This window comes from Methanoregula sp., assembly GCF_050010295.1.
In the GTDB taxonomy this organism is placed as follows: Archaea; Halobacteriota; Methanomicrobia; order Methanomicrobiales; family Methanospirillaceae; genus Methanoregula.
On record NZ_JBEKLH010000001.1, the window covers coordinates 335,179 to 548,431 of the forward strand.

At 55.0% G+C, this 213,253-nt stretch carries 229 protein-coding genes, 3 tRNA genes and 3 pseudogenes (1 of these 235 cut by a window edge); 105 read left to right on the forward strand and 130 right to left on the reverse strand.

The window, feature by feature from the left end; translation table 11 throughout:
* Positions 1-357: the 3' portion of a sensor histidine kinase gene (locus tag ABSB80_RS01785; protein WP_428367548.1), read on the forward strand. 1,458 nt of this gene lie to the left of the window's left edge; only the last 357 of its 1,815 coding nucleotides appear in the window; its start codon lies beyond the left edge, outside the window; its stop codon occupies positions 355-357.
* Positions 358-618: 261 nt separating this feature from the next.
* Positions 619-1,092, forward strand: a complete 474-nt coding sequence (locus tag ABSB80_RS01790; RefSeq protein WP_428367550.1) for a flavodoxin family protein — start codon at positions 619-621, stop codon at positions 1,090-1,092.
* 68 nt (positions 1,093-1,160) lie between these two features.
* Here ABSB80_RS01790 and ABSB80_RS01795 read toward each other — a convergent pair.
* From ABSB80_RS01795 to ABSB80_RS01810, 4 genes are all read right to left on the reverse strand, one after another.
* A tRNA-Leu gene (locus tag ABSB80_RS01795) sits at positions 1,161-1,243 on the reverse strand.
* A 154-nt stretch (positions 1,244-1,397) separates the two neighbouring features.
* Positions 1,398-5,309 (reverse strand): DNA-directed DNA polymerase II large subunit, encoded by a 3,912-nt coding sequence (locus tag ABSB80_RS01800; RefSeq protein WP_428367552.1) that lies wholly within the window; start codon positions 5,307-5,309, stop codon positions 1,398-1,400.
* Between the two features lie 404 nt (positions 5,310-5,713).
* Positions 5,714-6,253, reverse strand: coding sequence for a HEAT repeat domain-containing protein (locus ABSB80_RS01805; RefSeq protein WP_428367554.1), 540 nt, complete (start codon positions 6,251-6,253; stop codon positions 5,714-5,716).
* 74 nt (positions 6,254-6,327) lie between these two features.
* A complete protein-coding gene (locus tag ABSB80_RS01810; protein ID WP_428367556.1) occupies positions 6,328-7,455 on the reverse strand; it encodes a DUF1646 family protein in 1,128 nt (375 codons plus the stop codon).
* Positions 7,456-7,636: 181 nt separating this feature from the next.
* On the opposite strand from ABSB80_RS01810, the gene ABSB80_RS01815 reads away from it, so the two are divergent.
* From ABSB80_RS01815 to ABSB80_RS01825, 3 genes are read left to right on the forward strand one after another with little or no spacing between them, the layout of a single operon-like run.
* Positions 7,637-7,837, forward strand: coding sequence for a hypothetical protein (locus ABSB80_RS01815; protein WP_428367558.1), 201 nt, complete (start codon positions 7,637-7,639; stop codon positions 7,835-7,837).
* Between the two features lie 10 nt (positions 7,838-7,847).
* Positions 7,848-8,168, forward strand: a complete 321-nt coding sequence (locus ABSB80_RS01820) for a hypothetical protein (protein WP_428367560.1) — start codon at positions 7,848-7,850, stop codon at positions 8,166-8,168.
* A 27-nt stretch (positions 8,169-8,195) separates the two neighbouring features.
* Positions 8,196-10,142: a V-type ATP synthase subunit I gene (locus tag ABSB80_RS01825; protein WP_428367562.1), complete on the forward strand. Its 1,947-nt coding sequence runs from the start codon at positions 8,196-8,198 to the stop codon at positions 10,140-10,142.
* A 3-nt stretch (positions 10,143-10,145) separates the two neighbouring features.
* Here the strand turns inward: ABSB80_RS01825 and ABSB80_RS01830 are convergent, their stop codons facing one another.
* The 8 genes from ABSB80_RS01830 to ABSB80_RS01865 form a co-directional block, all read right to left on the reverse strand.
* Positions 10,146-10,805 carry a V-type ATP synthase subunit D gene (locus ABSB80_RS01830; protein WP_428367564.1) on the reverse strand — a complete coding sequence of 220 codons (660 nt, stop codon included), beginning with the start codon at positions 10,803-10,805 and terminating at the stop codon, positions 10,146-10,148.
* Between the two features lie 2 nt (positions 10,806-10,807).
* Entirely contained in the window at positions 10,808-12,214 is a 1,407-nt protein-coding gene (locus ABSB80_RS01835) for a V-type ATP synthase subunit B (protein WP_428367566.1), read from the reverse strand.
* On the reverse strand, positions 12,211-13,950 hold the full coding sequence (locus ABSB80_RS01840) for a V-type ATP synthase subunit A (protein ID WP_428367568.1): 1,740 nt from the start codon (positions 13,948-13,950) through the stop codon (positions 12,211-12,213). Before ABSB80_RS01840 ends, ABSB80_RS01835 begins: the two co-directional genes overlap by 4 nt.
* A gap of 4 nt (positions 13,951-13,954) precedes the next feature.
* Positions 13,955-14,275: a V-type ATP synthase subunit F gene (locus ABSB80_RS01845; RefSeq protein ID WP_428367570.1), complete on the reverse strand. Its 321-nt coding sequence runs from the start codon at positions 14,273-14,275 to the stop codon at positions 13,955-13,957.
* The gene (ahaC, locus tag ABSB80_RS01850) at positions 14,268-15,317 is read right to left on the reverse strand and encodes an ATP synthase A1 subunit C (protein ID WP_428367572.1); all 1,050 of its coding nucleotides are present in this window, start codon (positions 15,315-15,317) and stop codon (positions 14,268-14,270) included. Before ahaC ends, ABSB80_RS01845 begins: the two co-directional genes overlap by 8 nt.
* Before the next feature lies 1 nt (position 15,318).
* Complete coding sequence (locus tag ABSB80_RS01855) at positions 15,319-15,903, reverse strand: V-type ATP synthase subunit E (protein ID WP_428367574.1); 585 nt, start codon at positions 15,901-15,903, stop codon at positions 15,319-15,321.
* 140 nt (positions 15,904-16,043) lie between these two features.
* On the reverse strand, positions 16,044-16,262 hold the full coding sequence (locus ABSB80_RS01860) for an ATPase (RefSeq protein ID WP_428367576.1): 219 nt from the start codon (positions 16,260-16,262) through the stop codon (positions 16,044-16,046).
* Between the two features lie 97 nt (positions 16,263-16,359).
* Positions 16,360-16,698, reverse strand: a complete 339-nt coding sequence (locus ABSB80_RS01865) for a hypothetical protein (RefSeq protein WP_428367578.1) — start codon at positions 16,696-16,698, stop codon at positions 16,360-16,362.
* Positions 16,699-16,872: 174 nt separating this feature from the next.
* Here ABSB80_RS01865 and ABSB80_RS01870 point away from each other — a divergent pair, with 174 nt between their 5' ends.
* The gene (locus ABSB80_RS01870) at positions 16,873-17,202 is read left to right on the forward strand and encodes a hypothetical protein (protein WP_428367580.1); all 330 of its coding nucleotides are present in this window, start codon (positions 16,873-16,875) and stop codon (positions 17,200-17,202) included.
* Between the two features lie 173 nt (positions 17,203-17,375).
* Entirely contained in the window at positions 17,376-17,564 is a 189-nt protein-coding gene (locus tag ABSB80_RS01875) for a hypothetical protein (protein WP_428367582.1), read from the forward strand.
* Positions 17,565-17,941: 377 nt separating this feature from the next.
* Here ABSB80_RS01875 and ABSB80_RS01880 read toward each other — a convergent pair whose 3' ends face one another.
* From ABSB80_RS01880 to ABSB80_RS01905, 6 genes are all read right to left on the reverse strand, one after another.
* Complete coding sequence (locus tag ABSB80_RS01880) at positions 17,942-19,105, reverse strand: aconitase X (RefSeq protein WP_428367584.1); 1,164 nt, start codon at positions 19,103-19,105, stop codon at positions 17,942-17,944.
* A gap of 5 nt (positions 19,106-19,110) precedes the next feature.
* Entirely contained in the window at positions 19,111-20,346 is a 1,236-nt protein-coding gene (locus ABSB80_RS01885; RefSeq protein WP_428367586.1) for a UbiD family decarboxylase, read from the reverse strand.
* The gene (locus ABSB80_RS01890; RefSeq protein ID WP_428367588.1) at positions 20,339-20,893 is read right to left on the reverse strand and encodes a UbiX family flavin prenyltransferase; all 555 of its coding nucleotides are present in this window, start codon (positions 20,891-20,893) and stop codon (positions 20,339-20,341) included. Before ABSB80_RS01890 ends, ABSB80_RS01885 begins: the two co-directional genes overlap by 8 nt.
* Before the next feature lie 84 nt (positions 20,894-20,977).
* On the reverse strand, positions 20,978-21,424 hold the full coding sequence (locus tag ABSB80_RS01895) for a hypothetical protein (protein WP_428367590.1): 447 nt from the start codon (positions 21,422-21,424) through the stop codon (positions 20,978-20,980).
* Between the two features lie 32 nt (positions 21,425-21,456).
* Positions 21,457-21,933 carry a hypothetical protein gene (locus ABSB80_RS01900; protein ID WP_428367592.1) on the reverse strand — a complete coding sequence of 159 codons (477 nt, stop codon included), beginning with the start codon at positions 21,931-21,933 and terminating at the stop codon, positions 21,457-21,459.
* A 107-nt stretch (positions 21,934-22,040) separates the two neighbouring features.
* Positions 22,041-23,237, reverse strand: coding sequence for an HD domain-containing protein (locus tag ABSB80_RS01905; protein WP_428367594.1), 1,197 nt, complete (start codon positions 23,235-23,237; stop codon positions 22,041-22,043).
* 48 nt (positions 23,238-23,285) lie between these two features.
* On the opposite strand from ABSB80_RS01905, the gene cofD reads away from it, so the two are divergent.
* The 5 genes from cofD (at position 23,286) to ABSB80_RS01930 (ending at position 28,347) form a co-directional block, all read left to right on the forward strand.
* On the forward strand, positions 23,286-24,188 hold the full coding sequence (gene cofD / locus ABSB80_RS01910) for a 2-phospho-L-lactate transferase (protein WP_428367596.1): 903 nt from the start codon (positions 23,286-23,288) through the stop codon (positions 24,186-24,188).
* 82 nt (positions 24,189-24,270) lie between these two features.
* Positions 24,271-25,188 carry a PEGA domain-containing protein gene (locus ABSB80_RS01915; RefSeq protein WP_428367598.1) on the forward strand — a complete coding sequence of 306 codons (918 nt, stop codon included), beginning with the start codon at positions 24,271-24,273 and terminating at the stop codon, positions 25,186-25,188.
* Positions 25,189-25,387: 199 nt separating this feature from the next.
* The gene (locus ABSB80_RS01920) at positions 25,388-26,575 is read left to right on the forward strand and encodes a HEAT repeat domain-containing protein (protein WP_428367600.1); all 1,188 of its coding nucleotides are present in this window, start codon (positions 25,388-25,390) and stop codon (positions 26,573-26,575) included.
* Between the two features lie 104 nt (positions 26,576-26,679).
* Positions 26,680-27,645: a cation diffusion facilitator family transporter gene (locus ABSB80_RS01925; protein ID WP_428367602.1), complete on the forward strand. Its 966-nt coding sequence runs from the start codon at positions 26,680-26,682 to the stop codon at positions 27,643-27,645.
* 258 nt (positions 27,646-27,903) lie between these two features.
* The gene (locus ABSB80_RS01930) at positions 27,904-28,347 is read left to right on the forward strand and encodes a hypothetical protein (RefSeq protein WP_428367604.1); all 444 of its coding nucleotides are present in this window, start codon (positions 27,904-27,906) and stop codon (positions 28,345-28,347) included.
* A 144-nt stretch (positions 28,348-28,491) separates the two neighbouring features.
* Here ABSB80_RS01930 and ABSB80_RS01935 read toward each other — a convergent pair whose 3' ends face one another.
* Complete coding sequence (locus tag ABSB80_RS01935; RefSeq protein WP_428367606.1) at positions 28,492-29,157, reverse strand: flavodoxin family protein; 666 nt, start codon at positions 29,155-29,157, stop codon at positions 28,492-28,494.
* Positions 29,158-29,737: 580 nt separating this feature from the next.
* Here ABSB80_RS01935 and ABSB80_RS01940 point away from each other — a divergent pair.
* Positions 29,738-30,100 (forward strand): hypothetical protein, encoded by a 363-nt coding sequence (locus ABSB80_RS01940; RefSeq protein ID WP_428367608.1) that lies wholly within the window; start codon positions 29,738-29,740, stop codon positions 30,098-30,100.
* A 211-nt stretch (positions 30,101-30,311) separates the two neighbouring features.
* On the opposite strand, the gene ABSB80_RS01945 is transcribed toward ABSB80_RS01940, so the two are convergent.
* Complete coding sequence (locus tag ABSB80_RS01945) at positions 30,312-30,905, reverse strand: hypothetical protein (protein WP_428367610.1); 594 nt, start codon at positions 30,903-30,905, stop codon at positions 30,312-30,314.
* Positions 30,906-31,124: 219 nt separating this feature from the next.
* On the opposite strand from ABSB80_RS01945, the gene ABSB80_RS01950 reads away from it, so the two are divergent.
* On the forward strand, positions 31,125-32,231 hold the full coding sequence (locus ABSB80_RS01950; RefSeq protein ID WP_428367612.1) for a hypothetical protein: 1,107 nt from the start codon (positions 31,125-31,127) through the stop codon (positions 32,229-32,231).
* A 41-nt stretch (positions 32,232-32,272) separates the two neighbouring features.
* Here the strand turns inward: ABSB80_RS01950 and ABSB80_RS01955 are convergent, their stop codons facing one another.
* The gene (locus ABSB80_RS01955) at positions 32,273-32,779 is read right to left on the reverse strand and encodes a hypothetical protein (protein WP_428367614.1); all 507 of its coding nucleotides are present in this window, start codon (positions 32,777-32,779) and stop codon (positions 32,273-32,275) included.
* A 261-nt stretch (positions 32,780-33,040) separates the two neighbouring features.
* Here ABSB80_RS01955 and aspS point away from each other — a divergent pair, with 261 nt between their 5' ends.
* Positions 33,041-34,333 carry an aspartate--tRNA(Asn) ligase gene (gene aspS / locus ABSB80_RS01960; RefSeq protein WP_428367616.1) on the forward strand — a complete coding sequence of 431 codons (1,293 nt, stop codon included), beginning with the start codon at positions 33,041-33,043 and terminating at the stop codon, positions 34,331-34,333.
* Positions 34,334-34,394: 61 nt separating this feature from the next.
* A complete protein-coding gene (locus ABSB80_RS01965) occupies positions 34,395-35,300 on the forward strand; it encodes a methionine synthase (RefSeq protein WP_428367618.1) in 906 nt (301 codons plus the stop codon).
* 374 nt (positions 35,301-35,674) lie between these two features.
* On the opposite strand, the gene mreA is transcribed toward ABSB80_RS01965, so the two are convergent.
* The 3 genes from mreA to ABSB80_RS01980 form a co-directional block, all read right to left on the reverse strand.
* Positions 35,675-36,049 carry an MreA family transcriptional regulator gene (gene mreA, locus ABSB80_RS01970; RefSeq protein ID WP_428367620.1) on the reverse strand — a complete coding sequence of 125 codons (375 nt, stop codon included), beginning with the start codon at positions 36,047-36,049 and terminating at the stop codon, positions 35,675-35,677.
* A gap of 172 nt (positions 36,050-36,221) precedes the next feature.
* A complete protein-coding gene (locus ABSB80_RS01975; protein WP_428367621.1) occupies positions 36,222-36,845 on the reverse strand; it encodes an RAD55 family ATPase in 624 nt (207 codons plus the stop codon).
* A gap of 92 nt (positions 36,846-36,937) precedes the next feature.
* Positions 36,938-38,479 (reverse strand): class I adenylate-forming enzyme family protein, encoded by a 1,542-nt coding sequence (locus tag ABSB80_RS01980; RefSeq protein WP_428367623.1) that lies wholly within the window; start codon positions 38,477-38,479, stop codon positions 36,938-36,940.
* Positions 38,480-38,637: 158 nt separating this feature from the next.
* On the opposite strand from ABSB80_RS01980, the gene ABSB80_RS01985 reads away from it, so the two are divergent.
* Entirely contained in the window at positions 38,638-38,970 is a 333-nt protein-coding gene (locus ABSB80_RS01985) for a hypothetical protein (protein ID WP_428367625.1), read from the forward strand.
* 184 nt (positions 38,971-39,154) lie between these two features.
* Here the strand turns inward: ABSB80_RS01985 and ABSB80_RS01990 are convergent, their stop codons facing one another.
* On the reverse strand, positions 39,155-41,572 hold the full coding sequence (locus tag ABSB80_RS01990) for a CDC48 family AAA ATPase (protein WP_428367627.1): 2,418 nt from the start codon (positions 41,570-41,572) through the stop codon (positions 39,155-39,157).
* A 42-nt stretch (positions 41,573-41,614) separates the two neighbouring features.
* On the opposite strand from ABSB80_RS01990, the gene larC reads away from it, so the two are divergent.
* The 3 genes and pseudogenes from larC to ABSB80_RS02005 all read left to right on the forward strand — a co-directional run.
* Complete coding sequence (gene larC, locus ABSB80_RS01995; protein ID WP_428367629.1) at positions 41,615-42,835, forward strand: nickel pincer cofactor biosynthesis protein LarC; 1,221 nt, start codon at positions 41,615-41,617, stop codon at positions 42,833-42,835.
* Positions 42,822-43,499, forward strand: coding sequence for a DNA repair and recombination protein RadB (gene radB / locus ABSB80_RS02000; RefSeq protein ID WP_428367631.1), 678 nt, complete (start codon positions 42,822-42,824; stop codon positions 43,497-43,499). Before larC ends, radB begins: the two co-directional genes overlap by 14 nt.
* A 34-nt stretch (positions 43,500-43,533) precedes the next feature.
* Positions 43,534-43,734: pseudogene (locus ABSB80_RS02005) on the forward strand (PAS domain-containing protein); the annotation flags it as partial.
* On the opposite strand, the gene dapF reads toward ABSB80_RS02005, so the two are convergent.
* Positions 43,721-44,539, reverse strand: a complete 819-nt coding sequence (dapF, locus tag ABSB80_RS02010; RefSeq protein WP_428367987.1) for a diaminopimelate epimerase — start codon at positions 44,537-44,539, stop codon at positions 43,721-43,723. The pseudogene ABSB80_RS02005 and the gene dapF sit on opposite strands and share 14 nt — an antisense overlap.
* Positions 44,540-44,717: 178 nt before the next feature.
* Entirely contained in the window at positions 44,718-45,680 is a 963-nt protein-coding gene (locus ABSB80_RS02015; RefSeq protein WP_428367633.1) for a ribose 1,5-bisphosphate isomerase, read from the reverse strand.
* A 57-nt stretch (positions 45,681-45,737) separates the two neighbouring features.
* Here ABSB80_RS02015 and ABSB80_RS02020 point away from each other — a divergent pair, with 57 nt between their 5' ends.
* From ABSB80_RS02020 to ABSB80_RS02060, 9 genes are all read left to right on the forward strand, one after another.
* On the forward strand, positions 45,738-46,568 hold the full coding sequence (locus ABSB80_RS02020) for an HAD family hydrolase (protein WP_428367635.1): 831 nt from the start codon (positions 45,738-45,740) through the stop codon (positions 46,566-46,568).
* Between the two features lie 63 nt (positions 46,569-46,631).
* On the forward strand, positions 46,632-48,245 hold the full coding sequence (gene atwA / locus ABSB80_RS02025; RefSeq protein WP_428367637.1) for a methyl coenzyme M reductase system, component A2: 1,614 nt from the start codon (positions 46,632-46,634) through the stop codon (positions 48,243-48,245).
* Between the two features lie 8 nt (positions 48,246-48,253).
* Positions 48,254-49,783: a methyl-coenzyme M reductase-associated protein Mmp3 gene (mmp3, locus tag ABSB80_RS02030; protein WP_428367639.1), complete on the forward strand. Its 1,530-nt coding sequence runs from the start codon at positions 48,254-48,256 to the stop codon at positions 49,781-49,783.
* Positions 49,780-50,238, forward strand: a complete 459-nt coding sequence (locus tag ABSB80_RS02035) for a methanogenesis marker 6 protein (protein WP_428367641.1) — start codon at positions 49,780-49,782, stop codon at positions 50,236-50,238. The genes mmp3 and ABSB80_RS02035 overlap by 4 nt, the downstream gene beginning before the upstream one ends.
* A 1-nt stretch (position 50,239) precedes the next feature.
* Positions 50,240-50,686 (forward strand): methanogenesis marker 5 protein, encoded by a 447-nt coding sequence (locus ABSB80_RS02040; protein WP_428367643.1) that lies wholly within the window; start codon positions 50,240-50,242, stop codon positions 50,684-50,686.
* Entirely contained in the window at positions 50,683-51,921 is a 1,239-nt protein-coding gene (locus ABSB80_RS02045; protein WP_428367645.1) for a methanogenesis marker 15 protein, read from the forward strand. The genes ABSB80_RS02040 and ABSB80_RS02045 overlap by 4 nt, the downstream gene beginning before the upstream one ends.
* Positions 51,922-52,503 carry a methanogenesis marker 17 protein gene (locus tag ABSB80_RS02050; RefSeq protein WP_428367647.1) on the forward strand — a complete coding sequence of 194 codons (582 nt, stop codon included), beginning with the start codon at positions 51,922-51,924 and terminating at the stop codon, positions 52,501-52,503.
* Positions 52,500-53,438 carry a methanogenesis marker 7 protein gene (locus ABSB80_RS02055; protein WP_428367649.1) on the forward strand — a complete coding sequence of 313 codons (939 nt, stop codon included), beginning with the start codon at positions 52,500-52,502 and terminating at the stop codon, positions 53,436-53,438. The genes ABSB80_RS02050 and ABSB80_RS02055 overlap by 4 nt, the downstream gene beginning before the upstream one ends.
* Positions 53,438-53,935 carry a carboxymuconolactone decarboxylase family protein gene (locus ABSB80_RS02060; RefSeq protein ID WP_428367651.1) on the forward strand — a complete coding sequence of 166 codons (498 nt, stop codon included), beginning with the start codon at positions 53,438-53,440 and terminating at the stop codon, positions 53,933-53,935. Before ABSB80_RS02055 ends, ABSB80_RS02060 begins: the two co-directional genes overlap by 1 nt.
* A 463-nt stretch (positions 53,936-54,398) precedes the next feature.
* On the opposite strand, the gene ABSB80_RS02065 is transcribed toward ABSB80_RS02060, so the two are convergent.
* Positions 54,399-54,779 carry a hypothetical protein gene (locus tag ABSB80_RS02065; RefSeq protein WP_428367653.1) on the reverse strand — a complete coding sequence of 127 codons (381 nt, stop codon included), beginning with the start codon at positions 54,777-54,779 and terminating at the stop codon, positions 54,399-54,401.
* Between the two features lie 455 nt (positions 54,780-55,234).
* Here ABSB80_RS02065 and ABSB80_RS02070 point away from each other — a divergent pair, with 455 nt between their 5' ends.
* The 4 genes from ABSB80_RS02070 to ABSB80_RS02085 all read left to right on the forward strand — a co-directional run bounded on the left by ABSB80_RS02070 (position 55,235) and on the right by ABSB80_RS02085 (position 58,184).
* Complete coding sequence (locus ABSB80_RS02070) at positions 55,235-56,170, forward strand: deoxyhypusine synthase (protein WP_428367655.1); 936 nt, start codon at positions 55,235-55,237, stop codon at positions 56,168-56,170.
* Positions 56,167-56,817 (forward strand): orotidine-5'-phosphate decarboxylase, encoded by a 651-nt coding sequence (gene pyrF, locus ABSB80_RS02075; RefSeq protein WP_428367657.1) that lies wholly within the window; start codon positions 56,167-56,169, stop codon positions 56,815-56,817. The genes ABSB80_RS02070 and pyrF overlap by 4 nt, the downstream gene beginning before the upstream one ends.
* Before the next feature lie 114 nt (positions 56,818-56,931).
* Positions 56,932-57,294, forward strand: a complete 363-nt coding sequence (nrdD, locus tag ABSB80_RS02080; protein ID WP_428367659.1) for an anaerobic ribonucleoside-triphosphate reductase — start codon at positions 56,932-56,934, stop codon at positions 57,292-57,294.
* A complete protein-coding gene (locus tag ABSB80_RS02085) occupies positions 57,291-58,184 on the forward strand; it encodes a cysteine-rich small domain-containing protein (protein WP_428367661.1) in 894 nt (297 codons plus the stop codon). The genes nrdD and ABSB80_RS02085 overlap by 4 nt, the downstream gene beginning before the upstream one ends.
* A gap of 158 nt (positions 58,185-58,342) precedes the next feature.
* On the opposite strand, the gene ABSB80_RS02090 is transcribed toward ABSB80_RS02085, so the two are convergent.
* Positions 58,343-58,537: a DUF1858 domain-containing protein gene (locus ABSB80_RS02090; RefSeq protein WP_428367663.1), complete on the reverse strand. Its 195-nt coding sequence runs from the start codon at positions 58,535-58,537 to the stop codon at positions 58,343-58,345.
* Positions 58,538-58,672: 135 nt separating this feature from the next.
* Between ABSB80_RS02090 and ABSB80_RS02095 the strand changes: the two genes are divergently transcribed.
* Positions 58,673-59,917, forward strand: coding sequence for a nucleotide-binding protein (locus ABSB80_RS02095; protein WP_428367989.1), 1,245 nt, complete (start codon positions 58,673-58,675; stop codon positions 59,915-59,917).
* Entirely contained in the window at positions 59,914-60,513 is a 600-nt protein-coding gene (locus ABSB80_RS02100) for an RPA family protein (RefSeq protein ID WP_428367665.1), read from the forward strand. The genes ABSB80_RS02095 and ABSB80_RS02100 overlap by 4 nt, the downstream gene beginning before the upstream one ends.
* A 650-nt stretch (positions 60,514-61,163) precedes the next feature.
* Here ABSB80_RS02100 and ribB read toward each other — a convergent pair.
* Together ribB and ABSB80_RS02110 are read right to left on the reverse strand one after the other, a co-directional pair.
* The gene (gene ribB / locus ABSB80_RS02105; protein ID WP_428367667.1) at positions 61,164-61,850 is read right to left on the reverse strand and encodes a 3,4-dihydroxy-2-butanone-4-phosphate synthase; all 687 of its coding nucleotides are present in this window, start codon (positions 61,848-61,850) and stop codon (positions 61,164-61,166) included.
* Positions 61,847-62,512 (reverse strand): DUF120 domain-containing protein, encoded by a 666-nt coding sequence (locus ABSB80_RS02110; RefSeq protein ID WP_428367669.1) that lies wholly within the window; start codon positions 62,510-62,512, stop codon positions 61,847-61,849. Before ABSB80_RS02110 ends, ribB begins: the two co-directional genes overlap by 4 nt.
* 124 nt (positions 62,513-62,636) lie before the next feature.
* On the opposite strand from ABSB80_RS02110, the gene ABSB80_RS02115 reads away from it, so the two are divergent.
* Genes ABSB80_RS02115 through ABSB80_RS02130 form a run of 4 tightly spaced genes read left to right on the forward strand, consistent with a single transcriptional unit; the run spans position 62,637 to position 65,950 of the window.
* Positions 62,637-63,347, forward strand: a complete 711-nt coding sequence (locus tag ABSB80_RS02115; RefSeq protein ID WP_428367671.1) for a helix-turn-helix domain-containing protein — start codon at positions 62,637-62,639, stop codon at positions 63,345-63,347.
* Positions 63,341-64,393, forward strand: coding sequence for a hydroxymethylglutaryl-CoA synthase (locus ABSB80_RS02120; RefSeq protein ID WP_428367673.1), 1,053 nt, complete (start codon positions 63,341-63,343; stop codon positions 64,391-64,393). The genes ABSB80_RS02115 and ABSB80_RS02120 overlap by 7 nt, the downstream gene beginning before the upstream one ends.
* Positions 64,390-65,556, forward strand: coding sequence for an acetyl-CoA acetyltransferase (locus ABSB80_RS02125; RefSeq protein ID WP_428367675.1), 1,167 nt, complete (start codon positions 64,390-64,392; stop codon positions 65,554-65,556). The genes ABSB80_RS02120 and ABSB80_RS02125 overlap by 4 nt, the downstream gene beginning before the upstream one ends.
* A gap of 1 nt (position 65,557) precedes the next feature.
* Positions 65,558-65,950, forward strand: coding sequence for a Zn-ribbon domain-containing OB-fold protein (locus ABSB80_RS02130; RefSeq protein ID WP_428367677.1), 393 nt, complete (start codon positions 65,558-65,560; stop codon positions 65,948-65,950).
* 427 nt (positions 65,951-66,377) lie between these two features.
* Here the strand turns inward: ABSB80_RS02130 and ABSB80_RS02135 are convergent, their stop codons facing one another.
* On the reverse strand, positions 66,378-67,295 hold the full coding sequence (locus tag ABSB80_RS02135; protein WP_428367679.1) for a class I SAM-dependent methyltransferase: 918 nt from the start codon (positions 67,293-67,295) through the stop codon (positions 66,378-66,380).
* Between the two features lie 44 nt (positions 67,296-67,339).
* Here ABSB80_RS02135 and hmgA point away from each other — a divergent pair, with 44 nt between their 5' ends.
* A complete protein-coding gene (gene hmgA, locus ABSB80_RS02140; RefSeq protein ID WP_428367681.1) occupies positions 67,340-68,617 on the forward strand; it encodes a hydroxymethylglutaryl-CoA reductase (NADPH) in 1,278 nt (425 codons plus the stop codon).
* A gap of 147 nt (positions 68,618-68,764) precedes the next feature.
* Here the strand turns inward: hmgA and rimI are convergent, their stop codons facing one another.
* Positions 68,765-69,250: a ribosomal protein S18-alanine N-acetyltransferase gene (gene rimI / locus ABSB80_RS02145; RefSeq protein ID WP_428367683.1), complete on the reverse strand. Its 486-nt coding sequence runs from the start codon at positions 69,248-69,250 to the stop codon at positions 68,765-68,767.
* Positions 69,251-69,410: 160 nt separating this feature from the next.
* Here rimI and ABSB80_RS02150 point away from each other — a divergent pair, with 160 nt between their 5' ends.
* The 7 genes from ABSB80_RS02150 to ABSB80_RS02180 all read left to right on the forward strand — a co-directional run bounded on the left by ABSB80_RS02150 (position 69,411) and on the right by ABSB80_RS02180 (position 75,177).
* Complete coding sequence (locus tag ABSB80_RS02150; protein ID WP_428367685.1) at positions 69,411-70,676, forward strand: DUF1015 domain-containing protein; 1,266 nt, start codon at positions 69,411-69,413, stop codon at positions 70,674-70,676.
* A 48-nt stretch (positions 70,677-70,724) separates the two neighbouring features.
* Complete coding sequence (hisG, locus tag ABSB80_RS02155; RefSeq protein WP_428367687.1) at positions 70,725-71,597, forward strand: ATP phosphoribosyltransferase; 873 nt, start codon at positions 70,725-70,727, stop codon at positions 71,595-71,597.
* Between the two features lie 348 nt (positions 71,598-71,945).
* Positions 71,946-73,076 carry a hypothetical protein gene (locus ABSB80_RS02160; protein WP_428367689.1) on the forward strand — a complete coding sequence of 377 codons (1,131 nt, stop codon included), beginning with the start codon at positions 71,946-71,948 and terminating at the stop codon, positions 73,074-73,076.
* Entirely contained in the window at positions 73,070-73,573 is a 504-nt protein-coding gene (locus ABSB80_RS02165) for a DUF7288 family protein (RefSeq protein WP_428367691.1), read from the forward strand. The genes ABSB80_RS02160 and ABSB80_RS02165 overlap by 7 nt, the downstream gene beginning before the upstream one ends.
* Positions 73,561-73,941 (forward strand): hypothetical protein, encoded by a 381-nt coding sequence (locus ABSB80_RS02170; RefSeq protein WP_428367693.1) that lies wholly within the window; start codon positions 73,561-73,563, stop codon positions 73,939-73,941. The genes ABSB80_RS02165 and ABSB80_RS02170 overlap by 13 nt, the downstream gene beginning before the upstream one ends.
* 43 nt (positions 73,942-73,984) lie before the next feature.
* On the forward strand, positions 73,985-74,380 hold the full coding sequence (locus tag ABSB80_RS02175; RefSeq protein WP_428367695.1) for a hypothetical protein: 396 nt from the start codon (positions 73,985-73,987) through the stop codon (positions 74,378-74,380).
* Positions 74,381-74,382: 2 nt separating this feature from the next.
* Positions 74,383-75,177, forward strand: a complete 795-nt coding sequence (locus ABSB80_RS02180; protein WP_428367697.1) for a DUF7289 family protein — start codon at positions 74,383-74,385, stop codon at positions 75,175-75,177.
* A 207-nt stretch (positions 75,178-75,384) separates the two neighbouring features.
* Here ABSB80_RS02180 and ABSB80_RS02185 read toward each other — a convergent pair whose 3' ends face one another.
* The 3 genes from ABSB80_RS02185 to ABSB80_RS02195 all read right to left on the reverse strand — a co-directional run bounded on the left by ABSB80_RS02185 (position 75,385) and on the right by ABSB80_RS02195 (position 80,554).
* On the reverse strand, positions 75,385-78,642 hold the full coding sequence (locus tag ABSB80_RS02185) for an Ig-like domain-containing protein (protein ID WP_428367699.1): 3,258 nt from the start codon (positions 78,640-78,642) through the stop codon (positions 75,385-75,387).
* Positions 78,643-79,025: 383 nt separating this feature from the next.
* Positions 79,026-79,940: a polyphosphate kinase 2 family protein gene (locus tag ABSB80_RS02190; RefSeq protein WP_428367701.1), complete on the reverse strand. Its 915-nt coding sequence runs from the start codon at positions 79,938-79,940 to the stop codon at positions 79,026-79,028.
* 50 nt (positions 79,941-79,990) lie between these two features.
* A complete protein-coding gene (locus ABSB80_RS02195; protein WP_428367703.1) occupies positions 79,991-80,554 on the reverse strand; it encodes a hypothetical protein in 564 nt (187 codons plus the stop codon).
* 408 nt (positions 80,555-80,962) lie between these two features.
* On the opposite strand from ABSB80_RS02195, the gene ABSB80_RS02200 reads away from it, so the two are divergent.
* The 5 genes from ABSB80_RS02200 to ABSB80_RS02220 all read left to right on the forward strand — a co-directional run bounded on the left by ABSB80_RS02200 (position 80,963) and on the right by ABSB80_RS02220 (position 87,513).
* Positions 80,963-82,411: an MFS transporter gene (locus ABSB80_RS02200; RefSeq protein ID WP_428367705.1), complete on the forward strand. Its 1,449-nt coding sequence runs from the start codon at positions 80,963-80,965 to the stop codon at positions 82,409-82,411.
* Positions 82,412-82,507: 96 nt separating this feature from the next.
* Positions 82,508-84,889, forward strand: a complete 2,382-nt coding sequence (locus ABSB80_RS02205; RefSeq protein ID WP_428367707.1) for an Eco57I restriction-modification methylase domain-containing protein — start codon at positions 82,508-82,510, stop codon at positions 84,887-84,889.
* 552 nt (positions 84,890-85,441) lie between these two features.
* Entirely contained in the window at positions 85,442-85,753 is a 312-nt protein-coding gene (locus ABSB80_RS02210) for an AbrB/MazE/SpoVT family DNA-binding domain-containing protein (protein WP_428367709.1), read from the forward strand.
* Positions 85,750-86,136, forward strand: a complete 387-nt coding sequence (locus ABSB80_RS02215; RefSeq protein ID WP_428367711.1) for a PIN domain-containing protein — start codon at positions 85,750-85,752, stop codon at positions 86,134-86,136. The genes ABSB80_RS02210 and ABSB80_RS02215 overlap by 4 nt, the downstream gene beginning before the upstream one ends.
* Before the next feature lie 294 nt (positions 86,137-86,430).
* On the forward strand, positions 86,431-87,513 hold the full coding sequence (locus tag ABSB80_RS02220) for a tetratricopeptide repeat protein (protein WP_428367713.1): 1,083 nt from the start codon (positions 86,431-86,433) through the stop codon (positions 87,511-87,513).
* A gap of 58 nt (positions 87,514-87,571) precedes the next feature.
* Here the strand turns inward: ABSB80_RS02220 and ABSB80_RS02225 are convergent, their stop codons facing one another.
* The 3 genes from ABSB80_RS02225 to ABSB80_RS02235 all read right to left on the reverse strand — a co-directional run bounded on the left by ABSB80_RS02225 (position 87,572) and on the right by ABSB80_RS02235 (position 93,317).
* Complete coding sequence (locus tag ABSB80_RS02225; RefSeq protein ID WP_428367715.1) at positions 87,572-88,702, reverse strand: ATP-binding response regulator; 1,131 nt, start codon at positions 88,700-88,702, stop codon at positions 87,572-87,574.
* Positions 88,702-91,833, reverse strand: a complete 3,132-nt coding sequence (locus tag ABSB80_RS02230) for a PAS domain S-box protein (RefSeq protein WP_428367717.1) — start codon at positions 91,831-91,833, stop codon at positions 88,702-88,704. The genes ABSB80_RS02225 and ABSB80_RS02230 overlap by 1 nt, the downstream gene beginning before the upstream one ends.
* A gap of 263 nt (positions 91,834-92,096) precedes the next feature.
* Positions 92,097-93,317, reverse strand: coding sequence for a TiaS agmantine-binding domain-containing protein (locus ABSB80_RS02235; RefSeq protein WP_428367719.1), 1,221 nt, complete (start codon positions 93,315-93,317; stop codon positions 92,097-92,099).
* A gap of 43 nt (positions 93,318-93,360) precedes the next feature.
* Here ABSB80_RS02235 and ABSB80_RS02240 point away from each other — a divergent pair, with 43 nt between their 5' ends.
* The 3 genes from ABSB80_RS02240 to ABSB80_RS02250 all read left to right on the forward strand — a co-directional run bounded on the left by ABSB80_RS02240 (position 93,361) and on the right by ABSB80_RS02250 (position 97,045).
* The gene (locus ABSB80_RS02240; protein WP_428367721.1) at positions 93,361-94,281 is read left to right on the forward strand and encodes a transcriptional regulator; all 921 of its coding nucleotides are present in this window, start codon (positions 93,361-93,363) and stop codon (positions 94,279-94,281) included.
* 600 nt (positions 94,282-94,881) lie between these two features.
* Complete coding sequence (locus ABSB80_RS02245) at positions 94,882-95,484, forward strand: hypothetical protein (protein ID WP_428367723.1); 603 nt, start codon at positions 94,882-94,884, stop codon at positions 95,482-95,484.
* 490 nt (positions 95,485-95,974) lie between these two features.
* Positions 95,975-97,045 carry an Ntn hydrolase family protein gene (locus ABSB80_RS02250; protein ID WP_428367725.1) on the forward strand — a complete coding sequence of 357 codons (1,071 nt, stop codon included), beginning with the start codon at positions 95,975-95,977 and terminating at the stop codon, positions 97,043-97,045.
* 11 nt (positions 97,046-97,056) lie between these two features.
* Here ABSB80_RS02250 and ABSB80_RS02255 read toward each other — a convergent pair whose 3' ends face one another.
* From ABSB80_RS02255 to ABSB80_RS02270, 4 genes are all read right to left on the reverse strand, one after another.
* Positions 97,057-98,250: a DDE-type integrase/transposase/recombinase gene (locus ABSB80_RS02255; RefSeq protein WP_428367727.1), complete on the reverse strand. Its 1,194-nt coding sequence runs from the start codon at positions 98,248-98,250 to the stop codon at positions 97,057-97,059.
* A gap of 1,117 nt (positions 98,251-99,367) precedes the next feature.
* Complete coding sequence (locus ABSB80_RS02260; protein WP_428367729.1) at positions 99,368-100,063, reverse strand: hypothetical protein; 696 nt, start codon at positions 100,061-100,063, stop codon at positions 99,368-99,370.
* A complete protein-coding gene (locus tag ABSB80_RS02265) occupies positions 100,014-101,021 on the reverse strand; it encodes a DNA-methyltransferase (protein ID WP_428367731.1) in 1,008 nt (335 codons plus the stop codon). Before ABSB80_RS02265 ends, ABSB80_RS02260 begins: the two co-directional genes overlap by 50 nt.
* A 92-nt stretch (positions 101,022-101,113) precedes the next feature.
* Complete coding sequence (locus ABSB80_RS02270; protein WP_428367733.1) at positions 101,114-101,284, reverse strand: hypothetical protein; 171 nt, start codon at positions 101,282-101,284, stop codon at positions 101,114-101,116.
* 136 nt (positions 101,285-101,420) lie between these two features.
* On the opposite strand from ABSB80_RS02270, the pseudogene ABSB80_RS02275 reads away from it, so the two are divergent.
* Together ABSB80_RS02275 and ABSB80_RS02280 are read left to right on the forward strand one after the other, a co-directional pair.
* Positions 101,421-101,837 (forward strand): annotated as a pseudogene (locus tag ABSB80_RS02275) (hypothetical protein); the annotation flags it as partial.
* A gap of 33 nt (positions 101,838-101,870) precedes the next feature.
* The gene (locus ABSB80_RS02280) at positions 101,871-102,605 is read left to right on the forward strand and encodes a DDE-type integrase/transposase/recombinase (protein ID WP_428367991.1); all 735 of its coding nucleotides are present in this window, start codon (positions 101,871-101,873) and stop codon (positions 102,603-102,605) included.
* Between the two features lie 472 nt (positions 102,606-103,077).
* Here the strand turns inward: ABSB80_RS02280 and ABSB80_RS02285 are convergent, their stop codons facing one another.
* Positions 103,078-104,109, reverse strand: a complete 1,032-nt coding sequence (locus ABSB80_RS02285; RefSeq protein WP_428367735.1) for a hypothetical protein — start codon at positions 104,107-104,109, stop codon at positions 103,078-103,080.
* A gap of 228 nt (positions 104,110-104,337) precedes the next feature.
* On the opposite strand from ABSB80_RS02285, the gene thsA reads away from it, so the two are divergent.
* Entirely contained in the window at positions 104,338-106,002 is a 1,665-nt protein-coding gene (thsA, locus tag ABSB80_RS02290; RefSeq protein ID WP_428367737.1) for a thermosome subunit alpha, read from the forward strand.
* Between the two features lie 181 nt (positions 106,003-106,183).
* On the opposite strand, the gene ABSB80_RS02295 is transcribed toward thsA, so the two are convergent.
* Positions 106,184-106,777: a cupredoxin domain-containing protein gene (locus ABSB80_RS02295; protein ID WP_428367739.1), complete on the reverse strand. Its 594-nt coding sequence runs from the start codon at positions 106,775-106,777 to the stop codon at positions 106,184-106,186.
* 278 nt (positions 106,778-107,055) lie between these two features.
* Between ABSB80_RS02295 and ABSB80_RS02300 the strand changes: the two genes are divergently transcribed.
* The gene (locus ABSB80_RS02300; RefSeq protein WP_428367740.1) at positions 107,056-107,448 is read left to right on the forward strand and encodes a hypothetical protein; all 393 of its coding nucleotides are present in this window, start codon (positions 107,056-107,058) and stop codon (positions 107,446-107,448) included.
* A 21-nt stretch (positions 107,449-107,469) separates the two neighbouring features.
* Here the strand turns inward: ABSB80_RS02300 and ABSB80_RS02305 are convergent, their stop codons facing one another.
* From ABSB80_RS02305 to ABSB80_RS02325, 5 genes are all read right to left on the reverse strand, one after another.
* Positions 107,470-108,192 (reverse strand): hypothetical protein, encoded by a 723-nt coding sequence (locus ABSB80_RS02305; protein ID WP_428367742.1) that lies wholly within the window; start codon positions 108,190-108,192, stop codon positions 107,470-107,472.
* Positions 108,193-108,357: 165 nt separating this feature from the next.
* Positions 108,358-108,618 carry a 4Fe-4S binding protein gene (locus tag ABSB80_RS02310; RefSeq protein ID WP_428367744.1) on the reverse strand — a complete coding sequence of 87 codons (261 nt, stop codon included), beginning with the start codon at positions 108,616-108,618 and terminating at the stop codon, positions 108,358-108,360.
* Positions 108,615-109,142: a 2-oxoacid:acceptor oxidoreductase family protein gene (locus ABSB80_RS02315; RefSeq protein ID WP_428367746.1), complete on the reverse strand. Its 528-nt coding sequence runs from the start codon at positions 109,140-109,142 to the stop codon at positions 108,615-108,617. The genes ABSB80_RS02310 and ABSB80_RS02315 overlap by 4 nt, the downstream gene beginning before the upstream one ends.
* The gene (porA, locus tag ABSB80_RS02320) at positions 109,135-110,247 is read right to left on the reverse strand and encodes a pyruvate ferredoxin oxidoreductase (RefSeq protein ID WP_428367748.1); all 1,113 of its coding nucleotides are present in this window, start codon (positions 110,245-110,247) and stop codon (positions 109,135-109,137) included. The genes ABSB80_RS02315 and porA overlap by 8 nt, the downstream gene beginning before the upstream one ends.
* Complete coding sequence (locus ABSB80_RS02325) at positions 110,244-111,122, reverse strand: thiamine pyrophosphate-dependent enzyme (RefSeq protein ID WP_428367993.1); 879 nt, start codon at positions 111,120-111,122, stop codon at positions 110,244-110,246. Before ABSB80_RS02325 ends, porA begins: the two co-directional genes overlap by 4 nt.
* Positions 111,123-111,701: 579 nt before the next feature.
* Here ABSB80_RS02325 and ABSB80_RS02330 point away from each other — a divergent pair.
* Complete coding sequence (locus ABSB80_RS02330; RefSeq protein ID WP_428367750.1) at positions 111,702-112,187, forward strand: cation:proton antiporter regulatory subunit; 486 nt, start codon at positions 111,702-111,704, stop codon at positions 112,185-112,187.
* Positions 112,187-113,329 (forward strand): cation:proton antiporter, encoded by a 1,143-nt coding sequence (locus tag ABSB80_RS02335; RefSeq protein WP_428367752.1) that lies wholly within the window; start codon positions 112,187-112,189, stop codon positions 113,327-113,329. Before ABSB80_RS02330 ends, ABSB80_RS02335 begins: the two co-directional genes overlap by 1 nt.
* Before the next feature lie 3 nt (positions 113,330-113,332).
* Here ABSB80_RS02335 and ABSB80_RS02340 read toward each other — a convergent pair whose 3' ends face one another.
* From ABSB80_RS02340 to ABSB80_RS02355, 4 genes are all read right to left on the reverse strand, one after another.
* Positions 113,333-113,980, reverse strand: coding sequence for a DUF2284 domain-containing protein (locus ABSB80_RS02340; RefSeq protein ID WP_428367754.1), 648 nt, complete (start codon positions 113,978-113,980; stop codon positions 113,333-113,335).
* Positions 113,981-114,034: 54 nt separating this feature from the next.
* Positions 114,035-114,481, reverse strand: a complete 447-nt coding sequence (locus ABSB80_RS02345) for an FAD synthase family protein (RefSeq protein WP_428367756.1) — start codon at positions 114,479-114,481, stop codon at positions 114,035-114,037.
* On the reverse strand, positions 114,478-114,849 hold the full coding sequence (locus ABSB80_RS02350; protein WP_428367758.1) for a Mov34/MPN/PAD-1 family protein: 372 nt from the start codon (positions 114,847-114,849) through the stop codon (positions 114,478-114,480). Before ABSB80_RS02350 ends, ABSB80_RS02345 begins: the two co-directional genes overlap by 4 nt.
* Before the next feature lie 432 nt (positions 114,850-115,281).
* Positions 115,282-115,563: a peptidylprolyl isomerase gene (locus ABSB80_RS02355; protein WP_428367760.1), complete on the reverse strand. Its 282-nt coding sequence runs from the start codon at positions 115,561-115,563 to the stop codon at positions 115,282-115,284.
* 173 nt (positions 115,564-115,736) lie between these two features.
* Between ABSB80_RS02355 and ABSB80_RS02360 the strand changes: the two genes are divergently transcribed.
* Positions 115,737-116,075 carry a DUF5518 domain-containing protein gene (locus tag ABSB80_RS02360; RefSeq protein ID WP_428367762.1) on the forward strand — a complete coding sequence of 113 codons (339 nt, stop codon included), beginning with the start codon at positions 115,737-115,739 and terminating at the stop codon, positions 116,073-116,075.
* A 176-nt stretch (positions 116,076-116,251) separates the two neighbouring features.
* On the opposite strand, the gene ABSB80_RS02365 is transcribed toward ABSB80_RS02360, so the two are convergent.
* On the reverse strand, positions 116,252-117,664 hold the full coding sequence (locus ABSB80_RS02365; protein ID WP_428367764.1) for a dihydropteroate synthase-like protein: 1,413 nt from the start codon (positions 117,662-117,664) through the stop codon (positions 116,252-116,254).
* Between the two features lie 41 nt (positions 117,665-117,705).
* Here ABSB80_RS02365 and ABSB80_RS02370 point away from each other — a divergent pair, with 41 nt between their 5' ends.
* From ABSB80_RS02370 to ABSB80_RS02380, 3 genes are all read left to right on the forward strand, one after another.
* Positions 117,706-118,383, forward strand: a complete 678-nt coding sequence (locus ABSB80_RS02370; protein WP_428367766.1) for a CehA/McbA family metallohydrolase — start codon at positions 117,706-117,708, stop codon at positions 118,381-118,383.
* Positions 118,338-119,189 carry a tRNA pseudouridine(38-40) synthase TruA gene (gene truA, locus ABSB80_RS02375; protein ID WP_428367768.1) on the forward strand — a complete coding sequence of 284 codons (852 nt, stop codon included), beginning with the start codon at positions 118,338-118,340 and terminating at the stop codon, positions 119,187-119,189. Before ABSB80_RS02370 ends, truA begins: the two co-directional genes overlap by 46 nt.
* 67 nt (positions 119,190-119,256) lie before the next feature.
* Positions 119,257-119,535: a hypothetical protein gene (locus ABSB80_RS02380; protein WP_428367770.1), complete on the forward strand. Its 279-nt coding sequence runs from the start codon at positions 119,257-119,259 to the stop codon at positions 119,533-119,535.
* Between the two features lie 24 nt (positions 119,536-119,559).
* Here the strand turns inward: ABSB80_RS02380 and ABSB80_RS02385 are convergent, their stop codons facing one another.
* The 5 genes from ABSB80_RS02385 to hgcC all read right to left on the reverse strand — a co-directional run bounded on the left by ABSB80_RS02385 (position 119,560) and on the right by hgcC (position 123,096).
* Positions 119,560-120,774 (reverse strand): NAD(P)-dependent malic enzyme, encoded by a 1,215-nt coding sequence (locus ABSB80_RS02385; RefSeq protein ID WP_428367772.1) that lies wholly within the window; start codon positions 120,772-120,774, stop codon positions 119,560-119,562.
* Between the two features lie 70 nt (positions 120,775-120,844).
* Positions 120,845-121,273 (reverse strand): arsenate reductase ArsC, encoded by a 429-nt coding sequence (locus ABSB80_RS02390; protein ID WP_428367774.1) that lies wholly within the window; start codon positions 121,271-121,273, stop codon positions 120,845-120,847.
* Positions 121,270-121,683 (reverse strand): mercury methylation ferredoxin HgcB, encoded by a 414-nt coding sequence (gene hgcB, locus ABSB80_RS02395; RefSeq protein WP_490356195.1) that lies wholly within the window; start codon positions 121,681-121,683, stop codon positions 121,270-121,272. Before hgcB ends, ABSB80_RS02390 begins: the two co-directional genes overlap by 4 nt.
* 38 nt (positions 121,684-121,721) lie before the next feature.
* A complete protein-coding gene (gene hgcA / locus ABSB80_RS02400; protein WP_428367776.1) occupies positions 121,722-122,795 on the reverse strand; it encodes a mercury methylation corrinoid protein HgcA in 1,074 nt (357 codons plus the stop codon).
* A gap of 16 nt (positions 122,796-122,811) precedes the next feature.
* Positions 122,812-123,096: an HgcAB-associated protein HgcC gene (gene hgcC, locus ABSB80_RS02405; RefSeq protein ID WP_428367778.1), complete on the reverse strand. Its 285-nt coding sequence runs from the start codon at positions 123,094-123,096 to the stop codon at positions 122,812-122,814.
* Positions 123,097-123,260: 164 nt separating this feature from the next.
* Between hgcC and ABSB80_RS02410 the strand changes: the two genes are divergently transcribed.
* Positions 123,261-123,779, forward strand: a complete 519-nt coding sequence (locus tag ABSB80_RS02410) for a YkgJ family cysteine cluster protein (protein ID WP_428367780.1) — start codon at positions 123,261-123,263, stop codon at positions 123,777-123,779.
* A 4-nt stretch (positions 123,780-123,783) separates the two neighbouring features.
* Here the strand turns inward: ABSB80_RS02410 and ABSB80_RS02415 are convergent, their stop codons facing one another.
* The 8 genes from ABSB80_RS02415 to trpE form a co-directional block, all read right to left on the reverse strand.
* Entirely contained in the window at positions 123,784-124,347 is a 564-nt protein-coding gene (locus ABSB80_RS02415; protein ID WP_428367782.1) for a putative hemolysin, read from the reverse strand.
* Positions 124,348-124,410: 63 nt separating this feature from the next.
* Entirely contained in the window at positions 124,411-125,205 is a 795-nt protein-coding gene (trpA, locus tag ABSB80_RS02420) for a tryptophan synthase subunit alpha (protein WP_428367784.1), read from the reverse strand.
* Entirely contained in the window at positions 125,205-126,377 is a 1,173-nt protein-coding gene (gene trpB, locus ABSB80_RS02425; RefSeq protein ID WP_428367786.1) for a tryptophan synthase subunit beta, read from the reverse strand. The genes trpA and trpB overlap by 1 nt, the downstream gene beginning before the upstream one ends.
* Positions 126,378-126,379: 2 nt before the next feature.
* Positions 126,380-126,952: a phosphoribosylanthranilate isomerase gene (locus ABSB80_RS02430; protein ID WP_428367788.1), complete on the reverse strand. Its 573-nt coding sequence runs from the start codon at positions 126,950-126,952 to the stop codon at positions 126,380-126,382.
* Positions 126,943-127,704 carry an indole-3-glycerol phosphate synthase TrpC gene (locus ABSB80_RS02435; RefSeq protein WP_428367790.1) on the reverse strand — a complete coding sequence of 254 codons (762 nt, stop codon included), beginning with the start codon at positions 127,702-127,704 and terminating at the stop codon, positions 126,943-126,945. Before ABSB80_RS02435 ends, ABSB80_RS02430 begins: the two co-directional genes overlap by 10 nt.
* Complete coding sequence (gene trpD / locus ABSB80_RS02440; RefSeq protein WP_428367792.1) at positions 127,701-128,720, reverse strand: anthranilate phosphoribosyltransferase; 1,020 nt, start codon at positions 128,718-128,720, stop codon at positions 127,701-127,703. Before trpD ends, ABSB80_RS02435 begins: the two co-directional genes overlap by 4 nt.
* Entirely contained in the window at positions 128,717-129,298 is a 582-nt protein-coding gene (locus ABSB80_RS02445; RefSeq protein WP_428367794.1) for an anthranilate synthase component II, read from the reverse strand. The genes trpD and ABSB80_RS02445 overlap by 4 nt, the downstream gene beginning before the upstream one ends.
* The gene (trpE, locus tag ABSB80_RS02450; RefSeq protein ID WP_428367796.1) at positions 129,295-130,824 is read right to left on the reverse strand and encodes an anthranilate synthase component I; all 1,530 of its coding nucleotides are present in this window, start codon (positions 130,822-130,824) and stop codon (positions 129,295-129,297) included. Before trpE ends, ABSB80_RS02445 begins: the two co-directional genes overlap by 4 nt.
* A gap of 356 nt (positions 130,825-131,180) precedes the next feature.
* Between trpE and ABSB80_RS02455 the strand changes: the two genes are divergently transcribed.
* Positions 131,181-132,926 (forward strand): CHASE4 domain-containing protein, encoded by a 1,746-nt coding sequence (locus ABSB80_RS02455; RefSeq protein WP_428367798.1) that lies wholly within the window; start codon positions 131,181-131,183, stop codon positions 132,924-132,926.
* A 19-nt stretch (positions 132,927-132,945) separates the two neighbouring features.
* Here ABSB80_RS02455 and ABSB80_RS02460 read toward each other — a convergent pair whose 3' ends face one another.
* Positions 132,946-133,317 carry a hypothetical protein gene (locus ABSB80_RS02460; protein ID WP_428367800.1) on the reverse strand — a complete coding sequence of 124 codons (372 nt, stop codon included), beginning with the start codon at positions 133,315-133,317 and terminating at the stop codon, positions 132,946-132,948.
* 127 nt (positions 133,318-133,444) lie between these two features.
* On the opposite strand from ABSB80_RS02460, the gene ABSB80_RS02465 reads away from it, so the two are divergent.
* Positions 133,445-134,047 carry a hypothetical protein gene (locus tag ABSB80_RS02465; protein WP_428367802.1) on the forward strand — a complete coding sequence of 201 codons (603 nt, stop codon included), beginning with the start codon at positions 133,445-133,447 and terminating at the stop codon, positions 134,045-134,047.
* A 146-nt stretch (positions 134,048-134,193) separates the two neighbouring features.
* On the opposite strand, the gene ABSB80_RS02470 is transcribed toward ABSB80_RS02465, so the two are convergent.
* The 3 genes from ABSB80_RS02470 to ABSB80_RS02480 all read right to left on the reverse strand — a co-directional run bounded on the left by ABSB80_RS02470 (position 134,194) and on the right by ABSB80_RS02480 (position 135,925).
* Positions 134,194-134,493 carry a hypothetical protein gene (locus ABSB80_RS02470; protein ID WP_428367803.1) on the reverse strand — a complete coding sequence of 100 codons (300 nt, stop codon included), beginning with the start codon at positions 134,491-134,493 and terminating at the stop codon, positions 134,194-134,196.
* Positions 134,494-134,527: 34 nt separating this feature from the next.
* Positions 134,528-134,695: a CxxC-x17-CxxC domain-containing protein gene (locus ABSB80_RS02475; RefSeq protein WP_015286826.1), complete on the reverse strand. Its 168-nt coding sequence runs from the start codon at positions 134,693-134,695 to the stop codon at positions 134,528-134,530.
* A gap of 105 nt (positions 134,696-134,800) precedes the next feature.
* The gene (locus ABSB80_RS02480; protein WP_428367805.1) at positions 134,801-135,925 is read right to left on the reverse strand and encodes a TIGR04084 family radical SAM/SPASM domain-containing protein; all 1,125 of its coding nucleotides are present in this window, start codon (positions 135,923-135,925) and stop codon (positions 134,801-134,803) included.
* A 553-nt stretch (positions 135,926-136,478) separates the two neighbouring features.
* Here ABSB80_RS02480 and ABSB80_RS02485 point away from each other — a divergent pair.
* Positions 136,479-136,694 carry a hypothetical protein gene (locus tag ABSB80_RS02485; protein WP_299968050.1) on the forward strand — a complete coding sequence of 72 codons (216 nt, stop codon included), beginning with the start codon at positions 136,479-136,481 and terminating at the stop codon, positions 136,692-136,694.
* A gap of 242 nt (positions 136,695-136,936) precedes the next feature.
* Positions 136,937-137,632, forward strand: a complete 696-nt coding sequence (locus ABSB80_RS02490; RefSeq protein ID WP_428367807.1) for a transglutaminase-like domain-containing protein — start codon at positions 136,937-136,939, stop codon at positions 137,630-137,632.
* On the opposite strand, the gene ABSB80_RS02495 is transcribed toward ABSB80_RS02490, so the two are convergent.
* Complete coding sequence (locus tag ABSB80_RS02495; protein WP_428367811.1) at positions 137,584-138,546, reverse strand: MBL fold metallo-hydrolase; 963 nt, start codon at positions 138,544-138,546, stop codon at positions 137,584-137,586. The two genes, ABSB80_RS02490 and ABSB80_RS02495, sit on opposite strands and share 49 nt — an antisense overlap.
* 97 nt (positions 138,547-138,643) lie before the next feature.
* Here ABSB80_RS02495 and ABSB80_RS02500 point away from each other — a divergent pair, with 97 nt between their 5' ends.
* Together ABSB80_RS02500 and ABSB80_RS02505 are read left to right on the forward strand one after the other, a co-directional pair.
* On the forward strand, positions 138,644-138,895 hold the full coding sequence (locus tag ABSB80_RS02500; protein WP_428367813.1) for a hypothetical protein: 252 nt from the start codon (positions 138,644-138,646) through the stop codon (positions 138,893-138,895).
* Between the two features lie 50 nt (positions 138,896-138,945).
* Positions 138,946-139,578, forward strand: coding sequence for a TMEM175 family protein (locus ABSB80_RS02505; RefSeq protein WP_428367815.1), 633 nt, complete (start codon positions 138,946-138,948; stop codon positions 139,576-139,578).
* 186 nt (positions 139,579-139,764) lie between these two features.
* On the opposite strand, the gene ABSB80_RS02510 is transcribed toward ABSB80_RS02505, so the two are convergent.
* The 4 genes from ABSB80_RS02510 to htpX all read right to left on the reverse strand — a co-directional run bounded on the left by ABSB80_RS02510 (position 139,765) and on the right by htpX (position 142,121).
* Positions 139,765-139,838, reverse strand: a tRNA-Val gene (locus tag ABSB80_RS02510).
* A gap of 3 nt (positions 139,839-139,841) precedes the next feature.
* A tRNA-Gly gene (locus ABSB80_RS02515) sits at positions 139,842-139,912 on the reverse strand.
* Positions 139,913-140,078: 166 nt separating this feature from the next.
* On the reverse strand, positions 140,079-141,092 hold the full coding sequence (locus ABSB80_RS02520) for a hypothetical protein (protein WP_428367817.1): 1,014 nt from the start codon (positions 141,090-141,092) through the stop codon (positions 140,079-140,081).
* Positions 141,093-141,236: 144 nt separating this feature from the next.
* Complete coding sequence (gene htpX / locus ABSB80_RS02525; protein WP_428367819.1) at positions 141,237-142,121, reverse strand: zinc metalloprotease HtpX; 885 nt, start codon at positions 142,119-142,121, stop codon at positions 141,237-141,239.
* A 182-nt stretch (positions 142,122-142,303) separates the two neighbouring features.
* Here htpX and ABSB80_RS02530 point away from each other — a divergent pair, with 182 nt between their 5' ends.
* Positions 142,304-142,954, forward strand: a complete 651-nt coding sequence (locus ABSB80_RS02530) for a putative phosphothreonine lyase domain-containing protein (RefSeq protein WP_428367821.1) — start codon at positions 142,304-142,306, stop codon at positions 142,952-142,954.
* Positions 142,955-143,007: 53 nt separating this feature from the next.
* Complete coding sequence (locus ABSB80_RS02535; protein WP_428367823.1) at positions 143,008-143,259, forward strand: hypothetical protein; 252 nt, start codon at positions 143,008-143,010, stop codon at positions 143,257-143,259.
* Between the two features lie 10 nt (positions 143,260-143,269).
* On the opposite strand, the gene ABSB80_RS02540 is transcribed toward ABSB80_RS02535, so the two are convergent.
* The 24 genes from ABSB80_RS02540 to ABSB80_RS02655 form a co-directional block, all read right to left on the reverse strand.
* A complete protein-coding gene (locus ABSB80_RS02540; RefSeq protein ID WP_292544608.1) occupies positions 143,270-143,416 on the reverse strand; it encodes a 50S ribosomal protein L40e in 147 nt (48 codons plus the stop codon).
* 45 nt (positions 143,417-143,461) lie between these two features.
* Complete coding sequence (gene rdgB / locus ABSB80_RS02545) at positions 143,462-144,031, reverse strand: RdgB/HAM1 family non-canonical purine NTP pyrophosphatase (RefSeq protein WP_428367825.1); 570 nt, start codon at positions 144,029-144,031, stop codon at positions 143,462-143,464.
* Positions 144,028-145,611, reverse strand: a complete 1,584-nt coding sequence (locus tag ABSB80_RS02550) for a bifunctional N(6)-L-threonylcarbamoyladenine synthase/serine/threonine protein kinase (RefSeq protein WP_428367827.1) — start codon at positions 145,609-145,611, stop codon at positions 144,028-144,030. The genes rdgB and ABSB80_RS02550 overlap by 4 nt, the downstream gene beginning before the upstream one ends.
* 6 nt (positions 145,612-145,617) lie before the next feature.
* Positions 145,618-145,803 (reverse strand): 30S ribosomal protein S27ae, encoded by a 186-nt coding sequence (locus ABSB80_RS02555; protein ID WP_428367829.1) that lies wholly within the window; start codon positions 145,801-145,803, stop codon positions 145,618-145,620.
* Positions 145,804-145,805: 2 nt separating this feature from the next.
* Positions 145,806-146,105, reverse strand: a complete 300-nt coding sequence (locus tag ABSB80_RS02560) for a 30S ribosomal protein S24e (protein WP_428367831.1) — start codon at positions 146,103-146,105, stop codon at positions 145,806-145,808.
* A 66-nt stretch (positions 146,106-146,171) separates the two neighbouring features.
* On the reverse strand, positions 146,172-146,702 hold the full coding sequence (locus ABSB80_RS02565; RefSeq protein WP_428367833.1) for a GTP-dependent dephospho-CoA kinase family protein: 531 nt from the start codon (positions 146,700-146,702) through the stop codon (positions 146,172-146,174).
* Positions 146,702-146,908, reverse strand: a complete 207-nt coding sequence (spt4, locus tag ABSB80_RS02570) for a transcription elongation factor subunit Spt4 (RefSeq protein WP_428367835.1) — start codon at positions 146,906-146,908, stop codon at positions 146,702-146,704. Before spt4 ends, ABSB80_RS02565 begins: the two co-directional genes overlap by 1 nt.
* A complete protein-coding gene (locus ABSB80_RS02575) occupies positions 146,892-147,533 on the reverse strand; it encodes a DNA-directed RNA polymerase (RefSeq protein ID WP_428367837.1) in 642 nt (213 codons plus the stop codon). Before ABSB80_RS02575 ends, spt4 begins: the two co-directional genes overlap by 17 nt.
* An 8-nt stretch (positions 147,534-147,541) precedes the next feature.
* Entirely contained in the window at positions 147,542-147,925 is a 384-nt protein-coding gene (locus ABSB80_RS02580; RefSeq protein ID WP_428367839.1) for a type II toxin-antitoxin system VapC family toxin, read from the reverse strand.
* Complete coding sequence (locus ABSB80_RS02585; RefSeq protein ID WP_428367841.1) at positions 147,922-149,157, reverse strand: translation initiation factor IF-2 subunit gamma; 1,236 nt, start codon at positions 149,155-149,157, stop codon at positions 147,922-147,924. The genes ABSB80_RS02580 and ABSB80_RS02585 overlap by 4 nt, the downstream gene beginning before the upstream one ends.
* Before the next feature lie 505 nt (positions 149,158-149,662).
* Positions 149,663-151,075: an MFS transporter gene (locus ABSB80_RS02590; RefSeq protein WP_428367843.1), complete on the reverse strand. Its 1,413-nt coding sequence runs from the start codon at positions 151,073-151,075 to the stop codon at positions 149,663-149,665.
* A gap of 381 nt (positions 151,076-151,456) precedes the next feature.
* Complete coding sequence (locus ABSB80_RS02595; RefSeq protein WP_428367845.1) at positions 151,457-151,750, reverse strand: DUF2098 domain-containing protein; 294 nt, start codon at positions 151,748-151,750, stop codon at positions 151,457-151,459.
* Between the two features lie 157 nt (positions 151,751-151,907).
* Positions 151,908-154,502, reverse strand: a complete 2,595-nt coding sequence (locus ABSB80_RS02600; protein ID WP_428367847.1) for an oligosaccharyl transferase, archaeosortase A system-associated — start codon at positions 154,500-154,502, stop codon at positions 151,908-151,910.
* A 63-nt stretch (positions 154,503-154,565) separates the two neighbouring features.
* Positions 154,566-155,699, reverse strand: coding sequence for a glycosyltransferase (locus tag ABSB80_RS02605; protein ID WP_428367849.1), 1,134 nt, complete (start codon positions 155,697-155,699; stop codon positions 154,566-154,568).
* Positions 155,700-155,747: 48 nt separating this feature from the next.
* A complete protein-coding gene (locus ABSB80_RS02610) occupies positions 155,748-156,350 on the reverse strand; it encodes an acyltransferase (protein ID WP_428367851.1) in 603 nt (200 codons plus the stop codon).
* On the reverse strand, positions 156,347-158,092 hold the full coding sequence (gene glmS, locus ABSB80_RS02615) for a glutamine--fructose-6-phosphate transaminase (isomerizing) (protein WP_428367853.1): 1,746 nt from the start codon (positions 158,090-158,092) through the stop codon (positions 156,347-156,349). The genes ABSB80_RS02610 and glmS overlap by 4 nt, the downstream gene beginning before the upstream one ends.
* Before the next feature lies 1 nt (position 158,093).
* Positions 158,094-159,248: a bifunctional sugar-1-phosphate nucleotidylyltransferase/acetyltransferase gene (glmU, locus tag ABSB80_RS02620; protein WP_428367855.1), complete on the reverse strand. Its 1,155-nt coding sequence runs from the start codon at positions 159,246-159,248 to the stop codon at positions 158,094-158,096.
* An 8-nt stretch (positions 159,249-159,256) separates the two neighbouring features.
* The gene (gene glmU / locus ABSB80_RS02625) at positions 159,257-160,456 is read right to left on the reverse strand and encodes a bifunctional sugar-1-phosphate nucleotidylyltransferase/acetyltransferase (RefSeq protein ID WP_428367857.1); all 1,200 of its coding nucleotides are present in this window, start codon (positions 160,454-160,456) and stop codon (positions 159,257-159,259) included.
* A gap of 23 nt (positions 160,457-160,479) precedes the next feature.
* On the reverse strand, positions 160,480-161,730 hold the full coding sequence (locus ABSB80_RS02630) for a phosphopentomutase/phosphoglucosamine mutase (protein WP_428367859.1): 1,251 nt from the start codon (positions 161,728-161,730) through the stop codon (positions 160,480-160,482).
* A gap of 82 nt (positions 161,731-161,812) precedes the next feature.
* Positions 161,813-162,421, reverse strand: a complete 609-nt coding sequence (locus ABSB80_RS02635; protein ID WP_428367861.1) for a hypothetical protein — start codon at positions 162,419-162,421, stop codon at positions 161,813-161,815.
* Positions 162,412-163,035: a cyclase family protein gene (locus ABSB80_RS02640; protein WP_428367863.1), complete on the reverse strand. Its 624-nt coding sequence runs from the start codon at positions 163,033-163,035 to the stop codon at positions 162,412-162,414. Before ABSB80_RS02640 ends, ABSB80_RS02635 begins: the two co-directional genes overlap by 10 nt.
* Positions 163,032-163,688, reverse strand: a complete 657-nt coding sequence (locus ABSB80_RS02645) for a protein-L-isoaspartate(D-aspartate) O-methyltransferase (protein WP_428367865.1) — start codon at positions 163,686-163,688, stop codon at positions 163,032-163,034. Before ABSB80_RS02645 ends, ABSB80_RS02640 begins: the two co-directional genes overlap by 4 nt.
* Positions 163,689-163,701: 13 nt before the next feature.
* Positions 163,702-164,817 (reverse strand): SufD family Fe-S cluster assembly protein, encoded by a 1,116-nt coding sequence (locus ABSB80_RS02650; RefSeq protein ID WP_428367867.1) that lies wholly within the window; start codon positions 164,815-164,817, stop codon positions 163,702-163,704.
* Positions 164,802-165,533 carry an ABC transporter ATP-binding protein gene (locus ABSB80_RS02655; RefSeq protein WP_428367869.1) on the reverse strand — a complete coding sequence of 244 codons (732 nt, stop codon included), beginning with the start codon at positions 165,531-165,533 and terminating at the stop codon, positions 164,802-164,804. The genes ABSB80_RS02650 and ABSB80_RS02655 overlap by 16 nt, the downstream gene beginning before the upstream one ends.
* Positions 165,534-165,668: 135 nt before the next feature.
* Here ABSB80_RS02655 and ABSB80_RS02660 point away from each other — a divergent pair, with 135 nt between their 5' ends.
* Positions 165,669-166,577 carry a DNA-methyltransferase gene (locus ABSB80_RS02660; protein WP_428367871.1) on the forward strand — a complete coding sequence of 303 codons (909 nt, stop codon included), beginning with the start codon at positions 165,669-165,671 and terminating at the stop codon, positions 166,575-166,577.
* Between the two features lie 420 nt (positions 166,578-166,997).
* Here the strand turns inward: ABSB80_RS02660 and ABSB80_RS02665 are convergent, their stop codons facing one another.
* Together ABSB80_RS02665 and ABSB80_RS02670 are read right to left on the reverse strand one after the other, a co-directional pair.
* Positions 166,998-167,768, reverse strand: coding sequence for a TIGR01458 family HAD-type hydrolase (locus ABSB80_RS02665; protein ID WP_428367873.1), 771 nt, complete (start codon positions 167,766-167,768; stop codon positions 166,998-167,000).
* Positions 167,765-168,421, reverse strand: coding sequence for a type 1 glutamine amidotransferase (locus tag ABSB80_RS02670; RefSeq protein ID WP_428367875.1), 657 nt, complete (start codon positions 168,419-168,421; stop codon positions 167,765-167,767). Before ABSB80_RS02670 ends, ABSB80_RS02665 begins: the two co-directional genes overlap by 4 nt.
* 99 nt (positions 168,422-168,520) lie before the next feature.
* Between ABSB80_RS02670 and ABSB80_RS02675 the strand changes: the two genes are divergently transcribed.
* Entirely contained in the window at positions 168,521-169,603 is a 1,083-nt protein-coding gene (locus ABSB80_RS02675) for a ribonuclease H-like domain-containing protein (RefSeq protein WP_428367877.1), read from the forward strand.
* A complete protein-coding gene (locus tag ABSB80_RS02680; RefSeq protein WP_428367879.1) occupies positions 169,593-171,902 on the forward strand; it encodes a DEAD/DEAH box helicase in 2,310 nt (769 codons plus the stop codon). Before ABSB80_RS02675 ends, ABSB80_RS02680 begins: the two co-directional genes overlap by 11 nt.
* A gap of 13 nt (positions 171,903-171,915) precedes the next feature.
* On the opposite strand, the gene ABSB80_RS02685 is transcribed toward ABSB80_RS02680, so the two are convergent.
* The 12 genes from ABSB80_RS02685 to ABSB80_RS02740 all read right to left on the reverse strand — a co-directional run bounded on the left by ABSB80_RS02685 (position 171,916) and on the right by ABSB80_RS02740 (position 182,312).
* The gene (locus ABSB80_RS02685; protein WP_428367881.1) at positions 171,916-172,149 is read right to left on the reverse strand and encodes a helix-turn-helix transcriptional regulator; all 234 of its coding nucleotides are present in this window, start codon (positions 172,147-172,149) and stop codon (positions 171,916-171,918) included.
* An 18-nt stretch (positions 172,150-172,167) separates the two neighbouring features.
* Positions 172,168-172,539: a DUF2178 domain-containing protein gene (locus tag ABSB80_RS02690; RefSeq protein WP_428367883.1), complete on the reverse strand. Its 372-nt coding sequence runs from the start codon at positions 172,537-172,539 to the stop codon at positions 172,168-172,170.
* 38 nt (positions 172,540-172,577) lie between these two features.
* Positions 172,578-172,925 (reverse strand): hypothetical protein, encoded by a 348-nt coding sequence (locus ABSB80_RS02695; RefSeq protein WP_428367885.1) that lies wholly within the window; start codon positions 172,923-172,925, stop codon positions 172,578-172,580.
* An 828-nt stretch (positions 172,926-173,753) separates the two neighbouring features.
* A complete protein-coding gene (sepS, locus tag ABSB80_RS02700; RefSeq protein WP_428367887.1) occupies positions 173,754-175,400 on the reverse strand; it encodes an O-phosphoserine--tRNA ligase in 1,647 nt (548 codons plus the stop codon).
* The gene (twy1, locus tag ABSB80_RS02705) at positions 175,397-176,296 is read right to left on the reverse strand and encodes a 4-demethylwyosine synthase TYW1 (protein WP_428367889.1); all 900 of its coding nucleotides are present in this window, start codon (positions 176,294-176,296) and stop codon (positions 175,397-175,399) included. Before twy1 ends, sepS begins: the two co-directional genes overlap by 4 nt.
* On the reverse strand, positions 176,277-177,941 hold the full coding sequence (argS, locus tag ABSB80_RS02710; protein ID WP_428367891.1) for an arginine--tRNA ligase: 1,665 nt from the start codon (positions 177,939-177,941) through the stop codon (positions 176,277-176,279). Before argS ends, twy1 begins: the two co-directional genes overlap by 20 nt.
* Entirely contained in the window at positions 177,941-179,212 is a 1,272-nt protein-coding gene (gene prf1, locus ABSB80_RS02715) for a peptide chain release factor aRF-1 (RefSeq protein WP_428367893.1), read from the reverse strand. The genes argS and prf1 overlap by 1 nt, the downstream gene beginning before the upstream one ends.
* A 43-nt stretch (positions 179,213-179,255) precedes the next feature.
* Positions 179,256-180,137, reverse strand: a complete 882-nt coding sequence (locus ABSB80_RS02720) for an alpha/beta hydrolase (RefSeq protein WP_428367895.1) — start codon at positions 180,135-180,137, stop codon at positions 179,256-179,258.
* A gap of 2 nt (positions 180,138-180,139) precedes the next feature.
* Entirely contained in the window at positions 180,140-180,637 is a 498-nt protein-coding gene (locus ABSB80_RS02725) for an NUDIX hydrolase (RefSeq protein ID WP_428367897.1), read from the reverse strand.
* Entirely contained in the window at positions 180,638-181,303 is a 666-nt protein-coding gene (gene queC, locus ABSB80_RS02730; RefSeq protein WP_428367899.1) for a 7-cyano-7-deazaguanine synthase QueC, read from the reverse strand.
* A complete protein-coding gene (locus tag ABSB80_RS02735; protein ID WP_428367901.1) occupies positions 181,303-181,911 on the reverse strand; it encodes a 7-carboxy-7-deazaguanine synthase QueE in 609 nt (202 codons plus the stop codon). Before ABSB80_RS02735 ends, queC begins: the two co-directional genes overlap by 1 nt.
* Positions 181,908-182,312 carry a 6-carboxytetrahydropterin synthase gene (locus ABSB80_RS02740; protein ID WP_428367903.1) on the reverse strand — a complete coding sequence of 135 codons (405 nt, stop codon included), beginning with the start codon at positions 182,310-182,312 and terminating at the stop codon, positions 181,908-181,910. The genes ABSB80_RS02735 and ABSB80_RS02740 overlap by 4 nt, the downstream gene beginning before the upstream one ends.
* A 165-nt stretch (positions 182,313-182,477) precedes the next feature.
* Here ABSB80_RS02740 and ABSB80_RS02745 point away from each other — a divergent pair, with 165 nt between their 5' ends.
* The 5 genes from ABSB80_RS02745 (at position 182,478) to ABSB80_RS02765 (ending at position 189,652) form a co-directional block, all read left to right on the forward strand.
* Positions 182,478-182,906, forward strand: coding sequence for a 30S ribosomal protein S12 (locus ABSB80_RS02745; protein ID WP_292349021.1), 429 nt, complete (start codon positions 182,478-182,480; stop codon positions 182,904-182,906).
* 5 nt (positions 182,907-182,911) lie between these two features.
* Positions 182,912-183,514 carry a 30S ribosomal protein S7 gene (locus ABSB80_RS02750; RefSeq protein ID WP_428367906.1) on the forward strand — a complete coding sequence of 201 codons (603 nt, stop codon included), beginning with the start codon at positions 182,912-182,914 and terminating at the stop codon, positions 183,512-183,514.
* Between the two features lie 23 nt (positions 183,515-183,537).
* On the forward strand, positions 183,538-185,733 hold the full coding sequence (locus tag ABSB80_RS02755) for an elongation factor EF-2 (protein WP_428367908.1): 2,196 nt from the start codon (positions 183,538-183,540) through the stop codon (positions 185,731-185,733).
* Between the two features lie 521 nt (positions 185,734-186,254).
* The gene (locus ABSB80_RS02760) at positions 186,255-188,456 is read left to right on the forward strand and encodes a PAS domain S-box protein (protein WP_428367910.1); all 2,202 of its coding nucleotides are present in this window, start codon (positions 186,255-186,257) and stop codon (positions 188,454-188,456) included.
* A gap of 707 nt (positions 188,457-189,163) precedes the next feature.
* Positions 189,164-189,652 carry a GTP-binding protein gene (locus ABSB80_RS02765; RefSeq protein WP_428367912.1) on the forward strand — a complete coding sequence of 163 codons (489 nt, stop codon included), beginning with the start codon at positions 189,164-189,166 and terminating at the stop codon, positions 189,650-189,652.
* Between the two features lie 146 nt (positions 189,653-189,798).
* Here ABSB80_RS02765 and ABSB80_RS02770 read toward each other — a convergent pair whose 3' ends face one another.
* The 3 genes from ABSB80_RS02770 to ABSB80_RS02780 form a co-directional block, all read right to left on the reverse strand.
* Positions 189,799-190,131, reverse strand: a complete 333-nt coding sequence (locus ABSB80_RS02770; RefSeq protein WP_428367914.1) for a HepT-like ribonuclease domain-containing protein — start codon at positions 190,129-190,131, stop codon at positions 189,799-189,801.
* Complete coding sequence (locus ABSB80_RS02775; RefSeq protein WP_428367916.1) at positions 190,128-190,418, reverse strand: nucleotidyltransferase family protein; 291 nt, start codon at positions 190,416-190,418, stop codon at positions 190,128-190,130. Before ABSB80_RS02775 ends, ABSB80_RS02770 begins: the two co-directional genes overlap by 4 nt.
* Before the next feature lie 110 nt (positions 190,419-190,528).
* The gene (locus tag ABSB80_RS02780) at positions 190,529-190,777 is read right to left on the reverse strand and encodes a hypothetical protein (RefSeq protein WP_428367918.1); all 249 of its coding nucleotides are present in this window, start codon (positions 190,775-190,777) and stop codon (positions 190,529-190,531) included.
* A gap of 317 nt (positions 190,778-191,094) precedes the next feature.
* On the opposite strand from ABSB80_RS02780, the gene ABSB80_RS02785 reads away from it, so the two are divergent.
* The 6 genes and pseudogenes from ABSB80_RS02785 to ABSB80_RS02810 all read left to right on the forward strand — a co-directional run.
* Positions 191,095-191,349 carry a helix-turn-helix domain-containing protein gene (locus ABSB80_RS02785; protein WP_428367920.1) on the forward strand — a complete coding sequence of 85 codons (255 nt, stop codon included), beginning with the start codon at positions 191,095-191,097 and terminating at the stop codon, positions 191,347-191,349.
* Between the two features lie 755 nt (positions 191,350-192,104).
* Complete coding sequence (locus ABSB80_RS02790; protein WP_428367922.1) at positions 192,105-192,263, forward strand: hypothetical protein; 159 nt, start codon at positions 192,105-192,107, stop codon at positions 192,261-192,263.
* A gap of 182 nt (positions 192,264-192,445) precedes the next feature.
* Complete coding sequence (locus tag ABSB80_RS02795; RefSeq protein WP_428367924.1) at positions 192,446-192,925, forward strand: PIN domain-containing protein; 480 nt, start codon at positions 192,446-192,448, stop codon at positions 192,923-192,925.
* Positions 192,903-193,112 carry a hypothetical protein gene (locus tag ABSB80_RS02800; protein ID WP_428367926.1) on the forward strand — a complete coding sequence of 70 codons (210 nt, stop codon included), beginning with the start codon at positions 192,903-192,905 and terminating at the stop codon, positions 193,110-193,112. The genes ABSB80_RS02795 and ABSB80_RS02800 overlap by 23 nt, the downstream gene beginning before the upstream one ends.
* A gap of 271 nt (positions 193,113-193,383) precedes the next feature.
* The gene (locus ABSB80_RS02805) at positions 193,384-194,652 is read left to right on the forward strand and encodes an ATP-binding protein (RefSeq protein WP_428367928.1); all 1,269 of its coding nucleotides are present in this window, start codon (positions 193,384-193,386) and stop codon (positions 194,650-194,652) included.
* Between the two features lie 290 nt (positions 194,653-194,942).
* A pseudogene (locus ABSB80_RS02810) lies at positions 194,943-194,990 on the forward strand (hypothetical protein); the annotation flags it as partial.
* An 8-nt stretch (positions 194,991-194,998) separates the two neighbouring features.
* Here the strand turns inward: ABSB80_RS02810 and ABSB80_RS02815 are convergent.
* A complete protein-coding gene (locus ABSB80_RS02815; RefSeq protein ID WP_428368003.1) occupies positions 194,999-195,220 on the reverse strand; it encodes a hypothetical protein in 222 nt (73 codons plus the stop codon).
* Between the two features lie 56 nt (positions 195,221-195,276).
* On the opposite strand from ABSB80_RS02815, the gene ABSB80_RS02820 reads away from it, so the two are divergent.
* Positions 195,277-195,588 (forward strand): DUF3800 domain-containing protein, encoded by a 312-nt coding sequence (locus ABSB80_RS02820; RefSeq protein WP_428367997.1) that lies wholly within the window; start codon positions 195,277-195,279, stop codon positions 195,586-195,588.
* A gap of 14 nt (positions 195,589-195,602) precedes the next feature.
* Here the strand turns inward: ABSB80_RS02820 and ABSB80_RS02825 are convergent, their stop codons facing one another.
* On the reverse strand, positions 195,603-196,397 hold the full coding sequence (locus tag ABSB80_RS02825) for a winged helix-turn-helix transcriptional regulator (RefSeq protein WP_428367930.1): 795 nt from the start codon (positions 196,395-196,397) through the stop codon (positions 195,603-195,605).
* Between the two features lie 45 nt (positions 196,398-196,442).
* Positions 196,443-196,886 carry a pre-peptidase C-terminal domain-containing protein gene (locus tag ABSB80_RS02830; RefSeq protein ID WP_428367932.1) on the reverse strand — a complete coding sequence of 148 codons (444 nt, stop codon included), beginning with the start codon at positions 196,884-196,886 and terminating at the stop codon, positions 196,443-196,445.
* A 283-nt stretch (positions 196,887-197,169) separates the two neighbouring features.
* Between ABSB80_RS02830 and ABSB80_RS02835 the strand changes: the two genes are divergently transcribed.
* Positions 197,170-197,847, forward strand: a complete 678-nt coding sequence (locus ABSB80_RS02835) for a hypothetical protein (RefSeq protein WP_428367934.1) — start codon at positions 197,170-197,172, stop codon at positions 197,845-197,847.
* Between the two features lie 33 nt (positions 197,848-197,880).
* Here the strand turns inward: ABSB80_RS02835 and ABSB80_RS02840 are convergent, their stop codons facing one another.
* Entirely contained in the window at positions 197,881-198,195 is a 315-nt protein-coding gene (locus ABSB80_RS02840; RefSeq protein WP_428367936.1) for a tetratricopeptide repeat protein, read from the reverse strand.
* A 492-nt stretch (positions 198,196-198,687) separates the two neighbouring features.
* Between ABSB80_RS02840 and ABSB80_RS02845 the strand changes: the two genes are divergently transcribed.
* The 4 genes from ABSB80_RS02845 (at position 198,688) to ABSB80_RS02860 (ending at position 200,942) form a co-directional block, all read left to right on the forward strand.
* Positions 198,688-199,617: a phospholipase C/P1 nuclease family protein gene (locus ABSB80_RS02845; protein ID WP_428367938.1), complete on the forward strand. Its 930-nt coding sequence runs from the start codon at positions 198,688-198,690 to the stop codon at positions 199,615-199,617.
* An 88-nt stretch (positions 199,618-199,705) separates the two neighbouring features.
* Positions 199,706-200,422, forward strand: a complete 717-nt coding sequence (locus ABSB80_RS02850; protein WP_428367940.1) for a hypothetical protein — start codon at positions 199,706-199,708, stop codon at positions 200,420-200,422.
* Positions 200,423-200,589: 167 nt separating this feature from the next.
* Positions 200,590-200,775: a HepT-like ribonuclease domain-containing protein gene (locus tag ABSB80_RS02855; protein ID WP_428367942.1), complete on the forward strand. Its 186-nt coding sequence runs from the start codon at positions 200,590-200,592 to the stop codon at positions 200,773-200,775.
* Entirely contained in the window at positions 200,736-200,942 is a 207-nt protein-coding gene (locus ABSB80_RS02860; protein ID WP_428367944.1) for a HepT-like ribonuclease domain-containing protein, read from the forward strand. Before ABSB80_RS02855 ends, ABSB80_RS02860 begins: the two co-directional genes overlap by 40 nt.
* Before the next feature lie 14 nt (positions 200,943-200,956).
* Here ABSB80_RS02860 and ABSB80_RS02865 read toward each other — a convergent pair whose 3' ends face one another.
* Both ABSB80_RS02865 and ABSB80_RS02870 read right to left on the reverse strand, forming a co-directional pair.
* Positions 200,957-201,154, reverse strand: coding sequence for a hypothetical protein (locus ABSB80_RS02865; protein ID WP_428367946.1), 198 nt, complete (start codon positions 201,152-201,154; stop codon positions 200,957-200,959).
* Between the two features lie 120 nt (positions 201,155-201,274).
* Positions 201,275-201,670, reverse strand: coding sequence for a hypothetical protein (locus tag ABSB80_RS02870; protein ID WP_428367948.1), 396 nt, complete (start codon positions 201,668-201,670; stop codon positions 201,275-201,277).
* Positions 201,671-201,736: 66 nt separating this feature from the next.
* Between ABSB80_RS02870 and ABSB80_RS02875 the strand changes: the two genes are divergently transcribed.
* Entirely contained in the window at positions 201,737-201,871 is a 135-nt protein-coding gene (locus ABSB80_RS02875; RefSeq protein ID WP_428367950.1) for a DUF7557 family protein, read from the forward strand.
* Positions 201,872-202,083: 212 nt separating this feature from the next.
* On the opposite strand, the gene ABSB80_RS02880 is transcribed toward ABSB80_RS02875, so the two are convergent.
* The 3 genes from ABSB80_RS02880 to ABSB80_RS02890 form a co-directional block, all read right to left on the reverse strand.
* Complete coding sequence (locus ABSB80_RS02880; RefSeq protein ID WP_428367952.1) at positions 202,084-203,235, reverse strand: Fic family protein; 1,152 nt, start codon at positions 203,233-203,235, stop codon at positions 202,084-202,086.
* Between the two features lie 222 nt (positions 203,236-203,457).
* The gene (locus ABSB80_RS02885) at positions 203,458-203,820 is read right to left on the reverse strand and encodes a PIN domain-containing protein (RefSeq protein ID WP_428367999.1); all 363 of its coding nucleotides are present in this window, start codon (positions 203,818-203,820) and stop codon (positions 203,458-203,460) included.
* 114 nt (positions 203,821-203,934) lie between these two features.
* Positions 203,935-204,186 (reverse strand): hypothetical protein, encoded by a 252-nt coding sequence (locus ABSB80_RS02890; RefSeq protein ID WP_428367954.1) that lies wholly within the window; start codon positions 204,184-204,186, stop codon positions 203,935-203,937.
* 84 nt (positions 204,187-204,270) lie between these two features.
* Between ABSB80_RS02890 and ABSB80_RS02895 the strand changes: the two genes are divergently transcribed.
* Positions 204,271-204,822 carry a DUF1016 N-terminal domain-containing protein gene (locus ABSB80_RS02895; protein WP_428368001.1) on the forward strand — a complete coding sequence of 184 codons (552 nt, stop codon included), beginning with the start codon at positions 204,271-204,273 and terminating at the stop codon, positions 204,820-204,822.
* Between the two features lie 48 nt (positions 204,823-204,870).
* A complete protein-coding gene (locus ABSB80_RS02900; protein ID WP_428367956.1) occupies positions 204,871-205,686 on the forward strand; it encodes a KilA-N domain-containing protein in 816 nt (271 codons plus the stop codon).
* A gap of 180 nt (positions 205,687-205,866) precedes the next feature.
* Here the strand turns inward: ABSB80_RS02900 and ABSB80_RS02905 are convergent, their stop codons facing one another.
* Complete coding sequence (locus ABSB80_RS02905) at positions 205,867-206,016, reverse strand: hypothetical protein (protein ID WP_428367958.1); 150 nt, start codon at positions 206,014-206,016, stop codon at positions 205,867-205,869.
* 273 nt (positions 206,017-206,289) lie between these two features.
* Between ABSB80_RS02905 and ABSB80_RS02910 the strand changes: the two genes are divergently transcribed.
* Positions 206,290-206,670, forward strand: coding sequence for a hypothetical protein (locus ABSB80_RS02910; protein ID WP_428367960.1), 381 nt, complete (start codon positions 206,290-206,292; stop codon positions 206,668-206,670).
* Positions 206,671-207,020: 350 nt separating this feature from the next.
* Here the strand turns inward: ABSB80_RS02910 and ABSB80_RS02915 are convergent, their stop codons facing one another.
* Entirely contained in the window at positions 207,021-208,961 is a 1,941-nt protein-coding gene (locus tag ABSB80_RS02915) for a nuclease-related domain-containing DEAD/DEAH box helicase (protein WP_428367962.1), read from the reverse strand.
* A 231-nt stretch (positions 208,962-209,192) separates the two neighbouring features.
* Between ABSB80_RS02915 and ABSB80_RS02920 the strand changes: the two genes are divergently transcribed.
* From ABSB80_RS02920 to ABSB80_RS02940, 5 genes are all read left to right on the forward strand, one after another.
* Positions 209,193-210,257: a helix-turn-helix domain-containing protein gene (locus ABSB80_RS02920; RefSeq protein ID WP_428367964.1), complete on the forward strand. Its 1,065-nt coding sequence runs from the start codon at positions 209,193-209,195 to the stop codon at positions 210,255-210,257.
* A complete protein-coding gene (locus ABSB80_RS02925) occupies positions 210,229-210,738 on the forward strand; it encodes a PIN domain-containing protein (protein WP_428367966.1) in 510 nt (169 codons plus the stop codon). Before ABSB80_RS02920 ends, ABSB80_RS02925 begins: the two co-directional genes overlap by 29 nt.
* 277 nt (positions 210,739-211,015) lie before the next feature.
* The gene (locus ABSB80_RS02930; protein ID WP_428367968.1) at positions 211,016-211,174 is read left to right on the forward strand and encodes a hypothetical protein; all 159 of its coding nucleotides are present in this window, start codon (positions 211,016-211,018) and stop codon (positions 211,172-211,174) included.
* A 269-nt stretch (positions 211,175-211,443) separates the two neighbouring features.
* The gene (locus ABSB80_RS02935) at positions 211,444-211,659 is read left to right on the forward strand and encodes a DUF2281 domain-containing protein (RefSeq protein ID WP_428367970.1); all 216 of its coding nucleotides are present in this window, start codon (positions 211,444-211,446) and stop codon (positions 211,657-211,659) included.
* Positions 211,660-211,662: 3 nt separating this feature from the next.
* Entirely contained in the window at positions 211,663-212,061 is a 399-nt protein-coding gene (locus tag ABSB80_RS02940; RefSeq protein WP_428367971.1) for a type II toxin-antitoxin system VapC family toxin, read from the forward strand.
* 18 nt (positions 212,062-212,079) lie between these two features.
* Here the strand turns inward: ABSB80_RS02940 and ABSB80_RS02945 are convergent, their stop codons facing one another.
* Entirely contained in the window at positions 212,080-212,343 is a 264-nt protein-coding gene (locus ABSB80_RS02945; protein WP_428367972.1) for a hypothetical protein, read from the reverse strand.
* Between the two features lie 405 nt (positions 212,344-212,748).
* Here ABSB80_RS02945 and ABSB80_RS02950 point away from each other — a divergent pair, with 405 nt between their 5' ends.
* Both ABSB80_RS02950 and ABSB80_RS02955 read left to right on the forward strand, forming a co-directional pair.
* Positions 212,749-213,018: a hypothetical protein gene (locus ABSB80_RS02950; protein ID WP_428367974.1), complete on the forward strand. Its 270-nt coding sequence runs from the start codon at positions 212,749-212,751 to the stop codon at positions 213,016-213,018.
* A partial coding sequence (locus ABSB80_RS02955) for a hypothetical protein (RefSeq protein ID WP_428367975.1) occupies positions 213,015-213,253 on the forward strand: 239 nt, incomplete at its 3' end. The genes ABSB80_RS02950 and ABSB80_RS02955, both read left to right, overlap by 4 nt.

Here is a 213,253-nt window from a genome sequence, read left to right on the forward strand (position 1 = left end):
TGCAACCGGACGGTGCTTGCAAACGACATGCTGGGCGTGGTATTTGACAACCTCTTCTCAAACAGTCTTAAATTCGGAGGAATGGATACCGAGATTACGGTCACAGCCCGTGAGGTTCCCGAAGGATTATTGGAAATATCCGTCAGTGACACCGGGCCGGGCATTCCCGGGGCTATGAAACCGCTGGTGTTCGACCGGTTTATGCAGGATTCCCGCAAGCGGAGCAGTTACGGGCTCGGGCTCCATATCGTCAAGATGCTAATAGAGAGCTATGGTGGAAAGGTATGGGCCGATGACAGGATTCCGGGTGACCGGCAATCAGGTACTGCGATACGGTTTACGTTGCGGCTTGCCTGAACGGGCCAGTTACAATCCTGACGGGGTGTGCAGATTGCATTCCCCTTCGATGCAACGCCGGGACCGGTAGCGGAATGCCAGGGAGGTGACAGGAAGATAGCGACTGATGAGGGACTCAGCTGCCAGCGGTTCTGATACATTTAGGTCGGCAGGAAATTTTAATGAAGTGAAAAACCGTTCACCAACCACTACCTTATCTGAACCCGCAGATGCACCAGAACCTTTTTCCCCACCCGGCAGGATCGTTACATGAGAATTACCATGACAACCAGGGTAGTCTATTACTCGTGGAAAGGGCACACCGAGAAGGTCGCAACTGCCCTCGCAAAGCTGCTGGATGCAGAGCTGGTACGGATAGAGCCGGTCCGTGACTGTGGCGTTGCAGGAAAAGCGATGAAGGCGTTCTTTGGGATGAAATCGCCCATCAAAACGACGAAGACTGATCTCACCGGTATTGACACTCTCGTCATCGCGAGCCCGGTCTGGGCCGGGAAAGTACCTGCGTACGTCAATACGTACCTCGATTCGGTTACGGGCGGCAGCGGAAAACCGTTCCACGTGCTCGTTGAGATGGGTGGCCGCGGCGACCAGTCCGCCATCACTGTCGTGAGAAAGGCGCTTGAGCAGAAGGGAATGACGTTTGTCTCGTCCGTATCGACCATTGAAAAGGATGTCGACAGCGGATCATTCACCGGGACTCTGGAAAAATTCTCAACCGGCATCCGGAAACAGTAACCCGGGGGGTGCCGCACCGCCGGATTCTGGGGTTATTCACATAATCCAGTTCAGGGGTTTATAGGTGATGCGAGAAGCAGGAGTCGAACCTGCGAACGCCTGCGCGAATCGATCTTGAGTCGATCACCGTTGACCACTTGGTTATTCTCGCTCAGATTGTATTTGGTGCGGAGCAGTATAAGCTTTTGAGTGGATGTATATTTTTCCAAAATTGTTGGTAAAACCCTGTCTCAATCGCTGGTGGCCGGGCCTGGCTGTCCCCGCACCTGTGCAGGGCCGGCGAGGGAAATACCTGCGGTCACGGATCACATGAAATCCGCAAGCCCGAGCTGCTGCTGTTTCTCCTCTCCGAACGTCGAGGTGATCGCAAGGTCGAGCACCTCGACCCGCTGCTTGGTATATTCGGAGACCTTGTATTTCCGGCAGATCTCCCGGGACATCTCCAGGTATTTCTTCACCGAGCCTTCATGCACGGTGGGGATGATGTTGCCGTTGCAGATCCCTTTCCCCCGGAACTTTGTGCATTTCCCGGCAAGCGGCATCCGCCGGTAGCTCGTGTTGCATTTCGTGCACCGGAACTTCTGCTTGGAGAACGCCGAGAGGTTGCCCATGAGGTCGCGGATGAAATGCGTGGTGAGGACCCGTTCCGCCACATCGTCCGCGTCAACGGCCCGGATCTTCTCGGCAAGTACCAGTTCGGCCCCGAGTTTGTCGGTCATGGTCTTGAGCTGGGTATACATGGACTCCAGCGGGCCGGCGGAGATATCGGAAGTGTCGTGGGTGAACTGGAACCCCTCGACCTGCGCCGGCGTGCCGACCCGTTTTTCCACCCGGTCGATCAGTGCCGCAACGGTCTTGGGATCGGCGTAGGCGAGCGCACTGGTATAGAGTTCCAGAGGGTAATGGTCGCAGACGTCTACGTTCAGGGCTTCCTTGTCGATCTCGGCGGGGTCGATCCTGCTCGTCAGCACCAGGGGAGCGTCCATCGACCCGCCCCGGTTCTGCGGCAGGAACGAACGCGAGAAGTTGATGAGCCCGTCGAGGAGGAGCATGATGCAGTCCTCGTCGCCATCGCACTGGCCGGTGAAGATGCCGTTGGCAACAAGGGTGTGGTCGTCCGCGACCGTCATGCAGTAGACCCGTTCGTCCGGCGCCGGCACGGCATCAGCGGCAACGATGCGGTCGGCAAGAACGCACGAGCCTTCGAAGACCGGTACCGCATCACCCGCTTTGAGCTCCACCGCCCTGATCTTCCTCAGGTAACCGGTGTCCCAGACAAGCATCGCGTGATCGGGGGTCACAACGAGCTCTTTTCCCCGTGAGGTCGTGAACCGGATCAGCGAGGCGGGGGAGCGATGGATGGACACCGACGTGATCCTTCGGAGATGGATCTGGCCGCCGGTATCCACGGTCCGGGTGAGGAATGGGCGGGCCGGGTCCGAGTAATAGGTCCCGAGCCGGTCCAGGCCGGGGCGCGTCAGGTCGAAGTTCTCCAGCACGAACTTCCGTATCTGGCATTTCGTCCAGCTCTTCCCATCGTAGACCTCGACCGAAGTATCGCCATAGAAGCAGTTGCGGCGCTTTGCAGCATGGAAGAACGGGTGGGCATATCCCACATTCGCACGCGTGAATCCGACGATCCGGGCGAGGACCCCGGCGCTCGTGTGCGGGGCGAGCCCGATGACGAGGTGCCCGACGAGATCGGCTGGCTCTTTCACATTGTAGAACGGCTCAAGCCCGTAACACTTGACGAGCAGGTCGTCCATGAACTGCGCCACGCTGACCATGTACTCGGCGCAGGAGTCGGAGACAAGGATGTCCTGCGGGTGGATCTCCACGACCTGCGAACCGTTCTGGAGGTCATATCCCCGGGTATCCCTGACATAGCCGAGCGAGCGGAGTTTTGATACGGAGACCCGCACTTCGTCCGGACGGATGTGGGTGAGGGGCAGGTCGATCATATCGAACCTTGTTGTGCCGTCCTTGAAGACAAATATATTGCGGGCAGCCCGGAGGATCCCTTTTTCCATAGCCTCCACGGTCTTTTCCCGTGAGATCACCCCTTTCACCCCTTTCACGAGCGCGACGCTGTCTACCTTAAGGCCCAGCCGTTCCATCACCTTTGCGTATTCCGCCTTCATATTCAGGGTGACCCGCTGGCTGCAGCTGGTGGGGACGTTGCACGCCGGGCAGCGGTCAACCGTTGTCTCCCTCCCGCACTTGGGGCAGATGGTGATGGGAACGGTGTGTGCGCCGCACTTCTCGCACCGGTTCAGGTACGTGATCTCCTGGCACCCGCTGCACCGCCGTCTCCCGACTTCTATCTCGATGATCCCGCCCTCTTTCTGGAAGTCGAGGTCGGTGTTGTTCGCGTCCACCTCCGCAGTATGGGCAGATGCAGACTGGAACGAGCGGCGGTTGCCACCGGAGTCCCCGAGCGGGAAGAGTACGTGCGGCGGCGGGTTCATCTTGCGGGGCTTGGATTTCCCGGGCCTGCCCATGCGCCCGCCGATCCGGGTCCCGGACCTCGACCTGAGCCGGAACCCTGACAGATGGGTGACGAGGTCCAGGGGTTTTTCCGGGAGCTGTCCGTTCCAGACCGCCCGTTTCTTCAGGGTTTCGTCGAGGCCCAGACAGGCGATAAGCGAGCGGTAGTTCCTGATCTTCACGACTCCTTCCCACACTTCATGGGGGATGAGGAGCTCTTCGAGAATAATCTTTATTTCCGGTTCCTGCGGGAGGTGGAGGCAGTCGTCCTGCACCGTACCGCTGCCGGATACGGCATCTGCGAGCGCCGCGATCTGCCCGGCCGTGATATCGTCCCAGAACCAGGTGTACGCGGGGTGGAGGTACCCCCCTGCCCGTGCGAGTGCGAGCGCCTCGTCCTCATCAGTCGGCGGTTTTGTGCCGGGTCCGGCGTCAAGTAACCACCATTCCTCACAGTACCCGGCGGGGATGAGAGGGTGGTTGTTCTCCAGGAACTCGCCAAACGATATGAGGATTTCACCCACATCGAGGATTCTCTCTACAGAGGGGGAAAGTTTCTTTGCGGTGACTTCATCGTCGATGCGGAGCACCGTGCCCCCGGTGAGGCGGACGGTTGGCCCCTCGATCGAATCGACCGGCACCACGCCGCACGCCTTGCCCGGGCGCTCGGTCTTCATCTGCGTGCCGACCGCAAGAAATTCTCCGAGTATGTGCAGGGTCGCCGGGTGGAGCCCGGCAGCAGCAAACCCCGTGTTCCGCGATCTCCCGTACCGGAGCCGGAACCCCCCTTTGCGCATCGGGTACGCAAAGACGGGGCGGCCGCCGATAAGGTCGCGAAGGTACTTGTCGAGAGGTCTGATACCGGCTGTCTTCTCGCTCTCGCCGGATTTTGCCCCGGCAATGAGCTTGTCCAGCCAGTCCCAGCCCCCCATCTTCATCTTCTCGACCCGGCTCTTGAGCTTGCGTGCCTTGCCGGCGATGCCTTCCCCAATCACGAGGGCCATACCGCCCCGCACGACATTCGTCTCCACCCTCTCAAGGTTCCGGTGCCCCGAAACCTCCTCCTGCTCGGTCGCTTCGCCATCGATGCAGACCGGGCAGTTCTCGATGATGAGCCGGATCTCCGCCTCGCTCGGCAGGTACTGGAGGTTCATGATGGAGTTGTACTGCCGGATCTCCTCGATGTAGCGCTCCACCTCCTCCTGCCGGGGGATGTACCGCCCGATCCCGAGCTTCTGGCGGACGTAGTCCCCGACGAGCACCGACAGTGCCTGTGCAGTACCGCCGGCACTCCGGATCGGCCCTGCGTAATAGATCATCAGGTACCGGGTCCCGTCATCGTTCCTGCCAAGCCCGATCTTCGCGATCCCTTCTGTCGGTGCTGCCACGACACCTTCGGTCAGGAGTGCCATGGCGGTACGGATGGAATGGTCGAGGATCTCGTCGGTGCTTTTCTCGCCGAACTTTCTCGCGACAAAATCATCGCCGATGCGGAGTGCGACCTCTTCGCGGGACATCTGCTGCTCGAGCTCGCGGATACGTACCGCAACGCCTTTGATCCCGAGAAGGGCTTCCACACGGTCGGCGAGATCGCTTGCGATGGGGATCTCAACATCCGTTGTCGGGTCGAGGCCGCGGGAACGCGCCTCTTTTGCTATCGCAATTGCGCGGAGGAGCTCGTCCATCAGGGACTTTTCGTACGCCTCCATCGCGGGCGAGAGCACAAGCATACCGGTACGATGGGTGGGAGGAGATTTATTGGTTCGGTTTCGGGACCGATTGAACTGGCCTGGTACGGCCTCAAAAAAGTTTGGAAATTATCAATAATCAGCCCCCAATACGGCGACAACTCCATATTTTTTAGTCTGTAGAAATCCATTTTTAAGTATCATGATTACCCCCCTCTTGCGCCACCAGTCCCCCGAAGGGGACGGGGCGCATTGGGATGGTACCAGAACAGGTAATACGGTACTATCACAATCAGGGGGTGCCCGAGCGGCGGGGGCGTAGCCCCCGAAAGCGGATTTCTTATGCTTTTGATTTCAATCGATTCGGTATTTGCTTTTCCCATTACCAATTTTGGGGCTGATGTTTTACGATTACCAAACGTTTTTTAGGGACACTGCTCCGGCAGTCACTCTTTGTCCTGCAGGCTCTCCACGATCGACGGGAGCCCCGTTTCACCCATCTGCCAGAGGGTCAGCGTCGCGCAGGACCTGATGAGGTCATCAGCGTCCGCAAGCCGGCGGGTGAGGGGTTCGACCGCGGGCTTTCCGATCCTGCACAGGGCAAGCGAGAGGACTCCCCTCAGCACCCGGTCGTTGCTCCCCATTGCATCGATCAGGGGCTCGATTGCAGCGCTCCCCATCCCACCCAGTGCTGCTGCCGCATAGCGCCTGAACTCCTTATCCGTGTTCTCTTTCATGGCCGTAATAACCGGGATTATCGCCGGCCCGCCGATTTTTGACAGCGTCACTGCCGCATACCAGCGCTGATCGGTATCCTGTGCCTCCGCAAGGAACCGGATCAGGGCTGCCACCGCAGGCTCCCCGCAGGCTGCAAGACCTGCTACCGCATTGTGCCGCTCATCAATGGACGGGTCACCAAATGCGGCGATAAGCCGCCTGATCTTTGTTGCGGGGGGTTTCCTCGTTTTCTTGCTTTTCGGGTTCATACAACGACGCTCGGCTATCGTTATTCTCTGTGTTGTTTCTCCTTATAGAAGAAGTGTGGGGAACTGGTCGTATCTCAGGCAAAACCCAGAATGGGCGGGACAAACAGGATACCAAAAAAAAGGACCATCAGGGCAAGTCCGATGGGGATACCGGTCCTTGCCCATTCTGCGCTCGTGATCTCCAGTTTGCCTGCAGCAATAATATTCGGAATGTTCCCCGGGATCAGCATTCCTCCCGCTATTATGAGTCCCATGAGGGCGCCCACAATCTGCTGGAGCGAGAGCGCGGGACTTATCTCAGCAGCGGCAAGCGTCGCATTGTCGAGGACAGCTGAAATGATATTGATCCAGTACAGGCCAGCCCCCGGGATCATGGCGATATATCCCAGGATCAGGGGCCTGAACCCTTCGCCAAGAAATATCAGGGCCATGATGAAGAGGTAAACCTTGCCTGCACGGACCACTATGTCAGCCAATTTTTCGCGTTCAATGATACATTCCAGCAGGGTGTCTCCGGTATGGGATCTCCGGAAGAGGACGAGTCCGACGATCCCAAGACCGAAGACCGAGGGAACAATGTACAGTCCCAGATTCTGGAGGAGGAACCCGAACCCGGCATGGTACGGTTCGCCGGAAAGTTTGGAGACGACGATGGTCGAGAGCGGTTCTCCAAAGGGCGTCAGACCGGCACCGAGACCGATAGAGAAGCACGCGACAACCGCAAGTTCGATCTTCGACCGCCTCCCGACCGGGAGGGCATTGACGATCTCGACAAGGACGATGGCCGCAAGGATCGCCGAAATGATGCTCGAGACAAGTCCGAGAATGATGATCACGGAGGGCACGATAACCGTGAGGGGGACGGTCTCGATCAGCCGGGTGAATGCGTCCTGCAGCTGAGGGTGAAAGAGATAGATTACGATTCCTACGATGAGGACGATCTGGACTATCCCGACGGGAATACCTGCTATTGTTGCGATATTGAGCGGGATGGTCAGCGATTCAAGGACGATACGGGCACTCCAGCCGGTGGTCTCACCGGGAATAGCTGCAAACCCGGAGAGCGTGAGCGCAGCGGTCCCGCAGAGAAACAGGAACAATTCCAGGTTCCGTTCAATGATCTTTACCCTGAACGGGAGGACCAGTACAAGGATGAAGATGATCAGGAGTCCGGTATTGACAAAAACATCCACCTGTCCCATCCCCGGTTATTCCGCCCGGTACCTGCCGGTCGCTGGTCTTTAGGTTGTGCGGCCATGAGATTAATGGATTCCTTTTTCTGCAGGTGGGTGGAAGGAGCCTGAGGGAGCTGGTTTTCGGGTAAGAAAGTATATATCCAACCTCTGGGGAATACACCAATTAATCGTTTCTGGAGCGGTAAAAATGACCCGGGACATCACCGCGATCATCGAGACCATACGGAACAATGCCGTAGGGAGGTGCAGGGAGCGGATCGAGAAGGCCTCCCGGAAAGCCCGGGAACTTGCTGCGAGCGGACACAAGGCTGATGCAAAGAAAGAGCCGCTGAACAGCGAACCTCAGTGCGGCGTCACGAGCATTTTGAAGCGAAGGCACGGTTTATAGGGGAAAGATCATGGAAGATGAAAAAACCCTGCTCCAGCAGATACGGGAAAAGGAGCAGGAGTTCACCAGGAAGATCGATATGGTCAGGGCCGAGACCGAGGCTGCAGTTGCTGCCGCCAGATCGGAAGCAGAAGACCTGCTCTGTACTGCGGACAGCGCCGGGAAAACTGCTGCCGAGCAGCTGTACTGGAACGAGAAAGGGAAGGCAGAGATTGAGATAGAAGAGCTGAAAAAAACGGCCTTAACCGAGAGCGAGGCAGTATCTGAACAGGGATCCCGGAACCTTCCCGCAGCAGTGAAAAGGATTGTCGGCTATGTGACGTTGGAATAGTCCGGAACGATCCCGGAGAGGAGTGATATGCTCCAGAGGATGAAACGAATCCAGATTATCGGGCCAAAGGGCGATCTCAACCGGGCAGTCGATGTGTTGTATAATGCCGGTACCGTTCATCTCGAAGATGCACCGTCGTTGATCTCCCCGGATGAAATTCCCCTCATTCCGGTGAAACTGGAGACGGTAAATGATATCTCCGAGGTCCTGGGCAAGATCAACGGGATATTTGGTACGTTGCCCCGGACTGCTGATGATCCGGAAGGCCAGCAGAAAGTCCGCGCGTCCCTTGAGAACAAGAGCCACAACGAGCTCATAGCGAAGGCACGGGACATAATCCGCGAGCTCGAAACAACTACGCGCGACCTGACGGCAAAAAAAAGCGAACTCACGCTCTCGATCACCGCACTGAACCGGTATGCCCGGGTCCTTGAGATCATCCAGCCGGTAGAAAAAGAATTGCCGCTGCTCGAAGGGTTCGAGATTACCATCTTACTCATCCAGAAAGAACACAGCGAAGTCCTGGAAATCATACGAAAAGAACTCAACACGCTTACCCACGACCAGTTCGAGATGACCTCTACCACGGTCGATGCCGATACGCTTGCGGCCATCATGGTCTTCAACCGGCGGTACTCCGAGCAGGTCCACTCGTTTATTTATTCGGTCAATGTGAACGAAGTGCGGCTGCCACAGGAATATTCAGGAAGGCCTTTTTACGAGATGTTCGCCCTCATCGGGGAGAGCAAACTGCGGGCACAGGAGGATATCAGAAAAATTGATGAACAGCTCCTCACCCTCGCATCGGTCTGGTACCAGGAACTGGTAGTGCTGAAAAAGCGCCTTGAGGACATCAACGGGGAACTGGGAGCATACCGGAACTTCGGGTTGTCCGAGTACATCTTTGTGATCATGGGTTGGATCCCAAAAAAATACCTGCAGCGCACCCGGCTGGCGGTCAGGGAAGTCTTTGGCGAGCGGGTCGCCGTCATCGAACTGGACCCGAGCGGAAAAGAGATGGAGAAGGCCCCGGTCTTTTACGATAACCCGTGGTGGGTAAAACCCTTCGAGTTTATCATGCAGCTCGTCTCTCCGCCCCGGTACCGTGAGGTGGACCCGTCCCCGATCCTCGCGATCTTTTTCCCGATCTTTTTTGGTATGATGGTCGGTGATATCGGGTATGGACTTATCATATTCTTCTTTGCCCTGGCTCTTAAAAACCGGTTCAAGAAACTGGATTTTATCGTCAGTCTCTCCGGTATCCTCATGATCTCTTCGATCCCCACCATCATCTTCGGGTTCCTGTACGGGGAATTTTTCGGGGATTTGGGGGAATCCTTAGGCTGGCTCCACCCGGTCACGTTTCTTGGGATAACCTGGAACCGTACAGAAGCGGTGATCCCCATGCTCCTCTTTGCCATTACCGTCGGGGTCATTCATGTTCTGTTAGGGCTGGTCATCGGGATCCGGAATGCCGTGATCACCAAAAGCAGGAAGCACCTTTGTGAAAAATGCGGCATGCTTTTCATGATCATCGCGATCATCGCCCTCATCCTGGTGCTTGGCGGATTTATCCCGCAGGGGGGCATGTACCCAGCGGTACTGTTGATCGTTGTCGCCCTGCCTCTCATCATCTACGGCGCCGGTGTGTTCGGCACCATCGAGATCATGAGTACGGTGGGAAACATCCTCTCGTACGCGCGGCTGATGGCGATCGGCATGGCCTCGGTCATCCTTGCCATGGTCGCCAACCAGCTCGGCGGGGCGCTCGGATTCGTGATTATCGGTGTCATCGTGGCGATCCTGCTGCATGCGCTCAACATCGTGCTGGCCATGTTCAGCCCGTCGATCCATTCCGTGCGACTGCACCTCGTGGAGTTCTTCTCAAAATTTTACGAGGGCGGCGGGATAGTGTACAGACCGTTTAAAAAAGAGATCGCCGAAGTGAACCCCCCGCCGCCTTCCCCGCAATAATTATTACCTGCCGGCCTGTTTTTTCTTCGCAGCTTTTTTCTTTCTCTCCATGATGCTCTTGACCTTTTTCAGCCTGAACAGGTCCTCCCGCTCCCGTTCCTCGATGGCATTCTTGATGTATTTTGCCTGGCTCTTCAGCTCCGGGATCAGGATCTGTTCAAGGGCATTCACCCTGCGCCGGTTCATCTGGATCTCCGCCCCGAGCCGTCTCATGGCCGTCTCCGTCTCTGCAAGTTTTATCAGGAGGTCAAGTTCTATCTCGTACCGCTCGGCGGCCTCGTCGATCCTCGCGCTGGTCGAGATGATGTCATACCCCCTCTCGAGCATGGTCTTTGAGACCCGTTTCTTCTCGATGACCGGGACCGGCACTCCCATGATATTTTTTCCGGTGATGTCGACGGTGATGGACCTCCGGGTCGCAAAGGCGGCGGATTTCAGGGTGACCGGATCATCGACCGCCTGGGCGATCAGGAGCGCGAGGTCTGCTGCGCGGGAGACCTGCTCGAGTTCTTCCCGCGATTCGGAGACCGAATTGAGGATCTTGAAGAATTCCTGGATCAGTGCGTCCATCTTCTCCCTGAGGAGGTCCCTCCCCTGCTCGGCGAGTTTGATCTGGGCCTTTTTCCGGATCAGCTCCATCCTCGTGGGCTTCACCTGCTCCATGGTCAGGCTCCCGTGTTCTCTGCATGTGCCGGGTGGTATTTCGCTATGTGTTCCCGCTTGATCCGTTTCAGTTCGTCCTCCGGCAGGAGCGAGAACAGGTCCCAGGCGATGGAAAGGGTCTTCTCAATGGACCGGTCCTCATCGCCCTGGGTGATGAACTGCCGTTCAAAGCTGTCCGCGAACTTCAGGTATTTTTTATCCAGGTCCGTGAGGGCCTCCTCCCCGACAATTGCCACGAGCCTGCGCAGGTCCCGCCCGTACGCGTACGAAGCATACAACTGGTCCGCAACGCCGCGGTGGTCTTCCCGGGTCTTCCCCGGGCCGATCCCCAGGTTCATGAGCCGGGAGAGGCAGGGCAGGGCATCGACCGGGGGGTCAGCGCCCCGGCGGAAGAGGTCCCGCGAGAGCACGATCTGCCCTTCCGTGATGTAGCCGGTCAGGTCGGGGACCGGGTGGGTGATGTCATCATCCGGCATGGTCAGGATAGGGATCTGGGTGATGGAGCCGGCCTTTCCTTTCAGCCTCCCGGCCCGCTCGTATACCGATGCAAGGTCCGTGTACATGTAGCCGGGATATCCTCTCCTGCCGGGCACTTCTTCCCGGGCTGTTGAAATTTCACGCAGCGCCTCGCAGTAATTGATCATATCGGTCAGTATCACCAGCACGTGGAGGTGGTGGTTGAACGCGAGATATTCGGCGACCGTGAGCCCGCACCGCGGAGCGGCGAGGCGCTCCACCGTAGGATCGTCCGCAAGGTTCATGAAAAAGACCACGCGTTCGAGGGCCCCGGTTCTCTCGAAGTCCTGCATGAAGAACGAGGCCTCCTTGTGCGTGATGCCCATCGCGACAAACACGACGGCAAACCGCTCTCCTTCTCCGCGGACTTTTGCCTGGCGTGCGATCTGGGCTGCGAGCTTGTTGGCGGGAAGACCGGAGCCCGAGAAGATGGGCAGTTTCTGGCCGCGGACAAGCGTGTTGAGGCCGTCGATTGCAGACATGCCGGTCTGGATGAAGTCCGCCGGCTTGTCCCGGGCTGACGGGTTGATGGGGGTCCCGGCAATGTCGAGCACGGCTTCCGGGACGATGTCCGGGCCCCCGTCCCGGGCCTTCCCGACGCCACTGAACACCCGCCCCAGCATGTCGATGGAGACATTGATCCGGGCGGGCTCTCCGATGAACCGGACATTCGTGTTGAGCGTGTCGATCCCCCGGGTGCCTTCATATACCTGGATGACCGCGTGCTCTTCGGAGATGTCGAGCACCTGCCCGGTACGTTCCTCCCCGTCCTTTAAGGTTATCCTGACGATCTCGCCGAACGATGCCCCGTGGACATTGCTGACAAATATCAGGGGGCCCGAGACGTACCGGATAGTCCGGTAATCCTTCGTGAGGAGGGAGTCCTGCTTCATTTTTCCACCTCAAGGGACATGAGTTTCTCGTCGATCTCGGTGAGCATGTTCCGGATGGCGTCCAGGTCCGCCACGTCCTTCATCCGCCCGATAGTTGCCCTCAGCGGGAGCGCCTGGATCTGCCGCAGGGAGACACCGCGGGTCATCACCTCGCTCACTTTTGCATAATACACCATGATCACCTTGAGCATCAGGTATTGTTTTTCAATAGGGCAGAAGGAATCCGTGTCGCTGTACGCGCTCTGCTGGAGGAAGTCCTCGCGGATCATCCGGGTCACTTCCAGGATGGCCTTCTCGCTGTCGGGGAGGGCGTCGGGGCCCACCAGCTGGACGATCTCCTGCAGTTCCACCTCCTTCTGGAGCAGGTACATGGCATTTTCCCGCATCTCCCTCCAGTCCCGTGCGACGTTATTGATATACCAGTCCCCGATACTGTCGAGATAGAGCGAGTAACTTTTTATCCAGTTGACCGAGGGAAAATGCCTGCGGTACGCAAGGTTCGTGTCCAGCGCCCAGAACGTGCCGACGACCCGCAGCGTGTTCTGCGTGATCGGCTCCGAGAAATCCCCGCCGGGTGGCGATACCGCACCCACGACCGTGATGGAGCCGTTCCGTTCCCCGGAACCCGTGCATACGACCCTGCCGGCCCGCTCGTAAAAGGCGGAGAGCCGGGTGGCAAGATATGCGGGGTAGCCTTCTTCTCCCGGCATCTCCTCGAGCCTCCCCGACACTTCACGCAGCGCCTCGCCCCACCGGGATGTGGAGTCGGCCATCAGTGCAACGTCATATCCCATGTCGCGGAAATATTCGGCTATCGTGATCCCGGTATAGATCGAGGCCTCCCGTGCAGCGACCGGCATGTTGGACGTGTTCGCGATGAGGATAGTCCGCTCTATCAGCGGCAGGCCGGTCCTCGGGTCTACCAGTTCCGGGAACTCGGCAAGCACATCGGTCATCTCGTTGCCGCGTTCCCCGCACCCGATATAGACCACGATCTGCGTGTCCGACCATTTGGCAAGGGTCTGTTCGGAGACGGTCTTACCGGTCCCGAAACCGCCCGGGATCATCGCGGTCCCTCCCTTGGTGACCGGGAATATGCAGTCGAACACCCGTTGCCCCGTGATCAGCGGGAGGACAGGGTCGAGCTTCTTCTGGTGCGGGCGGGGGATCCGGACCGGCCAGAGCTGCATCATGGAGAGCCGGGTGGTAGTGTCCAGGGTGCAGACGATCTCCTCGACCGTGAAGGTGCCCGCCCTGATGTCGGTGACTTTCCCGGATATTTTGTGCGGGACGAGGATCCGGTGCTCGAAATGGAATTCCCTGACGGTCCCGATGATGTCGCCCTCGGCTACCGTGTCGCCGGTCCTGACTGCCGGGACGAAGTCCCATTTTTTCTCGCGGTCAAGCCCGGGTGCCGAGATACCCCGGGCAATAAAGTCCCCGCTTTTCTGGAGGAGGACGGGCAGCGGGCGCTGGACGCCGTCATAGATTGACGATAAAAGCCCGGGGCCGAGTTCCACGGAAAGGGGCTTTTCCGTGTTCTCTACCGTCTCCCCAATCGTGAGACCCGTCGTGTCCTCGTAGACCTGGATGACCGCTTCTTCCCCGTCAAGCCGGATGATCTCCCCCCTGAGGGCCTCCTCGCCGACTTTTACCACGTCATACATCTTGGACCCTTTCATGCCCCGGGATGTGATGACGGGTCCGGAAATCCGTGAAATCGTGCCTGTTATCATACCTTCACCTCTTTAATACGATGTTATAGCCGATCGCCCTGCGCAGGAGCTGTTCGATGTACGTCCTCCGGTCAACCTCTTTCGACTTCGAAGGGATGGGAATGATGAGCGGGCGGTGCATCTTCTCGATCCGGTCCATCAGTTTCTCATCGAGAGAGAGCATGTACTCCTCGTTCACCGCGACGATGCCGATGTCGTCTTTGTACAAAAGGGGCGGGATAATCTTTTTCGCTTCCTCGGCCGACCCGGCCTCCAGGACCTCGACGCCGGCCAGCCGGAACCCCGACGCCCGGTCACTGTCCGTAACGATGACGAATTTATACATACACGAGTTCCTCCTTCAGGTTCTCAAGGGGGAAATCTGCGGTCTTGCACCGCGAGATGATCCGGATATTGGTGATCTCGTTATATTTTGCCCAGAAATAGCCTATGAGCGAAGCCACGCTGAGCGGATCCCCCAGAAAAGAACTCACGCCTTTCTGGATCAGGGACTTTTCGAGCTGTTTCTCGATAACCGATATCTTCTCCGTGCGAAGGGCGCTCTCGGGAATGGTGTTCAGGAACCGGTACTGGGTGGACTCAAGTGCCGAAAGGGCATCCCTGATCGTTTTCAGGGAGAGGAGGCCGCTCAGGTCCTCGGGACCCAATTCCTTCCCCCCTTCAATAAGGAATGTTTCAGCCTCCTCCGGATCGATGCGGTCCCGTATCATCCGCAGGATCGTCTTGATATTGATAACATCGATCTCAAGGGATATGAGGTCCCGGATGATCGTGTCGTTGTAGGACGGTTTTTTTACTGAGACCAGAGCGTCCTGATAATAATACTTGTCAAGTTCGCATTCAAGAGTGGCAAGATTTTCGGTCTTCAGAAAGTCCGGGTACTTCTCCGTGAGGGGTTTTGCATAGGAGATACCCCATGTCGCAAGCAGGTCAATGACCGCCCGTACATCGGGCTGCCTGACGAGTTCCGTCAGGGTCGCCTCGTCGAGCTCCCCCGCGGGCACAAGACAATCGAGGATCTCCTCGTTCGTGATATGGATATTCTTCCCGCGGATGATCGTCTTGATGTTCTGGACGTCCCAGCGGTGCAGGAATATCCTGATGTACCGCTCTGCCTCCTCTTCATGGGCAAAAGCAAGGATCTTCCGGAATGTCCGGGTGAAATTTATCCGAAGGGCGTATTCAATGCAGAGTACCCCGGAGTACCTGCCTTTTGCTTCGGTAATATCGTCCAGGTACGGGGTTTTTTCCAGCCTGGTTATCAGGGACGGGATATCCGGCTGGAGGATGAGGTCATCGAGTTCCCGGTGGTCAAGCAGCCGGCTCCTCATCCCCCTCATCCGTGCATTGATATATCCCCAGTCCATCTCAACCCCCGAACAGGACCGAATAGATCTCGTGTCTCTTTCGCTCTTGTGCCCGTTCAAGCCGGGACTCGATCGTATTGGAGATCACCACGGCTCCGTCAGGAGAACTCACCACGAGACCTCCTGCACACTCCAGGTCGGTGACTACTTCACAGGAGACCCGCATGGCAGAGAGCGTCTTTCGCAGGAGATCCTCGTCCCGTTTGTCGATATGGACCGAAAACCGGTCCTCCCCCACAGCCCCGATGGCCTCATGTACCAGTTTTTCAAATATCGCCGGGTATCCCGGATGCTCCCGCACCGCTGAAAGCTGCTGCCCGGCCTCATGAAAAGCTGAAGAAAAGATCTTCTCCTTGATAGTTATGATAAGTTCCTTATTCTCACCTTTTGTGAGATAGAGCAGTTTGTTCTTTTCAACTCCCGCAGATTTTTCTGCACCTGACAGGTACGATTGTTGTATCTCTTCTGCCTGCTTCCTTGTTTGCGCCTTGATCTCATCGATCGCAACGCGTGCCTTTTCCCGGAGCTCCCGCTCCCGTTCCGTGGCACTCTCCTCTACCGACTTCAAAAGATTTTCATACGCCATAGGCTTTCCCGTCCTGTCTGAAGGTCCCGGAATCACCAGCTGTAAGAACAGGATACTCCCGGTTGTTCCCGGTACGGGAGTTCGGTGACGATCCGTGGAGACGGGAACGAAGTGAAACTACTGCACCTCTGGTTCTAGGATTACTTGACCATCAGGATGATCATTGATGCGATCACGAACCCCAGAATCACCAGCGTTTCCGGGATAGCTTCGATGATGATGATAGACCCCGCGGTCTCGGGTTTTTCTGCAATCGTCCCTGCTCCGGCTGCACCAATCCTCGATTGTGCCCACCCTGTTCCAATCGCACCCGCGGAAAAGGCTAATGCCGCCCCGATGGGTACTTCCCAGCCTGCCACATCCACACCTCCTAATGATAGAACCTAACAGATTGCAGCTATATTAAACTATGGAGAATAGTTCCGGAAAAATTCCGAATGGTCCGGATATCCCGGCTTAGGGCCCGACAGGGGAGCGCCCGAGAATCGCGTCCAGTGCCGCGAGAGTTTCAGCATTCAGGACGTCTCCGGAACGGAGATCCCTCCCGGCAGCGATGAGGGAATGTACCTCATCTCCGGTAAGTTTTGCAAAACTGTAGGTTTCCCATCGCTCACGGTCGACGTTGATCCAGATCTCCCCCAGAACTTCCCTCAATGCTGCATAATCTTCATCCGAGCACGATCTCCATCCGGAATCCTTCGCGCGGCGAATCCTTTCGAGGGCATGCTCTACTGCTTTTTCCTTCCGGACCTGGAAACGCCTCCTGCCAAGAGTATCATCAGCTACGCGGGACATACGACTATTTTGTGGGAATTATACAAGTTCCGGTTTAAATTGCTTGTGTCGGTTGTATCCATCTTTTTTGGATCTCCGGATTTTTCCCCGGGTTCAATCTCTCACCCCGGCCACAAGGAATATAGGCAGGGAGCGGGATTGTTTCATCATCTGAACAAATGAGGGGGGAATAAAATGCCGGACGTGACAAAGACCGAGATCGGGAGAAGAATGTACCAGCTCCACAAGGAAAAGAGCGTGGAGAAGATCATTGAGAAGATGCGGAGTAATATCGGACCTGACTGGAAGTCCTTCAGCGGGGATGAGATCCACCTGCTGGAGCGGCTCCTGAGCGCAGCATGGGCAAATGCCGAACAGTCAAAATGGGACAAGATACCGTTTTCCCGGATCTCAAAGGACGACGTCCGGCGGATCCTTGATGTCGGAAAATACATCGATCTTGACAAAACGCCGCAGCATACCGTGGTGGCGGAGGTGGAAAAAGTCCTGCTCTCGGTGAAGTGATCTTGCTTTTTTGATATCCGCCGGAAACATAAGGAGCAATGCCGGAATGTGATCTCTTTGGAACAAATTTTCGGATTGATTTCCAAGAATTTTTAAATTGCCAGATCGGTTGGGGGAATTTTAAAAAATTGCCAGGTCCGGATGAACCGTTCAGAAAGGTTTTTGAAACAGGGGTGGCACCATCATACCACCTGGAAAATGACAGCGAATCACCCGGTACCAGAAGAGGGATCTGGCAGTATTTCCGGATCCTTGACGACCGGCTCATCGAGATCCGGGCTGACGGAACCCCGGTACTACAGGGGGTGGTGCCCGGGGTACCCCTGTCCTGCCCTGTATCACCGTCGGAGAGCAGGAAATGAGATCCCCTTTTTGACCTATGGAGGTCTCACCCCCTTATTTTGGTGAAAAAAGCCAATCCGGGCTTGTATCGGGCTTCTTTTCCATTTTTCCGGATTTCACCGACCGGCCTGTTTCGGCCCTTTTTTGAGGGGGTTTTTCGGGAAATGCCTGTATTGCCCCGGATTACCCGACCGGGTTTTTTACAAGGGAAAAAACCGGCCTGTGTAGATCTGTTTGGATGGAGGATCGGGTGAGGAGATAAGGTTTTGGTTGTGGCGGGGGTGGGTGAAAGGAAAGGATATCGACGGTGCACGACGGTACCGGCGGGGGTCTGACGCTCAACGGGCCTTTCGCCCCAGCCGCGTGGGCTTCCCCAGAATATCAAACTGTTACCCCTCTACTCCGTCGCCACCTTCACGCACTCTTCGATCGTCCCGATCCGGGCCACCGCGGCGCACATGTCCGGGACATACGCGAGCGCCTTACCGCTGTTCACCATGATGGCCTCGTACTGCTCCATGACCGGCGAGACCACCATGCAGGTGTCCGCAAAGACCCGGGCACCGCTCTTCTCGATGGTGTCGGCAACCCGCTGGTTGGCCTCGATGACGCCCTGCGCCGCAAAGATGTAGAGCGGCATCGTGACCAGTTTTCCCTTCAGGAGCCTTGCGATCTCTTCCAGTTCTGCAGGGGAGCAGTGCGGGCAGCCGACTGCGACCGCATCGACCGGGATCTCCCTGAACAGGTGCCGGATCTCATCGGATTCCACGGCGATGGTCTCGAGACCGCCGAGATCGAACGGTACCTTCACCGCCTCGGGCGTGATGCCCTCCACATGGTAGAGCGCCACGGCCCCGGTCGCCGCCATCGCTGCCCCGAGGGCCTTGAGCTGGTCGCGGTCCGGGGTTATTCCCGAGAAGAACGGGATGCGGTTGCCCGCCAGTTTTCCTGCGTGGTAGCCCAGCGCCCCGAAATGTGCGATGCTCCAGTCGCGGGTGTCGGCCTGCACCCGGATGACCAGTTGGGGCCTCCGGTTTTTTGCAAGGTGAAGACCGTAGCAGGGTGTTTTCCCGACCAGTGCGGCGGCAAGGGCGCCGGGCCCTCCTTCCCGGTTGGTCCGGGCACCGATGACCGAATTCGCGTAGCTGACCGCGGACGACTCCGACCAGGCGAGGTGGTCGCCAAAGCCGGTCTCGTGCAGGTAGTAGGGCGTGCAGGTGCATTCGAGGCCGATGCCGAGCCGCTCGTAGGCAGCGACCACGGCCTGCTGCTTCTGCGCAAAGTCCTCGTCCACCCCCATCTCCTGCCAGCGCCCGCGAGGCATCCCGATCGGGTTCAGCACCGCCGGCACCACGGCCCGGGCATCGAGGGTCGAGAGCCATTGGAGGCCGTACTCGCCAATCGTCTTGTAGGACGCGCCGCTCACCTGTGCGCTCCGGATCCTGACCAGCTGCTCCGCACCGAAGACCTTCCCCAGCGCGACGAGGAGCTCCAGCATCCTCTGCCGGGTCTCGCCCTCTTCTCCGGCAAGGACCCGTTCGTCCTCAGGTTCGAGTTGCATCCGGTTCACCACGTCGCACGGGAGAATTCGTCCTCGCGGCCGAGCACCATCGTTGCGTCGATCCCGACCTTGACGTTCGTGCCGTCCTCCAGCTGGCAGGGGTCGAGGGATGACCCTCTCACGCCGGTGATCACCATGATGTCCCGGTCGCCGCTGACCCGGGTCGCGACCGCGTACTCCACGTCGTTGGGGTCGCAGGGGTCGATGTCCTCGTCAACGACAACGACGTGCTTGAGCGAGGTGTGGGCGGCGAATGCGGCCATGATCGCGTTCTTTGCATCGCCCTGCGTGCTCTTTTTGATCTGGATCACCGCGTGGAGGTAGCCGCAGCCGCCCTTGGTCAGGACCACGTTTCTCACTTCGGTAACCCCGGCCACTGCGCGGTAGATCTTCGGCTCGTAGGGCGCCCCCATCAGCACTTTATGCTCGTCTCCCCCGGGCAGGATACCATGGTAGATGAAATCCGGTTTTGTATACATACCCGTGAACTCGATGACCGGCTGGCGCCGGACAGGATCATAGGTCCCGGTGATATCGACAAACGGCCCTTCGTCCGTGAGATCGGGGCCGATAAACCCTTCGAGCACGATCTCCGCATCGGGCACAAGCACCCCGTTACTGCACTTCCGTACCCGGATTTCGCCGCCGAGAAGTTCTGCTGCATATCCAAGCTCCATGCCGGTCGGCACCCGGGTGCAGCTCGCAAACGTGACTGCCGGGTGGGTCCCGATGGTCACGGCGATGGGAAGTTTCTCGCCTTTCGCGAGTGCTTTCCTGTGCATCACGTGCGTGTGCCGCCCCTCGACAAGCCGGGCCGCCACCCGGTGGTCGTCGAGCACCAGCATCCGGTGGATCGAAGCGTTCTCCACGCCATCGAACCGGGAAAAAACGATAGCCGAAGTGAGGTACTTCCCTGCGTCTTTCGGGAAGTGGTGCATGATCGGCAGGTGGGAGAGGTCGGGTTTTTTCATCGGCAGGGTGCCGTCCTGCACCACTTTCCCGTCAAATTTTGCATCGGCAAGGGTCTTCACGATCTGTTTCCCGTCGATGCCAAGGGCAACGGAGAGCGAGGTCCGGCTCGCGGTGAGGTTCATGACCGCACGCCCCCCGTCGATATTATGGAAGAACAGGAGCTTGTCGGTGGTGGCTGCCATCTTCGGGGCCTGCATGTCTGCCGAGACCGGCTCATCGATATCGATGACCATGTCCCGCTTTCGCATCTTCTCTATGAATTCACGCATCGTAACCATTCCAGCGTCTGATGAGGTCATGCTCCACCCCGAGATGGTCGAGCACGCGCGCGACGACCATGTCCACGAGGTCGTCGATGGTCTTCGGGTTGTGGTAGAATGCCGGGCAGGCGGGCATGATCGTTGCGCCGGCGTCCCCGGCGGCCAGCATGTTCTTCAGGTGGATCTTCGAGAGCGGGGTCTCGCGGGTGACAAGGATGCACTTCCGGTGCTCCTTGAGGCAGACATCGGCCGTGCGGGTGATCAGGTTGTCGGCGTAGCCGGTTGCGATTGCGGCAAGCGTCTTCTGGCTGCACGGGATCACAACGAGGCCGTCAAACCGGTGGGAGCCGCTCGCGATAGGTGCGGCGATCTTATCGATGTCATGGTAGACCGCATCGAAACCTTCAAACGAGACCCCTTCATGGCCGGCAATCTGTTGTGCCACGTCCGATACGATGATGTGTACCGTTGCGTCCCTGCAGAGCACCTCCAGCAGGCGCCGGGCATAGCAGGCCCCGCTCGCGCCCGTCACTCCGACTGCGAACTCTCTCTTCATGGTTGCGTTCCGCTCTCCTGTGATACCAATGTCGGGTTTATGACAAAAAGAGTTTATGCCGGGATCCGCCCGCCCGGGCCCTTGTTACCGGGTTTTGGGCGGGGCGAAGAAGCGGTACCTGACCTGGGCCTCCTCGACCTTCCGGGCATGGGACGGATTGAGGTCGCGGCGCGCCTCGATGACCAGGGTATTGAGGATGTTGTGGAGGCGGAGCGTGTCGTATTCCTTGTCCTTGTGTTCATTGAGGAAATCCAGCAGGTCGTTGGTGCTCCTCAGGACCCCGCCGCTCCCCACGAGGTTCAAACGGTTGAGCGTCAGGGCAAGGTTCTTCTTTGCGATGTCCATCTTGTACGGGTCGCCACCGGCAAGGTTCAGCTCGGTGATGGCATTGAGCAGGTCCGTATACACCCTGAGCTTGTGGGTGCTCTCGTGCATCCGCCGTTCTGCGCTGCGCAGCTTCAGGAAGGCGATGGCGATGACTATCACCACGGCCACTGCGCAGCAGGCCGCTACAATCCAGTCTTCGATCATGTTCCTTTCACCATTTTTCCATCGTAGAGAGATTACGGGTTCCGCTTGGCAATAATTACATCTACGCTCACACGGTTGCCCTTCAGATCAAACCTGTAGGGGCCTGCATTGTACATAGGGTGCTGCTGGTATTTGTCCAGAGGGTAACTGCGGCCATAGCCAAAGGTCTCCGACCGGCCGGAATCTATGTTGGTTGCCGTGATTTCGAACCAGGTATACTGGGGATCGAGATTTGTCGGGTTCACGGTAAAAACAATTGCCCACGGATCGTTCGTAACATGGAATTGCTCCGAAAATGTTTCGCTTTCACTGGCAAATGAATATTTTTTATGGAGATACTCCTGCCCCAGCGTAAATGAGAACTGAGGGACTGCAGTTGTCGTGACCGGCGCTGCAGTCATGGCCGGAGTCGTCGCAGCCGGCGGTGACTGGGCCGGTGGAGCAGTACATCCGGCAAGGATCGCTCCAGCACCGATGAGCAGGAGTATGGCAATGACACGGTTTCTCATTATGGGGAATGTTTGGGAACCGTGCTATATTATTTTTTATTTGTGGAATGGTGTCATTTCCGCTGGACTTCAGCGATGGAATCCCTGCCAGGCCGGCATGTGTCGGATCAAAAAAGGGTGTCCTGGCGGGTGGGTTTCCTGATGTGCAGGACCTCGCACCCTGCCTCGGCGACTCTTTCCCGGAACTCAGGGAGCGTATAGATGCCGAGGCGCCACTGTTCCCGCCGCGTTGCATTGAACGTCCGTATCCGGGGCGAGATCTCCTCGAAACTGACCACGGTATGCCGGTTTTTCACCCGCACGCCCAGCGACAACTCACTGGGGATGGAAGGGATGTCCACCAGCACCTCGTGCGGGCTGATACCTGCGCAGTCCGCGATCTGCCGGGCGAATTCGCGGCATCTCTCGATGGGGATCCCGTCCTGGAACGGTACCGCGTTGACCTGCCCGCTCCCCACGTAGAGTGCCCGTTTGTACAGCCGCCGCTCGTACAGGCGGCGCGAAAGGTCCCTGGCAACAGGGCTTGCAGATGTGCGCAGGGCCTGGAGACAGGTGGAGTCATCCATGCTGAGGAGGGACTCCGGCGTTACCCGGGTCTCCCGCAGGTGTTCCAGCACCGCCAGCTGGAACATGCTCTCACCGATACGACTTACGTGGTGGTAATAGACCGAGGGGCGCATGAGCGTGCGGGCGATCAGGAGGGATTCGGCTGCGTTCACCCCGTTTTCATCCAGCACCGTCCCTTCCGGCGTGTGGATCAGGTACCGGATCAGGCGCTGGGCATCCACCGTCCCGTACGGGGCCCCGGTATAATAAGCATCCCGGAGCAGGTAGTCCATCCGGTCGACATCGAGGTCACCATGGATGATCCCCGAGAGGGGATGGTCTCCTTTTATGACCGTGCAGAGCTCGTCCGGTTGTATCCCTGACTTCCTGAGCAGGTCTCCCACCTGATCTTCAACGATTGCCTCGATGTTGTCGTGGGTGCGGTGGAGGAACTCTTCCATCAGCGGCTCGCTCGCGTGCGAGAACGGCCCGTGCCCGATATCGTGGAGGAGGGCCGCGGCCGTGACAAGGGTCCGCTCGTCTTCCGATAGTCCGAACCTCCTGCCTGCCACATCGGCGAGGAACATAGTCCCGAGCGAGTGCTCGAAGCGCGTATGGTTTGCACCGGGGTAGACCAGATAGGAAAAACCGAGCTGCTTGATGTAGCGGAGGCGCTGCAGCGCCGGGGAATCGAGCAGGGTGAGCGCGAAATCCTCCACCTCCACGTAGCCATGGACCGGGTCCTTGATGATCTTCACAGATTCACTAAAAGAATCTTCATATACATCGCATAAAAGTATTGAGTAATGATAACGTTCCTTTCTGGCGGGACCGGCACCCCGAAGCTCCTGCGGGGCATGCAGAAGGTCATGGACCGGCACGAGATCTCGGTTGTGGTCAATACTGCCGAAGACATCTGGATATCAGGAAACCACATCTCTCCTGACCTTGACACGGTCATGTACCTGTTCGCCGGTATTCTCAACACGGAGACGTGGTGGGGGATCCGGAGCGATACCTTTACTACCCACGAAGAGGTCACCCGCCTCGGGGCCGATGAGTTCATCGCCATCGGCGACAGGGACCGGGCCGTCCACATCGCCCGCGGCGAGATGATGCGCAACGGCATGCGCCTCACCAATGTGACAAAAATCCTCTGCGAGCGGTTCGGCGTCCGGGAGAACGTCCTCCCCATGACCGATACCGAGGTGACGACCCAGGTCAAGACCGATCTCGGCCTGATCCATTTCCAGGAGTACTGGGTGAGAGCGAAAGGCAAGATCGAGATCGAGGAAGTCCTTCGCAGTTACGACGAACCCCCGGTGGCCACGGAAGAAGTGCTGTTGGCTGTTGCGGCCAGTGACGCCGTTATCATCGGTCCCTCCAACCCAATCACCAGTATCCTGCCGATCCTCTCGTGCGAAGGGATGAAGCAGGCACTCGGGGGAAAACCTGTCATCGCCGTCAGCCCGTTTATCGGTGACGCACCGGTCAGCGGCCCGGCAGGGGTGCTTATGAAGGCCTCGGGATTTGAACCGAGTTCGATCGGCACTTTCACCTGTTACGAAGGGATCACCGATATTTTCGTACAGGACATCCGCGACCCGGTGCAGGTGAGCGACTCGGTACGGTTTGACACCCTGATGACGGATGAAGATAAGAGCATCGCTCTGGCACACGATATTCTGGAGCTGGTCCGGAAATGCTGACAGACTTTTTGTGCCAATCGATGTATTAAAAAAGTATTTCAGGGTTCAATCCAGATATCCAGTCGATGATGGAGGAGAGGAAATGTTCCGGAAACTAGTTATCCCCATGGTAATTTTCAGTATCCTCATTGCAGGATGCATATCCGCCCCGAATACGGCAAAAGGTACGCTCAATTTTTCATCCTCGCCCTCCGGTGCCCAGATATACCTCGACAGCCAGTACCAGGGGACTACGCCGAGCACCTTACCCGGTATAAATCCGGGAGATCACACCCTCGAATACCGGTACCCCGGGTACCAGAGCTGGTACACGAATATTACGGTATCGTCGGGTTCGTCGGTAATCTATGCAGCGTTGATCCCTGCCGGCATGATCGCGAACCCTTCGTCGCTTGTTCAGGTTGAAACCACCCCCGCTCCTTCTTCCCCGCAGGCACTTACCCTGAATGTTGGAAAGGACCCTATGATCGTTGGCAACTCGCAGACATTTTCCGGCACCGGTACCCCGGGCGATATCGTGCAGCTGGTCCTCTCCGGCCCGGGAAAATATACGAATGGGGTGAACCTGTTCCTGGTAAAAGTCGGTGACGACGGGACCTGGCAATATACCTGGAACCCGGGGTCTTCAGTCCTGGCCGGTTCCTATAGCATTCTCGCAAGCGACACTCAAAAGGCAACGTCCGTGAGGGATGCGTTCACTGTCGTCGGCGGGGGTCAGGTTACCGTCATAACGGGCAGGTATTCCTACAAAATTGGCGATACCATAACCTTTTCCGGCATGTGCACGACCGGTGCCCAGAGCGTCATCCTGACCTTGTCCGGTCCGGGGCAATTTTCCAATGGCGTCAGCCTCGGGACGCAGTCGGTTAATGCCGACAACTCCTGGACGTACAAATATGGGACATCCTATTCGATGCCGGGCGGATCGTATACGATAAATGTCAACGATGCACAAATGACGGCTTCCGCATCCTCAGTCTTCTCACTCTCCAGCACCTGATGGCACAGCCCGCCTGAAATACTCCGGCGCTGGTGACAAATTCCCGTTTTTCTTTCCGGTCTGTGGAATAAAAATGTCATTGAATGGAGGAGATCCTCAAATATTCGGCAAATACTCGGCGCAATGAAAATAAAAACCCGAACCAGCCATCCGATACCTATTTGAATGATTTTATACTAATATTCGTTCGGAGAACACCATGGGCATTATCAAGAAATTCCTCAACATGTTCAAATCGGGAAAAGGAGAGGAAGATGAAGCGCGCCTCCGTGCACAGAAGGAGCGCTCAGAGAACTTCCTCAGGGCCCTGACGGAGGGGGACCTCGACGCCCGGTGGGCAGCAGTCCGGTCTGTCGGTGATCTTGGTGAACCCTTCATCGAACCACTGATACAGGGTCTGAAGGATGAATACTGGATCATCCGGAGGGGCTCAGCCGACACCCTTGGCAAGATCGGCGCCCCGGCAGTTGCCCCGCTGATCGGTGCACTGGATGAACCATGGGACGATATCCGGCAGGAGACAATACGGGCGCTCCAGCTGATCGGCGAGCCATCGGTCGCGCCTCTCATCCAGGCGACCACGAACCACCACCCGCTCATCCGGCGTGGCGCCGTGCAGGCGCTCGGTATCATGGGAGAAGGGAGGGCAGTACCCGCCCTGATCGAGTCCCTGAAAGACGCCGACGCGGGCGTCAGGCGCGAATCTGCCGTTGCGTTAGGCAGGATCGGCGATCCACAGGCAGTCCCTCATCTTGTCGAAAGCCTCAATGATGCACAGGAGCAGGTCAGGGGTGCCGCGATGGCTACCCTCTGCTCCCTGGGCGGGCCGTCCATCGGGCCGCTGATCCGCGCCCTTGTTGATGTGAACGAGGATGTCTGTCGCCGTGCCGCGATGGCCCTGATCACGATTGGCGAGCCTTCCGTCGATGCCCTGATATCAGCCCTGAAGGATCCGAACCCCGGCATCCGCAGGGGTGCTGCCGAAGTGCTCGGCCAGATCGGGAACACGAAAGCCATTGGCCCGATTATCGATGCATTTGACGATCCTGAACGGCTCGTCAGGAGCGAAGCAGTACGATCCCTTGCAGCGCTTGGCGTACCTGCCATTGCCCCGCTCATGCAGGTCTTCCGGGAAGGCGACAACCGGATGAGGACCGGTGCCATGGAGGCGCTCTGGATGCTGGGCCAGCCGGCAACGACACCGCTCATCATGGTGCTGAAAGACGACCAGAGCGATGTGCGGAAGCGGGCAGCGCTCCTGCTTGGTGAGATTGGTGACGCCAAAGCTGTTGATCACCTGACCGGGCTGCTTTCCGACGATAATGTTGCGGTGCGTAAGGAAGCGTTCGAAGCTCTCGAGATGATCAAGAACCGGACTTCTCCATAAACCCCCTCCGTTTTTTGAGCAAACATCCGGTCCAGGGGAGTTATCGGAAAATAATCCATTCCGAAGTCTTTTTTCCCTGCCAGCGAAACAGTGATACTGACACCATGTTCGGGTTTTTTTCTTATAAGAAAGCGGTGACCGGCCAGTCCGCTGGTGCCAAACAGCAGACCGCCCGGCTCTCGGTCATCTCCAATATATCCCTTGTCGTCATGAAACTCGCTGTCGGGTCGGCTGTCGGCTCGCTCGCCATCATCTCCGAAGCCCTTCACTCGGGGATAGACCTCCTCGCCGCCCTTATTGCGTACTTGTCGATAAAGAAAGCAAGTGAGCCGCCGGACGAGATCCACCGGTTCGGGCATGGCAAATTCGAGGACATATCCGGTTTTTTCGAGGCCCTGCTCATCTTTGCTGCCGCTGTCCTGATCATGTACGAAGCCGTCATGAAACTCATCCACGGTGAGACCGGCCTGGACACCGGCACGCTGCTGTATGTCGGTATCGCTGTCATGGGGGTTTCGGCGGTGGTGAATTTTTACGTTTCCGGTCGCCTGATGAATGTGGCAAAAGCAACCGAGTCCATCGCCCTTGAAAGCGACGCCTGGCACCTCCGCACCGATGTCTATACCTCCCTTGGGATCATGGCAGGGCTGGTCCTGATCAAACTCACCGGTATCGTGATTCTCGACCAGCTCTTCGCTTTCGGGGTTGCCGTTGTTATCATGCACGCAGCATACGAACTGACGGTACGCTCCTTTGGCACCCTCACCGATCGCCGCCTCTCCGATAAGGAGGAGGACCGGATCAAGCAGATCCTGTGCGATCATGCGACGGACTATGCCAATTTCCATGCCCTGAGAACGAGAAGGTCCGGTGCCGACCGGTTCATCGACCTCCACCTGGTCGTGGCAAAAGATACCACGGTCCAGGAAGCGCACGATCTTTCCGATCATCTCGAGTCCGATATCCTTCTTGAGTTCCCGAGGGCGAGCATCTCCATCCATGTGGAACCGTGCAGCGGGGACTGCAACGACTGCTCTTCTCTGTGCAGGGAACATAAGCCTGCAGTCTGATCGCAGCTTCTGGTAGTATTGCCTGGTACCCTCTCCTCCGGTACGCCCCTGATCATACCCTTTGTTTCCGCACACAGCACTTGCCCGGAGGGATCAAAGGCCTCTGCCGGTATCGCCACAGGGCCGGCAGGGTGTTTTTTGCCTTTTCCGGTACATTCTCTCCCAACTACCGTGCGGGAATTCTTCTGTCCCCCTCATCCTGCTGCCATGGCAGGTTCACAACCTATTTCCGATCCGGGGGATACTACCACGTGAGGTATGGCAATGCGACTGGTGGTTACATTACGAAACCGCGAAGCAGTGACAACGGGATCAACGGGTGGCCCTGCAGCTGATGTCCTGCCTGACACCTACCGTGAACGGCTGATCAAGTATGTTCCCGTAGAAGTGATTGTACTCTTCGTAGCTGCGTATGGCGCGACGTACGCGGTCCTGGGCACCGGACCATTTTTTCCCAGGATTGCCCTCTGGATAGTTCTTGTGGGGATCATAGGGACACCTCTCTATCTCTGGAAGGCCGAACAGGTGACCGACCTGGTACAGCTGATCGTATCGACTCTTGGGGTTGTTGTCTGGGTGTTTGCTCTCGGAGTGCTCCCCATTTCAGATCTTCCGTGGTATAACCAGGTGGTCGCCGCGCTGGTCCTGCCGGTGTACGTCTTTGCTTCGCCACTCGCCGTGGGCATTCCGGACCGCTGGTGAGTGCTCCTATGCCGGATCACCGCGATCAAAAAAAAGCGCGGTCAGCCGGAAAGGGCCAGCGCCGGAATGAAAACAGGTCGGGAGGAAAAGGACGGGAAAGGATCATAGTATAGCCGGAAGGCGATTCAAAAAATGAGAAAGGACTTACAGTTCCCCGAGGTCCTTCCAGTAATCGTACTCATGCTTCCAGAATTCTTTGTTGAATGACACCAGGCGTTTGAAGTACTCTTTGCGCTCGTGGTGGTATTTTTCCTGGGCCGGGTCTTTCCACTTCGTCCTGACGGCCTCGGCCAGTCTTCGCCCGAGTTCCTTTGCCTGTTGTTCTCCGCCGGTGATGGCATTCGGGTCTGCGCCGATAAGCACGCCGACTCTTCCTACTGTTGTTGCCCCGAGGTTCTGGAGCGTGGCGTTCATGTAGTCGGCAACCTCGTCTGCCATGGAACCCCCCGCCGTGCAGACACCGCACCCGTACTTCCCGGCAAATGACTGGCAGTGGATCGAGTCGGCCATCCGGTCGAGTACCGTTTTGAGCTGGGCCGTAACTTGGTTGATATAATTCGGTGAACCGAGCACGATCCCGTCCGCTTCCATCATCTTTTCGAGAAGCGCGGGAAAGTCGTCATCGTTGATGCACTCGCCCTTCGCATAACAGGTCCCGCATGCAGTGCAGTACTTTATATCGAGGCCACAGATGTCTATGAACGTTACATCCGCTCCCGCCTGGCGTGCTCCTTCGAGCACTCCCATGACAAGCCGCCGGGTCTGGCTCTTCTCCCCTTTCGGGCTCGCGTTGATTCCGATGATCTTCACGATATCACCTGTTGTAATAATTCTTGCCGGGCATCATAAAGATGTACGGTACCCGGTTAAGTCTTGAACAGGTCAGGGAAAGGGAGGACACGTAGAGCAGGCAGGGGCATCATTTTTGTGAAATCGCCCATGATCATCCGCGATTTCACCGACTGTCCTGACGAAACGGGTCCAAGACCAGTCCCGGCTCTTCGAACTCCTTCATCCCTATAAGGTGGACTGGCGGGAGGTCTCGGGTGCAGTGTCGCCCTCCCGGTTGCCCAGCCCGGTGAATCGCCGCTCCCTCATTGTCTGAATACGTCAGCGGAACTCTCCTCTATTCTCAAAGGGATCGGGGATATATATCGGCCGCGGGAGCGCGCCCGTCCCTTAAGGCCAGATCGTGTTCATCCCGTCGGGTGCACCTCAGGATATCCGCGATATCGGCGGCCGGAAATCCTGTATTTCTCGCCATCGGTGCCCCCGGATGGCATGCAGCGGACGGGGACGTGTCAGATAGCCCGCCGGTCAATAGCGAAATGAGAGAACACGGGCAGAACCACGCGGATGTTTTTTATAAATTGAGCAATATCCCTCAACTATGGGTATCGAAGATGTACTTCAGGAAAACAGGACACGGGTATTCTTCTTCCTGATCCTTTTCGCTGCTGTGCTCTGGGCAGTATTCCTCCTGCAGCGTGGCGAGATACTCCAGCTCAGTATCCTGGTCGCCGCTCTTGCCGCCATCAACCCGGTGGTTGCGTTTGTTGAAGTGAGAAATCCCCGTCAGGCCCGGTCCCTGTTCTTCCTGTACCTGCTTGTCCTTGTGGCCCTCCTGTGGGCAACGTTCCTCCTCGTCCTGGGGGTCCAGCTCTGGATCAGCCTGTTCCTCTTCATTATTGCCGTCGGGATCCCCGTAACCCTCAAGATGACCACCCATGAACTGGATCCGGTTGTGAAGTAACCTTTTTACGATTTTTTCACGAAACCGATACCAGGCAGGAAAATTATCCCTTACGAGAGAAAAGGCCGGGGGTACAGAGTACCCTGTCGTCAAAACCGGAATGAAAAATGCATCTATGGCGTCTTTGCTGGTTGCTATGACCGGCCCGGTTGCCGGGACAATAGTCCGCCGGACTTCTGACAATTCAAAAAGAGACAGGATCAAAAAAAAGTTATTCCCAGTAATATTTTACAAACAATTTTGATTTCTGGATGGATGGTGTGAAGACCCGGAGTGCAACCGGTACGATCAGGACGGTCACGATGATGTTGCCGATCAGCCAGCTGGAGAAGACACTGCCGATCTGGCCGCCAGGGATTACGTTGCCGAGCCCGAGAGTCCAGGCACCCCATGCGGCACCGACGATATTGTTGATCACGACGCCGAAGAGGAGGAGGAGGGATATGTCCCGCCGGTTTTTCAGCGTCAGATCGATTTCGAAGGTGCGGAGCGCCACCAGCGGGATAAGGACCTGAAGGAGTCCGGCAACAGCCCAGTATATCGCAACATCGGGATGGCTGGCAATGCTTCCGGAAGAGAGGAGCCCCGAGCCGATCAGCGTTCCGGCATACGCGGCAATTGCACCGTAGGCACCGAACCAGAGCGTGAAGAGGATCATGAACGCAACGGCAGGATACAGCCAGGAGACCCCGCTCACGCCCGTAGGGAAGAGAGCACCGGAGAGCTGGGCGAGGAGGATGTTGACAACGACGAGAACAAGCGTGAGAATGACAAAGGAATACGTGGGTTCATGGACGGTTTTCATGAATTCACCTTTATTCCATATGGTACACGCATATAAATAGTATTTTTCCGGGTTCTGTTAACTTATTGAGGGATCGTGAAACCTGTTAACCGGCGCGGGATAGACTCCAGTGCAAAAGCCAGAAACGGTACCGTTCCGATCTTTCAGCATGGCCGGACGGGTCATGCACAGTAATTAATATTGAAGCGGTGCGGAACTATTCATTGAGGACGGTCGCTCATGAAGATGCCACAGGACCCGGATCTGGCTTCAGTATCTGCGGAAGAGGAGGAACTGGTACAGGAAGAGGTGCGGGCAAGGAGCGAACGGAGCGATGCAGGACTCGAAGGGCTTGTCGGCGGCCTTGATTCTGTCATCATCACCACCGAACCCGACAACCTCGTCCCCGCCGTCTACGAACTGCTGAGGTATACCGGCCTCTCGTGCCACGAGGCATTTTTTAACGCCGACGCGCAGAGCTATGTCCTCGGCCTCCCGGGATCAGCGTCCCTTATCATACTGTCACGCGGCGGGGCGCCAAACCCGTTTGCCGGTGTCAATAAAGCCCGGCTGACTGCACACCTCCCCAATACACGGCTCGAGACGTTCGTCTTCTCCACGCCGGATATCCGGCAATACGTGGCGGTCCAGAAGAAAAGGGGGGTGAAGTTCCTCACTGCCGGTCCCCGGGAATCGGATTACTTCCTGTTCATCCAGACCGTTCCCTCCCCGTTCACCGGAAACTCGATCGGGTTCATTGAATGGCAGGACGATATGAAGACCTATGCACCACCGGGTGCGACCCGGGTCTCACCTGACCTTGAAAAGCCGTCGTTCCGCCACCTCGGCAATATCTTTGAGCTCGACCATGTTGCCACCCGTGTGCGGGCCCAGGACCGGAAGGCTGCCATCCTCGAATTTGTCGGTCTCACCAATTACCATTACGATTTCGGCGTGCATGTCAGGTCCCTCAACTCGATCACGAGCGTGGCACGGCGCAACCCTGACGATTTTGCCATGGTGTTCACTTCCGGGATCACCCCCTTCGTCTCGGAAGAGGTGTCCGGGCCTACCGAGAAGTTCATCCGGAACTACGGGACCCGGGCCCATCATATGGCGTTCCGGACCGAGAATATCGAGGCGACGATAAAGAACCTGAAAAAAGACGGGATGAAGTTCCTGCTCGAGCTGGCAGGTTCTGAAGAGGAAGGACTCAAACAGATCTTCTCAGAACCTTCGCCCTCCACCCTGATCGTCAACGAATACATCCAACGGTATGGTGGTTTTGACGGCTTTTTTACCCGATCCAACGTAGAAAAACTGACCGGGGCAACCGCACGACAGTAAAAAAGATTATTTGGCTTCAGGCATTCCGGGTTGTTGCCGGTTCAGGCCGGCTGGGCGTTCATGTCAGGCGGGATCAGGTGCCTGAGTACGAGTTCCGGGACCTGGTTGGATGTCCTGACGGTCATGGTGAAGTCGGCGGTTCCTCCGGACGAACCGAGATAGGTCAGGGTGATCTGGAAGTCTGTCTCAAAGACCGGGACCCCCATGACGGTTATCCGTGCGTGCCGGGGACTGATCACCCGTTCCTGTCCGACCACCAGCTTCTCTTTTGTCCCGTCCACGTCTGTCACCATCTCGTTGTTATACGACATGACAAGGATGTGGCTGCTCCCGATTGTGATCGGCTCCCCGTCCGGGAGGGTAACCTTGTACGTCGTGGTGTACGGGAGCGCCGTCCCGGTCGTCGTATCGAGCACTGCGATGGTGAGGGTAAAAACAGCGAGGGTTGCAATGACGATGATCAGGAGTACGACGCCGAGCAGGACCTTCGTCCCGGTACTCCAGCCTCGTGCGCCCTTTGTATCAGCACTTCGGGAACTGTCCGCCATAGGTCTTCCATTGTACAGGAGTTCCCGGAATATTATATGGATTGTGGATTTGTCGTGTCCCGGCCCGCTCTTCCCTTGGTGCTGGTACTACCATAGTCGAAGAAATTCTTTTTTGAATTTCTTCTCCAGCCTGCCCTTCCCTGCGGGATCCGAGAGGTTCGACAGAACCTCGAGGAGGAGGAGAATTCATCGGAATTCTTCGACCAAGGCAGTCTCCCATAAACTCCATAACCCCCCCCGGCCCATTGTTATAGGATTTTGATGCGCATACCCATACAATCAGTGACGCCGGAGTGCGGCCACGCGGAGATCTGCGGCTGGGTCCACGAGGTCAGGGATCTCGGGGGCCTCGCGTTCTTTTTGATCCGCGACCGGACCGGCATCATCCAGGTGACCATCCCGAAGAAGAAGGCTCCCGAGGCGGTGCTTGCCGCCGCAAAAGCGGTCTCCCGCGAATCGGTCGTCCGGGTGACCGGGACCGTGAAGGCGATCGACAAGGCTCCCGGCGGTCGTGAACTGGTGCCCGAGATATTCGAGATCGTCTCCCTTGCGGAGACCCCGCTCCCCCTCGATGTATCCGAGAAGGTCCCGGTCGAGCTGGATACCCGGCTCGATGCCCGGTTCCTTGACGTGCGGAGGCCCCGGGTTGCTGCGGTCTTCGAGATCCGCAGCGCGGCCCTGCATGCCATCAACCAGTATTTCCACCACGAGGGGTTCACCAACATCACCACGCCCAAGATCGTTGCAGCAGCAACCGAGGGCGGGACCGAGCTGTTTCCCATAGCGTACTTCGACAAGGAGGCTTTCCTCAACCAGAGCCCCCAGCTCTATAAGCAGATGATGATGGCGGCAGGCTGCGAGAAGGTGTACGAGATCGGCCCGATCTTCCGTGCTGAAGAGCATAACACCACGAAGCACCTGAACGAGGCGACCAGCATCGATATCGAGGTCTCGTTTGCCGACCACCTTGAGGTCATGCGCATCCTCGAGGATCTCATTGTCAGGGTCTACGGGTACGTGAACGGGACGTGTTCTTCCCAGCTCGCAAACCTGGAAATTACGAACTTCCCCCTCCCGAAAGCCCCGTTCCCAAGGCTCCCGTACGGTGAAGCAATCGAGATCGCGAAGAAGACGATCGAGGACCCCATCAGGTATGGCGATGATATCAGCCCCGCGGCCGAGCGGGCGATCGGTGCCGAGATGGGCGGGCATTATTTCATCGTGGACTGGCCCAGCGAGATCAGGCCCTACTACGCGATGCAGTACGAGAACGATCCCTCGATCTGCAAGGCGTTCGACCTGATGCACCCCCGGATGGAGCTCTCAAGCGGCGCCCAGCGGGAGCACAGGTACGACCGGCTCGTGCACCAGATCAGCAGGAAAGGTCTCAACCCCGGGAGCTTCGAGTTCTACCTCCGCCCGTTCCGGTACGGCATGCCCCCCCACGCAGGCTGGGGCCTCGGGGCAGAGCGGCTGGTCATGACCATGCTCGGCCTTTCCAATGTGCGGGAAGCGGTCCTGTTCCCGCGGGACATGCACCGGCTGGTCCCCTGACCACGAACTATTTTTACACACGGGACAATCCAGCTGTAGCAGACACCTGCCCGGATCCCTTATGGCAAAAGCGTATTTCATCAATAAAGTGCTGGCAACTACGGTGGTCGGCAGCTACCCGGTCACGAAGAGCGGGGGACTGCGGAGCCTCTTCGACCCGCTCCACGCTGCAGTAGAGACTGCGGTCGCGGACCAGATTGCCGCCGGCATCGACATCATCTCGGACGGACAGATCCGGGGGGACATGATCCAGGTGTTCACCGCGCAACTGCCAGGTATCAAAGGGCAGGACGTGATCGGCAAGGTGGAGCCGGCTGCAGGGGCGATAACCGTTGGCGACACGAAGTATGCCCTCTCGAAAGCCCCGAAGGTCAAGGGGATCATCACCGGCCCTTCCACGCTCGCCCACGGCCTCCACATCAGCACCCCGATGTACCGGAACAAGGAGGAGCTCGCGCTCGACCTTGCCTCAGCCCTCATTGTCGAGGCAAAGAGCCTGGAGGCTGCCGGGGTGGCCCTGCTCCAGATCGATGAGCCGATCCTCTCGACCGGCACCGCCGACCTCGCGGTGGGGAAGCAGGCCGTGGAGATGATCACGTCGGCAATCCGCATCCCTACCTGCATGCACGTCTGCGGGAACCTTGCAAACGTGCTCGACGAACTCCTGAAGTTCAATGTCAATGTACTGGACTTTGAGTTCTCCAGAAACCCGGCGAACCTCGATATCCTCTCACGCAGGGACCTTGCCGGCAAGATGCTCGGGTACGGGTGCGTAGACTCGGCTTCTGAAGAGGTTGAGCCGGTACAGGAAATCCGGAAGCGGATCGAGAAGGGTCTCGCTACGTTCGACCCGAAGATCATGCTGATAGACCCGGACTGCGGGATGCGGATGCGGAGCCGGGAGTCGGCGTACTGGAAACTCAAGAACATGGTTGAAGCGGCAAAGGAAGTACGGATTGCACTGTGAGCCGTGAATTTTTTCTTGCTGAATATCAGATCTGAAGCCCCCGCTACGGGCACACCGGTTTTTTTGTCTATTGCATCCTGCTGATAAATCCGGCGCGGATTTGATCGGCCCAAAATAATTTTCGCCTTATATCCGATCGGGGCAAAAAAATTTCCGGCCCAACTCATATCGCACCAAAAATAGTCCGGCATAGGTGTAACCGATCCGGGTAATCTCCCATGGTACCAAATTATTTCCCATCAACTGTTGTGCGCAGCAATAGCAATGACGCATCCGGTTGTCGTGTTAAAAAAGGATTGGGGGAACCTCCAGGAAACCGCAGGGAACAACACCGTCAATACGGAAAGGTCCGAATTCCGGGCCACACCCCTGGTTCAGTTGATGTAATCCCGTAATTTCCGGATAAGGGCGAGCTGCTGGTTCGCCTCTTCCTTCTTCTCTGTCTCGATGCTGTTCATGATCTCGGTGATGGGTCTGGCCAGTGTGTAGATCTTCGTCGGGCGTCCTATGGTTTCTGCCGAAACTTCGCGGCTCCGGATCCATCCCTTCTCCGAGAGGGACCGCATGGCCATGCTTACCTCGGGCTGGCGCAGGTCGATCCCGCGTTCGATCTCATGGGACGATGCCTCCGGGGTATTTGCCAGAAACACCAGTACCTTGGCAATATTTTTCCTGGTTCCTATCTCGATCAGGAGGTTGGTAAACTCTTCTTCTTCATCGGTAAAATACAGAACGTTTTTCTCTTTCATGGTGCTCCCGGTTTTTTATCCGGCCCTCTTTATCATGATTTTTAAATATTCCCATAAATGCATTCCGGTATTACCACGGAAAACAGGCACAACTCTCAGGATAACCCGACGTGATCGGGAGTAACTCTCCCGGAATTCCCGCACCGGGTTCAAAAAAGAGTGAGGGGTTCCGTTACACGACTCTCGATGTTGTCGACGCCTCGATGCCCTTATCGGTGATGATGAACGGGAGCAGCCGCTGGGGTGCTGCCGAGTCTTTGATCTTGTGGACAGCGAGTGTCCGCTCAATCTCTGCCTGATGGATCTCCGTCTTGAACTCAATGACAATATCCGCTGCACGCATGATCCTGGTCATTTCCATGGGCGGGTGGATGCCGGTATAGACGACAAACATCAGGTTTGCGGCGCGTTTCTTCATCTCATCGCGGGCGAGGCGCAGGAACTTCAGCGCCCCGTCAATCCCGTACCTGACGACAATGGCGGAGAGCGAGTCCACGACAATCCTCCCGCCGGCCATCTGTGTGAGGTACATCTCGGGATGCATTTCAGAGGCGTCGACCATGCCGGTATCGACATCGCCATCGTTCATGAAGTACGTGCCCTCTTCCCCACCTTCCGCCTTCCAGAACTGCATGGCGGCTAGGTCGACCCCGGCGAGCGGCGTCCCGTAGATCATGATGAGGGTCCCCTCGGGAAACCCGCCGTCAAGGAGGAGGTTGAGCCCTACGATACCGGTGGTCCGCTTCTTGTACCTCCCGCCAGCCGGGATGTCAAAGATGCGGCTTGTCGTGTCCATCGGGGATGCACCGGAGAGTATTATTGAATATCTGCTTAAAAAGTTTGCGGGGTCACGGGCGATTTTGTCGCAGAATATCCCTCTATTCCGGATTAGGAGCCCGTTCCGCCGAACTTTTGCCGGAGGTCCCTGCGCAGCAGCTTCCAGCCATGGACGCGGGGCAGCGAATCAACGAGAATGAGTTTCCGGGGAACCTTGTACCCTGCCATATTGTCCCTGCAGTAGGTTGCAAACTCTGGTTCTGTCAATGATGTACCGGGCCTGAGCACAATGGCAGCGACTGGAACTTCGCCTCTGCGTTCGTGCGGAACCCCGAACACTGCAACGTCTGCAACCGCAGGGTGCCGGACGATCACGTTCTCAACTTCAGTCGGATAAACCTTCCAGCCGGACATGATGATCATGTCCTTTTTCCTGTCGGTGATGCAGAGGATTCCTTCCGTATCAATGTTCCCGATATCGCCGGTCAGGAACCAGCCGTCATGCCGGAATACTTCACGGGTCGCTTCCGTCATGTTCCAGTACCCTTTTGCAACTGCCGGGCCCCGGAGTGCGATCTCGCCGCTCTCTCCGGAGGGCATCTCTTTTTCAGGATCTTCCGTGTCAACGATCCGTATCTCCGTATACCCGACTGCAACCCCTACGCTCTGATATCCTTTCGTGAGGTGCGGGTACTCCGGGAGCGTGGTTGTTCCCGAGCCGATCACGATCGTCTCCGAAAGGCCGTACGAGTTCGCCACCGCGATGTGGTAGCGCCGGTCGAACGCCTCCCAGACCGCAGGCAGGAGCTGCCCGCCACCCGATATGATGACCCGGGCATGCCGGAGCCGCTGCTCGGTCCCGGGAGGGGAGTGGACGAGCGAGTGGATGACCGGTGGCATGCCGGCCAGAATCGTCACCTCGTGTTTTTCTGCCAGGGAAAGATACTGCTCACCCTCGAACCGCGCCATCATGACGTACGTCCCACCGGCGCGGATAACTGAAAGCCCCCACGAGATCCCGACATGGCCCATGGGGTAGATCCCGAGGTAGGTATCGACCGGGCGGAGCCTGAGGGCGTCACGTTCCGTGTCAAGAGCCGTCATCCAGTTGCCATGCGTGAGCATAGCGCCCTTGGGCTTTCCGGTCGTTCCCGCAGTGTACTGGATGTGGCAGAGGTCCTCAGTCGAGCAGTTGGCCGCACGCATACTGGCCGGGGCAGGAGGGAATGACGCCCATTCCACCGATCCCTTGCAGGAACCGTCAGTACAGATGATATGGTGGACGGCGGGAACATGCTGGAGGATGCTGCTGACGACCGATGCTCCCTGCCGGTCGGTAATTACCGCAATGGCGCCGGCATCATTGAGCACGTGCAGCAGTTCCTCACCCTTGTACGCGATGTTGGTAGGGACCGCGACTGCACCAATCCGCCAGAGAGCAAAATAACTGATGAGGTATTCCGGTGAGCTGTCAAGATAGATGCAGACCCGGTCTCCCTTTCCCACACCGAGATTTACAAGGCCAAGGCCGACCCGGTTCATCTCGTCCCGGAGGTTCCCGTAACTGTAACTCTCGTTCCGGGAAGGGCAGATGAGGGCGGCTTTGCTGGCCGGAACGCTTTTTGCATCGAGGAGCGTCGTAACGTTGGACATAAATAGGGGTACTTCAGGTTGTTACAAAATTGGACTCTGATGTATATAGTTGTTCATTCCCCCGTGCCGGAATATGACTGCCTCTGGTATTTCGGGTCGGTATACCCGGAATGCCAAACTATTTGTGGTTCCTGCCCCGATTAATCAGTCTGACACGTATGGCTGAAGAGAACCAGCAGACACAGGAAACACCAGTCCAGCAGGAGCGGCCATTACCGACACCGGAGAATCCGGGGACTCCACAGAATAACCGGCAACCGCGGAGAGACCGGGGCAGGTACCCCGGTGGCCAGAGGCACCATTTCCGCCGGGAACAGCCCCCGGACCCGGCTTCGGGAAAACCGGTGGAGCCTGCGGAAGAGGATGCAGGTACCGATGACGACGAAGAGACTGAACGTGACCGCTCATCATCTCAGCACCGGCACCGCCGCGGCGGCAGGCCGGAAAAGAGAATAATCGAGGAATGGGCAAACGACCCGTACTGCGAGTAGCCGGACCGGAGCGCGACTGAGCGGGGGTCGCATATTTTTTGGAAGCGATATCCTTTCAGGGGAACCGTTTTTCACCGGGGATGGCACCTCTCATTTAACGATGGCAGTTCATCTAGGGCCTGATAACCGGTACACTCCAAAACAACCAAGAAAAACCGGTAAAACGTGGGTAATAAAAGAGAGATTACTGGTATTCCGGCGGCTGGACCTGTTTTGGCAGGCCGCCCTTGAAGTGCTGCCGGATCTTATCGTAATACTGCCGCAGGTTCTCGTTCATGGTCGGGTGAACTTTCTTCTGTGCTTCCTCGAAGTGACGCTGTGAAATGCTCGTTGCGCCTTCGCGGAGCGCAAGCATGCCCGCTTCCCGGCAGAGAGATTCAAGGTCCGAGCCGACAAAGCCCTCCGTCATGCCGGCAAGGTATCCGGCAAGATGCTCCCGCGCCGGATCTGCAAAGCTGAGTCTCCTCTCCCCGAGCAGTTCGAGGAACCGCCTGCGGCATGTCCCGGGAGGATAGGCCGTACGATCTTCCGGTACCGGTACGATGGCGGATTTTACGTCGGCTGCGGTAACCTGCCGGTCCTTACCCAGTTTCTCGATCAGTTCTCCGAGAACATCGTCATCGCACTTCTCAATCATCGTTACGACTTCTTCGAGTGATGACCCCTCTACCGGCATGAACCTGGTGTGGATGCCGATGATCTTCTTCCGGTCTTCAAGCGAGGGCTCCCCGATATAGACGAGCCTGTCGAAGCGACCTGCCCGAAGAAGGGCCGGATCCACGATATCCGGGCGGTTCGTCGCTCCCATCACCACGACGTCCCTGAGTTCTTCGAGCCCGTCCATCTCGGTCAGGATCTGGTTGAGCACGTTGTCGATCACATGTGAATCGCTGCTTGTTCCCCGGGCCGGTGCAATGGCATCGATCTCGTCAAAGAATATGATCGATGGCGAGACCTGCCGGGCTTTCTTGAAGACTTCCCTGACCGCCCGCTCACTTTCGCCCACCCACTTGGAGAGGAGCTGCGGCCCCCGGACCGGAATGAAGTTCGCCCCGCTCTCGCTTGCTACGGCCTTTGCGATCAGGGTCTTGCCGGTGCCGGGCGGCCCGTAGAGGAGGATACCACGGGGGGGCACTATGCCGAGGTCCTCGAATTTCTGGCGGTCGGTGAGCGGGAGCTCGATCGCTTCGCGGACCTCGGTCTTGGCTGAGTCGAGACCCCCGACATTCTGCCACTTCACGTGCGAGACCTCGAGCATCACTTCCCGCATCGCGCTCGGGCCGACATCCCGCTGGGCGCTGCGGAAGTCGTTTGCCAGCACCTTGAGCGAGTCCAGCACCTCGGCCGGGATCTCTTCTGCATCGAGGTCCAGCCCGGGCAGGTACCTCCGCAGGGCACGGATCGCGGCTTCGCGGGCGAGCGCCGCAAGGTCTGCACCGACGAAACCGTGGGTCTGCTGGGCCAGACCATCAAGGCTCACATCATCCGCAAGCGGCATACCGCGGGTGTGGATCTTCATGATCTCGATCCGGTCGAGTTCGCTCGGGACGCCGATCTCGATCTCCCGGTCGAACCTGCCGGGCCTCCGCAGGGCAGCGTCGATGGCATCGACGCGGTTGGTTGCGCCGATAACAACTACCTGACCGCGTTCCTCGAGGCCGTCCATCATGGTCAGGAGCTGGGCAACGACCCTGCGTTCGACCTCCCCGGTCACCTCCTCGCGCCGGGGCGCGATAGAATCGAGCTCGTCGATGAAGATGATCGACGGAGCGTTCTCCCGTGCCTCCTCGAAGACCTCCCGGAGCCGCTGCTCACTCTCGCCGTAATATTTCGAGATGACTTCGGGGCCGGCGATCGATATGAAGTGCGCCCCACTCTCGCTTGCGACTGCCTTCGCGATCAGGGTCTTGCCGGTACCGGGCGGTCCGTAGAGGAGGACACCTTTGGGAGGTTCGATTCCGAGTTTCTGGAACAGTTCCGGGTGGCGCAGCGGGAGCTCGATCGTCTCGCGGAGCCGCTGGAGTTCGTCTTTCAACCCGCCGATATCTTCGTACGAGAACCTCTTGACGCCCTCGAACCCGGCTGCCGGCTTGTCGGAGAACTCTATCGAGGTATTCTTGGTGATGATCACCGCTTCCTCCGGCTCGATCTCCACGACCTTAAACCCCACGATCTGCGGCTGGATGAACGGCAACCCCAGCATGATCGGGATCGTGTCGTTCCTGACAACCGGGAAATCGATCAGGCCGTTGACCACGTGCGGGTTGTTTGCGATCGGGATCTTCTTGGGCAGGTCCTCGGGTGGCGCAAGGACGACCCGTTTTGCTTCGATCTCGTCAACGATCTTGACGACTTTGACCGTATCCCCGATGCTGACACCGGCATTGAGCCGGGTAAAATTGTCAACCCGTACCTTACGCTGGTTCCAGTCCTCGACAAGCGAACGCCAGACCTTAGCGACCGTGCGGCGCTTCCCCTCGATCGCTACCAAGTCGCCGGGCGAGATCTTGAGAAGCAGCATCGTTTCGGGATCCAGCCGGGCCTTCCCCCCACCCTGATCGCCGGGGTACGCGGAATCCACCCTCAATTGCACTTCAGGCATTACCTTAAAGGTCATATACGCAGGGATTTATAAGTACTGATAATGAGGGTCCTTATTCTCGATCCATTTCACGGGGCGGCGGGCGACATGGTCTCCGGGGCACTGCTGGACTGCGGGGCGGACGAGAGTCTCGTCCTCCGGGCAATGCAGTCTGTTGTTGCCGAACCCGTGATCACCCGCGTCACGAGAGCCGGTATCCGGGCGGTAAAAGTGGACACCAAGGCGACACCGGCCCACCGCACGCTTGCCGACGTGTTCAAACGGCTTGACGAGGCCGCTCCCCGCGTTCCGGGACCGGCCCTCGCCATGGCCCGCCGGGTTTTTGAACGGATCCACGCGGCAGAAGAAGAAGTTCACGGGGCCCACGCCCACTTCCACGAAGTCGGGGCCGATGACGCGATAGCGGACGTGATCGGTGCATGCACGGCCCTCCATTCGCTCGAAGTCGATGGCGTCAGGGTCCTGCCCGTCACCGTAGGACACGGGACCGCAACCGGCTCCCATGGTACGTTTCCGGTCCCGGCCCCGGCAACTGCCGTGATCCTCAGGACCAGCGGGCTCGTCTCCGTCCCCGGCAACCATACGGGCGAGCTCTGCACGCCAACCGGGGCGGCACTCCTCGCGGAATTCGCCACCATGGCTGTTGCCGAACCCGCTGCATACACGATCGAGGCTGTCGGGTACGGGGCCGGTACACGGGATCCGCATCACGCCCCCAACGTCCTGAGAGCGATGATTGTCCAGACGACCGGGAGCGGGGCTTCCCGTGCAATGCCCGAAGACTGCGTGGATATCCTTGAGACAAACGTGGACGATGTAAGCGGGGAAGTGATCGCCCACGCGATCACGCGGTTCATGGAAGCCGGTGCACGGGATGCAAGCGCCACACCGGTTATCATGAAGAAAGGCCGCCCGGGCTTCCTCATCCGGGTGATCAGCCTGCCCGGAACAAGCGCGCCGCTCGCGGAACTGATGGCACGCGAGCTCGGGACACTGGGTATCCGCTGCATTCCCGCAGTCCACCGCTTCATCGCGGAGCGGTCTGTCGAAGAGGTAGAGGTTGAAATTTCCGGGATACGCCGGAAGGTGCCTCTGAAGTGCGGGTGGATGAACGGTTCCGTATATATGGTAAAAGCTGAGTTCGGGCCGGCCAGGGACTGGGCGACCGAACTTAACCTCCCGGTGAGGGAGGTACTTCGCATCATCGAAGATGCCGGCTGGAACGCTGTAATGGCCCGGGCAGGTGGCGATGAAGACCGATAGGCAGACAAGCGGGAACGAGGCTCTTGACGCGCTTCTTGGCGGAGGTCTCGAAGTGCGGACAGTCACCCAGTTTTATGGCGAGCCGGCGAGTGGCAAGAGCACGCTGTGCGCAATCGCCGCTGTTGCCACTCTCAGGGCCGGCCATGCCGTGGTGTATATTGATTCCGAGGGCTTTTCCATAGAGCGGTTCCGCCAGATCGCGGGAGCTGATACGGAAAAGATTGCCGATCGCCTCTTCCTGTTCGAACCGATCGATTTCGAGCACCAGGGAGCCATGATAGCCGAAGCAGAGAAGGTGCTCAAGGCCCACAAGCCGGGCCTGCTCGTCATGGATTCAGCAACCGCCCTGTACCGTACTGATCTTGAGAAAGGGCGGGATGCCATGCAGGCCCTGACCAGGCAGATGATCCACCTCCTTGGCTATGCCAAGCGGTATGGGATCCCGGTCATCATCACCAACCAGGTTTACATGGACACGGTGAAAAATACCTATTTCGGCCTTGGGGGAACTGCACTTGAACATCTCTCAAAAGTGATCGTGCGGCTTGAGAAGACCGACAGCCCCGGAATCCGTCGGGCCAGGCTCGTCAAGCACCGTTCCCGGCCGGAAGGTGCTTCCTTTGATTATGAGATCGTCGGGGATGGCATCAGGGTAAAAGCGTAGCTCCCCGGACGGCGGGACATTTTCATTCTCTTTTCACTATTCCTGTTTCCGGCACAGGGACGGTCACTACCTCTGGTTTGAGTCAACGACCAGGATCATCCGGGACGAGGCAGGGCAGATCACGGAGTTCCAGAGCATATCCAGGGACATCACGGGACGGAAGCCGGATAGTCCGCGCCAGACCGGGCCTGCCGAAATCGAACGAAGGAAAAAGAGAGGGGTCAGAACGGGATGACACCGGAAAAAACGGTTGTTGCCGGCCCTTCCATCTTTGCCCCGTCCTGTAAGTAAATGGTGAGGGGACCGCCCCGGGTCTCAACCTCGACGGTCTCTCCGGTGTGCCCGAGCCTGTGGACCACCGCTGCTGATGCGGTTGCACCGGTACCGCAGGAGAGGGTCTCCTCCTCCACGCCACGCTCGAACGTCCGGATCCTGATACTGTTCTCACCAGTCTTTTCCACGAAGTTGACGTTCGCCCCCTTTTCGAACGTGGCATGATGGCGGATGGGGGGGGCTGCAGTATCCATATCGACAGCGTCGACGGAATCCACCAGGATGACGGCATGGGGAACACCGGTGTTCACAGCATAGACATCGTAATTCCCGATCCGCTCCCGGTACTCACCGCTCCCGGTTGCGGGAATGTCCCTGCGATCGAAACGTGGCGGGGTCATCGTCGCGGTCGCGAAGAAATCGTCCTCCCGGTACCCCATCGCGACGCCGATCTCCCCGGCAGGGGTCTCCACGGTGCAGGACTCCTTTGCATAGCCGGCATCGAAAGCGTATTTGGCAAAGCAGCGGATACCGTTGCCGCACATCTCAGCCTCGCTCTCGTCCGGCTGGAGGAGGCGCATTTTCAGCCCGCCTTTTTGGGACTTTGCGAGGTAGATGATGCCGTCCGCCCCGATGCCGAAGCGCCGGTCGCAATAAATCGCAGCGAACTGGCCTTTCATCTCATCGGGTATGACAACACCGTTGTACTCGTCTACTATGACAAAATCATTCCCGTTCCCGTGCAATTTAGCGAATGGTATCTCCATGGAAAAATCCCTCACTGGCATACGGACACCGGCAGGTGCACCTGATCCTGTATGATCATCAGCATCTGCCGTTCCTTAAATGCATCGACGGCTGACGCGCCTGCCATATCTCCCCTCAGGTAAGATGGGCTGAAAAAAAGACCTTCAGGTCACCTGCATGACCGGGCCGCGCACAGGTTCATTCATCATGGTTGGCACCGATTCCGATCGATTCATGGAATTCCTCGATGCCCCAGCCGAGGTATTCCCGGATGATGATATAGGCCATCTGCGGCGGGATTGCCCCCTGTTCCGTAACGATGAGATCGATATATTCGGCAGGCGTCACATCGAAGGCGGGGTTGCGCACCGTGACGTTCGGAAGGGTCCGTGCGATCTCGTCGGCAAGCACCTCGTTTGCCTCGCGCTCCTCGATCCGTATGAGATCTCCCATGATGGTCTGCGGTGCAAACTTGTAGGTCTCCGCGGCAACCAGCACGCTCACCCGCGCCTCGGCCGCCGTGTGGGCTACCTGGGAAGTTCCGATCTTGTTCACGACGGCACCGTTGACGGTAACGGCATCTGCCCCGACAATGACCAGGTCGACATCGTGGATGTATGAGCGTACGGCCGAGTCGACGATGAAATTTGTTTTTATCCCGGCATCATTGAGGGTCCGGATCGTGATGAGCCCCTGGTTTCTCGGGCGCACTTCCGTTGCGAAGACCTCGATCTTCTTGCCGCTCCGGTGCGCTTCGATGATGCAGCCGAGAGCCACCTCCGAGTTGCAGTGCGTGAGGATCGTATCCCCATCCCTGATATGGCGTGCCCCGAAACCGGAGATCTTTTCCACCGCATGCTGGGACGACTGGATGAACCGGGCGGCCCGGTGGATCAGGCCCTCCCGTGCCTCTTCCGTGGTTGATGCGTGTTCGAGTCCCGCCATGACGATGTGAACGGCGTTCGGGAGCGAGACTGCAGTCGGGCGGGTGGCAACCAGCGTTGCTGCGGCCCGCTCCATCTCCTGACGGAACGCAGCGACGTCAGATGATCTGACGGAAGCAGCATGGTCACGCAGGGCTTCTGCTGCCGCCCGTGCTATCCGCCCCGCGCCCCGGACCTCCATACTCTTTATTTTCTCTGCGGTATCAGTTACAGACATCAGTTTCAAATGATTGAATGTCAGGAAGAGACATAGAGTTTATTACCGGGTGCCACCTTGTCAGTTGCCGTTGTTTTTGACAGTGCCGGGACGCTCCTCAACACCTACCGGGTAGCAAAAGACATCCGTAACCGGAAACTGCTCCCCGGCATAGAGACGACGACCCTGACGTTCAGTTCTCCCGACCGGGTACTCATCGTCCTTCCCGTGCACTCAAAGGACCTCATGGCCACCCCGGGGGACCTGCTCCTGTCCGAATACCTTATCCGGCACCACATCGGTTTCGGCGTGAGCTGTACGAGAAAGATCACGACTGCCGAAGAGATCGGGGACGTGCTCTATACCGACAGCAGGACGCAGGTAGGCGACCTGCAGGAATGCATACGGAACGTCTGGACGGTCTGCAGTCAGGAATCCGTGGTAACGCTCAACAGCGGGGCGATCATCAACATGGCGCAAAAGGAGATCGAGTTCGCCATCACCGCGGGCGGCTGGCCGTTTGACGGTGCAAAAGAGGCGATCACCGCGTTACACCGGATGGGAGTGCCGACCTTTATCGCTTCCGGCGACCGGGTCACAAAACTCGAGAAGATGGCAGACCACCTCGGTATCCCGCGGGACCGCGTGTACGGGGTGGCAACACCCACGGTAAAGGCGCAGATCGTCAATGACCTCCGGCAGGAGTATGACAAGGTCCTGATGGTCGGGGACGGGATCAACGACCTGTGTGCCATGCAGAATGCCGATATTGCCATTCTTACGATCCAGCAGCCCGGCAACCGCCCTGAAGATCTGTACAAGGCTGCCGATTACGTGGTGAAAAGTGTCGGCGAAGTGGTGACCATCGTGGAGGGGCTGGTAAGGCCGGAACAGAATTTGCGATCGTGACAGATGTGATACATCATATAAAAGGTAATATGCGACTTATGCCACATTAGGTACAAGGGTATTATGAAGGCTCCATTGATCACGGTCGATAACCTCTGCATGGACTTTGATAGCGAGAGGGTACTGAAGAATATCTCTTTTGAGATCGCTGAGGGAGAGATCCTGGGGATTATTGGCAGGAGCGGCGCTGGTAAGACGGTTCTGATGCATCTCCTCCGCGGTGTGGAACAGTCCCCGACCAGCGGCCGGATTATCTACCATGTTGCTGCCTGCAGCGGGTGCGATTACATGGACGTCGCCGGTTCAGCGGGAAAACCCTGTCCCCACTGTGGCAGCACCCTCACTCCCCTCGACGTGGATCTCTGGAATGAGAAAGATGAGGCCCTGAAGCGGCGTCTCATGCGGAGGACCGCCATCATGTTCCAGCGGACCTTCGCCCTGTACGGCGACGACCGGGTCATCGAGAATGTCCTTCACGCTCTCGACGATATCGACTATCCCCCGGACAAGGCCATCAACCGGGCAGCAGACCTCATCGACCAGGTCCGGCTCTCCCACCGGATGATGCACATCGCCCGGGACCTGTCCGGTGGAGAAAAACAGCGTGTTGTGCTCGCACGGCAGCTGGCAAAGGAACCGTTCATGCTTTTTGCCGATGAGCCGACCGGCACGCTCGATCCCGGAACCGCCCGGATCGTCCACACGATGCTGTCGGACGCGGCGAAGACCAACAACATGGGCATCGTCGTCACTTCCCACTTCTCGCAGGTCATCGAGGACACCGCACACCGTGCCATCCTCCTTGTTGACGGCAGCATCGCAAAGATCGGGAGCCCGAAAGAGGTCATCGCCGAGTTCATGAAAGGGTGCGATGATACCGAGAAGTTTGAAGAGGCTGAGCTTGGGGAAAATGTCGTTGTGGCGCGTGACCTCTTCAAACGGTACATCTCCGTGGACCGCGGGGTTGTCAAAGCGGTAAACGGGGTCTCCTTCGAGGTCAACACAAAAGAGATCTTCGGGATCATCGGCAAGAGCGGGGCGGGAAAGACCACCCTTTCGGGAATCATTGCCGGCCTTATCGAGCCGACGAGCGGCGAGATGAACATCCGGATCGGCGATGAATGGGTGGACATGACCAAGCCGGGCATCGAGCAGAGGGGGCGTGCAACAGGCTACATCGGGCTCCTCCACCAGGAGTACGACCTCTTCCCCCACCGGACCGTCCTTGACAACCTCACCGATGCGATCGGGCTTGAGTTCCCCAAGGAACTTGCAATGCGCAAAGCTCTCGTCACTCTCAAGATGGCGGGGTTCACCGACCAGAAGAGCAAGGAGATCCTCGACCGCATGCCTGCCCAGCTCTCGGAAGGAGAGCGGCACCGCGTGGCCCTTGCCCAGGTCCTGATCCGCGAACCCCGGATCGTGATCCTCGACGAGCCGACCGGTACCATGGACCCCATCACCAAGATCGATGTCAAGCACTCGATCATGCACTCCCGCGAGGAGATGGACGAGACGTTCATTGTCGTGTCCCATGACATGGAGTTTGTGCGGGACATCTGCGACCGGCTCGCGCTCATGAGGGGCGGCAAGATCGTCCAGATAGGCAAGACCGCGGAAGTACTCGCAACCCTTACCGAGGAAGAGCGCAGGATTATGGGCCAGCCGACAGCCTGAGGCCTGCCATGCCAGTTATCCACCTCGATGGAGTGAGACTGGAGATCAGCGAAGGAAGTACCCTCTCTTCTGTTCTTTCCCGCCAGCCCGAGGGCTGCTGCGTGGCCATCATCCGCCCGGCAACAAAGGAACAGGCTAAGACAGCAAGCCTTGCGATGAACACAACTGCCGGAGAGGTGACCGTGGAGATGACCGGGCAGGGGGCCGGCCTTCTCGAATCGCCGGAGATCGCAGGCCAGCTGGCGATTCACTGGAGCGACCGGTACACAGCGGCATTCGGGCCGTTCCCCTCCACGATCCGTCCCGAACGCAAACCCCATCTCTATGAACGGGGGGACGTTATCCTCGGTTGCGGCGGCTATGATCCCAAACGGTCTTACCTCATCTTCTCCAGGACCCGCCACGCGGCAGACCACGGGGCTGACGAAAGCGGGGGGGTCATCGCAAGAGTCGTGAGCGGCAGGGCAGTGCTCGACCGCTGGGGGAGCGGGGATCGTGTCACGAAAATCGAACCGGTCATGAGCTGGGCAGATACCAGCCGCTCGTTCACGACAAGCGACATGGGCATTGTCCTTGAGGACGGTATGCGCATTGTGACCCACGTGAAGATCATGGCGCAGGGATATTCTCCTGACCATATAACAACAGAAGCTGCAGGCAGTGTGGAGCACCTTATCCGTGCCCTGCAGTCGGGGAGACTCACCGTGGACAGGGCGACGAGCACCTATATCTCCGACCTCCACCTCGCCGGAACAGAGGATATCCCACTGGAATACCGGCACCCCCGCCGGGAGGGGACCGTTACGGTGCGTACTGCGGGAAAATCTGTCGGGGGGATCTATCTTTACCGGACTGATGTTCCCAGCAGCCTGGTGCATGCCGTTGTCGGCCAGGTCGTTCATGGGATTGAACTGGTCAAACTCGCACAAGAGCGCGACATCATTGCTGTCACCGTGGAGCCGGAGCGGATCGACCTCCTCGGGCTTCCCCTTGGTAAGGCACGCGAGATCGTTGCATCACGGGGTGTTACACTCAGGTTCGATAACGGCGGGGGAGAACGGATTGTCGTGTCCCAGGAGCCGGGCACCACCCTCGACGTACTATCAGAACGTCAGGTCATCGTTACCACAGCACCGGTCGAAAAGGTGATCGATATCGAACTTGACGATGAAAAAGCTCCGATGAGCTGCGAAGTGTTCCGGAGGTTTACCGGTCTCAAGGAGCACGATGCCGGCATGATGCCGGTCTTTTTCAGGTTCGATGATGTCGTCTTCTTCAAGCCAGCCATTGCCCCGGGCACCAAACTCATTCCCGAGAACCCCCCGAAAGACGAGGCCCCTGCTGCAGCTCTTGGGATCACCAATGATTCCCGCAAAGGGGCGGGACTTGTCGGAGTACGCCTGTCGGCAAACCGGGAGTTCGGGCCTACGTCCGAGCCATTCGAAGGGACCAACATTATCGGGCGCGTGATCGACACCCAGAAACTGAAAAAAGTGAAGGAGCGGGAGACCGTGTACATCAGGGAGGTGAAGCAGTGACCGACTATGTGCCGACCCATGTGGGTACCGTTACAAAATACGTGGTCATTGAATCGTTCGATATAACTCCGGCGGATCTCGGGATCCGGGCGTACGAGATATCGAAGGGTGTTATGATAAAAGAGACCTGTTTCGGGCTGGTCATCAACGGCGGGGAGAAAGAGGTCGATCGCGTCGTTGCCGAACTCCGAAAGATCGACCCTGCCCACATCTTCGTCAAGGACCGGGGGTTCCCGCCGGGAGACTCGCGGCGGTGCCGGGCAAACCTTGGCGGTGCACGGCCGGGATACCATGGCATGGAATTTGAAATGACCACTATCCCCTATGTATCCCATGGACTCGAGGAGCTCAAGGACCGTGATGAAAATACGGTTCCTGCACCCGAAAATCCGCTCGATGTACAAAGACTCGACATCTCCAAACTCAAGAAACTGATCGAAGCTCAGGAGCCCTGACATGGTAAAAGTATTCATCTATCCTGCAACAAGCCTGATCCTCTCTGACATGGTGGCACGGTTCGGACATACACCACTCAGTTCGGCTGTTGCGATCCGCGAACGCATCCAGACCGCAGGGCTCGAATCCCCTCCGCTCCAGGTCACCCCCGAAGAACCGAAGAAGGGACTGAAGTGGGCTGCAGTCGAGGTCCCGAGCGGTGTCCGGGGTCGCATGGCGCTCTACGGGCCGATGATCGAGGAGTGCGAAGCTGCCATCATCATCAACGATGCTGACCTCGCGTTCGGGTGCATGGGGTGCGCACGTACGAATGAACTCATCAAGTTCCTTGTGCGCCAGAAAAACATTCCCAAACTCGACCTCAACTACCCGAAGAACGATGAGGAGGGCGTGAAATTCGTGGCTGCGATCAAACGGTTCCTTGGAGAACTCGGAGGCAGGAAATGACCCAGCCGGTGCGGATTGCCCAGCTCTCCTGCGGCCCCGAATACTCTGGTGTCCAGCACGAGATCGAAGCTGCGGCAAAAGAAGTTGGCGGGGAAATTTTCTTTCCGGACATCGCGCTCAAGGACATCATGCGGGACTTCCAGGAGATGGGTCTTGATGTGCGAAGTCCCGATCTCAGGCTGACCATCTCCCGTGCACGCGCTCTCGTGGACGGGAGGGTGGAGGCTGATGCCGTCTTTATCGCCACCTGTTTCCGCTGTGCTGAAGCGGCTATCGTCAGAAACGAACTCAGGCGCTACATTCACGAACACTCGAAACTGCCGGTCGTCAGCTACTCCTTCACCGAGCGGACGACTGCCGGGACGCTCCTGACACGGATGGAGGCGCTGACCACCATCGCCCGTCGCCGGGCCCTCCTCGCCCGCGAGACCCAGCAGGGTCTCACGCTCGGGGTGGACTCCGGTTCGTCGACCACCAAAGCCGTGGTGATGAAAGACAACAGGATCATCGGCACCGGCTGGCAGCCGACAACAGAAGTACTCAAAAGTGCCCGGGACGTGATAGAGCACGCTCTCAACGAAGCGGGCGTGCAAAGAAGCGAGATACAGGCCGTGGGGTCAACCGGGTACGGGCGGTTCCTTGTCGGAAAAGAGATTAAGGCGGACCTCATCCAGGAGGAACTGACCGTCAACTCGAAAGGTGCGGTCTTCCTTGCCGACCGGCAGCACGGGCCTGCAACGGTCATCGATATTGGCGGCATGGACAACAAGGCCATCTCGGTCATGGATGGTATCCCCGGTGTGTTCACGATGGGTGGTATCTGCGCCGGGGCAAGCGGGAGGTTCCTTGAAATGACGGCAAAACGACTTGGCGTGGACATTACCGAGCTCGGCCCGCTTTCCATGAAAGGGTTTGGCGGACGCGTGCCGATGAACAGCTACTGCATTGTCTTTGGCACCCAGAGCCTCGTGAACGCCCTCGCGGCCGGAAGTACCCGTGAAGATGTGGCTGCAGCAGCCTGCCACAGCGTAGCCGAGCAGGTCTTCGAGCAGCAGCTGCAGGAAGTGGATATCAAGGAGCCGGTCATCATGGTCGGGGGGACATCGCTCATCGAGGGGCTCGTCCATGCCATGGGCGAGCTCCTGCAGACGAAGATCGTCGTACCGCCCCATTCCCAGTATATCGGGGCAGTCGGATCGGCGCTCCTTGCATCAGGGTTTATCAGGGACGATTAGATGCTTGCCATTGAGTACTTTGAGGTGGAATGCCCCGAACCTCTGGGCGCGGAGTACTACAAGCAGATCACGAACGATGTCCTGCTCGATCACAACCTGCTCAAAGTGATCAGGAAACTTCACGTCTTCATCGATCCCAAGGTGCCGGTCTTCGTTGCGGTCGGGACGCTCAAAAAACTGACGACGGTAGTGAGGGTGCGGGATTTTGCCAATGTAAACCCACTGGAAGGCAAGATGACCCTTGTCATTTCCGATGAGACCTACCTTGCCCCCATGCTCAGGATATTCTGGCAGCGGTTCGGTAAGGACCATGTGGAGCAGCCGGACCGGTTCACGGTGATCCTCTATGATGTGCCGGCCGATCCGCGGGAGATCGAAGAGATCGTAGTCGGTGACCCGAGCGAATCCCTCTTCAAGGACCTCATCTACGCGTTCCGGTGCGTTGCCCCGGAGGGGTTCAGGGTCCGGAGCGAGTTTTTCACCACGGAAAAGTTCTCGTTCGTGGCAAGCGAGAACACCCTCTCCGAGGACATAAGCCCGCTTATCCGGGAGAAGTTCGCGCTCATGGGTGAGACGCCATGACACTCGTCCCGGTAACCTACAAGGGTGGCATCTACCAGCACGACCTCATCGAGGACCTTATCGAAGACCTCGGCGGATACATCGTCCAGAAACACGTTATCGCGGCAGAAGTAGTACTCCAGTGCTTTGTCCCGCAGGACGACATCGAGCTCATCCGCCAGATTGCACGCCCGCTTTTCGGGGAAGTGACGGACTCACCGCTCGTCGGCACCGAGATCGCGGTTGTCAGCATGAGCCTCGAGATCCACCACCTCCCCCACCCGTCCTGCGACATTGCAGAGTACGTGCGGCGGCTGGGTGCCAAGAGCAACATGGTCAGCCTTGCCCGCGGGCCGGGAAAACGGATCGCCGGGCTGAATGATGAGGAACGCGATGTCATCAACGAACATGACATCGCGGTCTATCTCCTTGGCAATTTTGAAGCATGTATCGAATACAAGATGCCCGCCCTGAGGCGGGGGATTGAGGTGCCGATCGTGCTCTGCGGGGGCCCTGACGAGGAGGCCCTCAGGAGAATTACCGACCCCCCGCTTGACGGTTACGTAGGCAATGTCGGCAGGTTCATGCGCCGGACCAAGGAAGCGGACGAGCTTTCAAAACTGGACGAGATCATAACCGAGATAACGCGGGTCCTCGGGAAAAAGCGCGAGGCTATCGCAAAAGATCCGCTCTCGGTATCTCCGGCCCGGCTCATGGGGCTGATCCGGGAGAACGTCCCGGCGATTCTCGATGTGACGTCCCCGACCCCGCTGACCGTCCAGATGGCGGGACTCCGGGTCAAACTCCCGTACGATACGTTCGCTGATCAGATCCGGAAGGTGGAGATCGAGGACGGGATTACGCTCGGGGACGTTGCAGAAGTAGTCCCCTCCCGTATGCGGGACTATATCCTGGTAAAGATCCTGCCGTTCTCGGAAACGAACGTGGTGATATGATGAAAAAATCGACCAAGGAAGAGTTTGAGGAGCGGCTTGCAAGGATCGTAGAGCAGGGTGCAGACCTGACTGCCGACGAATGGATGAAGGCAATCGAGTTCGAATACGGGCGGGTGCCTCTCATCTTCAAGCGGATGGGGGAGCGCCCCGAGGTTCTCATCTCCCACCTCCTGTACAAGGGTACGGTGGCGCAGACAAGCCCGCTCGACCCGAAGTACGTGGAGCTGATCAGCCTCGCCGTGGGTGCAGCCCTCAAGTGCCCGCACTGTACCGGCTACCACATGCAGGCGGCCATCAAGATGGGGGCGAGCCGGGAGGAGATCCTCGAGGTGATCCTCCTTGCCGGCATGATCTCGAACTCCTCGGTGCTTGCCAACGCCTACCGGATCATTGATGAGAAACTCGAACGCTGTATCCCCTGCGAGACGAAGGGCGTGGAGCGGGAGGCAGAGGCTGCGGGGCGGAAGAAAAGAACGGTGCGAACGAGGAAAAATTAACGATCTTTTTTCGGCTTTGTCGAAATCCCATTTTTTCGTGTAATCCGGTGCAATTCTTCGTTCCGTTATGAGAGTGACCCCTCTCTCCCCCAGTGGGGGAGGCAACGCAAGGGGGGCATCCCTTGACCTCCTTTAAATCTCCTCCTTTTCTCAGGTTTTTTCATCAACCTTCTGAGGAACTATCCCAATATTGGGGATGCTGCCATCGCCGCAGGCATGGCAGGCTCGAGAAAATGTTTCGACATTTTCGAGCTGCCACAGCGGCGGGGGCGGAGTCTGAAGGGTCTATCAGGACCCAGAAGACGAGAAGAACTCATCAGAGTTCTTCGAGGCATCATATGCCGTAGCCCCCAAGAGCGTCATAATATATCTTTGAGCATTTCAACGGAGCACTTTTTTACCTTTTTCAACGGCCTGCAACCCGTTCCAGTCTGCCTTTCAAAATTTCGGAATTCCGTAACGATCACAGGATGTTATCGGACGTTACCGTATACCGGTAGGTATACGCGCAGTCAAGGCCCCCGATCTCTGAAAAAGAGATCTGTTCATTCTTCTTCTCATGCGGGTAAAATACCGGGAACTCAAGGTTTGTTACCTGCTGATGGCAGTAGGTCATCGAAGGGATGAGGACGATCTGTGCCTTGACATTCTCGAAGGTCACGTTCGTGGGGTTCTCGACCCGGAAATTTGTGGTGTAGGTATCGAACGATCCGACAGGGATCGTGATGATGTCCGATATGTCCATGCTGGTGATCCTGATGGCTGTGTTCTGATATCCCGAGACACACCCGGCAGATATTGAAAGGATTACCAGCATTCCCAGAATAACGCACGCGGTCTTCATCCTGTCACCCGGCTGCATACGGTAAGAATATACCAAGGTTTGTTTCCGGTACGAGAAAAAGGAGTCGTGTAAACGGATGAATCTACCAGGTTCACGGTTATCATGTCATCGTGCAGCATGCCCCGCCGTGGAAAAGTCGGATCGCTTTCAGAATGCGGGATTTCACGTGAAGGGCTAGGACCCGGCTGGTAAGGTGGTACAGGGTCGTGATAGAAACCGAACCCTCTCAAAGGAATAGGGTAAGACCGGCGCCTTAGGCGAAACGGTTCCTGTCATCAGAAGAGCCGGCTGAATATTTCCGGGACATGGTACGACACGGGACCGGGGTGTCCGGGGAGCCTGCCTCATTTTTCTGTCGCGGCTCCAGGCTTTATTGCATCTGCATGAACCGTCTCCTGAAACACAGTTATCATCCAAGCACACCAATATCATTCGCAATACAGGGGATAGTCTGAATGGCAAAACCGTGCGACGACCCGGTCACCCAGATCCACGTCAGGCCCGGGATGACGGTCAGCGAGCTGGTGGATGCGATGGGCCGGGCCGGCGCCTACAACGGCGGGGCACTGCACCGGGCGGCAGACATCTGCGAGCGGATGCTGCGGGATCCGGAGGCAACGAAATTCTTCGGTCTCGCGGGCGCGATGGTGCCGGCGGGAATGGGGGGGATAGTCTCCGATCTTATCATGGAAGGGCACATCGACGTGCTCGTGTCCACGGGGGCCAACCTGACCCACGACATCATCGAGGCGATCGGCTGCCGGCACTTCCACGGCACCGCCTTCTGCAATGATATCGAGCTCCGCCACGACGAGATCAACCGGATCTATGATGTCTACCTCCCGAACGAGGCCTTTGAGCATTTCGAGGAGTTCATGCAGACGGTCTTTGGAGGACTTGAACCCGGAAGCACCGTCTCCATCTCCGGGCTCCTTACCCATATCGGGAACCATACGAAGTCCGGTATCCTCCACACCGCCGCCCGCAACAGGATCCCGGTCTACTGCCCGGCCGTACAGGACTCCATGGTCGGTCTCCAGTACTGGCTCTTCTCCCAGACCGGCACCGTGACCGTGGACGCGTTTGCCGATATGCCGGCCCTCATGGACCGCTGTTTTACGACAAAGAAAGCCGGGGCGCTGCTGGTTGGCGGTGGCGTTCCCAAGAACTTCATCCTCCAGAGCATGCTCATGACCCCGAACGGGTTCGATTACGCAGTCCAGCTCACGGGCGACCGCCCGGACCTTGGCGGGCTCTCGGGGGCGACTCTTGACGAGGCCCGGTCCTGGGGCAAGATAACCGAGGAAGCCCAGGCAGTCACCGTGTACGGCGACGCAACGATCACCCTCCCGGTCCTGATCGCGGCCGTGATGGAGCGGATGGCACGATGACCGAACTGATCCTTGCCCTGGACGTGACCGGGAAGAAGGAAGCGCTTTCCATAGCACGCTCCTGTGCCCCTCATCTCGATGCCATCAAGCTCGGCTACCCGCTCATCCTCTCGTGCGGTCTCTCCATCACCCGCGAGATGGAGGACCTGGACCTGCCCCTCATCGCCGACTTCAAGGTCGCCGATATCCCGAACACGAACCGGCTCGTCACCGAGCAGGTCTTTGACGCTGGGTTCGCTTCCATCATCTGCCACGGGTTCCCCGGAAAAGACTCAGTTCAGGTGTGCGTGGACACCGCTGCCGATTATGGCGGGGCCTGTTTCGTGGTCGCGGAGATGAGCCACCCGGGCGCGACCGGGTTCTTCCATGCCGGAACTGCAGAACAGATCGCCCGGCTCGCGGTGGAGTGCGGCGCCGACGGGATCATTGCGCCCGCCACCCGCCCCGAGCGCGTAAAGGTGCTGCGCAGTATCGTGGGCAGCCGGAAGATCCTGTCGCCCGGTGTCGGTGCACAGGGCGGGGATGCTGCGGCGGTAGCAAAGATCGTCGACGGGATCATCGTCGGGCGTGCAATTTACGAAGCAAAAGACCCGCAAGCCGCTGTAAAGGCATTCTCGGATGTCCGCAATGACGTAAAGGTTTATTAATATCCTCCAATTTATGACCAGATCCGCATATGCGCGCTTTATAAACGGTGAAATGCCAGTCCGCTGAACCTGCAGGTTCTAAAAATTTATTAAGGACTTGTGCGATGTTATAGTATGGATTGGAGTTCAGAACAAAGGAAAATAGCGGATACATACAAGAGCATCGATGAAATTCCCGAAAAGGAGCGTAAATACAAGTGCCACACCTGTCACCTCATCGTCGACGAGAAGCCCTGCCCCAACTGCGGTGAGACGCACCTCGAAGTGATGTGCCCCCTCGACCACTGCCACTGCACCCATGAGGTCATCTCGGGGATCGAATACTGCCCCCTCTGCGGCCAGCCGGTCTGCCCCGAGTGCGGCTCGCACGACGTCACGCAGATCAGCCGGGTCACCGGTTACCTGCAGGACGTCTCCGGCTGGAATGCCGGGAAGCAGCAGGAACTCAAGGACCGGACCCGTTATTCGGTCGCATGAGATATTATACCGATACCGATACTCTTTTCATCCGCGGTGATTTCCGCGCGGCAAGCACCGGCACCGCGGGCGGGATCCGCCCGGTCTCAACGTTGTTCAGCCATACAGTGTCCCTCACAACCGACCCCGTGGATACGCAAAAGCAACTTGAACTCGTGGCAGCTGCTGCCGGTATTGACCGCGACGTGTTTGGCCTGCTGACACCAGTGCCTGTCAGCCAGACCGTTGTGCTCCAGTATGATTTTGTGACCGTGTTCATCACGGCCGGCATCCGCCGTGAACCCCCGTCTTCCACCGGCTCTGTCAGCATAATCGTCTGCAGCCGCGAGGGGATGGAAGACCCGGCACTCCTCGAAACGATCATGGTCGCAACCGAGGCAAAAGCCGAGGCCCTTCAGGCCATGGGCCTTCCGCTCACCGGCACACCGGCCGACGTGGTGATCACTGCGTCTGAGGGCGCTGTTGCGCACAGAGGTGCCGGGCGGAATTCCGAGGTCGGAAAAAGAGTCCGTGAGGGGGTGCTTCACGGGATACCGGAAGCACTCAGGCGCCATGACGCCCCGGGGGAGGCGGTCGTTACTCCCGCATTTTTCATCTTCAGCCGGTTCAAAGGAGGGCACTGGATAGAATGGACTCCCGATAACTGCCCGTATTACCCCTGCCATTTTGTTGGCCAGGCCTGCGATTTCTGCTACTGCCCGTTCTATCCCTGCAGCGACGAGGCTCTCGGACAGTGGGTGGAGAGCACGAACGGCGGAAAGATCTGGAACTGCGCCCGCTGCAGGCTCCTGCACGAGCCGGAGATTGCGGACTATTACAAACGGTTTCCCGGTGCGTCGCGAGATGAACTGATGCGGCTGCATGAAAAGGGCAAAAAAGAAAAAAAGTGACGATGATTTTTCCGAGGTCCGGCAGGGGCCTGGTGAAAAGAGCAATCACTATTCACTCTTTGATTCTGTGCGACATCTGGAGCACAGATACAAGAAAAAGGTCAATGTATTCTTCTATTTCGTGCGGTTTTACTGCACGATAAAAAAGAGTGAGCTCTTCACTCTTTGACATCGAGTGCCTTGAGGAGCTCGGGAAGCGGGATGCCGTGTGCCTCTGCTGCTTCCCGTATCGTCTCGCCCCGGGCAATAGCACAGCCGACACAGCCCATGCCGAACTTGAACAGGGCCTCGGTCGCATCGGGTTTTGCCTTGAGAAGATCGTAAATGGTACTGTCTGCGGTAATTTCTGCCATACCGTTCTTAGTCTGCGTAGGGTGAGATAAACTTCACCATAGCGGCGATGCAAAATTCATTCCGACACTTTCACTACACATACTGACCCTATATAGTCAGGATAACACCGCACGAATAACTGGAGATGTATGAGTATGGATTTTTCCGAAGCAGCAGAAAGAATCTCCCGAAAGTTCTCAAAAGACGGACAGCCCGCAGATCCGAAGAAGATCGAGGGCAAGCTCCGCAGGCTTGTACAGGAATTCGGCGTCCAGCCGTCTGAGGCGGAGCGCAGTGTAACGAACGAACTTGCCAAGGAGTACAATGTACCTCTTGCCGGATCCGGTTCTGGTGGCAGGAGCGGGGGCGGGACCGAGGAGAAGACCATCGCCAGGGCAGCGCCCGGCGAGTGGGTGACTTTTGAGGGCAAGGTGGTCGCCCTCTCCGCGCCAGCTTCCCCGGCCATTGCCCAGAGCGGGATCATTGCCGATGAGTCCGGTGCGATCCGTTTCGTTGCATGGGCCAAGGCAAATGCCCCGGCCATGACCGAAGGGTCATGGTACCGGATCGAGTCTGCGGTGGTGGACGAATACAAGGGTGTCCCAAACCTGAAGATCCATTCCGGCACCACAATCAAGGAGATCGGCGAGGACCGGGCACTCATCCCCACACCGGTTCCAATCAAAGATCTTCACCCGGGGATCGGCGGAGTCCGCGCCAAGGTGATCCAGGAATGGGACGCGAGCCATGAGCGTATGCTCCAGTCCGGGCTGCTGGGCGATGAGAGCGGCACGATCAAGTTCGTGATGTGGAAAGAGCCGGGCAAGGAGAAACTCGCCGTTGGCTCCGTGTACAATATCTTCTATGCACAGGTGGACGAGTTCAACGGCAGGCTCTCCCTGAACCTGAACACGGCCACCATCATGCAGGAGGATGCGGACATCCCGGTCAGTGGCGGAGAGTCGGCTGTGCGGGGTTCCATTGTCCATATCGCACCCGGCTCCGGTATTATCAAGCGCTGCCCGGTGGAAGGCTGCAACCGGGCCCTCTCGCGCCAGAACTACTGCCCGGTCCACGAGATCCAGCCGAATTTCGTGTACGACCTCCGGATCAAAGGGTGGCTCGACGATGGTGAGAAGACGCACAACATCCTGCTCCAGCGGGACGTGGTGGAGTCTCTCACCGGCATCGGCCTCGATGCGGCAAAGGAGATCGCGGAGAACAACCCGCTCGGGATGGACGAGGTCTTCCTGCGGATGCGGGATGAGGTGCTCGGGCGTTACGTCATCTGTCACGGGCGGGAGATCGATAACCGCATTCTCGTCAACAAATGCGAACGCGTGAAATTCGAGAGCGGTGAACATGCGGCTTTGCTGAACCGGGCCGGTGGTGCCCCATGAGCGCGAACCCCCGCGATACGGGACGGAAGGAGGGAGCGTTTGAACGCGAACCGGCACGGCGTGTCTTTGCCGGCGAGCTGCGGGAATGCCGTTACCAGTTCAAAGACGGCGAAGACGAGAAGAGCCCGACCTTCGTGCTCCTGCCAACAGGGGAACGGTCCAACCGCATATTTCTTGTCGGGACGCTGACCGAGAAGCAGCGGCAGGGTGAACAGAACATCTTCTACCGGGGCCGTGTGGTCGATCCCACCGGGACCTTCTTCATCATGGCAGGGAGTTACCAGCCGGAAGCGATGCAGCAGCTGGCAAAAGTGGAGGCCCCGGCCTTTGTGGCGGTTATCGGGAAGCCCAACCTGTACCAGAAGCCGGATGGTTCCGTCCTCGTCTCAGTGAGGGTCGAGTCCATCACGGTCGTTGACAAGGACACGCGGGACCTCTGGGTGCTCGACGCTGCCGAATGCACCCTTGACAGGGTTGATGCCTCCAAGGCAGGCACTGCGCCGGATGTTATCAAGGCAAAGGAGCAGTATCCCACCATCGATCCGGCAGTCTTCCGGAAGATGGCCTACGATGCGCTGGCCCAGATCAAGATATAATTTTTGGCTCTGGAGTGATCATTGGAACAATATTCTGACGCTCTTGGGGGCTACGGCATCTGATGCCTCGAAGAACTCTGATGAGTTCTTCTCGTCTTCTGGGTCCTGATAGACCCTTCAGACTCCGCCCCCGCCGCGAGGGCATCCCCCCTTAGTGATAGTCACTCAGAAGGTCATCGAGAAAGTCCTAGAATACGGGAAGAATAAAACGGGGGTCAAGGGGATCCACCCCTTGGGCTGCCTCCCCCTCTGGGGGAGAGAGGGGGTCACCCTCATAGTCTCTTCAATTGGTTAACAAAAAAAGACACTTACAGGATTTCTACAGAGCAAATTTTTTAAATCTCTTTTGTGATAAATTCCGGAAAATCTTTTCGCGATTGGGAAAATGTTCAGAAATTTTTCGATCGCGATCTTTTGGAAAAAATCCGGAACAGGACCGGCAGTCCACGCCGGAGAAAAATTCTGCTGTTAGTTTGTACAACCGATTGTAGGATAATTATCCGAATATCGGTTGGTTAACTTACACCCTCCGATCGCGGATGAAAAATTTTTACCGGACGTTCTTTATCATGATCCCGCCCGGGCATGACCGGATTTATCCGGGATTTTGCAGAAAGGAATCGTAGAGGGTAAGAGTAAAAGGGTCAGCATCAGCAGGTGTTCTTCCTGCCTTTCTCAGCTTCCCACCGCTCCAGCACTTCCGGTCCCTCGATAAACACGAACCCGTGCTTACGGCCATAGAGTTTCGCATCCGCTTTGGAGAGGGCATAGCCGGACTCGTCGTCCAGCATCTCGCAGATCGTGACTGACGGCGTGATGCCCGCCATGTCTGCCATTGCGATCGAGAGCTCGGTCTGGCCCCGCCGCACATCGAGGAGCCCGTCCGCCGCGCGCAGGAGTGCCATGTGGCCCGGGGTCCGGAAGGTCTCGTGGAAGTTCACGCCGCCGCCATTGAGGGCACGCTTGACCTGCTCGGCAATAGCGTTCACGGTCAGCGCCCGGTCCCGGTCGGTGATGCCGGTGAAGGTGTTCCGGTGATTGACCCAGAGCGAGAACGACGAGTGGTTCTTCCGGTCGTAGGGGATGTCGCCCTCACGTTCTGCAACGGCAATTGCCCTGAGGGCGTCGCTCGCGAATGGCAGCCCGAGGCGCTGGGCAGCGATCGGGTGGACAGCCGTACAGATCAGGCCGCCGCCATCCTTGCGCATCCGGACGATATCCTTCGGGGTCACAGCATCCGAGCGGATCGCAAAGTCCGTTTCTCCTTCTCGATCGTCGAAATCGTAGAGAAGGATGAACTTCCCCTCGCGGAGCGCTGCAAGCGCATCATCGATCACTGCCCCACCTCGACGCTCACGTTGTCCGTGTCCCCGACCCCGAGCCTGCGGCGCAATGCGATGGGCGCGATTACTTCGATGATGTCCTCGGGATAATGGGTCCTGCCGGGCACGACTATCCCGCAGGAGATGTCTCCGATCCGGCACGGGAGGCACCGGGCGTCGCCGAAGGTACGGCCGTCGGTCGAGAACCCCTTGATCCTCACCCAGTTGAGGGCATCGATCTTCTTGCGCACCGGGACACTCGCCGGAGAGAGACGGATATTCAGGGTGCCCGGGTACGGGACGAACCCGAGGTGAGTGTTGAACTGCTCTTTGTACGCCGGGAGGCTCATGTAATATTTCCCTTCACCGATGCCGCTGACGACCGTTCCGCTCAGCGTATATCCTTTCGTGTGATCCGAGAAGATCCGGCAGTAGTCCTGGAATTCCTTCCGGAGCTCCTCCTCCCCATGACGGGTCAGGGTGACATGCTGGCCGTCTGCGGCCATCGTCCGGGTTATAAAACCCTGTGTTTCAAGACCTTTCAGCCTGCGCGATGCGGTCTGCTGGCTGATCGCGAGCATCTCGCCGATGCTCTGGGTAGAGACAAAGACCGGCCCCCTGCACCCGCCCCCCAGGGCAATCGCCTTGAGACACTGGAGATCCTCCGCTGGTATCATGCTTATCAAAATTGAGATGCTTATTATTTATGGGTTGCCCTCCGGTCAGACCTCCGTCGTGATTCGTTCACTGTCGAAATCCTGTTCGTTAATTATTTAACATCACGGGTGCATCTTATTGAGCATGAAATCCGGATTGCGGAACCAGCTTGCCGAGAAGATGGCAGGTGAGATCACGCTGTCGGACTCACCGGGACATGCGCTGAAGAAATGGCGCATGAACTTTGAGATCGCCCCCGGCGTCCTGTCGGACCGCCTGGGTGTCTCGCCATCTGTCATCAGCGATTATGAAAGCGGCAGAAGAAAAAGTCCCGGTACTGCCGTAGTCGGCAAGATTGTCGACACGCTCCTTGCCATTGACGAGGAGACCGGCGGTAAACACATCCAGAAATTTTCAACCATGCTCTTTTCGAATGTTGACGATGACGTGATCTACGACCTCCACGAGTACGCGGAACCGGTCCCGCTGAAAGATTTTACTGGCGCGATCGGATGCACGCTGCTCTGCGGGTCTATGGATAAGGTCATCTTCGGCTATACGGTGATAAACAGCCTGAACGCGATCATGCAGCTCTCTTCGGACGAGTTCAACCGCATTTATGGCTGGAGCACGGAGCGGGCGCTGGTCTTCACCAACGTCTCGACCGGAAAATCACCGATGGTCGCGATCCGCGTCACCCCTTTCAAGCCGCGCTGCGTGGTGCTGCAGGGAATTGACGCTGCCGACGTCCACCCGATCGTGGAGAAGATGGCAGAGAAGGACCGCATCACCGTCATGTGTACGGGCATGGATATCGACAAGATCGTGAGTACCCTGAGGGAAAAAGAATGGTAGGCATCATTACCTACGGTGTATATATACCGAGATACCGCATCAAGGTCGAAGAGATCGCACGGGTCTGGGGCGCGAATGCCTCGGACATCTCCGGGGGCCTGGGGGTTTTCGAAAAATCCGTCCCGGATCTTGATGAGGACGCTGCGACCATCGCCGTCGAGGCGGCACGCAATGCACTGCTCCGCAGAAAGGTCAGCCCGGACGAGATTGGTGCTGTGTACGTAGGGAGCGAATCGCATCCCTACGCGGTGAAACCGACCGCGTGTACGGTGGGTGAAGCGATCGGCGCAACACCCAACATGACCGCTGCGGATTACGAGTTTGCCTGCAAGGCGGGTACTGCGGCCATCCAGACCTGTATGGGCCTGGTGAAGAGCAGGATGATCACCTACGGGCTCGCGATTGGCTCCGATGTCTCGCAGGGTGCACCGAGCGATGCCCTTGAGTACACGGCGGCAGCGGGCGGGGCGGCCTTCGTGATCGGGCGTGACGACCCGATCGCGACCATCCACCACACCTGTTCGTTCACGAGCGACACGCCGGACTTCTGGCGCCGCGAGGGGCAGGACTATCCGCGCCACGGCGGCAGGTTCACCGGTGATCCGGGGTACTTCAAGCACGTAGAGGGGGCGAGCAGGCTGCTTTTCCAGCAGACGGGAAAGACTCCGAAGGACTATACCTACGCGGTCTTCCACCAGCCCAACGCGAAGTTCCCGCAGAAGGTGGCAAAGACCCTCGGGTTCAAGCCCGAACAGATCAAGCCGGGGCTTGTTGTCCCTTACCTGGGCAACACCTATTCCGGTGCCTCACCCATCGGCCTTGCGGCCACGCTTGACATCGCAAAACCGGGCGAGACTATCTTTGTCTGCTCGTTCGGGTCGGGTGCCGGGAGCGACGCGTTCGATATCGAAGTGACGGATGCAATCCTGTCGGACACGTTCCGGCGCGATGCCGCACCGGGCGTCGAGCAGCTGCTGAAAAATCCTATCTACCTCGACTATGCACGGTATGCGAAACACAAGGGAAAGATCGTGATGCAATCATGAGAGACGTAGCAGTTATCGGGGCGGGTTGTACCACGTTCGGTGAGAAATGGGAGAGCTCGTTCCGCGACCTCTTTGTCGAGGCCGGGGCCCTTGCGCTCGAGGATGCCCAGCTCTCAGGCGAGAAGATAGACGCAATGTATGTCGGTAATATGAGTGCGGGCCGCTTCATCGAGCAGGAGCACATCGGTGCCCTGATCGCGGACTATGCCGGTCTGACCACCAACCATATCGCCTCGACCCGTGTCGAAGCTGCCTGTGCTTCCGGCGGGCTCGCCTTCCGGCAGGCGGTGATCGCGGTCGCAAGCGGCATGGAAGACATCGTGGTGGCAGCGGGAGTCGAGAAGATGACCGATGTCGAGCCCGGTGCAAGCACCGATGCCCTTACCGGTGCAGCGGACCGCGAGTGGGAAGGGTTTGTCGGGGCAACGTTCCCGGGGCTTTACGCGATGATCGCCCAGGACTACATGCACCGCTACCCCCTGACCCGCGAGCAGCTCGCACAGGTCGCGGTGAAGAATCACTTCAATGGGGCACGCAACCCGATCGCCCAGTTCCAGCAGGAGATCACGCTCGAGACCGTGCTGAAGTCCACCATGGTTGCCGAACCGCTCCGGCTCTTCGACTGCTCGCCCATTACTGATGGGGCGGCAGCCGTCATCGTCGCACCGCTCGAACGGGCACGGGAGTTCACCGACACGCCGATCAAGGTGCTGGCCACGGCACAGGCAAGCGACTCCATCGCGCTCCATGACCGGCGCGATATCTCGACTCTGGACGCAACCGTTGCCGCAGGGCAGAGGGCCTTCAGGATGGCGAAGCTGACGCACAAGGACATCGACATGGTGGAAGTCCACGACTGCTTCTCGATCGCGGAGATCTGTGCAATCGAGGACCTCGGGTTCTGCAGGAAAGGAACGGCAGGGAAGTTCACCGCTGACGGCGAGACCGCGCTTGGCGGGAAGATCCCGGTCAACACGAGCGGCGGGCTCAAGGCCTGCGGCCACCCGGTCGGCGCGACCGGTATCAAGCAGGTGTACGAGATCGTCCAGCAGCTCCGCGGCGATGCAGGCAGGCGCCAGATCGAAGGCGCAAAGGTCGGCATGACCCACAACGTTGGCGGCACCGGTGCAACGGTTGCTGTACATATCCTCGGGAGGGTATAACATGACCGTCGCACGATTCTGGAGAAAGATCCCGCAGCGGTACAACCTGGTCGGTACGAAGTGTGAGACCTGTGGGCGGCACTTCTTCCCCCCGAGGACATTCTGCCCCGACTGCCGCAGGACCGGGAAGATCGTGGATCACAAGTTCTCCGGGAAGGGGACCGTGGTGACCTATACCATCATCCAGACAGCCCCCGACCAGTTCGCCTCCCCCGGGCCGTACGTGCTCGCCATCATCAAGCTCGACGAAGGCCCCCGGATGACGACCCAGATCATCTGCGACCCGAAAGATGCGAAGATCGGCATGAAGGTCAGGGGCGTATTCCGCCGGATCGCCACGGATGGCGAGAGCGGCATCATCCACTATGGCACGAAGTTCGTACCGGTGGAGTAAACCTTTTTTTATCGCTGAAGGCCCGGGGTGCCCCAGGATTTTTCCGGCCGATGTGCCCGCGAACAGGTCTCCTGTCCAGACGCTCCCGATCACGATCTCTGACAGGGGAACTCAGTGATAAGCCACCGCCCAACAGGAGTGGGGACTTCTCCGTCGTGAGTCTCTCTCCCAGGAGAGGTGACCCCGTATCCGCTTCGAAGAACTCTGACGAGTTCTTCTCATCCTCATGGTTCTGATGAACCATTCGGACTTCGTCCCCGTCGCGTGGGCTCCCCCAATAGCGAGAGTTCGGACAAAAGGTAATGAGTAGCGCAAAACCCGGCGAGCATCAGTCGTCGCACAGCGAGGACTGATTTGAGAAGCCATCAGGCTTCGAGGCGTTTTGCGCGTCGGAAATCACAATCTCACACTGAGATACCACATATGATCACTCGTTTTTTACTTCGATATCATACACCGCGTGCCACTGCCCTGGCGAGTACGACCGCACTACCCGCTCTGCGAGAATCTCCCCGCCAAGTTCCCGGATCCTGGCCGCATGCTCCCCTTCCTGCGACACCAGCGAGTAGAAATGAATGGTTCCACCGGGCCGGCAGAGCAGAAACGCTTCCGGCAAAAATTCCGTGCCGGCAAGGGGCAGGTTCATCACGATCCGGTCGAACTTCCATGGCAGGATACCGCCCAGCCGCCGTGCATCTGCGAGCATCGGGAGTACATTCTTTATCCGGTTCTGTGCGACATTCTCCAGCATCAGCCCGATCGCCTTCGGATTGAGATCTGAAGCCACAACAAGGGACGCGGCCTTTGCCAGCGTGATCGCAAACGGCCCGACACCGGCGAACATATCGAGGATTGTTTCTCCCCTCTGCACCTTGGCAAGGATGCGCTGGCGCTCGGTGGAGAGCCGGGCGGAGAAATAGGCACCGGCAAAGTCAACCGCGAACCGGTGCCCGTGCTCGGTTATCTCTGTCCGGGTGGTCGGCATTCCCGCAAGTACCGTGAACTCGCGGGTGCGGTACTCACCGCTCACCTCACCTCTGGCAAAGACCACCGTGTGGAGCGAAGGGCGCGATGCAAGCAGTTTCTCCGCTCCCTCGGGGTCCTTTTCCTGCATGATCGCGATCCCACCTACCAGTTCGTGGCGGGGAAGAGGTTCACGGTCTGGATGCGCCTCGAACTCACACCATTCCGCACTTTCGCGGTTTTCGAGGACTGGCAGAATGAGCGATTCTCCGTCCCGCAGCACCCTGAGCGAGGCGTCGAGCGCGCCCTCGCGAATCAGCGCCTGCCGCATCTCCTCCCCTTTCCGTGCCGGCACCCGGATGCCCCACTGTGAGACCGTCATCCTGACCACGTGTATCATAACAGTATACGTGCTAACCATTATTCATGGCTGATGATGCGGAGCGCCGCTCTGGAGCTGGCAGCGGTGCAAAGTCAGGTCACGACAGGGACAGGGATACTACCATACTCACCCGGCTCAAAGACGGGTCGCTCAAGCTCTACGAGCTGGAGAAGGAACTCTCTCCGATCGACGCGATCCGCGTACGTCGGGAGTTCATGGAACAGGAGACCGGGACACCGCTTGAGAATATCGGCATCTTCTCGATCGACGTCGACCGCGTCGTAAAGCGGAACTGCGAGAACATGATCGGGACCGTGCAGGTGCCGGTAGGGGTCGCCGGGCCGGTGATTGTGAACGGCGGGTATGCGTCCGGCCGGTTTTACCTGCCGCTTGCGACGACTGAAGGAGCGCTCGTCGCATCGGTGAACCGGGGGTGCAGCGCCATCTCAAAAGCCGGGGGCGCCGAAGTGCGCATCCTGCACGACGGGATGACGCGGGCACCGGTCTTTGCCGCGGACAGTGTCGGCCACGCAGCTCAGGTCTGTGACTGGGTCACCGTCCACCGCGATGAACTCAGGGTCGCGGCCGAGAGCACCACCTCTCACGGGAAAATGACCGGTATCGTCACCTTTGTCGCAGGGACGAGCGTCTTCGTGCGGCTCGAGTTCGATACCAAGGATGCGATGGGCATGAACATGGTCACGATCGCGAGCGCGAAGGTTGCCGACCTGATCGCACAGGGGACCGGTGTGCGCCTCATCGCCCTCTCGGGAAACATGTGTACCGATAAGAAACCTGCGGCTATCAACGGCATCCTGGGCCGGGGGCGGAGCGTCGTGGCCGGCGTCTCACTCACCCACGAGCTTATCAGCCAGGTCTTCAAAACAGATGCCAGGACCCTCTTTGAAGTGAATTACCGCAAGAACTTCGTCGGCTCAGCCCGGGCCGGCTCCATGGGGTTCAATGCCCATGCCGTAAATGTCGTGGCCGCGATGTTTATCGCCTGCGGGCAGGACGCTGCCCATGCCATTGACGGCAGCACCTGCATAACCACCGTCGACCTCACCGATACAGGTGTGTACGTCGCTGTCACCCTCCCCTCCCTACCGGTCGGTACAGTCGGGGGAGGGACCGGTGTCGAAACACAGGCGGAGTGTCTGAAGCTGCTCGGCGTTGCCGGCAGCGGGACCCCGCCTGGCACCAATGCAAAGAAACTGGCCGAGATCATCGGCGCGGCAGTCCTTGCCGGGGAACTTTCCCTCCTGGGTGCGCTGGCCGCCCAGCACCTCGCCCGCGCCCACCAGCAGCTGGGGCGGGGATAACGTTTTTAGTGGAAAATCTCTCCAGGCCTTTCAGGGATTGAATATAATCCCTGTCAGTGTAAACCACGGCAAGGTGTTTTGCGTGTATAAGGCAATCAGGATTGGAGGAAGAATGATGCCCGGGTATTCCGGGTCAATTGGCCTGTCTCAGAACCTGAACCATTTCATCATGACGAGGGCATCTTCCCCATTGGCGTAATAGTGCTCGATCCCGAAGACTTCCCGGTAACCGAGACTGCGGTAGAATCTCTGCGCTGCCGTGTTGGAAACCCGCACTTCAAGCTGGATACCGGTTGCCAGTTCCAGCGCAAACTGGTGCTCGACCCGCCGCACGAGCAGCTTCCCCACTCCCCCGCGACGGTACCGGGGGCTGACGCCAAGATTGCAGAGGTGCCCGTAGATGTTCTCCCCGGTATCTTCGAGTCCGCCCACGACAAAACCTGCCACCATCCCGTCGCAGACTGCGACAAAATACGTGGTGGGGTAGTAGGCGAGCGCTTCAAGGAACACGGACTGCTCCCAGGGATCGATGAAGGAGTCCTTCTCTATCGCCACGATTGCCGCAATGTCTGAAGGAACTGCCCGCCGGATCTGCGGCAGGGAATAGGTTGCAAGGTCGTGGGGTCGTATCATCGGGGTCTCCTCAGCAGTACCACTCATGAGCGCCCGGGAATCATAGTATTTGTCCTGCAGGAAGCCGGGTCCGGTAGGGGTTTCAGGTCTTTGGCTATATATGGGATCACGCCCAACTATGAGAGCAAGTCAGCTTCTCCCTGGCGGGGCAGGGTCTGGTATGGTGAAGATCTATCGTTTTGCAGGAGTGCGGCCCGAACCATCTGCCGCATCGGAGATCGCGGCAGTCCCGTACGATGTCGTGACTGCGGATGAGGCTCGTGCAATCATTGTCAGAAACCCGCAGAGCTTCCTGCGCGTGAGCAGATCGGACGCGGAACTCCCCGACCTCTCTCCCCATGACGAGCGTGTGTACCAGCGGGCGCGCGACAATTTCCTGGCGCTGGAACACGACGGACGCATAAACAAAGATCCTATCCCCGGCATGTACATCTACCGTGTGCAGCAGGACGGCGACACATTTCTCGGGCTCTGCTGCTGCCTGGATGTGGAGGATTACCGGAACAACATTATCCGCAGGCACGAATTGACGCGGTATGACAAGGAAGAAGACAGGACCCGGCATATCGAAGCCACAAGGACACACAACGGCCCGGTCGTGCTGCTCTACCGGAACCATGATGATATCTTCTCGTTCATCGAATCGCAGGTCGCAGCCGCGGACGGCCCCGTGGCCGAAGTGCGGACCGGTCAGGGAGCACTCCACCAGGTGTTCCGGATTACGGATGACAAGGTACTCACCCGGCTCGAACGTCAGTTCTCAGCATTGCCATTCCTGTATATTGCGGACGGGCACCACCGGGCAAAAGCAGCAGTCAACGTTGCCGACCGCATTCTCGCTGCCGGGGGGACACCGGACGACGAGGCCTGTCGGTTCATGGGGGTCATCTTTGCCCACGACCGCGTAAAGATCCATGGCTACAGCCGGTTGCTTCTGGACCTTGGCCCGCTTACGCACGAGTCATTTGTAATGGAACTGAAAAAATATTTTGAGATCCGGCCCTATGGCGCGGTCAAGGGCAGCGGGTACAACATCCCGCCGAAGATCAAACGTCCGGAGCACTACCATGTCATGCATATGTACCTTGCCGGCCAATGGTACGAATGCACCCGGTCACTGGAGAAAGGGGCGGCACCGCTCGATCTCCTGGACGTGGCCGTCCTCCAGAAATACGTCCTTGAGGGGATACTCGGCATCACCGATCCCCGCGGGGATGCCCGCCTCCAGTACCTCGGAGGGGCGAGGCCGGTCGCTGATCTCGAAAGACTTGTGGATAAGGGGGAATGTGTGCTCGCGTTTGCGATGCAGCCGGTCAGGGTCGGGACGGTCCTTTCCATTGCCGACGCCGGTGGCGTAATGCCCCCGAAGTCGACCTGGTTCGAGCCCAAGCTCCTGAGCGGGCTGGTCATCCATACGTTCGGGTGACCCGCCTACCTATTCCTTTAACGTTTTTTACGGAGAATATTTTACGGTATGATCACCATCGCACTTCCCAAGGGCAGCCTCGAGGCCCAGACACTCCAGCTCTTCAGGGAGGCGGACCTCGAGGTCAGGCGCACGGACCGCGATTACAACCCCCGCATCGCTGACAGCCGCATCGGCAAGATCAAGATCCTCCGCCCGCAGGAGATCCCGACCTACGTGGAAAAAGGGTATTTTGACCTTGGCATCTCCGGGCTCGACTGGGTACACGAGACCGGGTCCGATGTTGTGGAAGTGGCCGACCTTTCGTACAGCAAGACCGGCGAAGGGAACGTCAAGATCGTCGTGGCGGTCCACCGCGACGAGCCGGTCGACGATGTCAGCCGGATCCGCCCGGACAGCCGGGTTACGACGGAATACCCGGAACTCACGAGAAAGTTTTTTGAGCGGCTGAACATCCCCGTCCAGCTCTTCCACTCGTACGGGGCATCGGAGGCGAAAGTGCCCGACCTGATGGATGTGGTCGTCGACCTCACCGAAACGGGGACAACGCTGCGCAAGAACGGGCTCAAGATCATCGGCCAGATCATGGAGTCCCACACGGTCATTATTGCCAACAGGGAGAGCTGGGCAGATCCCGGGAAGCGCCGGGAGATCGAGGAGATAAAGACCCTGCTCTTCGGTGTGATTGAAGCGAGACACAAGGTGCTCCTGACCATGAACGTACCGACCCATGCCATGGAGCGCCTGATCGCCGCGCTGCCGGCCATGAAAAAACCCACGATAAGCCGGCTGCACGGCATTGATTATTACAGCATCCAGACCGTAGTCCAGAAAAATGCGGTCAACCAGCTCATCCCCAGGCTCAAGGAGTGCGGGGCAGAAGATATCCTCGAGATCCCAATCTCAAAGATCGTACCCTGATACCTGGATACCGCTGACCCGGTTCCCTTTTTTCCATCGGTACTTACACAACAACTTCCGGTTGTGCAGAAGCCAGCTTCACGCGATCGTTTTGCAATACCCCAGGAAAATGCATAAGCGGCACCGAATCTCCATTCCGATTCGAAATCCAAACCAAATTATTTTCCCATGTCAGGTTCATATTGCTGTAAGGACGCCCATGCACATACGAACATCTCCGTTTCCGTCCGACAACCTGATGGCGACAGAGATCGATGCAAAAAAACCGGGGTGCATTCCATGTGTCAGCTCCTGAACGAGCCCCGTTCATGGCAAAAACCTTCATCTGACAGATGCAATCGTCTCTCCGTGAGAGAGGATGCAAATCTTTCCCTTGATTTCCTGGTAGGCTTTACGGTATTTATCGTAGCCTTCATTTACGTGGCAACCCTCATACCCGGCCTCCTGCTTGATATCCAGAATAAGAATATTGATTATAGCGGCGTTGCTTACCGTACAGGAGTCATCCTTACCGAAGACCCCGGATCCCCGAGCTCGTGGGAGAGCCAGGCAATGTATTCTGATTACTTCATCAATACCAATAACATCCGGTTGGGCCTCGCGGTCTCCAAAGATACGCCGAATGTACTGTCCATCCAGAAAATAAACCGGTTTTATTGCAGTACTACCTTTAACTCACCGCAGGAATACCTCTCACGGGTGATATTTGGCGACTATCCCTATATGTTTAATATCTCGCTGCAGATAACCGGTGAGAATGCGACACGGTCGGTTGGCGAAATAATTCCTGATGAGTACGGCTACATCCGCAGGGTTGTGAAAGTGAAGGGCTCCAGTAATGTTACCATTGGAAAATCACTCATCGGCAATGCGAATCTGAATTTGATCTCCACGGATAACGTGACTACGCATCCGTTCACCGTGCTTTTCAACTCCACCGACCTGCTTGCCAATACGTCAAATCCTGCGTGTAATAACCCGTTGTATCAGATCAACCTCTGGCAGGATCAGATGATGATCAACCTGACCGATCTGCATCAGACGATGGGGAATTCCACCTACACAAATGCCAGCCTTGTCAGCGTGACCATCCTCAGGGCACAGCAGTCCCAGCCGTACCCGAACCCGTCAATCGCCACCGTTGAGATATTCGACAGTACCAACCCGCCGGGGGGGGTTCCGCCGTTGTTCCTGTACGTGGATGGAAATTCCACACCCGCGTCAACGCTTCCGGTCAACGTTGCTGATAACGTCTCCCTCATCCTCTCGCCGGGATTCTTCTACAATATGGGCTATAATACCAACAATCAACTGGATCAGCAGACCCAGTTATATGTAAAATATACTTTTAATCTCACTCAGCCTGATCATTACCTGAACAACACGGTACCCGGCCCATTTGGTCCATTCCCGTATACCTATTCTGACGTCACACCGTCGACATTCCGCGACGGTGTCCTGGAGATTGCCGTATGGTAGATGACCGGGGGCAACTCTACACGATCGAAGGTTTCGCCGCCGCGATTATTATGGTTTTCACCGTCCTCCTCGTCCTCGGTTCAACAACGGTATATACTCCGGGCGATTCCCACATCAGCGACCTCCAGCTGGAACAACTCGGACACGATGTCCTGTGGACCATGAGCGTCCCGCCAGCCCCTGATGCACCAAGCCCCCTTCAGCAGGATATCGGGGGGTATCAGCCCGCTGCATTCAACGCATCGTTCATGAACGGAATCAATAACAAGACCGGGTCTGAGATCGATACGCTCCAGTACAGCGCTTCGGTCACCTGCCGTGATGCCGGCAACAACATCATCCAGACTCCCTTTATTTCTTCCCGGAACCTGACCGGAGGGGAGCATGCGGTGAGGGTGACTGAGTGGGTCCTGGTCAAGCAGACATGCCCCCCCTTTGAAGTGGGACCGGAGACTCCACACGCAATGCTGGTAGAGGTGCTTCTATGGCGGGAATGAGTGACGATGCCCAGTGGATCATCCTCATGGGGTTCATAGTCAGTTTCAGCCTGTTTTTCCTGGCAACGGTAATCGACCAGTCGACCCTGGTAGGCCAGACAACGGCAGAAAATGTGCAGGACTTTGGAAAGAGCGATATCCGCGACATCCGGGCGGTAATCATCGATGCGGTTTATACTGATCCCGGCGATTTTAATTCCCCCCCCGGAGTCAGTCAGAGCATCCAGACAGACATCCGGACAATTTCCCTTGCGCGGAAAGGTGCGGTAGTGAATTATTCAAGTTCATTGAATAATCCTTACACGATCATCCAGATTCACTATAATAATGGAGTGACCGTTTACAATGAGACCTGGACATCCCCCTGATTGGAACTCTGAAAGCGGAGTTGCAACCCTGATAGAATACGTCATGATAACAGGCGTCTTCATGGTCCTCTTCGTTGTGATGCTCCTGCTGGTCAATGCAAATATCATGGAGAACCCGGCCAACACCCTCCGGTATTATGCGTTTACTGATATCGGGAACGGGATCTCCACAGAGATCGTCGATGTCTATAGTGTTGCTCCCCAGAACGGGACCATATCGACAAAATTCAGTATTCCGCAGGATGTTGCCGGAGAAGCCTACTCGGTAGATATCGAACCGAGCATCAACCGGAATGATCAGGATGTTATCGTATGGCGGAATTCCATATCGAGCAATACCAGCCTGAGCGGTATTATGCTGTCAGATCAGGGAACCGTTATCGGAAATACAACAAACCAAGGGATAAACATGATCTCCTATGATTCAGGAGGGTTTTAATAATGTTCGCGCGCGAAAGCAATCCGTGGTCTGATGCCGGTGTTTCGGAATCGGTCGGGTTCATGATTATTTTTACGATCATTATCACGGGGATCGCGCTCGTCACCCTGTACGGCTATCCTGTGCTCCTGCAACAGCAGTCGAGTGCAAACGAGCAGGTGATGGAGAAGAATATGATCGTCGTGCAGAATGACCTCAAAAGTCTCTCGTACAGCATGGATCCGTACTCCGAGACTTCTCTGAGCATCGGCGGGGGAACCCTGTTCGTGTACAATGAATCCTACAGCATCAGCCCCGCCAATTTCACTGTCGCGTGTCATAATGGCGGTAGTATCTTTACTCCGCTTCCTCCGAACTCTACGGGAAAGATAGAGTACAAATCTCTCGATGCACAGACAGATATCGCGCTGGAAAACGGTGCCGTTGTGCTGCGCATGACTACTATCAACGGCTCGGCAATGCTTGCCGCGCCCCGGTGGTTCTATGATGGTCCGACCAACACTGCCGCGATATACCTGATCAGCTTTACTACGGCTACCCCCATGGCACGATCGGGTATCGGCACGGTCTCGATGGAGCGCGGGTATTCCAATTATTCATCTGTCCAGATTCCTAACGGATATGTCTGCACGGTGAGTTATACTCCGGATTCGACCGATGATTATAGTGTAGCATGGAATAATTATTTCGCAAACAACATGGGTCTGCCCGTGTATGCGCCGGGTGTATACCAACTGCTCACCGGGCCGGGTCAGATCGTCATCTACCAGGATACTATTGAGGTAAAATCTGTATAGTCTGAAAGAAAACCCCTCTCACTCGCAGCACGGTCTCCGGGGTGTTTTTTAAGCCGCCTGGGGTGAACCGGAACATCCTGTCGCAGAAGAAAATTGCTGTCTGGCGGATACGCATCGCTCCTCTTTTCTATTTTTCTTTGTATTTCGTGAATTTTCGGAAAGGAATTAATCCCGGATAATACGGTCAATACTTTTTTTAAGAGAGATTCATTGCAGCTTGATGTAGGCTTTTCCTGAGGTTTTGACCTGTATGTCACTCGCGGTTTCAGAAACTGCACTGAGCGCATCATTCGCCTGGGCAAGGACACAGACATAATAGGTTCCCGCGGGCAGGGTTCGGACATCAAGACTCGAAGACTCGCTCGATTCACCCGGTGGTATACCCGTCTGCTGGTTAAAGAGTACCCATGGCGATGCCCCGCATGTCTGCGGTTGCTGATAAACTGTCGAGTAATAGAGGCGTTCCATGGCAGTCTGTGCGCCCGGGTAGGTGGTATTCCATTGCAACGGCACGAAATCGGTAATTATTCCTGACTGGGTCACCTGGAAAGAAGAGAGCAGGATTGACTGTGTGGTCACGCCGGTATTGGTAAGATTATTGACCGCAGTGATATATGCAGGAGGGAGAGTCATCGAACTCGTCCCATTATTGAATGTGAGGGTTGACGGGTTGCCGAACAGCTGGATGCTGCCTGCCTGTGTTACATTGAGCTCGAATACTGCCTGCCAGGTCTGGCCGAGATTTATGGTCCCGATGGTGAAGTTCAGTTGCTGGTTGAGATTCCATTGACCGGACTGATCCGTGTTATTCTTTACTCCGTCCTGCCAGGTTATATCTGTAGAACCGGGATTCGCAGCTACATACCTGAAGACCTGGGCGCCCGGCACCGTTACACCGCTGACGTTCACATTCTGGAAATTCAAATTCATCTGGGTGTTCACGCCAGCCGCGGTCTGCAAATTTCCGGCAATCTTGGAGTAGATCTGTGCAAGCGTGGCCGCGTCAGGAGCATTTGCATAGAATCCCCCGGTTGCCCCCGCCAGTACTTGCATATCAGAAATTGCCTGCGAATCGAATGAATTATAGTAGGATATCGTATAGATCCGGATATTGTTGTTAGCGGCGAATACGGACATGTTCTGGGCGGTAGATTGCTCATCGGGAGCTGTATAATACCCGGAAGAAGGACTCGGCGTTGATGAGGGAATGTTTACAGTTGTTGTAACCGGGCCCGGATTAGAACCCGTAACTGTGATATAATTCGACTGTATAATTTGATTGTTTCCGGCAGTGTTGGTCACGGTTTCGGTAACTGTGTAAGAATGTGTTGACTTGTGTTGTGCATAGGTATGTACTGGATTCTGGAGGTTTGATGTCCCGCCATCTCCGAAATTCCAGCTCCACGATGTCGGGGTACCGGTTGATTCGTCCGTAAAATTGACCTGGAGATTTGTTTTGGTCGTATTACCGATAAAATTAGCCACCAGGGCCGGGTTGAGAGCGCCACCCAACCCATTGTAATACAGGTATTTTTGGGGTTCAAGGGCATTCGTGCTGTAACCGGTGTATCCGGAGGGCGGCGCAGGGTAATAGCCGGTCCCCCTGCCAAGGAAATTGCCCAGCCAGTTATAATCCCCATCCGTCAGGAGAATAACCGCCCGCACCGCTTTCGGGTTGGGATTGGGATTACTGTTGAGCAATGCGATAGACTGGTAGAGCCCGTCCCGTGTCCCTGTAGCTCCATTCGCCTTCAAATTATTGATCGCAGTATTAAGAGTTACAGAATTGGTTGTGAGTGGTGAATTGACGGTGGTATCGATATTCTGCCCGCTATCATCACCGGAAAATGAGACAACGGCGATCCTGTCATTCGACGCATTTATCATGGAGACAAAATTTTTTGCACCGGTTTGTGCATTTGATAGCTCTGTCGGGCAATTTCGCGTCTGCCCTGGCGCGCACATCGAGTCGCCCATACTCCCGGATCGATCGATAAGGAGGACGGCATCGATCGGATTCGGCGTGAGTGCCCACCCGTCCCCGGTCAGTTTAACGGTCACCGTGACCGTTCCATTTACCGGGATCGTTGGTGGGGAGACGCTCGTGAAGGCACTGAGATAGGGATAGTTTTTCCAGGTCAGAAGTACGCTTTGCTGCATGCCATTCCAGGTTGCAGTGACAGGACAGGTTCCGGTAGCTGTTGGATTATAATACATCAGCGAAGCGTTGGTTGAGAAACCACCCGGGATAAACTGGACGATGGCATTTCCGTTGCTATCTGTCACGGCACTGGTGGCGGTAAGTCTCGGTGCAGAAGTCACAATGTCATGGATATTGTCATATGAGGGGGTGCCAAGACTGAATGTCACCGTCTGACCGGCGACAGGGTTGCCCATCACGTCCATGACCTGTGCCGTTATATTCGCCGCCATATTGCTATTCGCATCCAGACTGGGCATTATCTGAGGATCTGCAGTGAGCACCCAGTTCACTGGTGCCGTACTGTAAAATGTCACTGTCTCACTACAGGTGACGGAGGAATTCGCGAATGCCGTAGCCGTAAGGGTGACATTTTCAGCAGTGCCCTGCGGACCGTACGTCAACCCTATCTGACCAACCTGATTTGATGTCAGATTCGGATAATAATCGCCTGAACTTGTCTGAACGGATATATTCTGGCCAATGGTAGGGTTACCATATTTGTCATACAGAACGTATTCAACGGAAACGGTATGGGCCATATCTGCCGGCACGTCCGGGGGACTCGGGCTTGTAGTCTGGCCGATCGATGCAGGAACACCATTGGAAATGCCAAGAATGGATGGATATTCATCCGGGATAGCACCAAATGTTTGCAGGTGGATATTGTTCTGTCCCGCAATGTAATCGAGCAGAACTTTCACCGATAGTCCTCCCTGTCCATTCAGCTGCTGGGTGGTACCGGTTACGTAGGCTCCGTTAATATCAAAGGCCGCGCTCCCAGAGACAGAACCAATCTGGAGTGAGACGGTGTCGGGATCCGCAGGATTGCGGTGATCGATAACGTTGCCCCACTGGTCAGTATAGGAGACATTGAACCAGGTTTCGGTGCCGACGGATGCCTGAGGTGGCGATGTCACCGTCCAGTAAAACGGGACATCGTGATCGATCTGTTGAACGTAAACGAGATTTGTGATGTTGCCATTGTAATTCAATGCTGCCTTGATTGTAGCGCTGCCGCTTATTTTATTGACGCTGAATGTGGTTGACACCTGGCCATTAGAATTAGTATTGCTGCTTGATGGACTGACTGTCCCCATGCCAGTAGAATTTGGATCCAGGGAGAAGGTTACCGGTATCCCGACTTGATGTACGCCATTCGAATCCACGGCTGTAACCGTGATTGTTGACTGGGAATTCCCGTTTGCTATTACCCATGTTTGCGTAGAGGTGATGGTCGAATTGGCGAGATCATTTGCCGCCACGGGGGCTATAAGAAGATACAGACAGAGAATACCGATGATTGCGAAAAATATTCGCATGGCCAGCCTCTGAACAGGGGATTACATTTTAAAATATAAATATTTATGCTTTTTAAAAAAACAGATTTTTCACGCTCGTTCTCCAAATAAAGATATAATCTGGGGGTATTATAGAGGGTTGTACTTTTTTTAAAGAGGAGTCATATATATCCAGGATCTTCCATGGACGCATACAGATGCGCGTCCACTTGGAACGGCGGTACACTGGCAACACGTCCTAAGATCATGAAATATTTTTATTTCCCTCCGCAACGCGGGGATCCCCGGGAATTGTTCGCAGACGGCAATTCAGACTTCATAAGTTAAAAATGAAGAATAACGTATGACTATTCTGTTTCAAGTTCTTTTTTGGCTGCCAGGATCTGTTTCAGCTGCTCTGCGGATATTTTCGGGCTGCTGAGGTCGAGGCCGCCGATCGCCGACACTATCACCTCCGCGACGAAGGTCCGGGCCGCCCACTTGTAATCAGCAGGAACGACGAACCATGGCGCATAATCAGTGGACGTTGCAGATAACATCTCCTCATAGACTTTCGTATACTGGTCCCAGAACTGCCGTTCGGCAAGATCTGCGGTCGAGAACTTCCAGTACTTCTCCTTGTTGTTCAGCCTGTCGAGAAGGCGTCGTTTCTGTTCGTCTTTTGAAATGTTGAGGAAAAACTTGAGAATGAGCGTCCCGTTCCGGACAAGGTGCTTTTCAAAGGCATTGATATCCTTGAACCGGCCGGTCCAGAAACCATCGCTGCCCGGCCCGAGCTTTCCGGGGAGTGTCTCTACGCGTTCCGGGTGGACTCTCACCACCAGCACGTCTTCGTAGTACGAACGGTTGAATATGCCGATCATCCCGCGCTCGGGCAGCACCCGGGAGTAGCGCCAGAGAAAATCATGGGCATGGTCCTCAAGACATGGGACCTTGAAGCTGTGGACCGAGCAGCCCTGCGGGTTTACACCGGACATCACGTGCCGTATCGTGCCGTCCTTTCCCGCCGAATCCATCCCCTGCAGAACGATCAGCATCCCATATTCCTGGGAGGCGGCGAGGAGTTCCTGGGCTTCTGCAAGTGCAGCCCGGTCTTTTTCGAGCATCTCTTCAAGCAGGCCCTTTGCTTTTCCATCACTTGTCGTTTTGAGCGTCTCATGCCGGACCCAGCCCGTATCGTATTTTTTCAGCCGCACGTTTTTCCCCGGCTCGACCATGAACTTCCTGAGATAGTCCTTCACTTTCGGCCCTCTGAGTTCCATTCTTTTCACCGTCGTGCTCTCACTGACAAACTTCGCCCCCCGGTTTCCGGTCAGGTGATGTTTTCTCCTGTTTCCACCGGGCGGACGCTGATATCCATCCCGGCGATCCTCCTGCAGACCTTTGCAGTCTTGTTCTTGGTCCAGCGGTCGAAAACGAGCGACTGGAACGGCTGCCAGATGGTCACCCAGCAGAAGATCACCAGCACGTTCTCAACGACCTCGGTGAGGGGGTTCCCTTTGAACTGGGAACAGATGGCAATGCCGAGGAATGAGGGAAGACACACGGCGATCGTCAGCCGGAACTCCCGGAGGCCGACCTTCTGGGTGAGCCTCCCCTCTTTCAGATAGTCGAGCGACCGGTTCCGGAAATGTGCCCGCACCGCAGAGACAATTGCATCCCTGCGATCCGGGGTAAGTTCTGAAGCGGGCAGGAGGATCTCCAGCCGGTCGAACATCTCCCCGCGATACCCTTTCGGGACGTCCAGCACTTCACGGAAGATCTGCTCCTCGGCACGATCCGACAACCCGCGGTTGTTCTCTGGAGTCGGATCATCCTGGTCAAAGAAATGAACAATCGTCCGGAACGTTACGGACGCACACGTGTTCTTCTGCATGTCTGGTCTCCAGATTTTTTCTTATTATCTCTAAAGTCAGCAGGGATTGAAATACACCATCAGCACCATCTCAGGACCAGCGATCATGAGCATCTGCAACAGGGTACCGGCCACCGATTATTGATCAGGTTCATACCAGGGAACCCCCCCAACGATTGCCAGGACCCTGGTAAGCGCTGTGAGAACTGCGAGAATCTTCATGACGCGTGCAGGTGCCTTATCCCCGTCTTCGCCACCTTCCCAAGTAGTATGAACCAGTCTCATTCCCGCTCTCATTTATAAATAACGTTTTTGTTTCACAGGTCTCTGCCTGCAATATCCCCACGACAGGAATTCGTGGCAGCGGGAGCAGATTTTGGAAGCATTCTTATGGGGAAAAATGCAATGTCCCATTCTGGTAATGATACTATGAATGAACCCACCGCTTCCCAGAAGATGGCCAAAAAAGATCTCCTGATCGTTATCGTGATCGCGCTCGGGTCGTTCATGGCAGGTCTTGATGCCACTATCGTGAATATCGCCCTTCCGGATATCGCAAAATCCCTTGACGTCTCAACCGTGACCGTCTCATGGGTACTCAACGCGTACCTGATCATCCTCGTGAGTCTCCTGCTTGCAGCGTCAAGGCTCGGAGATATGAAAGGATACCGGAATATCTTCATTGGCGGCTTTGCACTCTTCACCGCCGGCTCCGCGCTGTGCGGTCTTGCGCCCACGTTTGATGTGCTGATCATCGCCCGGATGCTCCAGGCCGTCGGCGGGGCGGTCATCTCCGCGCTGGGGGCAGTCATGGTCACTTCGTACCTGTCGGCATCCGTACGCGGTCAGGCGCTCGGGATCGTCGCCATGTTCACGATGCTCGGGGCAGCCCTCGGGCCGGTGATCGGCGGATTCCTGACGAGCGCATTCTCCTGGCGCTTCATATTCTATGTGAACCTGCCGGTGGGAATCATTGCGATCCTTCTGGGAATGCACATCATCCCCCGGGTGGCCCCGGTTGCTCCCAAAGCAAAACTGGATATCCCGGGGGTTGTGCTGGTCTTTGTGGCACTCTCGACCCTCATTGTCGGTCTGACATCTGTCCAGGGTGACAACGCACTCGCTGGTATGGCTGCCCTCGTGGTATCGGTCGTCTTCTGGATCCTCTTCTACGTACAGGAACGGCGGTCAAAGGAGGCGCTGGTCAATATCAGCCTGCTATCCAACGGAGCGTATACGCTCCAGAACGTGAACGTGATGCTGATCCAGATGGCGATGGCGGGTGTGATGGTCATCATGCCTTTCTACCTTGAACTGGTGAAGAACATCCATGCCGACAATGCCGGGACGATCCTGCTTGCCCTTCCGGTGGGGATGATCCTGACGGCCCCGCTCGCCGGGAAGATCTCGGACGTGATCGGGACGAAAAAACCGATCATAACGGGTTTTGTTCTCTGTGCCGTCTCCCTTCTCTTCCTCTCTGCCATCTCCGAGCACACCAGCGTGGGCCATATCTGCATCTACCTCTTCCTGCTGGGCGCCGGTTCCGGTGTCGCTTTCTCCCCATTGAACAGTGCGGTCATGGGGGAGGCGCCGGTGAAAGACCGGGGGGCAACGAGCGGGCTTGTCAAGATGATGACCAACCTCGGGTCATCGCTTGGCGTGGCCATGGTCATGCTCGTTGCGACCATGGCGGCCGGGCCAAAACTCGCCGAAGTTTCGGCCCACACGCTCCCGTCATCCGCCCTCGCCGCGGCGTTTGATGCCGCTTTCCTCTTCTGCATGGTGCTGGAGATCATCGGGGTTGTCCTGATGCTTGCAGTTGCGGAGAAAGAGCCCTCAGGCAGCAGCGACGGGGAAGTGGCGATCGGGTTTTAGATGGCCGGCGGGAAAGAGCAATTTTTTCTCTCTCCATCCCTCCTCCCTGTTTTTTCATCAATACGGTTATTTTCCCGGTAACGAAGTACTACAACAATGCCGAGGCCGGACCCTGCTCCCTGTGAAGAACCTGACACGAATGCCGGGAACCATGCGGAAACCGTTCTTTTCCACGACCTCACCTGCTGGCGGGAACAGCTCGCCCGGAGCATCGCGAGGAACAACCTCGGGCTGCGCAGTGAACAAATCGCGACTGCCACGAACCGGGTCATCTTCTCCCTCCTCTTCCTGCGCATGGCAGAGGATCGGGGGCTTGTGGCGGGGGGTACCCTGCAGCAGATCAGCGATTCTGCCGACCATTACGGGCAGCTGCTGGAGGCCAGCTCGTCCCTGTCCGGACTCTGGGAAGAGCGTGACAATCCTTCCTCAGCACCACCCGTTTCCATGGGATCGCTCATCATTGAAGACAGTGTGATCAGCGCTGTCCTCTCCCGTCTCATCTCGGGTGACCGGCCGTACCACTTTGATACTCTCGACCTGGAGGTTATTGCCGGGGTGCTCGGGCACTACATCTCCAGGACTGTCAGAAGGTCTGCGGCACACCAGGCGACTGTGGTCGATACCCACGATGCTGTCCTGTCCAGGGGCCTGACGGCCCCTCCCCTCTCCGTGATCCGTTACATGGCAACGAGATCCCTCGGTGCAGCTATTGCGAACCGGTCGCCCTGTGACGTACTGCCGCTCCGGGTGCTTGATCCTGCATGCGGGGCCGGAACGGTACTGCTCTGCGTCTTCCGGGCCCTTCTTGCCAGTCAAGGCAACCGGCTGACCTTTGACGAATGTCACAGCATTCTCGTGGATTCAATCTACGGGGTGGATATAAGCCGGCATGCCGTGGTAGCGACAAAGATGCTCCTGCTCTTCCGGTTATTCGGGGAGTTCTCATCTTCCCCGGCACCGCAGGATATTCCGGGCATCATAGAAGGCCTGTTCCGTGACCTGCGGCATACGATCCGGTGCGGAAACGCACTTATCGCGCCCGATATCGTGAATGACGAATCATGGATGTTCTGCCCGGCGAGGGAGCGCCACTTGCTCAACCCGTTTGCATGGGCCGCTGAATTTCCGGAAATTTTTGCAGCGGGAGGGTTTGATATGGTGATCAGCAATCCCCCGGAGGGGCTGCCGGAACAGAAGGAATGGATCCAGCGGTACCTGCAGCGGCACTACGCAGCCTACCACCCGGAAGCGGACCGGTCCGCGTTCTTTATCGAGAAAGGGCTTGTGCTGCTCCGGCCTGGTGGCTCCCTCAATTTCACCATGAGTGACCTGTGGCTCCGGGGAAGGGCCGGCTCTCCGCTCAGATATCTCCTTACCACAAAACAGGTCGAGGAGATCGTGGATCTTCCCGGATCTGTCGGTGGTCCGGATGAGACGGGGACCTGTATTCTCCGGCTCACCAACCACTCCCCGTCCCACGCTGCCGTCGCTGCGCTTGTGGATCCCGCATCTCCAGGAGACCTGGAGGCGTACGTGCACGCGCACCATTTTCCGGTTGACCAGGCAAATTTTGGTGAAGGCGGCTGGACACTCCGCGACAAGCGGACTGAAGAAGTCCTGGAAAAAATCCGGGAATCAGGTTCCCCTCTTGAAGACTATGTTATGGGGCAGTTTCGCCCGGGGACAGAATGGGCATCCGACCCGGCTTTTGTGATCGATAGCAGTCTCAGGAAAACCCTGATCAGCGGAGATCCTGAATGCAAGAAGTTCATACGGCCGGTGATCAGCGGAGAAACGATCGGAAGGTACGAACCGGCAGTGCACATCTCGTTTGCGGTCTTCATCCCTCAGGGCTGGACGGACCACTACCCGGGAGCCCGCTCCAGCCCGTGGCGCTGGTTTAAAAGACGGCACCCGGTGCTTGCCCGTTTCCTGAAGTCCCGGAAATCAACGAAAGCGGAAGAGGCCCCGGATCACTGGTGGGAGACCGCGTGCAGCGACGATTTCTGGCGGGAACAGCATCCCAAAATTCTTTTTGCAAACAGGTTCCAAGAACTGGCGTTCGGGTTCGATCCCGGTCGCGGCATCGCGGGCCCATCGGTAGGTGCGCTCGCGTCTTCAAGCCTCTACCTCCTCGGACTCCTGAACAGCCGTCTGATCTCGTTCGTCTTTGAACGCACCGTACGATCATCATTCCGGAATCGCACGGAATTCTCAGGTGACGATCTAATGGATATCCCGGTCTACACCCCCGACTTCGACAACCCGGATGACAAAGCCCGGCACGACCGCATGGTCGCGCTCGTCACCGAGATGCTGGAGTTGCACAAGCATCTGAGCCACGCAAAAAGCGACCAGGAGAAGCGGATCATCACGCAGGAGATCGAGTCGATTGACCGGCAGATCGATTCGCTGGTGTACGGGCTCTACGGGTTGACGGCCGATGAGGTTGCGGTGGTGGAAGCGAACTCTGCCTGAAAGGCAGAGCGAGCTGGAGAAGAAATTTCAATTTCTTCGATAGAAGAGCGTTGGGAAGTAACACATTCACTTTTTTTGCTATGAGAATTCCCCTGACGTTCCCGGGGAGGAGACAAGCATATCCCTTGGCCGGTACCCGCGGCGTCCCAAACCGCATCCCCTCCCGCTTGGGGTCTCCATAACGTTGCTATATACGACCTCATCCATTCCCGCCGGAGATTGCCCGATTATTCCTGGCCGGTTCCGCATTTTTCCGAATTATGACCTCTAAAATCTATGGTTCTGGGGAAAAGAGGTACAGCCGGGCCCGCAGCGGGCTTTGATGTACCAGAATTCCCGCAGGGGTTTTGACAGTGAAAGCCGCTCCATCTGACGATAACATCTGGCCTGGTCTTTCGGTGAGATCACTCCTTTAAAACAGGGGGTGTGGTGGGATCATTCCGGATGGAGGCTCGGGGAAGGAGGTGGTTTTACCAATAACGGTATTTTGCCATATTACTTTTTTGCCAATAATTATATTTTGCCACAATTCCCATATACTCCTGATGTACCATGGCGACGAACGCGAAAACCCGGGTTTCCAAAAAACCAAAAAACCTCTCCGGTGTCAGCGAACCATTGGCTGAGTACCGGACAGAAACCGGCCCGGTCATCACCGTGGACGCAACCGGCAGGATGGTGCTCCCCAAGAAAATCCGGGACCATTACAACGCGAACCGTTTCGAGGTCCGGGAGGCAGAAGGGCACATAGAGCTCATACCGGTCAAACCGCTCAGATCGCTGCTCGGAATTTTCCCCGATCTGGATATTGAAGCGATCTACCGCGACCACGACCGTGAGGTTGCAGAGGAGGATGCAGAGTGACCGGTATCCTCATCGATACCTATACCTGGATCGAGATCTTCCGGAACAGTCCCTGGGGACAGCAGGCACTGGAATGCATTGAGCAGAATTCCCCGCTTGCAGTCTCCGTGCTGACACTCTATGAGCTCCAGTACCGCTTCACCGATCTGTGCGGGGAAGAAAAAACCGGGTCCTTCATCGCTACAATTTCCACCCATGCTGATGTTATCCCGGTCGATATGCAGATCGCGATCGTGGCCGGCACAATCAGGGCCGGACAGAAGAAGGGTAACGGTATGGGCGCAGTTGACTGCATGATCCTCGCAACCGCCCGGATCCACAACCTGAAGGTGCTGACCGGTGATATGCACTTCAAGGGTCTTGAAGAAACGATACTTCTCTGAATTCTTTCCTTTCCCATCCCCCTTGTTTTTTATTGAATAGAAAAACCTGGTAAAAACATGGTCATGACTGTTTTTCGTTGATGGAGGATGGGTCGACCGGCCGGAAGATCGACCGGATCGTATACGGACTCTATAGCCTGGACTGAGAAGAGATCGCAGGAATCGAGAAAGAGACCGGGGAATATCGTTCGGCACCCTGTGACCCCCAGCGGGCCACACTCGTTCCGGAAACAGTCATGGGAATTCCACGCTTGATTTAGAAATACCTATAAGCTCCCAAATCTCCACGCTAGTATGAAACGCTGCCCGTACTGCGGGACAACAATTGCCTGCGATGACAATTTTTGTTTTCTGTGCCAGCGTCCGTTTGAATCCCCCCCGCCCAAAGATTCCACGCACCCGATCCTTGACCTCTCCAAAGACGAATGGAGAAAGCCCCTTGTGTCTGCGGCCCTGTCCCTTGTCGGCGTGGGCCTCGGACAGTTCTATAACGGCGAGACCATCAAGGGGCTTGTCGTTCTTCTGGGTGTGCTGGGCTCCCTTTTCGCCGTGCCGGTGTATACGGCATTTGACCCCCGCATCGTTATGGTAATCGTCTGGGCCGTGGCAGTCCTTGATGCCTACCTGAGCGCAAAAAAGATCAACCAGCTGAAAAAAGAGTTCCGGAAAAAGAGCATACTGTTCTGGCCGGAGGTGGCGGCTCTTGTCATCATTGCCGGATTTTTCATCGGTATTGCCGTTGCTCCGCACGTGGCAGCGAAAAGCATCTCACTTGCGGCCGGGGAAGTTGCTGATACAAAATACCCGGCCTACGCGGTCCCCCTCTACGAATCCGCCATTGCCCTCTCGCCGAACGACACGGCAATACGGATGGACGAAGCGAGTCTCATGCAATCCCTTGGCAGGGACAAGGAAGCCCGGCAGGACCTGGAGTACGTCATGGCCACGAACCCGAACGAAACCGCCCCGATTGTGATGACCGGCACTATTCTCTATGACCAGGGCCAGTACGAGGAGTCCATCCGGTATTTTGAGAAGGCGTTGTCAATCAACGGGAACGATGCGCAGGTATGGATACGGAAGGGCGACGCAAGTCTCGCACTCTCGATCAGGGAGAATCAGAAGATCCGGGTGAATTTCCAGACACTCACCACGAATAACCAGGATCCTGCCGCGGCATCCAATGAGACGTTGGACACCTTAGAGTCTACGCAGTCCTATCAGGACGCGATGGAGTCCTACAACCAGGCGATCAAAATTGATCCGTTTGTCAGCGTGGAAATTTCCTCGCACATCCTTGCCGCCACGCAGGATCTCCTGAACACGGAACAGGGTATCGTGAACGATATGGGCAGCGGAAATACAACCTCCGGGTAACGCCGGATATCCCGCCCTCCACGGGATGATCCTGAAAACGCCCGTGTATCAGATGCGATTATTGTTCCGCAGCGATCCGGTACGCTCCCTTCGGCACAACAATCTCAAACCGTGCTCCCTTGCCCGGCTCTCCTGTTTCGCGGATCCTGATGCCGGTAAAATCAAGAATTTCGCGGGAAAGGGCTAAACCGAGTCCGGCGCTCTTCCCGAAACCCCGGCCGAAGATCCTCTCCTTCTCCTGAGCCGGCACACCGTCACCATCGTCTTCGCACAGGATAACGCAGTTATCACCGGATTTCTCCACAGAGAAACGAACGGTCGTGATCTTCCCGCCATACTTCACCGCATTGTCCATGAGGTTGTAAAAGATATTGGCGATGAGGGCATCGGTGAAGACTTCGGTCCCGGCAGGAATATCATTTACGAGCCGCAGGTGCCCGGTCGCTCCCTCTTTTTCTGCGGCCTCCACGATTGCACGGGCATCCGCCCAGACCGGAGTATTGATCCCCATCTCCTCGTATCTCTCGGTGAACCGGATAATGGAGGAGATCCGATCGGTAGCGGACCCGATCTTTTTAAAATAGTCATGGTATGTGGAGTCAGGCAGCTTCTTCTCCAGTATCTCATGGTATAACTGCAGTACCGTCAGCTGGCTGATGATATCGTGCCGCGTGATGCTGGAGAGAAGTTTGAGCTTCTTGTTTGCAGCGTCCAGAGACTGGTTGTAAAATTTCATGAGTTCCATCTCATGGTACTCCATCTCCTTTTCAACTACCTCACTTACCCCCAGTGCTTCCTCAACTTTCTTCCGGGAAACCGCGTAATGAATCTTGTTCGAAAGCTCGGCAAACTGGCTTTTCGGGTCACCGCCTTTCTGGAGATAAAAATCCGCACCATTGTTGAGGGCCTCGATGACCACCTCTTCCCGCCCTCTCCCGGTGAAGATGATGAACGGTGTGGTATCCCCCGATTCCCTGAGCTGTTTGAGAAACCCGATGCCGTCTATCTCCGGCATCTGGTAATCGGAGAGGATGGCGTCATATCGTTTTGTCTTCAGACGCATGAGCGCCTCGCTGGCAGACGTGAGCGTATCGACAGCGAACGACCCCTCACTCTCAAGGAAGAGTTTGCTGAGCTCCAGTAAGCCGGGCTCGTCATCCACATAGAGGACCCGGATCGTATCCGCCATTATGCGCTCCTTCCCGCGACACGCCACATACCTTTCGGCACCACGATCTCAAACCGTGCCCCCTTCCCGGGATAGCCGGTTTCCCGGATAGAGATACCGGTGATATCGAGGATCTCCCGCGAAAGTGCCAGACCAAGCCCCGAGTTTTTCCCAAACCCCCGCGCGAAGATCCGCTCCTTGTCATCAGCAGGGACGCCATCACCATCATCCTCACAGACAATGATCTGGTTTCCATCCTGTTCGTGCACAGTAAACCGGACTGCCGTGATCTTCCCGCCATACCGTACGGCGTTATCCATCAGGTTGTAAAAGACTTTGGCGATAAGCGGGTCGGCGAATACTTCCGTGCCGGCAGGGATGTCGTTTTTCACCATGACCTTGGCACGAAGGGTCTCCTTTGCTGCAGTGTCCACGAGTGCCCGACAGTCGTGCCAGAGAGGGGCATTTACCCCTATCTTCTCGTAGTCTTTGGTGAACTCGATCATGGTGGAAATCCTGGTACACGTGTCCGCGATCCGGGTGAAATAGTCATCAAGAGCGGGATCCGGGGTCCTGGCATGGAGTAACTCAAGGAAACCATTCAAAGCCAGAAGCTGGTTGCTGATATCGTGCCGCGTAATAGCGGAGAGGAGGTTGAGTTTTTTGTTTGCCTGCCGGAGCGCCTCCTCTGCAAGTTTACGATCGGTGATATCGACGAAGGATTCTATCAGGACCTCCTTTCCCCCCAGTATCGTCCTGGAAACGCTCTTGAGGATAGGCAATCGCTCTCCCTGCTGGTTGAGAAGGACGCGTTCAGAGGATTCGATCGCCTGCCCCAGATCGGTAACCGGGCATTGGGATGATTCGGCAGGACAAATGAAGCGGTGGCACACCGAACCTGAAACCGATTCGCTGTTGCCTCCGATCATCTCGAGAGCTTTGGGGTTGGCGTCAAGAATTGTATGGGTACGGGGATCGATGATGACGATACCGGACTGCAACGAATGGAGGATCGTACGGAACCGCTCCTCGCTCACCCGGAGCGCCTGCGTTGCGGTCCTCCGCTCGTCTTCAATTGCGATGGCCTGTGCAAGGAACGACAGGATCTCCAGTTCCTGCGGGGAGGGTGAATAGATGTCCCGGTACACGACGCAGAGTGACCCGAGGAATTTCTCACCGATTTTTACCGGAATACCAATATAGGTCTGCAGCTGATACCGTCTGACATTCGGGTCGGTATCCGCGTAGGAGGATGTCATCAGGTTGGTAATAATCGCAGGAGAGCTGTCCCCCTCCAGAATTACATCATTGCATATATGCCCTTCCGGCAGATCGCAGGAGACAAAATCCGCCGGTGTATTCCACATTCCCAGAGAACAGAGCATTCCGCCTTCAATCCGGTTATAGAGGGCACAGGTCCCCCGAAGCATCCTGCCCGCGAGCCCCGTCAGGATATTGATATTGCTTATGGGGTCTGGAGAGAATGACAAAAATGCCCTGTTCACTTCCGATAACCGCTCTTCGGCCAGCCTGCGGGGAGTGATGTCCTCGATTTGCGCAAGGTAGAAGCGCAGGGTGCCGTCCTCATTCCTGATGGTTGTTACTTTGAGGGCCCCCCAGAGGGTACTGCCGTCTTTCCTGACGTACCGTTTTTCCGTACTATATTCAGGAATAGTACCTGCCTCCAGCGCCCGGATGCCTTCAATATCTCCAGCGAGATCATCCGGATGAGTGATATCCTTAAATGACATCTTCCGGAATTCCTCTTCCGTGTGCCCCATCATCGATACCCATGCCGGATTGACAAGCAGGAACCGAAAATCCGGCAGGGCAAGCGTCATACCGAGCGACGTGTTCTCAAAGATCTTTCTGAACTTCTCCTCGCTCTCCCTGAGCGCCATCTCCGCCTGCTGCCGGTCGGTGATATCCCGGACGATAACGATGAAGCCATCCGGGCGGCCGTCTGCACCGGGAAAGATTCCATGGCTGCTCTCGACAAAAAACGACGACCCGTCCCTGCGCCTGACCCGGTACGTAACGGCATGCCGGAACTTCCTGTCAAGGAGCTCCACCATGGTCTTCCGAACCAGCTCATGGTATTCCGGCTCCACCCAGTCAAAGACGCTGGTTCCGACCGCTTCATCCATGGATGAGACACGGAACACCCTGAGGGCTTCAGTGGAGGCAATAGTGATCCGCCCTGTGAGATCAAAGAGAATGATCCCGTCCGGGGAGATCTCAAAGAGGGTCCGGAAACGTGCTTCGCTTTCCTGGACATTTATCTGGAATGCTGCGAGCTGATCATAGTTCTGGCGCAGTTCCTCCTCGCTCGCAGTCAGTTCCTCAAATGCAGCGGCAAGTTCCTGGTTTTTTTGGTGAAGTTCTTCCTCAGCCCGTTTCAGCTTCGTCACTTCCACGGTCACGGTCAGGATGGCGGACCTGTTGTTGATGGTGACGGGGAGGGTAGAAAACTGAACGTGAACCCGTTTCCCTCCCTTTCCCACGAGAACCATCGGGACATTCTCGAGCCTGCCCGACAACACCAGGTGCGAAGAAAGCCTGCCAAAATCCAGAAATGAGAGCATCCCCATCTCTATCGGGGTCTTTCCAAGGACTTCGGCTTCCGGGTACCCGCTGCTCTGCAGGAAAGCTGCATTGACAGCGATGAATTTTCCATCCGGGATACTGTTGATGGAGATGGGATACGGGCTGTTCTCAAAAATGGTCCGGAACTTCTCTTCACTCTCTGCGAGCGCATTTTCCGCCTGCCTCTTTTTTATGGCATAGCGGACCTTGTTCGAAAGCTCGACGAATTGTGCTTTTGACTCACCGCCTTTCTGGAGATAAAAATCAGCACCGTTATTGAGCGCTTCGATGACAACCTCTTCACGTCCTCTCCCGGTATATACGATGAACGGTGTCGTATTACCGGATGCCTTGAGCTGCTTGAGGAACGTGATGCCGTCCATCTCCGGCATCTGGTAATCCGAGATGATGGCGTCGTACTGCCTGGTTTTCAACAGTTTGAGGGCCTCGTTGGCAGACGTGAGCGTATCAACGGAAAAATCTCCCTCGCTCTCAAGGAAGATGCGGGTGATCTCAAGCAGGCTGGGTTCGTCGTCCACATAGAGAACCCGGTACGCATCAGTCATTCTGCATGCCTCACTGCTCAGTAATCTATTCCTTTCGATTTTAAAATAATGCTAAAAAACTCCATGCAACGTATTCTTTTCCGGATTGGGGATGTTAAGGAATTGGGAGAACCTTAGGCAACAGAAATTCGTATACCGGGATCTTATAATCCCGGCTCTCCCCGGCACAGCGGCTTGGCCAGATGTCTCCGGGCAGTCGGCGGGACCTCTGTCCCATCCGAGGGCTCCGCCTTTCGAAACCGGGGTGACCTTCGGTCGCCAATTTATTCAGACAAGCCTCTGCATAATGGCCGGGCCAAATGCCGTCTTGCGGTGGGCGGGACTTCGTACCAACCGGGTGCAAGTACCCGCGAAATCTCCCGGACCTCAGGCTCTGCCGCCCGGGCTCCGCACTTCTTGCACTTCCACCCTTTTCCTTTCCCGTCGCTCGTCATCCGCTTCTTGCATACAGTACAGAGCGGCGGGCGGACCGTCTCTGCCTCCCCAAGCGATACGACCTTGATCTTCTCGAGATTGATGCTGCCTTTCTTGAAACTCCCGACTGCAATCACCTCATCGCCCGGAAGTAGTTGCCTGACAATATGCCGGAAATTTTTTGTGGGCTCGTAGGCCATGCACCGCACGGGAAAATCCCCGTCTTTCATGATGAACGAGACATGCCCGCCCGCATGTGTCCCGGGAACACTGGTCACGTTCCCCGGCACAGTGTAGGAGAGCAGTTCGTGAAGATGCCCGGCCTTCCCGGGCAGCAGGTGGGCATCCGTCCCCTGGTTGGTGACCCAGATCTGCTCGATGCCGGGCGGCTCTGAACGGATCATCTGCCGGGCATGCATCACCCATGCCGGGCTCTCGCCCCGGATGCCGAACAGCACCGGGTCGGGTGTATGAGGGACGCAGACCACGACATCGTTGATGACATCTACCGTGTCCCATGTATGCGGGAACGTGGCTCTCTCTGCGTCAAACAAACTCTGGCAGTCGACGTTGCGGGGCGTGCCCCAGCGCTCCGGCTTCCGGTAGACCAGGATCTCGGAGGTGCGGTCCGGCAGGTCGCTTGCCACCGCTGCCGTTGCACCGATCAGCCCGCGCCCGTTCTTCCAGCCCCGGTAGCGGGCACCCGAATCGTCAAGAACCCGGATCGCATCATCGATCTCGCAGAAATCTTTTACCGCACGCCGGTAGAATGCAGGGTCAGGCTGTTCACCGGTAACCACCAGACCGGGATTCGTATTCCCGCACGAAAAATCGGCAAGCTCCTCGACGGTCGCGCATGCGATCTCAAACGCCCGGTCTGCGTTGCCCTCCGCGTGTAACGCGATCGCCGCATTGCCCCGGGTCTTCCAGGTCACGTTCGGGTTGAGCCGGACGAGCCGGGCCTCCTTAACCTGCATATGCTCCCGGATCAGCCGTCGGGCCAGCACCGCCCCGAGGTAAGTCGTGCACATCCCCTGCGGCGAGTCCGTGTCATCGATGCCGATCAGCATGTCTATATTAATATATGGGCACGCTCCATCCATTTGTATCTACATGTCCCAGGACCGCCAGCTCCAGCTGGTTACCAGCGTGATGATCACGGCAGGCTTCGATGTCTCCGAACGGTTCACCATCCGCCCGCGGAGTTTCGACCTCATCGCCCGCAATAACGGGACGCTGCTGGTCATCAAGGTGGTCTCCCACATCGACTCGGTAAGTGAAGAGGGGGCATTCGACCTTGAGCTGATCTCGCGCCATCTCGGAGGTGTGCCCCTGATCGTGGGCGAGCGGGCCCGGGAAGCGGAGCTGGAGCGCGGGGCGGTGTACGTGCGGTACGGCATCTACGCGATCAGTCCCGCGACACTCTATGATTATTTCGTGGAGAAGATCCCGCCGCTCGTGTATGCGTCCCCCGGCGGGCTGTATGTCAATATCGATGGCGAAGTGCTGCGGGATCTCCGGGAAAAGCGCAACATGTCCCTTGGCGACCTTGGGCAGGTGCTCGGGGTCTCACGGCGAACCATCAGCAAGTACGAGGGTGGGATGGGGACAACGCTCGACGTGGCGATCCGGATCGAGGAGTTCTTTAATACGGGCGTAGTCGAATCCATCGATCTCATCCGGCACGAACCTCCGAAGGCAATGGAAGGAGAGCAGAAGGAGGTGCCGATCAGATCCCCCATGGAGTATCTCGAACAGCTGGGGATGCAGCTGCACACGCTCCACGGCGCCCCGTTCCAGGCCCTGCTCATGTTCGAGAAGCATACCATCCTCACCGGCTACGGCCCGGCCCAGAAGGTCGTAAAACGGGCAGCCCTGATCGGGAACCTCTCGAAGATCGCCAAGAAGCACGCGATGTGCGTTATCACCGATTACCATAAGCAGAAGATGATCGGCAGGACGCTCGTTATCGGCGAGGAACGCCTGCACCGGATCGAGAACGGCTTTGAGCTGCTCGACCTGCTGGGCGACTGAATTTTTTTCAAGGTTATCAAAGCAAAATATTCAAGAGTTCAACAAAAAAAGAAAAACGTCTAACCAATGGATTATTCAAAAAGTTCTTGAATATAATGGCAAACCAATTGACACGAATTTTCTGAAAAATTTCGAGGAATAAAAAATTAAATTATACCTATTTTACCGCCAACCCAGTCATTGTTTTCGACCGGTTCCCCATCGTATTGATCAGGATATTTGCTATTTGTGCCGGAACCCTATTCGCCGACATCATCCGGGTCACACGGTGGGCGGGAGAACCAATAAACACTGCAAACAAACGAGGCTACGCCAAAAATACCAAACCCGATTGCGATTAATTCTGTATTAGGGAATTCTAATAGTGCTGCCGCTTCTAAAACGATCCCCATTACCAAAGCGATAGCACCATTCCAACACATCATCATACAGATCGTGTGGCTATTTCATTTTCTAGACAAAATTATTTTCGGATATTGAATGAAATATGATCAACTGTCACGCACCATCAACCGATTGAAAGCTTGATCAACCGCAGACACATCGAGCCCAACACCCTAGACAAAATTATTTTCCCTATACAAGAGCTCATGAGATGTGATGGATAGGATAAAAATTCGGTTGCTTCAGGGGGCACTCATTGTCCTGGTCCTACTTTCGGCCGGATGCATTGGTATACGGCCTGCCGAAAATATTACGGTCCGGCCGACAGCTCCCCCGGTCGTCATCCCAACGGTACAAGCGCAATTCCCCGTTACTGAGATCGCCACCCCTCCGACGCAGCCACAAGAGACAACTCCTACAGTTACGCCCATACCAAAACCAGTTGTCACGCTGACAACAAAACCCATCCCTCCGCCTACAACATCCTCAATCTATATCGTTGGTGCCAATTTTCACATTCTTCCACTTTCCTTCGACAGCAAGGGTGTTATCACAAAAGGAAACATCACGATAGTGGGAGTGGTTGAGTCCCTTTCCTCCTATCCTTTAAAAGTCGTTATGAGAGGGGAGATGTATGGTGCCTACTCCCCAAACGTCCCAAAAGCCACTGCCTACGATACGGTGTTGATCCCTCCCCACGGTGTTTCGGGATTTACGCTTGAGATGGACGACTATGTATTCAACGACCGGCCTGATTATGCGACAACTTTCGATACCTACAATCAGACTATAATGAATGTTTCTGTGTCATCACCATAAAAGGGGAAAAAGATCCTTCGGGATGAATACTTGTTTTGATGGGGGACATTCCCTTGGCTGGTCGGATAATTTCAGGCATTTCGCCATTACCACCCGCGATGCATCACCAACCGCTTGTCGGTTGATCAAACGCAGACGCAACAGAAAACAGAACCCTTTTTGCCACCACTCGTTATCCTTAAGGTGCTATTAACAGAAGATCAGCATATTGAAATGTGCAATAGTTACTCATCAACAAAGTGGTGACAATAGAACCCTTTGCTTTGAGTGTATAAGCATTCCTATCTGCGCGGATCAATCGCTAACGCATCAAATAATTACCTAGAAAGATACCAAATTCCCATCGGGGTGGTTAATACCTTACTTTGCGATATCTGATTTGAGGACCAAAGGCTGTATAATAGCGTCGGTTCTGGTGCGTTCACGGGACTTCCTTATTTTCAAAGCTCATTGGTGCATCGCGGGACTTTCCCTCAGAGCGGTGATGTGAGTGTTCCTTGAAGATTTTGAAAGGGACTCCCAACTTACGGAACTCCCAGATTTTTACCCATTTGAACCCCCAAAATTAAAAAAGAAAAATAAAAGGCAATCAACTGATAAGTTAATCCAATGTGACGAGTATATGACAATTTGTATTGCAGCGGTGGCACAAATAGAGACTGAAGATCCCGTGATTAAAGATCCCGCGATTGTTTTTGCTGCCGATTACCAAGTTTCATCTAATTATTTAAAATACAATAGTCCAATCTCGAAATTTCAACCACTAACAGATTATGCTGGTATATTGTTTGCATCTTCCAATGTGCCAAAAAGTGATGAAATCGTAGCAGATGTAGTGAATATTACGGTAGATTACGAAAGATTACGAAAGAAGATACCTATAAAGGATATCGCAAAATTGGTATCGGATAAATGCATTGAAAGACACAATAGGGCGGCGGATAGAGAATTTCGTCTAAATTGGGGATTTATGTTAAATAATGACAAAACTCCTTTATTTAGAGATATTGTAAATGAAGTTATTAAAGACGAGATTCGCGAATTTAATGATGGGTTTTTAGCAGATTTTATTATTATTGGGATAGACCCGAGCCCCCCCTTTGCACATATTTTTCACGTAAACCAAAAGGGAGACATAATATTTCGAGATGTCAGAGGGTGGGAAATAAAAGGGAGCGGAACTGATCTCGCATATAAGGAATTTATGCGATGCCGATGTGCGTCCCCAATATGCGAGTGCGGATATCAGCCTGCTACGGATTTATTATCTAACGTTACTATTCGAGTCTACAAAGCAAAAAAAGCAGCGGAAATTGCTGGCAGACATGGCATTGGCGAATCAACAGCTTTTGGTGTGATACGTGCAAAGGGTGGAAAAATCGGGATTCAATATATCTCTAATTTCATCGCCCAAAAAATAATTGGTAGTGAAATGGAGGTTATTAAAAAATTTGAGAAAGTCACAGATCAAGAGACCGTGCTAGAATTAGATAATGAACTTGAAGAAATATCTTTAACTTTCCCTTCGGAATTTATTTGGGGGATAAAAAAAGGAGAATAATTTAAATTTTTTTAAGATTTCTCTAATACAGCCAATCCGATCATGGTCTGCCAGCGATTTCCACTTAGATCTAAGGGGATATTTGCCATCTGTGCCGGTGTAAGTCCACCAATGCCCTGATGTGGTCGGATATAATTGTAATAAGTCTGCATTCCAGCGGCAAACTCCATAGCGCTTACCGAGCTGTCGAGTGAGCGGAATACCTTTGTCCTCTCCCTGAATGTCCCATTTAACCGCTCAAGGATGTTGTTGTTGGGCTTCGTCTCGAAGTCCTTTAACCGGATGTGCGGGTTCTGGATTGGCGCACTGTGATCAAAGAACTCAGCTTTAACCGCCTTCTTGTAAGCCTGTAGCCCATCGGTAACAATTGCATCGGGTCTCCGGTTTGCCGCCTCTTTTGCCTTCTTTAACGGTATCCGTGCATCTTCTACGAACCGTGTCTCAGTGATCTGGCAGGCAAGGAGATAGCGCGTTTTTGCGTCCATGACGTTCCAAAGCCATTCGTAGCACTTTTTCTGACCCTCCTTCTTGATGAACACCGTTGTCTCATCAGAATGCCAGATATTGCCTACCTCAGCTTGGTGCTTTTCGGCATACTTTGAAAGGAGCTTCAGGTACTTGCGAATCCAGCGGATAACGGTTGAGTGAACGACGGTAACATTGTGGAATTGCTTTAAATGATCCACGATCTTTCGGTCTGAAAGTCCCTTGAAGTAAAGATCGAGAGTGAGGGTGATTGATTCAGGAGAGTGCTTCATCTTGGAGAAGCCTTTGTCAACGACAAACCGGTGGTTGCAGTCGAGGCAACCGTAGCGCTGGACTTCTCCGTAAGTGGTCTTTCTGATTCCGCGCTTTACGACGTTAGCACTTTTACAAACTGGACATGTGACTCCGATATCAACTCCGTTTAATTTTTGAGCTTTAATATCAGCCTCTACTTCTACTTTAAGCTTCAGACTGAATTGAACGGCGAAGATATGTTTGCATATTACATTGCGGGTCTGGTGATCGGGACAGGTGCATGACCATACTGCTTGGCCGCGCATTCGTGCGTGGCGATCCTTGTATACCCTTGTGATTTGATAGTACGCATTCTTCGACTGTGACCGGACATCCCATTCATTTTTGCCGGTCTGGATAATGGTTTCCGGTTCCGATAGGATTTTTAATCCTCTTAATTCTCTTGGGTTGTTGAATTTGTCCATCTTCACTCACTCCTGTAACCTACTCATTGCTATATTACTATTAGGTAAGATTACATATATACCTTCTGGTGATAGAGCAAAGAGTATATACCATTGAGTAAATACAGGGTACTATGGCACGAATTAAACTAGATGGTTTTAGGTGTGAGCGGTGCGGTCACGAATGGGTAAAACGGGGAGAGGACGATCCTAAGGTTTGTCCGAAATGCAAGAGTCCCTATTGGGATACACCGAGGAAAGTTACAAAGCAATAATCTTGATCGGATTAGCAGTGAAATAACCCAATCTTTTATTTATTTTTGTAAATACGATCATTTGTTGCCGGAATTTCCGTTTGCGGTACGTATAGAGCTTATTTTCACTATATGACCGACACATTAACAAGCTGTGAAGTAAAAAATAAGTTATCCGCTGGAAAGCTTCAACCTTGCCAACGGATGATCAGAACGAATGCGCCAGATTAAGGCCGCAACCCATCTGGTGCTTACTGAGTAGAAGTTTTAGTGGATACTATCTCTTCTACTTTTGATTAAATAAGGGTTGCTGTTTAGACGGTGAACACCAATCCCACATGCCAGTGTTGGGTGAAGAGAAGCGCCCTATATGGCATCGGTGCGAAATTGGGCTCAAGAGCTACCGGAGGTAGTAATGAGTGCAGACGCTCTAGTGCGTCAAAGCGAATCAGCTATCGAGCATGTAAAACAAACTTTTGCAGTGAGCGTAATACACCAAGTAATCTGTGAAAACTGCAGCGAACGTAGCTATTCAATTAGCAGTTTTTCAGACACTAACCATCCAATTATTGCTCGTCTGAAATGTTTGAATTGCGGAGCTATATGCGATTTTACGATATACCCCACCACATACGGGGCTTGTACCGGTATTAAATCGCCGAATATCCACTAATCTTTTTTACTATTTTTCAAAAAGTCCCGCGATGCACCACCCAACTTTGAAAATCGGAAAGTCCCTAAGACGCACCAGAACCTCCTTAGAGGTTCTGATAGGTTCACGGGACTTCGGGACTTTTGAAAATTAGTGATAGATCGCGGGACTTCCCCACGCAAAAAACCATGAAAAACCATGATGATGATTCATAGACCCTCAAAAAATTTTATTAAAAATTCTTTGTAAACAGTAAATTTTCTGAGGGAATTTTAGATTTTAAAATTTCATATTTTTTATTACGCTTAGGAAGGGTAGCATTTTTCATAGTACCCTGAAATCTATCAGTAGCCCAACCCTCAGTAATTCCTCTTTCTAAATCGCCCGATCGGAGGAAATATGCAGACACTTGCTTTATTAGAATTTTCTCTTTTCTTGGGCGTTCTCTTCTTCCTAATTGCTTACCCTGAATCAAATATTTACTTGAATTTCCTTTTAATGAGTCATGCCAACTCCTAAAATTTCCACTTTTATCTGTTGAAATTTCTGCATTAACTAAGATAACCCCAATTCCATTATTACTTGAAATAAGGTCATCATACTGTCTTATATCACCCAGAGGAATTTCATTTTTCTTGAAATCATGTACCCTCGTATCCCAAAGGAAATTGCCTTTTATAAAATGTCTTTTTCCATTATTATATGGCACAATTTTACAATCGGGATTTTGTAAACAAAATTTTTGAAGTAAATATTTGATATAGAAACCGGGCCATTCAACCTCTTTCCAACTCGGACCTTTATTTACTTCCATTTCCAAAATAGATTCTTTCCCATCTATCCAAAGGGGAGTTTTGCCCTCCCCAGATCCGTATTTTTCAAATAGTGCTCCCACTAATATTTCGGCCTCTTGCTTCGGATTTGACATTTATTTGCCCCTCCCCCTCTTTTATGTAGAGTTGATAAGCTGATGGATATTTCTTCTGTATTATATCATGGATTTCTTTAATCTTTTCATCAAGGGGGGTATATTCATAACCAGTTGGCATATCGTTTATTCGATTTTGAATCATCGGTTTTGTCTTTTCATTAATCTCGAAGCCAAAATAATGTCTCCAGATACTTTTTGCCGCAACAGCGGTAGTACCCATTCCCATGAATGGATCGAAAACCAAATCCCCAGGCCTAGATCCGAATTCTATACATTTTTTGACAACATCTATTGGTAATGTTGTTGCGTTCTTAATTTCCCCTCTTTTGTATTTGCGTTTAATATCCCAGACATCTTCGGGGTAGTTCTCCATTTTATTAAAATAATAATTGTCTAAGTCCTTTGCAAGCAACAGGATGTGATAATGGCTTGTAACATATTTTTTCTTAGTAAATACGCCAAATTGGTATTTCCATATTAAATGATTTATCGTATGAAGACCGTTCAGTCTAGCTTCCCTTAAAATGTCTTCAAGGTGGTTCCATCCACTAAAAATATATGCGGTGGCATTGGGTTTCATAATTTTTTGGATTGATTTCATCCAATTTTTTGTAAATTCACTATAGTCAGCATCTATTTCCTGATAAGAATCGACTACCAATCTTTTATCTCTGTTATACTCTGCCCCCTTCCCTGAAAAATCAAGGCCGAATGGTGGATCAGCGATGATAAGGTCAACACAGTTTGGTGGCATTGCATCCATACCAGAGATACAATCTTGAAAAAGAATTATATCCTTAGGTATTTCTGGGCAACCAGAATAGTCATCATAGAGTTCTTTGGCTTCCTCTGGAGTCCAATAAGCGGGTCTGAATTTTAAAGCGGCAAGACCGGGAGTGTATTTTCGATTTTTTTTCCTGCTATCAACGAATTCTCCTGATTCGGGGATCTCCATATATTGAACACCTAAGATAGTATGTGTAATTGAAAATCTAAATAAGTTTCGGTCTCCGATTCGAAAAATAGAAGCTATAGCTTACTGAATCTTTAATCTGGGTCTTTATTCTCGTTTTTATTTTTCCTCTCTCTCGTGACTTTCTCAATCGTTACCTTGACGAAATCCCCTTCTTGGATATTTTCGAGTTCTCTCACTTCAGTCGGTATCGTAATCCGTCCACCTTGGATCACTTTCAATGTAGCAGAATGTATCTGTGTCATATAAATCTAAGATAGGAATACGCATTTAACCCATTTAATACTTTCTAATTGAATCAACATCAAAAGGTTTATAATGTATAAATACGTATTATAATGTATAGTAAATACACAGAGATACATAGAGTGTGAGTGAGAAATGATCCGCCAACTAACCAACCCACGAGAATTAAGGGGACTTGCGATCCTCTCGCAGCCCAATACGGTTATTCAGACTGGCAAAGATGAATGGGATGTCCGATCACAGAGTAAGGACGCATATTACCAAGTCGTCCGGACGTTCCATGACAGGCACGCTCAACAGCGCGGGCAGGCAACTTGGATATGCTCCTGTCCCGACCACCAGACGCGTAATGTGATTTGTAAGCACATCCACGCCGTGCAGCTCTCGTTAAAGATTGCCGGTGATGTTCAGGAACAAAGCACAAAAACCGCCATTGATAATACAGAGCCGAAGATCCTTTGTCCCTCCTGCAAGAGCGCCAATGTTGTAAAGCGCGGCATTCGTAAAACCCAATTCGGGGAGGTTCAGCGGTATGGTTGCACTGATTGCGGGCACCGGTTTATAGTCGATAAGGGATTCTGCCGGATGAAGTTCAGCCCGAAGATTATCACGCAGACTCTTGATCTTTATTTCAAGGGACTTTCCCAGAGAAAGATCGCAGACCACCTGAAACAGTTTGAAAATGTTAGTGTTGCCCAACCGACCATTCTTGACTGGATCAAGAAATACCTGAAACTCCTTGCGAAGTACTCCGAGAAGTACAAGGCCGATGTCGGTAACATCTGGCACTGTGATGAGACAACCGTGTTCATCAAGAAAGATGGCGAGAAGAAGTACTATCAGTGGATATGGAATCTCATGGATGCAAAGACCCGTTATCTCCTCGCCTGCCAAGTCACTGAGAGCCGGTTTGTGAAGGACGCACGGAAACCCCTGAGCAAGGCAAAGGAGATCGCCAAGAACGCACCGGACGCGATTGTGACGGATGGCTTACAGGCATACAAAGAAGCAATCAAGGCAGAGTTCTATGGACTCGGACGCATTCAGAACCCGCATGTTCGGCTGAAGGACTTCGAGACGAAACCGAACAATAATATTCTCGAACGCTTGAACGGAACATTCCGAGAGCGCACGAAGGTTATGCGGAGCCTTGACAGCTCAATCGGCGCTGAAGAGTTCGCTGCGGGGATGCAGACCTATTACAACTACATCAGACCCCACCAGGGAATTAACGGAATGACGCCAGCACAGATGGCAAATATCCCGATCAATCTGATGGGGAACCGGTGGGAAACGATGATTGGATTGGCGATAAAATAATTTTTAATCGAACAATAACACATACAGACGTTTGAATATCATCAGTAATGTCATAATGAAATGAGTTACTCCAAAATATACAACAAATGAGAATACAATAACCAATAAACAGATAGTCCAATCATTTAATATCAGCATTAAAAGCAAAATTATTATCAATATTGTCGATAAGAGAAGCGTATAAATTGAGTTCGCATAAAGATGTTCTAACAATCTTGATTTTAACGTCGATAATTTCCCAGTTGAGCCATTCACAATAGCAAAGATAACTAAAATAATATTCAATAATAGCCCAATAAATATTGAAAAAGCTGTAATCAGTGAAGTGATTATACTCTCATCAAGATATTTATGGAAATAAAGGAAGGCACCAGCTACGATCAGGGGTATAATTAAAAAATACAAAACACGATAAAATAGATTGGCATCTTCTTTTAGTGTTTGGAAATGTTTACGAATAATATCGTCAACATTAATGAGTGGAATCATGTTTTTTCTTCTCCTCTGAAATTTCGTCAATTTCCTGATTTAGAATATTCATACACTCTTTTGAGATGTCAAGTAAAGCGTTATAGGTAGGGTGACCCTTTTCCTTGGGGATGTTATTGTCTAAAATCCACTCCTCACCAACCTTCCCTTCACCCATCCCGAAGGTAATTGTTCGAGAACTTCCCTTTTGTTTAATTACTGCTTTGATGGCATCATATGTTTCATCAAGGACTTCATAATTTACAGCACCTTTATTCCCCAACATTTCCTCGATCTTTTCGGTTAAAATTAGTGTTTTGTTCTTAGCGACTCCAAAAATCACTTTTTGGCGTAATTCTTTGAATTCGCCTTTATGTATCTTTTCTGCCGTATCTTTATCGACAGTTTTTTTGATCAATTCCAATTCAACTAATCTCGATGATCTGATCACTCCAACGAAATCTTTCGAAACGATTCTTCGAAATACTATCGAATAGTTGTATTTTTTAAGATATTCATTCAGATATTTTTGAAGAGCGACTGTTACACCGAATGTTCTAACAGTCTGAAGAATTATTTTTCCGTCAACACTATTTTCTGGTATTCTAAAATGAAAGAAAAAAGGGAACACTTCGGAGTCATTTATCCCCCTTGCATCTGGTTTATATGATTTATCCTCAATATTGAAAAAATCTGCACTTAACCCATATTCTCCACTTTTGATAATCCCAAAAATATCGCGATTTAACGGTTCATATCTTTCTATGGATATTGTCTTTTGATCGTCTGGGAAAATGGTAGTAATTCCTCGTGATTTAATAAAATCCTGTAAAATGTAAAAAAGATCATTCGTCTTTTTTAAATTTTCAATCTCGTCTAAAATAGATTTTATGGTGGTTTGGTCAATATGGTTCCGTTTTTTTAGTTTTTCTTCTAATTTTGACTTTTCCCCATTGAGATCATCCAGTCGTAAATTATCCCCACTATCAATTTTTTTAATGTGGAGAGCATAAGGGATTAGCTTGAATTTCGTCATTAAGTGAGGGATGGGTACGATGTAATAAATTAATATATCTATATTAATCTCTACATGATCTCCAGAAACTGATCCAAGATTGGATAGAGCGCGCTGCCCAATACAAAAAGTCCCGCGATCTATCAGGTCATCCTTTTTTGGTAAAAGTCCCTTCATCCTATCAGAACCTCCTTAGATAATGTTTATATAGAACCACAAACCAATTTTAGTGCTAAAAGTGGTGATTATATGTCACAGCAACTTGGAGGACAGCAGATACTTATTCTCAAGGAAGGCAGCACCCGTACCCGCGGCCGCGACGCCCAGGGTATGAACATCACCGCCGCAAAGGCAGTGGCAAGTGCAGTCAGGACCACGCTTGGTCCCAAGGGCATGGACAAGATGCTCGTCGACACTATCGGCGACGTAGTAATCACGAATGACGGTGTCACGATCCTCAAGGAAATGGACATCGAGCACCCGGCCGCAAAGATGATGGTCGAGGTCGCAAAGACCCAGGATGATGAGGTCGGCGACGGTACCACCACCGCAGTCGTCATTGCAGGGGAACTCTTAAAGAAAGCAGAGGACCTCCTCGAGCAGGACGTCCACCCGACCATCATCGCAGCCGGTTACCGCCAGGCTGCCGAGAAGGCGCAGGCACTCTTAAAAGACCTCGCCTTCGATGTCAAAGCAACGGACAAGGCTCTCTTAAGGAACATTGCAAGCACCGCGATGACCGGCAAGGGCGCCGAGGCATCCAAGGACAAGCTCTGCGACCTCGTTGTCAGGGCAGTGACCATGGTCACTGACGATGACGGTAAGGTCGACATTGAGAACATCAAGGTCGAGAAGAAGACCGGTGGCTCAATCGAGGACTCCGAGATTGTTGAGGGCGTACTCATCGACAAGGAACGCGTCCACCCCTCAATGCCCAAGAAGGTTGTCAATGCAAAGATCCTTCTCCTGAACGCAGCAGTCGAGTTCAAGAAGACCGAAGTCGACGCCGAGATCAACATCACCAGCCCCGACCAGCTCCAGGCATTCCTCGACGAGGAAGAGCGGATGGTCAAGGGTATCGTTGACAAGATCGTCAAGAGCGGCGCAAACGTCCTCTTCTGCCAGAAGGGCATTGACGACATTGCGCAGCACTACCTGGCGAAGGCAGGGCTCTTTGCAACCCGCCGTGTCAAGAAGAGCGACATGGAGAAACTCGCCCGGGCAACCGGTGCAACTCTCGTCTCCTCGATCGACGCGATCAGCAAGGAAGAGCTCGGAAAGGCCGGACTTGTCGAGGAACGCAAGGTCGGCGGCGAAGAGATGACCTTTGTCGAGCAGTGCAAGAACCCGAAAGCAGTCTCGATCATTATCAAGGGCGGCACTGAGCACGTTGTCGACGAACTCGAGCGTGCCATCCATGACGCACTCCGCGTTGTCGGTGTCGTTGTCGAGGACAAGAAGGTTGTTGCAGGCGGCGGTGCAATCGAGACCGAACTCTCGCTCCGTCTCCGCGAGTACGGCTCAACCGTTGGCGGCAGGGCACAGCTCGCCATCGAGGCCTTCGCATCAGCCCTCGAAGTCATCCCGCGCACCCTTGCAGAGAATGCAGGCCTTGACCCCATCGACATGCTCGTCGAGATCCGTGCAGCCCACGAGAAAGGCAAGAAGTCCCACGGCCTCAACGTGTTCGAAGGCAAGGCAGTCGATATGAAGGCTGCCGGCGTTGTCGAGCCGCTCCGCGTCAAGACCCAGGCCATCTCCTCTGCGGCAGAAGCGGCGGTCATGATCCTGCGTATTGACGATGTCATCGCATCGTCCAAGTCCCCCTCACCCGGACCCGAGGGAATGCCTCCGGGCGGCATGGGTGGAATGGGTGGAATGGGCGGCATGCCTCCGGGCATGGGCGACTACTAAACCCGATTTTTTACATTTTTTCCCGTTCTTTTTTTCTGAATCCGGCTATATTCAGGGCGTACCCGAACCGTTTTCTTCCGGAAATATTCTGCCGAATTGATCGTAATCCTGCCTGCCGGATTATCCACGAATACATCTCCCGGCATACAAGAGACAATAAAAAGAGTGATGGATCTCCTGATCAGGAGGTTGTTGTCGGGGCCGGTGCAGCTGTGATGATGTCTCCTCCGAAGAGTGGCGCACCCTTCTGGATGGTGATAGTACCGGTTACATTGGGGTAGTAACCATCGACAAAATGATAGGTGCCTGGGGTCTCCCCGAAAGAAAAGCTGAACGATGCGCCGGGTACCATAGCTCCGGAATTGAAAATCCCTGTTGCCTTGACCGAGTGGACGATGGTATCATCGTTTCTCCACGTAATCGAGGTTCCCGGAAGGACCATGAGTGTCGCCGGGGTGAACGTGTTGTTCGCGATATGGATGATCGTGACCGTGGTGGAGGGTGTCATGACCGCGGTCGGGGTCTGGGTCAGGGAGGGCAGTTCAGTCGGTGAAACCGGAGGAGTCGAGTTTGCCATTGTCGCATTCGCCATTATTTCTGTCGTAGGAACCGGCGTTGCAACAGTGGTTACAACCGTTGTTTCGACCGTGGGGGCAACCGTTGTGACTACCGTTGTCGGCGCTGTGGTCACTTGTGCAGGTTTTGCCTGCTGCGTGCATCCGCTGGCCGCAACAAGGACAATGAACAAAAGAACCAAGCCAATACAGTATTTCATGGACAGTAAATTGAATTCGCCTTCTAATTAAATTTACTTCCCAGACTTCGGGCGTTTTCCTCCAATTCCCGTAAACTGTGGCGTTGATGCAAAAATGTCGTATAATTTACGGCCGGACCGGTTTTGTTGTGCGGCCTATGCGGTTAACCGCTCTTGTACCGGTGGCGGGTCGGAATGACTGCACTCCAGGTGGTCCGGCAAAAGAAACTGGCAACAGGCACACCCTGGCGTTCTTTCATGGATTTTCTGTGTCTCCCTGCATATCAGGCAACAGATTAATGAACACCGAGGCATCAGTACCTCCCATGAGCGACCGGTTCATCTTTACAAAATACCGCACGGACTGCTACCATTGTAAAGAGCTTGCCGACCAGATCATCAAGGCAGTGCCGTACCAGGCTCAGGTCGCGTGTAACAATTGCGGTGCAACGCGGGTCTTTGTCCCCCGCAGCGAAGATATCGATGCGGCAGGGACGCTCACCCGGATCGGAAAGTATCCCGTATGGGAGCTGGTGCAGGACGCCACGTGCCGGAACTGTAAAATTACCGGCCCCCACGATGTGATCGTGAGTTCACGGCACCTCACCGTCCGCTGCCGGAACTGCCATTTCACGCACTTCTACAAATTCGATCTCGAATATATAGCCAAGGATGAGCTGAAAGCACCGTGACCAGATCCACGTGACCGGTTGTCAGCAGGATCCTGATGAGCTCAGAACCGGATAGGTATCTGCGTACAACTCGAGAACGGCTTCAAGCCGGCTTTTCAGCTTCTCATTTCTCGCTATGAGGAAGAATACGATTTCATTGTCCGTGATCGTCAGTGGGTCTGCACCTGCGATCTCTGCAAGCTGACTGCAGCGGTGCCGGACGTATCCGTCATGCTTCAGCCGGGGAAAGTGCTGGTAGATGACGAGGATCGAGTGATCGTCCATGCCTTTCGCAATCCTTTCCACTTCCTCGAAAAGCAGGTGTTTTTCCGTGGGCCTGCTCTCTTCCAGCCCGATATCCGGGTCAAGGAATATCAGGGTTTTCTTGGGCAGGCGGGACAGGATCGTATCGAAATACCGGCTGCGCCCCTGATGGGAGAACTGCTCTTTGTGGAGAATATCAACGAGAATATTTTCCTTTTTAAAATAATCGTGGATTGTCTGGAAATATTCGAGATCGTTGTCGATCTCCTGCAACCGCTCCATGTGGGTTACGAGATCCCTGTTCTGGCTTCCCGCCCTGCCGAGCTTTGTCGCTTTTTTGAGATCCCGTACCGCGCTCTTCTTTCTGCCTGCCTGTAGCGGGGTATCGGTCAGCATCGGGATAAAAGTAAAACTGTCAAAGACCGGCATGGCTTTCATGATGTGGCGCACGAGGTCAAACTTAAAAAGATCCCGCGTGTCGCCAAAAAAGGTACGGTTCATCAGATCATCCTCATGCGGTGATATTCGGGTATTGAATAAAAATGTTATGAATTGGGTACCGGTTTTCCCTTCAGGATGAATACCGGCAATTTACTGCCGCAAACTTGAGTTTTATGCCACACATTCCACCCGTTTTTGGCGGATGGCAAAAGGTTAATACGAACCCTACTTCTCTTCCCGTACCATGGTTATTGCCTTTTTCGGGCACTCATTTGCGCAGATACCGCAGCCCTTGCAGAAGTCCAGGTCGATGGCAAGCTCTTCATCGATGGCCGCATCGGGGCAGTACGTCTGGCAGAGCCCGCATTCGTTGCACTTCTCTTTATCCACAACGGGACGGAATACCCTCCACGTCCCGGTTTTTCCGGCCGCGCCCACAACGGGCCTGCTCATGGCGAGGCGTTCGCGTTTTGTGTCGCTTGTCATGAATGGACCTCCCTATAGGCAGCTTCAGCCGCCTTGACATTGCGCTCGTCAGTGAACATTTCCCTGATAGCCTTTATTGCCGATTCGGGTGAGATGATCCCCATCCTGGCAAGAGCCCCTATCACCGGTGTGTTAAGGATCGGGCTTCCTGCAACAACAAGGTTCTCCTTCAGTGCAATCCCGGTCAGATCGACATGGCCGGACGAAAAGCCCCCGAATTCCTTTGCATGGGCGCTGTTGATCAGCACCCTTCCGCCGGACTTGAGCCCCTGCAGGACATCGACCACATCCATCACACTTGCGTCCAGCACAATTACCATGTCAGGTTTTTTGATCTGGCTGTAGACCCTGATCGGCTTGTCATCGATCCGGACGAACGAGACGATCGGCGCCCCCCGGCGCTCGGCACCGTAAAACGGTGCTGCGGTTGCATACTTACCGTCATGGATGGCCGCGAGCGCGAGGAGCCTGGCTGCAGTGACACCTCCCTGCCCGCCCCGCGAATGGATCCGGATCTCATACATGGCTGTTCACTCCGAACCAGGACTCCTCACCCATGCGCCGGTTCCGCACGAACCCGGCAATATCCTCGTACGTGACTTCCTGCCCGCCGATACCGGCGATCACGCTGAATATCTCTTTTTTGGTCTGGGCCATGATGGAGGTCGCAAGGATGCCACCGTGCCCGAAGGAATAGTCGCGGTCGATGACGACCACCTCTTTTCCGGCCAGGTCCAGTTTCGGGAACGGGCGGAGCCAGCGCAGGCGCATCGAACCGGCTTTTACGCCATCGCTGCGGAGCTGGTCAACAGCGACTTCCGCCTCCTTCCCCAGCGTGCCCATGGCTACGACGACCACCTCAGCATCCCCGCACAAGTAATCGTCGGTGAACCCGTATTTCCGGCCGAACCGCCGTCCGAATTCGATCTCCGTCTCTTCGATCACCTTCACCGAGTCCCGCATCGAGCGCTCGATGTCCCAGCGGAACCTGAACTGCTGGTCAGGTCCGGTGAGCCCCCCGTATCCCGCCGGGTTCTTTACGTCAATGGCATGGGGCATGTGTAGCGGCGGGATGAAATCCCCCGGGTCGACCGTCTCGAGAGGCTGCATGATATGGGAGAGCAGGAACCCGTCAAGGTTCACCATCACCGGCAGGAGGACGTCGTTATGTTCTGCGATCCGGAATGCCATCAGGGTTGCGTCATAGGCTTCCTGCACGGTGCTGACATAGACCTGCAGCCAGCCGGTGTCCCGCTCCTGCATGGCGTCCGTGTGCTCCGCCCAGATGTTCCAGCCGGGCCCGAGCGAGCGGTTGACGTTGGCCATGACCACGGGAAGTCTTGCACCGGCAGCCCAGTTGGTCATCTCGTGCATGTAGAGGAGCCCGTGGGAGCTGGTTGCTGTAAAGGTGCGGACCCCTGTGATGCTCGCGCCGATGCAGGCCGCCATCGCAGAGTGTTCGCTCTCGACCGGAATGTACCGGGCCTTCAGTTCTCCGCTGGACACGAACTCCGCGATCTGTTCCACGATCTCGGTCTGCGGGGTGATGGGGTAGGCTGCGATTACGTCGGGCTTCGCCTGTTTTACCGCTTCGGCAACCGCCTTGTTGCCGGTCGCGATCTTCTTCATGGTGCTGCCTCCTCTGCTGCGAGTTTTGCAAAGGTTTTTGCGATCCGCTGTTTCAGGATCTCGACCGTCTTGGGATCGATACCCTTGAACCGGCCCTGCGGAGTGAGGTAGTCCTCGAGAGGGATGGGCTTTTTCATCGCCACTTTGGACTGGGCGCCCATCGTCAGTTTCCCATACTCGCGCTCATAGAGTACCCACATACCGGATTTCACGGCAAGTTTTCCCATCTCTACCGTTTTCTCCGTTGAATACCGCCAGCCGGGCGGGCAGGGTGCGAGTACATGGATGAAGCTGGGCCCGCGAAATGTGAGGGCTTTCTGGACTTTCTTGAAAAGGTCCTGGGGGTACGCTGCGGCAGCGGTTGCCTGGTACGGCGGGTCGTGGGCTGCGATGATCGCATCGATATCCTTCTTGAAATCGGTCTTTCCCGTGGGTGTGGTCGTGGTCTTTGCCCCGAGCGGCGTCGCGCTGGACCGCTGCATACCGGTATTGCCGTAGGCCTCGTTGTCATAACAGATGTAGAGGAAATCGGTACCCCGCTCAAAGGCGCCTGACATGGACTGGATGCCAATATCGAGCGTCCCCCCGTCGCCGGCGTACACGATTACGTTCGTCTTTTTTCCTGCCGCCCGGAACGCGTTGCTCATGCCGCTGGCGCATGCAGCTGCCGCACCGAACGCGATATTGTAGACCGGGATTTTAAAGGCAGTATTCGGGTAGATTCCCTGGATGACACTTGTACAACAGGCAGGCACGACCAGCACGGTGTCGGGCCCTGCAGCCTTGAGCACGTACCGGAGTGCGAGCGAATCGCTGCATCCGGCACAGGCCGAAGTACATTTCAGGATATATTCTTCCTTCGGAATTTCGGCGATAATCTCCAACTCCTGCAGTGAATGAATGGGACTGGCGAAGGCGACAAAACGGTCGCGGTTCTATCAGTAGACATCGTTCTAAAATGTCAAAAATTGATCTGTTGTTCCGGGCCCGAAATGAACGGGCACACTTTCCTGAGTTACCCTCTTTTGGAGAACTGGAGCTTCCGCGGGGAATCCGGTCTTTTTTACAGGTGTGAGATACTGATAACAGTACGAAAAAGGTTTCACTTTCACTCCGCCCGGTAGAGGTTTTATCCCTGGCGTATAGTTACATGGTATATGGGGAGGACGAAATCTCCTCACAATGAGTCAGGTGCCAGGACGGCTCGCACTTCGCTCCTCCCGCCCTCTCAAACAAGCGGGGTTTTACTTCTCATTTGAGGAGGAAACCTCTCTCAAAACCTGAAACCAACTCAAATCCTCTCAGACAAAAACCCCAATTCTTTTCTCTTTTACAGGTATTTTTGGTGCAGCCGCTTGGTGCAGAGCACTTTTGGGCAATCATAATTTATTTTAAATTGGTTTCGTGCCAGCAAAAGGACAATATATTTTAGGATCATTTTTCTAATGTCTGCTATGGCTCTCCGATCCCTGAATCTTCCCGGTATAGGAACAAAATACGAATTTGAGACTGATAAGGGCGATACCGTTGCAATTTTTTTCACCAAGAACGGTTCAATCCAGATGTACACTCTCCAGAAAGGGTGCCATACCCCCAGTGCCGCTGACATGACCCCGGTAGAGGCGCGGAGGCTGGGGAATATCCTTACGGGTGCGATCATTGAAGCAGATCAGGAAAGCGTAGAGATTGCTTTCTCTGCCCTTGCCGATCTCCGGGTGACAATCCATACGTTTTACGTACCGAAAGCCATTGCCGGAAAGACCATCGAGGACCTGCAGATCCGGGCCAAGACCGGCGCGACCGTGATTGCAGTCTGCCGCCATGACAGGAACATTATCAACCCTCCACCAACATTTGTCTTTGAGACCGGGGACGCTGCGCTGGTCATAGGTGAGAGCGACCAGATAAAAAAGTTTGAGCGCGAGATCATGGTGGAGTAATGGAAGGTCTCGTAATCGCGCTTTTCCTCTGCCTTATCCTGGCGCTGGTCACCAAGTATCTGTCGATCCCTGCAATTCCGTTTTACATCCTCACCGGGGTCCTTCTCGGGAAGGCCGGGCTCGGGATGGTCCAGGCCGATGATATCAGCCAGTTCTTCTCGGAGATGGGTCTGATCTTCCTGCTGTTTTTCATGGGGCTCGGCCTCAAGCCCGAGCGGATCGCGGCCAACCGATCTGCGGTCCTGACCAGCGGGATCATTGACCTCAACATCAATATGTTCATTGGGTTTTTTGCTGCGTACCTGCTCGGTTTCTCGATGACGGAATCGCTGATTGTTGCCTCGGCATTCTATATATCGAGCACGGCCATGGCGATCACATCGCTTGTCGAGAACAGGAAACTGATGTTCCGCGAGGCCGAGACGATCATCTGGCTGATGGTCTTTGAAGACCTCGTGCTGATCATCTTCCTCGCGATCATCTCAGCCGGGGACCAGAACCTCCTCTTATTTGTCGCAAAAATCCTGGGTGTCCTTGGTATCCTGTACGCGTTTGCCCATTACGGCAAGGAGTTCCTCATCTCCATCCTCGACCGGGATGACGAACTGCCCATCATCTTCACGTTTGCAGCAGTGCTTACCACGGCATCGGTTGCCCTGGTGCTCGATATCCCGGAGACCCTTATGGTGATCGCGCTTGGCGTTGCGTTCGCGACAACCGACCCCGATGCGTTCGAGCAGCACGCCCGCCCTTTCAAGGACGTCTTCCTCGTGGTCTTCTTTGTCTTTTTCGGGGTAACGATTGACTTTTCCGGGGGGGCGAACCTGTTTAATATCTCGGTTATCTGCATCCTTGCCGTGCTGAGCAAACTCCTTTCGGGACTGATCACGGGCCTGGTCATCCACGAATCGGCCTTGTCGGGTCTTGAAATATGGGCGAACACCATCGGGAGAGGGGAATTCTCGATCGCGCTTGCCGTACTGTACGGGTCTCCGGTTGTCGGAACAACAATTGCAGCGATGGTCATCGTGACCTCGATCATCGGGTCCTTCGCTGCAAAATACAGCACGATACTGCGGCGTGGGATCACCCATATCGGAAGGAGAAAAGCCCCGACGCACCGCGTCCACTCCGGCCGCTGAAACTCATTCGATCAGAACAAGCCCGACCGAGTGGATGTCGGAATGCACAATCTTCCCGTACTCGAGGTCTTTGCAGGGAATCGTGAAAAGGTCCCACCCCACGTTTTTTGCTGTAGCAAAGACATCTATACAGGCCGCTTCCATGGACGGGCGGACCAGATCCATGTGCCGGCACTTCCTGCGCAGGCTCTCGTCGACAAGGCCCTCCTGCTCTTCCGCAACACAATGCTGGTGCTCGCACCAGATGCACGGGTAGCCCCCGAACCCGAATGCCTTATAAAAACCATCATAGAATGCGGTCTTCTCGAGAAGATGCACGGTGCCGTTCACCCAGCGGATGAGATCGCTGTACCATGGGTGGAAGTCCTCGGGGATATCGTCCGGGCCAAACGTCCCGTGTCCCGGCACACCATCGAAGCGCAGGAGAATGCCGGCGGAATATTCCCCAACCATACGGAGAGTCTCATCGTATGACGGGGCATAGGGTGGGCAGCCGAAATGTTTGCCATATCCCTTACAACCATACCGGCACTTGAACCGGACCCACTGGGAGACAACGACTTCATCGGGAGTGATTTCGTGGACGTACACACCCGATTCCCCTGCAAGTCCCCGCAGTTTTTCGATCTCTTCCAAGAGGTCAGCTACCATAGGTATCCTCAATGAGCCAATGCAGGTCAGTGACGATAAATGTTTGGTGAGGGATTATTGCGGGTGGTGGGGATCATGGGACCTTTTGTCGATGATACGCTGGACAACGAGACGGGAACTGCACAGGTCCCCGTCAGCATATTTGCCGATACGGACAATCCGCGGGTTCAGGTTGCGGGCCCCGAGCTGTTCCGCTAACTTTGCCTCGTCGAACATCTGGTTGAACCCGATGGTGATGATGTCGGGGTGGATCTCCTCAATCGGGCGGAACATATCCTTTTTATCCCCAAGGACTGCATGGTCGACGGTTTTCAACCCTGCAACCATCCGGAGGCGGTGCTCCTCCGGGATGATCGGGCGGGGCTTGTGTTTTACGTTGGTGTCCCGGGCCACGATCACCCAGAGCTCGTCGCCGAGCTTCTTTGATTCCTCGAGATAGAAGAGGTGGCCCGGGTGCAGGATATCGAACGTTCCGGTGGCGACGACACGACGGGGGTTCAAGCGATCACCTCCAGATCGTACGGCTCCCCGTCCGCGGTAAAGCACCGCCAGTTGTCCTTCCCGTACGGATAACCGATGATCAGGTGGTACTTTCCCGTCCGCGGGAAAAAATTCACATCAGCGGAGGAGGGCCTGAGTACGCCATTGGGGTGGCTGTGGGCACTACCAGCGACATGGGTGTCCAGGGGCATCATGGTATACAGGAGCGAAGCTGAATCCCCGCGGCCGACCGTCCCGGGAAGGAGGTTGAGCTCTTCCATGATGCCATCGCGTTCCCGGAGCAGGCCGACGAACTCATTCGGGTGGCTGTCGCGCCCCATCTCAAGAAGGAGTAAAAGGAGGTCATGTCGGATACCGTGGATGTTCATGGGATACTTCCTGCAGAATGTCCGGAGTTGTACTGAACTATGGTTGTTGTTCTGCAAAAAAGGCTCCTTTAAAAATCGGGGGGATCATCGCTCGGCTTTTACAAGGTCCCCCGACATGTCCCGGGACAGGTCAGCGTTGGCAAAGGATGTGCTGTTCGGAGGCGTTGCTCCAAGTCCTGGTGTTCCATCCAGCTCTACTGAAGTATCCGGAGCCATCTCGATATCACAAAAATAGCCATTGGTGCGCAGGCCCTCGAAATGAAGGGGAGGCAGTATGGCATGTTACGTCCTTTCACCAGATCCGGCAGGAACAGGACCTTCAGCCATCCCTGTTGTGATGTAATACGTGAAGATCGACGGGCTCTTAGCGGCATCTATCAATGGGGATAAGGTTTCTGCCGGCATGGACAGGATCTTTTCCGTGAGAGAAAATCATCGCCTGCCAGTCACCTTGATGACATGGTACCCGAACTGGGTCTTGACCGGGCCCACGACCTTGCCAACCTGTTCCTCGAATGCGATCTTCTCGAACTCGGGGACCATCATCCCCTTTCCAAACCATCCAAGGTCGCCTCCCTGTTTACCGGACGGGCAGCTGGAGAACCTCCGCGCGACCTTGTCAAACTCCTCACCGTCGTTGAGGCGTTTCAGGATCTGGTTTGCCTGGTCTTCGGTCTTCACGAGAATATGGGAGGCGCGTGCCTGTGTGGTCATATATAGAAATGAGCAACTGATGGAATAAAATGGTTGATAAAAACAGGCATCTCCCCCGGCTTTATAGTAAGTGCGATTGTTCAGATTATCAAAAAAATCCTGTAACGTCTGTCTCTCTCCTGGCCACCGGAGTAAACTCAATTTTTATCTCATATCCCATGCAAGTTCACACTATGGCAAAAGGGAATTTCTGGCTTGCAGCGCTTGCGGGATTTATCATTATGGTGCTCCTTGGGGGGGTTCTGCCCATCCTTGGGCCTATTATAGGGGGGGTCGTCGCGGGGCTGATCGCAAAAGGCGGAATGTGGAACGGGGCAAAGGCCGGATGTGTTGCAGGCATTTTCGGTGCGCTGGTTACGAGCATTATTGCGCTGGTTATCGGAACGATGGCACTTGGACTGCTGGGATTTCTGGCGGCACTGGGTGTCGGACTGATCCTGGTGATCCTTGCTCTTTACTTTGCGATACTCGGGCTCGTGGGTGGGGCAATCGGGGGAATTGTCGGCAACTAGGGAACATCTCATTCAGGCAGTTTCCCTCTTTTAAAATTTGTAAAAAAGGGCTCTGCAGAAAACTTGCATTCTCCGAGGAAATCCCAAAAGCAATTTTAAAAAGAAAGAGGAAATCAATTTAGTTGCTCTGAAAATTTCAACAGATCCGTTTAATTATTAATTATGCAATAGCAGGTTCAGAACTCCCCGTCCTGCTCGAAACTCCGCCCGTACCGGATCGCCAGCTCAGCCTTGTAGAGCTCACGGCCGAGGTAGCCGGCATGATCCAGCAGAGAGACTTCCCCCTGAGACAGGAGGGTGTACAGAACATCCTGCCAGCACTTTCCCTGCACGGCCTTTCCATGGATCACTGCCACGATCCGGTTGCCTTCGATGCCAATCCGGAAGTTCCCTTTCGGATCGTACCCGATCTCCTCCGGCATCTTCTTTGCGGGGATGATCGTGTCGTAGTCCAGCGGGGGCTCGCACCGTCGCCGTTTCTCCTTCAGGACGAGGAGGTCGATGCCGAGGTCTTTGGGGTACGGGCGGTCACGGGCAAGGGCCATCATCTCCGTCGCTCTCCGCATCTCGCGGATGCACCCCCGGGTCTTGTCCGAATGCTCGCTGGTGAAGACCACAGCAGCTTCCACCTCCATTGCCATCGCTGAGAGGAGGGCGTTGAGACCGACAGAGTCTGCATCAAGGAGCTCTGATACGTTTCCTGCCCCGAAAAAGAGGGGACAGCCGATCTTTTTGAAATTTTTCAGAGATTTGACAAGGCCTGACCCCACCGGCTGCAGGAGAGGATCGGCAATGATGCACGAAATCCCCATCCGTTTTGCCATCGCAATGTTCTTCGCAAGAGTGCTTGAACCGGGTACAATAACCGCAGCTGCACCTGCCTCAGCCACCTCTTTCCCGACTTTGGGTATGTTGCGTTCCTGCAGGCTGAGCACGATATCTGCCCGCCCGAGCGCCGCGCGGATCAGGGCAGGGTCCTGCGTGTCCACGGCAAGCGGGCGATCGATCCCTTCGAGGAGAGAAAAGGTATTCTTTACATCTTCCGGCATTGCATCGAACCCGAACCCGAGATCAACAATGTCTGCACCCGATGCGAAGTACAGCTCAGTCATCTCGCGGACGCTCTCGCACCGGTGCGCATCCATGATCTCGGCGAGCACCTTCATCCTCGATTCTCCGCCGATCTTCACACCTCGGATAATGCAGTCAGCTCCGGAGTCCCTCTCCAGTTCCCCGACCCGGCGCATCGCCTCTTCTGCTTTTTTTGTTGTGAGGAAATCATCGGCCGGAACCGTGCGTGAAAGAGTGACCGAACCGAGGACCGGCAGGATCAATGCAAGGTCAGCAGCATGCCTCGGCCCAAGATATACCGGGACACCGCTCTCATGTTCGACCTGTTCAAATGATGCAGTACACATCCCGGAGACAATGGCAAGATCGTACGCGCCTTTCTTCAGGAGTTCCCCAAGGTGGTGCGGCGTCAGGAACGAAGCGATCTCTCCTGTGACCACCACATCAGCGTCATACCCGGCTGCAGCCTTTCTTACCATCTGTTCGGTGGGAGCGCCGGTCGGGAGGAGAATGCGCATAAGTTCCCTTAATACCAGAGAGATAAAAACACTATGATCAGATGCTGATCTGCGACCTGCATGTGCACACCAACTATTCCAAGGACGGCGAAAGCAGCATTGAGGACATCCTCAAAAGGGCTGAAGAGGCAGGACTTGATGTAATCGCAATCACTGATCACGATTCGGTGGACGGGGCCAAGAAAGCCCTCACAATTCCCTCAGCAGTCCTGGTCATTCCCGGGATAGAAGTCTCGACAAGACAGGGCCATCTCCTGGTCCTCGGCGTCACTGAGGTCATCCCGTCAATGCTCGATGTGGTGGAAACCATTACTATCGCCAGGCGCATGGGTGCCCTCCTCATCCTCCCCCACCCCTACCATGTCTGGCGGCACGGGGTCGCCAGGCGCAAGAAATCAGGAATGACGGCAGTCGACGCCGTCGAAGCATTCAACAGCAGGTATATTGTCGGTTCGGCAAACAAGAAAGCTGCCCGCATTGCCAAGAGGCTCGGCAAGCCCTGTGTCGGGGGCAGTGACGCACACCATGCAAAGTTTGTCGGTTTTGGCAGGACTTTTGTCGATGCGGACAGAAATGTTCCCGCGATTCTCGATGCGATCCGGGCCGGTAAAGTATCCTGCAGTGGCAGGAAGACACCGCTGCGCACCTATACGCGCCAGTCCATCAAAAACACATGGAGAAAGATAAAGAGGATAACACGTCGGGTTCCCCTCCGGTAAGACTTGCGTTCCGGGTCTCGTATCTCGGAAGCGGGTTTTATGGTTCACAGATGCAGACGGACCGGCGCACTGTGGAAGGGGAGTTTGTCGCAGCCTGTGTGCGCCTCAGCCTCTTTGACGACTGGAGGAAAGCAGGATTTCTCTTCGCGGGAAGGACTGACCGGGGTGTCCACGCCTGCGGTCAGGTTGCAGCCTTTTCGACCACGGAACCGGAACGGGCGGTTCACGCCATCAACACCCAGCTTCCCCCGGATTGCTGGTGTTCTGGTTATTCGGAAGTATCTCCTGCTTTTCACCCGCGGTACGACGCGAAGTTCCGGACATACCGTTACTATTTCGAGGAAGGAAGGTATGATGTTGAGGCGATGGGCTGTGCTGCCGGCCGGTTTCTGGGAAACCACAACTTCACCACTTTTGCGAGGGTAGAGGATAAAAACCCCTATCGGACGATCCTGGCAGCCGCGATCTTTGACCAGGAAGATTATGTCTTTCTTGAGGTGACCGCAGCGAGTTTCCTGTGGCACCAGGTGCGCTGCATGGCAACAGCGCTTATCAGGGTCGGACTGGGGGAAGCTTCCGACAGTTCCGTGACTGAACTCCTGTCGGCCCCTGCCGGAAAGCCCCTCCAGCCTGCATCTGCCGAAGGCCTGATCCTCTGGGAGACGGGTTGCGGCCTTACCTGGCACCCCCTCGGTGCGGGCAGACGCAGCATGCTTTTTCTGGATAACCTCAGGCGGCACCATGCACGGATGGAAAATGTGTGCAGGGTGATGACACTCCTTCCCGGCCATCATGATGAATGCTGACCCGGCACCGGATGAAATACGCAAGCCTTTTTACAGGAGTTTTCAATAAACATACGTAGGTGTGCCAATGGCAGTCATCAAGAGTATTGATATTATATCCTGGGCGAAAATCCACGCCCTGTTTGGTATCGTGTTCGGATTCATCTATGGCGTCCTGTTCGCAGTAATAGGAGCAGCAATCGGGTTTCACCGGGCCATGCCCGGCGTGACTGCATTCGGACTGATGTCCATCATCATCTTCCCGATCATCTTTGGTATCATGGCGTTCATCTGTGGGGCGATTTTGGCCTTCCTGTATAATTTCTTTGCAAGCAAGATCGGCGGCGTCCAGATCGAGCTTGCCTGAAAAATCTCCTCTCTTTTACGCCGATCATTCTATCTGGCGGGCACAGCCGCTTGCGACCGCTGCCTCGCTTACGGCCTTGGCTACGGCCGTCACGACGTTACGATTGAGGATCTGGGGAAGAATCCTGTCCTTTTGCGGCCTTCTGACATATCCGGCAAGAGCATGTGCGGCAGCAACCTTCATCTCATCTGAGATCCTCGTCGCACATACATCAAGCGCACCGCGGAAGATACCTGGGAATGCAAGGGCATAGTTGATCTGGTTGGGAAAGTCACTGCGCCCGGTGCCGACTATGGCAGCACCCGCTTGGAGAGCGTCCCCGGGAAGGATTTCCGGGACCGGGTGCGCGAGTGCGAAGATGATGGGATCCTTGTTCATCGAGCGGACCATCGATGCGGTGATAATCCCCGGAACAGACACCCCTATGCAGACGTCGGCGCCTTTCATGGCCTCGGCAAGTGTTCCCGTCCGCTCTGTCAGGTTGGTCTCCGCTCCGATGATGAACTTGTATTTATTTGCATACAGTCCTTCGCGATGCCGGTGAATGATCCCGCCGGTGTCGCAGACAATAATATCGTTGACGCTGCTGCAGAGGTTGGGATCATATCCGATGCATTTCAGCATCCGCGTGATGGCAAACCCTGCAGCCCCGGCGCCACATATGACGATATTAAGGTCTTCGAACCGTTTTTTGGTAACCTTGCATGCATTCAGGAGCGCAGCAAGTACTACGACCGAAGTACCATGCTGGTCATCGTGCATTACCGGAATGCCGATGCCCTGCAGCGACTCTTCAAGTTCGAAGCATTTGGGTGCAGCAATGTCCTCCAGTGCAATCCCGCCGAAAACCGGGGCGATATTCTTGATATCATCGGCAAATTCCGTGTGATAATTTTCAAAGCAGATAGGAAATGCATCGATACCGGCAAGTTTTTTGAAGAGGAGTGCTTTTCCTTCCATCACGGGGATGGCGGCATATCCTCCGATGTTCCCGAGAGAGAGTACCCGCGAGCCATCCGATATGATGGCGATGGTGTTCGCCTTCATCGTGTATTTGTAAGCGAGGTCCTTATCACGGTAGATCTCCCTGCACACGGATGCGACTCCTGGTGTATAGGCAAGAGAGAGTTCCCTGCGGTTTGTGACAGGAACCTTTGAGTGGATCTCGATCTTTCCTTGGTGCTTCCGGTGAAGTTCGAGCGATTCTGCGTAAACGTCCTTCTTCTTTCCCCGGTTCATGCATAACCCTGCATTGAGTCAATGAACGCGATGGCATACCATCAATGTTATTGTCGGAAGAATCGTACGGTCACTGCGGCCTGTTTATCCCGAATACAGCGTCGATCCAGGCGGTAATCTCATCCCGGACCCGGCGATATCCTTCGAGAATCTCATCATCAGAACCGGGTGTGAGGTGGGGATCGGGGAATCCCCGGTGAATGGTTCTTTTGGCGGCATTCACAACCGGGCAGACCTGGCGGGCACGATCGCAGAGCGTAACTGCCAGATCAAAATGCATACCGGATACTGCATCAAGTGTCTTCGACCGATGGCCCGAGATATCGATCCCGATCTCCTGCATCACAACTATTGCACGTGCACTGACTTTGGACTGGCGGGTGCCGGCGGAAAAGGCCTCGAACCGGTCGCCATACCTTGTCCGCAGGTAACCTTCCGCCATCTGGGAACGTGCAGCGTTGGCGGTGCAGATGAAGAGGACCCGGGTTTTTTCCGTCATTTTCCCTCGCAACATGATGACTCTTCTTTGTCCGACCTGCAGCACGACTCCTCGCTTCCTCCACAGCTGCATTCCCCGCTGTCCAGGTCCTTTCCCCTCAGGGCAGCGCTGATCATCGCCCACGCACACCCGACCCCGCTCTGTACGGTAATTGCCTGAACGGGACAGTTTAAAGCGCAGGCGCCGCACTCCATGCAGGTGGCAGGACGGGCGAGGTCGACATGGTCATACCCCTCGGTAAAAACTGCGTGCGGGCAGACCTGAAGGCAGCGTTTGCAGTTGATGCACCGGTCTGGATCAAGTTTCAGCGTGGTCTCCATATAGGAGTCGAAAAATCCTGCCTGATTCTTCTCCCCGTTGAGGTTTTGAGAAACCTTTCCGGAGTCGGAGAACCCTGATGGCTTGTTCATCTCACCTGGGTTTTGAGGAACCTTTCCGGAATTGGGCATCAGATCACCCCGATAAGACGGCTCACGCCAAGCACTATCCCAAGAATTACCCCGGCACCGGCCATGAGTGCCATGACGGGTACGTACCGGAAGATCTCCTTCTTCACACCTGTCCGGGAAGTGAAAGTTGTTGAGCCGGTGAAATTCAGTGCAAGATATGCGGTTACGGCAGGTATGATGAGGAGCGGAGCGAGGGCTCCGGCGGTTGTTGCCCAGCCGGGCAGTGCCGGCGCGGAAGCGAAGGCAATTGCAAACGGAATTGCCACGACTCCCCCAAGAAGCAACCCTTTTGAGGAGAAGTCCTTTGTCGGGAGAACTGGCAACAGAACCGGGAAGAGTACGGTTCCTGCAATTACCGCGGCAATGGCTGCAAGTGCAGCGACCGGGCCGGCAAGGAACCAAAGCGTGACGGCGGCAATAATCGCCGGAAGCGCGACATGGATGAGTTCAACAGGGATGAGAACGGCGCGATCCCAGAGCGGGAACACCACCCTGCGCATCTCCGGTGTCGCCTTATGCGCTCTGAGATATTCCGGTAGGTCGCGCGCCCGTACCGGGCCGTATTCAACGGAAAACCCGGATTTGTGCAGGACTTCCGGCCATGAAATTCCCGGTGCCCCGAGCTGGGGCATGATAATCTTCGTATGGCCCACGACACCTGCAAGCCCCGTGACTTCGATCCTCCGTACCAGTTCCCCCGTCCCGAACGTTCCCTTGCCCGCAGCGCACCAGACATTGATCCCTTTGGTATCCAGAACCAGAATGAACGCATCGTATCCCTCGAGTGCAGAACGGAGAGCATCGAAACTCAGAGTGTAATTTGCCGAAGCAAAGACCGGGGAATCCGGGGTGGGATTCCCGAGCCGGTACAGGCCGGGCTCCACGCAGTGACCACTCCGGTTCACACCCCAGCGGGCGAGGAAATGGTCGAGCCGGTTAGCGAAGGTAATTGCGCTGTCAGTTGTCCGAATCTCTGGTGGTGATGAGTGGTTCGTCCCACAATTGCATGACGCGGAACCCTGTCCGGGTGAACCGGCGCAGCGGTTTGATCCGGCTGTTGGGATCGTATCCATGCTTTCCCTCTCCCCTTCAGTCGCTTTCATATAGAAGCGGGCCGAGCACGTCTTTTACCATCCCGCTCAGGCTCTCGGCTTTCATCAGTGCAAGGCAGCAGACACTGCCATTCTTCTCCCAGCTGATCAGGGCGAGTTTGTCCCCGGTTTTGATCCCGGCTTTCTCACGGACATCCTTGGGGAGCACCATCTGTCCCCGCTCGTCCACCGAGAGGACCGCTTCGACTTTACAGCCTGATCCCGGTGTGCATCCGCACTCAGCTCCCGGACTACACCCGGTACCGCTGTTCTTCTTAAGCATCTGGATTCTCCGGATTATTGTTGGCACGCCCATTATTTATATTTTTCAGAAAAATCAGAAAATTCTTATTTTTTACAATATATGATGGCAAGGAATCAGCTAACTGTTTGTGCAACAATGTACCGTAATCCATTTGTCTTCCCTGGATAATACACTCACAATCTATGGCGGCGTTCGAGTGCGACCATTGCGGGAAATGCTGCAAGAGCTTCGGTTCATTCATCACCATCGAGCGCCAGCTGAACGACCGGGATTACTATTGCCGGTATGGTATCACCGGTGACCTGTTCCTCGTGCACGTTGACGCGGATTTTGCAGAAAAGGTATCTGAAAAATTTTCTGACGGTTCAGGGGCGGTATCGGTAAAAAAACCCTGCCCATTCCTGTGCAGGGGGAAGGATGGTGAAGGATTTTCCTGCGCAGTCTATCCTGCACGACCGCGGGTATGCCGGGAGTTCCGCTGTTACCGGATGCTGATCTTCAATCATGGGGGACAGCGGTGCGGGACGGTGATCGGCGCGCAGGAAATAAGCACGTCAGACGAAGTTCTTGCGCAGCTCTGGAAAGAAGAGATCGCATCCCTGCCCCATGCACATCCCCCGGGCGCGAATGATCCCGAATGGGTGAAGAACGTTACCGGCATCCTCGCAGTTCATGGATACCGCGGGGAACCGGCAGAATAAACTTTTATTTGGAAGCAATGGAAGCGTTGGTGGCAGCAGTGGTGGGAGCTACGTAAACGTTGGGCTTGCACCCTTCGTTGCGGTAAAGGGTCCACTCCTCGCATGTCGTTCCGTTGGGGAACGTGCACATGCCGTACTGGCTGCCGTCCGGGTTGGACATGATCTGGGTCGTTCCACCAATGTTTCCGCAGTTGACCGAGGCAGGATTGGCCATGCCGATAGCGGCAGGCGTTGTTGCGGCCTGCGCGTACGGTTTGCAGACGTGGTCGTTGAAGAGGGCCCACTCCTCGCATGTCGTTCCATTAGGGAACGTGCACATGCCGTACTGGCTGCCGTCCGGGTTGGACACGATCTCGGATGTTCCACCGATGTTTCCACAGTTGACTGATGCCGGGTTTGCCATGCCCGCACTTACCGGCGCTGGGGTTGTAGCGGGTGTTCCCCGAACCGGAACAACGGTAGTCTGTACCGGGGTCTGTGCGGGCTGCTGCGTACACCCCGCAATGAGCAATACTGCGACGATACAGGCTAGAATAACAAAAATGCTGGTTCTGGACATCGTACTCATCCAAGGATATCTGTAGGCAGGCACGCATTAAAAAGGTAGTTCATCCAGAAGTTTTGGATCGGGTCAGGGAAGCATCCCGGATCTCATCTGCGATACGTACCTCTTAAGTTCCCGGATCATTTTGTCCGGCGCATTCAGGTTCCGCTCAATGATATCAACAATCGCGCTGCCAACGATCACTCCATCAGCCCCGGCTGCTGAGCAGGTCTTCGCATGATCGGGAGTTGATATACCAAAACCCAAGGCAAGGGGAAGATCAGTATGCCTGCGGACCCGGTGCAGCAGTTCGATTGCACCCGACGACACCTCGTCTCTCATGCCGGTCACGCCAAGAACTGATACGAGGTAGAGGTAACCCCTGGCCTTCCCGGCAATTTTCCCGATCCGCTCGTCTGACGTTGTCTGGGCGATGAGAAAGATCGGATCAATGGCAAAACGGGCTGCAGTTTCGCAGATCTCCGTGGACTCCTCAACCGGCATATCCGCGATCAGGATGCCGTCGACCCCCGAATCGTGCGCTTCCCGGTAAAACCGCTCGATCCCCCGGTGGTAAACCGTATTGTAATACGTAAGGAAAACGATGGGCACCTCCGAGGTTATCCGGATATCCCTGACGATGGCAAAGACAACGTCGGGGTTTGTTCCGGCTGCACGTGCCCGCTCATCCGCCTTCTGGATGGTCGGCCCGTCAGCAACCGGATCAGAGAAGGGTACCCCGAGCTCCAGAATGTCCGTCCCGCCCTCAATAAGAGCACGGGCGATCCGCATACAGGTCTCCTTATCCGGGTCCCCGGCCACGGTAAAACCGATGAAAACCGGTGTCCTGCAGTTCTTGAAGGTGTCAGCAATCCGTCCCATCACGCACACTCCTGCGTCCTTGCCACTTCGGCAACGTCCTTGTCCCCGCGGCCGGAGAGGTTGATGATAACAATGTCGTTTTTATCAAAACGGTTCGCGTTTTGCATGACATAGGCTACCGCATGGGCTGATTCCAGGGCGGGAATAATTCCCTCAGTCCGGGAAAGGAACCGGAACGCATCGAGAACGTCAGGGTCGTTGACCGCGGTATAGGTCACCCGGTGACGGTCCCTGAGCATCGCGTGTTCGGGCCCTACTCCCGGGTAATCAAGGCCTGCGGATATACTATGGGTAGGGAGCACCTGTCCGTCAGTATCCTGCAGCAGGTAGGAGAGCGCCCCGTGCAGCACTCCCGGCTCCCCGGCGCACAGCGTGGCCGCATGTTCGCCGGTCTCTATCCCTTTCCCTCCGGCTTCCACGCCGATCAGTTCCACGTCGTCCCTGAGGAAAGGATAGAAGATGCCGATCGCGTTTGATCCGCCGCCGACACAGGCCACGATCGTATCCGGGAGCCTCCCCTCCTTGTCCATAACCTGTTTGCGTGTCTCTTTGCCGATCACGGCCTGGAAGTCCCGGACAATGCGGGGGTACGGGTGCGGACCTACCACCGAACCGAAGAGGAAATAGGTGTCCTGTACATGTGCCACCCAGTAGCGGAGCGCCTCATTGACGGCATCCTTGAGGGTCCGGGTCCCGGATTTGACCGGGACAACCTTTGCTCCCATTAACTCCATCCGGAAAACGTTGAGTGCCTGCCGCTGCGTATCGAGTTCCCCCATATACACCTCGACGGACATGCCGAGCGCGGCTCCGACGATCGCCGTTGCCACGCCATGCTGCCCTGCACCTGTCTCGGCGATCAGCTTCTTCTTGCCCATGCGCTTTGCCAGCAGCGCCTGCCCAAGGGTGTTGTTGAGCTTGTGCGATCCTCCGTGCACGAGGTCCTCCCGCTTGAGGTAGACCCTGCACCCGAGTTCCCGGGAGACGTTCGCACAGAAGGTGAGCGGGGTCTCCCTGCCGGCGTACTCTTTCTGGAGAGCTGCAAGATCGGCAGAGAACTTGGGGTCATTCTCTATCTTTTCATAGGCTGCTTCGAGTTCGAGCAATGCGCTCATCAGTGTCTCCGGGACGTATTGCCCGCCATATTTTCCGTATCGTCCTTTCTGTACCATGTTCAAAAACTCCTGCATGCAGCGATAAACGCCCGTATTTTCCCGTGGTCCTTGATTCCCGGCGACACTTCAACCCCGCTTGCTACATCCACCGCGTACGGGTGCACCCGCCGGATCGCGTCGCGGACATTTTCTGCAGTCAGCCCCCCGGCAAGGATTACCGGGACTTTCGACCTGCAGACGATCTCACCGGCTGACGCGGGATCGAAAAGTTTTCCCCCCCCATGGCTCTCATCGATGATGATCGCATCACAGTCCACTGGAATGGGGTCGCCGTGTGGGACTACGCGGATGACCTTCACGCCCGGATTCTGCCTGAATATAAACGGATGGAAGATCTGGATTGCCGTGGGGTGCAGATCGAGGATCTCCTCGAGATCTTCTTCAGATGCTGTATGGGTAACTGCAACCCGTGCAACAAACGGGCCTACTGCCTCAAAAATCTCACGTGCCTTTTCCAGCGGTACCGAACGCTTTGATTCACTGAAGAGCACAACACCGATCGCATCGGCCCCGGCCTCTTCGGCAAAACATGCGTCTTCCGGGCGGGTGATCCCGCAGATCTTTACGCGCATACGAACTCCTCCAGTTTTTTTCTCGGCTGTTTATGGGCCATGATTGAAGAGCCGATCAGGAACGCATCGCAATAGGGTTTCATCTCCCGGATGTCGTCGGCTGACCGCATCCCGCTTTCGGAGACCACCAGTTTTCCCGCTTTCCGGAGTTCCTCCGAAAGAAAGCGGGTGGTCGAACGGTCAATAGTCATGGTCGCCAGGTCCCGGTTGTTGATACCGACCAACAGTGTCTCTGTTGCAAGAGCGGCATCGGCTTCAGCCCGGGTGTGTACCTCCACCAGAGGTTCAAGGCCGTAGTTCTTGGCGAGATCCACAAATACCGGGAGGTGTTTCCCCAGCAGAGCGGCAATCAGGAGGACCGCATCTGCACCGAGAGCCCTGGATTCGGCGACCTGGCGTTCCTCAATGATGAAGTCCTTGCGGAGCACCGGCAGGCAAACAGCACTCTTGACGCGATCGATATCCCGCCCTGTTCCCCCGAAAAAGTAGGGCTCTGTGAGGACCGAAATTCCGACACAGCCCCCTCCCGCAAGTTCGCCGGCCATCATCGCCATGTCAACGTTGCGCCGGATGACGCCACCACTTGGTGATGTGCACTTGATCTCGGCAATCACCGCGTTTTTGCCGTTTCTGTTCCGTATTGCACCTGCGAGGCTTGCTCCCCGGCAGGGTTTTTCTGTGGTCTCGGGAAATGACTCCGGCAGTCTGGCAACCCGTTTCCTGGTGCGCCGCACAATTTCGTCCAGTATCATGCTGCACTCCGGGTAGCCGTGACAAGTGCGTCCAGCCTGGCACGGGCCCTGCCTGAATCTATGGAGCTGGCAGCACGCTGTATCCCCTCGTGCAGATCGCCGGCCCGCCCCCCGATATAGATCGCCGCTCCCGCATTCATCAGGACAATATCCCGCGGTGCGCCCCGTTCACCATCGAATATCTCGCGGATGATCCGGGCATTTACTGCGGCATCTCCTCCGACCAGATCCTGAAGTACAGCGGGTGCAATACCAAAAGTGCCGGAGGTCAGGGTGAACGTGCGGGTCACTCCCCCGTCCAGTTCAGCAACGATAGTCTCTCCTGTTGTGGTGATTTCGTCCAGACCGTTCCCGTGGACCACCATGGCGCGGGAAAGTCCAAGGAGCCTAAGCACATCTGCGACCGTCCCCGTTAACCCGGGCCGGTAAACCCCGAGAACCTGGGCCTGTGCACCAGCAGGGTTCGCCAGCGGACCGAGAAGATTGAAGACGGTCCGGCACCCGATCTCCTGCCGTGCTGCCATGACGTGTCGCATTGCCGGGTGGTGGCGCGGAGCGAAGAGAAACGCGATGCCTGCCTGTTCTACGATCTTTGCCTGTAATCCCGGCGCTACCGAAATATCCACTCCCATTTCGGTGAGAACGTCAGCAGATCCGCACGTGCTGCTCACGCTCCGGTTCCCATGCTTGACGATCGGCACTCCTGCGCCCGCTGCCACGAATGCCGAAGCGGTACTGATGTTAAATGTCCGGGTGCCATCCCCCCCGGTCCCGCAGGTGTCGACTAGCATCCCTTTGACCGACGGCCTAACCGGTATGGCATGCCTGCGCATCACTCCTGCAAACGCAGCAATCTCCGACGGGGTCTCGCCTTTCATGCGCAGAGCGAGCAGGAACGCCCCTATCTGCGCCTGAGACGCCCTGCCGTCCATGATGATATCCATGACCCCGGATGCTTCTTCAGTTGTCAGATCCTGGCGGTCTGCCAGCCGGTTGATGGTATCGCTGAACTTCATTGTCCGACTCCTGTCATACAGAGGAAATTTCTGATGATGCGGTCGCCATCCTGCGAGAGGATGCTCTCCGGGTGGAACTGGACACCTTCGATCGGGTACTTCGTGTGGCGTACACCCATGACATAGTTGTCTTCCATGCTCGTCGCAGTGACCACGAGTTCACCCGGGAGTGAATCCTCCCGGGCGACCAGGGAATGGTAGCGAGTAGCGGTGAACGGCGACGGGATGCCGGAGAAGATCCCTTTGCCATCGTGCCGGATCTCCGAGGTCTTGCCATGCATCAGGTGCCGGGCGCGGACAACCTCCCCGCCAAACACCGTGCAGATGGCCTGGTGCCCGAGACAGACGCCCAGCGTGGGGATCGTTCGGCTCATGGTGTCCAGTACCTCAAGGCAGACCCCGGCGTCGAGGGGTGTCCCGGGGCCCGGAGAGAGGATGATCCGGTCGCACCCGCTTTTCTGCAGCCGCCCGAGCGGTGTATCACAGGTCATAACAACCGGGTTACCTCCGAGCTTGCCCACCTGCTGGTACAGGTTGAAGGTGAAACTGTCGTAACAATCCACGATCAGCACTTTCATTGGTATCCCCCCGACTGCTCGATCGCCCGCACCATTGCGGCTGCCTTGTTCTTTGTCTCGTTCCATTCGTTCGCCGGTACAGAATCTGCGACGATTCCGGCGCCCACCTGGATGTAGGCACGTTCATCCCGGATACGGATAGTCCGGATGGCAATTGCAAAATCGAGGTTCCGGTCAAACCCGATATAACCGACTGCGCCGGCATACAGGCCGCGGGCTTCTTCTTCCTGTTCATCAATAATCTGCATGGCCCGGATCTTCGGCGCTCCTGATACCGTGCCAGCGGGGAAACAGGACTTGAAGGCATCATAACAGTCGAGGTTGTCTCTCAGCACACCGTTCACGGTCGAGACGATGTGCTGGACATGAGAGAACTTTTCAATATTCATGAACTCACTGACTTCAACGGTCCCGAACCTGCACACCCTCCCCAGATCGTTGCGCGCGAGGTCGACCAGCATCGTGTGTTCGGCCCGCTCTTTTTTGTCCTGAAGAAGATCATTGGCGAGCCGTTCATCTTCGTCCCTGTCACCCCCGCGGGGACGGGTACCTGCAATAGGAACCGTCGTGACCCGGCGTTTCTCCACGCGCACGAGCATCTCAGGGCTTGCCCCGACTATTTTCTCTTCACCGAAGTCAAGGTAATACATGTACGGGCTCGGGTTTATCCACCTGAGTGCAGCGTAAATCGAGAACGGGTCATGGTTCACGGGTACTTCCATACGCCGTGAGATAACCGCTTGGAAAATATCCCCTGCCGCGATATATTCCCTGACCTGCTCTACAGAACGCTCGAAGGCATCCTGCGCGACTGGCGAACTGAAATTCAGCGCAGCCGGATCTCCGTTGGCGTGACCGGGGTCCCGGATACTTCCTGCCGTGAGTCTGCCAATGATGCCTCCAAGGGCGTGGATCTTGGCCCTGCTCCTGTGATATTCCTCAGCAATGTCGGAATCGTAGGTAAGGAACGGGCTGGAAAAGATGAATAATTTTTTATCCCGGTGATCGATAACAAGGCAGTCCTTTGCGAGCATGAAGCAGGCATCGTTCTCCATGCCGGTCTTATCAGGGCCCTTTCTGACCCTTTTTGGGACTTTCTCAAACAGGGAATACACGCAGTCGTAGGCAAAATAACCGACCATACCGCCGAAAAATCTGGGGGCTTTGACGTTCATGTAGTGGAATCGCGATAAGATCGACCTGATCCTGTCCACAGGATTATTCCCCTCCGGATCACGTGCAATGGACACAAAGGGCTCATTCCCCCGGACCTCTATGGTCTCTCCGATGGAAACAACGCATTCCGGATCGATTCCGATAAATGAGTACCGCGCGAGTTTCTCACTTCCCTCCATGGATTCGAGCAGGAACCCGCATCCCGTCCGGGTACCGGTATAAATCTCAAGAGGCGAGATATCCGGGAGCGGCAGCTCGGCACAGAGGGGGATGACCAGCGGCCTGGGCTGGTTGCTTACTGCAATGACAAATTCCTCAAGCCCGAGATTAAGATTCAGTTCTTGGTTCATAGATTCAGGTTCCTGGTATAACTGCACATCATCTGATGTGGCATTTTCCTTCTTTTCAGATCGAACGGACCAGTTCCTACTTTGGATTTCATGATGGATCCGGCGGCCCCTGGATGATATCCTGTTTACAAATTTACTTTGTACATACTTATACATTATTGTAATTTTTTGGATATTATTGCATTTTAATTTGCAATATTGTACAATATTTATATGGGAAACTGCAGGGGGTCCTTCTTTACAGAAGAGGGAATAGTTCAGGCTGCAGCAATTTCGGGGTTTTTTCGAAAGAAACAAGAATAGCTCAAGCATACTACAGAACTGTCAATATCAGCCGGTCTGGCGGGGGGGTATCAGTGGACATACGTAAAAAGACCGTAGTAATTGTCTGTATCACTCTTCTGTGCCTGATCCTTGCCCTCTATATCTCGTCAGAAGTTATCGTGCTGGGCGGTTTTTCGAGGGTTGAGACGCAAAATGCCCAAAAAGAGACCAACCGTGTACTTGTCGCACTTGGCAATGACATAAACGCGCTTGATGCGGTGACATATGACTGGGCTTCGCGAGAGGATACAATAGCGTTTGTGACGGCCAACACTTCGGGGACTGAATGGTCCCGGCTCGACCCTGATACATTCGAACGGCTCGGGTTCAATGAGATCCTGCTGTATAATTCCAGCGGCAGTCTCATATCGGGACAGGGATACGATCTCAATCGCCATACCCTGGTTCCCGTCCCGCCAGGCTTACATTCACCGCCATCAGTGTATCTCCACCTGAAGTTCCAGAACGGGTCAAGTACCGGCATCATGGGGATTGCAGATTTTTCCGATGGCCCGATGATGATTGCGATCCGCCCGGTCTTTGCCGGCCGCGAAAACCAGCACGTGGCCGGATACGTCCTCATGGGTCGCTATATTGATACTACGGAGATCTCCCGGCTCTCCTCGCTGGCCCAGCTGCCGCTTGAAATGCACGGGTATAGTGCTGGGGATCTCCCCCAGGATTTCATCACCATACTACCGATGTTTCCGGCATCCTCCATACCGTTCATCCAGCGCGTGGGAAAAGACGCCCTCACCATCGATGCGCCGATCATCATTGAACCTATAAACAGCACTCAGCTTGGCGGATATTCACTCATACGCGATATATCAGGTAAACCGGTACTTATCATCAAAGTCGGTATCGACCGGGGGATCTATGATCAGGGAAAATCTACCACGCTGTATTTTGTGGTCCTGCTCATCATTGCGGGCCTTGTCTTTGGTCTTGCCACACTCCTTCTGCTGGAAAAAACCGTATTGTCGAGGCTCGAGAGACTGAGCCGGGGAGTGAACGAAATTGGCAGAAAACGCGATTTCTCCGCCCGGGTGCACATAGCCGGTGAGGACGAAATCGGGGGGCTCGCGGGCCGGGTCAACGGGATGCTCGAAGATCTCGAACAGTCCCAGAACGTACTGCACGACAAGCTTATCCAGAGCGAGGAAAATTATCGTCTTTTTTTTAATAGTGTCACCGACCCGATCTGTGTGTGCCGCATGAACCCAGACAACAGCCTTGGCAGGATTGTCGAAGTAAACGATGCCGCATGTGAAGTGCTGGGATACCAGCGTGCCGAGTTTCTGGAAATGCATCTTTCCGATCTGCTCCCAGGCGAAAGATCCGGTGGTGTAGATCTCCCGACTGAGATTCTGCAGTCGTTCGGGCATGTCATTTATGCAGGAGCTGTATCCACAAAAACCGGAAAACGTATACCCGTTGAGGTCAATGCCCGGACATTTGACCAGTTCGGGCACCCTGCCATTGCGGTTATTGTCCGTGACATCAGTGAACGGGAAGAGATAGAGCATCTGAAGAAAGAAGCATTCCAGCAGATCGAGAAGAACCTGCAGGATTTTGCCGTCCTGAACGACCATATCCGCAACCCTCTCCAGGGCATCGTTGGCATCGCGGACATGATGGATGGTGCACCTGCACAAAAGATCATTACCTATGCCACGATGATCGATGAGATCGTAAACAGGATTGATCGCGGATATATTGAATCAGAAAAGATTCACGAATTTCTCAGAAAATACTATGGGATCGGGAAAAAATGATGCCTTCCCAATTCGATGGCTACTCAGTCCGGATGCCCCGTCCTTTCAATTCATCAGCCTTCTTCCGGGAGCACTCCTCGCACCGGAACTCCGGCTCAGGATCATGCGTCTTGTCGTAATCTCCCGATCTGACCAGCCGGTACCCCCGGGCGGCCTTTCCGCAGTCAACACAGGTAATATTGTCCCTGACTTCCCAGTGTGTCAGCAGTGATTGCGATGTGAAGATGAACTGGTCCACCCAGAAAAAGATGAGGCCGCCGATCAGGTTTGCTACGATTGCGGCGACGAGCTGCCCCATGGATGCAAGAAGGATCCCGACCCCTGCCAGGATGGGAGTGCTTGCCTGCCACCTGAGCAGGTAGAGCCCATAGCGTTTACAATTGACCTGCATACCAGTTGATCATGCAATCATCATAATACATGTTGTGCTGAAGTGCCCCGGTTCATGCCAAAAGACCGATGCTCAATACTATTATAGACGTCTTGATAAAACCTATACTGCATTTCCGGGAGACCGTATGTGGCGATATCGTAAACAACCGCTTGGCTGGGTGTTCGTGTCACGGATGATGGGGATCATCAGTTTTTTAATTGCAGTAGTCCTTGCAAACATCCTTACGTACTATGTGTCGAACAAGGTGTTCCTTTCCGGTGTTCTGTTTCTCAATGAGAACTTCTGGCTCCTCATCCTCATCGGCATCATCTTTTTTGTCAGCGATATATTCGGGGCATTTCCCTTTCCCCTCAATCTGCCGTTTCCGATTATCAGGGCTATCGGGAGTGTCTTCTGTATCGCCTTTTTCCTGAAATTGTTCCAGTGGGTTGACACGGTTGCGTCAACAACGCTTTACCCGATGTTCTGGTATATCTCATTCATCATTATCCCGCTGGTGTTTCTCATCGTACTGGCAGGTGGCTATTATGAGATCATGCGGCAGCTCTGGTTGCAGTCTGGGACCGGTAGAAGCACCGATGCTCAGGTTGTGCATGAAAACCGTGAAGTCGCTCCTCCAGACCAGCCGGTATCAGATGCGAAGTCATGGGAAGATATCGGGGTGGAGTTTCGCATGATGCTTTACGATCTCCTCCACCGGTTCCGCCAGGAAATAAAGAGAAAATAATGGCTCTGGAGAAATCCTATTTTATCGTGTGATTCGCTTATATTCTTAAACGGTTATGAAGGTGACCCCCCTCTCTCAAGTCGAAGAACTCTGACGAGTTCTTCTTAAGCCTGTTCTTACCTTCGGGAAGAGCAGTCTCCGGGAAATTACCAGTCGGGGTTGTCTTCACGGAACTTTCTCTCTCTCGTTTCAAGCTCTTCAGCACTCAGGGAGGCAGGCATGCAGATGCACCGGTGTTCAATAAACACCCCTGCCTTGAAAACGCCTTGTTGTTCACCAGCCCGGCATGCTCCATAGGTTTCAGCATCCCAGTTATGGTAAACCTGCGGAAGACCTTCGCTGGCAGCACATTCCCTTGCCTCTTTCCATGACCCTGCCATGTCTGCATATTTGCAGAGCGCCACCATGATGTTTTCGATGAGGGTACCAGAATATATGAAAACCACAGGCAAATCTCTAAAAAAAGAAAAAATGATGAAATTAGAACCGGGGTTTCCGGTGCTTGGGCAGGCAGTCCCTGCAGTAGACCGGCCGTCCTTCAGTTGGCTTGAAGGGGACTTCGCACTCTTTGCCACAGTCTGAACAGACTGTCTTTGTCATTTCTCTGGGACCGAAATTTCTCGGGCCACCAAAACTCTTTCTTTCCATTGTATTACTCATGCAGTTGTAATCTGCGTATATACATTTGACCATTCAGTATAAATACATCTGCATTATCTCATCTTTTTTTATTCAAACAGTTATATAACGTCCTTACGGTATGATCTCGCATCCGTTGAATTTCTCATGCTCGAAATCCTTCAGGGTGATAATATCCCTGCTGATGAGTGCCTGAACCCGCGGGAGTTCTGCCTGGAGCGAATCGTGAAGGTTATCGACAGCAGCACAGACCAACCGCCTCTCAGCCTCCCCCCATGGCCGGGTGATATTGGAGTACAGGCACCTGCCGCCGCAGAAGTCGCGGATCCTGCAGTCCGTGCACTCCCCGCTGACAAGAATGCGGGCAAGCTCCAGCGGATGCGAACAGGAGATATGCCCGACATAATACTGGGGCATCCCGATCATGACCGGGCAGGGGCCGATGCTCCCATCGGTCATGATACTGTAGTTGGCATACCCGGACCCGCACCTGAGCAGGCTGGTCTTTCCGAGAAGCAGGTCTTCCAGGGGATCCAGGAACGGGTACCAACGCAGAACTTCACCTGAGTTCTCCATATGATCTACCCAGGAACAGACGAGCGTACGTATCCCGGGATTATAGCTCCCGTTCGCCCACTCTTGAAACTGGCGCAGGGAAAAATCCCCGGCAAAATTGGCATCGATCTGCCAGTGGATGGAAGAGAAAGAATAATCGGGGTTGGATGCAAGATACCGGACCGCATCCACGATATCGGTCGTTTCCGTGACGGTCATCCGGGCAATCAGTTCACCTGCATAGCCGTTCGCACGGATCTTCCGGATATTCCTCATGACCCGGTCATATACGCCCATCCCTCGGTTTGCATCGGTGAGCTCTTTTCTCCCGTCAAGGGAGACGAGAATTGTGGTGAACCGGTTCAGTATTTCCGCTGGGAGCCGGTCCAGCAGGAGACCGTTGGTCTGCACCATGAACCGCTGCACGGGGGACTCCCGCACAATCCGTTCGATAAGGTCAGCCCGTAACAGGGGTTCACCCCCATAGAACGTAAGCGTCGCCGAAGGATCTTTTTTTAAGAATTCATACAAATGATTCAGGTCGAACTCCAGTTCCAGAGGGAGACCCTCGTCGATAGTCAGATCACGCCCGCCCCCGCTCTCCTCCAGATCCTCAAAGGCCTTGGCCCTGCAGTACCTGCAGCAGAGGTTGCAGTGATCCGTGAGGATGAGATGGAAGTACATGAAAATGCCTGTACTACTGGTGCCTGCCAGACGATAAATTTAGGGCACCTGCAGGGGGAGGGATCGAGCCCTCTCATTAATAAGCATGGCCCTCATTATTTATGAGGATCCCCGGATGGCGCCACCTGATCCATCACCGCCATTTACCTGGAATACAGCCGACTATCACACCAGCTCATCCGCCCGGAGGTTACTGCAATGCCGCTCACTATCAGTCGTACCGTCCCTAAACGAATTATGCCGGTCATGAACCTCGGTTAGCGTGCCGCACCCTTCCAGTCACCGTCGCTAAAACCCCCGCGTGGGCTGCGCTTTCATTTCCGGTGCGCATAACTGCGCCGGCAGGCATTCCGCCATTAAAACCCCCGAATTTTGCCAAACCGGGCAATCTAAAAAGGTTTTTAATCGGCGTGAATAGTGAGTCACAATGCCAAAAATACCCCCAGAATTATGGTAAAATTGCGGACTTCGACGGGCTTCCGACGGAAACCTTTTATATTATCAGACGTCAACTCTCATTATCAAAACCCAATAGTGGTTTTGAGGTGTTTAAATGGGAACCAAAATCGGAAAAGAAAAGATTCAGCGCGAAAAGGGATACCTCTACTTCATCGGCAAGGACGGGTATGTCTGGGCCGCCCCTATGAAGCACAACAAGACCGGCAAGAAGAAGAAAGTCGGTACTGAGAAGATCGCCAAGGAAAAAGGCTTCATGTACTACATTGGCAAGGACGGATTCGTCGCAAAAGCCAAGATGAAGAACGCATAATCTCACTTTTTCCTTTTGCACGCAGTCCGCCTGCCGCCCGGGTTCATCCAGTCGGCGGGACTGCTCAATAGTTTTCCGCTGACGCTAGAGTCTCTCTTGTGGTCAGGTATCGCTTGTGCCTGCTCCAGGCAGCTACCGGCAGCTGCATTCCGTATCCTAGTGGATTCCCATTCAGAAAGTTTGAACTGATGAAGAGTGCAGAGGATTCTTTCAGAAGCGGGCGTTAGTCCCGGGAATTTCCGATGTCATCGCTGGTGAATGCAAAATATTCTGAATGGACGCGCAGCCTTGATACCCGCAGGAGTATGATTGCCATTTTCGAGCATATCCGTGACATCCCGTACTCACTGGAGGTTCCCATGACCGATCCCGGCACAGCACCGGAGCAGATGCTCCGTCTCGGGAAAGGGTACTGCGGGCCCAAACACTTCCTGCTTGCGGAGATGTACAAAAAAATGGGCCTGAACGTCGTATTCGCCACGATAGCATTCGTCTGGAATGATCCAGATTTCCATTACCCGCCGGAGCTCAGGGCGCTTACCACCCGGCTCCCGGTTGCCCACCACCTCGCCTGCCGGGTACAGATCGGGTGGCGCTGGGTGCTGGTGGATGCCACCTGGGACCCGCCCCTCAAAAAGGGAGGGTTCCCTGTCAACGAGAACTGGGACGGCTATTCGGAAACGCAGTGTGCTGTAAAACCGCTCAGGTCGGCGGTAAGGACGGCGTTTTGTCGCACGGCAACCAGCGAGGCATGCCGGACGAAGAACGAGGCTGAGCTCTGCCCGCTCGATGGAAAAAAAGATCACCGGGAGGCAGAGGATCATAGCCGGTATTACCGGGAGATTGTTACGAAGAGGAAGCCGGAGGATATCGAGCAGATCCACCGGTTTTACCAGGAGTTCGAGGTGTGGCTGGTAAAGATACGGGAACTGGAATAAAAATAGTATCCGCTTGATTCACGGAGTGTTCTTGTTAATCGTCTGCCAGCAGGCTCTTCCGGTCCCGGACCCGGAGGTTTGCCGCAAAAGTGCGGGCGAGCAGGGGATTCACTGTCTGCGGGGGCAGGCCGATGACTGCGGCGGTTTTTCTGGTGCAGTTTCATAGGGTCAAGTGAGTTATCCCCGGCACTCGAAAGCACGGCCTCATGGATCGTCTGGAGATATTCAAGTGCCTGGTTCATCTGCCGGTACACCTCCTCACCTTTCCTCGGCTCGTCCCATGCTGAGAGAAGAATCTGGATGCCAGGAAGTCCCCGGAGCCGTCTTACTGACTGAACGGATGCGAGGGCATCGTCATACACCGGCAGGTCCCCGGTCACGGGTATCACGTCGCCGGAGAAGAGCGCTCCCTCGCTGTGAAGGAAGAGCGAGATGGATCCTGCAGAATGGCCCGGTGTGTGGAACACCTGCATGTCGCACGTCCTGCAATCATCCGGCTCTATTGAGTCCCCGTCTACAAGTTCGTGATCGAGCTGCACAGATCCCCCGACCAGCGCAGAAAACCCCGGCACCGGACGCTCGCGGTTCTGGAGTTCTACGTCCTCGATCCATGCCCGCTCAGCTGGGTGTGCCCCGATGCGGCACCCGGTTGCCTGACGGATTGCCCGTGCCGCCCCGATATGGTCGGGGTGCGAGTGGGTCAGGATGATCAGCGCAATCTCCGAAGGGTCGCGGCCGGTGGAGAGGATATAGTCAAAGATGGTATTTTCGCAACCCGCTACGCCGGTATCTATGAGCGTGACCGTCTCGCCATAGACGAGGTACGAGTACACGAACCGATCGAGAGCGATGCCGGGGGCGACGGGCACCCTGAATGGGAGCCTGAGCGCGTGGATAGCGGGGGTGACCTGCATAAGATCTCCTTTGTGTGGGAATATGGGACGGGGCAGGGTATATGCTTGAGGTGGCGATCATCAGGGAAGCCCGGAAATACGAATCCTGCTGATGGCCATGGCCCTTACCGAGGCCTGCGAACTGATCCCCGATCAGGTAGCACCGCCAAGCCCGGTGATCGTATCCGTCTCGTTCGATGAGTATAACCTCAATGCCGAGGTCTTGTATTACCGTCAGCCCCCTTCCCCCCATGCCCAAAAAAGTGGAGGGGGTTACCCCTTTCAGAAAAAATTATGGGTGGGGGTAGGAGTATTACCCCTCCGGGTACCGGGTTTTGCCGGGCCCAAAAGGGAGGGGCTGGCAACCTAAAAGAAGAATATCAAATGCGAACCAATCTTTGGTACGAGGAGAATCGCGGTATGCCAGTAAAAGAACCGATAAGCAAGGTCAACCTTGAACGTCTCACCAACGGCATCTATGCCTTCACTATGACGCTCATGATCCGGAATATCCAGACCCCCCCGGCCGGCACGCTCGTCGACACCGCCTCCCTCTTCCGGTTCATCGATACCACGATCCTTACCGTCATAGACTTCATCGGGGCGTTCATTATCCTTGGCATGTTCTGGCTCTTTTACTTCCAGATGTTCCACCGGATGAAAACCTTCGATTACCGGTTCCTCTACATCCACCTCTTCTCTCTCATGATCGTTGTCTTCGTCCCGTTCACCCAGTCCTTTACTTCGGAAAGCACCAGTATCAAAGTCGCCGATATCCTGTTCCAATTCAACTATCTCGCCCTCAGCATCCTGCTCGTCTATGCATGGCACTATGCGAGCAAGACGAACCCGTCCCTTCTCGTCCCGGAACTGACCGGCCCCGAGGCTTCGTTCCTCATGAAAAAGTTCCTTGTCCCCCTCGGGGTTGCAGTCCTCGGGATTGTCATCCTCATGCTGGGATTCCCGTTCTTTGACATCCTCTATCTCTTCCCATTCGTCATCCTTGCGGTCTTCTTCCGGCATCCCCCGGGCATACCGGAAAAAGTTGTGTGAGTGGGAATCCCCCCCGGACCCTGTCCTGTATGGCAACTGCCGGAATTACACCACTATGCAATGAATTGTCATACTATTGAGAAATATGACATGAATATAGATACCCCTTTATTTCCTGTGGAAACGTTCAGGAATAAAATGGTTGTCTTTGTACCCGGGACTATGGGAACGCGTACAAAACAGAGATGGGCCCGTCGTGATTCGAACACGAGATCTTCGCCGTGTGAAGGCGACGTCATAGCCAACTAGACCACGAGCCCGCATGCATCGACCGGGAATCGAACCCGGGCTATAGGCTTGGAAGGCCTAAGTCATGCCTCTAGACCATCGATGCACTGTGCTCTACAATTTTGGCGGCGAGCTGTATTAATAATTGTCACCGGCACTCCTAGCCCTGCAGCAGTGTCCCTAGGAAGTCCCCCTGCCGTATCGGGTGTACCCGGACTCATATTCATCCGGGAGATAGGTACAATACCGGAAACCTCCTGCAAAGAAATGGATTATTTGTGAGGAGCTGCCGGAGGCACCTGCCATTCCGGCACCGCTGCCGCAACGAACGCGATCAGAGGGCCGATGACCAGTCCCGCCCAGAATACAAGCCCGAGCGCCCCGATCAGCACCAGGAAAACCCGGTTGCGCAGGGAACGTGGGGCCGGTGATCGCGCCATACGCAGCATCCAGAGTCCCAGCACGATCGGAATGAGGGCAAAGACCAGCGTCACTGCTACAGCGGGAGACGGGTCGGTCATCCTCAGTGCCCGGCCCATCTGTACAAGGGTGATCGCCGCCCCGCCAAGATAGAACAATCCGGCACAGCTTGCAAGCCAGAACGGAAGTGAGGGCTTATTGCCCCTCCGTTGTTCACGCCGGCCGATCAGGACCAGGCCGAAAACTATCACGGCAAGAAACGGTGCGACGACCGCTATGTCAGACTGCCCCTCCCAGAGATGCGTTGAGATCCCATTGGCGGGCACGAGAACCCACTCAGCAGGAGTGAACTCTTCCGGGTACCCAACCGCAAGGCTGTACCGGGTTTCGTCAGCTGGGCTGATGACCGCGACATAGTAGGTTCCCGGTGCCACGATCTGCTGCGAGTAGTTCGCAACCTCAAAAACTGCACTTGGGGAAAACGGTTCGTAGTCTGCATGGCCGGGTTTCTGCCCGCGGACAATCACTGCAGCATACCCGGCAGGGATCGTGACCTGTGCTGGGATGCTGGCCAGATCTGCGACCTTTGCGGGACTCATAATGATCATCTCCGGTAGAGGCGTGTCATAGCCGGGTGTCATAAGGGAGAGCGAGAGCCGGTCACCGGCATTCATGCTGAACCGGTAATAGGCCACGTCCCCGGCGTGACGGAGATCACCATAGATGACATAGGATTTTACCGGGTTTTCCACGGAAAACGCCGCGTTGATATTGTCATTATTGTTGGCACTGACCGGCACATGGGCCTGCACCAGCAGGAAAAGAATGAGGATGACCAGGAACAGGAATGGCCATCTGCGGATCATAGAGTGAGCATCGTCCATAGTACCATATAAACCTGAACGATGCAAGCCCGGGCGGGTACGACACCGGTTATCACCGATGGAAACTGCCATGAACCGTGTACGGTGCAGTCAGCACAGGGAAAAAAGTATCTGTATCCGGAGTTATCAGAATCCGCGGAGTTCAGCCTCGACTTTCTCGAGGTTGGCGATCCGCTTTTCAAGCGGCGGGTGGGTGGAGAACAGTTCCATGATCGTGTTGCCTGAAAGTGCCGGAATGATAAAGAACGCATTCGCGCTCTCCACTTTGGCCTTTGCTTGGACTGGGACCACGTCCATCCTGCCGCTGATCTTGTTCAGCGCGGAGATGAGCGCATGGGGATTTTTCGTTATGAGTGCGCTGCCCCGGTCTGCAGCAAATTCGCGGTAGCGCGAGAGCGCGAGGATGAGCAGGGTGCTGACCGCATACACGATGATCGAGACGATCCAGATGATGATCCCTGCCCCGCCGTTCTTCTGGTTGTTGCCCCCGAAGAGCGCGGAGAAGAAGAAGCTCTGCATGATCATCGCGGCGATCATCGCAATAAAACTGGCGAGCGTCATGGTCAGGATATCGCGGTTCTTCACATGCGAGAGCTCGTGGGCGAGAACTGCCTCGAGTTCATCCTTGTTCAGGAGGCGCATGATCGAATCCGTGCACGCCACGACCGCATGCTTCGGGCTCCTGCCGGTGGCAAACGCGTTTGGGACCGGGCTCTGCATGATCGCGATCTTCGGCATGGGAAGGTCAGCCTCTTTACAGAGTTTCTCAACGGTCCGGTGGAGGTCGGGATATTCATCCTCTGCTATGATGCGTGCCCCTGTTGTCCAGAGTACCATCCTGTCAGAGAAGAAGTACTGGACCAGTCCTATCCCAACTGCGAGGAGGACTATCAGCCAGTACCCGGCTCCGAACGCCAATAGCACCGTCATGAAGACAAGGTAGAGTATCAGCAGCAATAATCCTGTCAGCCAGACTCTGGCCGTCAGCCCCCAGTCACGTTTCCATTCCATAGTTGGTACATGTTTGAAACCCCGCGCTCTTAAACCATTCGACAATTACAATACCCGGCGTCATTTCAACGTCATTCCGGACCTTTTCTCCAGATTTTCAAACCGTGGGAGTGGAAAAATAAGCATCCTGATCGCAGGATCAATACAGAAACTATTTTTTTGCTGACACCAGACGGGTACTCATGGCTGAAGTCGATCCCGAAGCGCTGGCTGACGTGGCATACGGCATCTTCGAGCACCTCCTGAACCGCGGGCTGCAGGCGGAAGGAAGATACCTGTATGCACTGGTAGAAGGAGGCCTTGACTTCAGAACGGACCTCTCTGAGATTTTCGGGAAATTCAAAGAAGAGTACCCGCAGCTCGCAGATGCCATGCTGAACCGGTTCTCAGGCCTCGATACCATTTACCAGATGCTCTGCAGTGGTGAAGGTGTCGTTCCCTCTAGGACCACGCAGATGTACTGGGTCGTGCTGGACGCTCCCGGCAGTGCGCCCGAAGCCATCGAGGACGAGAATGCGGGGAAATGGCTCATTTTCCAGGAACCGGATCAGGTGGACGCGGCCTGGAAAAAGGTGCGTGACGCTACGGTTGCTCTCGAACTCGGGATCTCCGCCAAGGTAAGCACTGCAAAACCCAATCCCGACTCCCGCGACAACCGCAAAGTCATCTATGTCTACACAAAAGACTGGGCCGATGAAACCGATGTGATGAGGGTGAGGGAAAAACTCCGCGAGCTGGGCTTTGTCGACCGCATCGGGTACAAGCGTAACATCGAGACATTCGCCGGGGAATATGCCAAGAAAGGCAAGAGGGTCACGTATTATTCCGCATAAAACACCGTTAAGTATACCGTTTTTCCGGAAGTTTTTGAAGCTTTTCGGCTCTCTTGAGTCTCCTCGTAATCATTGCAACGGTAATCATGGATATGCCCCGGCGTTTTGCCGATATAAGAGTTCATCGAAATGGAATGTACCCGAAAAAGAGCCCGAATGCGAGGGAGGGGCCCAAAGAAATCGTGGCCCTTCCTTCAGGTATACCTACCGGGGCTTCAGGGCATTATGGAATACGGTTGGGTCCAGGGAGGAACCCGGATAAAAAGGCCGTGAAAAATTCGGGAAAAACAAAAAAAGACGTATAAATTTGTTTGATTACGCTTTTCGTTCCTTGTTCTTGGGGCGCAGGTTCTGGTAGCCGCACTTGCGGCAGCTGGTTGCGCGGATTGCATTGCGTGCATTGCAATGCATGCATATTTTCACGTTGAGTAACCGGGCTTCGGCTTCGGGGAACTTTGCCATTATTGAACACTCCTATCTGCCCTTATGACAAAGCTGTAAGACTTCTTAATCGTTTGCGTCAATGGCCGCCCGGTATTCACGTATGAACCAGTCGTGGAAAGCAGCAAGTGCACGGGCACGGTGGGACATCGTGCTTTTCTCTTCGATGGGGAGCTCGGCAAGCGTCTTTCTTCCGACTTCGAAGATCGGATCATAGCCAAACCCCCCGGTCCCACGCGGGGCATGCGTTATCCGCCCTTCGATGGTTCCTTTGAAAACCTGAACCCCCCTTTCATCAGCAAACGCGATGGCAGTGATGAACCGGGCAGTGCGATCCGTTTTCCATTCCATCAACTTCAGGATACCTGTATTCCCGATTGAATGCAGGGCGTACGCTGCATAGGGTCCGGGGAATCCGGAGAGAGCATCGATGAAAAGACCGGTATCGTCAACAAGAATGGGGGTTTTCAGCCGCTCGTAGGCATACTGCGCCTTGCCCCGGGCGATCTCACCCACGTCGTCAGAGTGGTGCTCGGGTATTGCAAGGGCAACATGGGCAACTTCGACCAATCCCCCGAAAAATGCTGCAACTTCTTTCGCTTTCCCCTCGTTGCTGGTTACCATTGTTACCTTCATAGGTATCTCCCCCGCAGTTCGATCTCGTGCTCCCGGGCAATGACATCACCGGAGCCGGTAAACGTTTCGGCGTATCCCTTCGCAAATGCAGCTTTCAGGAATTCAGAACGATCAGGTGCCGTGCTCTTAAACGTCTGGTATATGACGTGGAGGTCCACCCCCCGCTGCTCGATCTCCGTTGTCACTTGTGCGAGACCGAAATCGATCAGCACGCATTTCCCGTCGCTCTGGCGCAGGATCAGGTTGCTCGTGGTCAGGTCACCGTGCATGATGCCTGCCGCGTGAAGCCGGCCGACCATCCTCCCGGCTTCGCGGATATTCACATCCGTAAGATCCCGGGTGAGGAGTATACCGGTGATCTGTTCCATAACGATAGTGTCTGCCGTGACATCCCGTATGACTGGTGTCGGAACGCCGCCTCTTCGTGCAGCATGGATGAGACGCACTTCAGCACGTGTCCGCTCGCTGATCAGGCGTTTGTCTAGTGCAGGCACCCGGTACCGTTTCGGGACACGGCGTTTCTCTGCAAAACCGTCCCGGAACGTAACGATTGCTTCAGCGCCACGTCGTGATGTTCCATCGGAATCATGAACCGCTGAGGAAGAACGGGCCAGGTCCTGCCTCCAGGCGACCTCCACCTCATCAGAGCGGAAGGAGGGGTTGATCTGCGATGATTCAACGGGAATGGAAACCCCGCTTTCGAGCATGAGTTTCCCGGTGTAAGCGATCATCGCCCCGTTGTCCCCGAGGTATTTCTGCTCAGGTACAAAGAACCTTGCCCCCCGGTCCTCGCACATCACTCTCAGCATTTCCTGCAGCCGCCGGTTTGCCCCGACACCCCCGACAAGGAGCACTTCATTCTTTCCGGCAAGCGACATCGCCCTCTCAGTAACTTCCACGCACATTGCAAACGCGGTCTCCTGCAGGCTGTAGCAGACATCGGGGAGTGGTGCCCTGCAGTCCTTTGCAGCGGATATCAGCCCGGAGAAGGCGAGATCCATACCCTTGACCGTGTAGGGCAGTTCGATATAGCTCCCGTCTTTTGCCTGCGTTTCGATGATCGGGCCGCCGGGATGTGGGAAATCTTTCGCCCGCGCGAATTTGTCGAGCGCATTTCCGATCCCGATATCGAGCGTTTCGCCAAAGATCCTGTACCGCCCGTTCAGGTACCCGATTTCCTGGGTATTGGCCCCGCTCGCATACAGGACAACCGGGTCCCTGCATCCGGTTGCAAAGCACCCGATCTCCACATGGGCAACGCAGTGGTTAACACCTACCAGGGGGACATCAAGGGCGAGCGCAAGCGATCGTGCAGCCGTAGCGACGGTCCTGAGGCATGGCCCGAGGCCCGGCCCCTGTGAGAATGCGATACCGGTAATCTTTTCCGGTTCCCTGAGCACCGACCCGATGAGATCTTTCATGACGAGCGCGTGGTGCTGCGCTGCCTCGCGCGGGTGGATACCCCCCTGCGCAGGGCTGTACGGGTGTGAAGCAAGAGATACGAGATCCCGGTCAAAAACAGCGGCGCTGAGGTTCCAGGCAGTCCCCTCAATCCCGAGTATCTGCCCAAAAGCAGGCATTGATGGTTATTTTCTGAATTCAGTATATCCGCACTTGCCGCAGGTTGTCCGGTCCTTGTGGTCCGCCATCATGACACCGGGTCCACAGCGCGGGCAGTATTTCTTTGACGTAGTGACCTTTGTGCCTTCAACCTTGAAGTGCGAGCCCCTCGTGGGTCCCTTCGCCGCTTCCGCTTTCTTTGCTGCCGCCATTCTTACGCAGCTCCCTCTTCCTTAGGCTTGGGCTGGCCGCGCGCTGCGAGGTGCGGGCGCTCGGTCTTGTTCCTGCCCTCTTCTGAATCATAGATTCGTGCCGAACCGGTAATTTCTGTTTTGCCAAAACTGCTGTGCAGCGTATCAAGGGTGATCTGGTGCTCTTTCACATTGAGCAGGGCACAGAGTTTGCCGATAATCTGCATGCGGGAGGGGGTTGCACCATCGTATTTGAGGGTAAACTGAACCTCTCTTCTGGATAAAAGTTCATTCCTTTTATCACTGGTGATCTCAAAGTCCATCGATATCCTGTAATTATTGGGAACCGGGTTATTTAAAATATGACCTTCGTCACAAGCCCCAAGCGCTCATATATCATCCGTTAACCCGCCCGGGGCAGTTAACTCTATTTCCCGGTCCCGGGTAAAATGCTCAAGAAAGTGCCGCGCGGTCTTTCGGGCTTCAGGTGTGACGGTACGCATGACAACACCTTCATGCGGCTGCCCGTACAGCACGATTCCTCCGGCCGGGGCGGCGAGCACCATGGGTATTACCGCAAGGTCTTCCTCACCGTCCACGAGGATCGTTGCCGGCGGGTGGGCGACCGCATGATCGATTGCACGGATCAGGTCATCCGTCAGCGATCCCGCAGGATTTTTTACCTGGATGCATTCCCCGGTAAGTTCCGGCATCCTGCTGCAGGGAGATCGCATGGTATATCCATCGACAACCGCGACAGCTGGCCTGATACCGTTCTTCTGGAGATTATGGGTGACGACATCTCCAACAGCGTATACAGGGTTGAGCGCGAGCACCGGGAGGATCTCCTCAATGTTCTTGTGCAGTTCCCCGAATGGTTCCTTGAAGAGCCTGCGGTGCTCTTCGGGAAGCTTGAGCATCAGCGGACCTTCAGCGCATAACGGCCCGGCAGCTTGATATTCATCCGTTTTGCCACTTCGGAATTTTCAGGGTCAATGATAACAAGGTAGCCGGACCAGTCCTCGCTCAGGTTTGTTGTCCCGCAGACTACGCAGTTCTCACCTTCCACGACCCTGTGGCAGTCGCGGCAGACCTTTCCCTGTTTCTTCTTATTCGCCGGCGGCATGCTCCTTCCTCTTGCTCTTTGCCTTCTCCGGCGCCCGTTCCTTTATGGGAACGGATGGCTGGTTTGCTTTCTCTTTTTCCTTGTTCATCTCTTCTTCGAGCCAGAGCGCAGTGCCAAGTCCGGCCTGCCTCATTGTAAGTCCGATCTTGCTGTCGCGTGGTTCCCGTTCATTCAGGGAAAGGGTCACGACACGGACGCGGACAACGTCCCCCACCCCGATAAAGCGTTTGGATTCCTGGCAGATGAGACGTGCGTTCTTCTCATCGTAGTTGATGTATTCGTCCGAGATCTGGCTCACGTGCAGCATCGCATCGATAGGTCCGAGGCTGATGAATGCCCCGAAACTTGTCGTTTCGACAACAACTCCTTCTATTACCTCCTGCAACGCGAGCCTGAGCACCATCGCTTCAAACTTGACATCGTAATAAACACCGCCGTCACCGGGTACGAGTTCGCCTTCCCCGACGTCCTGCACCTTCGTTACACATATAAATATCCCGATCTCTTTGTCGATACTGCCCTCGAGCTGCTCCTGCAGGACATCGAGTATGACTTTTTCGAGTTTTTCGCCCAGCCTCTGGGGTGGCACCCTGACTTTATCCTCAAGCATCAGTTTATGGTACATACTTCATCTTATCTCCGCAATATCTCCAGTTTTTTCTGCTTTCTTAATGATATGACACTTATCCCGCGTGCGATCAACGCATCCCTGATGCGCCGGTCATTCGTGACCACCATACATCCGTTCTGAGCTGCATATTCGATCACCTGGGCATCGACCGTTCCGGATTTCAGATCCCCGTTCTTCGCAACCGTGCACTTTTCACCGAACGCCAGGCCACACCTTGCCGCCGCACCATCCCGGCCCTTCGCCCGGCTGAGGCCTTCAAGCTCTCTCAGCACTCCGGGAAGCACGACCGGTTCGAACCCCCCGAGGAGCATGCGGAGCTCATCGAAGAGGTCGATCTGGAACTGGACCGGCATCATCAGGGCGTTGGCATCCAGGAGGACTTTCACTCGCCCAGCACACCCATCCCGATCAAGCGCCAGCGTGCTCCCACCTGCCGGCTGATAGCGATCCTCGAACCCTCTTCTGCACATACGGGTCGCTTCAGCTGAATTTCGACACTGTCCTTCTTTGTGTTCGTGACAACGCCCACGGTGACCGCAGTTCCTACCGAAAGCATCAGAGGCTCGGAATGCTTCAGTGGTTCGATGATGAGCTCGCTTGTTGCCCCCACGACCCTTTCCATCAGGGTGACCCGGCAGCGGATCTTATCCCAGACCGGGGGGAGTTTGCCCTCATGGCCCAATACCTGGCCGGCAAGTGCATCGCTCTTGGTCAGGGCAGGGTCGAGTTTGGTACCGACACCCAGAAGTCCCCCGGGTGTCGCGGTTTCCACCTTTTTCGAGCCGGCATTGATCGATGTGACGGTGGTGGTGATGGGAACCCATTTGATCCTGTTCTCAACCTGGGTCTGCCTGCCGGGGCGGATCTCGATCTTGTCATCTGCGCGGAGGATGCCCCGAATAAGAGACCCCCCGACGACACCGCCTTTGACATCTTTCCAGTTGCAGCCGGGTTTGTTCACATCGAATGAACGGGCTATGAGCATCACCGGCTCAGCATTCGGATCCCGTTCCGGTTCAGGGATAATCTGGTCGAGTGCCTGCACAAGTGCACCTATATTGATCCCTTTCTGTGACGAGACGGGGATAACAGGGGCATTTTCGGCGATGGTCCCTTTTACAAACGCCTTGATCTCGTGGTAATTATCAATCGCCTCTTTCTGGCTGATCACATCGATCTTGCTCTGGACGATTACGATCTTTTTGATACCGACGAGCTCAAGTGCCATCAGGTGCTCTTTTGTCTGCGGCTGGGGGCACTTTTCGCTCGCAGCGATGACCAGCATCGCCCCGTCCATCAGTGCCGATCCTGAGAGCATCGTCGCCATCAGGGTCTCGTGTCCCGGTGCGTCAACAAAAGAAACGGAACGGAATGGCGTCCCTTTTCCGCCACAGGCCGGACAATCGGGACTGGTCGAAAAGGCCTCGGGCCCTTCGCACTTTTCGCACCGGTAAAAAGTTGCGTCAGCATATCCGAGACGGATGGAAATCCCCCGCTTCACTTCTTCGCTGTGCCGGTCTGTCCATGTCCCGGTGAGTGCGTTAACGAGTGTGGTCTTGCCATGGTCGACATGGCCAACGACCCCGATGTTGACATCGGGAACTGTCACATCATGCAAATGAAATCGAACCTCCTGACTCTCTATAAATTTAGAACACCAATACCCTGATCTGGAATTAACACCATCTTTGATTCATGCACCCGGACATTCAGCGAGACACCAATCAGAAAGCTGATGCTGGTTTGATAACATATAAGGACTCCAGACTTTTATTAAAGTATCTTGCTGAACAGCAAGCCATACGGATAGTTTTCCATTCCGGGAGATTGCCGGCTTTCTGATCAAGGCCTATAACCCTGCGAGGAGGAGAAAAAACGACTCAAAGATATCGCTTTTTGGCTTTGTAGAAATCCCAGTTTTTCCTGTAATCCGGTACAATTCTTCGTCCCGTTATGAGGGTGACGCCCTCTCTCAAGTCGAAGAACTCTGACGAGTTCTTCTCCAGCCTGCTCTTCCCTTCGGGGAACAACAGTCTTCCCCAAGAGCGTTGTAGTATATCTTTGAGCATTTCTAAAGAGCACGCTTTTTGGATCTGTCTACGGTGAATAACTCCGTGACGCGCTTACGGTGCTGATCCGCGGGTTTCGTGACCCCGCATCCAGGAGAGCACCCCTGCAATACCGATAATGATGACCGATGCCCAGAGAGCGGCATCGATCCCCCGGATGAATGCATTGGAGACCCCGCCCACGAGGTTGGTGGTGCCAATGAAGACCTCAAACGCCACATCTCTTGGTATTGAGGCTGCGGAGACCGTGATGGCAATCACGAAACTTCCCAGGATCCCGATATTCTGCATGGTTCTCAGGATACCGGATATCCCGCCATAGGAACCCTGCGGAGCGTTTGCCATGACCGCACTGTTGTTGGACGGGAAGAACATCGCAGTCCCCAGACCGGAGATACCCGATGCTACCAGCACCACCCAGAGCGGGGTATCGACCCTGAGTGTCAGATAGAAGAGGGTGGCAAGGATCAGCATAAGGGTGCCGGAGGTTGCGAGCAGCCGTGCCCCGTACCGGTCGGAAAGCCTGCCCATATACGGCGAAAGCAGGCTGCCCACGACATAACCCGGAGTGAGGAGGAGTGCGGCATCGAGAGGTGACAATGCACGGATGCCCTGCAGGTACATCGTGATAAGAAACACTACCGACAGGTACCCGAGACTGAGGAAGAATGCGGCTGTCATGGAGTATTTGAGAATCCGGTTGCCCAGTGCGGAGAAATCGATGATGGGCCGTTCTGTCCGCCGTTCGAAGAGCACGAAGAGTACAATGAAGACCACGCCGAGACATAGCGTGACAATATTCAGAGCAGCTGTCCCCTCTGTCGCGAAGTCCACCCCACTGAAAGATATGAACGTGAGTGCAGTACCCAGCAGGATCATACCCGTGATATCGAGCCTGGCATTCACCCGGAGATTATCCGTTACGTACCGGAAGCCGAGAAAGGTGGCCGCGATCCCGATCGGGACGTTGATGAAGAATATGTATTCCCAACCGACATAGGTCGTGATGATACCGCCCAGCACAATGCCGAGCATGGCGCCGCTCGTCCAGCCCAGTGAGAGATACCCGAATGCGGTACCCCGAACGTTGGGCGGGAAGGTGTCGGCTATGATCGCACCGCTGTTTGCCTGCATCAGCGCCCCACCGACTGCCTGGATTCCCCGGGAGGCGATCAGCCAGTAGATGCCGGGAGAGAGACCGCAGAAGAGCGAGCCTACCGTGAAGACCCCGAAGCCGGCATTGAACATCCGGCTCCTTCCATAGATGTCCCCGATCCGGCCGAGCTGGGTCGTGCAGACCGCGACGACAAGGAGGTAGATCAGGATCATCCAGAGTGTGGTGATGAAGGTTGCATGCAGAGAATTGGAGATGGTGGGGAAGGCAAGAATAACGATAGTGGAGTCGAGCGACCCCATGAGCGTGCCGAGCATGAGGACGGATATGATGATCTTCTGCTTCGTGTCCATCCGGATCTCATGAGATATTACCGGGGCCTGTTAATGTACCTGTCGAAGGATGGATGAAAAGGGAAAAACGGGTTTTAACGACGAACCCGCGGCTGGCGTCTGCGGTTCATTTTGTGATTTTCGCCTTCAGGCAACACATGGGCGCATTTTCGCCATCGACTGCCATCAGGACCTTTGATCTCCCTGATATACCGTAGCCTGGATACATCATAGTGGTCTTCAGCACCGTGCTCACGGACTTTCGGGTGGATGGGGAGGAGTCCCCGCCGTTCTCTCATCCTTCCGTTTTAATAATGGTTTCCCGGAATAGTTTACTCAGGTCTGATAAGGAATTGCTCAATCTGCAGGATGAATCGGGATTCTCAAAAAGATCAGGTAGGATCAACCCCCTCCTTCACAGCTCTGGTCGATGTTTTTCAGCGCATCCTGCAGTCCGCTTCCTGCAGCAAATTCCCGTTCGCGGGCAATGACTTTTTTTGCATCTTCAATGATTCCGGCGGCCGTTTTTTCCGAACCAGATGCCGGAACCAGCTGGTCTATACGGTACAGGAGGTTGGTACTGTCCAGTTCGGCAAAGGTCTCGCCTCTCACCCGTTCGGTGCGCAGGATCTTGCCGGTAGTTCCGGTTCGCGGGTAACGCACCCGCATGCCGAGGGCAATCTCTTCTGCTAACATACAAGATTATGAGGTGTATTCCATCATATAAGTATTATTGATCTTGCATCTGGCACAGCAAAATGATGTCATCGCTGATGTCATCGCATGATGCCGGCCGTCAGAAAAGGGACACTATAGGAGCGGGCTGGTACGTTGTTCTAAAAAAGATGAGGTGCTAATTGATGGTCGTTCCCTGCATGACTGCTGATTCCGGGACGTCGTATGTTGTGCTGGTTCCCTCGATATGGTATGGCCCGGTGGCCTTCACGTCATACGGGTTACCGGTTGTAGAGTAGGGAACGATAAATTCGCTGTTGACGCTCGCCTGCCGGTACGTGAAGTTTCTGCCGGTATTGGTGACAAGAGGAATATCGATGATCCCACTGCCTTTGATGTGTGCTCCCTTGACATATTCAAATATTTTTACATATTTCAGGTCATTTGCCGGTGAATTGAGCACATTCGTTGGTGATTCATGGACGAGACGGTAATGGCTGAGGGCCGGGACGGTATCGAGTGGAAGAAGTACGGATACACCGAGGACGGTCGCATGGTACCCTGCCTGTGCGTTCTGGTTATATTGATCAGCGCGGAGTGTCGCTTCTGAAACATTCATTGCTGTTGCCGAAGTGATGACCGGAAGTGCTGCGTGGGCAATTCCAGGATCAACATATTCGATATAATAGGCGGATGAAGGCTCTGCCATTGAACCGTCAAAATTGTGGAGTCTCGAGACCATGGTAAGGTAGTAGAGTTGTTTGTTGAGGAGGGTCGTCTGGTAGCTCTGCGCACTGCTGTCTGCGGGTGCAAACATGGTCGTCTGGTATGGCTCTGTGGCAGCTGTCGCATTCAGCCATGTTGACATTGCCCAGAATTTGCCGGTATCCATCTCGATATCCGTAACGACATACCGGGTCCCGTCGTGATCGAGAATTGAATTTGCGGTATCTTCAGATGTGGACATGAAATACGCTGCCGATCCATTCGGACCCGTAACACCCTCCTGGAACGGGTTGGCATTCGGAATACGTTTCGCGATGTACGTTATCATATGCCCGTAATCCCACCAAGACATGACCCCGTATGATTCCAGGGGATAGGTGAACGTTTTCGGGTCGTAGACCCCAAAGTAATTCACGACGGGATCCGGAGTATTATTCCCCATCCAGGTAAGGGATTCCTTCCAGTCATCGTTCATCTTTGTGGGTATGGTAATGACACTGGAGTAACTATAGGAAACGGACGTGTATACAAACAGGACCCCCAGCCCGGCCACGAGTACGATTAATGCTACGGCTGCATAATTGCTGACGGGGATGTCATCACTCTTCTGGGATTTTTTATGTTTTCTGCCCCGTACTCCTGTGCCGGTATCCGGTTTTTTCGGGTGGGGATCCTTATGTTCTCCAGACAATGAACCCGCAAACCTCCGGATATCTGATTCTCCGAGCTCCCAGGCAAAACTGATACAGACTGCTGCAAGGAGAGCGATGTTCACAGCAAGGTAATATTCATACCGTATATGCTGCCATGTCGAAAATAAAATAATAACGGACCATACGAGTGCGAAGACATGGGCAGGACGCTCTTTGCGCACGTTGTTGAATATCATGACAACGAAGCCGCCGACCATCAGCAGCAGGCCGTAATTGAATGTCACCCAGGCGAGGTTGAGGGCCCACCCCCGCGCCTCCTCCACGGTATTCGTAACCGGCTGCTGTCCAAAGAATGCAACCAGATCCAGAACGAACAGATCGAAAATTTCATGGCTCACGAAAAACAGGACAGCGATACCGAGAATTACCAGCCCTGCCAGCGTCAAGGGATAATAATATTTCTTCCGCCCTTTGAGGTATTTCGCAATCAGGTAAAGTCCAATAGTCCCGAAAATAAGGAACAGGTAAGCGATGATATGCCCGACTGAGTAGGTTGCCAGATCGATACCGGTGCTGTTTTTGAATCCGAACAGCATGAGACCGATAATGGCTATCGTAAAAATAATTATATTGATAATAAGGAGATAGTCGCTCGAACGGTTGCGGTAAAAATCCACGATGAACTGGATGATGGTGAATACGCCGACAATCATCGCAAAGAGGATCATGGTCGGCATGAGGAAGAGGCCGAGGAGATACGCGATGCCGGCAAGAGAAGCCAATAGGGCAGTCTTTCTCCAGCTTGTGAAATCTTTCAGATTGATAGTTGCGCCATTCTCAGAATTGATCGCATAGATATACACGAGACAGAAGAGGGTTGAAAATAGCACTTCCCCTATGTGATGATCGAAATACCCGTATAACGATCGATAAAAATACTGGCCCGATACTATTGCCGTAAAACCCGATGCGAGAAGCCCGGTTTTCCAGTCCCCGCAGGCCTTCCCGACAAAGTACATGAGAGCCGTAACGAGGGTTGCCATAACGGGAGGTACGAGAAGACAGATGCCGATAATTTCCGGCCTTGTCGTCGCCCCGAAAATCATGCAGGCAATGGCGGAAATATAAATAAAGAGAGGGCCCCAGTAGACCGTGGTGCCTGTCGGGTACAATGTCATGGGGTCGAACCACTGGTAGGTGGGGAAGTTCACGAGAAGGTGTTCCACCTGACGCAGGTTGTATAACGGGTCATCGCTCCCCACCATCGACAGGATGTCGGTTTTTCCCATAAGGAACATGGGAACCAGTCGGATCCAAAGGGCAAAGAGAGAAAATAAAACGACCAGACCGAAAACCCAGTAAGTCCGGCGGCTTTTGAAATCTATTGATATCATAAACTCAACCTGTATTGAGTATGAGGTTTTCCGTTGAGACCATTAATAAATTTGGATGAGTGCCTATAGCAGGCTCCGAAAAAGTTCTTCAAATTGCCGGGCCTTCTCTTTCCAGCTGTTTCTTTCAAGATTTATTGAAAACGTAGCAGGGTGGGTCATAAGATGCTTTACCTGTTCGATATATTCCTCCCGTGTCCGGTAAACAAAAAGGTTCGGCCCCCCGATCCTTTCCACATCGGGCATCGGCCGCATCAGGATTGGTTTGCCACAGGCAGAATACTCGAAAAATTTGTTGGGAAGAGCAATATCTCCCCACCGGGGTGGTGAAAGCGGTATGGTGCAAACATCCATGCTGGCGATATACTTCGGGAGATCGTGGTAAGGTTTTGTCCCGGTAAAAATGACATGGTCAGCAACGCGCAGTTCACGGGCAAGAACCTGCAACTCATGCAGGTAATCCGTGAACAGCGATCCCCCGACAACGAGGAGTCTGGTGTCGGGACGGTGACGGATTAATGTCGGAAGTGCCCGGATCATTTCATCAATGGCATACCAGCGCTCGACACTCCCGCAGAACCCGATCACGAAGTCGTCGGCCCCTATACCCAGTTCAGAGCGGGCCACGCTGCCGTCCATGGGCCTGAAGAAATCGGTATCGACACCATTGGTGATCAGGTCAGCTGAAAAACCAAACCCTCTCAGTTTTTCAACAAGTGATGGCGAAACGGTTGTTATTTTGTCAACAAGGGACAGGTTTCGTTTTGTTATGGCCCAGACACTTTTCCTTACGGTCTCCTGCAGAATACGGTTGGTAAAATACGCTGCAGCGGAGTCCGGGAACCAGTCTTTGAGGTCGAAAACAACAGGGACGTTCTGTTTTCCGGCTGCATGGATCACCGCGGTTCCGGCCAGTACGTGAGCGGCAACCACCAAGTCAAATTCACCGGTTTTGAGGATCCGGTCGAAAATGTAGTAATGGTAAGGAGTGTTGAACGTGTAATGCAGGAGAGGGCGCTGCAACGGGAACAATGTTGCCTCTTCAACCGTGAGACGGGTCGGGCGTGGCCCCGCTCTGCTGACGTGGAAGTGAGCAACATGAACATCGTGCCTCAGTGCGATATCTTCGAAGATATTATGGTGCCGCGACGGTACCGGGTGGTGGATATAATCCTGGGATGACACGAGAAGGATTTTCATAGGATTCTGGTCCCTGCAACGAAATACGATCGGGTGTACGCTCCCGATTTACCGGCGGTTGAGTTTCACCTGGCCCGGAAGATCCCTGAGTCTTGCAGGAGAACCGATTGCCAGCATATGCTCCGGTACGTCCCGGGTAACAACTGCACCGGCAGCAACCAGTGAACCTTCTCCGATACTGACGCCCGGGAGCAGCGTTGCGTTGGCACCAATTGCTGCCCAGTCCCTGATATGCGGCCCCTGAAGCCCGCCAATCCCCGACGGGGGATAACGGTCATTGGTGAGGACGGCATTCGGGCCGATAAATACATGATTCCCGATACAGGCATTTGTCGGGACATATACCATACTCTGAAGGTTCACATCGTCCCCGATAATGGTGTTCCCCTCTATCACCGTCGCCGTTCCAATCGAGACCCGGTCCCCTATCCTCGTCTTCTCACGGATGATGACATTGTGTCCTGTCTGAAAGTCGTCTCCAATAACAACATCGCAGTAGATGATGGTCTGGGACCTGATGATTGCATTCTTCCCGATAGTAGTTCCGGTAAAGCCGGTTCTTGAAAAGTTGTCCCGGGAGGGAAAGCCGATCGTCACGGGTTCAAAGATCCGGGCGTTGGGGCCAAGGGTATTTCTGCCATATTCGATCATTCAACGGTCACGCTCTTTGCAAGGTTTCTGGGTTTGTCGATGTCACGTCCCAATGCAACTGCTGTATGGTAGGCAAGAAGCTGAAGCACTACCAGACTGGTAAGGATCTGGACAAAAACCGGGGTCCGGGGAATAGCAATAAAAATATCTGCAATATCCGGAAGTTCTGCATCCCCATCACAACCTATGGCGATGACCGGTGCTCCGCGGGCTTTTATCTCCTTGATATTGGAGATCATGACACCGTATGTTTCCCCGGGTACGCAGAGTGCGATCACCGGTGTTTCCGGGGAGAGGAGCGCGAACGGGCCGTGTTTCAGTTCCCCGGCAGCATAGCCCTCGGCATGAATATAGGAAATTTCTTTCATCTTGAGGGCCCCTTCAAGGGATACTGCATAGAACGGGCCGCGACCTACATAGAAGATACTTCGGGCAGGTTTGCAGGCGGCGACCGCTTCGGTGAGATCAAGGAGAAGGACCTCCTCAATCGCCTGGTGAGCATGCAGGAGTATATCGTCAAACTTTCTGTCGCACAGGCTGTTGATGAGCTGTATCAGCACTGCCAGCTGGGCGACGAATGACTTGGTTGCAGCCACGCTGATCTCCGGTCCGGCCCGCATAAACATGGTTGAATCTGCGATCCTGCTGACGGTGCTCCCCAGGACATTGGTGATCGCTAAAGTCCTGCAGTTATGGGACTTCGCCTGTTTAAGGGCGGAGAGGGTGTCCGCAGTCTCTCCCGACTGGGAAATCCCGATCACGAGTCCCTCAACCGGTGGCGGGTAGTACTTGAATTCGGATGCAAACTCCAGACGTGCCGGAATTCCGCACGAATCCTCGAGAAGATATTTGAAGATGAGTCCGGCATGATACGATGTACCGCAGGCAACTATCGTTATGGACGGTGGTCGGTGGGAAGACCAGGGTATCGTATCGGAGTTCACTGCACGAATCGTATTGTAAAATGCCTGGGGCTGTTCATAAATTTCCTTGAGCATATAGTGTGCGAAACCGCCCTTTTTTACATCCTCGACAGACCAGTCTATCAATTCTACCGGCCGGACCACACGCTTTTCCCGGTTAAAAACCTCGACCCCCGTCCGGTTCAGGGAAGCAATATCTCCGTCTTCCAGGAACATTGCCCGCTCGGTATACTCGATGATGGGGGTCATGTCAGAAGCCGCGAAGATCTCCCCATCACCAATGCCGATCACCAGCGGACTTGCGTTTCTTGCAGCAATTATCCTGTCTTCGGAACTCGATATGACCAGGATGGCGTAGGATCCTTCGAGCCTGGGCACGACCGCCTGTACTGCCGCAAGGAGATCTTTTCTTCCCGGATATTCCTCCTCAATGAGGTGAACAATCACTTCAGTGTCGGTTTCTGAACGGAACGTATGCCCCCTTGAAAGGAGCTGGCGTTTTAACTCAGCGTAATTCTCGATGATCCCATTGTGGACAAGTGCAATGGTACCTGTGCAGTCGGTATGCGGATGGGCATTTACATCATTCGGGATCCCATGGGTTGCCCACCTTGTGTGACCAATGCCTGTCTTACCCGTCAGCCTGGCAGCAGCGCCTGAATTTTCCGATATCCGTCCCTGGTGCTTGACAAGCGCAATGCTGTTTCCGGTCGTCGCGATCCCGAAAGAGTCGTAACCCCGGTACTCCAGTTTTTTCAGGCCTTCGACGATCAGAGGTGCAGCGTCTCTCCTGCCAACGTAGCCTACGATACCGCACACGCTATATCACCATGGAGTTGTCCTGAATACTGCGGGACACGATACAACTTCGCCCTTCGATAGTGACACTGTTCCCGATTATGGAATTTTTAAAGGTCGTGAAAGGTCCGCTGACAACGGTATCCCCAAGGATCGCCCCGAATTCCGACCTGGTTACCTGCCCCTCAATTTCCATGAGTCCAACACCGGTCGATGTGGAAGTATGATCCGCAAGCGCACACCGCTCTCCAATGACAGTGTCGATGATCCGGGAATGTGAACCGATGGTGGTATCGTCCATGACCACGGAATTGCCGATACTGATAAACGGCTCGAGGATAACCCGGGAGCCGATACTGGTATTGGGCATTATACAGGAGTTCGGGCCGATAGTGCAGTCATTCCCGATAACAACCGGCCCGGTTATAACGGTGTTGGGCCCGATTGTCGTGCCTTTCCCGATACTGACTGGTCCCTGGATGATGGTCTGCCTGCTTGCCGTTCCTTCACGTGTGGCAGGAATGTGGCAGAGGAGGCGCCGGTTCATCTTGAGAAGATCCCAGGAGAAGATTGCATCCTGCCAGTCATCTGCAGGGATTCCCTGCAGATGGATGCCGTTTTCGATCATGGAGGATATGGCATCGGTCAGATCATTTCCCTGAATATAGGAGAACACCTCTTTTTTCAGGCGATAAATGCCGGTGCTAACCATGAAGCTCGGGGCATGTTCGGGTTTCTCGATAATCTGGGTTACCCGCCCCTCATGGAGCATAACCACGCCGAAGTTTGACGGGTTCGGATGTTCTTTTACCAGCATCGAATCCGGGATATCCCTGATGCGTGCAATCGAGTGTGGGTCGATATAATTGTCCCCGGGAAGGAGAAGAAAATCCCCATGAATTTTTGATTCTGCGCATAAAAGGGCGTTTGCTGTCCCTAATTGTTTATCCTGGACGATTACATCGACCGATACGTCCAGCTGGTTTAAAAAACGGGTTACCTGTTCTTTGCGGTATCCTACGACAACAATAATCTCCCGGATCCCGTTTTTTACCAATGCGTCGATTACATATTCGATGATCGGGTGGTTGGCAACCGGGATCATCGCCTTGGGCCTTCCTCTTGTCAGGGGGCGAACCCGCTTCCCTTCACCTGCTGCTAAAATCACTGCCTGCATCTGAGTACCTACCGGATTATCGCTTTATCACCGATACAACCTTCGATAAATGAATTCGGCGCAAACTGTGCGTTACTCCCTATCATCGATCCGACATTGATCGAGCAGTTGATCCCGAACTGGACATCGTCTCCGATAACCGCGCCGAATTTTTCCCTTCGCGTGTCGTTCCCACAGACTCTGATGTTCCCATGGTCGTGGCGGAGGTTTGCAATCTTGGTCCCGGCACCAAAGTTGCAGCCGGCACCTATGATGGAATCCCCGACATAATTGAAATGCGGAATTTTTGTTCCGTTCATGATGACGGAATTCTTGATCTCGGAACAGTGACCGATATGGCATTCATCCCCGACACTCGTTGTGCCGCGGATATAGGCATGAGGACCGATGCGACAGTTCCGTCCGATGATGCAGGGACCTTCGATATACGTCCCGGATTTGATGACACTGCCCTCCCCGATCATGACGGGTCCCCGGAGAGATACACCCTCTTCAATGGTTCCTGAGTTTCCTGGCCTGAGATCATCCATCAGAGTGGCATTCGCGTCAAGCATGTCCCACGGGTGACCGACATCCATCCAATAGGACAGGTGGTACGAGTGCAGTTTCCGTTCCGCGACCAGCACATCGAGGGCATCCGTCAGTTCAAGTTCGCCCCGGGGAGAGGGACGCACCTTGCTGATGAGATCGAAAATATCGGGGGAAAAATGATATGCACCGGCATTGATCAGGTTGGATTTCGGCTGTTTTGATTTTTCTTCAAGCGAAATGACGAACCCGTTCTCTACCAGAACAACCCCATAATCCCCGGGATGGTCGGTTGTACTGATGCTCATGCATGGCGATTTGGCACTGCAGAGGTTTGCAATATCCGGTGACCTGATGACCATATCCCCGTTCAGGACAAGAAAAGGACCCGTGACAAGATCCTGTGCTGCCCGGACGGCATCCGCTGTTCCGTACTGGTGGCGCTGCGGGGCGTATTCGACATGAATTCCCCACCCGGCACCGTCACCAAAATGCCTGCGGATCTCCCGCTCCCCATACCCCACGATAAAGATAAAATCCGTGATACCGGCGTCGCGTGCCGCGAGAACGAGATGCTCCATCATGGGGCGGTTGGCGAGGGGGAGCATCACCTTCGGGCGTTTCGCGGTGAGAGGGCGCATCCGCTTTCCCTCTCCAGCGGCGAGAACGACGCATTCCATACGTAAATCTCTTCCTGCAACGTTTAAGCAGTTTTCCCCTGCCGGATCCGTTCTTTGCCCTTTGCAAGCATCGCCTTTGCTTTCCGGAGAGTCTTCCCTTCTGCGGTTATGCGTATCTTGGGTTCTGTGCCACTCGCACGGATCAGGTACCAGCCATCCTCATCAGCAACACGCACCCCTTCAGTCGGGCTCGCCGCGCCGAGAGCAGAGACAGTTTCCCGGGCGTGTTCGTCCGGGAACGATTCCCGGAGGACCGGGTAGGACGGCATACTGTCGATCTCCTGTGCGGTGTCCCACTCGGATGCAATCTCGCAGAAGAGTGCTGCTGCGTACGGGCCATCCGGGCAATAGGAGATATGCGGGAAGATCCACGCCCCGGAAGGTTCACCGCCGAAATCTCCCCATTCCAGAAGTTTTTCCGAAACGTACGTATCCCCCACCGGGGTCCGCTGGACATCTGCGACCTCATCAATGATCATCGAAGCGTCACTTGTCGTGACCACCTGTCGTGCACCGAGGTATCTGGTGAAGAGCATGAGAAGGTGGTCACCGTCGATATACCTGCCCCTGTTGTCAAATGCCATCATCCGGTCGGCATCGCCATCATGGACCACAGCGCAGCGGGCTTTGGTGCTTTTGACCATCTTCCCGACATATCCAAGGTGTTCTTCCAGGGGCTCGGACGGCCGGGCAAAATAGCCGGATGGGTTGCAGTTGATACAGACCGGTTTTGCCCCCGCTTCCGTCAGGAGTGCGGGGGTAAGACTGCAGCCTGCGCCATTGCCGCAGTCCACGATAACCTCAATGCCTCGGCTAAGATGCACATTATCCAGTATTGCATTTTTATGGAGAGTGAGCGTATCGGTCTCCACTTCCACTCCCTGGTGCTGCCAGTCAGTCCAGTACTGGGTCTTCAGCATCTCCTCCATCTCCAATTGCTGGGGCCGGGTGAAGGATGAACCGTCCGGGTTGAAAAGTTTCAGCCCGTTGTAATCTTCAGGGTTGTGGGAAGCGGTCACCATGCACCCGGCCCGGACGATCCGTGTGCTGAATGCAAGAGTGGGTGTCGGCACGACGCCGGCCATGTACGCGGTCCCCCCGCTTCCCAGGATCCCTGATACAACGAGATGCGCGAGCAGGGGACTCGTGGTGCGCGTATCCATCCCGACAAGAATATCAGAAGACTTCGAAGCGAGGGCAGACCCGACTTTCAGCGCAGTATCGGCAAGGGTCTGATCAAATTTCCTTCGTATCCCTGATGACCCGAAAAGCATGATGATCTATTGGCCGGCAATAAAAAAGATTTTACCTCTCCTTTTGAGGAACTGTGCACCTGCCTTGACCGTTCCGGCAGGATTAACCGGTCCCGTACGGGCACCAGTGTTCGATCTCATGAAGCCGGGCGTTCCCCGCAGTTGAGGGACCTAAGCAGAGAATCCGTTTCGTTCTTGTATGGGCTTCTATGAGATCGCCGGTACCTTTGGCAATAATGCCTTCACCATTGATGAGAATGACGTCGGCTTCTGAAATTTCCGTGCTGAAAGAACTTCCCAGCTCGCGTTCAATGGAAGCCATGGTGCCGATGCAGGATACCCTTTTGCCGGAAATTTCGTTCTTAAGTTCCTGAAGACAGGGTGCGTGGAAGGTTTTCGGGCAGGGATGAAGTATGCGGGAAAGACAGAAGAAACCCGCAGCAACATTGATGATCGCACCTGCGGCGCTTCTCACTGCCGGGGTTTCCAAGGGGGCACCGAACATAAATGAGATCTTTGTCAACGCCCTGACCGGGTCGTGGGTTACGAAAACTGCGCTCCTCCCCCCGAAGGAAGCCGTCATGCACGCGCCCTGTTCGAACTGGCAGGTAACGGCATCCGGGTCGACATCAAGAAGGACTCCTGCATCCTCGCACCCGCTCTGCCCGAGAATGGTCTCGAGCTTGTTGACCGATTCCCTGATTATATCCATGGGTCACCTCCGTTTTTGCTGATAAGAATAACCCTCGCGGGAGAGCCGTCCAGACCGGACAGCCGGAGGGGGAGTGCCACCATCTCATAATCTCCTTCACGCACCCCCGAGAGGTCGAGCAGTTCGATGATGATGCACCCGTGACTGAGAAGTTCACGATGAACAGCCCCGTCACAGACAAATGCTTCGATCGAGAAAGAATCGATGCCGACACACTGAATCTCCTGACTGGTCATATATTTTGCTGCCTCAAGGGTGAGGGACGGGTAGTCCTCCCTGAATCCGGCCGATTCGGAAGAGGAGGTCCTGAGTAAGATGCGGGATGCCCCGGCTGTTCGTCCTTTGATAGCCGATGCCCCGATCTCCCGGCCGGTCCGGGAAAGATCCAGAACACGACAGCTCCCGATGAGGTGTGAAAGGGGAATCGTATCGATCGTGTCTCCAGATTTGAGGTAGTGCACCGGTGCATCGATGTGCGTTCCGGAATGGCTGTTCATATGCAGGTCGGAGATGAGGTACAGCCCCCGCTCTTCCTGCACGAAACGGGGCGGCGTATCGCCGGGAAATGCCACCGTACTCCCGGATAAGGGACGGGTTATATCGATGATCTTCATGAATTCTCCTCCCAGCCGTGTTCCCCGATAAGCGGGACGAAACGGACGCCCCCGTGCCCTGATTTCAGGATCTCCTTCCCGTGTCTCGTGAGCGTGACCAGTTCCTGGACCTCCCTTCCCCCGACCGGCGCTACAAGTCTCCCGCCATCGGCAAGCTGGTCGATGAGCGGGCGGGGTACTGACGGGGTTGCTGCGGTTATGATGATCCCGTTGAACGGCGCATCTTCCGGAAAACCGAGGGTCCCGTCCCCCACGATTATCGTGACATTGGTCAGGCCGAGGGCCGCAAGGTTCTTTCGCGCCAGTCCGGCGACGGACGGGATCCGCTCGATAGTTGTCACCCGGTGGGCAAGGGATGACAGGATCGCTGCCTGGTACCCGCTCCCGGCCCCGATCTCAAGGACACGGTCATCCGGTCTGAGGCCGAGGAGTTCGGTCATCAGTGCGACAATATAGGGCTGGGAGATGGTCTGGCCTTTCCCGATCGGGAGTGGATTGTCCTCGTAGGCCGCTTCATCGTAGGGAGGGGGGATGAAGAGGTGGCGGGGGATCTCCCGCATCGCCGCAAGCACCCGGGGGTCGGTTACTCCCCGTGCCCTGATCTGGTGCTCCACCATCCTGGAACGTTCTTCGGCCCGGGGATAGGTCTGCATAATCACCCAGTTTTCAGAATCCTGCTTTCTCGGCGACATCTATAGACGCATCGATCTGCTTCTGCAACGCCTCGGGAAGCCCGGAGATCTTGACATCGAGGAACCCCCGGATAATTGTCGCGGTTGCCTCATCCTCGTCAAGCCCCCTCGACATAAGATACTCTATCTCTTCCCGGGCGAGTTTGCCTACTGCTGCTTCGTGGGAGAGCTCGGTGCCGACAACAGACCCCTCGATCTCCGGGATCGCGTAGATGATCCCGTCCCTGAGGATGAGGCCTTTGCACTCGAGATGCCCCCGGGTACCGGCAGTCTTTCCGTTGATGTGCCCGCGGGAGATGATGGTGCCGCCTTTGGTGATGGCACGGGCTATCAGTTCAGCACTCGCGCCGGTCCCTTCAAGGATTGCCCGGGACCCGAGATCCAACGTCGAACCGGGAGTCGCGATGACAACACTGCTGAACCGCGCGACCGAGTTCTCCCCTTTCAGGTTCGCGGTCGGGTACATTTGGACTTTTTTCACCGGCTGCATGCAGACATAGTTGGAGAGGAATACCCCGTTCTCTTCGACAATGGAGGCACTTCTCGGGTACACTTCGATATTCTCGCTCCAGTTATGGATCATGGTGAAGCTGATCTTTGCGTTCTTTTTCACGTAGAATTCGGAAATGCCGTAATGTGCGCCGCCTTTTCCCACGTGTGCCCCGCTTGCGCATCCTGAAATGATATGGAGCTCCGCCCCTTCTTCGGCAATGATGATGTTGTGGACATGCTGGATCTGCTCACGCCCGAGATAGAGGCATGCCTGTATGGGGAGAACATTGTTCGATCCTTTATGGGCGATGATGACGTAGCCCTTGGGGTCTTTCTGTGCAGCGACATATTTGGTGACCTCGTCTTTTTCTGCGGAGACGACCTTCCAGGCATACTCCTTCAGCCAGTCATATTTTTCCATCCCCCGTTTGTAGGAGAGGACTTCGATTCCTTCCTCCGCACATTCGGCGTGTACTATGTTCTGGTCCATCTGGATGTACGTACCGCAGCGGTTCTTCATCTCGAGGTCGATGCCTGTCTGGGCCATCCTCTCCTTTTCCGATGGTGAGATCTCCGTAACGTTCATGGGTTGCGACATTCGAGACACTCCTTGTAGCCGTGCTGTTTGATGTCCTTCAGGATCTCCCGGGGGTTGCCGTGGCAGCGGATCTGCCCGTCGCACATCACGTGACCGCGATCCGTCTCAAGGTAATCGAGGATGTAGCCGGTATGCGTGATAACCAGCCCGCTCTTCTGGCGCTTGACGATATGTTTCTCTTTCTCAAGAAGAGAGCCGATCGCGTGACCGATGAGGGAGATGTTCTCGATGTCGACACCGCTTTCGGGTTCGTCGAGCATGATGAAGTCCGGGTTCTGGATCATCAGCTGGAGCACCTCGCTGCGCTTGATCTCCCCGCCGGAGAAGCCCTTGTTGATATCCCGGTCCAGGAATTTGTCCATATGAAGTGATTTTGCGAGTTCCACCAGGTCTTCATTCTTGGTCCGGGAGATGGCGGTGAGGAGTTTTCCCAGTTTCAGGCCCGATATGGTAGGGGGGCGCTGGAAGAGCATCCCGATACCGCGCTTCGCCCGTTCGTGGGCTTTCATCCGGGTGACATCTTCGCCTTTGAAGGTGATCGTGCCTTCCGTTATCGTATAGTTCGAATATCCCATGATCGTCATGAGAAGCGTCGTCTTGCCCGACCCGTTGGGGCCCAGCAGGACATGGGTCTCTCCCTCACCGATGTCGAGGTTAATATCGTGCAACACTTCCTTGTCGCCGACCTTCACATGCAGATCCTCGATATGCAGCATAATTTAATCGTAGACAATATGTTCATTGCTGCATTAAACGCTTTTCACGTGAACACTTTTCATACGGCCCCGACTCAGGGAATTCCGACACCCTTTAACTGATCCGGGATGTATGTACAATCAGGATACAAGGTCATGAGGCCGGAGAAAGTTCGGGACAAGGCTGGCAAAGAGAGAGTCAGGAAAGGTACGAAGGACGCCAGAAAAGAGATGCCAGTGGCGGACTCTGCAGGTATCCTGCCTTTCGTGAACCGGATCATCTGCGGGGATGCCAAAAAAGTCCTCGCCCTGATACCCGACCGGAGCATCGACCTGATTATTACCTCGCCACCGTACAATTTCGGCCATTCCTACGCCCAGGACCCCCATGACGACACGCACGAGTGGAACGAATATTTTGAAAAACTTCTCGTTGTCTGGAAGGAATGCGAACGGGTCCTCAAGCCCGGCGGCCGGATTGCCGTGAACATCCAGCCGCTCTTCTCGGACTATGTCCCGACCCACCATATCATCTCCCGCCAGCTGGCTGGCCTCGGGCTGCTCTGGAAAGCGGAGTTCCTGTGGGAAAAGAACAATTACAATGCAAAATTCACGGCATGGGGGAGCTGGAGATCCCCCTCGATGCCCTACATAAAATACACCTGGGAGTTCATCGAGGTCTTCGACAAGGAGACCCATAAAAAGAGCGGGAGGCGCGAGGATATCGACATCAGCGGCGATGAGTTCAAGGAATGGGTGATGGGCAGGTGGTCATTCCCTCCCGAGATCCGGATGAAAGAGTACGATCACCCCGCGATGTTTCCCGAGGAGCTCCCCCGGCGGCTGATGAAACTCTTCTCGTACAGGAACGATCTTGTCCTCGATCCTTTCAACGGCGCAGGGACGACCACGGCCGTTGCCTGGAAACTCGGTCGGCGGTTCATCGGTATCGATGTATCGAGACAATATTCGGAGAGTGCTTTCAGGAGGCTCTCTGCCCTGCCAGCAGGTGAGACCGTGTCGGAGACGTACCCGGAACCGGAACTCCTCGACCCCGGGACCTAGGCCGGACAACCGGTTTTATTGCAGAAACCCCGGCTGGCATATTCGTTTTCACGTACTCGCGTACTATTTCCCGGTGCCGGATCGTCCACCCTTGAGCGGTACCTGCCCGAGATCCATCCATTTTCAGATGCATTCCCAAACGATAACCGATTTGTCCGCCTTCCCGCTCCCGGATGTCCTGAGTCATGACCGCAGCGGAGATCGCAACCGTCTCCTTTTCAAAAGGGAATGCGAGACCGGGACAACCGGATCCGATCCCGGAAAAACGGGACCGGCAGGGGGCGACACAACGGTTTCACGGAATGGAGTGGAGAGGTCTCCGGACATACGGCCAGAAAAGTTCCGGCAGCAATGAAACAACTTCCCATACAACTCCCGGTTTTTCCATACAGATCTTTCCGCACGTGTTTTCCTTCCCGGTCAGACAATATCGTTGATCCGCGCTATGGAGTCAATGATGCAATAAGGCTTGATCGCGGAGTGGGTAACGGAATCTTCGCGGAATTTCCCCGTCCTCACAAGGATCCCCCTCATGCCGGCTTTTTGCGCCCCCCCGATATCGGTCATAATGTCGTCCCCGATCATCGCCACCTGGTCCCGGCGGAGTCCCATATCCTCCAGTGCGAGATCAAAGAAGGCCACTGATGGCTTTCCAACGACGGTCGCGGTCTTTCCGGTCGCATATTCGAGTGCGGCGACAAACGGTCCTGCAGAGAGCGAGAGCCCGTCCGGGGCCATCCAGTACCGGTCCTTTTCGAGCGCAATCAGCTCAGCTCCGTCGAATATGTCGCGGAATGCGGAATTGAGACTGTCATAGGTAATTTTATCGCCAGCATCCCCGATGATCACAAAGTCCGGCCTTGTTTCAGGATCAGAGGAGCAGGCGTCTTCAAAGTCCCGGTAAACATCCCCGGTCGTGAGGAGCCGGCAGCGCCGCTTTCCGGCACGGTTCATGAACGCGACGGCAGCAATGGGGGGCGTAAAGATGGTTTCAATGGGAATTACAAACCCCATTGATGACAACCGGTCAGCAATTGTCTCCCGGCATTTACGGGTGGTGTTCGAGACAAACCGGATCCGGTAGTTGTTCTGCACGAGATATTCTATAGCCTCCCGGGCCCCGTCCACGGGCCGGTCGCCCACGTACAGGACACCGTCAAGGTCGATCAAAAACCCCCGGAGGCCCTTCATGCACTCCAGCCCCTGGCGAATGCATCGACGAGATAATGGCAGCACCGGGCATTACCGGGGAGATGGCGATCGGACTCGCAGAGTATCTTCTGTTTCTCCTGAGCGCCGAGATCTTCTGCCCAATGGCTGATGATCGGGAGTGTCACTTCCGGGTGGAACTGGACTCCTACAGCACTGCCGAGCCTGAACGCCTGGTTTTTCACCGTGTCCCCGTACGAGAGGAGCGTTGCCCCCTTCGGGAGATTAAATGTCTCATGGTGCCAGTGAAAGACGGTAAACGATGCCGGGAACCGGGGACCCGCGTCCTGCCCGCAGCCATGAACCCGGCACCAGCCCAGCTCTTTTTCCAGCGGGTAGACCTTTTCCCCGAAGGCCGAAGCGATCATCTGGGCGCCAAGGCAGATCCCGAGGACCGCCCTTTTTTGTGCCACCATCTTCCTGATCACCTGTTTTTCAGCGGCAAAAAAGGGGTAATCGCCGGTATCGTTCACGCTCATCTGTCCCCCGAGAAGGATAAGCCGGGATGGCAGGATGTCCGGAATCTCACTTGTCTCATAGAGCCGTTTTGTCTCAAAAGGGAGGCCCCGTCCCTGAAGGTATATCCCGATCTCACCGGAGGACTCATGCTCCCCGTGCTGGAAGATGGTAATCATCACCCAACCGGTTGACCTGAATGTACATGAGGCTTTTCTTTACTTTCACCCTCCGCGGCAGGGGTTTAAACGCCGGAATAAGGATGTTGTATCCAGACGATGTCAGCCATACCCGCACCCGCCCGCGTAGGCACACTCTGGCAGCGACGCATCGAGACGCTGCGGGAATACGAGGTAGTACGCGACGGGAACATCTTCGGGACCAGTTTTTTCAACAATTTTGTTCTTTCCTCCGAATACGAGCAGGCCCGTGATATCCTCGACACCCTCCTCGCACAGTACCAGGATGTCCCGTTCGAAAGAGTCTTTTCCGGCAGGGAAATTTCGAACGGCGGCGGGACCTGCTTTTCCCTGGAGAGCCGGCAGTCTCTTGCCTGCCCGGCATTCGATCTCGACCGGTTCCGGGAAGAACTCCTCGGGGATCTCACCCTTGTCCGCGGTATCGGGCAGGCAACCCGGAAACGGCTGAACGCCCGGGGGTTCCGGGCACTGACCGACCTTGCCGGTCACCCGAAGTTCCGGTCTGAAGCCCGGAAGGTCATCAGCCGCCTGTCTTCCGGAAACTCTTCAGATATCATGGACCTGATCTGCAGCCGGCATCCGAAATCCCATCCGCTCGTCCTGGGGGCTGCAGGTCTCCACGAGCCGGAAGACCTTGTCTTTCTCGACATCGAGACGCTGGGCCTTTTTTCCCGCCCGATCATCCTCTTTGGTGTCGGGCAATTTGAGCATGGCCAGTTCATCGTCAACCAGTACCTGCTGCGGGACATCCACGAAGAACAGGCTGCACTTATTGCGACCCTGGAGCATCTCTCCGGTGACAGGCCGGCCCTGGTCACATTTAACGGGAAGTCGTTTGATCTTCCCTATATCTCCGATCGGCTGGCGTACTATGGCATGGACACCCCTGCCCGCATCCCCCACTTCGATGTACTCCATTTCAGCCGCAGGAGATGGAAGGACCAGTTCCCCTCACTGCGCCTTTCCGCCCTCGAGCGGGAGGTCTTCGGGATCTCGCGGGACGATGACGTGCCCGGCCAGATGGTACCGGAATTCTACGAGAGATACCTGAAGACCGGGAACTGCGGGCCGCTGGTCCCTGTCATCGAACACAACCGGCAGGATGTCGTCTCTCTTGCCCTGCTCTTCTTCCACCTCCTGGGAGAGTCCTATGGCTGTTGACGATCTCCTCCGGCTGCTGGCCACAAACCCGCTCTATCGCAACCGGGTCGTCAATATCGAGACAAACGGTCCGGTATCTCCCCGGTACGGGAATCCTGCGACCCCCCTTTCTGCCACTCTTGACTCGTACATCCGGCAGCGGGGAATACGGCTTTACTCTCACCAGTGCGATGCAATCGACCGTATCCGGGCCGGAAAAAACGTGGTCATCACAACGCCCACCGCCAGCGGGAAGACTCTTGCTTTCAATATTCCGGTCTTTGAACGGCTTGAGACAGACCCCGGCGCACGGGCATTGTACCTCTATCCGACCAAGGCCCTTTCCAACGACCAGCTCGGGACCGTGAACGAGATGGCACAGTTCACGGGCATTCCGGCGAGGACGGCGATCTATGACGGGGACACCCCGCAATCGAAACGTGCAGCAATCCGCGAGAATTCGCGGATCATCATCTCCAACCCGCACGAGCTCCACCAGGTGCTCTCCTGGCATGCGAAGTGGCGCCCGCTGTTTGCCGGCTTGGAGTTTGTGGTGATCGACGAAGCGCACCGGTACCGGGGAGTTTTCGGGTCCCATATTGCGCTCCTGATCCGCAGGCTGTTGCGCCTCTGCAGTCATTACGGTTCCCATCCGCAGTTTATCCTCTCGACTGCGACCCTTGCCAATCCCGTGGAGTTTGCCGCACGGCTCACCGGGCAGTCATGCGATCTGGTCAGCGAAGACGGCTCCCCCCGCGGCAGGAACCATTTTGTCCTGTACAACCCGTTCTACGATGGCATCGGCGAGCGCTCCACCCACCAGGAGACAAAGGACCTCCTCGTGTCCTGCGTAAAAGAGAAGCTCCAGACCCTCTGTTTTACCGGCTCCCGGAAGATGGCGGAACTGGTCACCATCTGGGCCAGGGAAGATGCCCGCAGATCATCCGTCCGTCTCGCCGAATCGATCTCTGCCTACCGGGCCGGATATCTCCCGGAAGACCGGAGGGCGATTGAACGGCAGCTGAAAGACGGAACGCTCAAAGGCGTTGTCTCCACCAATGCCCTCGAACTCGGGATCGATATCGGGTCCCTGGACGCGGTGATCATCTCCGGTTTTCCGGGGACCATGATGTCGGCCCGGCAGCAGGCCGGCCGTGCGGGACGAAAAGGAGGGGAGTCCCTTGCATTCCTGGTAGCTCAGGCAAACCCGCTCGACCAGTACTTCATGAACCACCCGTACCAGTTCTTCAGCAGGTCTCACGAGCATGCCATCGTAGACACGGAGAACCCGTACATTGTTTCCGGGCACCTGCTCTGTGCTGCTGCAGAGATGCCCCTGCGGGAAGACCCGGACCGGGAGTTTTTCGGGGAATCGTTCTCATCCCTCGTACAGGAACTCGAATCCAGCGATCTGGTGAGGAGGACTTCCCGCGGCTGGGTGTATTCCGGGCGGGGGAGGGCGGCGGATGCCGTAAAACTCGGGGGCATCCCCGGCGAGACGTTCAGGATCCTCTGTCACGGGCGGCTGCTCGAGACGATGGACCGCGGGCAGGCATACCGCGAGGCACACAAAGGTGCGATCATGCTCCATCAGGGTGAGACCTACATCGTCAACGAGATGGACCTGGAGACGCACACCGTCCGGGTCACGGAGACCGACGTGGACTATTATACGCAGCCCCTCAAGGAAGTTGACCTTTCTGTCATTGAGATTCTTGAAACCCGGTCCATCAATGGCGTGAAATGTTCGTTTGGTGACGTTGAGGTGACCGAGCAGTTCACCGGCTACAAGATCAAGCGGGGGGATACCATCATCGGTCTGGAACCTCTCTTGCTGCCTCCACTCACCTTCCGGACAAAGGCATTCTGGTTTGTCCTGCCGGCCTCTGCCGGGCAGAAGGTCACCGGTTCGGGTCTTGACCTCGCCGGCGGGCTCCATGGCGCCGAGCACGCGATCATCGCGCTGATGCCGCTCCATGTCATGTGCGACCGCTGGGATATCGGCGGGCTTTCGTCACCGGCGTTTGGTGAGAATGGCGAACCGACCATCTTTGTCTACGATGCCTATGAAGGGGGCATCGGGCTTGCGGAAAAAGCGTACGAAATTATGCCTGAACTGTTTTCGAGTTCCCGGGAACTGGTGAGGGACTGCCGCTGCGATGACGGCTGCCCGTCCTGCATCTACTCCCCGAAATGCGGGAATGACAACCAGCCCCTGGACAAGGAAGCGACCGTCCTCATCCTTGAAGAACTGTGCCGGGAGCCGGAAGCGGCGGAGCCCGGCGGGTGTCTCATCAGACCCGAAACCGTTGCCCCGTGAGCGGGACCTCCTTTTAGTCCACGAGGACTTCCCGCGGTTCCGGCTCTTGGGAGCCGTCATCAAAGATGAAGATGTCATCGATCCTTGCATGAAGCGTAACGGCGATTTCGTGGGCGAGCCTGAGCGAGGGATTGTACTTTCCCTGTTCCAGGAAGACGATCGTTTCCCGGCGCACACCGACTTTTTTCGCGAGATCGTCCTGTGTCAGGGATAACCTTGTCCGGTATTCCTTTATTCGGGTGATCATCCTCAAGCTCTGGGAGTTTTATTCCCCATTGATGTCGCCCTGCCTGTTGTAATACCAATACAACAGAGAGGAACTCAGTATCATAATAAAGAAAATTGCCATAATTGCTGAACCGGCATCCATAACAAGCACTTTCGAATAGATAAGGACGGAGAGAACAATGGCAAACGTGATGGAAAATGAAAACGCCTTCATGTATGTATGAGCCCGGATTTTCAGGGTCCGTTCATCATCTATAACATCGGCTTTTTTCTCGTACCATGTTGTTATGAGCGAAAGTACAATTAACATAAGGCCCATTGGAATAAGAACACCAGAGAGCAGTACGATTTTCCGGAATTGGGGCATCCAGTCACAGATTAGGAGAATGAGTACCCCTGCGATTGTCATACACCCTCCGAATAACAGCTTCCTGCGAAGTAATGTCATCATTGCCCGACATCTCCTTTCCGCAAGAGAAACGTCGGGTAGATCACTGCGGAGAGTGCAAGAACAATGATCGAGAGTGCGAGTGCATTCTGTGCGCTGAACTTGAACACGTTGAGATAATCCAGCCAGATGAGGCCGAACATGAAGAAGAGGCCGGTCAGCCATGCCCAGGACAATCCGTACGCAGCGATCTTCTTTGACCGCTCATCAGATTCCGGACCATCACCCTCCCTCCGGTGACGGGTAATTCCCGTGATCAGGAATGCACAACCCGGGAAGAGCAAAATAACGCCAACGATGGCCCCGTTCCCCGTCAGCAGGATCGATACGATACCGCTGATCAGCATCAGCGCTCCAATTATTATTCGAAAGAGGTTTCTTGATTTCATAATTATCAAACTTGTATGTTATCTATTTCTAACATTCCCGGGATATTAATGTTATCTATTTCTAACTCTGAAGGGTCCAGCTGGACCCTGAAGAAGAGAAGAACTCATCAGAGTTCTTCGAACGGATTGATACCGGAGAGATAAGACAGAAGAAGTTGAAAACTCCGATCTGTGGGGCAGCATCTGGCCACGGGAAATGCTGCGGGATCCGGTGATTCATAAATAATTAGTGGTGGCTTATGAGGGCTCCCCGCCTCAGGGCCTCTTCGAGGATTGAGTGGTTCGTCAGAACCACGAGATCGAGAAGTTCAAATGAACTTCGAGGCACGGCGGGGCAAGGAGGTTGAATCGCCGCTCGGGTAATCCCCCTCAATTGCGATAGTTCCTCAGACGGCTAATGAAAAACCCCGAAAAAACGGGGATCGAAGATTTACTTCGTAAATCTTCTCCTCTTCGAGGTCTGAAGACCTATCAGGGGTCAAAGGGGCGCACCCCCTTGGGATGATTGAGTAGTCATCAGACTACGAAATCGAGAAGATGCATTCGCATCTTCGCTGCCTTCCCCTCCGGGGAGACTGCTGTTCCCGAAGGGAAGAGCAGGCTGGAGAATGCTTCAGTGTCGTCGGACCTGAAGCAGGAGAAGAAGAATCTTCTCCTGACCGAAGGTTTTCGATTGAACTCGTCAGAGTTCTTCGAACTGAGAAAGGGGTCACCCTTCTGACGGCAGCAGAATATGAGCAAATGACCAGAAAAATAGAGCTTTAATAAAGCCAAAAGAATAAGAACTCATTCCATCACTGTCGACCGTACCGCGAGGAATACCGGCCCCCGCACATCGACTTTCTTCTTGTTGTCAGTGACAAACCGCATCGCGTGCTCATCGATTTTCAGGTTGATATCGCTGGGGAGTTTTGCCATCTTGACCTGGACCGTAACGGGTCTTCTGCATCGGGCCGCTTCCTCGACCCGGGCCGCAGCGAGGGCGGATACTGCCGTGAGGTACGAGATGCCGGTCGGTACCCCTTCCGTCCGTACCTGGTTCCATTTCTCGGTATCCGGGACGCCAAGGATGGAGCCGTCATGGACGAAGATCTCGTTGGCGCAGGCCGGGCCGCAGAGTTTCGCATTGGACTCCGTCTCCTCGACTACCACGCGTACGTTCACTCCCCCGAGAGCACCTTCCCATGCATCGAAGGAACACGGGCCCTGGGCGGTCGCATTCGCAGCGGCTGTTGTTGCGATTGCCCCGGCGAGCATCTTCCCCTCCGGCGAGAGCGGCTCCTCTCTCAGGTGGACCGCCCTGGCGATCTCCCGCCCCGTCAGGGTCCGGGGGAAGAACTGGGGGTAACAGAGCTGCCGGAGGTCATCTGCATGGTAGGCGATCATTGCCAGCCGCTCGACCCCGAGGCCGAGGTTCATGACCGGGACACCGATGCCGTATTCGGCAAGTGCCGAGGGTGAATACATGCCGAACGTCGCCACCTCCACCCAGCCGTGCACCGGGTGGCGGGCATAGACTTCGGTCTGGGAGTCCGGCATGTAATACTTGGACCGCTTCTCGTCCGGCTGGAAACGGAAATCCGTATAGCCGAATGCGGAGAGGAGCGCTTCGCTGACGGCTTTTCCCTCCTCGTTGGTTATATCCTCACCGGCAACGACGCACGAGGCCGAGTGGTAGGTCATGAGCCGGGTCGGACCTTCGGCCTGCTCGCGGCGGAAACAGCGATCTACCGAGAAGAGGCGGACGGGGAGCGGGATCCTGTCCCAGATCGAACCAAGGGTCAGGAACCAGCCGCTCGTCATGTGGCTGCGAAGCGTCGACCGTGAGGATTCCGGAACGAGCGCCCTGAACTCCGGGAAGACGGCATCGAGGATGTGGACGACCAGCGCATCGTCAATGCCCAGTACTTTCGAGAGCTCGAACGTCAGCTCGTCCCCGTCGATCTCCGACTTCTTGTAGGCATGGAGCGTCTCCCGCAGGCGCTCCTCGGTCTCTTTTGTCATCGGCTGGTAGTTCTCCCTGCTCTGCCCGGCAGGGGCCGAATCCCGGTGGGTCAGGGGGTTCCGGTGGCTCTGGAGGATCTCGTTGATCTCGTCCAGCTGTTTCCTTGCAATCCCCACGTTCGGGCGGGGAAGCCCGCCGAGATAGAAGACCCGGTCGAGCACGGCCATGGCCTCGGGGCCGAACTGCCGGTAGATGTCCTGCTCCTCGATGATCACCGGGTTCTCCGCCTCGTCAAACCCGAGGGCAAGATAGGTCTCCCGCAGGCGGTTGATGGTCGCAAATACCGGGTGGGCCTGTGCCCGCCGGTAGGCCCGGTACGGGTACGTGCCTGCATGTCCTGCCGGTGTCAGTACCGACGGTCCCTCGTGCCATGCTCCTTCAAAGTTCTCATGCGCCTTCCGTTTCCATTCATCCGGATTGAACCTCATCTCCCTCGCTCCAGGCAGACCACTCTGCTCAACTTGTTTTCATCTCTGAACCGGTAATCGCACACAGCCGCGATCCTCTCCGCAAAGGCCCGCACGTGCTGGTGGTCCGGCATGTTCTCCTTTGCCAACCTGTTTCTACTGTATCCCAGATACATATATCCCTTTATTTCCGCAAACATAGCGCCCGAGTCCTGCAGCATGGCCGCGTACTTTTCAGGAGCGAAATCGTTCAGGCCCCGGACCAGCGTGACCCGGATCGCGGAGCGGCGGGACCCAAGCAGGGACAGGCTCTCCCGGATCCGGTCCCAGGAGTCCCCGAGCGGGCGGCACACCGCCTTGTAGATCTCCGCATCGGGTGCATCCAGGGAGACGTATGTCTGGAACGGCCTGCAGCGCCGCAGCATCTCCGGGTTTGTGCCATTGCTCACGAGGAAGGTGGTGTAGCCTTTGCTGCTGAAGAGGTCGATGAGTTCCGGGAGCCGCGAGTAGAGCGTCGGTTCACCGGAGAGCGAGATCGCAACGTGCTTCGGGTCGAGGGCCTCCTGCCACCGCTCTTCGGTCACCGTGTTGTCGAGGATTGCGTTATAGCCGGCAAGCGCCTTCTTCTGGTACTTCCGGATACCGGCAAGGATGGTCTCCGGCGGGCACTCCACCTCCTCCTGCGGCTCGTGCTCGAACGAACGCCAGCAGAAGAGGCAGCGCTGGTTGCAGCGGAGCGTGGGGGTCATCTGGACGCAGCGGTGGCTGTCTATGCCGTAGAACTGGTGCTTGTAACACATCTCCCCACCGGCAAGCGCACGCTTGCACCACATGCAGGGCTTGAGCGCGGCCGAGGACGCCTTGCTGAAAAACTGGTAGCCCTGTTTCCGCAGGGCTTCACATGGAGCTGATGGCATCGATCCCGAGCGTCCCGAGGGCCTCTTTTAAGGTGTTCTGCACCGCTTTTACCAGCGTGAGCCGGCGGTCCCGTACCCTGCCTTCGCTTTTCAGTACCGGTTCGAAGTGATAGAACGAGTTGAACGTATCGGCCAGCTCCCGGGCGTAGGTAGCGAGGATGTGCGGGCGGAGCTCGGCTATGACTTTTTCGATGATGGCCGGGAACTTTGCGACCTGCTTCGCGAGCGCGATCTCCTGGTCCGTCTCCATATCGTAGCATTCCTCGAATGCCCCCCCCTTCTCAAGGATGCTGCAGGCCCGGGCATGGGCGTACTGGATGTAGGGCCCGCTCTGGCGTTCGAAGTCAAGCGCCTCCTTCCAGTCGAAGACCGTGCTCTTCTCGGGAGAGACCTTCACGATGTCGTAGCGGATCGCGGCGAGCCCGACCGACTTCGCGATCGACCTCCTCGCCGTCTCGTCCAGTTCCGGCCGGCGGGCCGTCACTTCTTCAAGGGCACGCCTCGTCACCTCGGAGATAAGGTCGTCTGCCGAGACGAATTTACCCGAACGGGTGCTCATGGAGCCTTCCGGCAGGGAGACGAACTCGAAATGGACGATCTCCGGGACTTTCTCCCCGAGGAGTTTCAGCGTGCACTGGAGCTGCGCCCCGATCAGCTTGTGGTCGGCGCCGAGGACATCGATGACCCGGTCGAAGTTTGCCGCCTTCCACACATGGAACGCGAGGTCGCGGGCCGCGTAGACCGATGTGCCGTCGCTGCGGCGGATGACATACTTGTTCGCAAACCCGAACTCCGACAGGTCAAGTGCAAGGGTCTCGTCGTCCCGTGCCTGGGGGAGTTTCCGTATCCGTGAGATGATCCGTTCGGTGTAGCCGTTCCGGATGAAGTCGCTCTCCCAGACGAACCGGTCGTGCGCAACATTGAGGCCCTGCATCGTGACCCTGAACCCGTCGAGGCAGCGGGAGACTTCCCTGCGGAACTTTTTCACGGTCGCGGGGTCCCCGTTCTCGACCAGCTGCATCAGGGTGTTCACCTGCCCGGTGATGCTCTCGTCCTTTTCGATCTCTCGGTTCGCCGCTATGTATACCCGCGCGATATGGGCGTCCTCCTTCTCCCCTTCAAGCCGGGTGCTGTCGAGGTTGTCGAACCCCCAGACCACGATCGCGATCTGGCGGCCCATGTCATTGACATAGTACTGCACCTCGAGCGGGTAGCCTGCCTTCCGGAACGCCCGGGCAAGCGTGTCGCCGATGATCGAGTTCCGGATATGCCCGACGTGGAGCGGGCCGTTCGGGTTTGCGCTCGTGTGCTCGAGCACGACCCAGGTCGGTCTACGCGGCGATGTGCCGTAACCGGGCTTCACCGCTTCCCTGACTGCTCCGCTCACGTACTCCTTGCCGAAGATGAAGTTGATGTACGGCCCTTTCGCCTCGACCGTGATCCCGGCAAGCCGTGGATCTCCGGCTATCTCTGCGGCGAGCTCCTGGGCTATTCTGGCCGGCGCCTGCTTCCGCTGTTTTGCAAGCGAGAATGCGACGGTCGATGCAAGGTCGGCATGCTCCCCGCCATCCGTCAGCTGCGCGTCGGTGAGGGCGGTGTGTTCCCGGATCACGTTCCCGATGATCGTGGATGTCTCGTTCAGCATCAGTATCCCGTCCTGTAGCGGAGGATCGCGGCAATCCCGCCGAATGCCGAGAAGAGGATCGATCCCTCCTCGAAATCGTCGGATATGAGCTCGACTTTCGCGGAGCTTTGGTCGGCAAGTTTCGTCAGCTCGTCGATGATATCGATCTCCTCCTCAAGAATAAGGGGGGCTGTACACTTCGGGCAGTTCCCGAGCGGGAGGTCTGCAACCGTCTTGCCGGCCTCGACATTGACGGTCTTCTCGCTCGTGTAGTCGCAGCTCTGGCACCTGATCCTCAGCCGGGACTTGCGGAGGTTCGCCGAGAGGAGAAGGATATCCACGGCACCGATCCCGAGGTTGTGACGGATGCTCTCCTCCCCGTATGCCGCGAGCCCGTCTTCCTTGACGAGCTCCCTGAGGAACCGGTCCATGAACGCCTTCTCCTTGATGACGGTCATGCCCTTGAGGGCGTCTTTTGCAGCGTCCACGAGCTCGGAGAGCCCGTCCTCGTTGGTGTAGGCAACATCGAACAGCCCGATGATCCGCTTCTGGACCTCGTGGTGGAGGTAGTTCCCCTTCTCGAACTCCTCTTTCGTCGGGCTCGGGCCCCCGATGAGGACGCCCTTGAACCGCTCGAAAAAATCTTTCTCGGCAAGGAAGATGGCACTTGACCGCTCGCCGACCTTGGTATAGAACTCGTCGATGGCGATCTCGCGCAGCCTCCCGAACCGGGCTGCCGACTGGCCGCCTTTCCGCATCTTACCCGGCACCGTCGAGTTCGCCCCCCCCATCGGTTCGATCCGGTTGCCGCGCAGGAACCCCCAGTACGCCTCGCGCTTGTCGAGGACGAGCAGGCCGTAGACGTACTTCTCCTCGAGCATCTGCTTAAGGGGTTCGAGCTCGAAATTGGAGCTGCAGCGGTACATGTAGAGGTTGAGGGGCTCAGGCGGCTCGATGATGGTGCACTGGAGGTCGGTGCGGTCGCCGTAGAGTTTTACCGTGCCGCAGAAGACTGCTATCCCTTTCTCGGGAGGCCGCTTGTAGTACTTGAGCCGGGAGAGGATGGAGGAGATGGCGCTCTGGACATTGGTCCGCGTCTGCTTGGACTTGATGTTCGCGCACTGCCCGAACTCGTCCTTGAGCTGGTTGGTCACGTCATAGATCTGCTTGTCGGGGGGGATGTAGAGGGTTATCAGTTCCGTCCCGTCCCCCTGCTGCGACTGGAGCTTCTCAAGGGTCTTCTTGAATTCATAGCGCTTCCGCGCGTCGTCCATCTCCGCTTCTTCTGCCATTGCCGGATTCAAACCTCTCACTAAAGCTAGTACCTATTCTCCCTCACGTGCCATAAATTTGCGCCAGTTGCGCTATGAGCCGCCGGTCGACATCCGGGTTGATCCCATGATCGCCGTTGAACTCAGTGAAGGTTTTGGGCTCGTCTGCCGTTGCGAAGAGGGCCTTGCCGGAGGTAAAGGGGATGAACGGGTCAGTCGCGTTATGGTACATCCAGACCGGGCGCGGGGAGATCCCGGGCAGGTAGGTGCCCGGCTCAAGCGACGTCGCAAACTTCAGGATATCGCCTGTGCCGCCCTGCGCGAGGACTGCGTCCCGGAGTCCCCAGTCCGCGGTCGAGATCCCCACGTACCCGGCAAATTCCGGGTCGACCCCGGCCGCAACTGCCGCGTACCGTCCGCCATTGCTCCCCCCGACGGCATAAACCGGGACGCCGAACCGGCTGGCAAGCACGGCGCGCAGGGACGAGATGTCACAGATGGTCTGGTAGTACTCGGGCCAGTCGCCGCTCTCGAACCGGGAATAGTCCGTCCGGGGGTCGAACGGGTAGCCTGCTGTCTCCCCGCCCCTGCCCCGGATTTCGACGAACATGAATGCATAGCCGGCAGCCGCATAGGTCACCATCCGTTCCGCATGACCCGAGATCTTCTCCCCGGCCCCGGGTATGTACTCCAGCACCGCCTTTGGCCGTTCCGGATAACTCAGGTATGTCACCACGTCACCCGTCTGGGTGTGCATGACGACCCGGGATTCAGTATAGGTACCGTTTGCGAAGAGCACGGTCTCGTTCGTCGTGACCGGTGCGCAGGTCACCGAGAGGACGCCGTTATTGTCCACGGAATACGAGGGTTTCGCGGGGGCGCTGGTGCACCCGGCGATAACTGCAGCAGCAATGAGAAAAACGGCAAGGATGAACGCGGTCCGCACGGTCAGCACCCCAGGCAGCGGCAGATCAGGCAGATGGTCTTCCCGTCGGTGATGGTGCCGTCGCGGACCATTCCCGCAAGGTCCCGGACCGGGACATCCACGACCTCGATCACCTCGTCCTCGTCCTTCTGGTATTCCTGCGAGGGCGAGAGGTCCCGGGCCTCGAACAGGAAGATCTTCTCGTCGGTGAACCCGGGTGTCGTATAGATGAACCCCTTCGGCGTGATCGTCTTCGCCGCAAGACCGGTCTCCTCGATCAGCTCCCGGCCCGCTGTTGTCGCGGGATCCTCGCCGGGCTCCATGGTGCCGGCCGGGGCTTCCCAGATGTACTGGTCGATGGCGTACCGGTACTGCTTCAGCAGCGTGCACCGCTCCCCGTTCAGGGGAAGGATTGCCACGGCATTGCCGGGGTGAACGATCACCTTCTCCCGCTCCGTGCCGGTCGGGAGCCGGATCGTGCGCTTCTCTATCCAGAGACGCCTGCCGCGGAAAATCTCCATTCAGACCTCGTATTCTATCGGGTCGCGTATGCCCGCTGTATCGAATGCTTCCCTGCGGAAGTGGCACGAGCCGCAGGTACCGCAGGCCTTCTCCTCGTTCCGGTAGCACGACCACGTGTGCTCGTACGGCACGCCGAGCCGGATCCCTTCCCGCAGGATATCGGTCTTGGTCATGTGGATGAACGGGGTGAAGAGGACGATCTCTGTCGTGTCCTTCGTCCCGAGCTCGATCACCCTCTGGAATGCTGCGATGAACGCCGGGCGGCAGTCGGGGTAGCCGCTGTAGTCGAGGGACTGGACCCCGATGAATATGGCCTCTGCCGCACGCGCCTCGGCAAAACTGGTTGCGATCGAGAGCAGGTTCGCGTTCCGGAACGGTACGTAGGTATTGGGCATGTGAACACGCTCCGGGTCAAACTCTTCGACGGCAATGTCCTTATCTGTCAGGCTGCTCGCCCCGAACTTCGTGAAATAATCGAGGTTGACCTCGACAAACGCCTCTGCGTCCAGCAGCCCGGCGATCTTCTTTGCGCTCTCGAGTTCCTTTCGTTCCGTCCGCTGCCCGTAATTGAAGTGAAGGGCCAGGATATCGTAGCCCCTCCTCTTTGCGACATACGCGAGCGTGGAGGAGTCCATTCCTCCTGACAATAAACACACCGCTTTCATCATTGTACCCCGATGATCTTATGCAACTGTACCTGGAACCGCACCGGCAGGTTATTGACGAGAATAAATTTCGTGATCGCCTTGTAATCCGTGCCGAAGACTGGAGAGAAGAAGATCTCCCCGGCGATCCGGTACGTGGCGATGACCTCCTGCGCATACCGGCAGTCCGCCTCGTCCTTCACCACGAACTTCACGCTGTCCTGCGGCCGCAGCGCCGCGAGCAGGGCGAGGTCGCTCTGCTCCCCGGAGGACGGGCATTTCACGTCCATGCAGACAGAGGCGTAGGGCTGGAGGCGGGAGAAGTCGATCGTCCCGTTGGTCTCGATATCGATGGCCGTCCCCCGCCTGCGGAGCGATGCGAGGAGCGGTTCCAGCTCGTCTGCCTGCAGGAGCGGTTCGCCGCCCGTGATACAGACATAGGGGGGATTCACCCGCCAGACCTGTTCGAGGATGGCGTCGGGTCCCATCTCCATGCCGCCGCTCCGGGCGTATCCCGTATCGCACCAGGTGCAGGCGAGGTTGCAGCCCGCGAGCCGGATGAAGAGGCAGGCCTTTCCCTGGTTCTTCCCTTCCCCCTGGAGGCTCCGGAAAATTTCTGCGATCTTCATTCGGTAAGCTCGGCGCAGGATGTCGGGGACTCCCAGACCCGGATCTTCGGTACCGTTGCCGGTATCTTCAGGTCCCGGCAGACCGCGTAGAGGTCATCGCGGATGATCGCTGCAATCAGTTCGCTCGTCGGATCGCCGGGCGTCGTTATGACGTGCTGGAACTTCTCCATGCAGGCCACCATGGGGTCGTCGCGGTTGAGGATTATCTGGTGATCGTATTTGCCGATGACCTTCTTGATCAGGCTGTAATCGATCAGGATCTGCGTGGCCGGGTCCGGCTCCCCCTCCATCCAGACCTCCACCTTCCAGCGGTGCCCGTGGAGGTTGGCGCACTTACCCTTGTAGTGGAGCAGGCGGTGGCTGGTATCGATCTGCACCTCTTTGTAGATCCCGGTTTTCATTGCTCATGATTGGGTTCCGGATGATATAATGTTATTATGCACAAGGGACAATAGTATAAGACAGGCAGGTGGGATGCCACAATTTATAAATCGATCACCCGCGTTAGTACATATCCCAGTGTGGGTTATCGATAACCACAAAAACAACTTTCATGAGGCTATTTAATGGGACAGGGTAAATTTGCAGCCAGAAAACTGGTTCGGGACTCAAATAAGTTCCGGTGGGCGGACAAGAACTACGCCCGCCGCGAACTCAACCTCGATGTGAAGTCGGACCCTCTCGAGGGTGCGCCACAGGCGAGAGGTATCGTGCTGGAGAAGATCGGTGTCGAAGCCAAGCAGCCGAACTCCGCGATCCGGAAGTGCGTGCGCGTCCAGCTGATCAAGAACGGGCGGCAGGTCAGCGCTTTTGCCGTCGGCGACGGTGCGATCAACTTCATTGACGAACACGACGAAGTCGAGATCGAGGGCATCGGCGGCCGTCTCGGGCGTTCCATGGGGGATATCCCCGGCGTGCGCTACGTGGTCACCAAGGTGAACAACGTCTGCCTCCACGAGATGGTCATCGGCAGGAAGGAGAAACCGCGCAGGTGATCGTGATGGCAGAAACCGAAGGAAAGACCGAAGGAAAGACAGCAGGCACAAAACTCCTGTTCAACAAGTGGGACGCCTCCGAAGTCAAGGTCACCGACCCCGGCCTCATGCGCTACGTCACCCTCACCTCCATGATCATCCCCCATACCTGCGGCAAGTTCTCCCGCCAGGAGTTCGGCAAGTCCAACATGATGATCGTCGAGCGGCTGATCAACCGCCTGATGCAGACCGAGAATAATACCGGGAAGAAACAGCTGGCCATCCGGATCGTGCGGGATGCATTCGAGATCATCAACAGGAAGACCAAGCGCAACCCCATCGAGGTGCTGGTCGAGGCGATCGCCAACTCGGGTCCCAGGGAAGAGACGGTCCGCCTCAAGTACGGTGGCATCAACGTCCCGAAATCGGTCGACACCGCACCCATGCGGAGGGTCGACACGGCAATCCACTTCATTGCCGAGGCAACCCTGAAGGGATCCAGCTCCGGCAAGAAGAGCGCCAGTGCGGTTCTCGCCGACGAACTGATCGCCGCCTCCAAGGGCGACATGAAGTGCTACTCGGTAGGGAAAAAGGAAGAACGCGAGCGGATCGCAAAATCTGCCCGTTAATTATCTTTTTTGAGGTTATTTTCATGGTCCGCGGCAAAAAATCAGTCGAGCGCGTAACTGAGCTCATGAAGGAACCGAAACATATTCGGAACATCGGTATCGTGGCACACATCGACCACGGCAAGACGACCCTCTCCGACAACCTGCTCGCCGGCGCCGGCATCATCTCGGAAGAACTTGCCGGCAAGCAGCTCTTCATGGACTCGGACGAGGAGGAGCAGGCCCGGGGTATCACCATCGACGCGTCCAACGTCTCGATGGTCCACGAGTATGAAGGCCAGGACTACCTGATCAACATGATCGATACGCCGGGCCACGTCGACTTCGGCGGCGACGTCACGCGTGCCATGCGTGCCGTTGACGGGGCCGTTGTTCTCGTCGATGCGGTCGAGGGCACGATGCCCCAGACCGAGACCGTGCTCCGGCAGGCCTTAAAGGAGCAGGTCCGCCCCATCCTCTTCATCAACAAGGTCGACCGTCTTATCAACGAGCTGAAAGTCGACGAGATGGAGATGCAGATCCGGCTCGGCAAAGTGATCGACAAGGTCAACAAGCTGATCAAGGGGATGAACGAGGAAGCCTACAATAACGGCTGGAAACTTGACGCCGGAAAAGGCACGGTCGCCTTCGGCTCCGCGCTCTACAACTGGGCAGTCTCTGCGCCGTTCATGAAGAAGAGCGGCATCTCGTTCAAGGATGTGTACAACAAGTGCCGCGAAGGGGACATGAAGTATCTTGCCAAGCACAGCCCGCTCTCCGATGTCCTGCTCGATATCGTCGTAAACCAGCTCCCCAACCCCCTCGATGCACAGAAACGCCGTATCCCGGTCATCTGGCACGGGGACAAGGAGTCCAGGGAAGGCAGGGCCATGATCACCTGCGACCCGGATGGTCCGGTCGCCCTGATGGTCACCGACATCTCGTTCGACCCCCATGCCGGGGAAGTCGCCACCGGGCGTCTTTTTTCAGGAAAGCTGAAGCGGGGCGACGGGCTCTATATCATGGGCTCGGCCAAGAAGGAGAACCGTCTCCAGCAGGTCGGCATCTTCATGGGCCCCAAGCGTGTCGAGGTCGAGGAGATTGTCGGCGGGAACATCGCCGCTGTCACCGGTCTCCGGGATGCGATTGTAGGGTCTACGGTTACCAACCTCATGGAAATGACGCCGTTCGAGTCGCTCAAGCACTACAGTGAGCCGGTCATGACGGTTGCCGTCGAGGCGAAGAACATGAAGGACCTGCCGAAACTCGTCGAGGTGCTCCGGCAGGTGGCCAAGGAAGACCCGACCCTCGGTATCGCCATCAACGAAGAGACCGGCGAGCACCTGATCTCCGGTATGGGCGAACTGCACCTCGAGATCGTCACCGGCCGTATCAAGCGCGACAAGGGTGTCGAGATCGTCACCTCCGAGCCGATCGTGGTGTACCGTGAGACCGTGACCGGCAAGGTCGAGTCGGTCGAAGGCAAGTCCCCGAACCGCCACAACCGCTTCTACTTTGACCTCGAACCCCTTCCCGATGCGATCGTGGACCTGATCAAGAAAGGCGAAGTCTCGATGAACCAGCAGGCCATCGAACGCCGGGACATCCTCATGAAAGCCGGCATGGACAAGGACGAGGCCAAGAACGTCAAGGACATCAAGGGCACCAACATGCTCTTCGACATGACCAAGGGTGTCCAGTACCTCAACGAGACCATGGAACTGATCATCGAGGGTATCCACGAGGCACTCGCCGGCGGCCCGCTCGCGGACGAGCCCGTCCAGAACCTCAAGATGCGCCTCGTCGATGTCAAGCTCCACGAGGACGCGATCCACCGCGGCCCGGCTCAGGTCATCCCCGCGGTCCGCGGCGCCATCAAGGGCGGCCTGCTGCTCGCCGGCGATTCGCTTCTCGAGCCGGTCCAGAAGATCCAGATCACGGTCCCGATGGACCAGATGGGTGCCGCAACCTCCCAGATCCAGGGGCGGCGCGGCCAGGTCTTCGACATGGCGAGCGAGGGCGACACGATCACGGTCGTCGGCAAGGCCCCGGTGGCCGAGCTCTTCGGGTTTGCCGGTGACATCCGGTCCGCAACCGAAGGGCGTGCCATGTGGAACACCGAGTTCTCGGGCTTCGAGCTCGTGCCCAACAACATGGTCAAGGACGTCGTGGTCAGCATCCGCAAGCGCAAGGGCTTAAAAGAGCAGATGCCCACGCCGAACGACTACCTCGCGGTATAATTTTCCAGTCCCGGAACCAGAACACCAATACCCAAGTTCCTTTTTTCGACCTCGTAGAATCCGGCATTAACCGGTCGGGTTACACCGGAATTATAAAAATTATAAGAGTACATTCTACCATCCAAACGATGCCACCCCCGCACCAGGGCCTCTCCGAGCCAATTGATATGGTTCTGATGCGTTGGCGATTGGTGATCGATACTTTCATCCCGACAAATAAAAGGCTAATGAGAAGATTATTTGTTTGTGCTTTTATCTTTCTGATATCCATTTGGATAAAAAATATGAATTATTCCATTGTCCTGGAAAAATGGCCCGCCGGGGTAATTTGCCGATAGTATCATTAAAAATTGTATGATCTGGGGCCGGGGTTCAGTTGCGTCTGCAGTTGGTTTGAAAATTTTAACGAGGTGAAATATTTGTTATCAACCGTAATGCAATATCACCTGAAAAACGCAGGTATTAATTCCTTTAAAACTCCCAAGTTATATTAAAAGGATCAGGTGTCAGGCGTTTTTTTCATGATTTCGGTGCTCTATGTCGATGATGAAATCGCCCTCCTTGAAATTTGCAAACTTTATCTTGAACAGACCGGTAATTTTTCTGTAAATACCGAATGCTCACCACGACAAGCACTGGACACTATGAGGGATGGCGGGTATGATGCGATCGTCTCCGATTACCAGATGCCGGAGATGGACGGGATCGAATTTTTAAAGACGGTCAGGGGGTTGGGAAATTCTATCCCATTCATCATCTTCACGGGAAGAGGGCGGGAAGAGATTGCGATCGCCGCATTCGAGAACGGGGCGGATTTCTATCTCCAGAAGGGCGGTGATCCAGTTGCCCAGTTCGCTGAACTCTCCCACAAAATCCGGAAATCCGTGGAACAACGTGAGGCAGAACGGGCGTTGAAAGAGAGCGAGGAGCGGTACTTGTCGCTCTTTGAGCGCTCTCTCGACTGCATTTATATCCATGATCTCGAAGGTAATTTCATTGATGCGAATCCCGCTGCCCTTGCCTTGCTGGGTTACACCAGGGATGATATCTCCCACCTCTCATTCACATCCCTGATTAGCGGTGAACAGCTTTTAAAAGCCAAAGAAATAACCAGAACCTTTATTGAAGGCGGCTCTCACCCGGATCTTGTGGAATACCGGTTACAGAAAAAAAATGGGGAATTCGTGGACGTCGAGACGAAAGGATCTCTCATGCTCCACGGCGAAAAACCCTACGCAATCTTAGGGATTGCACGTGACATCACCAAACATAAGCGGGCGGCAGAGGCGCTTTTGGGACGGGAGATCCAGCTAACCAATGCGATGAATCTCGCAAACCTTGTGAACTGGGAGTATGATATCGATTCCAGAATGTTTACATTCGATGACCGGTTCTACGAGCTGTACGGCACTTCGGCCGAAAGGGAAGGAGGCACCCTCATGCCTGCAGATATTTATTTTCGGGAATTCGTCCACCCGGACGATTTACCGACTGTTCTTAATGTGGTACGTGCAGTACAGGAAACGATTGATTCCCATCATACCGTACAGCTGGAGCATCGCATCATCCGCCGGGATGGCGAAGTGCGCGACATCGTTGTCCGTTTGACAGGAATCGTGAATAACGAGGGGAGGATTGTCCGGCACTTTGGAGCAAACCAGGACATTACTGACCGGAAGCGGGCCGAAGATGCGCTCCGGGAAAGCGAAGAGAAATACCGGGCGTTCTTCACCACATCTTTTGATTGCGTGTTCATCACGTCGATTGACGGGAGATGGTTAGACTTCAACGATTCAGCCGTCCATTTCTTCGGCTATGCAGGCAGGGATGAACTGCAGAAAGTCAATGTCAGGGACCTGTATGAGAATTCACGTGACCGGAAACGCCACCTTGCCTATATCAAAGAGAAGGGATATTCAAAAGAGTACCCGGTGAATCTGAAGAAGAAAGATGGTACTATAATCAACACGCTCATAACGACCGTCCCGCAAAAAGACCGGGATGGCGCAATCATCGGTTTCCAGGGGACGATCCGGGACATCACTGACCAAAAACAGACCCAGGAAGCATTGTTCCAGACAAATAAGAAACTCACACTCCTCTCCGGCATCACCCGGCACGATATCCGGAACCGGGTTCTTGCACTCCGGAGCGCCCTCGATCTCATCGACACGAACCATCTGGATCAGGAGACGCGAAAATTGATCGGCATCGCCGGAAAAGCCGCAGATACAATCAACGGCCAGATCGAATTTACGAAGGGGTACGAGCATCTCGGGATAAAAGAGCCCCGGTGGCAGAACGTCAGCGAGCTCTTCCGGCATGCGACGCTCCAGTTCCTGATGTTCGATATTTCCCTTGATATGCCGACGGATGAGTACGAAATATTTGCCGATCCGCTCATCGAGAAAGTATTCTACAACCTTCTCGACAATGCACTCCGGCATGGCGGCGATGTGACCCGTGTCAGCCTCTCCTATCATAAGACGGACGACGGTCTCAGGATTTTTATGCGGGATAACGGCCGGGGTGTACCAGATGAAGATAAACTGCTCATCTTCGAACAAAACTTTGGCAAGAATACCGGCTTGGGGCTCTTCCTCTCCCGGGAGATCCTCTCGATAACCGGGATTACGATTGAGGAAACAGGTACATTCGGGAACGGGGCGCGGTTCGAGATCACCGTACCGAAAGGTGCGTACCGGCCCGTAGTTCGGCCCTAAGCCAGCTCAAAAAGAGCGATGAGGGTCTTGTGCGTTATCGTGGATTCAATCTTAAAAACAGGAAATTAGTTGCTAAATAGTTCGGAGAATTGATGAAGCAATTGTGAATTTTTTTTATGGAAAAATATCAAGTCTCGAAGACGCATTAAAGACGCACCAGAACCATTGATACAAAGTCTCTTTAATTCTGATTAAAAAACGTCCTAGTGGATAATCCTCTAGGACAGCCAAGAATATTATCTGCCATCCGACTTTAATGATTGAATTTATTGATTAAAAAAACCGGAAAAGCAGCGGAGTATAAAAGATTGAATTTCCGTCATCCGGATGAACCTCTTCGAAATCGGAGAGGTTTCTCAAAACCTCGACGAAGTCGAAGATTTACTTCGTAAATCTTCTCGTCCTCGAATCTCGCTCCGCTCAATTCTTCGGATGGAGAAGTGAGGCAAAAAGCCGAACTTCGTTTTTCTGGTGAACCTCTTCGGAATTCGAAGAACCCGGGTGGGTTCTTCTCCTCCTCGAACTGCACTTCGTGCAGTTCTTCGGAAATCGAAGAAGTCCGCAAGGACTTCGAGATGGAGAATCGGAGAGGTCTTCAGACCTCGACGAAGAGAAGTGAGGCTGAAAGCCGAATTTCGAAGGGAGGCAGAAGCCGACCTTCGGAAACCACAACCATCAACACTTTGCCCGGCCCATTTTTTATCCGGATGGCAAACGGCAGCAGGCTCAAGATCGTCATTTTCGGTGCCTTCGGTGCGGGCAAGACTACCCTGATCAGGACCCTCGATCCCGAATCAACGCATATCGAGGCGAACTGTGCCGGAGGGACAACGACCGTTGCACTGGATTTCGGGCGGGTTCTGGAGGACGGGCTCCATATCCATATTTACGGTACACCCGGGCAGGAGCGGTTCGGGTTCGCCCGCGAGATCATAGCAAAAGGAATGGACGGGGCGGTCCTGCTCGTGGATGTTACGTCCCCGCTGGACGATTTCACCCGGCATCTCTACGATACCCTGTCTGCCGCACAGGTGCCCTCCGTCGTCTTCCTGAACAAGTGCGGCTGCGAGGGAGCACATCCGGAAGCTTTTGCGGCCTGTTTCGGTACAACTCCCGTCCGGGCCGTTTCCGCCCGGGACAGGAAGGCGTGCCTCGACGCCCTCTCGCGGTTTGCCGGGACGCTGGCGACCGGGTGACCGGGCGGGGGGATGGGATTTATGACGCCGTTCCCGGGAAATGGCGGGGAGGAAGATTGTGTGGTGATCTTTGACGGAGAAGGAGGCGAAGGGAAGAACGATTTTACCAGTCCCTCCGGATCGAGTGAACCGGTATTTTACCGGTATTACTGCCGTTCCAGGATCCGGTTTATCTCTGACTTTAACGTTGGAAGATCCTTGTGTGCCGTATTCCAGACTTCGTCCAGATCGATGCCGAAATACTGGTGGACGAGAAGATGGCGCATGGCAATGATATCTTTCCATGGAATTTTCGGGTTTTGTTTCTGGAATTCCGGAGAGATGCCGTTTGCTGCTTCCCCTATTACCTGGATATGGTAAAGGACCCATACCTGAAGCAGGTCGGATTCGATGAACTCCTTTTTTCCCAAAGGAAGCTTTTCCGAAATACGCTGGATTGCCTCTACAATATCAAGAAGCCGGTCCCGGTCAGTTCTCATAGAGGTACGGCTTCCTGTATCACTGAATGACGGATGTGTTCTTTGAGTCCATTGACCGATGCAACATCTACATCGCACCCGAGAAGATCGGAGAGTTCCCTCTGGAATGCTGCATGGGTTATGAGTGACGTGCCGGAAGGAAACTCCACAAGGAAATCGATATCGCTTCCCTCGCGGGTTTCGTGCCGTGCAACGGAGCCGAAGATGCGGATATTTTTTATCCCGAACCGGCCTGCAAGTACGAAGATCTCATCGCGTTTTGCTCTGATCAGTTCGTGGAGATCCATGACCGGTTCCTGTTACCAGATAGGTATACCGTGAGGATTATTAATGCATTGACCAGTAGTGTTTTCTCCTGTATTTTGTCTGGTCATCTCCGTGAACAATCTGCCGATAATTATCTGTTCTGGCTATCGATCCCCGGCAGAATGTTCCGGGCCGCGTCACATCCCTGCACAGGACTGCGCCGGTCTTTTTTCCGGTCCGTACAGCCGGCTCCAGTGCTCGCACACCTGCTCCCGAAGAATCCCGTGAAATATTCCCGGACCCGGTGGCGTTCCCGCTCGTTTAGCCCGCGGAGTTCCGGGCCGGAGAGCCCCATGATGAATGACGCCACATCTTCTCGGCACCCGAGTATGCGGATCACCGGCCCGTCTCCTGCCGCGATGTAGTACCGGGGAGGTAAAAACAGGTCTCCTTCGCTGGCACCGGGCGGGCGCGGGAGTATTGTGCTGCCATCATCCCGTATGCCGGTGACTGGTGAGATTTTCCCGGAACGATCACGTTCAGACCAAGCGTCTATAGCCGGGGGTGTCCGATCGGGATTTTCTTTTGGGTCCGGGGTTTGACGAAATTGGTTCACCAGGCACCAATGTTTCTGTTGGCGGGCGGGGAGGATAAATTTGTCGACTATAGTCTGCGATAGAAATTACCCTCTTTTCAACCGAATCTCAATCAGTGAAAATGCACGAGGAAGAAATTTTTGGCAAGATGCTGCAGGAAGAGCGGAAAGCCAAAAAAATTTCCCAGGAGAAACTTGCAAAACTCGCCGGCCTCGACCGGACCTTCATCAGCCTCATCGAGAACGGAAAACGGAGCCCGACATTTTCTACTATTTTGAAGATTTGTTCAGCTCTCGGGATCGCTCCTTCTGAACTATTCTCGATTTACGAGAAGAAGGATCCGGATTACAGGGCGAAAAAAAGTGGGAAACGTTAGAGGTTTTGACGCTTAATGGGGGCTGGCGCAGTCGAAGAGTTCTGACGAACTCTACTCATCTTCAAGGTCCGATGACCTTTCAGAAGTCCAAGATTTTCTGAAGAAAATCTTCTCCAATTAATCCTCGCTGTGTGACGAAGGAACACGAGAAGAGAGCCATTAGGCTCTCTTCGCTGATGCGACGATCAATTCCCAGCCGCGTGGGCTTATCCCGGATTGTTTCCAGTGATTTTAAGTAATGTTAAAAAAGCCAATCCGGGCTTGTATCGGGCTTCTTTTCCATTTTTCCGGATTTCGCCGACCGGCCTGTTTCGGCCCTTTTTTGGGAAGGTTTTTCTGGAAATGCTGATATTGCCCCGGATTACCAGACCGGGCTTTTTGCGAGGGATAAAACCGGCCTGTGTAGATCTGTTTGGTTAGAGGATAGGTCAGGGAGACGGGATTTAGGACGTGGGAGGCGAGGTGAAGGAATCACTAAGATGGGGTTTTGGGGGATCAGCCATCGGCGGATTTATGCTCCAGGTGTTCAATTGGAGATACATATTTTTCACGCATATTGCCGGTCATCAGGGACACCATCCACGCTTCGTGTCGGGGCCGGGAAGCGCCAGACCGATCCACCACCCCGCTCTTCACCATCGCAATATGGATTTGATTTGCATTTTTTTTACAAAACCTACTGTCCTTAGCCCAAGCCATTCACTTTCGCCCTCCCCCTGCCTGAGCCATATCCCATTCTCCACCTATTCCCTCATATGAAAAAACCAATCCGCAACTGGTGCATGGAAACAGAACGGGTCAGGCTGGCACGGGAAAAAGATCCAACCGTCGGGCTTGTTCCCTGTCTGGAAAAGGACTGCCCGCGATATAAGCCGGAATACCCGTACTGCATTCTGATGATGAAAATCGGGTGAACGTTCGGGTATGACTGGAGAAATCTTTCCCTGCTGGCTGGACAGGGAAAGAAGAGAAGATCGGGATACCGGCCCTGTTCCCTGCACCTCTTACAAAAATTATCTCCGGTACCTTACTTTCACCCCGCCAACCGGGCTCCTTATCCTTACGCATCCCGATTCTCTGGATATAAAGAAGAGGAATGGTAAATCAGGAGGTTTATGTGAAAGTCTATCTCGATGTATGCTGCCTGTGCCGGCCATTTGATGACCAGAAGATGAACCGCATACATCTTGAATCAGAAGCAGTCAAGGAGATCCTGGTGCGATGCACTCAGGACTGGACGCTGGTTACCAGCGATGCTGTCAGTTTTGAAATTTCACGCATGGCTGACAAAACGCGGATGAAAAAAGCGCAGAACCTCATGGATCTGGCAAAAGAACATGTTGTGGTTACAAAACCCGTTTCCCGGCGATATCATGAAATTGTGGCGCTTGGTATCGACCCGGCGGATGCATTGCACCTTGCATGTGCAGAATCTGCCGGCTCAGTTCTGCTGACGACAGATGATGCGATCATCAACATTATTAAGAGGCACGCTCATCAGATAACTATTGAAGTCAGAAATCCCGTTGAATGGCTCATGGAGGTGAATGAACATGGAAGCAAAGACACTGAATGAAATCCACAAACAGGGTATCGAGGCACTCGTGAAAGTACTTGGGCCGGTCGATGCGGTCCGGTTCCTCCAAATGTATGATCAGGGAAGCGGAGATTACACCAAAGAACGAAAAGAATGGCTTGAAAAAGATCCCGACAAATATCTTGCGGCTGTCATCGCTCACGGGAAGAAAAAGACCCGGGCGTAATTTTTTTACAAATTTTTTTACCTGAAATAAATCGGGGCTGGTTCACGCTGGCTGTAGGACGGAGTATCTGCCGTTCGGGATGAAGGGCAGATTTGAGAAGGATTCTAAAAATCCTTCGAGCCCCGATGTTCGTCAAATCCCGGAACCCGGGCAATTGTCCCACAGGCTGTGGGATAAACCTGCAGCCACCAGGCCCGCGGATCGTCCTTCCAGACAACTTTATACATTACCAATGTAAATAAAACTAACAAAGCATACATTGGTAATGTAAATGATCACCGCATCGCAGCTCGAAGAACTGGTCCACACGCAAAAAGAGACCTTCCTTGCAAAGGACCCGGGGATACCCCGGGAGATCGCCACAAAACGGATGGTAAAGACGAACGCGATCGTTGTGATCACTGGTATCCGGCGGTGCGGCAAGTCCACGCTCCTGCGCCAGCTGGCAGCGCAGTACGATGATTTCCTGTACATCAACTTCGATGACGACCGGCTCATGGACTTTACCGTGGCGGACTTCTCTGACCTCATGCTCATGTTCGAAAAGACCTCGCCCGGCGTAAAAACCCTCTTCATCGACGAGATCCAGAATGTTTCAGGCTGGGAGCGGTTCATCCGCCGCATCCACGATGAGGGATACAAGGTCTTCCTCACCGGGTCCAATGCAAATCTGCTCTCGCAGGAACTCGGGACACGGCTCACCGGGAGGTACCAAACAATCACCCTGTACCCGTTCTCGTTCCGGGAATACCTGCAGTTCCGGTCGATTGCGACCGGACGGATCACCGGAAAGAAGAAAGCAGAGATCCTCGCCGCATTCGACCGGTATCTTTCTGGTGGCGGGTTCCCTGATTACCTGAAGTCCGGCGACCCTGAGTACCTCAAGCGGATCTGGGATGACATCCTTTACCGGGATATCATCAGCCGGTTCGGGATCCGGGAGGTCAAAGGGTTCCGGCAGCTTGCCCATTACCTGGTCACCAACACGGCAAACCCGGCAACGTACAATGCCCTGAAAAACACGCTCGGCTTCAAGAGTGTCGTCTCGGTCCGGGATTATGTCGGGTTCCTTGAAGCGGCGTACCTGGTCATCGAGATCTTCCGTTACGATTTCTCCTTGAAAAAACAGTATGTCAATGACAAGAAACTCTACTGCATCGATACCGGCCTGCGCAATGCCGTGGCGTTCCGGTTCTCTGACGATAAGGGCCGGCTTCTGGAGAACCTTGTACTCATCGAGCTGCTGCGCCGGGGAAAGTCCGTCTTTTTTTTCAAAAATCCCAAAGAGTGTGACTTCATAACGGAAGAGCGGGGGAAGATCACCGGCGCAATCCAGATCTGCTATGAGCTTATGCAGGAGAACCGGGAGCGCGAACTCAGCGGACTTACCAATGCAATGGCAGTGCATGGTCTTGAGCAGGGGATTATTCTCACGTATCTTCAGGAAGAGACCATCACGCAGGATGGTACAACTATCCACGTCCTGCCGGCCTGGAGATGGCTCATCGGGGAGCAGGACATCGCAGCGGGAGCACCATGAGAGATCTTATTCGGGAAATATCTCCATCTGTCACATAATCCCGCAAATCCCCTGACCACTGTCTGGACAATTGACGGCCGGGTTGAAATATAACAAATAACTAATCCCGGTGATTGCAATAATTGAACCGGTAATTCCGGCTATAGAAAAATACCAATAGACAAATTTTTTTGACATAATCACTACCTCGCTGGTTATTTTCACAAACGGCCCCCATATCTAATCGCTTCGAGTCCCGGGAAGCGTCAAAACCTCATGCAAATATACTTCCTCGCCCATATATTTCATCTGTGAAGATCTACATCGACGAATCGGGAGACCTCGGGTTCACGGGCCGTTCATCGCCTTACTTCGTCATCGCGGCCCTATCGTCCACGACCCGCTCACGATTCGCCGGTGTTTTGCAAAAATCCGGAGAAACAAACTGAAGAAAAAATACAAGGAACTTCCTGAGTTCAAGTTCAACAATTCCGGCCCGGAGATCAAGAAAAGAATCCTTAACTGTATCGCGGCTGCCGATGCGGATATCGCCTACTGCGTGCTCAGGAAAGAACAGGTCTACCCGCATCTTCGATCGAATCACCAGATCGTGTACAACTACTGACCGGGTTTCTCATCTCCCACATTGTCCAGCAATTTTATGATGGCGGCCCTGTTGAGATTACCGTTGATAAATCCCTTAATGGGATCCAGCGGGAAGCCTTCGATCAATATCTCGTGTACAAAACGTTTGAAAAGAACCTGGGAATTGATCTCACTGCAATTCCCATTGAGATCGGGCACGCCGATTCAAAGAATGAGCCCGGTATCCAGGCCGCCGATTTCATTGCGGGAGCATTGCATTATTATAACCGGACAGATGACGACACATTCTCCGGTATCATCGATGAAAAAGTCACATTGGCATTTGATTATTTTAAAGGTCCGCAGAAATGAATAGTGAACCCTCCTCACTTCCCCGGTTCCTCCCCGGTTACCGCGCTCCTGAACGCCATCCCGGGATCCTGCCCGCGGAACCGCCTGAAGATATCCGCCCCCGCCGGGCAGAGCGTGTACCGGACTGCTCTCCCTTTTTTACTGGTGGTGATAATCCCGTCGCCGGACAACCGCTTCGTATGCCAGGTGATCGACGGGCCGGCAATGCCCAGGATCCCTGCGATCTCCTTCCGGGAGACTTCCGGGGAAGAGGCAAGGATCTCGAGGATCCTTCGCGTTGTCGGGTTCTGCAGGTGCAGGAACACCTTCTTTTCCAGTTCGCTGTACCGGCCGTTGTTCTCAAAATACCGTACTGACCTCCCGCTGCCAAAGGAAACAATCCTCCGCTTCATCCCGAGGATCAGCACGTGGTACTTCAGGGTTCCCTCTTTTACTCCGGTCAGCCGTTCCAGTGCATTGAACTTCACGCCCGGGTTTGCTGCTATACAATCATAGATCTTCTGGCGGTTCCGGTTCCACAGGACGGCATTCCGCTCGACTTTCCGGTACCCGAGGGCCGCCATCATCTTCAGGAAGAAGAAGATCTCAACCGGGTACATGAGCACCGGACAAAAAGACAGGGATACTGCAATGAGCATCTCCCGCACCGTGAGATCCCAGAATGATATCGGCACGGGGTCCTGACCCGGCAATGCACCGGCCAGGCCCGGGGCCGCGCCATATCCGCCGGTACCTGCTGTGGCGGACGGCACGGCAACCAGAAAAAGGGAAATGATGAGGGCAACAGCCCTCACCTGAGAGGGTTCCATCAATGACTATTTCTCATGACGGGATATGAGTTTTATGCTTTTGTTTTAATAAATAATAAAATTATAACTCTGGGTCCCTGAAACACTCACTCCATACACCCTGAACTTCCATGTCCCGGGAGCAATTCCGCCGGTCCTGCTGATCGTCATGAAGATTCTCCCATCCATTACCCCGTCGGATGCATCATAAAACGGGCCGATGGTCCCGTCCGGGGCGATGGCCGTAAGCGAAAGCGAATTAGGGGCATATCCCCAGTTCAGGTCCACGGTCAGGGACGTCTTTCCTGAGGGGACCACTAATGAATACCAGTTAGTCTGCCCCTGGGTGATAGTGCCAGCGGTCATGGGCGACATAACCGCAGGCAGGTGCAGGTTTCCGGCCGGGGTTACTGAATACCCGGCACGGGTGTCGACATCCTGTGCAGAAACTCCCGATATGAGCACGATGGCGCAGACCAGGATTACCAGACTGATCACGGATACTTTCATAGTATACCGGTAAGCGGATTTCGGTACCCGGCACTTAACGTTTCTAGCGCGATCGTCTACCGGTCAAGGGTCCGGTAGAGGGTTGCGTTAGAATCGTTATATATCGCGTAGCGAAATCCCCATTCGTGGACAGCCGGGGGTTGTCCCGAAAGAAATTACGGGTTCACCAAGAGACGAACTTCGCTGGACCCGGTCCGTCCGCAGGCATAAGATCATTATCGTAAATCCTATGAGGATTTTCCCGTGCCTGTCGAGTGGAGCGTATGAACAGGAGGAAAAAACCATGAAACCAATGAAACCCGGTGTCATCCTGCTGCCATTGATGCTCGCAGCGATGGCGATGGTACCGATGGTGAGTGCAGGAGAATCTGTTATGGTCCAACCGTCTTCAGATTCAGCTCGGTTTATTAATTGGGCATATCAGAACGAAGGCAAAGTAGTTACTGCCGCACAATGTCTTGAAAAAAGTGCTCCCGGATACTGGGTGAATCTATCGGATGAAAAGAAAAAAGCCTATTCGGAGATAAAAGTTGAGATCCCAGACTTCCATTCGTTGCATCAGAGGACGGAAGCGGTTTCTGCCACTTCATCTCAATCCGGAGAATCGTCTAAAACTCTGGTATCCCCTTCAGTAATAGTGTATGTAGCGACTGCAAACAGTGCCACATCAGCTATTCCCGGAGTTATTAACTATTGGGCAAGTACGTCAAATACACCCACCGCATTCCCTGTTACGAACATTATTGCACAACTTTTGAGGTGGAATGGATCGCAATGGGTTATGGTTGATCAGGGAACAGATAGCGAATATTATACAACATTCGCTGAAGTCTGGAAGAACAAACTGTTACCTTCATCAGGGCAGTACATAACATATTCTCAGCACTACGGCGATTTTCCTCCGGGGGCAGTCCCGTCGGCGTATTATTTAACCCGTTGGTCAAACCAGGTAACCTATTAATTCCTATTTTTTTTCGAACTGTTGACCATTAACCTATTTATCAAAACCATATTTTTTTGCATTTTCAAAGCTGGTTTTTGATTCATTAATCTGGTGCATGTTTTGAAGGGTAATTCCTTTTGAATACCACGCATATCCATTCGCAGGATCTAATTCAAGAGCCCGATCATAATTCTGCAAGGCTTTTTCATATTGGTTATTAACGTCGTTATAGTAATTTCCTCTCAGGACCCATGCTGTCGCATTCATCGGGTCAGACTGTACCAAAGTATCGTAATAACTTTGACTTTTATTGAGATCTTCAACAATTTTCGTAGTATTTTTTTCGATTACTGCGGGATTTTGCATCGTGCACCCGGAACAAAAAAAAACTAAAATGAAAATAAGCGAAATTGAAAGATAAAAATTCATATTTATCTTTTTTCTTTCCAAACAATAATATTTCCGGGAGAGGCATATCAGGATAAAAAGACAAATCCCGGATACTTTCATAGTATCGCGGGCCGGTTTTGCAACATGATCCCCCGCACTTCAGGGGCCTTTTGTAAACAAACATATGCCACCCCGTGAAGGTCTTCCGACTGCAGGGCCCCTGTGTGATCCTGTATCCGGTAGACGGTTGCGTTAGAATCGTTATATATCGCGTAGCGAAATCCCCATTCGTGGACAGCCGGGGGTTGTCCCGAAAGAAATTACGGGTTCACCAAGAGACGAACTTCGTTGAACCCGGTCCGCCCGCAGGCATGAGATCATTATCGTAAATCCTATGAAGGTTTTCCCGTGCCTCCGAGCGTAGCGTATGAAAAATGTACAAGGAGGTAACAAATGAACCTACATAAAATGAGCGTTGTCCTGCTGGCTCTGCTGCTGGCGGCGATGGCGATGGTACCGATGGTGAGTGCTGTCAATGACTCAGCGAAACAGTTGACCGAACCGCAACCAATTACGATCAGTGATAGCACTCAAAAGGAAACACTCACCGAAATGATAAAAGAACTGGGAGCGACTTCCAATGGAGATGTAAAGGAAAGGAACATCCTTATAAAACAATTACAAGAAATTGTCAAAGGAAGAACAAGCCTTTCCAATACCCAGAAAGCGGATGTTCTCTCAAGAGCAGGGAAAATTCTGGCACAATCAGATACCATGAGTGGAACTATAACCCCTCAATGGGCAGGATGTTATTATCCTGGCTGCTCTGCAGAGCATAACGACATGGCCAAGGTTGCCGGCCAAAAAATGGGAGTCAACAGTTATTATACTAACATTTTATACCAATATGCTTCAGAGCCCGATCGGTCAGGATCTGCTGATCATTATGCGATCACCGGTGCTCCGCAAAAAGCTGAAGATTGGGCAAATGCGGCCAGGCCATTGATCAGGAGTGGTACTGATCCCTCTACAGGGTACAAGGATCTGTCATATTCAATGCATTACATGTCAGATATGTCAGAACCTTTCCATTATGCAGTAGTCTACCTGGCCAACCATGCAGCCTATGAATCATACGTTGATGCGAACTGGAATTCTAGTAAGACGTATGTAAACGCGATTAACGGCAATACGTACTATTATTATATCACTGACGTGAGCGCTTCTGCGGATAACCTTGCAGCATTTGCGCTCCAGTACCGGCAGTATATCAACAACGAAATGAACACAGTATCCAACTGGGGTGACGATCCAACGTTAGTCCAGGACACCAAGGATTGTCTGGTTTATGGAGAACGCTACGACATGGGGCTTGTGAACTATGCTACAAGGCCATGACCTGAATCTTTAAAGGATAAAACCCATTATTTTTGTCTATGTTATAGTATCGATGAAAAAACTTATAGAACTTCAGGAGCGAGATCGCATGACCAGTATATCATGGAAAAATATTTTGATTGGTATCACATTTATTCTCGTCCTTTTCGCAATTATCTGGATTGGGGCGATTTCATATATTAACAATAATCCAGGATACTACAAGTATACTATTGATATCGATGGTCTTGAACAATTCCAGACGGGTCTTGTCACAGATATTATCATCCCCCTTCCCGTCCGGGATAGCCAGCAGGTTTTTACCGATGAAGAACTTCAGTACCAGTCGTTTGGGAACTGGAAGTCCGTGCTGGTAATGACACCGTACGGAAAAATGCTTGCATTCCAGAGTATCGGAAGGAATCTGACAGATCTCCATGCAGAGTTCTCCCATAAATACCCTGACGGAGATCGGATAAAAAATATCACTTCAGATTCATTATCACCGGTGCTGCCATATACATCATCACCATATACCCAATGGGTCTATGGTTCCGGGTCGGTCCAAAACTATTCCACGATTATCTATATTCCCGATTCACTGCAGCCACGGGACAAGGTAAACGATAAAATGGCGGTCAGGATCGAACTTATTGCAAATGGCGGAATGCAGCATTCAGTAACCGATACAACGTATCGTGTTACGATACAAGAGAACATTCCCCCGGTGGCCCGCAATATGACACCGGTCATTGCCCAGATAGGGACACTGGATGCCAGAGATCTTAATTCTGAGTATAAATGGGTCCCTGGTCCGATAATCTGAATCTCTCCCATTTTTTATGTATGATACCAAAAATCCGGCCGGGTTTCAGGGTCGATCTCGTTACCCCCGAGGGCCTTCATCCCCTTATCCGCGACCAGGTCCTGCACGAGGTCGTGTATGTCTGAAAACGATCTTCCACGCTTCTTTTGTATGATATTTCCCAGTCCGTGGAAAAGATCGAAGAATTCACCCGGGGTATTTCCTTTGATCAGCTGATGGCTGATGAACGGACGAAGGATGCGATCCTCCGTAATCTCCAGGTCATAGGGGAATTGTCGAAGAACCCTGCGGGTTCTTCTCCCGTTTCACCCCTTTGGGGTTCGACGCTTCGAAAAACCTGCCGGAATCCCTGATCGCAAACCATCCCGAAGTGGACTGGAGCGGGCTTACCGGGGTCCGGGATATTGTAACGCACCGGTATTTCCGAGTCGACTGGCATCTTCTCTGGACAAGTATTCAGAAAGAATTACCGGTTCTTAAAAAACAGATCCGGAACCTGATGAAGGAAGAACCGGGATAGTGGGGGGGCGGGACTCACTCCAGCCCCTTCGACCACCGCACCAGCACCGCCAGGACCACGATCAGCACGACGAAAAAGACGACCGGCATGTACGCCGAACCCCTGAACACGACCAGCACAATGTCCAGGATCATCCCGAGGGCCAGCCCCACAACGATGCCGACGATGAGGCGCCTGATCGTGCGGTCTTCGAATATGGTGGAGTCCGTCATGGTTGTTTCCTCACTTACCTTGTATCATGCTAGTTTTAGAAATTTTTTGCGGAGTTCTGTTTTTTTATTTTCATCACATCCAGACACCGGACTGTGCCGGTGCACGGATCACCATGTATCTCAGCCATCCCCGTCCCCCCTCCCGAACACGTCCGGGAAATATTCCCGGACCCGGCGGCGTTCCGCTTCCGTGATCCCCCGGAGCTTCCGGCCTGCATGCCCTGTGATGAATGCGGCCGCATCGTACCGGTCTGCGAACGGGCTGATCATCGGCCGGCCCAATGGCCCGGGCATGTAGCAGAGGTAGAAGAAGGTTGCCTTCCCCGGCACCGGGTGTACATAAAGTACGGTCTCCCGTATGGCCGTTATTCCGGTGACTGGCGAATGGTGCGAGATACGGAGGAGCGCCACGTCTAGACAGGGATTTGGCTCCCGAGGTCGTCCCTCCCCGTTCCGGCTGGCATCCGGCCGTTTCGTTTCCATCTTCACCAGGCACCACGGTATATTCGTATCCATTATGGATATAATTATCCAATAGTATGATAATTACATACTTGGTATATCCGGCCAGATTAAGAAGAGATGCCTCTGACAACCATCAAGATCCAGACGGAAACGCGGGACAAACTTGCGGACCTTGGGAAGAAATCAGAGAGCTATGATACTATCATCAACAAGCTGATCGATTTTTACCGGGACAATAAAAAGAAAGAGTGATGCGATTTTTAGGCTATGAGGGTCTGACGCTAAATGGGGCTCGAAGCGATTTGAAAATCGCGACATGAAAATGCTTTCAGCATTTCCATTAACCGTGCATACAATTCATTCTGAATTGTATACCCGTTTTTCTCAAATCTGCCCTTCATTCTGAACGGCATATACTCCGCTCCAGCCGCGTGGGCCAGGGCCGTAGTTTATAAAAAAGACGATTACTGCCCGGTCCCCCGCTCGATGATCCGGAGGTAATCAGTAAAGAGATATTTCTTGTACCTTTTTTTTCCGGTAATTTCCGATAGAATTTCCAGTTTTTCGAACTGGTTTACCAGATCATAGGCAGGCTGGTGACTGATGCCAAGGCTTGAGCTGATATCTGTAACGGTGACGACTGGTTTTGTGAACAAGAGGCTGAGGAGTCGGACCGCATTGAGCCCCCCGACGTTATTTTTAACAAGCGTATCGATAAGCCGTTCTTTTAAGGAAATGATCTCCCTCGCGTTCGCAAGGGCTTCGTTTGATACTTCGATGATTCCGCGCAGGAAAAATTTCAGCCATGATTCCCAGTCACCTTCCATGCGGATTTCCTGGAGCAGGGAATAATACTCCTCCCGGTGCTGTTTTAAGTAGATGCTCAGGTAAAGGAGGGGGCGGGCAAGAATGCCTTTCTGGCAGAGATAAAAGGTGATGAACAACCGCCCCATCCGGCCATTCCCGTCAATGAACGGGTGGATCGTCTCGAATTGCGCATGAACAAGCCCGATCTTGATCAGGGGCGGTATCCGGTCACCGGCCACGATGAACGATTCGAGATCTTCTAATAATTCCTGCACTTTTTCCGGTGGGGGAGGGATGAAGGTTGCTGAATGCAGGTTCGAACCTGGTGGTCCGATCCAGTTCTGGACCGTGCGGATTTTCCCCGGTTCTTTTTTACCGCCGCGTGTCCCTTCGAGCAGGATGCGGTGAATCTCCTGCAGGATCTCCAGGGAAAAGAGCTCGTGACGTGTGCGTCCGAGTCCCTCGTCCATTGCCCTGATATAATTGATGACTTCCTTAACCTCGTTGATGTCGTCACCCGGGACCATATCTGCTTCGAACTCGAGCACTCCCTGGAGCGAGGCCTGCGTCCCTTCGATCTGGGAGCTGAGCAGTGCCTCTTTTTTCACGTACATGGCGACGAAGAGATCCGCGTTGGGGAGGATCGTGGTCATGCCGTCCAAGCGTGCGAGGGCGCGGTCTGCTTCTGAGAGGAGGTGATGAAGCTCGTCATCGAAATGGACCGGCGGATCCGGGGGGAGGGGCTTTGGGATATATGCCTGGTATCCTCCTTTCTGGCGTACCGTGATTCCCATCCGGCTTTCGATCATAATTCTTCTTCTCCAGAATATCCATTCGGTTTCTGCATGTAAGTCTGGTAAGGCAGAGTTACACGCGATAATTATGGTTAAGTCTGTTTAACCAGAATAAGATTGTTGTGCCGAAACAGGTCTCCTTTGCGGGCACCGGGTGGGCTTGTGCACATACGGGATTCCTGTCCTGGTGGTACGATAAAGATTTTAGCGGGGCCCGGGGATGTACTGCCGGACGTCTTACTCCCGGGCAAACCGCTCTATTCTTTCGACAAGGTCACGGGTTGACCAGACCGTCAGGAGATCCTGCCTGGTAAAATGCCGGTCTTCTGTCCAGATACCTGTTATACCAAGGGCAAGGCCGACAGCGAGAAACGGGGCATCATCTTCATCAACCGTTTCCATGATCTCCATCGCACGATGGTATTCGTGCCCGAAGTCTTCAAAAGGAACGAGGACCACGCGCCCGAGCAGGGAATGGAAGAGGAGATCAAAGTCGGGTCCGGGAATTTTTGCTTTTTTCACCAGGTAAGGCCGGTGTTTTGCGAGCTCGGTCTCGATATAATCCGGGGCGAAGAAGGAGAAGGAATCGTGCAGGAGAATCTATCTCGAACTGGAATCCCTGAGGAGACCGATGATCCGGTTGGTATCTATGACAAGTTTCATCAAGCCCTGCCTTGGTCATGTAGTTGAAGGATTGGGTGTGCATCCGTTCATTCAGGTGATGTCTGCTTTCCTGCCGGTATTTCCTGAAGCCCGGCTCTTGTAATGTTTCTGGATCCCCGCCTTCACTTTCCGATCAAGCGACATGATATCATCTTCCGTGAGCTCGCTCCCCTGCGTAATGGCGTTCATGAGTTCAATTTTCCTGGCGTAATCCTCAATTGCCCGCCGTGCAATTTCGCTCCACCGTACTTCGTTGTGCGCTTTCACGATCTGGTAGACCTCTTCCGGGAGGGACAGCGTCATGTTCGGCATCACATCATCACACATATTTATGTGTGCTCACATATTTAAGAGAATTGCGGCCGGGTCTGCCAGACAGGGTCTGGTATCCGGGGATGGTTATCAGGCCGGTACGGCCGCGGGTTTGCGAGAACCAATCTCTTCAACATGATTCGCTTTGCAAAGGTTTTCCCGAACCGTTCGATAGTCCACTCACTGAGTGGACAATTGGGGTGGACCCATTTCCGGACTATTATCTATATCGGGGATCCGCTTGCCCGGGAATTCTCTACAGAAATGTGCCGGCCCGGACGGTGGAGTGTCCGGGTGCTCCAGGAAAAGATCCGGGGAATGCTCTTCGAACGGACTGCCCTTTCAAGGAAGCCGGAGGAACTCGCGAGAAAAGAGCTTGAAGCGTTGCGTGATGAAGACATGATGACGCCGGATCTTGTATTCAGGAGCCTGTATTTGCTCGATTTTTTAGGACTTCCCGATTCCTTTTCTGAAAAAGACCTGGAGAATTCGATCCTTCGTGAGCTGGAGCGTGGAACGGGTTTGGTGTGTGGCGGGGGGCAGGTCGAGGGCCGGAGGGGTTCTACGGCGGTTCCGAAACTTTTGGCGATGTCCGGGGGGATGAATTTTCTCTTTCACCCTCCGTAGTTGGGGTTTTATTATCAGAAACATGAGTGATTACACCGGGACATGATCATGGCTAAGATCCGTGTGCTGGATAACGAGATTTCATTTTATTCAAACAATGATGAGGATTTCATCTGCATTACCGATATTGCACGATACAAAGATCCGGACAATACCGATGATTTAATCCGGAACTGGATACGGAACCGTAATACTATCGAATTTCTCGGAATATGGGAACATCTGAATAATCCGGATTTTAAACCCGTGGAATTCGACGGGTTTAGAAAACTTGCAGGGCTCAACAGTTTTACCCTGACTCCCAAGCAGTGGATTGAGAAGACATCTGCCATTGGTCTCGTCTCAAAACCGGGACGATACGGGGGAACGTATGCCCGCAAGGATATCGCGTATGAATTTGCTTCATGGATCTCGGTGGAATTCAAACTCTATCTGATCAAGGAATTCCAGCGTCTCAAGGATGAAGAGCGTAAGCAGCTCGGCTGGGACATACGGCGCAACCTGGCAAAGATCAATTACCGGATCCATACAGATGCGATTAAGGAGAACCTGATACCGGCTGAACTGACCCGGCCGCAGATTACCACGGTTTACGCATCCGAAGCGGATGTACTGAACATGGCATTATTCGGCATCACGGCAAAAGAGTGGCGGGAGGCGAACACCGACAAAACCGGAAATATCCGGGATTATGCGGACATCTCGCAGCTCGTCTGTCTCTCCAACCTGGAAAACCTGAATGCCCACTTTATCAGCGAGAATATTTCCCAGCAGGAGCGGCTGGTGAAGCTGAACACGATTGCAATTCACCAGATGAAACTGCTGACCGATCATGATGGGGTACGGAAGATCGGCAAACGGTAGCAGGAAAAATTCCGGAAAGAATAATGTCCGGGATAGGTCGGGGGGTCTGAAGCTTCAGTTGGGACTCCGCCCCCTCACTCCTGCCACTTCGCCCACCGCACCAGCACCGCCAGGACCGCGACCAGCACTAAATCGAAGATTTACTTCGTAAATCTTCTCCTCCTCCAGGTCCTGATGGACCTATCGGACAACAAAGGCCACCGGCATGTACGCCGAACCCCTGAATACGACCAGCACCATATCGAGCACCATCCCGAGGGCCAGCCCCGCAACGATGCCGACAATGAGGCGTTTGATTGTGCGGTCTTCGAAAATGGTGGAGTCTGTCATGGTTATTTCCTTACTTAACTTGCATCGTGCTAATGGTTTTGGAATTTGTTTGTGATGTTTGGCTTTTTATTTTCATCACATCCAGGCACCGGACTCTGCCGGTGCACGGGTCATCATGTATCTCAGCCATCCCCGCTCCCGAACACGTCCGGGAAATATTCCCCGGACCCGGCGGCATTCCCCTTCCGTGATCCTGTCGGGCTTCCGGCCTGCCAGCCCGATGATGAACGCAACCGCATCGTACCAGTCCGCGCGGGTGGGCGCGGGAGTGTTGTGCTGCCATCATCCCATATGCCGGTGACTGGTGAGATTTTCCCGGAACGGCAGAGTATCACGCTCAGACCAAGCGTCTATAGCCGGGGGTGTCCGATCGGGATTTTCTCCGGGGTCCGGGAATTGACGAACTGGGTTCACCAGGCACCGAATTATAAGTCGGTATGCAAACAGGATATCCTGCACCTCCGCAGGGTGCCACTGACCGGAGTTATCGCCCGTGAACTCTGGCTCTTATCACCGTGGGGGACCTGGCAGTATTTCCGGATTCTTAACGACCGGCTCATCGAGATCCGGGCAGATGGGACCCCGGTACTACAGGGGGTGGTGCCCGGGGTACCCCCGTCCCGCCCTGTATTATCGTCGGAGAGCAGGAAATGAGATCCCCTTTTTTGACCTATAGGGGGCTCACCCCCCTATTTTGGTGAAAAAGGCCAATCCGGGCTCGTATAGGGCTTATTTTCCATTTTTCCGGATTTCGCCGACCGGCCTGTTTCGGCCCTTTTTTGAGAAGGTTTTTCTGGAAATGCTGGTACTGCCCCGGATTACCAGACCGGGCTTTTTACGAGGGATAAAACCGGCCTGTGTAGATCTGTTTGGTTGGAGGATAGGTCATGGAGACGGGTTTTGGGACGTGGTAGGCGAGGTGAAGGAATCACTAAAATGGGGTTTTGGGGGATCAGCCATCGGCGGATTTATGCTCCAGGTGTTCAATTGGAGATACATATTTTTCACGCATACTGCCGGTCATCCGGCACATCTTCCACGCTTCGTGTCGGAGGCCGGGAAACCCCAGACTCATCCACCACCCGGCTCTTCACCATCGTATCGATAAACTCGTTCGGCTCGGAATATGTTACAACTAGGATATCTGACGCCCGGGTCAGCGCGACGTAGAGCAGCCGCTCCTCATGATCGCGTTCATCCGGATGGCGCGGAGTGAACTGGTCGGCCCACATCACGAAGACGACGCGGTACTGCAGGCCCTTGGCCGAATAGACCGTCTGGACCTTGATGGACTGTTCGAATACTTTCGTCCTCGCACCCCGGTTCTCGTTCAGCCAGGTAACTGGGGCAACCTTTCCAAGATCTTCGATGAATCCCTTGAACAGGTCTCTCTCGCTCTTCGGTATCCCGTGATACAGGATGCCGATATCCTGGGGCCGGACCTTCACGGCCTTGTTCAGGAATTTAATCTTCCCGTCCAGCAGTCTCCTGACGATATGGATGATCCTCTGGCATTCATCGGCATGATCCTTGCATGTGTACAGGATCGGCCGCGGTCCCCTCCGCATCGCTTGACTCGGGTCGACCGGCACGATCGAGATCGAGTCCTCGGAATTTTTAATGTTCTTCGCGGTGAAATGCTGCGCCAGTTTCAGGATCTCCCGGGTATTCCGGTAATTCCGATCAAGGTCGAACGCCTGGTGGATAGTCCTCCCCGCAGCTCTGATCCCGAGCGATTTCCAGCTCACGGCACCGATGAGACGGACTCCCTGGTTCCCGTCGCAGACTATCAGCAGGTCACCATCAAGTGGGTCCTGCAGGGCTTCGAGGATGCAGGTGAACCAGATGGAGGGGAAGTCTTGGGCCTCGTCGATCAGGATCGCATCGTAGTTCCGGTAATCGCCGGTCCGTTCCTTCAGGTGGTCGAGCAGCCGGCTCCCGAGATTCTCGTCTGTTTCGATCCTGTCCGTCGCCGGATCCCTTTTCCTGCGGGTGATGCTGTTGTATTTTGCCCAGCCATCGAAATGATGCACATGGATCCGGGAGTAGTCCTTCAGCATATGCCTGAGCCAGGCACTCAGGGCTACGTTGTAGCAGAGCAGGAGGATCTTTGCATCGGGATCCCGGTCATTGAGCCATTTGGCCCGGGAGATAAGAAGGACGGTCTTCCCGGAGCCGGCAACGCCATAGATGATCCGGTGACCTTCGCCGATCTTCCGGGCATTGTTCTCCTGCCGGCGGTCAAGGACAACCAAATCGAAACACTGATCGGTCTCCTCTTCGGTCAAGGGCCGGGACGGGATATAGCTCAGGATGATCTCCGGGTGGATGATGGAGCGGAGGACGTCGACCTGTCCGGATGTGAACGGAGTGATCTTCCAGAAGGGATCGAAAAACCTCATCAGGGTATTTCGTAATTCTTCGGGAGACACATTTTCAAGGGCGACCAGTTCGTCCCGGAACAGGGTATTATCCATCTTGAAAATTTCGGATACATCCTGATCTTTGCGCCGTAAAATATTGTCCCGGGTGATATTGGACAGGATCACGAAATGACAGAACGGGAAGAAGAATTTGTTTTTATGCCGGCCTTCCTGGTGGAGAAGCTGGGAACGGTTTGGACTTTTCTCGCAAGCCCCGGCCAACCTCCACATATAGTTCCGGGCCTGTTCGAGCGGATGGATCTCCTGCCGCTCTCGACCATCGGTATTAACGGTAATCTCCAGATGATTGCCTTTGACGATATCGTCAAGGAACCAGCCTTTCACTTCGATGATAATAACACCGAGATCCGGCGCGATCACAATAAAATCCGGATGCCGGTTATCGATATTGGGTTCATAATAGACGAGATAGTCATCCGGCAGTTTTTTCAGAAGAGCGAAGGTGCGTTCTTCTCCCCGGCTCGCTTTAGACGGAAGGCGATCGGGAATGAATTCGGCCATATGTTCCTGATGAGCCCTTTATCGCAATTGACGATATTTGTTTGGATAAAATAATCAATAGGACTCAATTTTTACAATATTAAAATTACATTACATTTTTTACAAATCATTCAGATTTCCACTCCCCTCCCGGCTTCATCCCACCGGCACAAACCCCATGATTATAAATATCAGGTTACAAATAGTAATGTAGTTAGTCGATTTGTAAACTAACCGTTTTTGGTGGAGCACGTGAGCCTCGGAGAGAGCATAAAATTACGGAGACAGGTCCTCAGGATATCGCTGAGAGGCCTTGCGGAACAGATCGGTGTTTCGCACACGACGGTCGACAAATATGAAAAAAACAAACTGGTCCCGGATTCACAAGTCCTGATCAAACTCAGTAAAATATTGCGGATCCCTGTCTCATCCCTGCTCAGGCCGGAGAACCAGCAGATCCAGCTCAGCCACATGGCATTCCGTTCCACGAAGATGCTGAAACGGGAAGAGAAGCAGATCAACGCCGAGACAAAAGAATGGCTGGAGCGGTATCTCCAGATCGAGAGCCTTGCGGGCCGGCCCCGGGTCTTCGGGATGCCTGCGGGTTTCCCACGGAACATTTCTTCATTTGAAGAGGCTGAAGAGGCGGCACGGGATCTCCGGGCCGCGTGGGACCTCGGGACCGACCCGATTGAAAACCTGACGTACCTGCTGGAAGATAAGGGCATCAAGATCGGGATCATCGGCGGGATAACAAAATTCGACGCGTTATTCACCGAATACGCCGGCCACCGGGTTATTGTCGTGAAGGAAGATCTTCCCCAGGCACGGCAGCGGTTTTCCCTCGCCCACGAACTCGGGCACTGTCTCCTCGAAGTGGAAGGAGATCTTAAGGAAGAGAATGCAATGCACCGGTTTGCCGGCGAGTTCCTTGTTCCCCGGGAGAAGGCCCTCTTCGAGCTGGATGAAACCCGGCATAAGTTTTCCATCAAGGAGCTGCTCATCCTCAAGGAAAAATATGGTTTCTCGATGGGGGCATGGCTGCACCGGGCCCTGGACACCGGCATAATCTCTTCAGAAGATTACCTCGCGATCCGGAAGTTCTTCGTGAAGAAAGGCTGGCACCGGAAGGAGCCCGATGATGATATCGCAAAGCGGGAGAAACCGGCCCTTATGGAGGCTATGGTTCTCCGGGCACATGCCGAAGGAATCATTTCCACATCGAAGGCTGCTGAATTATTAAACCAGAGCATCAGTACCTTCTGTTCAGTAGACGGGGAATCGGACATTGAGTGCTCGGCAATCTTATGTACTTGATACAAATACCATAATTGACCTTCATTGTGCAAAACTGCTCTCCAAAGTATTCCAATTGCCCTGCGATTTTTCAGTAACCGATTCGCTGGCTGATGAATTTCTTAATCCCCCGTTCCAGGTGCTGAAAGAGCTCGGTTTGTGTTTTGAACCACTCACCTCTGAAGAAATTGGAAAAATCCGGGTATTGATGGCGACATATTCCAAACCATCATATTACGACATTTCAGTCCTGGTCCTTGCCCAATCGAAAAATACTGTTCTTATCACCGGTGATGAAGCTCTGCGCAATGCTGCAGCAGATAACAGCGTGGACTGCCGTGGGACCTGCTGGCTGATAGATTATCTTGCAAACGAGAGGATCATCACATTTACTGAGGCGATCGCGGCCTACAACGTGATTTTGAAGAAACCGAGATTTCCCCCGAAGGATGAATGCAAAGCTCTCCTTATAATCTGGAAACAACGGCAGAAATTGGAATAGCCCCTCATTGATGAGGGTAGAACTTCTCACCGCCAGCAAATATCTGCACCGGTGCACTGGTGACCCAATTTCGTCAAACCCCGGACCCAAAAGAAAATCCCGATCGGACACCCCCGGCTCGATAAGCTCGGTCTGAACGTGATGGCAAAGTTCCGGGAAAATCTCACCAGTCACCGGAATATGGTAGAATGATAATACAGGATTCTATGCCCCCCATCCCCACACTTTCACCCTCCCCCTGCCTCCTCCATATCCCCTTCTCCACGCATTCCCTCATATGAAAAGACCAATCCGCAACTGGTGCATGGAAACAGAACGGGTCAGGCTGGCACGGGAAGAAGATCCAACCGTCGGACTTGTTTCTTGCCTTGAGAAGGACTGCCCGCGATATAAGCCGGAATATCCGTACTGCATTCTGATGACGAAGAGCGGGTGATGACCGGTTTTGAATGAAGAAACCGTTCTTTGTGTGCACGGACCCGGAAAGAAAAGAGGATCGGTTTACCGGCCTGGTTCTCTGCGTCGGGCCGGACCGTCTGAAAAATGATCACGGTCGGGGTATCCAGATTCAGGCCAAAGGAGACTGGTCCTCCCTGAACTGATTCCGCCGGGAGAAAACATACCCCGATAAGCGTCAGATCCCTTCACCGGTCTCCTCACCCGAAAAGATTCTATGCATAAGAAACAATAAAATGATGAATCATTATGTCCTCCTCTACCGGTTCGGTTGAAGAAAAAATCCGAATGCTGCCGCCCGATTTACGTGAGGAGGCGATCCATTTTATCGAAGAGCTTGCGAAGCGGAAGAAACAACCCCGGAAAAAGAAGTTCCGCCTAGGCTGGGCCGGTGGCCTTTCCCACATCGATAAAAGTATAACCTCCGTTGAGCTCCAGCATGAAGCATCGAAGTGGCGGGGCTAGAGATTGTATCTCCTCGACACCAATATTTTTCTTGAACTGCTGCTCGACCAGAAAGAATCCGGGTCAGTCCGGGCACTTCTCAGTACCAAAAACCCTGAAGAGCTGGGAATCAGCGATCTCGCGTTTCATTCAATCGGGATTATTCTGTACCAGAAAAATGCCCCACACCTCTTCTCGGATTTTATTGAGGACCTTTTCGGAGATGGAGGGATTACCCTGTTCGCGCTGGGCAGTGAAGATATGAAACGCCTGGAGCATGTGTCATTATCATTCAAACTTGATTTTGATGATGCATACCAGTACGTTGTTGCGGAAAAATTTGATCTGGTCCTCGTCAGCTTTGATACGGATTTTGATCGGACAGAAAAAGGAAGAATAGAGCCAAAGGATCTCATATCCTGATTCCTGTTTTATCCACGTTCAGGCTATGGGAGTTTGATCCTCCCTGAATTGATCCCGCCGTGAGAAAACCCACCCCGAAAAAACTAGGAAAACCAGGAAAAACTCAAGGGTCAGGTACCCCTCCAGGCTGAGGCGGTGAGTATGTGCGAGCGGGCTGAAATACCACAGCCAGCCGATCCCGGTGATCGCGATTATTGCACCGGTAATTCCGGCTATGGTAAAGAACCAATAGAGAAATTTTTTTGACACGATCATTACCTCACTGGTTCCGGATACTTTCATAGTATACCCGGTAAGCGGATTCCGGTATCCGCCACGTAACGTTTCTAACGCGATCGTCTACCGGTCGGGCGTCCGGTAGAGAGTTGCGTTAGAATCGTTATATATCGCGTAACGAAATCCCAATTCGTGGACAGCCGGGGGTTGTCCCAAAAGAAAGGACGGGTTCACCAAGCGACGAACTTCGTTGGACCCGGTCCACCCGCAGGCATGTGATCATTATCGTACATTCTTATGAGGATTTTCCCCTGCCCGGGTTGACAACAAGGGAAGTGATAGCATAGACTCCACATACAGAAAGCAGAACAAAACTGGCGGTGTCCGGCAGGATACCGTCCTGATTAACGAAGAAGAGCGGCCATTTACACATGACCGGGACATACTCCGGAAGACGGAGGCGGGCACAGGATGCCGAAGAGTAAATCCGTGACTGAAGGTGGAATCCCGCTCTATCTCCTGCCACGGGCAATCGCCTGGCAGATCACCCGGTTCGGTGACTCAGTGTACCGCATCAGCGTGAAACGGACGCACTGGCATCATTACAACATATCCGTCAGGACAAAATCCCTGCCAAAGGAACTTGCCCCGGCACGGGTTACGGGACTAGAGGGTCCCGGGGATTCCGTCACTGAACACCGGCACAGTACCGGTGAGCCGGGCTTGGGGTGCGATGCATGACACGCGGGCCGCTACCGACAGAGGCGATCAGGCAGGCAATAAAGAACGCGGCAGGACGCGGGACCGTGATGGACCGTGACCTGCTCCGGGAATCGTGGCTTGAATTCATCCTTTTCTGCCACGGCCTTACGGTCTTTGTCCGGGTCCGGCGGTGCCGTTCGCACCTCATGAGTCCGGAGGATTGTGCCGCGGAATGTAAACAGGATATCCTGCATCTCCGCAGGGTGCCACTGAC

Excerpts from the sequence above, each read along its gene's own strand:
- ABSB80_RS01790 (WP_428367550.1), top strand. The coding sequence starts at position 619 with ATGACAACCAGGGTAGTCTATTACTCGTGGAAAGGGCACACCGAGAAG.
- ABSB80_RS01800 (WP_428367552.1), bottom strand. The coding sequence starts at position 5,309 with ATGCTTGTGCTCTCGCCCGCGATGGAGGCGTACGAAAAGTCCCTGATG.
- ABSB80_RS01805 (WP_428367554.1), bottom strand. The coding sequence starts at position 6,253 with ATGAACCCGAAAAGCAAGAAAACGAGGAAACCCCCCGCAACAAAGATC.
- ABSB80_RS01810 (WP_428367556.1), bottom strand. The coding sequence starts at position 7,455 with ATGGGACAGGTGGATGTTTTTGTCAATACCGGACTCCTGATCATCTTC.
- ABSB80_RS01815 (WP_428367558.1), top strand. The coding sequence starts at position 7,637 with ATGACCCGGGACATCACCGCGATCATCGAGACCATACGGAACAATGCC.
- ABSB80_RS01820 (WP_428367560.1), top strand. The coding sequence starts at position 7,848 with ATGGAAGATGAAAAAACCCTGCTCCAGCAGATACGGGAAAAGGAGCAG.
- ABSB80_RS01825 (WP_428367562.1), top strand. The coding sequence starts at position 8,196 with ATGCTCCAGAGGATGAAACGAATCCAGATTATCGGGCCAAAGGGCGAT.
- ABSB80_RS01830 (WP_428367564.1), bottom strand. The coding sequence starts at position 10,805 with ATGGAGCAGGTGAAGCCCACGAGGATGGAGCTGATCCGGAAAAAGGCC.
- ABSB80_RS01835 (WP_428367566.1), bottom strand. The coding sequence starts at position 12,214 with ATGAAGCAGGACTCCCTCCTCACGAAGGATTACCGGACTATCCGGTAC.
- ABSB80_RS01840 (WP_428367568.1), bottom strand. The coding sequence starts at position 13,950 with ATGATAACAGGCACGATTTCACGGATTTCCGGACCCGTCATCACATCC.
- ABSB80_RS01845 (WP_428367570.1), bottom strand. The coding sequence starts at position 14,275 with ATGTATAAATTCGTCATCGTTACGGACAGTGACCGGGCGTCGGGGTTC.
- ahaC (WP_428367572.1), bottom strand. The coding sequence starts at position 15,317 with ATGGACTGGGGATATATCAATGCACGGATGAGGGGGATGAGGAGCCGG.
- ABSB80_RS01855 (WP_428367574.1), bottom strand. The coding sequence starts at position 15,903 with ATGGCGTATGAAAATCTTTTGAAGTCGGTAGAGGAGAGTGCCACGGAA.
- ABSB80_RS01865 (WP_428367578.1), bottom strand. The coding sequence starts at position 16,698 with ATGTCCCGCGTAGCTGATGATACTCTTGGCAGGAGGCGTTTCCAGGTC.
- ABSB80_RS01870 (WP_428367580.1), top strand. The coding sequence starts at position 16,873 with ATGCCGGACGTGACAAAGACCGAGATCGGGAGAAGAATGTACCAGCTC.
- ABSB80_RS01880 (WP_428367584.1), bottom strand. The coding sequence starts at position 19,105 with ATGCAACTCGAACCTGAGGACGAACGGGTCCTTGCCGGAGAAGAGGGC.
- ABSB80_RS01885 (WP_428367586.1), bottom strand. The coding sequence starts at position 20,346 with ATGCGTGAATTCATAGAGAAGATGCGAAAGCGGGACATGGTCATCGAT.
- ABSB80_RS01890 (WP_428367588.1), bottom strand. The coding sequence starts at position 20,893 with ATGAAGAGAGAGTTCGCAGTCGGAGTGACGGGCGCGAGCGGGGCCTGC.
- ABSB80_RS01895 (WP_428367590.1), bottom strand. The coding sequence starts at position 21,424 with ATGATCGAAGACTGGATTGTAGCGGCCTGCTGCGCAGTGGCCGTGGTG.
- ABSB80_RS01900 (WP_428367592.1), bottom strand. The coding sequence starts at position 21,933 with ATGAGAAACCGTGTCATTGCCATACTCCTGCTCATCGGTGCTGGAGCG.
- cofD (WP_428367596.1), top strand. The coding sequence starts at position 23,286 with ATGATAACGTTCCTTTCTGGCGGGACCGGCACCCCGAAGCTCCTGCGG.
- ABSB80_RS01915 (WP_428367598.1), top strand. The coding sequence starts at position 24,271 with ATGTTCCGGAAACTAGTTATCCCCATGGTAATTTTCAGTATCCTCATT.
- ABSB80_RS01920 (WP_428367600.1), top strand. The coding sequence starts at position 25,388 with ATGGGCATTATCAAGAAATTCCTCAACATGTTCAAATCGGGAAAAGGA.
- ABSB80_RS01925 (WP_428367602.1), top strand. The coding sequence starts at position 26,680 with ATGTTCGGGTTTTTTTCTTATAAGAAAGCGGTGACCGGCCAGTCCGCT.
- ABSB80_RS01930 (WP_428367604.1), top strand. The coding sequence starts at position 27,904 with ATGGCAATGCGACTGGTGGTTACATTACGAAACCGCGAAGCAGTGACA.
- ABSB80_RS01940 (WP_428367608.1), top strand. The coding sequence starts at position 29,738 with ATGGGTATCGAAGATGTACTTCAGGAAAACAGGACACGGGTATTCTTC.
- ABSB80_RS01945 (WP_428367610.1), bottom strand. The coding sequence starts at position 30,905 with ATGAAAACCGTCCATGAACCCACGTATTCCTTTGTCATTCTCACGCTT.
- ABSB80_RS01950 (WP_428367612.1), top strand. The coding sequence starts at position 31,125 with ATGAAGATGCCACAGGACCCGGATCTGGCTTCAGTATCTGCGGAAGAG.
- ABSB80_RS01955 (WP_428367614.1), bottom strand. The coding sequence starts at position 32,779 with ATGGCGGACAGTTCCCGAAGTGCTGATACAAAGGGCGCACGAGGCTGG.
- aspS (WP_428367616.1), top strand. The coding sequence starts at position 33,041 with ATGCGCATACCCATACAATCAGTGACGCCGGAGTGCGGCCACGCGGAG.
- ABSB80_RS01965 (WP_428367618.1), top strand. The coding sequence starts at position 34,395 with ATGGCAAAAGCGTATTTCATCAATAAAGTGCTGGCAACTACGGTGGTC.
- mreA (WP_428367620.1), bottom strand. The coding sequence starts at position 36,049 with ATGAAAGAGAAAAACGTTCTGTATTTTACCGATGAAGAAGAAGAGTTT.
- ABSB80_RS01975 (WP_428367621.1), bottom strand. The coding sequence starts at position 36,845 with ATGGACACGACAAGCCGCATCTTTGACATCCCGGCTGGCGGGAGGTAC.
- ABSB80_RS01980 (WP_428367623.1), bottom strand. The coding sequence starts at position 38,479 with ATGTCCAACGTTACGACGCTCCTCGATGCAAAAAGCGTTCCGGCCAGC.
- ABSB80_RS01985 (WP_428367625.1), top strand. The coding sequence starts at position 38,638 with ATGGCTGAAGAGAACCAGCAGACACAGGAAACACCAGTCCAGCAGGAG.
- ABSB80_RS01990 (WP_428367627.1), bottom strand. The coding sequence starts at position 41,572 with ATGCCTGAAGTGCAATTGAGGGTGGATTCCGCGTACCCCGGCGATCAG.
- larC (WP_428367629.1), top strand. The coding sequence starts at position 41,615 with ATGAGGGTCCTTATTCTCGATCCATTTCACGGGGCGGCGGGCGACATG.
- radB (WP_428367631.1), top strand. The coding sequence starts at position 42,822 with ATGAAGACCGATAGGCAGACAAGCGGGAACGAGGCTCTTGACGCGCTT.
- dapF (WP_428367987.1), bottom strand. The coding sequence starts at position 44,539 with ATGGAGATACCATTCGCTAAATTGCACGGGAACGGGAATGATTTTGTC.
- ABSB80_RS02015 (WP_428367633.1), bottom strand. The coding sequence starts at position 45,680 with ATGTCTGTAACTGATACCGCAGAGAAAATAAAGAGTATGGAGGTCCGG.
- atwA (WP_428367637.1), top strand. The coding sequence starts at position 46,632 with ATGAAGGCTCCATTGATCACGGTCGATAACCTCTGCATGGACTTTGAT.
- mmp3 (WP_428367639.1), top strand. The coding sequence starts at position 48,254 with ATGCCAGTTATCCACCTCGATGGAGTGAGACTGGAGATCAGCGAAGGA.
- ABSB80_RS02040 (WP_428367643.1), top strand. The coding sequence starts at position 50,240 with ATGGTAAAAGTATTCATCTATCCTGCAACAAGCCTGATCCTCTCTGAC.
- ABSB80_RS02045 (WP_428367645.1), top strand. The coding sequence starts at position 50,683 with ATGACCCAGCCGGTGCGGATTGCCCAGCTCTCCTGCGGCCCCGAATAC.
- ABSB80_RS02050 (WP_428367647.1), top strand. The coding sequence starts at position 51,922 with ATGCTTGCCATTGAGTACTTTGAGGTGGAATGCCCCGAACCTCTGGGC.
- ABSB80_RS02055 (WP_428367649.1), top strand. The coding sequence starts at position 52,500 with ATGACACTCGTCCCGGTAACCTACAAGGGTGGCATCTACCAGCACGAC.
- ABSB80_RS02060 (WP_428367651.1), top strand. The coding sequence starts at position 53,438 with ATGAAAAAATCGACCAAGGAAGAGTTTGAGGAGCGGCTTGCAAGGATC.
- ABSB80_RS02065 (WP_428367653.1), bottom strand. The coding sequence starts at position 54,779 with ATGAAGACCGCGTGCGTTATTCTGGGAATGCTGGTAATCCTTTCAATA.
- ABSB80_RS02070 (WP_428367655.1), top strand. The coding sequence starts at position 55,235 with ATGGCAAAACCGTGCGACGACCCGGTCACCCAGATCCACGTCAGGCCC.
- pyrF (WP_428367657.1), top strand. The coding sequence starts at position 56,167 with ATGACCGAACTGATCCTTGCCCTGGACGTGACCGGGAAGAAGGAAGCG.
- nrdD (WP_428367659.1), top strand. The coding sequence starts at position 56,932 with ATGGATTGGAGTTCAGAACAAAGGAAAATAGCGGATACATACAAGAGC.
- ABSB80_RS02085 (WP_428367661.1), top strand. The coding sequence starts at position 57,291 with ATGAGATATTATACCGATACCGATACTCTTTTCATCCGCGGTGATTTC.
- ABSB80_RS02090 (WP_428367663.1), bottom strand. The coding sequence starts at position 58,537 with ATGGCAGAAATTACCGCAGACAGTACCATTTACGATCTTCTCAAGGCA.
- ABSB80_RS02095 (WP_428367989.1), top strand. The coding sequence starts at position 58,673 with ATGGATTTTTCCGAAGCAGCAGAAAGAATCTCCCGAAAGTTCTCAAAA.
- ABSB80_RS02100 (WP_428367665.1), top strand. The coding sequence starts at position 59,914 with ATGAGCGCGAACCCCCGCGATACGGGACGGAAGGAGGGAGCGTTTGAA.
- ABSB80_RS02110 (WP_428367669.1), bottom strand. The coding sequence starts at position 62,512 with ATGATACCAGCGGAGGATCTCCAGTGTCTCAAGGCGATTGCCCTGGGG.
- ABSB80_RS02115 (WP_428367671.1), top strand. The coding sequence starts at position 62,637 with ATGAAATCCGGATTGCGGAACCAGCTTGCCGAGAAGATGGCAGGTGAG.
- ABSB80_RS02120 (WP_428367673.1), top strand. The coding sequence starts at position 63,341 with ATGGTAGGCATCATTACCTACGGTGTATATATACCGAGATACCGCATC.
- ABSB80_RS02125 (WP_428367675.1), top strand. The coding sequence starts at position 64,390 with ATGAGAGACGTAGCAGTTATCGGGGCGGGTTGTACCACGTTCGGTGAG.
- ABSB80_RS02130 (WP_428367677.1), top strand. The coding sequence starts at position 65,558 with ATGACCGTCGCACGATTCTGGAGAAAGATCCCGCAGCGGTACAACCTG.
- ABSB80_RS02135 (WP_428367679.1), bottom strand. The coding sequence starts at position 67,295 with ATGACGGTCTCACAGTGGGGCATCCGGGTGCCGGCACGGAAAGGGGAG.
- hmgA (WP_428367681.1), top strand. The coding sequence starts at position 67,340 with ATGGCTGATGATGCGGAGCGCCGCTCTGGAGCTGGCAGCGGTGCAAAG.
- rimI (WP_428367683.1), bottom strand. The coding sequence starts at position 69,250 with ATGATACGACCCCACGACCTTGCAACCTATTCCCTGCCGCAGATCCGG.
- ABSB80_RS02150 (WP_428367685.1), top strand. The coding sequence starts at position 69,411 with ATGGTGAAGATCTATCGTTTTGCAGGAGTGCGGCCCGAACCATCTGCC.
- hisG (WP_428367687.1), top strand. The coding sequence starts at position 70,725 with ATGATCACCATCGCACTTCCCAAGGGCAGCCTCGAGGCCCAGACACTC.
- ABSB80_RS02165 (WP_428367691.1), top strand. The coding sequence starts at position 73,070 with ATGGTAGATGACCGGGGGCAACTCTACACGATCGAAGGTTTCGCCGCC.
- ABSB80_RS02170 (WP_428367693.1), top strand. The coding sequence starts at position 73,561 with ATGGCGGGAATGAGTGACGATGCCCAGTGGATCATCCTCATGGGGTTC.
- ABSB80_RS02175 (WP_428367695.1), top strand. The coding sequence starts at position 73,985 with ATGATAACAGGCGTCTTCATGGTCCTCTTCGTTGTGATGCTCCTGCTG.
- ABSB80_RS02180 (WP_428367697.1), top strand. The coding sequence starts at position 74,383 with ATGTTCGCGCGCGAAAGCAATCCGTGGTCTGATGCCGGTGTTTCGGAA.
- ABSB80_RS02190 (WP_428367701.1), bottom strand. The coding sequence starts at position 79,940 with ATGGAACTCAGAGGGCCGAAAGTGAAGGACTATCTCAGGAAGTTCATG.
- ABSB80_RS02195 (WP_428367703.1), bottom strand. The coding sequence starts at position 80,554 with ATGCAGAAGAACACGTGTGCGTCCGTAACGTTCCGGACGATTGTTCAT.
- ABSB80_RS02200 (WP_428367705.1), top strand. The coding sequence starts at position 80,963 with ATGAATGAACCCACCGCTTCCCAGAAGATGGCCAAAAAAGATCTCCTG.
- ABSB80_RS02205 (WP_428367707.1), top strand. The coding sequence starts at position 82,508 with ATGCCGAGGCCGGACCCTGCTCCCTGTGAAGAACCTGACACGAATGCC.
- ABSB80_RS02210 (WP_428367709.1), top strand. The coding sequence starts at position 85,442 with ATGGCGACGAACGCGAAAACCCGGGTTTCCAAAAAACCAAAAAACCTC.
- ABSB80_RS02220 (WP_428367713.1), top strand. The coding sequence starts at position 86,431 with ATGAAACGCTGCCCGTACTGCGGGACAACAATTGCCTGCGATGACAAT.
- ABSB80_RS02225 (WP_428367715.1), bottom strand. The coding sequence starts at position 88,702 with ATGGCGGATACGATCCGGGTCCTCTATGTGGATGACGAGCCCGGCTTA.
- ABSB80_RS02230 (WP_428367717.1), bottom strand. The coding sequence starts at position 91,833 with ATGACTGATGCGTACCGGGTTCTCTATGTGGACGACGAACCCAGCCTG.
- ABSB80_RS02235 (WP_428367719.1), bottom strand. The coding sequence starts at position 93,317 with ATGCTGATCGGCATCGATGACACGGACTCGCCGCAGGGGATGTGCACG.
- ABSB80_RS02240 (WP_428367721.1), top strand. The coding sequence starts at position 93,361 with ATGTCCCAGGACCGCCAGCTCCAGCTGGTTACCAGCGTGATGATCACG.
- ABSB80_RS02245 (WP_428367723.1), top strand. The coding sequence starts at position 94,882 with ATGGATAGGATAAAAATTCGGTTGCTTCAGGGGGCACTCATTGTCCTG.
- ABSB80_RS02255 (WP_428367727.1), bottom strand. The coding sequence starts at position 98,250 with ATGGACAAATTCAACAACCCAAGAGAATTAAGAGGATTAAAAATCCTA.
- ABSB80_RS02260 (WP_428367729.1), bottom strand. The coding sequence starts at position 100,063 with ATGTCAAATCCGAAGCAAGAGGCCGAAATATTAGTGGGAGCACTATTT.
- ABSB80_RS02265 (WP_428367731.1), bottom strand. The coding sequence starts at position 101,021 with ATGGAGATCCCCGAATCAGGAGAATTCGTTGATAGCAGGAAAAAAAAT.
- ABSB80_RS02270 (WP_428367733.1), bottom strand. The coding sequence starts at position 101,284 with ATGACACAGATACATTCTGCTACATTGAAAGTGATCCAAGGTGGACGG.
- ABSB80_RS02280 (WP_428367991.1), top strand. The coding sequence starts at position 101,871 with ATGAAGTTCAGCCCGAAGATTATCACGCAGACTCTTGATCTTTATTTC.
- ABSB80_RS02285 (WP_428367735.1), bottom strand. The coding sequence starts at position 104,109 with ATGACGAAATTCAAGCTAATCCCTTATGCTCTCCACATTAAAAAAATT.
- thsA (WP_428367737.1), top strand. The coding sequence starts at position 104,338 with ATGTCACAGCAACTTGGAGGACAGCAGATACTTATTCTCAAGGAAGGC.
- ABSB80_RS02295 (WP_428367739.1), bottom strand. The coding sequence starts at position 106,777 with ATGAAATACTGTATTGGCTTGGTTCTTTTGTTCATTGTCCTTGTTGCG.
- ABSB80_RS02300 (WP_428367740.1), top strand. The coding sequence starts at position 107,056 with ATGAACACCGAGGCATCAGTACCTCCCATGAGCGACCGGTTCATCTTT.
- ABSB80_RS02305 (WP_428367742.1), bottom strand. The coding sequence starts at position 108,192 with ATGAACCGTACCTTTTTTGGCGACACGCGGGATCTTTTTAAGTTTGAC.
- ABSB80_RS02310 (WP_428367744.1), bottom strand. The coding sequence starts at position 108,618 with ATGACAAGCGACACAAAACGCGAACGCCTCGCCATGAGCAGGCCCGTT.
- ABSB80_RS02315 (WP_428367746.1), bottom strand. The coding sequence starts at position 109,142 with ATGTATGAGATCCGGATCCATTCGCGGGGCGGGCAGGGAGGTGTCACT.
- porA (WP_428367748.1), bottom strand. The coding sequence starts at position 110,247 with ATGAAGAAGATCGCGACCGGCAACAAGGCGGTTGCCGAAGCGGTAAAA.
- ABSB80_RS02330 (WP_428367750.1), top strand. The coding sequence starts at position 111,702 with ATGGCTCTCCGATCCCTGAATCTTCCCGGTATAGGAACAAAATACGAA.
- ABSB80_RS02335 (WP_428367752.1), top strand. The coding sequence starts at position 112,187 with ATGGAAGGTCTCGTAATCGCGCTTTTCCTCTGCCTTATCCTGGCGCTG.
- ABSB80_RS02340 (WP_428367754.1), bottom strand. The coding sequence starts at position 113,980 with ATGGTAGCTGACCTCTTGGAAGAGATCGAAAAACTGCGGGGACTTGCA.
- ABSB80_RS02350 (WP_428367758.1), bottom strand. The coding sequence starts at position 114,849 with ATGAACATCCACGGTATCCGACATGACCTCCTTTTACTCCTTCTTGAG.
- ABSB80_RS02355 (WP_428367760.1), bottom strand. The coding sequence starts at position 115,563 with ATGACCACACAGGCACGCGCCTCCCATATTCTCGTGAAGACCGAAGAC.
- ABSB80_RS02360 (WP_428367762.1), top strand. The coding sequence starts at position 115,737 with ATGGCAAAAGGGAATTTCTGGCTTGCAGCGCTTGCGGGATTTATCATT.
- ABSB80_RS02365 (WP_428367764.1), bottom strand. The coding sequence starts at position 117,664 with ATGCGCATTCTCCTCCCGACCGGCGCTCCCACCGAACAGATGGTAAGA.
- ABSB80_RS02370 (WP_428367766.1), top strand. The coding sequence starts at position 117,706 with ATGCTGATCTGCGACCTGCATGTGCACACCAACTATTCCAAGGACGGC.
- truA (WP_428367768.1), top strand. The coding sequence starts at position 118,338 with ATGGAGAAAGATAAAGAGGATAACACGTCGGGTTCCCCTCCGGTAAGA.
- ABSB80_RS02380 (WP_428367770.1), top strand. The coding sequence starts at position 119,257 with ATGGCAGTCATCAAGAGTATTGATATTATATCCTGGGCGAAAATCCAC.
- ABSB80_RS02385 (WP_428367772.1), bottom strand. The coding sequence starts at position 120,774 with ATGAACCGGGGAAAGAAGAAGGACGTTTACGCAGAATCGCTCGAACTT.
- ABSB80_RS02390 (WP_428367774.1), bottom strand. The coding sequence starts at position 121,273 with ATGACGGAAAAAACCCGGGTCCTCTTCATCTGCACCGCCAACGCTGCA.
- hgcB (WP_490356195.1), bottom strand. The coding sequence starts at position 121,683 with ATGAACAAGCCATCAGGGTTCTCCGACTCCGGAAAGGTTTCTCAAAAC.
- hgcA (WP_428367776.1), bottom strand. The coding sequence starts at position 122,795 with ATGGATACGATCCCAACAGCCGGATCAAACCGCTGCGCCGGTTCACCC.
- hgcC (WP_428367778.1), bottom strand. The coding sequence starts at position 123,096 with ATGCTTAAGAAGAACAGCGGTACCGGGTGTAGTCCGGGAGCTGAGTGC.
- ABSB80_RS02410 (WP_428367780.1), top strand. The coding sequence starts at position 123,261 with ATGGCGGCGTTCGAGTGCGACCATTGCGGGAAATGCTGCAAGAGCTTC.
- ABSB80_RS02415 (WP_428367782.1), bottom strand. The coding sequence starts at position 124,347 with ATGAGTACGATGTCCAGAACCAGCATTTTTGTTATTCTAGCCTGTATC.
- trpA (WP_428367784.1), bottom strand. The coding sequence starts at position 125,205 with ATGGGACGGATTGCTGACACCTTCAAGAACTGCAGGACACCGGTTTTC.
- trpB (WP_428367786.1), bottom strand. The coding sequence starts at position 126,377 with ATGGTACAGAAAGGACGATACGGAAAATATGGCGGGCAATACGTCCCG.
- ABSB80_RS02430 (WP_428367788.1), bottom strand. The coding sequence starts at position 126,952 with ATGCGCGTAAAGATCTGCGGGATCACCCGCCCGGAAGACGCATGTTTT.
- ABSB80_RS02435 (WP_428367790.1), bottom strand. The coding sequence starts at position 127,704 with ATGATACTGGACGAAATTGTGCGGCGCACCAGGAAACGGGTTGCCAGA.
- trpD (WP_428367792.1), bottom strand. The coding sequence starts at position 128,720 with ATGAAGTTCAGCGATACCATCAACCGGCTGGCAGACCGCCAGGATCTG.
- ABSB80_RS02445 (WP_428367794.1), bottom strand. The coding sequence starts at position 129,298 with ATGAAAGTGCTGATCGTGGATTGTTACGACAGTTTCACCTTCAACCTG.
- trpE (WP_428367796.1), bottom strand. The coding sequence starts at position 130,824 with ATGAACCAAGAACTGAATCTTAATCTCGGGCTTGAGGAATTTGTCATT.
- ABSB80_RS02460 (WP_428367800.1), bottom strand. The coding sequence starts at position 133,317 with ATGCAGGTCAATTGTAAACGCTATGGGCTCTACCTGCTCAGGTGGCAG.
- ABSB80_RS02465 (WP_428367802.1), top strand. The coding sequence starts at position 133,445 with ATGTGGCGATATCGTAAACAACCGCTTGGCTGGGTGTTCGTGTCACGG.
- ABSB80_RS02475 (WP_015286826.1), bottom strand. The coding sequence starts at position 134,695 with ATGGAAAGAAAGAGTTTTGGTGGCCCGAGAAATTTCGGTCCCAGAGAA.
- ABSB80_RS02480 (WP_428367805.1), bottom strand. The coding sequence starts at position 135,925 with ATGTACTTCCATCTCATCCTCACGGATCACTGCAACCTCTGCTGCAGG.
- ABSB80_RS02485 (WP_299968050.1), top strand. The coding sequence starts at position 136,479 with ATGGGAACCAAAATCGGAAAAGAAAAGATTCAGCGCGAAAAGGGATAC.
- ABSB80_RS02490 (WP_428367807.1), top strand. The coding sequence starts at position 136,937 with ATGTCATCGCTGGTGAATGCAAAATATTCTGAATGGACGCGCAGCCTT.
- ABSB80_RS02495 (WP_428367811.1), bottom strand. The coding sequence starts at position 138,546 with ATGCAGGTCACCCCCGCTATCCACGCGCTCAGGCTCCCATTCAGGGTG.
- ABSB80_RS02500 (WP_428367813.1), top strand. The coding sequence starts at position 138,644 with ATGGCCCTTACCGAGGCCTGCGAACTGATCCCCGATCAGGTAGCACCG.
- ABSB80_RS02505 (WP_428367815.1), top strand. The coding sequence starts at position 138,946 with ATGCCAGTAAAAGAACCGATAAGCAAGGTCAACCTTGAACGTCTCACC.
- ABSB80_RS02520 (WP_428367817.1), bottom strand. The coding sequence starts at position 141,092 with ATGATCCGCAGATGGCCATTCCTGTTCCTGGTCATCCTCATTCTTTTC.
- htpX (WP_428367819.1), bottom strand. The coding sequence starts at position 142,121 with ATGGAATGGAAACGTGACTGGGGGCTGACGGCCAGAGTCTGGCTGACA.
- ABSB80_RS02530 (WP_428367821.1), top strand. The coding sequence starts at position 142,304 with ATGGCTGAAGTCGATCCCGAAGCGCTGGCTGACGTGGCATACGGCATC.
- ABSB80_RS02540 (WP_292544608.1), bottom strand. The coding sequence starts at position 143,416 with ATGGCAAAGTTCCCCGAAGCCGAAGCCCGGTTACTCAACGTGAAAATA.
- rdgB (WP_428367825.1), bottom strand. The coding sequence starts at position 144,031 with ATGAAGGTAACAATGGTAACCAGCAACGAGGGGAAAGCGAAAGAAGTT.
- ABSB80_RS02550 (WP_428367827.1), bottom strand. The coding sequence starts at position 145,611 with ATGCCTGCTTTTGGGCAGATACTCGGGATTGAGGGGACTGCCTGGAAC.
- ABSB80_RS02555 (WP_428367829.1), bottom strand. The coding sequence starts at position 145,803 with ATGGCGGCAGCAAAGAAAGCGGAAGCGGCGAAGGGACCCACGAGGGGC.
- ABSB80_RS02560 (WP_428367831.1), bottom strand. The coding sequence starts at position 146,105 with ATGGACTTTGAGATCACCAGTGATAAAAGGAATGAACTTTTATCCAGA.
- ABSB80_RS02565 (WP_428367833.1), bottom strand. The coding sequence starts at position 146,702 with ATGCTCAAGCTTCCCGAAGAGCACCGCAGGCTCTTCAAGGAACCATTC.
- spt4 (WP_428367835.1), bottom strand. The coding sequence starts at position 146,908 with ATGCCGCCGGCGAATAAGAAGAAACAGGGAAAGGTCTGCCGCGACTGC.
- ABSB80_RS02575 (WP_428367837.1), bottom strand. The coding sequence starts at position 147,533 with ATGTACCATAAACTGATGCTTGAGGATAAAGTCAGGGTGCCACCCCAG.
- ABSB80_RS02590 (WP_428367843.1), bottom strand. The coding sequence starts at position 151,075 with ATGGACACGAAGCAGAAGATCATCATATCCGTCCTCATGCTCGGCACG.
- ABSB80_RS02595 (WP_428367845.1), bottom strand. The coding sequence starts at position 151,750 with ATGTTAGCAGAAGAGATTGCCCTCGGCATGCGGGTGCGTTACCCGCGA.
- ABSB80_RS02600 (WP_428367847.1), bottom strand. The coding sequence starts at position 154,502 with ATGATATCAATAGATTTCAAAAGCCGCCGGACTTACTGGGTTTTCGGT.
- ABSB80_RS02605 (WP_428367849.1), bottom strand. The coding sequence starts at position 155,699 with ATGAAAATCCTTCTCGTGTCATCCCAGGATTATATCCACCACCCGGTA.
- ABSB80_RS02610 (WP_428367851.1), bottom strand. The coding sequence starts at position 156,350 with ATGATCGAATATGGCAGAAATACCCTTGGCCCCAACGCCCGGATCTTT.
- glmU (WP_428367855.1), bottom strand. The coding sequence starts at position 159,248 with ATGCAGGCAGTGATTTTAGCAGCAGGTGAAGGGAAGCGGGTTCGCCCC.
- glmU (WP_428367857.1), bottom strand. The coding sequence starts at position 160,456 with ATGGAATGCGTCGTTCTCGCCGCTGGAGAGGGAAAGCGGATGCGCCCT.
- ABSB80_RS02630 (WP_428367859.1), bottom strand. The coding sequence starts at position 161,730 with ATGCTTTTCGGGTCATCAGGGATACGAAGGAAATTTGATCAGACCCTT.
- ABSB80_RS02635 (WP_428367861.1), bottom strand. The coding sequence starts at position 162,421 with ATGGATATAATCAGGGAATCGGTCAACAAGCTCGAGACCATTCTCGGG.
- ABSB80_RS02640 (WP_428367863.1), bottom strand. The coding sequence starts at position 163,035 with ATGAAGATCATCGATATAACCCGTCCCTTATCCGGGAGTACGGTGGCA.
- ABSB80_RS02645 (WP_428367865.1), bottom strand. The coding sequence starts at position 163,688 with ATGCAGACCTATCCCCGGGCCGAAGAACGTTCCAGGATGGTGGAGCAC.
- ABSB80_RS02650 (WP_428367867.1), bottom strand. The coding sequence starts at position 164,817 with ATGTCGCAACCCATGAACGTTACGGAGATCTCACCATCGGAAAAGGAG.
- ABSB80_RS02655 (WP_428367869.1), bottom strand. The coding sequence starts at position 165,533 with ATGCTGCATATCGAGGATCTGCATGTGAAGGTCGGCGACAAGGAAGTG.
- ABSB80_RS02660 (WP_428367871.1), top strand. The coding sequence starts at position 165,669 with ATGAGGCCGGAGAAAGTTCGGGACAAGGCTGGCAAAGAGAGAGTCAGG.
- ABSB80_RS02665 (WP_428367873.1), bottom strand. The coding sequence starts at position 167,768 with ATGAAGGGCCTCCGGGGGTTTTTGATCGACCTTGACGGTGTCCTGTAC.
- ABSB80_RS02670 (WP_428367875.1), bottom strand. The coding sequence starts at position 168,421 with ATGATTACCATCTTCCAGCACGGGGAGCATGAGTCCTCCGGTGAGATC.
- ABSB80_RS02675 (WP_428367877.1), top strand. The coding sequence starts at position 168,521 with ATGTCAGCCATACCCGCACCCGCCCGCGTAGGCACACTCTGGCAGCGA.
- ABSB80_RS02680 (WP_428367879.1), top strand. The coding sequence starts at position 169,593 with ATGGCTGTTGACGATCTCCTCCGGCTGCTGGCCACAAACCCGCTCTAT.
- ABSB80_RS02685 (WP_428367881.1), bottom strand. The coding sequence starts at position 172,149 with ATGATCACCCGAATAAAGGAATACCGGACAAGGTTATCCCTGACACAG.
- ABSB80_RS02690 (WP_428367883.1), bottom strand. The coding sequence starts at position 172,539 with ATGACAATCGCAGGGGTACTCATTCTCCTAATCTGTGACTGGATGCCC.
- ABSB80_RS02695 (WP_428367885.1), bottom strand. The coding sequence starts at position 172,925 with ATGCTGATCAGCGGTATCGTATCGATCCTGCTGACGGGGAACGGGGCC.
- sepS (WP_428367887.1), bottom strand. The coding sequence starts at position 175,400 with ATGAGGTTCAATCCGGATGAATGGAAACGGAAGGCGCATGAGAACTTT.
- twy1 (WP_428367889.1), bottom strand. The coding sequence starts at position 176,296 with ATGCCATCAGCTCCATGTGAAGCCCTGCGGAAACAGGGCTACCAGTTT.
- argS (WP_428367891.1), bottom strand. The coding sequence starts at position 177,941 with ATGCTGAACGAGACATCCACGATCATCGGGAACGTGATCCGGGAACAC.
- prf1 (WP_428367893.1), bottom strand. The coding sequence starts at position 179,212 with ATGGCAGAAGAAGCGGAGATGGACGACGCGCGGAAGCGCTATGAATTC.
- ABSB80_RS02725 (WP_428367897.1), bottom strand. The coding sequence starts at position 180,637 with ATGGAGATTTTCCGCGGCAGGCGTCTCTGGATAGAGAAGCGCACGATC.
- queC (WP_428367899.1), bottom strand. The coding sequence starts at position 181,303 with ATGAAAGCGGTGTGTTTATTGTCAGGAGGAATGGACTCCTCCACGCTC.
- ABSB80_RS02735 (WP_428367901.1), bottom strand. The coding sequence starts at position 181,911 with ATGAAGATCGCAGAAATTTTCCGGAGCCTCCAGGGGGAAGGGAAGAAC.
- ABSB80_RS02740 (WP_428367903.1), bottom strand. The coding sequence starts at position 182,312 with ATGAAAACCGGGATCTACAAAGAGGTGCAGATCGATACCAGCCACCGC.
- ABSB80_RS02745 (WP_292349021.1), top strand. The coding sequence starts at position 182,478 with ATGGGACAGGGTAAATTTGCAGCCAGAAAACTGGTTCGGGACTCAAAT.
- ABSB80_RS02750 (WP_428367906.1), top strand. The coding sequence starts at position 182,912 with ATGGCAGAAACCGAAGGAAAGACCGAAGGAAAGACAGCAGGCACAAAA.
- ABSB80_RS02755 (WP_428367908.1), top strand. The coding sequence starts at position 183,538 with ATGGTCCGCGGCAAAAAATCAGTCGAGCGCGTAACTGAGCTCATGAAG.
- ABSB80_RS02760 (WP_428367910.1), top strand. The coding sequence starts at position 186,255 with ATGATTTCGGTGCTCTATGTCGATGATGAAATCGCCCTCCTTGAAATT.
- ABSB80_RS02765 (WP_428367912.1), top strand. The coding sequence starts at position 189,164 with ATGGCAAACGGCAGCAGGCTCAAGATCGTCATTTTCGGTGCCTTCGGT.
- ABSB80_RS02770 (WP_428367914.1), bottom strand. The coding sequence starts at position 190,131 with ATGAGAACTGACCGGGACCGGCTTCTTGATATTGTAGAGGCAATCCAG.
- ABSB80_RS02775 (WP_428367916.1), bottom strand. The coding sequence starts at position 190,418 with ATGGATCTCCACGAACTGATCAGAGCAAAACGCGATGAGATCTTCGTA.
- ABSB80_RS02785 (WP_428367920.1), top strand. The coding sequence starts at position 191,095 with ATGCACGAGGAAGAAATTTTTGGCAAGATGCTGCAGGAAGAGCGGAAA.
- ABSB80_RS02790 (WP_428367922.1), top strand. The coding sequence starts at position 192,105 with ATGAAAAAACCAATCCGCAACTGGTGCATGGAAACAGAACGGGTCAGG.
- ABSB80_RS02795 (WP_428367924.1), top strand. The coding sequence starts at position 192,446 with ATGGTAAATCAGGAGGTTTATGTGAAAGTCTATCTCGATGTATGCTGC.
- ABSB80_RS02800 (WP_428367926.1), top strand. The coding sequence starts at position 192,903 with ATGGAAGCAAAGACACTGAATGAAATCCACAAACAGGGTATCGAGGCA.
- ABSB80_RS02805 (WP_428367928.1), top strand. The coding sequence starts at position 193,384 with ATGATCACCGCATCGCAGCTCGAAGAACTGGTCCACACGCAAAAAGAG.
- ABSB80_RS02815 (WP_428368003.1), bottom strand. The coding sequence starts at position 195,220 with ATGCGGGTAGACCTGTTCTTTCCTGAGCACGCAGTAGGCGATATCCGC.
- ABSB80_RS02825 (WP_428367930.1), bottom strand. The coding sequence starts at position 196,397 with ATGGAACCCTCTCAGGTGAGGGCTGTTGCCCTCATCATTTCCCTTTTT.
- ABSB80_RS02830 (WP_428367932.1), bottom strand. The coding sequence starts at position 196,886 with ATGAAAGTATCCGTGATCAGTCTGGTAATCCTGGTCTGCGCCATCGTG.
- ABSB80_RS02835 (WP_428367934.1), top strand. The coding sequence starts at position 197,170 with ATGAAACCAATGAAACCCGGTGTCATCCTGCTGCCATTGATGCTCGCA.
- ABSB80_RS02840 (WP_428367936.1), bottom strand. The coding sequence starts at position 198,195 with ATGCAAAATCCCGCAGTAATCGAAAAAAATACTACGAAAATTGTTGAA.
- ABSB80_RS02845 (WP_428367938.1), top strand. The coding sequence starts at position 198,688 with ATGAGCGTTGTCCTGCTGGCTCTGCTGCTGGCGGCGATGGCGATGGTA.
- ABSB80_RS02850 (WP_428367940.1), top strand. The coding sequence starts at position 199,706 with ATGACCAGTATATCATGGAAAAATATTTTGATTGGTATCACATTTATT.
- ABSB80_RS02865 (WP_428367946.1), bottom strand. The coding sequence starts at position 201,154 with ATGACGGACTCCACCATATTCGAAGACCGCACGATCAGGCGCCTCATC.
- ABSB80_RS02870 (WP_428367948.1), bottom strand. The coding sequence starts at position 201,670 with ATGGATACGAATATACCGTGGTGCCTGGTGAAGATGGAAACGAAACGG.
- ABSB80_RS02875 (WP_428367950.1), top strand. The coding sequence starts at position 201,737 with ATGCCTCTGACAACCATCAAGATCCAGACGGAAACGCGGGACAAACTT.
- ABSB80_RS02880 (WP_428367952.1), bottom strand. The coding sequence starts at position 203,235 with ATGATCGAAAGCCGGATGGGAATCACGGTACGCCAGAAAGGAGGATAC.
- ABSB80_RS02890 (WP_428367954.1), bottom strand. The coding sequence starts at position 204,186 with ATGACGCTGTCCCTCCCGGAAGAGGTCTACCAGATCGTGAAAGCGCAC.
- ABSB80_RS02900 (WP_428367956.1), top strand. The coding sequence starts at position 204,871 with ATGGCTAAGATCCGTGTGCTGGATAACGAGATTTCATTTTATTCAAAC.
- ABSB80_RS02905 (WP_428367958.1), bottom strand. The coding sequence starts at position 206,016 with ATGACAGACTCCACCATTTTCGAAGACCGCACAATCAAACGCCTCATT.
- ABSB80_RS02915 (WP_428367962.1), bottom strand. The coding sequence starts at position 208,961 with ATGGCCGAATTCATTCCCGATCGCCTTCCGTCTAAAGCGAGCCGGGGA.
- ABSB80_RS02930 (WP_428367968.1), top strand. The coding sequence starts at position 211,016 with ATGAAAAGACCAATCCGCAACTGGTGCATGGAAACAGAACGGGTCAGG.
- ABSB80_RS02935 (WP_428367970.1), top strand. The coding sequence starts at position 211,444 with ATGTCCTCCTCTACCGGTTCGGTTGAAGAAAAAATCCGAATGCTGCCG.
- ABSB80_RS02945 (WP_428367972.1), bottom strand. The coding sequence starts at position 212,343 with ATGAAAGTATCCGGAACCAGTGAGGTAATGATCGTGTCAAAAAAATTT.
- ABSB80_RS02950 (WP_428367974.1), top strand. The coding sequence starts at position 212,749 with ATGCCGAAGAGTAAATCCGTGACTGAAGGTGGAATCCCGCTCTATCTC.